Genomic DNA, 230,686 nt, shown 5'->3' on the forward strand with positions numbered 1-230,686 from the left:
GTCGGCTTCGCGCACGACACCGCGGCGCAGAATAGTGCGGATGCGCAACAGCAGTTCGGTAAACGAAAAAGGTTTGATCAGGTAATCATCGGCGCCCAGTTCCAGACCGCGAATGCGGTCTTGCAACTGGTCGCGCGCGGTAAGGAACAGCACGGGTACGTCTTGTCTGGCGCGCAACAGCTCGATGATCTGAAACCCGTCAATCCCGGGCAACATCACGTCCAGCACGATCAGGTCATAGGTCGTATGCAAGGCCATGTGCAGGCCGTCAGCGCCATGCTGGGTCCAGTCGACGTTGTAACCGGACTCACCGAGCCCCTTTTTCAGGTACTCACCTGTTTTGGTGTCATCTTCGATCAGCAGGATATGCATCGTCAGGCGCGCTCGGGTTTCTTCATGACGGGGTTAAGTCCGCGACATCGGTATCTCGGCTGTGCAGTGTAAAGGGATGAGCGGGCGCAGTCGGTTACATTTCTGTCATACATGGTCAGGGTTGGCGAATGACAAAAATGTCATTCGACGGTCATCGTGACGTCCCGGTCTGCGGTCGAGGATGGCGACACATCAACCCATGAGGAATCGTCGCCATGCAACTCAAAAACGCCCTGTCTACCACGTTCGGTTTGGTGATGCTCAGCGCTGCCGTCATTGCCACCGCCGCCGACATGCCGGTCATCAAACCACTGCGCGGTACGGTGGAAAGCGTCAGCAACAACACGCTGACCTTCACTGTCCGCTCTGGCGCCCAGCAGACGATCGGACTGACTGACAAGACCGGTATCAGCCGGGTATCGAAGGCCAATATCGACTCGATCAAATCCGACAGCTTCATCGGCTCGGCGGCCATCCCGCAGGCCAACGGAACCTTGAAGGCGCTTGAGGTCACGGTATTCGACGCCAGGCTCAAGGGCAGCGGCGAAGGTCATTACGGTTGGCAGAACGCAGACGGCAGCACTGGCACCATGACCAACGGCACCGTTGGCAAACTGTCCAAAACCGACGGCCGCACGTTGACCGTCAACTACCAGGGCGGCGAGAAACAAATCGTCGTGCCGGATGACGTGCCTATCGCCTACGTCGAGCCAGGCAAAGCCGATGAGCTGGTCAAAGGAACGAAAATCGTCGTGTTCCCCGCTGCAGATGGCACCGCACGCGGCATTGCAGTCGGCAAGGATGGCTTCCAGCCACCGATGTAATCATCTGAGAAAGCTTGAGCGTTGCCGTCTGGCAACGCTCCGCTACACGGAAGGCTTGCAAGGGGAACCACGTGAGACAGAAGAAACTGCATCCCTGGCCGGTTCGCCTCACCCATTGGCTCAATGCGGCCTGCATGGTCTGCATGTTCATGAGCGGTTGGGCTATCTACAACGCCTCGCCACTGTTCAGTTTCAGGTTTCCGGTGTCATTGACCGTGGGCGGTTGGCTGGGCGGGGCACTTGCCTGGCATTTTGCGTTCATGTGGCTGCTGCTGATCAACGGCGCAATCTATGTGCTGTACGGGTTGGCCAGTCGTCATTTCAAACGTGAGCTGCTGCCCATCGGCATTGCCGCATTGAAGCATGATCTGACCGATGCCTTGCGCTTTCGGCTGGTGCATGAAAAGGGTGTCTATAACGCAGTACAGCGCCTGATGTACTGGATCGTGCTGGCGGCAGGTGTACTGATCGTGATCTCGGGTGTAGCGATCTGGAAACCGGTTCAACTTCAAGAGCTGGTCGCGTTACTGGGCAGCTATGACGTTGCTCGTTACGTACATTTTGCGGCCATGGCGATGATTGCAGCGTTTGTAGTGATTCACCTGGTCTTGGTGATTCTGGTACCAAAAACCCTGGTGCCAATGATCACGGGTGGAGTGCGGACGCCTAATAACGAGAAAAATGGGTCATGACTGAATTTAAAATAACAACGCGTCAGCGCGTCAGGATTGAACCTGCGCAACAGCTTGAACTGGAAAACATTCAGCGCCGGCATTTTCTTCGGGCCGGCCTGACGGTTGGCGCGATGTCGATGCTGACCGGTTGCAACCTGCAGGACGGCGATCAGGTCGACAAAGTGCTTTGGGCCATGTCGCGTTGGAACGACCGGGTCCAGGCGTGGCTGTTCAGTGGACGGAAACTGGCGCCGACCTTCGCCCGCGCGCAGATCACCAAGCCGTTTCCGTTCAACGCTTTCTATGGTCAGGACGATATCCCTGAAGTAGACCTGACCAGTTACTCGCTCGCCGTCTCCGGCCGGATCAGGGACAAGGCGCCGTGGACACTCGAAAGCTTGCGCAAGCTGCCGCAACGCAGCGATATCACTCGGCTGATCTGTGTTGAGGGCTGGAGCGCGATCGGTCAATGGGGAGGTGTACCGCTGAAAACCTTCCTGGAACACATCGGCGCCGACACCACAGCGAAATTTGTCGGTTTCAAATGTGCCGATCGTTACTACTCCAGTCTGGACATGCCGACTGCCTTGCACCCGCAGACGCTGTTGGCACTGGATTACGCTGACGTGGCGCTGCCGCCCGAGTACGGCTATCCGCTGAGGGTTCGGGTCCCCACCAAACTGGGATTCAAAAACCCCAAGCATGTTGTCGAGATTTTCGTCAGCAACGACAACCCGGGCGGGTATTGGGAAGACCAGGGCTACAACTGGTTCAGCGGGATCTGATGAAGCAAAGAACGGAACTGTCACGCCAGGAACACTGGCGAGATTCATGACACCAAGCGTGATATGAGGCATGCCGATGACCGGTATTTCTGCAGTACCGCCAGCACCATCCGACTGGCCAACATCAGAACCCAGGATGCGGGCAACGAGTGATGGAGCAGATTTCCAATCTCTCTTGCAGGCTCAGTCCAGGCCACCTTTACAACAGTCAGATAAAGCTCGCACTCGGATGCTCTTTGATAATCTTGCCGCATGTACCTTCAATGGCGAAAAAAGGGCTATCTGCTCTGATGTTATCGGCACAGGGGGACTGAATGCGTTCGCCATTGCAGTGGCTCTTTCGCCGCTAACCGTCACCTGGGTACCGACCGAGATTGTTCGAGCGCCACTGCGTTCGCCTGGGATACGGACTTTTCGCCGTCGCAATCCCTCTTCAGCCGAGAGCTCCTTCCTCAACCGGTCAAGCTTGGAGGATAGGGGTTATGATTAGACGTGTCTCGAGAGCTTGCTCGCCGTAGGCCAGTATTATTAAGGGAGAAGCACATACCGCCAATTCTCACCTGTAGCGTTGAATGGTCTTTCGTTCGCCTAAAATAGAAAGCCCGATGGCTTCTCTATCGTGGGTGGTGTTATGAGGCAGCGTCGACTTACAGCCTATTTTTCTACCCCGCTGTCATCCCCCGTTTATTCTGAGCATCAGAGAGTTATAGCCCTCCATCAGGGGTACTTTTGGCCGAAGGTAGTCGTTCGTGAACGGCTGCTTTCGGCCATAAGCAGCCGTTCAAGACGGCTCGTTTTTCAGGCGGCAGAGGCCCATCCCGTCGCCGCTACCTGGCGCTCACCCTCCACAACTGATCCAGCTTCGTCGTATAACTCTGGTAGGCTCCCTGATCAGCAAAGACTGAGGGGGGCAGGCAGCGCCTTTACGCTTTCCGGCTTCGAGTCTCCTAGCCCAATTGGCTCCCTGGCGCTTGCCGACCGATAATCAGCGTCTTCGATGCCGCTCGTTGTGGGGGCTATGCTTGGCATTACGCCCATTTAAATTGGGGAAATCTCATGATCAACGTACGCACAGCCCGCATGCTTGCCGATTACAAATGCTGGGCCGATCAGCGCCTCTTTGACAGCCTGGCCGCACTGCCTCCTGGCGAAGTCAGCAAAGAGCGAGTGTCGGTGTTCAAAAACGTAATCGGCACTTTGAATCACATTTACGTCGTGGACTGCATTTGGCAGGCTCACCTCGAAGGCCGGGGGCACGGCTTCGAAACTTCACATGATCTGCTGCATCCCGAACTCGCTGATTTGCGCTTGGCACAAAAGGAGATCGATCACTGGTACAGCGACTGGAGCGCCCGGCAGAGCGAGGCATCGCTGGATAGACTCGTCGAGTTCACGTTTGTGTCTGGGGAACGCGGCACCATGAGTGCCGGAGCAATGCTGATGCATGTGGTCAACCACGCCAGCTATCACCGTGGGTGGGTTATCCAGATGTATTTCGACATTCCGGCCATTCCGCCAATGACAGACATGCCGATATTCCTGCGCGAGACCGATCCAAATTTCAATTCGCTCAATACACCGGCAGAGGGGTCGCCATGTGTTGGGCAATTAATGAGCGCAACCAACGCTCTGCCGGATCGTTATCGTTGACCCCGCTCCAGACCATCGACAACTCCGACGGCACGATGTCAAAGGGCGGGTCATCAGCACGCAACTGGCTGCTGCCATCGATCAGCGCGCACGCCGCGTAGTCCGGCACTGCGGCTAGCATTTCCGTGCCCGCTAATAAGGCACGCAGTCCTGAGAACTGGGGTACCGCCAGCATCACTCGCCGCGAGCGGCCGATGCGTGCCAGGTCGGTATCGATGGCACCGGTCAAATCCCCGGAAAACGACACCAGGGCGTGAGGTCGTTCGCAATACTCATCCAAGGTCAGGGGGCCAGGACGATTATCGCCGCGCAGTATCTTGACGCGCAGATCCCGCAGCTTCTTGCGCTTGGCGTTGGCCGGCAACTCGGTGGTGTAACTGACTCCGACGGAAATCTCTCCGGAGGCAAGCATGGTCGACATCAGCAGAAAGTTAACCCGCCGTACCACTACGATAACCTTTTGCGCCTCTTCGCGAAGTTGATTGATCAATGGTGGAAATAGGCCGAATTCGGCATCGTCGGAAAGGCCGATTCGGAATACGTCCCGGCTGGTGGATGGGTCAAAATCCTTAGCTCGGCTGACAGCTCCGGAGATGGTGTCCATGGCTGGTTGCAACTCTTTAAGAATTGCCAGCGCTCGCTGGGTCGGCTCTAAGGTACGACCGTTGCGTACTAGCAAGGGATCGTCGAACAAGTCGCGCAACCGCGCTAAAGCGGCACTGACGGCGGGTTGGCCTAAGAACAGTTTCTCCCCAGCCCGAGTCAAGTTCCTTTCGAACATTAAGGTTTCGAAAATAACCAGAAGATTCATGTCCACGCGACGCAAGTCGTTTCGATTCATTCCTAGGCCCTCGCAGGCAGCATAATTTTCAAGTAAAGCAGCTACGCGGCAGAACACCGTGTTTCTGCTGCAACTAGACTTTGAATACGCCTTATTCAATCTCTTTACATTTGACCGGAAATGGATCGGGTGCGTGTAGCTCAAATTGGCGTGGGGAGTACGTCACGTATTTCCCTTAGCGAAGCATTAGGACTCAGAGAGCTCTCCCCTCCAAGCTATGTCCGATGTGCAAAGCGGCACGCCACTTCTTGTCGCTCTTTAACCTTCGCATCTAATGACAGGCTGAAGTCATCAGCAAAACGAGCTAAGTGCGATTCCCGTGCCCGCGAACCAAAATTTTTTGTTTCAATTTTGCAGCAAAATCCGAGGGGCAGTCTGTGTTAGACCAGTGCTCGCGACTTTATTGATAAAAACGAAATCCAGTGGTCCTTTTCCTCGCTTGTCCGCCTTCTCTCCCGAGTGGATCTTTGTACTAATCAACCCATGATCTGCGTTGCGGTGTTCCTAGGCAGGTAGAGCAATTTCGTAACAATTGCTGCCAACAAAATTACAAAAGGTCGGAGGACTTATGCGCCAAGATCAGCTTGATGGTCTTGGTTAAATTCTTAGAGGTAGCAAAGCAGCGCAGCTGCACTTGGGCATCCCACCATTGGGGGGGCTCCCCCTGCTGTAAGCTAGGTAGAGAGAAACCTCGAACGAAGGCTCGGTGTTGTATTGTTCAAACGTACTATCCGGAGTGTCAGTCTGACGTAAGCAGGTGGTCAGTGTCTCAGTAAGAGTCCAGTGAATGCTTCAACTTTGAAATGTCTGTGCGTAACCAGCGCACTTTGACTCGCTGCCGGCCTGCTTAATTTAATTAGGAGTGATGGCGGGGCGTACAACTGGCCGGCTAATGTGCAATTCAAATCATACTATTCAGCCATGCTGACAACCTGCGCGCTTATTGCCACTCAGCCCCTCGTGTCCATAGGAATGGGTAGAAAGACACGCATTGATCTCCGCCCACTCACTGAATGTCGTTGCGCCAGGATTACCAACGTAGGCCCTCTTAGTAGGCCGCCGTACGATTGCTCACAGCTCATTCCAAGAAGGCGGTATAATCGATGCCCAATGGCTCCCACTGCAGAATATCGGGCGCCTAGTAGTACACCGCTCCCACATCATCACCCAAGCCGCCGCCGTTGATGGAAAAGCATCCACCTGCTTCGTCATCTGCCACCAGCAGCTGCCCTTACGCCCGTCCCTCGCTCCATCCCGCCAGGCCCCGATCAATCAGTATCCCGCCAGTCTCAAATGCTATAGCCCCCAAAGTAGACTTGGTTGTTACCTGTAGCTGTAGAAGAACGCTGGTGTTTTGAGGTGAGGTGGAAGCAAGTCGTAGGGGCGGTCGGCATGCTCCAGCATCTCCCGTATGTAGATCATGGCGGGGTCATTAATTTCAAGCGACTTGGCTGCACCATGTGAAGTTTGAAACCAACTGAGGCGACTCATGATCAATTCCTCTCTGTAGGCGGTATTAAGAGGGGGACATGCGGCCCATGGCTGCCGACCCGGGCGAACAGCTCTCCCGAAAATCAAAAAGCTAGGCTCAGCTTCAGGCATCGCTGCCGACCTTTGTACTTCGGCCGTCTGGGGCACCGGCTTCAGGCAACTGTTTCATGAGTCCTAGTTTCGATTTCCTCATGAAAGAACGTATGCACATCGTCGTACCCTATTTTCTGCGCCGTTTTTAGCGCGTCCGTCCCTTTTGCTGTGCCTTCAACGGTGAAGTAATGCACCTGATTGAGACCGATGGTTTTCAGCACTGCGGATAGGTAGGGACGAAGAAAGTCGGGTTGCCGTGCCCTCTCACCGCTAATGTAGCCGCCGGTGGCTACGGCAACGTAGACGGGGCGATCCAATAACGTTCCAACCTTACCTTTTGATGTGCTGAGGAAAGTTTTTCCGACGCGTACGACGTGGTCAATCCAGGCCTTGAGCGGCGAGGGCACGCTGTAGTTGTGCATGGGAGTAGCGATAAGCAGCACATCGCAGGCATTCAACAGGATGATCATTTGGTCGGAGCGACTCAATGTACCTTTCTGATCCTCGGTAGCTATTTCGCTCGGATGGGCCAAGGCATGGGCATAAGTCGCATCGACTGGCGATAACGTGTTCAGGTCTATATCCGTCAGTTCAATCCCGCGTATGCCAGCGCGTACTGTCAGAGCGTGCAGAATCCGCTCAGACAGTTTCAAGCTTTCAGATGCATTACCGTTGGGACTGGCAATCAGGCGAAGGATTCGCAAAGGAGCGAGGGGCTTCTGAGACGGGTTCATGATATTGCCTCCTGTACGGGTGATGCGGTCATGGGGTATCGAACTGTTTTTGAAAACGCAGCGCGCCGGTATAAAGGCCTTCGCGGAAGTAGAAGCGTTGGGCGCGCGCGTTGGCCAAACCCGTGTCAAGCACAAGGCGAGCACAACCGCTGGCACGAGCCAGTCGTTCCAGAGCTCGCAATAACCGGGAGCCCCACTGGCCGCCGCGCTGGGCTTCATCGGTGATGAGGTCATCGACATACAAGAATGGGCCATAAATCAGATTCTCCTGAAGGCGGTAACCTGCAAGCGCCACGAGAGCCGATGACTCGAAGGCTCCAACCAGGCGATAGCCGCCGGCTCGCATTCGTTCGATACGACTCATAAAATCGGCCTCGCTTGTTAGGTGGGGGCGCAATTGCTGCATTACCGGGAAAGCGATTTTCAAGTCATGGCGGCTGTCTAGAGGACGCAGGGCAGTGTCGGCCAAGTCGAGCACGCTGGGCACGTAGTCTTGAAGATTGAACGTCATGGGAGAGGCCTTAGTGGGTTGTGATGGTCAAATCTTGAACTAACATTGCCTCAATTTATTGAACCAAGAAGTGAGATATGAACTAGGCCATGATGACTTCCTGTTCGCACCCTTTCGCCTCCTTGGATGGGCAACCCGGTTCGCCTCTGTACCGTCAGTTATATGACCGAGTACTCGCCGCCATCGCCGCTGGCACGCTTTCCCCTGGTGACCGATTGCCTTCGGTGCGAGCTCTCGCCAAGGATCTCGGCGTTGCTCGTGGCACCATCGAACTGGCCTATTCGCTGCTCACGAGCGAGGGCTACCTCTTGGCCCTGGGGCAGAAGGGCACCGTGGTCAATCCCGAATTGCAGAAGCCGCTACTGTCTGCCCCCGCTTTATCCGTCAGCAGCGAGGTGATTGAAAACTCCCCAGACGCACTATGGCGTCCACCGCAACTTTTGCCGTTTCAGATGGGAGTGCCTGCAATGGATGAGTTCCCACGCAAGATCTGGGCGCGCTTGGGTGCCCGTTATCTGCGAGGCATGCGTTCAGGCGATCTGGACTATCCGCCGCCGCACGGCCTGCCTGCCTTACGCAGCGCCATCGCCTCATATCTGCAGGTGTCTCGAGGTATCGATTGCGGCGCCCATCAGGTGTTTATCACCAGCGGCTGGCGCAGTAGCCTGTCGCTGATCGCACATACTTTGCTGCGCGCAGGGGAGCGAGCCTGGGTCGAAGATCCTGGCTACCCAACCACGCGCCAAGTGCTTCGTCAATTCGGTATTGAGCTTGAGGCAGTGCCAGTTGATGCCGAAGGTATGGATGTGGAGCAGGCCATTGCCAGGCATCAGGCTGCACAGGTCGTCATGGTGACGCCGGGGCATCAAAGCCCACTGTGTATGGCGCTGTCTTTGCCTCGGAGACAATTGTTACTCGATTGGGTGGCCCGGAGCGATGCCTGGGTTGTCGAGGATGATTACGACGGCGAGTATCGCTATGTCAGTCGCCCCTTCCCGGCGTTGGCGAGCCTGGATCGCAACGGGCGCGTGCTGTACGCCGGGACTTTCAGCAAGGTGCTTTTCCCCGGTATCCGCCTTGCCTACCTAGTGGTGCCTCAGGGGCAAGTGGCAGCGTTTGAGCGTGTAAGTCGGGCGTTATTCTCCGCAGGCTCGCCAGCGATTACTCAAGCGCTGGTCGCAGAGTTCATTGTCGAGGGGCATTTCACTCGGCACATTCAGCGCATGCGAAGGCTCTACAGCGAACGACGCGCTTTGACTATTGAAGCGTTGGAGCGGAGTTTACCCAATGGACTGCTGGTGGAGCGCTCGCCAGGGGGGATGCACTTGGTACTCCGTTTGCCGGAGGGAGTAGTCGACACTGCCCTGACTGAGCAACTGCTGGCCAAAGGCATCGCCGTGCAACCCTTGTCGCGATGGAGTGTTTCGTCGCGGCGTCAATCTGGGCTGCTGCTGAGCTTCACCAACTGCGCCTGCGCTGCTCAGGGCGAGCAGCTTGGCGCGTTGATAAACCGTGCGCTCAGTTGAGGTTGGCTTTGGTCAGGCCGAACACCTCATCCGACGAACCAGGGACTGCCTGAAAGGCCACATTGAGGCGATTCCAACCGTTGATGGCGACAATCAGGAACGACAAATCCGACAGATCCTGTTCGGAAAACTGCTCACGCACATCCGCGTAGAGGCTTTCAGGTACACCATGGGATGGCAGTTGGGTCAGGGCTTCTGTCCAGGCGAGCGCCGCGCGCTCTATTGGCGAGAACAGTTGCGATTCACGCCAGACCGCAATGTGATGGAGGCGCAATTCGCGCTCGCCATGGATCTTGGCTTCCTTCACGTGCATATCCACGCAGAACGCGCAGCCATTCAATTGAGACGCCCGCAGCATTATGAGGTGGGCCAGGTCAGCCAGTAGCGGCTTCTTACTCAGTTGCATCGTCAGCTCCACCAGCTTATTGGAAGCCTGAGGCGACTGTTTGAAGTAATCAATACGGTTGTTCATGGCGGTCACTCGCAGCGGGTTTAGGGTTGTTGGAGCCCACTGTAGCCACGCGTGGTCTAGTCAGACAGGGCCAAGAAAAGACCTTTCAACTAAGCCATGCTGTTCTGATTCGCGATTTGCCGTTCGCCGATGTTGCCAAGCCGGTTGTCCGTGAACCCGGCGGAAGGCGACCCAAAGCCGGTGTATAAACTGGCACAGTAAGCGGCAACTGAGTTGCGATGCGCGATAGTTCTGGGGTGGATAACAGGTGCAGCGCCTTTGTGAAGACTGATTCCTCTCGCCGGTCGACAAAGCCGAAACAGATCGCAAGAGAGTGGGGCGGTGGGCGGTCAATCCGCAGTTCGCGGAGCAACTCGGGCGTGTTTACGAAGAGTGGAGTGGTATTTTCCTCTCAAAGAAATTCGATGCGACCGGATTTTCAGTCCTATAACGCACTTGAGAACACAGCCATTGGTGCGTGTCAAAAAAACCTATTTGTCGTCATTTCGACTAAAACGAATAATGGTCAAATTGACTCGGTATAGCTTCTGCACCCTGATTTTTATGACGTTTTAGGTTGGCATGAAATGTGTCAGTGATGGGTAAATGGTTTAATACCCAAGGAGCTGAAACATGAAAAGTGAGTTCGACAATCGTGTCGCTGTGGTAACCGGAGCAAGTTCAGGCATCGGACTGGCAGTCGTTCAACGATTACTAAGCTATGAAGCGACGGTAGTGGCGATGTCCCGTGGCCGGGGCGGCCTGGCTGCACTCAAAGACGTTCATGGTGATCGCCTCCATATTGTCAGTGGCGATGTTACGGTAAGTTCGGATCTTGAGAAGCTTGCACACTGCGTCTCCAGAATCGGGCCTGTAGATTTTCTAGTACCGAATGCAGGAGTCGCTGTACTTGAAGACAGCTTGGCGAGTAAGGGATTCGAGCGAAATTGGGCCATCAACGGAGCAGGTGCGCTTAACACGCTTTCAGCTTTGCGAGCCCAATTGGCGAGACCCGCTTCGGTAGTATTTGTGGGGACTTTTCTTTCCGCTTTGGCCTTCCCAGGCTTGGCTGGCTACATTGCGTCGAAAACAGCACTGACAGCGCATGCTCGAACCTTAGCCGTCGAACAGGCTGAGGCCGGAATTAGAGTGAACGTCGTATCGCCAGGGCCAACAGCTACGCCGATCTGGCGATCACTAGGGTTGGATAATGCGACGTTGTCCTCAGTCGCGGAAACGGTCAATCAGCGCTTACTAGAGGGTAAGTTCCTTGAGCCGGAAGCGGTGGCAGATGTGATTCTGTTCCTTCTATCAGAGCGAGCACGTGGCATTTACGGCCAAGATATTGTGGTAGATGGTGGGTATACCTTGCGGTAGGGCATAGAAACGCGAAGAGGTCGTGTAGACATGTATTCGGTGCGGATCGTGCGCTCGGCCTCTTATTTTTTCTTGCGCTAACTTTACCTCGATTGACGCGATCAACTCGGGCCCTTGATTACGTACATTCCCCCCATGGTTGCCCACCTTGTATCTATGAATCCTCAGCTGGCCGGTGCCGACACGCCCAGCACGCCTTGAACGAAAGACCCACATGGGCAAGCCCGCAGCGGTGACCACCTTTGCTATATGCATGCCTCATTTATGTCCGCTTTTGGCCGAAAGCGGTCATTCATAAGCGTCTGCTTCCGGCCAAAAGCGGACGTTCGACTGATTAGAATGAAGTGATTAAAGCTGCACGACTAAGTTGGTCAGGGGAAATGGTAAAGGCTTAATACTCGCCCGAACGACTGACGCCACCCTATCTAACCCGAACATCCTGGCCGGTTGCTCGGGTCGAGTCCGCTTGTGCACTTGACTCCTTGGTTCGCCTCCAGCCATTTCGTATGATGAGCAACCTTAGTTTGGGATGCTTGGCGTGAAACCAACATCAAAAAAAGCTTCAATCAATCCGCCCGTACCAATCGGCGTCACCCAGAATTTAAGCGATGCTGTAAGTCAGCTTTCTTGGGACGACTTGCGAATCATCAAAACGCTAAGCGAATGCGGTAATAGAGCAACGACTGCAAAGAGGTTGGGGATTAATGTATCCACCGTATCGCGTCGTGTGGCTCAAGTGGAAAAGACACTTGGGGTCGCTTTATTTGACCACCGCCGCTCTGGGTACATGCTGACGCCCGAAGGTATTGAATTAAGAGCGCTCGCCGAACGCGTCGAGCTTGATATCGTCAGCGTTACACGTCGGGTTTCTCGGGCAGGTCAAGGGCTGCTTGGAAAGCTTAGGATCACTACCAGCGACTCGCTGCTGCTGTATTTTCTCACGCCGATCATCGCCGACTTCAAGGCACTTAATGAAGGAATTGCCATCGAGGTTCTGGTTGGCAACGAGACGTTAAGTCTGGCTCGCGATGAATCTGACGTAGCGGTGAGAGCGACCAAAAAACCTGCCGAAAGTCTAGTCGGGCGCAAGCTCGCTTCGATCGCATGGGCGCCTTATGGCAGCATAAAACAAGCGACTAGTGCCCCGTTCGCAGAAGGCCAACCGTGGGTGTCCTATTCCGCAGGATTATGTGGACTGAAGGCCAAAAGCTACGTCGAAGACAGAGTCAGCGCCGACTGTATTTCTTATCGTACGGACTCAGTCGCGGCCGCGAGCGTCGCCATTGCGGCAGGACTTGGTTATGGGTTTCTTCCGTGCATGCTGGGTGACATTACGCCTGGGTTAACACGCGTAGGGCCAGTTGTGCGCGAGCTACAGGACGAGCTCTGGCTGCTTACGCATCAGGACATTCGAAAGTCATGGAGAGTCAAAGCATTCATGACTTTTTGTGCAGCAGCCGTAGCGCATCAAAAGCCTTTGATCGAAGGGCAGCTGAATCTCCCGGTTGCGCAGGGCGAAACCGGGAGCGTCTCTTAGTCGGCGCTAGATCCGATGACAGCCTTGCAGACAATTTCAATCAGCTGTGAACGTTGAGCCAACCTGGATACACCGATGATATTGCTCGCGCACTGGGGCCGCTCAGTGCGATATGCGGCTTTGCGCACATCACCTACCACGGCGAATGCCGCGTCCATATCCAAGACGTAGAGCGTTTCTTCGACGACATCATTAAGGGTTGCTCCATAGAGCGCGAGCAACTTGGCGATGTTGTCGTAGGAGACGCGCATCTGCTCTCCTATCGATGAGAAATCGCTCGGTTTGCCCTCGCTATTCAGGGGCGCGGGAGCAACGAGATTACCCGCCTCATCGTGGTTGAACTGACCCGAGATATAGATCTCGTTTCCAACTTTTCTGGCCTGGGGGTAGCCGTAGCCCTCCTCCCATGAGACTCCCCAGTAAGCGGTGTTTTTGCCGTGCGGTTGTGAAGCAGCCATTGCTTTCTCCTTGCAGATGACGGATCGAATGACGTCGATTCGAGTTGTCGGGAAGCAGAGGCTAGCACTGGAAACACTATTGAAAATGCGCAATTTTGCGCCTCCAGCAGCGCAAAAATGCGCCCCCATCTCGACGCGACTTCCGTTAAATTTTTCCCAATCGACTGACCGCTGGATTGAGCTAATCAACCGGCTACTGGGAAAAAGGAATCAGGATGAAAAAGGAAACATGCGCGTCCTCACTTAAGGATTTGACTAAACAAACCGGACATTTGAAACCTTGGCAGATCCAGCGCGCCAAGCAGGTGATGCTCGATAACTTGGACGCAGGTATCTCCGTGGCAGCTATCTCACAAGCGTGTGCGCTATCGCGCAGCCATTTCACCCGTCAGTTTAAAAGAAGCACTCTCGTCTCACCCAAAGAATGGATGCGAGAGCAGCGGATTTTGAGGGGCAAGCAGCTACTTCAGACGTCGAGATTGCTAATTGCGGACATTGCACTGGAGTGTGGCTTCTCTGACCAGTCACACTTCTGTCGAACATTCGTGCGAACCGAAGGTGTAACTCCGCGGGCTTGGAAACAGAACAATCAATCGCCTGCGCTGTGACTTGATGAGCTGGATAGCGGAGCTAAGTCGTACCTGGAGGCTTAACCCTAGGAGGCGACGCATGGGAACGGCGCCTCGGTCGCATTACGGTAAACACACAATCATCGCCCGCTAGTGGCCGTTAACGGTCGAGTGCGAGCGTCTGCTTTTGGCCGAAAGCGGTCTACTGAGCATTCAATGCTGCCGTCGCGCTGTGCTTAGTTTTGTTGAGCACTTAACGGTGTCAGAAGGGTAGGGTTGCGGAAATGCCCGAAAAGATGCGGAAACGATCCGTAGACAGAGGAGCCAATTTCCTGAATGCCAGAAACGACAAAGCCCTGCATAATCAGGGCTTTGTCGTACATAAGATGGCGGAGGCGATGGGATTCGAACTCATGGACCTGTTACAGTCGACGGTTTTCAAGACCGTTGCCTTAAACCACTCGGCCACACCTCCGTTTGCGTTGCGGGCGCCATAATACCTGAATGAAACACACTGTCAAACTCTCTGCATGGCTTGTTACAGAGCGTCTGTTATGATCTTTGCGACTGAACGTTTCAAACCAACAGGAGTGTCGCCATGCGCGAACAGGATTACGCAGTTAATAACAGCGTGCAGGCTGAGCAGCTAGAGGTTAGCCGCGTCCTGCGCAACACTTATGGTCTCTTGGCTCTGACCCTCGCATTCAGCGGTGTGATGGCCTTCGTAGCCCAGCAGATGCGTGTCGGCTACCCGAACATTTTCGTGGTGCTGATCGGCTTCTACGGGCTGTTCTTCCTCACCAACAAACTCCGTGATTCCGCGTGGGGCCTGGTATCCGCCTTCGCGTTGACCGGTTTCATGGGTTTCCTGCTCGGCCCGATCCTCAACCGTTACCTGGGCATGCAGGGCGGCGCTGAAGTGGTCAGCTCGGCTTTCGCCATGACCGCACTGGTGTTCGGTGGTCTGTCGGCCTACGTGCTGATCACCCGCAAGGACATGAGCTTCCTTGGCGGCTTCATCACCGCCGGTTTCTTTGTCCTGCTGGGCGCTACGCTGGCGAGCTTTTTCTTCCAGATCAGCGGCCTGCAACTGGCGATCAGCGCCGGCTTCGTGCTGTTCTCGTCGGTCTGCATTCTGTTCCAGACCAGCGCGATCATCCACGGCGGCGAGCGCAACTACATCATGGCGACCATCAGCCTGTATGTATCGATCTACAACCTGTTCGTCAGCCTGCTGCAACTGTTCGGCATCATGAGCCGCGACGACTGATCGTAATGGCTGCAATAAAAAACCCGCTTCGGCGGGTTTTTTATCGTCTGGACAAAGGTGTCTGCTCAGTTGATGACGATGCTGCCGTCCACTTGCTGACGGTAGATCGTGTAGGGCAGCAGCAAGGTGTCGAGCGCGCCGGAGACCACGGCGTCCACCAGCACCACCGGAATCGCCGCGTTGCGGTGATCATCGGGATCGATGCCTGAGGCCAGCGGAGCGTTCAGCGTGCAGAAGTCATAAGCGAGGCCGCTGTAGATTCTCGGTACCGCGCCGCAATAACTTTTCTGCTGCTTGAGTCCGTCAACGGCAGCCTGATCGTTGCGCGCTACTGTTTGAATCGTGCCACAGCCGCCGAGCAGCATGCCGGCCAGCAGTATTGCCTGAATTTTCATAGCGCCATTCCTTAGCCGCAAAAAAACCCAATCTACCCTGATCATTGGTAAAAGACACCTACGCCATCGGTGGCAGTCGCCGCTTGACCGGGGTCTTCTTGACGATCGCGGTGTTGGTTTCGGCCAACGTATTCAGTCGGTCGAGCAGGGTATCGAGCTGCTCCATCGAGCGCACGTGCAGGCGGGCAATAAAGCAGTCGTCGCCGGTGACCTTGTCGCACTCGGTGAACTCCGGGATCGACATGATCTGCCGCTCAACCTCCTGCAGTTGCCCTGGCAGCGGCCGCACACGGACGATCGCCTGCAACTGATAGCCGAAGCATCTCGGATCGATCTCTACCGTGTAGCCCTTGAGCACGCCACGTTCTTCCAGACGCCGCAACCGCTCGGCCACGCTGGGCGATGACAGGCCGCTGATCTGCGCCAGCGCTTTGAGCGAGCGACGCGAGTCTTCCGTCAGCGCGCTGATAAGGATCTGATCGATATCGTCAGTCACATTCAAACTCCGGATTAGGCGAAGGGCGCGAATCACCCTCGATAAAAAAGGCGAAAACCAAGTTTAGCCTGCTTTATGCGCTGGAGCAGCCCGAGGTGCGCTTGGCATACTTTTGCCATGCTTCGCTCACAGCCTCAGGAGAAGATGATGGACAACGCAATCCGCCGCGGTTCGCTGGAAATGACCGCCGCCATGCTGATATCCGGGACGATCGGCTGGTTTGTGCTGGTGTCCGGGCAACCGGTGCTGGACGTGGTGTTCTGGCGCTGCGTGTTCGGCGCCGGCACCTTGCTGTTGGTCTGCGCCGCGTTCGGATTCCTGCGTCCGGGGATACTGACCCGCACAACGTTTCTGCTGGCGGTGCTCAGTGGAATGGCGATTGTCGGCAACTGGGTGCTGCTGTTCGCATCCTATTCCCGCGCCTCGATTGCGATCGGCACGGCTGTCTATAACGTACAGCCGTTCATGCTGGTCGGCCTGGCGGCGTTGTTCCTCGGCGAAAAAATCACCCTGCAGAAGCTGTTCTGGCTGGCGATTTCGTTCATGGGCATGCTGGCGATCGTCAGCGCCCATGGCACGCAAGGCGAGGAGGGTAACGATTACTTGATGGGAATTGCCCTGGCGTTGGGCGCGGCGTTTCTCTACGCGATTGCCGCCCTGATCATCAAGCGCCTGACCGGCACGCCGCCGCACCTGATCGCGCTGGTTCAAGTGTGCACCGGTGTGTTGTTGCTCGCGCCGTTCGCGCATTTCGATGCGTTGCCGGCGGGCGTCGATGCGTGGGCCAGTCTGCTGACTCTCGGGATCGTGCACACCGGTCTGATGTACGTCTTGCTTTACGGCGCGATTCAAAAGCTGCCGACGGCATTGACCGGCGCACTGTCGTTCATTTATCCGATCGCGGCGATTTTCGTTGACTGGTTCGCCTTCGGCCATCGCCTCGAATTGCTGCAATGGATAGGCGTGGCGGCGATCCTGCTCGCCGCCGCCGGCATGCAACAAGGTTGGGGCTGGAAAGCCCGGCGGCTGGCGGCGCAGTAAGGATCAGATGTTCCAGCGCGGTGCGGTCGCTGCCAAGCGCTGGCGCATCTCGCTGATATTGGCCGCGAGTTGCCGGGTCAGCATCCGGTAGCCGTCGAGCGTATTGGCGACTGGCGCATCAAGGTCCGCTGCTGGCAGCTCCATTGGCCGCTCCAGCCGTTGCGAGGCCCCGGTTTTCAACGCGCGAGCCATGCCGATCAGTTGCACGCGAATCTGCCGGTGTTCGGCCTTCAGCGCCGTTTGCAGATGTGCCGTGGCCTGCGGGTCACTTGCGTTGGGGCGGATATTGCCGAGGATCTCCAGCGTGCTGATGCACATGCGCAGGTTGCGCTGAATCGCGTCCAGCTCGGTCATGGAGATTTTCACTTCCTTGGACACCGACGGCATCAGCGAACGTAATTGCACCATCACCGCGCCGAGCTTGCTCATCAGCCGCACGTGTTCGTCGGCGCTGACCGCTTCACCGTTGATGATGCGCCCGTACACCGTGGCGCAATCGCGCAAGGCATCGGCGAGGTTGTAGCGCCACGAGTAGACCGCGTACAGCGGCAGGGCGAAGGAAAACGCCAGGGCGAGGGCGATGCCGATCAGGATGTCGACGCCGCGCCACAGACCATCGGTGATCGGGTTGTCGCCATGCCCGGCGACGATGAACACCGTGATGGCGGAGAGCAGGGCGGTGTAGCCGCCCTTGCCAATCGCGTGATACGAGAAAAAGCCACAGACCACGGCCATGGAAAAGTAGGTCAGCCACGGCATGCCCAGCCAGGCGTGCTGCGCCACCAGTGCCAATCCGACTCCTGCACCGATCAAGGTACCGATGGCGCGCTCGGCGGCTTTTTTGCCGATGTTGCCGTGGTGCTGCAAACCGCCGATCACCACCAGCATGGTCACTGACGCCCATTCGCCGTGGGGCAGATTGATGCCAGTGGTCAGCAGAATCGTCGCCAGCAACCCCAACGCCACCCGCACGGAATGGATCAGTCGGGCGTGACGGTAGCGCCGATACGGGTCCAGTAACGGACGCAGGATACGGCGCAACAGCGGTGGCAGGCGGTGGGTGCTGTAAGTAGTCAGTGCGAACCTCGTGAGTCAGTCAAATCAGTGGAAGGGGAAAATGTAATTCATCCAGGCGGACATGCGCAGCAGGATTTTGCGCATCGCGCCGATGTGGTGAAAGTGCTGACTGTAAAGCGCCGCTTGCCCGTAGGCGCCGCCCGGCATGAGCGCGCTGTATTCGGCGAACGCCGGATCGGTTATCTCGATGATCACTGGCACCCGTCCGGCCGGTGGCGAACCGGTGTAGCTGATCAGGGTACCGGAAGGTTGCACCTGGCCCTCGGCGATCACCCCGATCACACTTTTCACCCGACCGGCGAAGACCTTGCCGGGAATGCCGTCGAAGGCGACTTCGGCCTCGTCGCCCACGGTCAGACGCAATAGGCTGTTCTGACGCATCCAGGCAGCGAAGTACTGACCTTCCTGCGGAATAAACACCATCGACGGGCGCAGCGGCAGCTTGCTCGCCATCATTCCCGGGCGCAGCGAAACGTGGGTGACGAAGCCTTTGCTCGGTGCTCGAACCACGGTGTTGTCCAGCTCGAACTGCGCATTGTCCAGTTGCGCCTGCAGATCGTCGGTGCGGGCGATGGCCGCGTCCAGTTCACGCTGGGTGCCGAAGTTGCGGCGGATCAGTTCGGTGATGCGGTAGCGGTCGCCCTTGGCTGCAACCAGTTGCGCCTTGAGCGATTTCAGGCGGTTCTGGAAAGGCGTGGGATCGATGCGGAACAGCACGTCGCCTTTTTCCAGGGGTTCGTTGCCCTTTACCGGCACGTCGATAACCTGGCCGCTGACGATCGGAATGACCGGCACCGAGACAAAGTAGGAGCGCGCCACTTCGGAATAGGGATGGTTGTAGTTCATGGTGAAAATCAGCGCGCCGATGATCAGCACGCCACCCAGGACAGCGGTGGGCACCGTCCATTTGTTCAGCGGAATGCGGAAGATCTTGAAAATCGCGACGCAGAGCGCGGCATACGTGAGGATGAGCAACAGATCCATGCTCAGATCCCCCGGCTGTCAGATTGCGGCGCAAGCGGCGACTGCGCTTCCAGCCGCTCGATCCGGGCTTGCAGCTCGACGACCTGCTGCTCCAGTTGATTGACGTGATTCTGAATGGGTTTGCCATCGCCGAACCCCCAACCACGATCCTCGCGATAGGCCATCGCCCAGATCCACAGAAACGGCCACAGCGCATGCAAGGTGAACAGGCTGACCCAGCCAGTGGCATGGATCGCGTCCTGATGCGGGTGGTTGCGGTGGACGGCGATCTCGTACGGAATGTCATGCAGCACGATAATCCCGTAAAACAGCACGAGACCGACAAAAACCAACAGACCCAATGCGAAGTAATCGAGCATGGTCAGCCTCCCGGGCATCCAGCAATGCTGGGCTCAGTGTAGTCACTGAATTGCCGGGTAGCTGACGGATCGGCAGGATCATTCAATCCTGCCGATCACCCGTCAAAAGATGTAATCGGTGGTCAGGAAGCTCGAATCACGCCCGCGAATGATCTCGCTGATCAGGTCCTTGTTGCTCTCCTGGAATTTGGTCGCCACCAGGGTGCGGATCGAAAACACTCGCAATGCATCGTGAACCGACAGCGTGCCTTCGGCGGAGTTTTTGCGGCCATTGAACGGGTAAGTGTCCGGGCCGCGCTGGCACTGGGCGTTGAGGTTGATCCGCCCGACCTGGTTGGCGAAAGTGTCGACCAGCCGGCCGACGGCCACCGGGTTGGTGCCGAAGATACTCAACTGCTGGCCGAAGTCCGATTCCAGCACGTAGTCGATCACGGTATCGAGGTGGCGGTACGGCACGATGGGCACGACCGGGCCGAACTGTTCTTCCTGATAAACGCGCATCTGCGGATTCACCGGATACAGCACTGCCGGGTAGAAGAACGAGGCGTGGGACTCGCCACCATTCGGGTTGACCACCTGGGCGCCTTTGCTTTGCGCATCCGCGACCAGACCGTGCAGATAGTCGACTTTGCCCGACTCCGGCAGCGGCGTCAGCGCCACGCCGCTGTCCCACGGCATACCCGGTTTGAGCGTGGCCAGTCTGGCGTTGAATTTCTCGATGAAACTGTCGACCACGTCTTCATGGACGAAGAGGATTTTCAGTGCGGTGCAGCGCTGACCATTGAACGACAGCGAGCCGGTGACCGCTTCGCTGACGGCGTTGTCGAGATCGACTTCGGGCAAAACGATTCCCGGGTTCTTTGCATCCAGACCGAGAGCGGCGCGCAAGCGGTGTGGTTTCGGGTGCAGCTTCTTCAGGTCGCTGGCAGCCTTGTTGGTGCCGATGAAGGCGAAGATGTCGATCTTGCCGCTGGCCATCAGAGCGCTGACGGTCTCGCGGCCGCTGCCGTAGATGACGTTGATCACGCCGCTCGGGAAGCTGTCGCGGAAGGCTTCGAGCAACGGCCGAATCAGCAGCACGCCGAGCTTGGCCGGTTTGAACACCACGGTGTTACCCATGATCAGCGCCGGAATCAGCGTGGTGAAGGTTTCGTTCAGCGGGTAGTTGTAAGGCCCCATGCACAAGGCGACGCCGAGCGGCACGCGGCGAATCTGGCCGAGGGTGTCCTGCTCCAGCTCAAAGCGGCTGGAACGGCGGTCGAGTTCTTTCAGGGCATTGATGGTGTCGACGATGTAATCGCAGGTGCGATCGAACTCTTTTTCCGAGTCCTTGAGGTTCTTGCCGATCTCCCACATCAGCAGCTTGACCACCGCCTCGCGCTGCTCGCGCATGCGGCCGAGGAATGCTTCGACGTGCTGGATACGCTCGGCCACGCGCATGGTCGGCCACAGACCCTGACCTCGGTCGTAAGCGCGAACGGCAGCGTCTAGGGCGGTAAGGGCGGTGTCGGCATCCAGCAGCGGCGTGCTGCCGAGGATCACCTGTTCTTCACCGTTTGCGCCTTTCAGATAAACCGGGCTGCGCACCTGCGCGAGCGGGCCGTCCCAGCGGCGCAACTGGCCATCGACCAGATATTCACGCTGCTCGACCTGAGCGTCGAGGCGATATTTTTCCGGGATGTCGCTGACCGAAGGGAACAGGTTGCCAAGGATGTTTGCTGTGGTCATGTCACTACCCTGTGTTGAAGTCGGCGTGCCGATTGAAAGTCTTGTGAAGGTTATACGCCTGAACGGGCCGGGATTTAACCCCGTGAATGTCACGCGAATGTCACGCAACGGTGCAACCACAGTCCACCCTGTGGGAGCGAGCCTGCTCGCGAAGGCGGCGGCACATCCAACATCCTCATTGCCTGACACAGCGCTTTCGCGAGCAGGCTCGCTCCCACAGGTTCATGTGCACAACCAGGAGGGCCTGCCACACACAATTCCCGTGTAGGAGTGAGCCTGCTCGCGATCGCTGTGTATCAGTCACAGAGAAGTTGGCTGACCTGACGCCATCGCGAGCAGGCTCACTCCTACAGGGCATCGGCACCACCGATGCCATCTTCGGTAATGAAGCTTTTATGACAAAAGTTCGGTAGCACATAGCCAGTCCGGTCATGCCTGTGTAACGCGCTTGAGGGGCCTTTCGGGGCGCACTTTGCAAGCCGAGGCGGGACGCCGGGAGTGAGGCAATGGGGACTATGGAACGCTATTCGAAAGTGGGCATGCAGGAGCTCGATCAACGCCTGTCGAAGATCGTCGAAGCCGCGCGCAAGAAGCCGGTTTCGGTGTATCGCTACGGCGCGCCGTGGGTCTGGATCGTCTCGCAGGATGACTGGCAGGGCGCTTTGAAAGAGGTCTCCAGCTACATTCCGCCGGGCCATTCGCTGGTGCTGCTGCGCCCGCAGATCGACGATCTGCTCGACGCCCACCAGGACCTGCTGCGCGACCTCAATGCCGCACCCGGCATGCTCATTCCCGCGCAGACGGTGATGCACATCCTGCTCCTGCAATTGCTGTATTCGGTGCCCAGCGAGCAGCAGCTCTATGAACAGCTCAATTACAACCTGCTGTTCCGCTGGTTCGTCGGCCTTGGCCTGAACCAGAAGGTCTGGAGTTTCACCGCCCTCAGCCGTGACATCGCCACGCTGCTCAACGAGCCGCGTGCGGTGCTGCTGATTCAGAAAATCATCGGCGAAGTGTTCTGCGGTGCCTTGCTGCAAATGCCCGAGTTCTCGCTGAACTTTGCGCTGTTGCACACCTGGCTGGGCAAGCACGCCTGCGCCACAACGATCAGCAATTGACGCATCACACCGGGCGCTAACGCCTACAGGTCATCGCGAATTTCAGGGGGTAGTGTGGAACGGATTTTCACGTCACGGCTGGCGCTGTGGGGCTGGCTGCTGGTGACGGCGGGCGCGCAGCCGGCACTGGCCGAGGAGGGCACAGAAGCGCCCGCCGCGCAGCGACTGGTCGACGTCAACGAATACTTCGTGCGCGGCAATACCGTGCTCGATGCCCGGGCGATCGAAGAAGCGGTGTACCCGTTTCTCGGCCCGCAGAAAGCCTTGAGCGACATCGAAGGCGCCCGCGATGCGTTGCAGAAGGCCTATCAGGAGCGCGGCTATCAGTCGGTGTTTGTCGAGCTGCCCGAGCAGGCCGTGGCCGATGGCATCGTTTATTTGCAAGTCAGCGAAACCAAGGTCGGCCGGGTGCGCGTGGTCGGCGCCAAACACTATTCGCCGCTGGATATCCGCGACAACGTCCCGGCGCTGAAAGAAGGCGAGGTGCCGGACTTTGCCAAAGTCCAGGGCGAACTCGCGCAGCTCAACAAGACACCCGGTCGCCAGGTCATGCCGCTGGTGCGTGAAGGGCAGCGCCCCGGCACCATGGATGTCGACTTGCAGGTCGAAGACCAGAACCCGTGGACGGCCAGCGTCGGCCTCAATAACGACTACAGCGCCGATACCGAAAAGCTGCGCAGCGTCGCCAGCCTCGGTTACAACAACCTCTGGCAACTCGGTCACAGCGTCAACCTGACGTTCTTCACCGCGCCGCAGGAAACCGACAACGCCAAGGTCTGGTCCGGTTCCTACACCGCGCCGCTGAGCGAGCGCTGGAGCGTGCAATTCTCCGGTTACCAGTCCGACAGCAACGTCGCCACCATCGGCGGCAGCAACGTGCTCGGCAAGGGTCACAGCTACGGCGTCGCGGCGATTTACACGCTGCCCTCGAGCGGCAACTGGTCGAACTCGCTGTCGGCCGGCATCGACTTCAAGGATTTCGACGAGCGCCTGAGTCTGTCCGGCGAAAGCGACAAGGTACCGCTCAAATATGCACCGTTCACCTTCGCTTACAACGGCTATCGCTACAGCGAAAAGAGCCAGCTCGGTCTCGGTCTGAGCCTGGTTGCCGCCACCCGCAGCGTGTTCGGCTACGGCAGCGACGACGAAGACTTCGACTACAAACGCTATCGCGCCAAACCGGGTTTCGCCGTGCTCAAGGGCGACACCAACTACACCTGGACCTTCGACAGCGACTGGCAGAGCGCAAGCAAAGCCGCATTCCAACTCGCCTCGGGGCCGCTGGTTTCCAACGAACAATTCTCCGCCGGTGGCGCCACTTCGGTGCGCGGCTATCTCGCGGCTGAACGTACCGCCGATGACGGCTACCTGCTCAGCCAGGAATTGCGCACACCGTCGCTGGCGAAATTCGCCGGCACGTGGATGCAGGACTGGCGCTTCTATGCCTTCGCCGAAGGCGCGCAGTTGTACCTGCGCGACGAACTGCCGGATCAGGACGCCAATTACGCCCTGGCCAGCGTCGGCCTCGGCACCCGCGCCAGCCTCAGTAAATGGCTGTCCGGCAGCCTCGACTGGGGCTACCCGCTACTCGAAGGGCCGAACACCTCAAAGCAGGAATCGCGCCTGCACTTCAACCTTCAAGCCACTTTCTAACGGAGCACGTCCATGCAACGCCTCTTCCTTTCGTTGTTGATCTGCCTGGGCTTCGTGCTCCCGGCCACGGCTCAGGCCTGGTGGCAGGACGACTGGCATTACCGCAAACAGATCGCCGTCGACACCACGCCACAAGGCGCGGCGATCAATCAGGCCCTCGGCCGCACCGCGCTGCTGGTGCGCCTGCACACCGGCAACTTCACCTTCGACGGCGTGAAAGAGGACGGCTCCGATCTGCGCTTTGTCGCTGCCGATGACAAAACCGTGCTCAACCACCAGATCGAGAGTTTCGATGCGCTGATGGGCATGGCGCTGATCTGGGTCGATGTGCCGAATGTCGAGGGCGGTCAGCGTCAGGACATCTGGATGTATTACGGCAACCAGAAAGCCCCGGCTACCGGCAACGGCCAACTGACTTTCGATCCGAATTACACCGCGCTGTATCACTTCGACGGCGCCACCGGCACCCCGGCGAAAGACACCACGGCGTACGGCAACACCGCGCAAAGCGCGACCGGCACAGCGATCGATGGCGTCGTCGGCCGTGCCTTGCAGTTCAGCGGTCAGCCGTTGTTGCTGCCGGCCAGTCCGTCGCTGCAACACAACGCTGGTAGCGCGTTCACTTTCAGCGCCTGGCTGCGTCTGGATCAGGCCACTGGCGAGCAACTGATCCTGGCTCGGCGCGAAGGCATGCAAAGTCTGCTGATCGGCGTCAGCCAAGGCCTGCCGTTCGTGGAAATCGACGGCCAGCGCGCTGCTGCCACCCAGGCGCTGGCGCCGGCGCAATGGCAACACGTTGCGCTGACCGCCGAGGGCTCGAAAGTCACCCTGTACATCAACGGTCGCGAGGGTGCTGCATTGGCTCAGGCGATGCCGGCATTCAACTCGGTCATGGCCATCGGTGCCGATCTGCATGAGGGCGCGTTGCAGCCATTCTCTGGCGCCATCGACGAACTGCGCCTGTCGAAAATTGCCCGACCTGCTGCGCTGTTGCTGGCCGATGCCACCTCGCAAGGCGCCGAGTCGAAACTGGTCGCTTACGGCGTCGATGAAGAACAATCCGGCTTCGGTTTCGGCAGCCTCGGCTTCCTCCTCAACGCGGTGCCGATCGACGCCTGGGTGATCATCGCCGTGCTGGTGCTGATGATGTTCCAGTCGTGGGTCATCATGCTACGCAAGAACCGCAGCCTCAGCCGCGTCACTGCGGCCAACGAAGACTTTCGCGTGCAATTCGCCAAGGTCGGCACGCGTCTGGAGATGTTCGCCGACGACGCGCAACTGGCTCAACGTCTGCAGCATTCGTCGCTGTGGCGCCTCTATCTGGTGGCGGTCAAAGAGATCCGCACCCGCCGCGAGCAGGGCGCCGATACCTCTTCGGTCTCTGCCGCGACTATCGAGGCCATTCGCTGCTCGATGGACGGTGTGCGCACCCGCGAGAACCAGCAACTGAGTTCGAAACTCTCGACCCTGTCCAACGCCATCGCCGGCGGTCCGTATATCGGCCTGCTAGGCACGGTGCTGGGGATCATGGTGGTGTTCCTCGGCACGGCGATGGCCGGCGACGTGAATATCAATGCCATCGCGCCGGGCATGGCCGCCGCTCTGTTGGCCACGGCGATGGGCCTGTTCGTCGCGATCCCGGCGCTGTTTGGCTACAACCGCCTGATCACCCGCAACAAGGAAGTCAGCGCCGACATGCGCGTATTCGTCGACGAGTTCATCACTCGTCTGGCGGAGATGCACGGCGAGAGCCAGTTCAGTGAGGCGTCGCACCAGCGCGGCCATCACGCCAACCACTCCGTACCGGCCTGAGGAGCACTGCCATGGCGTCCGTAAATGCCTCCCACGACGATGATGACGATGCCGCAGTCGACAGCATCAACATCACTCCGCTGGTCGATGTGCTGATGGTGGTGCTGGTGATGTTCATCCTCACCGCCACCGCGCAGGTCTCCGGGATCCAGATCAACCTGCCCAAGGCTAGCGCGTCGGTGTCGCTGTCGGAGGCCAAGACCAAGGCGATCTCGGTCAACGACGGCGGCCAGGTGTTTCTCGATGCCTATCCCGTGACGTTGGCGGAGCTGGAAGAACGCCTGCGCATCGAGAAAGCACAGAGTCCGGATTTCCCGGTGATCGTGCGCGGCGATGCGACGGTGCAGTACCAGAAAGTCATCGAAGTGCTCGACCTCCTGCGCCGGCTCGAACTGTCCCAGGTCGGTCTCGTTACCGGCAAACCGAGTCAGGGCTGAGTCATGACCGCACAACTCCCGATCGAGCCGCCGCCCCTGAAAAAGTCGTCGTTGCGCTATGTGAAGTGGGGCGCCGGATTGCTGGTCGGCGCACTCGCCGCGTGGTTCCTCTGGCAGTGGGCCAACGACATGGCCGGCGTGCGTCGCGAAGCGCCGAAGGTGCCGACGATCATTCCGTTGCCGCCACCGCCACCACCGCCGCCGGAGAAACCGCCAGAGCCGGAAACGCCGGTGGAAGAAAAAGTCGTCGAGCCCGAGCCAACGCCGGAGCCGGAGGAGGTCAAGCCTGAAGAAGAAGCACCGCCATCGCCGGCGGACGACCTGGCCAACCCGATGCAAATGGACGGCGACGCGCAGGCCGGCAGCGACGCTTTCAACATCGGCGCGGGCAAGGGCGGCGGCATGGCCGGTGCCGGCGGCGGGCGTTTGGGTACGGGCACGTACAGCCAGTTTCTCGCGTTCACCTTCCAGCGTTTGCTGCGCGAGAACCCCGAGCTGCGCAACCTCGCATTCTCGCTGCAGGCCGATGTCTGGCTGAGCAGCGTCGGCGAGATCACCCGTGTCGAGCTGATCAAGTCCAGCGGCAACCCGCAAATCGATACCCAGGTGCTGGCCGCTTTACGCGGTGCGCCAGCCCTCAGCGAACGGCCTCCGGCCTCCATCACTTTGCCCGTGCGCCTGTCCCTGCAAGGGCGGCGTCCGGGTTAATTCACTTATTCAAGCTTCGGCAAAAGGAGTTGTGTGCAGATGATTTCCAACGTGAATCGATTGTCCCTGGCGGTCGGCATGGTCATTGCGACCCTGGTCGGTCAGGCGGTGGCAGCGCCTGCGCCTTCGGAGAACGCCACGATCAATCTGATCCGCTTGCTGGTCGAGCAGGGCATTCTCAAACAGGACAAGGCCGACGCGCTGATCGCCCAGGCCCAGAACGAAGCGGCGCAGGCCAAGCAGGCTGCCGCGTCCACTGCCGTAGCGGCCGGGCCGGTCGCCGCGCCGGGGGATGTGCGCGTGCAATACGTGCCGGCAGCGGTGCGCGACCAGATCCGCGATCAGGTCAAAGCCGAGGTCATGGCCACCGCCAAACAGGAAAACTGGGCAGCACCGAATACCTTCCCGGACTGGGCCTCGCGCATCAGCTTCGACGGCGACATTCGCCTGCGAGACGAATCGCGTTACTACTCGGGCAACAACAGCAACGAAATCGTCGACTTCGCCAAGCTCAACAACAATGGCCCGTACGACGTGAATCCCAACAGCAGCACCAGTCTGCCGCCGTTGCTCAATACCCGCGAAGACCGCGAAAACCTCTTTCGCCTGCGCGCACGCCTGGGCATGAAAGCGCTGATCTCCGAGGAATGGACCGCCGGCATTCGCATCGGCACCGGTTCGGACAACAATCCGGTATCGACCACGCAGAACCTCGGCGGCGGCTTCGCCAAGAAGGACATCTGGCTCGATCAGGGCTATCTGACCTGGAAGCCAATGGACGAATTGACTCTGACCGGCGGGCGCTTCGCCAACCCGTTCATGTCCACCGACATGCTCTATTCCAATGACCTGAATTTCGATGGTGTGGCGGCGATTTTCGATCACAAGCTCAACCGCGATTGGGGCGTGTTCGGCACCGTCGGCGCATTCCCGGTGGATTACACCAACGACACCTCCAGCAGTAACGGTTTCGACAAGGAAGAGAGCGACAACAAGTGGCTATACGGCGCTCAGCTCGGCGCGAAATGGGCGATCAACAGCAACAACCGCCTCAAAGGTGCGCTGGCCTATTACCGCTTCGATGACATACAGGGCCAGCGCTCCAGCCCCTGCGAACCGTGGGCCGGCGCACCGGGTTGCGACAGCGACGGCACTCGCGCAGCGTTCATGCAGAAGGGCAACAGCGTGTTTCTGCTGCGTGACATCACGCCGAACCCGCTCAACCCGAGCACTACGCCGCAGCCGCAATTCGTCGGCCTCGCGTCCGAGTTCAACCTGCTCGACCTCAACGTCGTGTGGGACGCCGACCTGCCGCAGGACTTCAAACTGCGTAGCCAGGGCAACTACATCCACAACCTCAGCTACGACGAAGGCGACATGCGCAAGCGCTCCGCCGGGCAGATCGTCAACAACCTCGACAGCAACGGCGAGATCGAAAGCGGCGCCAATGCATGGATGGTGCAGTTCACCCTCGGCAACGCACTGGACCTCAAACGCAAGGGCGACTGGAACCTGTTCGCCGGCTACAAGTACATCCAGCCGGACGCCTTGCCCGACGGCTTCAACGACTCCTCGTTCCACCTCGGCGGCACCAACGCCAAGGGCTATTTCATGGGCGGCAACTACGGCCTGGCGAAGAACGTTTCCGCCACGGGTCGCTGGATGAGCACCGAAGCGGTGTACGGCGCGCCGTTCGACATCGACGTCTTGCAGCTTGAGATCAACACGCGCTTCTAAGGCGCCGGGAGAGCTTTATGAACACGCGTTTTCTCGCGCTGGGCCTGGGTTTGCTGCTTGCCACCGGGGCGAGCGCCGAAGGCATGGAAGAGCGCTTGCGCACGCAATTGCGCAGCACCACCCAGCAATTGCAGGCCCTGCAAAGCCAACAGGCCCAGGCCAGCGCCGCGCAACTGGCGGCGCAGAACGAAGCCAAGGCAGCGCAAGCGCAGATCAAGCAGCTGACCGCCGAACTGGCCAAAGCCAAAGGCCTCGCCGAGCAACTCGCCGGGCAGCAACAGAGCCTGCACAGCCAGGCGCAGGCGCAAGTCGCGGCCAGTGCCGAGCAGACTGGCAAGTTCAAAAAAGCCTACGACGAGTTGCTGGTCCTCGCTCGCGGCAAAGAAGCCGAACGCTCAAAGCTGCAAGCGCAACTGGCGGAACGTGACACACAAGTGCAGCAATGTTCAGCCAAGAATCAGCAAATGTACGGCGTCGCCAAACAGATCCTCACGGCCTACGAAAACATCGACGTCGCCGAAGTGATGAAGATCCGCCAGCCCTTCGCCGGCAGCGCCCGGGTCAAGTTCGATGAACTGGCCCAGGGCTTTGGCGACGAGCTGTACAAAACCCAATTCGACGCGCCGCAAGCGGCGATCGCTCACTGATAACAAGGAAGAAAGCCATGACTCAATTGATCACCCACGTTTCCCCGCAATCACTGACCGACGTCCTGCAAGCCGCCGGTTACCGCGTCAACCAGAGCGAACAGAACGGCATCGTCCAGTTGCTCAGCGCCAGTCAGGGCATCGGCTACGCCGTGCGCTTCGGCAACCCGGCGGTGGAACAGGGCAGCTTTGTTGATTTCACCTTCAGCTGTGCGCTGCGCGTGCAGGGCGACTTGCCCCAGGGCGTGGCCGAGCAGTGGAACGCTACGCGGCGGTTTGCACGGTTGTCGTTGCAGGGTGAGTTTCTGCTGATGGAAATGGACGTGGTCGTGGCCGCAGGGGTGAGCAACGAGCACCTGCGCGGCAATCTGGAGTTGTGGGATCGCCTGTTGCAGGAATTCATCGTTTACCTGCGCGATTTTAGCCAGACCGCTGCTGTGCAACCCGCCAAATCCGCTGTCGCCGAAGCAGAGGAAGTCGCACTGTGAAAAAGCCTGCCATGGTGATCGGCGCCGGAGCGGTGGCGTTGTTGGTGGTGGCCGTGGCGCTGGTGCTGCGACCGGGAAGTGATCCGGTCGCCGCCCAGCAGCCGTCGCCGTTGCCGGCGGTTGCAGCCGGGCCAGCGGTCGCGCGGTTGGGCAATCAGCAGGTTTCGCCAGAGGAATTGCAGGCGCTGCTGGCCACCGTCCCGGCGCAAACCCGCGAGCAATTGCGCGGCAACCGTGAGGCACTGGAGCGCTGGATTCGTGCGCGGCTGGCCGAGAAAGCGGTGCTGGAACAGGCCGATGCGCAGGGCTGGGCGCAGCGTCCGGACGTCGCCCGGCAGACCCGTGCTGCGACTGAGCAAATCGTGTTTCGTGATTATTTGCGCTCGGTGAGTCAGGTGCCGGCGGAGTATCCAAGCGCAGCTGAATTGCAGCAGGCGTACGACGCCGGCAAGGCCAATTGGCAGACGCCGCCGATGTACCGGGTCAGTCAGATTTTCCTTGGCGTCAGTGACGCAGCGAATGTGGAAACGGTGCGCAAACAAGCCGCTGAATTGAGCAAGAAGGCGCAATCAGCACCGGCTGATTTTGCGGCGCTCGCTACGCAATATTCGCAGGATCGCGTCACGGCAGAGCGGGGCGGTGATACCGGCCTGCAACCGTTGCAACAACTCGTGCCGGAAGTGCGCAGCGCCGTGGCGCGGCTCAAGGTGGGCACCGTGTCCGATCCTGTGCAAAGCGCCGCCGGTTTCCACGTGATCAAGCTCACCGAACAACAACCGGCCCGCACCGCGACGCTGGAGGAACTGCGCGACCAACTGACCCAGGCCCTGCGCGCACAACGCCAGGAACAGATCGCCCAGGCTTACCTGGACGGCATGCTCAACACCGCGACGCTGAGCATTGACGGTGCCGAACTGAACAAAGTGATAGGTAACTGACACACGGTGTTTCTGTAGGAGCTGTCGAGTGAAACGAGGCTGCGATCTGTTGATTTTGCTTTTAAAGATCAAAAGATCGCAGCGTGCCGCAGCTCCTACAAAGATTTGCGTAACGACACCACATTAGATCGACAGGGAGTCATCAATGTCATTCACCGAACCCGCAGGACGCCCGGGCACCGTTGATTATCAATCGCCGCAATCCCGCTCCGAGCCCTGGCTAAACCAGGCCGCGACCATCGACAGCGAAGTCGCCCAATACTTCCTGGTCAGTGCTCGCTGCGGCTGCTTCATGCAAGCCGCGCGCAGCCTCAACGTGCGCTCAACTGTATTGCGCAAACAACTCGCGCAACTCGAACAGCAACTGCAACGCAGCCTGTTCAGCTTCCAGGGCAGCGCCCTCAGCCTGACCCGCGAAGGCCAACAGTTGCAGGCCCGACTCATCACCCTGGCCCACGAACGCAAACTCCCGGTCATCGAACAACCGCTGATTCGTCTGGCCATCGCCGAATCGATCCTGCACGACATCCTCGGCCGCGACCTCATCGCACTGCTGCGGCGCAACGCCAGCCTGCGCCTGGAAATTTTCGCGCTGGATAGTGAACTGGCATTGCGTGCGGTCAGCGCCGACATTGTCCTGTGGCTTGCTCCTGGCGAATGCCCAAATCCCGGCCCGACCTTTTCCACTAGCGAACCGCAACACCTCGCGCGGATTGCGTATCTGCCGCACATTGCCAAGCGCTATTCGCGGGTGACAGCTAGACCGGAAAGTACGGATGAACTGGCGGATTTCATGCTGGTGCAGTGGCAGCATGACCGGCGGGTTGAGAGCTTTCGCCCTTGGAATGAACTGGTTGAACAGCGCTTGGCCGGGGTGGTGCAGATGCAGTCTTATGAATTGATGCTGGAGATGATCCGCTGTGGCGCCTGCATTGGCTTGCTGCCGGCATACATGAGCCGCTTCGACCGTGGCCTCATCGCACTGCCCGGATTATTCGCCGAACCGATGCAGCTCCATGCTTGGCTCGCCGTCAACACCGACTCGCAAGACTCCCCCGAAATCAAAGCCCTCACCGACCTCATCCAGCAAACCTTCAACGAACGCCACGAATGGTTCCAGCCGTAACCCGCCCCCGTGTAGGAGTGAGCCTGCTCGCGAAAGCAATCCGCCAGTCGAAGCCTCAGTGACTGACCCACCGCCTTCGCGAGCAGGCTCGCTCCCACAGGAATCTTCATTGCTTACGCGTTGATCGTTCCCACGCTCCGCGTGGGAACGCAGCCCGGGACGCTCTGCGTCCCCACCAGAGCTGGAACGCGGAGCGTCCCTTGAGGCATTCCCACGCAGAGCGTGGGGACGATCATCAAAACCTTCAACGAACGCCACGAATGGTTCCAGCCTTAACCCGATCCCCTTGTAGGAGTGAGCCTGCTCGCGATGGCGCCAGCCCAGACACTGCACCCGTAACTGAATAAACCGCATCAACAGTGGGAGCGAGCCTGCTCGCGAAAGCAATCCGCCAGTCGAAGCCACAGTGACTGACAAACCGCTTTCGCGAGCAGGCTCGCTCCCACAGGAATCTTCATTGCTTACGCGTTGATCGTTCCCACGCTCCGCGTGGGAATGCAGCCCGGCACGCTCTGCGTCCCCTCAGAGCTGGAACGCGGAGCGTCCCTTGAGGCATTCCCACGCAGAGCGTGGGGACGATCATCAAAGGCCCGCTACTGCGGCAACTCCAGATTATCCAGCACCCGATTCACCGCTAATTCCCCGAGCATGATCAACTGCGCAATCCCCATCAGCGTTCGGCGCTGCGACGGTTTCACCAGCCCGGCGAATTCCTGGGCGATGGTTTTGGCCGAGGCGAGGGTTTCGCAGGCGTTGGCCAGCAGGTCTTCGTTTTTGGTGTCGGCGGTGACGGCGTACATGGCGCGGGGGCTGAAGGGCGGCGGGGTGGAGCCGGGTGGGCAGAAGTAGTGGTCGAGGGCGCGGTCGGCGGCTTGGTGAAGTTTTTTTGAGTCGAGGGATTCGTAGGGTGAGGTGGGGTCGGATTCGGGTGGGTTGGGTGTTGGTTTGATCATGGGTGAAGCCTCTAGAGTGGTGAAGCTGCCACCGTTCGCTGCTAACGAAGGAGGTGGCGGCTGTACGTGGGTTAGCAGACCAGGACTCTAGAACCCGGCGCACCGAAGTGCCCCACGCAAAGCCGCCATAACGGCAAGACCTTGTGCGTCTAGAGATAACCCGGGCTGCTAAACCCGATCACTGAACATTCAGCGACCGCACCACAATAGAACCCGCCCCCAAGGCGCACAAGCCGGCGGATTCTGGCGTAGCTGTAGGCCATGGCGCAAGAATTTGTAGCCTGGAAGGCGTGTCAGCGCGTGTCTTTTAAACGCCTGGTTTAAATCAAAAAATTGCGCCAAACCTGACGGCCCTTTCGCGATCAGAAGAAAAGCCTCGATCACGCCCTGCTATTTAAATCTCTCGTCAAATAAATCCGTCCTCTTTGTGTAGGCCCCTTTGTGCACGCTTTGTGCAAATCGACCTACCAGTCGAAACCAGGTAGTTAAACTCTCTGTTTGAAACGTTGTGTAACTTTAGATCCTAGCCACACAGACTGCTGTGTAAGTGAAAGGGGAAGAGGCACCTGTTGACGCGTTTGTGAAATTAGTGCGGGCCCATGTGAATCGAACCATGTCAGAGCTTATATATCCCCAAAAGTAATTGGCTTCGTAAAGCGGTCTGTATTTAACGTTAAGTAGTGCAATCTCGCCCAAGGTGCTCGGAAACGGACTGCCCCCCACGCGCGCGATCCAAGCACTGGCCGCAGCGTGTGTAAAGTTGGCGCCGCCAATTAAAACCGTTTGCACGTTGCTTACTACGACAGGGATTTCTTTAAGTTGTCCGCTAGCCTCAGATACGATCACTTTAGCTGCACCATTCCCGATTGAACGAATCATGCCGTTGCCGTCCACAGATACAACGTTGGGCATGCTCGACCTGTAGGTGTACGGTGCTTGCCCGCCTGTCGCCGCCCGGGTCGCGGTTGTATCTGGGAAATCGTTTCCAGTTAATGCCCAGCCAAGCGCGGCATGGTCGACGACGTAATTTCTCCCTGAGAGATGTACGGGTGATATGTCGACCAATAGCGGTGGAACAACTTTTAGAGTTCTTGGGATGGAAACTTTTCCACTACCATACAGTGCCTTGACTTTATAGCTGTGATTTCCTGCGGTCAGATCTTCACTGTATTTCCAAACGCCTTCGTGGTTCACCGGGACTTTGATTCTGAACTCTTCTTTATCAGATACCTCGACCCATTGATCTTTCGAGGCCAAGCCTTGCATTGCTACTGAAGTGTCTGCAGTAGTTCCACCTTCTTCAATTTCGGCGTTACTTGGCAATCCTTTCACCGAATCAATCGTCGGGGCAACTTCAGCTGCCACAGTAAAACTCCGCGCGCCAGAATCAACTTCACCACTGTGATACAACGATCTCGCAAATAACCGGTGCTTCCCTTCAGCAACAGTTACTTCCCGTGTCCAGATCCCCGTCTGCGGGTCGGCCGTCGCTCGCCCTTTGGCAACAGTGCTCGACCCATCATCATCGAACACCTCGATATCCAGTCCCTTACTCGCAGTCCCCGACAACGTTAAGCTAGTGCTGACCGTCCATCCCCCTTCCAGCACTTCCTCACCGTTCGAGTCCAATACCCTGTCCAGTGTCGGCACAACCAGTTCCACAGACTTGATCGTGTAAACCCGATCCGGAAATTTCACTGCGTTCGTTTCGATATTGCTCTTGTCCAGCGCCACCAGGTATTTGAGCGTCAGCGTCGTGCCATGCCCCAATTGAACGAGATAACTGTTTGCCAGTGTCTGTGGCCAGAAACCCTGGTTGATCCAAGTGCTGTTGACTCTAGCTGGCAACCCAGCCCAGAGAGTCAAGTCATGTGCAGTGCCGTCCGCCTTCTTGCCCTCTAGCCGCAGCCAGCAGGGCTGTTCAGCTTCAATCAAGGTATGCAGCAGCGCATGAATGGTTGCGTTTTTGGTGCCAAGCGCCGTTATGTCGAGAAAATTGTTGGCATCGGCCTCGACAATTTTCGGGGAGTTCAAAGCGGTTGCCGGCAGCGGCAGAATGTCCAGCAGCAACACAGCCGACTCCACGGGTTTGTCGTCGCGGTCGATAAAATAACTGACTGCAACCCGTTGGCCCAGGCTGTAGGCGAGCACCGAGCGCGGTACCGCAATCTCCAGGCCGGCACTGACCAGCCGAGGCGGGCTTGGGTAGGAGCCTTCAGGGACAGCCGTCGCGCCTTGCCAGTTCACCCACAACGTGTCGGTGGGCAGTAACGAACCCTGCGGTACGAGGACTCTGATTTCCGGAGTGGTCGGACTGAACTGATTGCCGTTCATGCCACGGACGGTGGGTGCCAGCAGAGAAAGGCGACCGAGGTGAATGTCCACGCGCTTTTCACCTGACATGACGGCATTGCCCAATTGGTCAAATACTCTGAATTCCGCCACAGCATTCGGGTTGTCACCGGCACGCTGGAAGGTATCGGTGAGCAGGGTCAGGTTGATCGGGGCCGGCGCGTCGGGCACGTCGAAGCGCACGGTGGTATCGCCGAGCGCAAAAACGATGGAGTCGAAGTGGCGTCGGTTGGTGTAAGTAAACGCAAATGTCACACCTCGTGCGGCGAGCTCCGGCCCCACGCCTTCACGTACTACTTCCGGCGGAATGATCAGATCCAGAGATTCCGGCAGACGCAAATGGTAGAGGGCTAGCGTGTCCCGAGACGATTCATCGTTACCTCCTACGCGCGTGACCTTGTAATACAGGCGATTGACGCCCTGATTGAGCCAGCCGTGGGGCAAGTACAAGCGCACCCGCTGTTGTTCTTCGCCCGGGGCAACGGTCTTGCCCGTTGCGGGAGTAGGGTTGTCGTTGACGTACAGATCGACGCGGTCATCAGCGGCCATGGTCCAGGAAGCGAGCTGCATTTCCGTCCACGGATCTATCAGACATTCCAGACCCTGCGTCTCGCCATCGTAAAGCACCTTGGGAATCCCGCCTTGGGCAATGCCCTGCGGCTTCACCGGTGTGACCCAGCCCCTGATGATGACCGGATACAAGACAAACAATTCGTTGAAAATCGAAGACTGGATATCCATGGAAGCGCTCCCTGAGAATTTTGCCGTGCCGTGCCGTGCCGTGCATTGAATGGGATCCATCTCACTCCAGTTTGAAAAAAAGCACACCTGTCAGATCTGACAGGTACAGGCGGTATTCAGACGAGCGGTCGAGCCGGCTCTTGTTTGCGCGGTTGTTGTGGGAGCGAGCCAGCCTGCGATTTTGTCGTAATGTTCGGTTGCAATGCTGACTGCTCCGACGCTTTCGCGAGCAGGCTCGCTCCCACAGGAATCTTCATTGCTTACGCGTTGATCGTTCCCACGCTCTGCGTGGGAATGCAGCCCGGGACGCTCTGCGTCCCCACCAGAGCTGGAACGCGGAGCGTCCCTTGAGGCATTCCCACGCAGAGCGTGGGAACGATCATCAAAGGCCCGCTACTGTGGCAACTCCAGATTATCAAGCACCCGATTCACCGCCAGTTCGCCGAGCATGATCAACTGCGCAATCCCCATCAGCGTTCGGCGCTGGGATGGCTTGACCAGTCCGGCGAATTCCTGGGCGATGGTTTTCGCGGAGGCGAGGGTTTCGCAGGCGTTGGCCAGAAGGTCTTCGTTTTTGGTGTCGGCGGTAACGGCGTACATGGCGCGGGGGCTGAACGGCGGTGGGGTCGAGCCGGGTGGGCAGAAGTAGTGGTCGAGGGCGCGGTCGGCGGCTTGGTGAAGTTTTTTTGAGTCGAGGGATTCGTAGGGAGAGGTGGGGTCGGTTTGGGGTGGGTTGGGTGTGGGTTTGATCATGGTAAAGCTCCTAGAGTCGACGGAGCTGCCACCTTTCGCTGCGATACGAAATGGTTGGTGACAGCTGTACGCGGGTCGCAGACCGGGACTCTAGAACCGGCAGACCCGAAGGTCTCCCACGTACAGCCGCCATAAAAACAGCGGGTGTTGTGCGTCCAGAGATCGACGGGCTGCGAGACCCGATCGCTGATTCGTCAGCGACCGCACCACAATAGAACCCGCCCCCAAGGCGCACAAGCCGGCGGATTCTGGCTTGGCTGTAGGCAACGACGCAAGGATTTGTAGCCTGGAAGGCGTGTCAGCAGGTGTCATTTAAACAGCGGTGTTTAAAAAGCAAAAAATTGGCGACAGCACGGTAGACGTTTTTGCCGGGAAGCAGGTGTTGGCTATGAGGTCGCTTTCGCGAGCAGGCTCGCTCCCACAGGAATCTTCAGTGCTCACAGGGGTTGTGCCCGGGCTGGATCAAAATGTGGGAGCGAGCCTGCTCGCGAATGCAATCTGCCAGTCGAGGCTTCAGTGACTGGCCAACCGCCTTCGCGAGCAGGCTCGCCCCCACCATTGCCGCTCGCCAGATTCCAGATCAGCGGTTTAGAGTGACCAGCCACACGCTGATCACGGACCGATCCCATGTCAGACCCAACCTCCACGATCCATCTCGAACGCTCCAACGAATCCCACCTCGAAGGTATCACTGCGCTTTACAACGACCCCGTCGTTGCACGGCAAGTGCTGCAAATGCCGTTTCAATCCACCGAGGTCTGGCGCCAGCGACTGCAGGCCGACAACGAGCGCGCGCTGAAACTGGTGGCGCTGCATCAGGGCGTGGTGATCGGCAATCTCGGTCTGGAAGCTTATTCACGCATGCGCCGCGCCCACGCCGGCAGTTTCGGCATGGCAGTCGGGGCGGCTTGGCAGGGCAAGGGCGTGGGATCGATGTTGTTGGCGGCGGCGCTGGAGGTCGCCGATAACTGGATGAATCTGCACCGCGTCGAACTCACGGTCTACGCCGATAACGAGGCAGCCATCGGCCTCTACCGCAAGTTCGGTTTCGAGACCGAAGGGCTGTTGCGTGATTACGCGGTGCGCGACGGACAGTGGGTCGACACCCTGAGCATGGCCCGTATACGCAATAGCCCGAAAGCCTGAGTCAGTCGCCCAGTGCGAACGCCACTGCTGACTGCGCATGCAACTCGGTAGTGTCGAGCAGGGTCAGGGCGCTGTGTTCGGGTTTGATCAGCAGACCGATTTCGGTGCAGCCGAGGATGATTGCCTGGGCGCCACGGGCGGTCAGGGATTCGATGACGCCTTGGTAGATTTCTCGCGATTGTTCGCTGATCACACCCACGCAGAGTTCGTCGTAGATGATCCGGTGCACCTCTTTGCGCTCGGCATCATCCGGCACCAGTACGGTCAGGCCTTGGGCAATCAGACGTTGCTTGAGAAAGTCCTGCTCCATGGTGAACGCGGTGCCGAGCAACCCGACGGTGCGCGCGTCGATTTCCAGTGCAGCCTGCGCGGCGGGTTCGGCAATGTGCAAAAACGGAATGATGATCGCCGCCTGAATCTGCTCGGCGACCTTGTGCATGGTGTTGGTACACAGCACCACGCATTCTGCGCCGCCAGCTTCGAGCCTGCGCGCGGCATCCACCAGAATCGCCGCTGCATCGTCCCAGCGCCCGGCGTGCTGGGCCTGTTCGACCGGACCGAAATCGACGCTGTACATCAGCAACTGCGCCGAGCGCAACGGGCCGAGGCGCTCGCGAACCTGTTGGTTGATCAGGCGATAGTATTCGGCGCTGGACTCCCAGCTCATGCCGCCGATAAGGCCGATGGTGCGCATTGGATTTCCTCAAGCAAATGTCAGTGTCGAGCATTCAGGGCTGCCTGAAGTTTCCTTCTGTTCGAGACTCGACGCCAGTACCGACTGACTGTACCGCCGATCTTTCCCGCAACTGTGCATCTGCAAGAACTAAACGTACGCCGCGCCGGGGATCTGCCACTATCACCCTTCGCAGGTCCTTTCCGAGGAACACCGCAATGAACGACGTACAGCAACTGGGCGAGATGCTGCGCCACTATGCCGAAAGCGAAGCGCACAAGAAGCAACTGTTCACCACGCAATCGGCTGCTTGGGCGGCTCGGATTGGCGCGCTGTTCGACCAGATCGAACAATGGCTTGAACCGGTCAAGGCGCCCAATCTGCTGGAGGTCAGTCGCGAGGCGTATGTCGCATCCGGGCCGAGCGTGCCGGTGGAAACCTCGACGTTCAAGACGGAAAAATTGAGCATTGTGATTGCCGGCAAACCGGTGGAATTTGTGCCGGATGTGATGGGCAGCGGCGGGCAGATTTCCCTGGCAGTGATGGGGCTGACGGCGGCGCGGTACGGGAGTATTTCGCTGGTTGGCCTGGCGGATGGCGCATGGCAGTGGCGTAAGACCAATGGCTTGAAGGATCCGGATACGTTTGCCTTCGACGCCGATTTCCTTGCTCAGCAATTGCAGAGCCTGATACCTCGCGATCGCGGTTAAGATCAAAAGCTTACCCCCTCACCCCAGCCCTCTCCCCCAAGGGGGAAAGGGGGCAGACCGAGTGATGTTCAAAACTTGAGCTCGACGCGATATTTCAGGTCGACGTGAGTCCTACAAACACTTCGGTCAGTCCCCTCTCCCTCTGGGAGAGGGCTAGGGTGAGGGCAGCCCGCCGCCAGCCACAAAAACATCACGCCCAGCGCATCAAAAAGCATCTCCATCACCTGAGCCCTCAAGCAATCTGAGCATGACGCCGGGCCAGCGCCACATCCGCAGGAGGAGTGAGGCGTAGACCGGGGAAACCCTTAGGTTCGGTGCCAATCCGGCATTTTCCCTTGGGTCACTGGTGGCCTTTTGGTAGAGTCGCCGTCGCCAGCGGGTTTTCGGCTGGACGATGGAACCGAAGAAGGGAGTCTGATCAGTGAGTCCGGGCAAAAAAATCCTCGGTCTCACGGCGTCGCTTTTGTTGCTGACGCTGTGGGCCAGTTACTTTTATGTATTCAAGGAAAACCGCGACGGCCAGCTTGGCGGTGTCGGCGAAAGCACCGCGTGGTGCGGCACGCCACCGACCAGTGAAGCGGCGTTGGTGGGCAAGGATCAACTGACCTTGCGCGTCACCAACAACCTGCGTGGCGAATTCATGGTTGGCGGCTCGCTGGTGGTTTCCGAACGAACCTTCAACCGCTACGACCTGGGCCGCAACGAACTGCGCCTGCGTCTGGAACCGCTGCAGTGGTCGTTCGGCGTCACGCCGATCTTCCTCGAGCAGGTCAAGGTGCAGCCGCTGAGCCGCAACCTCTCGTCGACCAATAAAAGCGCCTTCGCCGAACTTGAGCCTCGCGCAATCGGCGTGCACGCTCAGACTGCCGCGTTCCCCTTCGATACCTATCGCTACGGCTATAAACCGGTGCTGTATTACCTCAAGGGCAGCGAGCGCATCGACTTGCGCTTCAAGAACATCACCACGCTGATGGAGATGTCCAACACCTTTACGCCGATCCAGAAGTACAACCGCGCCGACTACATCAACGAGAAAAACTCGATGATCCGCGATGAGGACTACAAGCCGTACGGGGCGCATGAGTGCGCGTTCAGCGTCGAACGCAAAGGCTCGTTCAAGGTCGTGGTGCTGTTGCTTCTGCTGGTGCTGTGCCTGCCACTGATGCTGGTGTTCTACCGCGATGAACCGGGGATCGACTTTCTCGCGACGCTGGTGGGAATTGCGGTGGTGCGTACATTGCTGATCGGGCCGGTGGAAGATTTCCAGCTATACAACATCGACTTCTTGTTTGGTGCGGCGATTCTGCTGGTGGGAACGGTATCGCTGATCAAGGCGATGCGCGCCAATAGCCGGCGAGAGATGGCGTTGCGCAGTGGCGAGACATCGTCCTGGTAATACCGGTTGGCGAGGCACACGCGCTGTCGGATGTGAACTTTGCAATTGGCCATCGCATTTGCCGGGGTTTTGGCTATACCTGTATCTCCCCTATGCAAAATGTCTTGGCCTTCTCAAAGGAATTACAGCATGAAGCTAGCCGTCGTGATGGGCACGCTGTGCATTGCCACCCTTGGCGTGGTGGGTTGTTCCAGCAAAACCGTCGAGCCTGACCAGTATTCCGGCTTTCTCAAGGATTACAGCCAGCTGAAGGAGGCCAAGTCACCCTCTGGTGCCGAGGTGATGCGCTGGATGGACCCGAAACTCGACATCAATAAATTCACCAGCGTTTACGTAGAGCCAAGCCAGCTCTACCCGAAGCCGCAAGCCACCGAGAAAATCCCCCAGCAGACTCTCAACGGCATCACCAGTTATTACGATCAGGCGCTCAAGCGCGAACTCGGCAAATCGCTGCCGTTGGCCGCAGGTCCCGGGCCGGGCGTAATTGTGGTGCGTCCGGCGATTACCGCAGTCAGCAGCAAGACCGAAGGCCTGCAAGTCTATGAAGTGATCCCGATCGCACTGGTCGCCGCAGCAGTAAGCACGGCCACTGGTATCCGCGACCAGGAAACCACGCTGGCCACCGAAGCGGTATTCATGGATGGTGCGACCAATCATGTCATCGCGCAGGTGGTGCGCAAAGGTACCGGCAAACCGCTGGAAAACTCTTCCCAGGTGATGAAAGCCGACGACATGAAAGCGGTGATCGATGGCTGGGCAAGCGATCTGCATCAGTCGTATCTGAAACTCAAATCTGAAGCCAAATGATGCAGTAAGGCTGGTTGCCTTTTCGCGAGCAGGCTCGCTCCCACACTGGACACGTATTCAGTGTGGGAGTGAGCCTGCTCGCATTTCGGTGTATCAGTTTCGAATGTCCTGCCTGACACAACGCTTTCGCTAGCAGGCTCACCCTTTCAGGGAAGCTGCGGTGGGTTGTATACAATTTCACCGCTCAGCACCCAACAATTTCAAACAGGGCATAGGTCGTCAGCCGATTTCGTGGTTAACTTCCGCCTCTTGCATGCTTTCCAATCAAAAAACAGAAGGACTCAAGTCATGGCTCAAGTCACCCTCAAAGGCAATCCGGTTCAAGTCAACGGCCAGTTGCCACAAGCCGGTTCCAAGGCGCCAGCCTTTTCCCTGGTAGCCGGCAATCTGTCCGACGTCACCCTGCAAGACTTCGCCGGCAAGCGCAAAGTCCTGAACATTTTCCCAAGCGTCGACACCCCGACCTGCGCCACCTCCGTGCGCAAGTTCAACGCCCAGGCCAACGACATCAGCAACACCGTGGTGCTGTGCATCTCCGCTGACCTGCCATTCGCCCAAGCACGCTTTTGCGGTGCTGAAGGTCTGGAAAACGTACAGAACCTGTCGACTCTGCGCGGCAGCGAGTTCATCGAAAACTATGGCGTGGCCATCGCTGACGGCCCGCTGAAAGGCCTGACCGCTCGCGCGGTTGTGGTGCTGGATGAAAACGACACCGTTCTGCATAGCGAACTGGTCAAGGAAATCGCCGAAGAGCCTAACTACGAAGCGGCACTGTCCGTTCTCAAGTAAGACTTTTACAATTGTTAACGGCCTGGCCCTGTCCAGGCCGTTTTCATTTGTGTATCAGGGTTTTGCCTCACACCTTGAAACGTAAGTGGAAGGTAAATTGCCGGTAAAGCTGCTTTGCTTAAATCGACTCAGTGCTTATCGTTCAGCCTCCCGTAATAGAAGCCCACGCGCCCAATGGTCAATAACTCCATGCAATCGTCCCCCCGCAAATCCCGTCGCTGGCTGATCAGCCTGCTGGTCCTGTTGGTCATCGCTGTCCTGTGCTGGAAATTCTGGCCCACCGGCTCTGCTGACAAGGCGGGCGGCGACAAAGCGGCCGCCGGGCATACCGGGCGCTCGGGGATGATGCGGCCTGGCTTCGGCGGCGGTACCGGGCCGATTCCGGTGCGTGTGGCGCCGGCGGTGAAGGGCGACTTCCCGCTGTATTACAAGGCGCTGGGCACGGTCACCGCGCTGAACACCATCAATGTTCGCAGCCGCGTGGGCGGCGAACTGGTAAAGATTCATTTCGAAGAAGGGCAGATGGTCAAGGCGGGCGACCTGCTGGCCGAGATCGATCCGCGTCCTTACCAGAACGCTTTGCTCCAGGCCGAAGGCACGCTGCTGCAGAATCAGGCGCAACTGAAAAACGCTCAGGTGGACGTCGAGCGTTACCGCGGCCTGTACAAAGAAGACAGCATCGCCAAACAGACCCTCGATACCGCCGAAGCGCTGGTTGGCCAGTACCTGGGCACGGTCAAGACCAATCAGGCGGCGGTCAACGACGCCAAGCTCAATCTCGAATTCACCAAGATCCGCGCGCCGATTGCCGGTCGCGTCGGTCTGCGTCAGGTCGACGTCGGCAACCTCGTCGCCGCCAACGACACCACGTTCCTCGCGGTGATCACCCAGACGCAACCGATCAGCGTGGCCTTCACCTTGCCGGAAAACAGCCTCGACACCGTGCTCGCGCGTTACCGCAGCGGAGCTAAACTGCCTGCCGAAGCGTGGGATCGGGGCGACACCAAGCTGCAGGCTACCGGTGTGCTGCAAAGCCTCGACAACCAGATCGACGTCGCTACCGGCACCCTCAAGTTCAAGGCCCGTTACGATAACCGCGACCAGTCGCTGTTCCCCAATCAGTTCGTCAATGTTCGTTTGCTGGCCGACACGCTCAAAGGTGTAGTGCTGGCACCGTCGGCAGCGATTCAGTTCGGCACCAATGGCACCTTTGTCTATGCGCTGGACGGCGACAAGAAAGTTACCATTCGCCAACTGAAAATCGGTGCCAGTGACGGTGACAACACCGTGGTCACCGAAGGCCTCGCCGCGGGTGATCGCGTGGTGCTCGAAGGCACCGATCGCCTGAAAGAGGGCAGCGAAGTCGAAGTAGTCAATGACAGCAGCGAAGTGCCGACCTCGCCGACCGAACACCTGCAAGGCAAATCTGCCGCCAATCCCGATGCGACCACAGCCGATAAGGCCAAGAAGGGCGCATGAACATTTCGCGGCTGTTCATCCTCCGTCCGGTAGCCACCACCCTGAGCATGCTGGCCATTGTTCTGGCCGGCCTGATCGCTTATCGCCTGCTGCCGGTTTCGGCCTTGCCGCAGGTCGATTATCCGACCATCCGCGTCATGACCCTGTACCCCGGCGCCAGTCCGGACGTGATGACCAGCGCCGTCACCGCGCCGCTTGAACGCCAGTTCGGGCAGATGCCGGGCCTCACACAAATGGCTTCGACCAGCTCCGGCGGCGCTTCGGTGCTGACCCTGCGTTTCAGCCTCGACATCAACATGGACGTCGCCGAACAGCAGGTGCAAGCCGCGATCAACGCCGCGACCAATCTGCTGCCGACCGACCTGCCGGCACCGCCGGTGTACAACAAGGTCAACCCGGCGGACACGCCTGTTCTGACCTTGGCCATCACCTCGAAAACCATGCTGCTGCCCAAGCTCAATGATCTGGTCGATACGCGCATGGCGCAGAAAATCGCCCAGATCAGCGGCGTCGGCATGGTCAGCATTGCCGGTGGCCAGCGCCAGGCCGTGCGGATCAAGGTCAACCCCGAAGCGCTGGCGGCCAACAGCCTCAACCTGTCGGACGTGCGCACGCTGATCGGCGCCTCCAACGTCAACCAGCCGAAAGGCAACTTCGATGGCCCGACCCGGGTGTCGATGCTCGATGCCAACGACCAACTGACCTCGCCCGAGGACTACGCCAACCTCATCCTGACCTACAAGAACGGCGCACCGTTGCGGCTCAAGGACGTCGCGGAAATCGTCGATGGCGCCGAGAACGAGCGTCTGGCCGCGTGGGCCAACCAGAATCAGGCGGTGTTGCTGAACATCCAGCGACAGCCCGGCGCCAACGTTATCGAAGTGGTCGACCGCATCAAGGCCTTGCTGCCAAGCATCACCGACAATCTGCCGGCCGGCCTCGACGTCACGGTGCTGACGGATCGCACCCAGACCATCCGTGCCTCGGTCACCGACGTGCAACATGAACTGCTGATCGCTATCGCGCTGGTGGTCATGGTCACGTTCCTGTTTCTGCGCCGCGCCAGTGCGACGATCATCCCGTCAGTGGCCGTGCCGCTGTCGCTGATCGGCACCTTCGGCGTGATGTACCTCGCCGGGTTCTCGGTGAACAACCTGACCCTGATGGCGCTGACCATTGCCACCGGTTTCGTCGTCGACGACGCCATCGTCATGCTCGAGAACATTTCGCGCTTCATCGAAGAGGGTGACAGCCCGATGCAGGCCGCGCTCAAGGGCGCGAAACAGATCGGCTTCACCCTGATTTCCCTGACCCTGTCGCTGATCGCCGTACTGATTCCGCTGCTGTTCATGGCCGACGTGGTAGGGCGCCTGTTCCGCGAATTCGCCATCACCCTGGCGGTGGCGATCCTGATTTCCCTGGTGGTGTCGCTGACCCTGACGCCGATGATGTGCGCGCGTCTGCTCAAGCGTGAACCGCAAGAACACGAGCAAGGCCGTTTCTACCGCGCCAGCGGTGCGTTCATCGACTGGATGATCAAGGAATACGGGCGGATGCTGCGCTGGGTGCTCAAGCATCAGCCGCTGACCTTGCTGGTCGCCATCGGCACGCTGGCGTTGACCGTATTCCTTTACGTGATCGTGCCGAAGGGTTTCTTTCCGGTGCAGGACACCGGGGTGATTCAGGGTATTTCCGAAGCGCCGCAGTCGATCTCCTTCGCGGCGATGGGCGAGCGGCAGCAGCAACTGGCGAAGATCATTCTTGAAGATCCGGCGGTGCAGAGCCTGTCGTCCTACATTGGCGTCGACGGCGACAACGCTACGCTCAACAGCGGCCGCTTGCTGATCAACCTCAAGCCCCATGGCGAGCGCGATCTGACGGCCAGTGAAGTGATTTCCCGCCTGCAACCGCAACTGGACAAACTGGTCGGCATTCGTCTGTTCATGCAGCCGGTGCAGGATCTGACCATCGAGGACCGGGTCAGCCGCACCCAGTACCAGTTCAGCATGTCCTCGCCGGACTCCGAATTGCTCAGCCAGTGGAGTGGCCGTCTGGTCGAAGCCCTGGCCCAGCGTCCGGAGTTGACCGACGTGGCCAGTGATCTGCAGGACAAAGGCTTGCAGGTCTATCTGGTGATCGACCGCGACGCCGCATCGCGCCTTGGCGTGTCGGTGGCGAATATCACCGATGCGCTGTACGACGCCTTCGGCCAGCGGCAGATTTCGACCATTTACACCCAGGCCAGCCAGTATCGCGTGGTGCTGCAAGCCCAGGCCGGGGAGAAGATCGGCCCGCAGGCGCTGGATCAGATTCACGTCAAGACCACCGACGGCGCGCAGGTACGCCTGTCGAGTCTGGCGCATGTTGAAGAGCGTCAGGCGCAATTGGCGATCACTCACATCGGCCAGTTCCCGGCGGTGATGATGTCGTTCAACCTCGCGCCGGGCGTGGCGTTGGGGCATGCCGTGGACATCATCGAGCAAGTGCAGCAGGACATCGGCATGCCGGTCGGCGTGCAGACTCAGTTCCAGGGCGCGGCGCAGGCGTTCCAGGCTTCGCTGTCGAGCACCTTGCTGCTGATTCTGGCGGCGGTGGTGACCATGTACATCGTCCTCGGCGTGCTCTACGAGAGCTACATCCACCCGATCACCATTCTTTCGACCTTGCCGTCCGCCGCAGTCGGTGCCTTGCTGGCGTTGCTGCTCAGTGGCAACGACCTGGGCATGATCGCGATCATCGGCATCATTCTGTTGATCGGTATCGTCAAGAAGAACGCGATCATGATGATCGACTTCGCCCTCGACGCCGAACGCACCCAGGGCATGGCCCCGGCAGAGGCGATCTATCAAGCGGCGTTGCTGCGCTTCCGGCCGATTCTGATGACCACGCTGGCGGCGTTGTTCGGCGCAGTGCCGCTGATGCTGGCCACGGGGTCTGGCGCGGAACTGCGTCAGCCGTTGGGTCTGGTGATGGTCGGCGGCTTGTTGGTGAGCCAGGTGTTGACGCTGTTCACCACGCCGGTGATTTACCTGTACTTCGACCGCCTCGGAAGGCGCTTTGGCAAATCCAAAGCCGAAGGTGAAGAGGTCGCGGTATGACTGTCGGAATATATCTCCCCTGTGGGAGCGAGCCTGCTCGCGAAAGCGGGAGGTCAGTCACTGCCAAAGTTGAAGGTAAGGGCGCATTCGCGAGCAGGCTCGCTCCCACAGAGGTATGCGGGGAGAACAAGAGTCGATGAACCTCTCCGGCCCTTTCATCAAACGCCCCGTGGCAACCATGCTGCTCTCCCTGGCAATCATGTTGCTCGGTGGGGTCAGCTTCGGGCTGTTGCCGGTATCGCCGTTGCCGCAGATGGATTTCCCGGTGATTGTCGTCCAGGCCAGTCTGCCGGGCGCCAGTCCCGAGGTGATGGCTTCGACGGTGGCGACGCCGCTGGAGCGGTCGTTCGGTGCGATTGCCGGCGTCAATACCATGAGCAGCCGTTCCAGTCAGGGTTCGACGCGGGTGATTCTGCAGTTTGACCTCGACCGCGACATCAACGGCGCGGCGCGGGAAGTGCAGGCGGCGATCAACGCCTCGCGCAATCTGCTGCCTAGCGGGATGCGCAGCATGCCGACCTATAAAAAGGTCAATCCGTCGCAGGCGCCGATCATGGTGCTGTCGCTGACCTCGGACGTGCTGGAAAAAGGCCAGCTCTACGACCTGGCTTCGACCATCCTCTCGCAAAGCCTGTCGCAGGTGCAGGGCGTTGGTGAAGTACAGATCGGTGGCAGTTCGCTGCCGGCGGTGCGCATCGAGCTCGAACCGCAGGCGCTGAACCAGTACGGCGTGGCCCTCGACGATGTACGCAAGACCATTGCCGACGCTAACGTGCGCCGGCCCAAGGGTTCGGTCGAGGACGGCGAGCGCTTGTGGCAGATCCAGGCCAACGATCAGTTGGAGAAAGCCAAGGATTACGAGTCGCTGATCATTCACTACGCCGATGGCGCCGCATTGCGTCTCAGGGATGTGGCGAAAGTCAGCGATGGCGTCGAAGACCGTTACAACAGCGGTTTCTTCAACGACGACGCGGCGGTATTGCTGGTGATCAACCGTCAGGCCGGCGCTAACATCATCGAGACGGTCAACGAGATCAAGGCGCAGTTGCCCGCGCTGCAAGCGGTGCTGCCGGCCAGCGTCAAACTCAATCTGGCCATGGATCGCTCGCCAGTGATCAAGGCGACGCTGCACGAAGCCGAGATGACCTTGCTGATCGCCGTCGCCCTGGTGGTGCTGGTGGTGTACCTGTTTCTGGGTAACTTCCGCGCCTCGCTGATCCCGACCCTGGCGGTGCCGGTGTCGCTGGTCGGTACCTTTGCGGTGATGTACCTGTACGGGTTCTCGCTGAACAACCTGTCGCTGATGGCGCTGATTCTCGCCACAGGTCTTGTGGTGGACGATGCCATCGTAGTGTTGGAGAACATTTCCCGGCATATCGACGAAGGCGTCAAACCGATGCAGGCCGCGTACCTCGGGGCCAAGGAAGTCGGTTTTACCCTGCTGTCGATGAACGTCTCGCTGGTGGCGGTGTTCCTGTCGATCCTGTTCATGGGCGGGCTGGTTGAAAGCCTGTTCCGCGAGTTTTCCATCACCCTGGCGGCGGCGATCGTGGTGTCGCTGGTGGTTTCCCTGACGCTGACGCCAATGCTCTGCGCGCGCTGGCTCAAGCCGCACACGCCGGGCCAGGAAAACCGCCTGCAACGCTGGAGCCACAAGACCAACGACTGGATGGTCGGCAAATACGCCACCAGCCTCGACTGGGTGTTGCGTCATCGGCGTCTGACCTTGTTCAGTCTGCTGCTCACTGTTGGCGTCAACATTGCGCTGTATGTGGTGGTGCCGAAAACCTTCCTGCCGCAGCAGGACACCGGCCAGTTGATCGGTTTCGTGCGTGGCGACGACGGTCTGTCGTTCAACGTCATGCAGCCGAAAATGGAAACCTTCCGCCGCGCCGTGCTCAAGGACGAAGCGGTGGAAAGCGTGGCCGGCTTCATTGGTGGTAACAACGGCACCAACAACGCCTTCATGATCGTGCGCCTGAAACCGATCAAGGAGCGCCAGCTGTCGGCACAGAAAGTCATCGAGCGTCTGCGCAAGGAAATGCCCAAGGTGCCCGGGGCGCAGTTGATGCTGATGGCCGACCAGGACCTGCAATTTGGCGGCGGCCGCGAGCAGACCAGTTCGCAATACACCTACATCCTGCAAAGCGGCGACCTCGCTGAATTGCGCAAGTGGTTCCCGAAAGTGGTCACCGCGTTGCGCGCTTTGCCCGAGCTGACCGCCATCGATGCCCGCGAAGGTGCCGGGGCGCAGCAGGTGACACTGATTGTCGACCGGGATCAGGCCAAGCGCCTGGGGGTCGACATGAACATGGTCACCGCCGTGCTCAACAACGCTTACAGCCAGAGGCAGATTTCGACGATCTACGACAGCCTCAATCAGTATCAGGTGGTGATGGAGGTCAATCCGAAATACGCCCAGGATCCGGTGACGCTCAAGCAGGTCGAGGTGATTACCGCTGACGGTGCGCGCGTGCCGCTGTCGACGTTCGCCCATTACGAAAACAGCCTGGAAAACGACCGCGTCAGCCATGAAGGCCAGTTTGCGTCCGAAAGCATTTCATTTGATATGGCCGAAGGCGTGACCGTGGAGCAGGGGAGTGCCGCCATCGAACGAGCGATCGCCAAGGTCGGTTTGCCGGAGGATGTGATTGCGAAAATGGCCGGCACCGCTGACGCCTTCGCCGCGACGCAGAAGAGCCAGCCGTTCATGATCCTCGGTGCGTTGCTGGCGGTGTATCTGGTGCTCGGTGTGCTGTATGAAAGCTACATTCACCCGCTGACCATTCTCTCGACTTTGCCCTCGGCCGGGGTTGGCGCGTTGCTGTCGATCTATGCATTGGGGGGCGAGTTCAGCCTGATTTCCCTGCTGGGGATATTCCTGCTGATCGGCGTGGTGAAAAAGAACGCCATTCTGATGATCGATCTGGCGCTGCAATTGGAGCGTCATCAGGGCCTGTCGCCGCTGGAGTCGATCCGCAGCGCCTGTCTGCAACGCTTGCGGCCGATCCTGATGACCACGCTGGCGGCGATCCTCGGCGCCTTGCCGTTGCTGCTCGGCCGCGCCGAGGGTGCGGAAATGCGCCAGCCGCTGGGCCTGACCATCATTGGCGGCCTGGTGTTCAGCCAGGTCCTGACCCTTTACACCACCCCGGTGGTTTACCTTTATCTCGACAAGCTGCGCCATCGCTTCAACAAATGGCGTGGCGTGCGTACTGATGCCGCTCTGGAAACTCCGCTATGACTGACCGTTCGCTTATTCAATTGGCCACCGTCCGCGGCTCGCGCCTATTGAGCCTGTCGCTGTGCGTGGCGCTGCTCAGCGCTTGCGCAGTCGGCCCGGACTACCAGCGCCCGCAAACTGCCGAAATCGCTCAGTTCAAGGAAGCCGAAGGCTGGCGTCAGGCCAATCCCAGCGACTCGCTGGCCCGGGGCGCCTGGTGGGAGTTGTACGGCGATCGGCAGCTCAACGCCTTGGTGGAAAAACTCAACAGCTCCAACCAGACCGTCGCCCAGTCCGAAGCGCAGTTTCGTCAGGCGCAGGCTTTGGTGCGCAGTGCACGCGGGGCGTTTTACCCCAGTGTCGACCTGAGTCTGGGCAAGAACCGCTCGAGTCAGGGCACCGGCAGCAGCAGTTCGAGCCTGAGCAGTTCCTCAAGCGGTATTCGTGATACCTACACCGCGCAACTGGGCGTCAGTTGGGAAGCCGATGTCTGGGGCAAGCTGCGCCGTGGGCTGGAGGCGGATGAGGCCAACGCCCAGGCGAGTTTTGCCGATCTGGCGGCGATGCGTCTGAGTCAGCAGTCGGAGCTGGTGCAGAACTACCTGCAACTGCGCGTCATCGATCAGCAGAAGCGTTTGCTTGAAGCCACGGTTGCCGCTTACGAGCGATCACTGAAGATGACGCAGAACCAGTACCGCGCCGGGGTTTCCGGGCGCGATGCGGTGGCGCAGGCGCAAACCCAGTTGAAAAGCACCCAGGCCGATCTGGTCGACCTGATCTGGCAGCGCGCACAGTTTGAAAACGCCATTGCCGTGCTCACTGGCGAAGCCCCGGCCAACTTCAGCATTGCCGAAAGCCAGAACATCCCGAATCTGCCGCAAGTGCCGTTGAGCCTGCCTTCGCAATTGCTCGAACGCCGTCCTGACATCGCTTCGGCAGAGCGCTCTGTGATCGCCGCCAACGCCAATGTCGGCGTGGCGAAAGCCGCGTATTACCCGGACCTGACCCTGAGCCTGAGCGGCGGCTACAGCAGCAGTACCTCGAAAAACCTGATCAGCCTGCCGAACCGTTTCTGGTCGGTCGGCCCGCAGCTTTCTCTGCCGCTGTTCGACGGCGGCATTCGTTCGGCCGAGGTTGACCGCAGCGAGGCGGCCTATGACGAAACCGTCGCGCGCTACCGCCAGACCGTGCTCGACGGTTTCCGCGAAGTGGAAAACTACCTGGTCCAGCTCAAGGTGTATGAGGACGAAGCGGCAGTGCGCCAGGAAGCGCTGGATGCTGCCCGCGATTCTCTGCGCCTGACGGAAAACCAGTACAAGGCCGGGCTGATTGCCTATATCGACGTGGTCGTGGTGCAAGCCACGGCGCTGAGCAACGAACGCAGTGTGCTGAATATTCTGCAGAACCGACTGATCGCCAGCGTGCAACTGATCGCCGCGCTGGGCGGCGGCTGGGACGGCCAACTCGACGTCAGCGACAACCGCTGAACCTGTGGGAGCGAGCCTGCTCGCGAAAGCGGTGGGTCAGGCAACTACGATGGTGGCTGTGCCGACGCCTTCGCGAGCAGGCTCGCTCCCACGGGGATTTTTGTCTGGCATGAGATCGCTTTCACAGGGTGAGGTTAAAGCCCACCGCAGAGCCTTGTAGGACGATCGAACAAGCGTTTCATCGGCTTGATGGCAATTTGGTTACTTTGTCAGTGCGTTCTTCCGCGCAATCAGTACAATCGCCGCATTTGCCCGACCGAGAATGGAAGCAGTACGGTTTCGGCTTGTCACGAGAACGTCCATGCTCATCGGCAGCTACTCCTTCACCCTGGTTTTCATTTCGTTGTGCGTGGCCATTCTGGCTTCCTACACGGCGCTCGATCTCACCGGGCGCATTGCCACGGCTAAAGGCCGGGCCGTGCATTTCTGGACGGCGGGCGGGGCGTTGGCGATGGGCGTTGGCGTCTGGTCGATGCATTTCATCGGCATGCTCGCCTTCAAATTGCCGATCGACCTGGGCTACGACTTCGCCCTCACTGCGCTGTCGCTGCTGATCGCGGTGCTGTCCTGCGGCTTCGCGTTGTGGCTGGTCAGCCAACCGAAACTGCCGCTGGCGCAACTGGCTTTCGGTGCGCTGATCATGGGTTCGGGCATCAGCGCCATGCACTACACCGGCATGGCCGCGCTGCGCATGACACCGGGCATCGATTACGACCCGACCCTGTTCAGTGCCTCCCTGCTGATCGCCGTCGGCGCCTCGGCAGCGGCATTGTGGATTGCCTTTCGCCTGCGTCAGCACTCGCCCTATGTGCGGCTGATTCGCGCAGGTGCGGCGGTGATCATGGGTGTGGCAATTGTCGGCATGCATTACACCGGCATGGCTGCTGCGCAATTTCCTGACGGCAGTTTCTGCGGCGCGACGCTCAATGGCTTGAAGGGCAATGGCCTCGACAGTCTGGTCGTGGTGACCACGCTGGCGGTGCTGTCGATTGCGTTGTTGACCTCGATCCTCGACGCCCGCCTCGAAGCGCGCACGGCTGATCTGGCGCACTCGCTGACGGTGGCCAACCGCGAACTCACCCAACTGGCCCTGCACGATCCGCTGACCAGTCTGCCCAACCGCATGCTGCTCGACGACCGCATCAATCAGGCGATCAAAAAGGTGCAAGAGCAGGGTGGCTGCTTCGCCTTGATGTTCATCGACCTCGACGGCTTCAAACCGGTCAACGACGCATTCGGCCATCACATGGGCGACCAATTGCTGCGCGAGGTCGGCGCGCGTCTGCGTGAAGACTTGCGCAGCCAGGACACTCTTGCGCGAATCGGCGGCGATGAGTTCGTTCTGCTGGTGCGTTTGAGCGAGCCCAATGACGCCTTGAGCCTGGCTGCGCGTCAGGTCAGCCTGATCGGTCGCACGTTCCGCGTCGCTGAACATGATCTGCAGATTTCCGCCAGCGTCGGCATTGCCCTCTACCCGGGCAACGGTGACAACGCCCAGGAACTGCTGATGAACGCCGACGCCGCGATGTACCACGCCAAGGGCGGCGGCAAGAACGGCTACAGCTTCTTCGATGCATCGATGAACACCAACGCGCGCAAACAATTGCAACTGTTACAGGATCTGCGCGCGGCCATCGAGCACAACCAGTTCTGTCTGCATTACCAGCCCAAGTTCGACGCCGCCAATGGCCGTCCGGTCGGTGCTGAAGCGCTGCTGCGTTGGAAGCATCCGCTGCACGGCATGTTGATGCCGGACAAGTTCATTGATCTGGCGGAGAAAACCGGGCTGATCATTCCGATGGGTGAATGGGTGCTCAACGAAGCCTGCCGGCAGATGCGCGAATGGTACGTGCTCGGTTACACCGACTGGCGCATCGCCGTGAACCTCTCGGCCTTGCAGTTCTGCCATGCCGGGCTGGTGCAAAGCGTGGCCAAGGCGCTGGCGACCCATCACCTGCCGGCCAACAGCCTGACTCTGGAAATCACCGAAACCACGGCCATGAGCGACGCCGATGCGAGCATGACCGTGCTGCAAGAGCTGTCGGACATGGGTGTCGACCTGTCGATCGACGACTTCGGCACCGGTTATTCCAGCCTGATGTACCTCAAGCGCCTGCCGGCCAATGAGCTGAAGATCGACCGCGGTTTCGTCCGCGATCTGGAGCACGACAGCGATGATGCTGCAATCGTCTCGGCGATTGTTGCGCTGGGGCAGGCCCTGGATTTGCGGATTGTCGCCGAAGGTGTCGAAACCGGCGCGCAACAGGACTTCCTGACCAAACTGGGCTGTGATTCGCTGCAGGGCTATCTGCTCGGCCATCCGATGCCGGCGGAGCGCTTCATGCAGGACATCGTGCGTGGGCAACGGCTGGCGGTGGTCTGAGATACCGAGTCATCGTTCTTCGCGAGCAGGCTCGCTCCCACAGGTGATCGCATTCCCTTGTGGGAGCGAGCCTGCTCGCGAAGGCGCTTGTGCAAACACCATAGAACTCATGCAAAAGCCATGAATGGCAGTTATTCTTCCCCCGACTGTTACGTGTGCACGTGGGGGAAGGCCAGCATGGATAAAGTCATTGTCATCACCGGGGGCGGGCGCGGAATCGGCGCGGCTACGGCATTGCTGGCAGCCGAACAGGGCTACCGGATCTGCATCAACTACCAGTCGGATGAGCAGGCCGCACACAGCGTACTCGAACAGGTTCGAGCCTTGGGCGCGCAGGCCATCGCGGTTCGCGCCGATGTCAGCATCGAAGACGAAGTGATCGCGATGTTTCATCGCGTCGACACCGAACTGGGCCGGGTTACCGCGCTGGTCAACAACGCCGGCACCGTCGGGCAGAAGTCGCGAGTCGATGAAATGTCCGAATTCCGCATCCTCAAAATCATGAAAACCAACGTGCTGGCGCCGATCCTCTGCGCCAAACACGCGATCCTGCGCATGTCGCCCAAACACGGCGGGCAGGGCGGCAGCATCGTCAACGTCTCCTCGGTCGCGGCACGCCTCGGTTCGCCGAACGAGTACGTTGATTACGCCGCATCCAAGGGTGCGCTCGACACCTTCACTATCGGTCTGTCGAAAGAAGTCGCGGGTGAGGGCATTCGCGTCAATGCCGTGCGTCCGGGCTACATCTATACCGACTTCCATGCGCTGAGCGGCGACCCGGATCGGGTCAGCAAGCTCGAATCGGCGATTCCCATGGCCCGGGGCGGGCGGCCGGATGAAGTTGCGGAGGCGATTGTCTGGTTGCTGTCGGACAAGGCATCGTATGCGACCGGGACGTTTGTTGATTTGGGGGGTGGGCGGTAAACCGGTGGGTTTGCAGTGTTAAAACCGGCCTCTTCGCGAGCAGGCTCGCTCCCACAGTGGATTTGTGAATACAGACCCCATGTGGGAGCGAGCCTGCTCGCGAAGGGGCCAGTCCAGACAACATCTATCCCTCAGAACGACCGCACAATCCGCCCCAACGTCTCCATGGCCTTTTCCGATTCCTCGGTCCAGGGGCTGCCGTAATTCAACCGAATGCAATTCCTGAAGCGCTGGGTCGGCGAGAAGATCGGCCCCGGCGCGATGCTGATGCCTTGTGCCAGTGCCATCTGAAACAGCTTCAGCGAATCCATCTGCTCCGGCAATTCCAGCCATAGAAAGTAGCCGCCCGCCGGTTGGCTGACCCGGGTCTGCGCCGGAAAGTAGCGGGCAATCGCCGCGAGCATCGCGCTCTGTTGTTCTTCCAGGGCATAACGCAGTTTGCGCAGATGCCGATCGTAGCCGCCGTGTTGCAGATAATCGGCGATAGCCGCTTGCGCCGGCATCGAAGCGCACAGCGAGGTCATCAGCTTCAGCCGTTCGATTTTCTGCGCAAAACGCCCGGCCGCCACCCAGCCGATGCGATAACCGGGCGCGAGACTTTTGGCGAACGAGCCGCAATGCATGACCAATCCTTCGGTATCAAAAGCCTTGGCCGGTTTTGGCGCCTGTTGCCCGTAATAAAGCTCGGCGTAGACGTCGTCTTCGATCAACGGCACCTGATGCTGACGCAGCAGTTCGACCAGTTCCTGTTTCTTCGCCTCGGGCACAGTCGCGCCCATCGGATTCTGGAAACTGGTCATGCACCAGCAGGCCTTGATCGGATGGCGTTCCAAAGTCTGCGCGAGCACACCGAGGTCGATGCCATCGCGCGGGTGCACGGGGATCTCCACAGCTTTGAGTTTCAGACGCTCGAGCACCTGCAGGCTGGCGTAGAACGCCGGGGCCTCGATGGCCACCAGATCCCCGGGCTCGGTCACCGCTTGCAGGCACAGGTTCAGCGCTTCGAGCGCGCCGTTGGTGATGAGCAATTCTTCCATCGGCAACATCAGCCCGCCGACCATGTAGCGCAGGGCAATCTGCCGGCGCAGTTGCGGGTTGCCCGGGGACATATCGGTGACGACCATGCGCGGGTCCATCTCCCGCGCGGCGCTGGCCAGGGAGCGCGACAGGCGTTGCAGCGGGAACAGCGTCGGGCTGGGGAAGGCCGAGCCGAATGGCACGGTGTTGGGGTCTTTGATCGAATCGAGTACCGAGAACACCAACTCGCTGACGTCGACTTCAGTGGATTCGTTGACCTGGCTGCTGATTACCGGCTCGGAGAATGTGCTCGGCGTATGGGCGTTGACGAAGTAACCGGAGCGCGGCCGGGCGCGGATCAGGCCGCGGCGTTCGAGCAGGTAATAGGCCTGGAACACCGTGGACGGGCTGACGCCGTAGGTCTGGCTGGCGTAGCGCACCGACGGCACCCGCTGGCCGGGGCCGAGGACGCCGGAGCGGATCAGTTCAGCGATGTCGTCGGCGAATTTTTCGTAGCGTTTCATCGGTGGGCCTTGGTGGACATGATTTTGTGGGGTGTCAGGGAAGGAGCCCTCACCCTAGCCCTCTCCCAGAGGGAGAGGGGACTGATTGGGGGATGCTGATGAAATATGCCGACCTGACAGTGCTTTGCCGAATCCATAATCGACTCGGTCTTTCAGGTCGATGCATAGCGACAGACACCTCGGTCGGCTCCCTCTCCCTCCGGGAGAGGGGACTGATTGGGGGATGCTGATGAAATACGCCGACCTGACAGTGCTTTGCCGAATCCATAATCGACTCGGTCTTTCAGGTCGATGCATAGCGACAGACACCTCGGTCGGCTCCCTCTCCCTCCGGGAGAGGGCTGGGGTGAGGGCAGCAATGCCAAATTCTCAACGATTTATCGGCGCCACAAACCGGCTCTTCGCCACGCTGTATACCTGCGGCTCGTCACTGTCTTCAATCCTGAAACTCAACGTCTGCGAACTGCTCGCCGGCCGCTCGGTGGTCATCGCCACCGACACCGGCACATCGACAATCTCTCCCGGCGCCAGGCTCAATGCCGTTTTGCCCTGCAACTCAAACCCGTCGCCATCAACCAGACTCAACCGGTATTCCTGTCGCTGCTGAGTCTTGTTGATCACTTTCAGCGAATAAATATTCTCGATCTGCCCCTGAGCGTTCTCGCGGAACAACCCGCGATCCTTGGTCACGTCCAGCGACACCATCGGCCGCGCGATCAATGCCAGCGCCAACGCTCCGATCATCACCAACAACACCGCCGTATAGCCAATCAAACGCGGACGCAGCAGATGGGTTTTGCCGCCCTGCAATTCGCGCTCGGAACTGTAGCGGATCAGGCCGCGCGGGTAATGCATTTTGTCCATGATCGAATCGCAGGCATCGATGCACGCTGCGCAGCCGATGCATTCCATTTGCAAACCATCGCGGATGTCGATGCCGGTCGGGCAGACCTGCACGCATAACTGGCAGTCGATGCAATCACCCAGGCCGGCTTCGACCGGGCGCACATCACGCTTGCGCGGACCACGGTTTTCGCCACGGGCGGCGTCGTAGGCAATGGTCAGCGTGTCCTTGTCGAACATCACACTCTGGAACCGCGCATACGGGCACATGTGCATGCACACGGCTTCACGCAGCCAACCGGCGTTGATGTAGGTGGCGGCGGCGAAGAACAGCACCCAGAACAGACTGATGCCACCGATCTGCAGGGTCAGCAAATCTTCAGCCAGCGGCCGGATCGGGGTGAAGTAACCGACGAAGGTCAGGCCGGTCATCACGCTGATCGCCAGCCACAACGTGTGCTTGGCGGCGCGCCGCGCCAGTTTGTTCAGGCTCCACGGCGCCGCTTGCAGCTTGATTCGCTGGTTGCGTTCGCCTTCGGTGATCTTCTCGCACCACATGAAGATCCACGTCCACGAACTCTGCGGGCAGGTGTAACCGCACCAGACGCGACCGGCGAACACGGTGATGGCGAAGAGTCCGAACGCAGCGATGATCAGCAGCGCCGAGAGCAAAATGAAATCCTGCGGCCAGAACGTCGCGCCAAAGATATGGAATTTGCTTTCCGCCAGATCCCACAGCACCGCCTGCCGACCGCCCCAGTTCAGCCACACGGTGCCGAAGAACAGCAGGAACAGAAACCCGGCACCGCTCATACGCAGGTTGCGGAACAGGCCGGTGAAACTGCGGGTGTGGATCTGCTTGTCGGTGGATCCGGCAGTCGCTTTCAGAGGGCGCGCGGGTACGCTTCTTATCGTCGGCGCTGCTTCTACGGTTCGGACGGGGATTTGCTCGCTCATGTTCGTTCGCTCATCAGCCTCCATCAGGCCGATGAACTATGGGCGCCGATCTGTTTGCAGAACAGACTCAGGTTTGGCAATAAAAAGCGGATCAGATGGGGTTTGGCGCAATGCCTGCGACAACTTGAAGCATCAGGGTGGGCGCGGCGCAAACGCCTATCGCGGATGTTTGCGCAGCGTATTGAGCGAGGTCAATCAAACCACCGAACCACTGTCATCGGCTTTAACGTGCTTGCGCCCGTCTTTAGCCCCGGCCACGGTCAGGGCATTGGCTTCTGCTTCGGTGATGTAGGCGCGTTTGCCTTCGATTTCCACGAACGACATGGCTTTTTCGCTATCGGTCTCGACTGTCAACGTGTCGCAGATACGGATTTCCTCACCATGCTCGACGGTGAAAAAACACACTTTCTGCTCGGGGTTGGATGCATCGATTCGAACGGTCATGGCGGCAGTCCTTTCAAGTGAGGTCTGCACGTTAGGAAACGCAGCGCGCAGTTCGTTCTGCGCAACCGATTAATGGTCGCTGTTGTCCATCGCTTATCAAGCCAATAACAAGGGAAGCACGATGGAAGACTGGTGGGATGAAGTGTGGGCCACGATGCAAGCCGAATTTGCCGACATCGGCGACGCCTCGCAAATGACCCGAATCACCGTACGCCTGCTGATGGCGGCGATTCTCGGCGGGATACTCGGATTTGAGCGCGAGCATAAAGGCAAGGCAGCGGGCGTGCGCACGCACATGCTGGTGGCGTTGGGCGCTGCGCTATTCGTGTTGGTGCCGCAGACCTCGGGCGCAGAATCCGATGCCATGAGTCGGGTCTTGCAGGGTGTGATTGCCGGGATCGGCTTTCTCGGCGCCGGCACCATTCTGAAAAATCAGCAGGGCGACGAGGCCCATGTCAAAGGCCTGACCACGGCGGCGGGCTTATGGATGACGGCGGCGATCGGCGTGGCGGCGGGGCTGGGCAAGGAAGCGACGGCATTGCTCAGTACCATTCTGGCACTGGCGATCTTCAGCGTGATGCCTTACGTGGTGAGAGTGTTCGAAAAGGATGTCGACAAGAACGACCACCTCTGACTTCCCGCCGGCTGATGATCGTTGCCTGATCGTTGCCTGATCGTTCCCGCGCTCCGCGTGGGAATGCAGCCCGGGACGCTCCGCGTCCCTTCTGGAGCCGAACGCGGAGCGTCCGTTGAGGCATCCCCACGCGGAGCGTGGGAACGATCAGGGGGGCAGGGTCAGACGATCACTGGCGGCATCGTATTCGGTGGCTCTTCTTTCGGCGGTGGCGTGGTGCCGGGTGGCTCTTGCTCGGGCACCGGTGGCGGCTCGGTATCCGGCAGGGTGGGTTTGTCGATGTTCGGATCAGGCGTTTCCGCCGGGATCGGGATGTTCATCTGATGACCTCCGTATGGCACATGGCGTGGGACGTGCTTAAGTGAGTTGACCCGGCCACGGCAAATTCGATCCGCCGGTTTGTCTTGTTAATTTCATCTGAACTTTTCCCCGCGCCGGTTGCTCGGAACCTAAGTGAGTTCATGACAGGGCCGGCGCTTTGTCGCGAATACTGTTCCGGCACAAGAGCGTCCTTGGGGCGTTAAGGAGAGATGCTCAATGACTGCTGAAAGACCTTCAGAGCTGAGTTACAACCCGCACATGCCATTGTCGCAGGCGTTGCTGCTGCCTCGAATCGTCATCGAAAACACCATGCCGACCCTCGACGGCGGCCAGTTTGCCGTCAAGTCGATTGCCGGGCGCGAGGTGGTGGTGACCAGCAAAGTGTTTGCCGACGGCCATGACAAGCTCGCCGTACGCATCCGCTGGCGCGAAGAAGGCCAGGAAACCTGGCAGACCGAGGTCATGTCCGATCAGGGCAACAACACCTGGCAAGGCCAGTTCCGCCCCGAAGAGCAGGGCCGCTACCTGTATTGCATCGAAGCGTGGATCGATCATTTCGCCAGCTTCCAGTACGAACTGGAAAAGAAGCACAACGCTGCTGTGCCGGTTTCCCTGGAGCTGCAGGAAGGCCGCACGATGGTGCAACAGGCCGCCGAACGCAGCGAAGGTCAGCTCAGCGAGCAGCTTGCCGCGCTGCACCATGAATTGTCCGGCCTGCTCGAAACCGAGCAGGTTGCGCTGTTTCTGCACTCGCGCAGTGCAGAGTTGATGGCTCAGGCGGATCACCGCGCCTACCTCAGCATCAGCGCCGAATTCCCCATGGACGTCGAGCGCGAACTCGCCGAGTTCGCCAGTTGGTATGAGCTGTTTCCGCGCTCTATCACCGACGATCCCCAGCGTCATGGCACTTTCAACGACGTGCACTCGCGTCTGCCGATGATTCAGGACATGGGCTTCGACGTGTTGTACTTCACGCCGATTCACCCGATCGGCCGCGCCCACCGCAAGGGCCGCAACAATTCCCTGACTGCTGGCCCGGATGATCCCGGCAGCCCGTATGCGATTGGTAGCGAAGAGGGCGGCCACGAGGCGATTCACTCGCAGCTCGGCACCCGTGAAGATTTCCGCCGGCTGGTGGCTGCCGCCGCCGATCACGGCCTGGAAATCGCTCTCGATTTCGCCATCCAGTGCTCCCAGGACCATCCGTGGCTCAAGGAGCATCCGGGCTGGTTCAACTGGCGCCCGGACGGCACGATCAAATACGCCGAAAACCCGCCGAAGAAATACCAGGACATCGTCAACGTCGACTTCTATGCGCCGGACGCGATTCCGAGTCTGTGGGTCGAGTTGCGCGACATCGTCGTCGGCTGGGTCAAGGAAGGTGTGAAGATCTTTCGCGTTGACAACCCGCACACCAAACCGCTGCCCTTCTGGCAATGGTTGATCGCCGACGTTCGCACGCTGTATCCGGAAGTGATTTTCCTCGCCGAGGCCTTCACCACGCCGGCGATGATGGCGCGTCTGGGCAAGGTCGGTTATTCGCAGAGCTACACCTATTTCACCTGGCGCAATACCAAGGCCGAGCTGGCGGAGTACTTCACCGAACTCAATCAGTCACCGTGGCGCGAATGCTACCGGCCGAATTTCTTCGTCAATACCCCGGACATCAACCCGGCGTTTTTGCATGAGTCGGGGCGTCCCGGTTTCCTCATCCGCGCTGCCTTGGCAACGATGGGCTCGGGCCTGTGGGGCATGTATTCCGGCTTCGAGTTATGCGAATCGGCACCGGTGCCGGGCAAAGAGGAATACCTGGATTCGGAGAAATACGAAATCCGCGTCCGCGACTTCACCGCGCCGGGCAACATCATTGCCGAGATCGCTCAGCTCAACCGCATCCGCCGGCAGAACCCGGCGCTGCATACGCATCTGGGCCTGAAAATCTATAACGCCTGGAACGACAATATTCTGTTCTTCGGCAAGCGCAGCGCCGATGGCAGCAATTTCATTCTGGTCGCAGTCAGCCTCGATCCGCATAACGTGCAGGAAGCGAATTTCGAACTGCCGCTGTGGGAAATGGGCCTGCCGGACGATGCCACCACCCATGGCGAAGATTTGATGAACGGCCATCGCTGGAACTGGCACGGCAAGTATCAGTTTATGCGCATCGATCCGGCGTATCAGCCGTTCGGGATTTGGCGGATTACCGCTTCGTAACATTTGCACCGCCTCCGTGGCGAGGGGATTTATCCCCGTTGGGGCGCGCAGCGGCCCCTTTTTTCAAGCTGCACCGCGTTAACAATTTGCGACTGCTGCGCAGCCGAACGGGGATAAATCCCCTCGCCACAGGGGCTCACCACTGCGAGTCCCTCGGTGTATCAGAGAATTTTTCAGGAGTTCCACATGGCGAAGAAACCCAAGGCAGCCGCCTTCATCAAAGACCCGCTCTGGTACAAGGATGCGGTGATCTATCAGGTTCACGTCAAATCGTTTTTCGACTCCAACAATGACGGGATCGGTGACTTTCCCGGGCTTATCGCCAAACTCGATTACATTGCCGACCTCGGCGTCAACACCATCTGGCTGCTGCCGTTCTATCCCTCGCCACGCCGCGACGACGGCTACGACATCGCCGAATATCGTGGCGTGCACAGCGACTACGGGACCATGGCCGACGCCAAGCGCTTCATTGCCGAAGCGCACAAGCGCGGGCTGCGGGTGATCACCGAGCTGGTCATCAACCACACCTCCGACCAGCACCCGTGGTTCCAGCGTGCGCGTAAAGCCAAGCCGGGTTCAGCGGCGCGGGATTTCTACGTGTGGTCCGATGACGATCAGAAATACGACGGCACGCGGATCATCTTCCTCGACACCGAAAAGTCCAACTGGACCTGGGACCCGGTCGCCGGCCAATACTTCTGGCACCGCTTCTACTCGCACCAGCCGGATCTGAACTTCGACAACCCGCAAGTGATGAAAGCCGTGTTGTCGGTGATGCGTTACTGGCTCGACATGGGCATCGACGGCCTGCGCCTCGACGCGATTCCGTACCTGATCGAGCGCGACGGCACCAACAACGAAAACCTGCCCGAGACCCACGACGTCCTCAAGCAGATCCGTGCCGAGATCGACGCCAACTATCCCGATCGCATGCTGCTGGCCGAGGCCAATCAGTGGCCGGAAGACACCCAGCTGTATTTCGGCGATACCGATGCCGCTGGCGTCAATGGCGACGAATGCCACATGGCCTTCCACTTCCCGCTGATGCCGCGCATGTACATGGCGCTCGCGCAGGAAGATCGCTTCCCGATTACCGACATTCTCCGGCAGACCCCGGAAATTCCGGCGAATTGCCAGTGGGCAATTTTCCTGCGCAACCACGATGAGCTGACCCTGGAAATGGTCACCGACCGCGAGCGCGATTACCTGTGGAACTACTACGCGGCTGACCGTCGCGCGCGGATCAACCTCGGTATTCGCCGTCGTCTCGCACCGTTGATGGAACGCGACCGTCGCCGCATCGAACTGCTCAACAGCCTGCTGCTGTCGATGCCCGGCACGCCGACCCTGTACTACGGCGACGAAATCGGCATGGGCGACAACATCTACCTCGGCGACCGCGATGGCGTGCGTACACCGATGCAGTGGTCGATCGACCGCAACGGCGGTTTCTCCCGCGCCGATCCGGCCAGTCTGGTACTGCCGCCGATCATGGACCCGCAGTATGGCTATCAGTCGGTCAACGTCGAAACCCAGTCCGGCGACCCGCATTCGCTGTTGAACTGGACGCGCCGTCTGCTCGCGGTGCGCAAGCAATCGAAAGCCTTCGGCCGTGGCACCTTGAAAATGCTCTCGCCGAGCAACCGTCGCGTGCTGGCTTACACCCGCGAATACACCGATGCCGACGGCAAGCACGAGATCATTCTGTGCGTGGCCAACGTCTCGCGAAGTGCGCAAGCAGTGGAGCTGGACCTGTCGGCGTATGTCGGCATGGTGCCGGTGGAAATGCTCGGCGGTAACGCGTTCCCGCCGATCGGTCAGTTGAATTTCCTCCTGACCCTGGCGCCGTACGGTTTCTATTGGTTTGCACTGGCGGCAGAAAACCAGATGCCGAGCTGGCACGTCGAGCCTGCGCAGAGCCTGCCGGACTTCACCACGCTGGTGCTGAAAAAGCGCATGGAAGAACTGCTCGAAGCGCCATCGCGGACGACGCTGGAGCAAAGCATCCTGCCGAGCTGGCTGCAGAATCGTCGCTGGTTTGCCGGCAAGGATGCGGCGATCGAGAAGGTTAATCTGGCTTACGGCGTGCGCTTCGGTGACGCCCAGCACCCAGTGCTGCTCAGCGAAATCGAAGTCACCAGTGGCGGCCAGACCAACCGTTATCAGCTGCCGTTCGGCTTCATTGGCGAAGACCATGTCGGCCCGCCGTTGCCGCAGCAATTGGCGCTTTCGCGTGTACGCCGTGTGCGTCAGGTCGGCCTGATCACCGATGCGTTCACCTTGGAAACCTTCGTCCGCGCCGTTCTGCAAGGCATGCAGAACAACACCGTACTGGAGTCGATCGAAGGCGAAATCCGCTTCGAACAGACAGATCATCTGGAAAAACTCGGCCTCGGCGCCGAGTCGGATGTGCGCTACCTGTCGGCCGAGCAATCGAACAGTTCAGTGGTAATCGGCAACAGTCTGGTGCTTAAGCTGATACGCAAAGTCGCTTCTGGCGTACACCCGGAACTGGAGATGAGCGCTTACCTGACCGAGGCCGGGTTTGCCAATATCTCTCCACTGCTTGGTTCGGTGATTCGCCGCGACGCGCAAGGCGAAGACAACTTGCTGATGATCGCCCAAGGCTATCTGAGCAATCAGGGCGACGCATGGGAATGGACGCAGAACAACCTCGAACGGGCGCTGCGCGATGAACTAGCCGACGCCATGTCCGAGCAGGAGCAGCATTACAACGCCCTCGGCGAGCTGAGAGACTTCGCCGGCATGCTTGGTCAGCGTCTGGGCGAGATGCATCAGGTGCTCGCTGCGCCAACCGACAATGCCGACTTCGCGCCGCAAGTGTCGTCGAGCAAGGACATGGCCGCGACGGGCAAGGATGTCACCGCCCAGGTCGAACACGCCTTGAAACTGCTCAAACAGCATCAAGGCGAGTTGAATGCGGCGGATCAGAAACTGGTCAAGCGTCTGCTCGACGAGAAGAAAACCATTCTTGCCCATGTGCAGGATCTGGCGAAGAAAGCCACCGGCGGCTTGCGCATTCGGGTGCATGGCGACTTGCATTTGGGCCAGGTGCTGGTGATCAAGGGCGACGCCTACTTGATCGACTTCGAGGGCGAACCGGCGCGGCCATTGAGCGAGCGTCGCGGTAAACACAGCCCGTACAAGGACGTCAGCGGCGTACTGCGTTCGTTCGATTACGCAGCGGCGATGACCATCAATGTGCATAACGTTGATAACAGCGTCGAAGCCGAAGCGGCGCGCAAACGGGTCGCCGAGCGTTATCTGCGTGAGGCACGCGAGGCATTTGTCCAGGCATACCGCGAGGCAGCAGCTAGTCTTGAGCATGCCTGGCAGGATCCCGAGGGTGCCGACGCCGCGCTGGCGTTGTTCGGCCTGGAAAAAGCCGCTTATGAAGTGGCTTACGAGGCAGAAAACCGCCCAACGTGGCTGCCCGTGCCATTGCACGGCTTGTATGGATTATTGACAGGGCTTAAACCCTTTTCCGATCTTGGTGGAGAGTAGTCATGAGTTTCTCGAACAAGGAACAGGGTGTGGTAAAGGAAGCATTGTTACCCTCGGCGCGCGACATCGATGCTTTGGTGCGCGCTGAACATCAGGACCCGTTTTCCATTCTCGGCCCGCACGGCGATGGCGCCGGCGGGCAGTTCATCCGTGCCTATTTGCCAGGTGCGCTGAGTGTGACGGTGCTGGACAAGGACAGCGGCGAAGAGCTTGGCCCGCTGGAGATGACCGAGACGCCGGGGCTGTTTGTCGGCCATTTCGATCAGGCGCGACCGTACCTGTTGCGCACGCGCTGGGCCGGTGGCGAGCAGGTTGCCGAAGACCCGTACAGCTTCGGCCAGTTGCTCGGCGAGATGGATTTGTATCTGTTCGCCGAGGGTAACCACCGCGACCTCAGCGCCTGCCTCGGTGCGCAGCTGAAGACCGTTGATGGCGTGGACGGTGTGCGCTTTGCCGTGTGGGCACCGAATGCCCGCCGTGTTTCGGTGGTCGGCGATTTCAACGTCTGGGACGGCCGTCGCCACCCGATGCGGCTGCGTCATCCGTCCGGTGTCTGGGAACTGTTCATCCCGCGTCTGCAAGCGGGGGAGTTGTATAAGTACGAAATCCTCGGCGCCCACGGCATTCTGCCGCTCAAGGCCGACCCGATGGCACTGGCCACCAGCCTGCCGCCGGACACCGCTTCGAAAGTTGCCTCGCCCCTGCAGATCGACTGGCAGGATCACGACTGGATGAGTTCCCGTCAGGATCGCCAGCAGCGCTCCAAACCTCTGTCGATCTACGAGTTGCACGCCGGTTCCTGGCAGTGCGAGCTGGATGATCTCGGCGAGGTCGCGCGCCAGTACACCTGGCCGGAACTGGCCGAGCGCCTGATTCCATATGTCAAAGAGCTGGGTTTCACCCACATCGAACTGATGCCGATCATGGAGCACCCGTTTGGTGGTTCCTGGGGCTATCAGTTGCTTTCGCAATTCGCGCCGAGTGCGCGTTATGGCACGCCGGATCAGTTCGCCGAGTTCGTCAACGCCTGTCACCAGGCCGACATCGGGGTGATTCTTGATTGGGTGCCGGCGCATTTCCCCACCGATACCCATGGTTTGGCGCAGTTCGACGGCACCGCGCTGTACGAATACGGCAACCCGCTGGAAGGCTTCCATCAGGATTGGGACACGCTGATCTACAACCTTGGTCGCACCGAAGTGCACGGTTACATGCTGGCCTCGGCGCTGCACTGGCTGAAACACTTCCATATCGACGGCCTGCGTGTCGATGCGGTGGCTTCGATGCTGTACCGCGACTATTCGCGCAAGGCTGGCGAATGGGTGCCGAATCGCCACGGCGGTCGGGAGAACCTGGAGGCCATCGACTTCCTGCGGCATTTGAACGACGTGGTTGAGCTGGAAGCGCCGGGTGCGCTGGTGATTGCCGAAGAGTCCACCGCCTGGCCCGGCGTCAGTCAGAGCACCCAGCAGGGCGGTCTCGGGTTTGCCTACAAATGGAACATGGGCTGGATGCACGATTCGCTGCATTACATCCAGCAGGATCCGGTGTACCGCGCCCATCACCACAACGAGTTGAGCTTTGGTCTGGTCTACGCTTGGTCGGAACGATTCATCCTGCCGATTTCCCACGACGAAGTGGTGCACGGCAAGCACTCGTTGATCGACAAGATGCCTGGCGATCGCTGGCAGAAGTTTGCCAATCTGCGCGCCTATCTGAGCTTCATGTGGACGCATCCGGGCAAAAAGCTTTTGTTCATGGGCTGCGAGTTCGGCCAATGGCGCGAGTGGAACCACGATCAGCAGCTGGACTGGTACCTGCTGCAGTATTCCGAGCACAAGGGCGTGCAGAAACTGGTTGGCGATCTCAACCGGCTGTATCGCGAAGAGCCGGCGCTGCACGACCAGGACGATGCGCCGCAGGGCTTCCAGTGGTTGATTGGCGACGATGCGATAAACAGCGTTTACGCGTGGTTGCGCTGGAGCAAGGATGGCTCGCCAGTGCTGGTGGTTGCCAACTTCACCCCGGTACCGCGCCAGGCGTATCGGGTCGGCGTGCCGTTTGCCGGGCGCTGGACCGAGCTGTTCAACAGTGACGCCGACATTTATGCCGGCTCCAACTATGGCAATGGCGGCGGAGCGTTGACCGAAGAAGTGCCAAGCCATGGTCAGTCGTTGTCGCTGGAACTGAACCTGCCACCATTGGCGGTGTTGATCCTCAAGCCGCACGGCTAGCACCTGTGGGAGCGAGCCTGCTCGCGAAGGCGCCATGTCAGTCAACGATGATGTTGAAGGTGGCACCGCTTTCGCGAGCAGGCTCGCTCCCACAAGGTTCTTCAGCGTTCAGCAGATTACCAACGCATCCGCACTCCAAGGCTGCCGATAATGCCGTTCAGATCATTGTCATCCACATCGCTGCTGTAATCGGCGCTCATGTACAGGCTTACCGCCGGTGTGACCCGCGCCACCAGACCCAAACCCAATTCAACTGTCGATGATTTGCGGCTGCTGCTGATCTTGTCGACCTGATCGAGCGTCACCGTGCTGCCGGTGTACACCGTGTGCCAAAGGTTGGTGCGCACGTAGGGTTCAACAGGCAACCCGTTCAAGTCATAACTGCCTTTCAATCGCGCACCGACACGGCCACTCCACGCGGTCAGGTCGGTCGACGAGGCGTTGCCCGAGCCTGCATAAGGCGCGTCGAGGCTGATGCGCTGGTTGATCAGTTGCGCCTGTGGTTCGACCACCCAGTTGTCACTCAAGCCGATCGGATAACCGCCTTCAACGGAAAAGGTCATCGCGTTGCCTTCGGTGGCTTGCCGATTGCCTTGTGGGCTCCGACTGAAACCGCTGACCCGACCGCCACTGGCCGACAGGTCGACGTGCCAGCCCTGCGCGCCGACCAGGCTGTAATAGGCGCCAAGGCTCTGGCCTTGCAGGTTGAGACTGTCAGTGTTGCGGTCGGCGAGGGCACGTCGGGTCAGTGCACCAGTAGAATTCAGCTGGACCTGATTGTCGCCACCTATGAGACCAAGGGTCTGGGTAGTCCCGTTACCGCTTTTCAACGTGAGCACGGCGGGACCTTTGAACTCGCCACCGGCCAGCGCATAACCGGTAGAAAGTGCGTCGGTCTGTGCTTGCCGAGCGCTTTTGCCGTACAGCTCGTCCCAGGCAGACGGGGCAAGATCTTCGGTGATCAGGCGCGAACTCTGCTGACTCAATGGCAGCGGTCCGGGCGTTATCACGGTCACTGGCAAGGTCATCACAGGGACATCGGCGCGATACCACGCGCGTTCATCCGCCGAAAATTCCGCATGCGCCTCCATGGACGAGCACAGCAACAGCGAACCTGACACTGTGCAAAAGGTGATTTTCAATTCATGTGGGGTCAGTGAAGTTTTCATGGAGGTCTACCTTGCAAGCGCATGCGTCATCTCGAGTTTGGCGTCTCTCCTACCCCGAACGAGGGGCGACCGAATAGAGCGGGGCGAACCGCGGCTGCTCGATTTCGCGAGTGCCGGAAGGTCAGCCCCAGTAGTGATTCCGGGGGTAGTAAGGTAGAGATAAGAAGAGCGATGCTCGCGCGTCAAGAAAATGCACGATGAATGGCGCGCTTAAATCAGCAACCGCAAGCGTTTGTTTTTCTGCACATAACTAAGTGCTTGTTTGCATGGAAAAACGCTTGCGAAGGGTGCATCTGACGGTTTTTTGCCGCCGACGAAAGGTCCTTCCGAGCGGTTATTGCCGGAACGACCTGTCATTGGATGGCTGTCAAAAATGCAGCTAGAGGTGCACTTCAACCGCCAAGGGAAGATGATCCGACAAATGCGTCCATGGCTTGTTGCCGAGAATCCTTGGATCGTGGCTACTGGCATTGCGCAGGTAAATCCGGTCCAGGCGCAACAGCGGGAAACGCGCCGGATAGGTTTTCGCCGGGCGCCCATGATGACGTTCAAAAGCTTCGTGCAAATAGTCGCGACGGGCGAGGGCGGCGTTGCCCTGCAACTGCCAGTCATTGAAATCACCGGCAATGATCACCGGCGCATCGTCGGGCAGTGATTCAAGCAACTGGCAAAGCAGCTGCAACTGCAATTGCCGATGGCTCTCCAGCAGACTCAAATGCACACAGATCGCGTGCACCTCGGCATGCCCGGGCACATCAAGAATGCAGTGCAACAGGCCGCGCCGTTCAGGCCCGGTGATCGACACGTCGAGGTTGCGGTATTCGCGGATCGGGTATTTCGACAGCAGCGCGTTGCCGTGGTGGCCGTCGGGGTAAACGGCGTTGCGGCCGTAGGCAAAATCGCTCCACATACTGTCGGCGAGGAATTCGTATTGCGAGGTCTGCGGCCAGTCGTTGTAGCGACTCGAATGGCGTTCGTGTTCACCCACCACTTCCTGCAGAAACACCAGATCGGCCGAGGTACTGCGCATCGCTTCGCGCAGCTCCGGGAGAACGAACCGCCGATTCAGCGCGGTGAAGCCCTTGTGGGTGTTGACCGTGAGTACCCGCAGGCGATGAATGACTGGCGCGTCGACCACTTGACGCTTGGGATCGCTGGACACGTTCACTCCTCTGATTTGGGCCATGCCTGTTCATGCGACTGGTTTGAGGGGGTGGCAGTTCCTTACAGAAATGTCTGATCGTACACAGGACTCTGTGGGAGCTGGCTTGCCAGCGATGGGGCCAAATCAGCAGTATCTCTATTGCCTGATACACCGCTATCGCTGGCAAGCCAGCTCCCACAGGATTTCACGGTGTCAGAGGGATCTGTGGTGCTTAGACAAAGACGATTTCATACGGCAAGCGCATCCGCTCCAGCAGCACCGGGGGCAGCAGCGGGGCGATGCCGATGGCCGGTTCGCCCTTGAGCTGGCTGGCGTAGGCGTGGGTGGCGTGGCTCTTGCGCGCTACGGTCCAGGTGTCGAGACGCAGCTTGCGCGCGCGTTCCCAGGGAATCATGCGCTGCTCGCGCTCCGGCCAGTGCCAGGCCCACACCGGCACATCGTGATAGGTCGCCCCGGCCTTTTGCGCCGCGTCGAAACTGGCGCGGCCGACCACTTCATGATCCGGCGGGCCATCCTTGCGCCAGGTACTGAACACTACGTCGCCCGGTCGCAGGTAGCGGCCGATGAACTCGGTGAGCTGGCTTTGCTGATCACTCAGTGCGTTGTCGGTAAAGCCGCCGCGCACCCACTTCAGGCTGTGCATGGGCAGGCCGAGGCGGCGCAGGGCTTCGACGCTTTCCTGCGGGCGGAATACACTCAGGCGTTGTTCCGACCATTGCCGCGAGCCGGGGTGGCTGGCGCTGCCGTCGGTAATCGAGAGCAATTGCAGTGGATGGCCAAGGCTGGAAAGCAATTGCAGCAGACCGCCGCAGGTGACCACTTCATCGCCCGGATGCGGGGCGATGACCACGGCGCGGGCGCCGGCGGGAACCAGGCTGTGGGTGTTGATGACGGGAATATTGTCGAGTTGCGGCGCGCTGTTCCAGATCTGTGCTGGCAGGCCGTGTTCGTTGATCAATGACGATTTCATGAGTGCGACGTCCTTGTGGTATCTCGCCCTCAGTCGTGAACAGCCAACGCTGATCGCGGCCCGTGAAGGCAAATGAATAGCAACGGTGCAGTGCTCCAACCCTTGGATTACTGCGAGGCAGAGTATTGCTCAAGACAGCCGATTCGTCGCGTCACAGATCGATCTGATCCGTATTTTTTTATTCCAGCTGTGCCAGATTGCGCAGAAAGTCACCGAATCCGCCCTTGGCCCGACTGTCCAGACGGGCGCTGGTGTGCACTTGCGGACGGTGGCTCCAGGCGATATTCGCACCGCTGCGCTCCAGCGCACGCACCAGTTGCACGTCCTCGTCACAGGTCAGCGGTTTGAAACCGCCGGCCAGGCGATAAGCCTCGGCGCTGACACCGAGGTTGGCGCCGTGAATGTGTCGATGGCCATCGCGGGCCTGATAATGGCGGTGATAGCGAATCTGCGCCGCTTCATCGATCGATTCGTGCCAGTGCTCGACGGTCACCGTGCCGCACACTGCGTCCGCCTCCAGTCCCAGTTGCGCCGCCAGCCAGTCATCGGCGACGCGGCTGTCGGCGTCGGTACAGGCTATCCAGCGGGCACCGCGCTCAAGCAGCAGTCGCGCACCGGCGGCTCGGGCTTCGCCGACGTTGCGTGCGTCGATCTGCAGGCTCAGCACCGGATAAGCGCTGACAATCTGCGCCGAGGCGTCGCTGCAACTGTCGAGCACCACCAGGATTTCCACCGGCTCGCCGGCCAGTTGCCCATGCTGGCTGGCCCGCAGGGCGGCGCGCAGGCATTCATCGAGCAGCGCTTCTTCGTTGTGTGCAGGAATCACGATACCGATCAACGCAAGCCCTCCAGTGCCGCCACCGAGCGTGGCTCGCGGCTCCACAGTTCGAGAATGAAATCCGCTTCCTGATGCAGCACCAGACGCGGCAAAGCCAATTGATCGTGGATCTGATCGTGGACCTGACGTGCATTCAACGGGCAGCCCTCGATCGGCGGGCGCCAGTGGCAGGCCAGCAATTGGCCGTCGGCGGTCAGTGACTCACTGATCCGGCGGATCATTTCTGTCAGATCTTTTTCGTCGAGGTAGTAGCCGATTTCGCTGAATACGATCAGGTCGAATTTTTCCTCCGGCCAGTCAGCCGGAAGGCGGCCCTGACGGACTTCGGCATGCTCGAACACGCTCAAGCGAGTACGCGCCAGCTTCACTGCCGCGCTCGCCGTGTCGCAGCACAACAGGCGGTCGCAGCGCGGAGCCAGTTCTGCACTCAGTTCGCCGTTGGCGCAACCCGGTTCGAACACCGACCTGTAGCGCGGACGCGGCAGGGCGGCGAGGGTGATCGCGCGTTTGCGCTGCTCGTACCAGCGCTGGCGGAACGCCCATGGATCGTCGTTGCCAGCGAACAGGCCGTCGAAATAGCGGTCATCGACGCTCACAGGAACACCACTTCAAAAGGTTGCAGCAAACGATCAAGCACATAGGGCGCAAGCACCGGCCCGAGCCCGACGTCGCGGTCGCCTTCCAACTGGCTGGCGAACGCGTGGGCCGCGTGGCGTTTGCGCGCGATGTGCGTGGGTGACAGAAGAATCTTGCGCGCGCGTTCCCATGGCACCGAGACGTCTTCCGGGGTTGCCCAGTGCCAGGTCCAGACCGGAAGTTCATGGCAGGTCGCACCAACGCGTCGCGCCGCTTCGACACTGGCGCGGCCGACGGCCTCGTGATCGCTGTGACCGTCCTGGCGCCAGGTAGTGAAAACCACATCACTGGCGTGCAGATAACCGGCGATGAATTCGCTCAACCCGGTTTCCTGAGCCGCCACTTGGGTGTCGGTAAACCCGCCGCGCAGCCATTTCAGGCTGTGCATCGGCAAGCCGAGGCGGCGCAGAGCTTCGGCGGATTCCTGCGGTCGCACCACGCTCAAGCGTTCGACCGTCCAGCGTTGCGAGCCGGGGTGACTGGCGCTGCCATCGGTAACCGAGATCAATTGCAACGGCCGTCCGGCTGCCGCCAGCAACTGCATGATGCCGCCGCAACCGAGCACTTCGTCATCCGGATGCGGCGCGATGATCACCGCCCGCGAACCCAGCGGTACCAGGTCAAGAACGTCGATGGCGGGCAGTTCGGCCAGACGCCGCGAACCCTGCCATTGCTGCAGTGAAGTGCCCTGGCCGACGATCGGGTTGTCCTTCATAACGCCCAGACCTCGCAGGATTGACCGGCAATCCGCTGGCCCAGCGCAGCAAGGTCGCGCTCGGCGTGACTCTGGCGCAGAAACACCGGCAAGTCGGCACTCAGTCGCGCAAAATGCCGATCCTGACAAAACGGCCCGGCACCCAGCGCCCGCCCGACTTCACGCATGACCTGTTCGGCAGACTGTTCGACCACCGCGCGGGCGCGACGGGCCAGCAGTTCAGCGTCAGCCTCAGGCTGCGCATCGATTTGCAACGCGCTGAAGCGCAACACGTCGGCCGCTGCTTGCAGTGCTGTGTCAGTCGCACCGAGATGGGCGAGGGCGTGCGGTTCATCGCGTTGCGCGCAATGCTGACGCAGCCCTTCGGCAATCCGCCGTGAAGCGCCGTACCAGCAAGCCGCGATACCGATCCCGCCCTGCCAGAACCCCGGCCGTTGCAGGTAATCACCGGGGTTGCCAATGGCCTGCGCTTCGGCGTTTTCAAACAGCACTTCGACGCTGCCGGTGGCCGCCATGCCCACGGCTTGCCAGCCCTGATCGGTGATGGTCACACCGGGTTGATCGAGTGCGACTGCAACCAATTGCTGCTGATCATCAGCGTCCCACGCAGTGAGCAAGGCGTGGCTGAGCACCGCCGCGCCAGAGCACCAGGCCTTGCGCCCGTTCAGCGTGACCATATGCCCGGCCGGCGTGACTTTGACCCGCGCCTGCGGCGGTTCGGCAGCCCACATACCCCACGTGCTGCCTGGGGTTGGCGTGCCGCCCAATTGCTCGATGATCGCCAGCGCGTCGGTATGGCCTTCGTAGAGTTTGCACAGCCCCAGATCGTGTCCGCCCACCTCCGATAGACGCTGAAAGCGCTCCAGCGTGTGACCGCTGCCGGGCAACGGCAAGCGGTCGAGACCGGCCTCGACCATCGCCCGCAGGCAACGGCCGAGGGCATTGGTGTCGGCGTAATCTGGCGGACGGCGGGCCAGATAATGTTGAAAGTCCATATCAATCTTCTTCGTCGCGTTGCAGTTCGAACAACAGCAACGAACGCCCGGTCACCGAATACTCGTGGCCGAATTCGAAGCGTTCCTGGCCGCGAATCGATGGCTGATTGGTGTCGATCATGCAGGTCCAGAAGCCGCCGTCCGGCACTTCTGGCAGCGTGAAGTTGACGATGTCGTGGTGGGCGTTGACCACCAGCAGCAGCGTCGCGTCGGCGCCTTTGCGACGGATGCCGGTTTCCTGCGCGCGACCGTCGAGCAGCATGCCGAGGCAGCGATTGTGCGCATCGTGCCAGTGCTCGGTGGTCATTTCGGTGGCGTCCGGTGCCAGCCAGGTCACGTCCTTGACGCCGATATCTTCGTTGTACTCGCCGACCAGGAAGCGTCCACGACGCAGGATCGGATAAGTCAGGCGCAGCTTGATCAGGCGTTTGACGAACTTGAGCAGGGCCTTGCCGTCCTCGCTCAGGTCCCAGTTGACCCAGCCAATCTCACTGTCCTGGCAATAGGCATTGTTGTTACCGTCCTGGGTGCGGGCGAACTCGTCACCGGCGACGATCATCGGCGTACCTTGGGCCAGCAGCAGGGTGGCGAAGAAATTGCGCATCTGCCGGTGGCGCAGAGCGTTGATTTCCGGATCGTCGGTCGGGCCTTCGACGCCGTGGTTCCACGACAGGTTGTTGTTGCTGCCGTCCTGATTGTTTTCGTCGTTGGCTTCGTTGTGCTTGTCGTTGTACGAGACCAGATCGTTGAGGGTGAAACCGTCGTGCGCGGTGATGAAGTTCACCGACGAATACGGCCGGCGCCCACGCTGGTTGAACATCTCCCCGGAAGCGGTCATGCGGCTGGCGAAATCGGCGAGCTGGGCGTCGTCACCTTTCCAGAACGCACGCACGGTGTCGCGGAACTTGTCGTTCCACTCAACCCAGCCCGGCGGAAAGTTGCCGACCTGATAACCGCCGGGGCCGCAGTCCCAGGGTTCGGCGATCATTTTCACCTGACGCAGCACCGGGTCCTGACGGCAGGCGACGAGGAAGCTGTGGCGCTCGTCGAAACCATCGTGGTAACGGCCAAGAATGGTTGCCAGGTCGAAACGGAAACCGTCGACGTGCATCTCGCTGGCCCAGTAGCGCAGGGAGTCAGTGACCATTTGCAGCACGCACGGGTGACTCAGGTCCAGGGTGTTACCGGTGCCGGAGTCGTTGATGTAGTAGCGCTTGTCGTCGGGCATCAAGCGGTAGTAGGAGGCGTTGTCGATACCGCGCATCGACAGGGTCGGGCCTTGCTCGTTGCCTTCGGCGGTGTGGTTGTAGACCACGTCGAGAATGACTTCGAGATTGGCATCGTGCAGGTGCGCGACCATTTCCTTGAATTCGGCAATCTTGCCGCTGGCCAGATAACGCGGGTCCGGGGCGAAGAACGCGATGCTGTTATAGCCCCAATAGTTGGTCATGCCCTTTTGCAGCAGATGCTGATCGTTGACGAAGGCGTGAATCGGCAGCAGTTCGACAGAAGAAACACCGAGCTTGCGAATGTGCTCAAGCACGTCGTCGACCATCAAGCCGCCAAAGGTGCCGCGCAGGTTTTCCGGCACCGAAGGATGACGCATGCTGATGCCGCGCACGTGGGTTTCGTAAATGATGGTCTTGTCCCACGGCACGCTGACACGATGGTCGTTGCCCCAGGTGTGGGCCGGGTCGATAACCTTGCACTTGGGCACGAACGGCGCACTGTCACGCTCGTCGAAACTGAGGTCAGCGTCGGGGTGGCCGATGGTGTAGCCGAACAGCGCCTCCGACCATTTCAGCTCGCCGACCAATTGTTTGGCGTAAGGGTCGATCAGCAGTTTGTTGTGGTTGAAACGGTGACCATTGGCCGGGTCATAAGGACCATAAACGCGGTAGCCGTAGATCAAGCCAGGATGCGCATCCGGCAGGTAGCCGTGGTAGATCTCATCGGTGTATTCCGGCAGCTCGATGCGTTCGAGTTCGACTTCGCCGGCATCGTCGAAAATGCACAGCTCAACCTTAGTGGCGTTGGCGGAAAACAGAGCAAAGTTCACCCCCAGACCATCCCAGGTCGCACCGAGCGGGAAGGGCAGGCCTTCACGGATTCTCGACGGCTCGGCGTGCGCAGCGGGTTCGGCTTTCTTTGGACGGGTCATGATTGCTCCTGCAAAAAAACGGGACAGTTCAGGCAATGAGATTTCCTGGTGGGAGCGAGCCTGCTCGCGAAAGCGTCGGTACATTCGACGTTTTCACCAACTGACCTAGCGCTTTCGCGAGCAGGCTCGCTCCCACAGGGTGGTGTGTTTTGCCCCAAGAAGGGCTTTCTTCGGGGCGCAAGAACCCCTTGTGGCGAGCACGCTCGCCACACAGTCATTCAGTTCAAAAATGGATCGGGTCAGTTCGCCGGAGGCTTCTTCGCGGCTCGCGGCTTTTTCTCGGCAGCCTTTTCGCCCGGCGGGACTACTTTGGCCGTGGCCGCAGGCTTGGCTTTCGCCGCTGGTTTGGCTTTGGCGGCTGCCGGTGTCTTGCCGTCGGTGCTTTTCGCTGTTGCCGCTGTAGTCTTGCCAGCCACTTTGCTGCCAGCCGCTTTTGGTGGCTTCTTGGGTGCCAGCGCTTCGGCCTCGGCCAGCTTGCGCGCCATTTCCCAATGACGTTCTTCGTGGCCTTCAGGTTTCCCTTCCGACTCCCAGATCTGATAGGCGAATTCGCGAATGCGTTTATCGTCGGTGCTCATCGCAATGCTCCTGAACTGAACTCATGCTTGTGTTAAGTGTTGGATAAAGAGATTGACCGGGACATCCCCCAGCGCTTCGCTGACATTCAGCTCCCTGTTTTGTGTGACTACGCTGCTTGCAAAAAGTCCCTTCAGGTTTGCATCCGAAGCGGCAGACGGTAAAACGACCCGCGTATCGCCCCAGCGCAGCGCATCGACCTGCGGGATGGCACTGTTTTCCAGCAACGTTGCGCAACGCACCGGCACTACGACAATGGCCCGCGCGCCTTCGTGTTCACGCGCGAATGCCAAGACGTTGTGCGCCTGACTGCCCAATACTTCCAATGGCTGGTAATCGCCACGGCGGAACAGCTCGCCGTGTTCCTTGCGCAGGTTCAACACCTCACTGATCAGCGCCTGTTTGATGCGCCCGTCACGCCAGTCCTTAAGCAGCTCGGTACCCGGCACGGATGCCTGCAACGCTTGCTCGCGTGCGGCGTAATCCACCGGGCGGCGGTTGTCCGGGTCTACCAGACTGAAGTCCCAGTACTCGTTGCCCTGGTACAGATCCGGCACACCCGGCACGGTCATGCGCAGCAAGGTTTGCGCCAGCCCGTTGAGCGCGCCGGCAGCGGCGATGCTGTTGACGGTCTTGCTCAGCGCCGCACGCAGCAACTCGCCTTCTTCACCGGTCAGCAGCTTCTCCGTGAAAGCCTGGGCCGCGTTTTCATAGGCTTCATTCGGCGCGCTCCAGCTGCTTTGCAGCTTGGCTTCGCGCAGGGCTTTCTGTTGCCACTGCCAGATGCGCTTGGCGTAATCGGCGAAACCGGCCTGGTCATCGTCCTGCAACTCCAGCGGCCAACTGCCGAGCAACGCCTGATAGAGGATCAGTTCGTCGCCGGCAGACGGCGCGTCATCTTCGATGCGCACGGGGCGGGCGAGGGCGCGCCACAGTTCGACCTGGTCGGCGTACCAATGGCTGCGCTCACTGAGTACGGCCAGCCGGGCGCGGGTGTCTTCGCCGCGCTTGTGGTCATGGGTGGCGGTCGCGAGCAGGTTGTCAGGAAACTCCGTCATACGCTGTTGATTGACTTCGTGGAACTCGCTGACCGGCGCGCTTAACTGCTCGGTGTTGTAACCGACATCATTGCGCGACAGCAGCACCGCCGAGCGATACAGCGCGGTATCTTCCACGGCTTTGGCAGCTGCCGGCGAAGTCAGTTGCTGGAAACGCACGCAGGCATGCTTGAGGATCTTGCGCGAGCGCCCCCGTGGCTTGCGTCGCCATGGCGTGCCGCCGAGCCAGCTGGCAACCGAGTCGAGCACGGGCCAGTCAGCTTCGCTGAGGGTCTGCCGCGCACCGTCCATGGCGTGCTGGAAAATCGCCTCGTCCTGTTCCGAGCGGCCCAAGGCGCTGATGTAGGTGCGGTAAACCGGGAAGTGCACGATCAACGCATGCAGCACGCGGCGAATCGCGCCCAGGGTCAGGTCGCGGGTCATCAAGTCATCCCGCGCGACTTGATGCAGCGCCTGCGCGACACTTTCGAAGTCGCTGGCCAGCGAACCGTTGAGAATCTGCTGACGGGCCAGTTGCGCTTCTTCCATGAACGCTGCCGGGCGCTCGGTGCGGCGCTGCCAGAGTTCGCCGAGGACATGTTCGCCATCCGGGTCGTGTTGCAGCAGCGACAGCTGATTCATGAACTCGTAACCGGTGGTGCCGTCGACGCTCCAGTCGCGGCGTAGGGTTTCGCCCTCGCCGAGGATCTTTTCGACATAGATGGGCAGATGACGTCCCGGTGCCAAGTGATCAAGGCGACGGCGCAATTTGCGGCAGTAGCCACGCGGGTCGGCAAGGCCGTCGATGTGGTCGATGCGCAGGCCGTCGACCAGACCTTCTTCAACCAATTGGAAGATCTTGCCGTGGGTTGCTTCGAACACTGCCGGGCGCTCCACGCGCAGACCGCCAAGCTCGTTGATGTCGAAGAAGCGCCGCCAGTTGATGTCGTCCGCAGCCGTGCGCCAGCTGGCGAGGCGATAGCTTTGCCGCTCGAGCAACTCGTGGAGCTTGTGGAAGCCCTCGTCGATGGTCGAATCGTATTGGGCGACATTGCTTTCGATGGTGGCCAGAACACGCGGATCGCTTGCCAGCTCGCGCAACTCCTGCTTCAGCGGGATCGCCAGCGAGTGAGCATCGGTCTGGTAACTGAGCGTACTGAAACGATCTGCCAGCGATTTCAGCGTGTCGTCGGACTTGAGCAGCTCGCCATAGTTGTTCGGGCAGATCGGGAAGTGGTGGTCGTAATGCTCGACGTAAAAAGTGCCGGCCTGCGCGTTGAATTTGAGCTTGAGTGTGCCTTCCTGCAACGCCACCCCGTAGTCACTGCCAAGAAACGGCAGCAGCAATTGGCCTTCCATCAACGGGTCCGGCGAGTGCCACTGAATGTCGAAGAATTCGCCATACGGACTCAGGCGTCCCCATTCGAGCAGGTCAAGCCACCACGGGTTGTCATTGCCGCCCACGGCCATGTGGTTGGAAACGATGTCGAGAATCAGCCCCATGTTGTGTTCACGCAGGGTGCTGACCAGTTGGCGCAATGCCGGCTCGCCGCCCAGCTCCGGATTGACCTGGGTCGGGTCGACCACGTCGTAGCCATGCATGGAACCGGCGCGCGCCGCCAGCAGTGGCGAGGCGTAGATATGGCTGATGCCGAGTCGGGCAAAGTACGGCACCAGTGGCACCGCTTGTTCGAGGGTAAAACCTTTATGAAATTGCAGGCGCAACGTGGCGCGCAGTGGCTGGATTTGCTGTTGATTCATTGGTCACGCTCAGAGGCTTGAAGGCGCGCGCAGGCCAGCAGTTCCAGGCGGCGGGCGGCATCGGGGCCGTCCAGCAACGCTTCGCTGGGACCGGGCAAACGTCGCGACCAGTTCGGATGTGAATCGGTGGTGCCAGGCAGATTCGGCTGTTCATCGATACCCAGGGCATCTTCCAGCGGCAGCAGCACCAGCGGCGCGCGGGTGTGGCCGAGGAAACGCACACTAGCATCGACCACTTGATCGGCTTCGTGGGACTCTTCGCGGAAGTTCTGTGGATCCTGACGCAGCGCATCGCGCAGGCCTTCGCGTTCACGCTCGCGATGCCGGCGCCAGTCGATTTCGCCGTTGGCATCGACCAGACCGAGGCGCGCGTTCCAGTCGATATCGCGGCCATGCCACCAGCCATTGAGTGTCGGCAGGTCATGGGTGCTGGTGGTGGCGAGCGCGTCATCCGGCCAGTCGAGAATCGGTTTGAAGCGGGTATTGTCCTGTTCGAACAACAGCACGCGCATGCCGAGAATCGAGCGCGCGGCGAGTTTTTCCCGCAGGCCTTCCGGCACGGTGCCGAGGTCTTCGCCGAGCACGATGGCTTGATGCCGATGCGACTCGAGGGCCAGCAGACGCAGCATGTCGTCGAACGGATAATACAGATAGGCGCCATCGGCCGGGGCGGCGCCGTTGGGAATCACCCACAGGCGTTGCAGGCCCATGACATGGTCGATGCGCAGGCCTCCGGCGTGGGCGAAGTTGGCGCGCAGCATCTCGATGAAGGCACGGAAACCGTTGCGGATCAGCCCTTCCGGCGAGAACGCGGAAATGCCCCAACCCTGGCCGCTGCGGTTCAGGATGTCCGGCGGCGCGCCGACGGTCAGCGAGGCGAGCAATTCATCCTGAAAACTCCAGGCCTGACTGCCGGCACCGTCAGCACCGACGGCGAGGTCGGCGATCAGGCCAATGCCCATGCCGGCACTGCGCGCGGCAGATTGCACGCGCTCGAGGCAGCGATGGATCAGCCATTGGCAGAAGGCGAAATAACCGATGCGCTCGGCATATTCTTCGGCAAAAGCGCCCAGCGCCGCGCCGCGCGGGTCGTGCCAGTGCTCCGGCCATTCGCGCCAGTCGAGGCTTTCGCCACGGGCCGCGCGCATTTCCTGAATGGCTTCGAAGCGGCAATGGTTCTCCAGCGCTTCGCCACCGGCATGCCGGAAGCTGGCGAAGTCGGCGTGCAGAGGATGCTCGCCAGCGACGAAACCGTCATATAAGGCTTGCAGCAGTTTCTGCTTGGCTTGTGCGGCGGCAGGCCAGTCGATCAGCTTGAGATTTTCCAACTGGTCGAACTGCGCGGCCAGGCCACTGGCATCGATTGCGTCACGCAATGCGCGCTCGCCGAGAATGCTGCCCGGCGCTGCGTACAGTGAATTGAGAAACAAGCGGCTGGACGGCGAATAAGGGCTGTAGCGGCCATTATCGGAGCTGAACATCGCGTGCATCGGACTGATCGCCAGCGCATCGGCGCCGCGTTCACCCGCTACACGAACCAATTCCTCCAGCGCCTGGGTGTCGCCAAAACCACCGTCACCCGGACGGCGCAGCGAATACAGCTGGGCGCTCAGACCCCAGGCGCGCGGGATCGGGCTATCGACCGCATCGCCAACGCTGAAACAACGCTCAGGCGCCACAGCGAGCGTGAAATACTGATCGCCGATGTGCACTTGCTGGTAACCGACCGGAATCAAGCCGGGCAACATGGCTTCGTTGTCCAGCTTGAGGTTCATCTGCGAGCCGTCTTCAAGATGAATCTCGCAGGGCGTCTCCGGTGTGAAGTAGCGACTCAGGTCGAGGGCAACGCCAACGTCGCAGGTCAGCAGGGGCGGCAGATGGCGGTCTTGCTGGACTTCTTGCAGTTGCAACAGGCTGGCATCGATTTCTTGCGCGGTGCTGGCGGGGTGGCCGAGTCCGATCAGGACATTGCGCAACACAGCGGGAGCGACTTTTTGCTGACGCCCGTTGGCGTCGATCCAGTCGACGGCAAGGCCGGCTCGACTGGCGAGTATTTCCAGTTGCGCATCGCTCATAGGCGCTCTCCATCCAGGGGGTGCAAAAGGGGTGCGGCCGTGAGGCTGACGAGCGCGGTGTACGCCGGCAGTTGGTTCGGGTCCGACAGTTCGATCGCGGCTGGCTGTTGAAACAGCCACTCGGTATCGGTCTGTGCAGGGTTGACCACTGGCGTGTCACTGAGGTTCAGGTCAATTCGCAGCTCACTGCCGTTGCCCAGCCGCCAGCGCGCGCTGACCGCTCCATAGCCGAGCATTTGCGCGCCCAGAGCCTGGGTCCCGGAGAGATGGGGAATGATGTACTGATGGCGCAACTTCAGCAGTTGCCGGTAGAGCTCTTGGGTCTGCTGTTGCAATGGCGTACCGCTGCCGGACAGTCGCGGCTGCGAAGCGTGGAAAGTGCTTTCGGCATTTGGATCAGGGATCTGTTCGCGCTTGTGCGGATCGGTAAAGGCACTGAATGCGGCGAACTCGTTGCGCCGACCTTCACGCACCAGTTCCGCCAGTTCACCGTGATGGCTAGTGAAAAACAGGAACGGTTGCTCGGCGGCAAACTCGTCGCCCATGAACATCAGCGGAATCATCGGCGACAGCAGCAACAACACCGTCGCCGCCTGCACCGCACGCGGGTCGGCAAGCTGATGCAGACGTTCGCCAAACGCGCGGTTGCCGATCTGGTCATGGTTCTGCAGGAACAACACGAAAGCGGTGGAGGGCAGATGTTCGCTTGGCTCGCCGCGAGGTTCGCCATGGCGAGTGATGTGGCCCTGGAATACGAAGCCCTGACTCAGGCAGCGCACCAGTTGCTCGGTGGGCTGCGCGGCATAGTCAGCGTAATAGGCGTCGGTTTCGCCGGTCAGCAGCACGTGCAACGCGTTATGACCGTCATCGTTCCATTGCGCGTCGTAATCGTTTTCCAGCAGGCTCGACTGGTTCAGCTCGTTTTCGACGGTCAGCCAGACGTGCCGGGTCGGGTCGATCTGCTGGCGAATGCGCCGGGCCAGATCGCTGAGGAAATCCGGGTCTTCAATCGCGTGCACAGCATCCAGACGCAGGCCGTCGAAACGGTATTCGAGCAGCCACATCAGTGCATTCTCAATGAAGAACTCGCGCACTTCCGGGCGGCGGAAATCGATCGCCGCGCCCCAAGGCGTGTGCTTGTCCTCGCGGAAAAAGCCTTTGGCGTAACGATGCAGATAGTTGCCGTCGGGGCCGAAGTGGTTGTAGACCACGTCGAGAATCACCGCCAGGCCATGACCGTGGGCGCTGTCGATCAGGTGTTTGAGTTGTTCGGGGGTGCCGTAGGAGGCTTGAGGTGCATAGGGCAGCACCCCGTCGTAGCCCCAGTTGCGATCACCGGGAAATTGCGCCAGCGGCATCAGTTCGATCGCGGTAATGCCCAGCGCCACCAGCCGCGCCATATGCTGTTCGACTTCGGCAAATCCACCGAGCGCACCGACGTGCAACTCATAAATTACCGCTTCACTCCACGGCCGACCATTCCAGGTCGTGTGCCGCCATTGATAGGCATGGGGGTCGACCACCACGCTGTGGCGGTCAAGGTCACCATCCTGCGCTCTGGAGGCCGGGTCCGGCACCTCCAGTTCGCCATCGATGCAGTAACGGTAGCGACTGCCCGCCGGGCAATTGGCCTTGATTACAAACCAACCGTCACCCTGAGGCAGCATGGGCAACGATTTTCCATCTTCCAGTTCCACACTGACGTAGAACGCGTCAGGCGCCCACAACGCAAATTGCGTGTGCTCGGCATCCAGCATGATCGCGCCGTGGGGCCAGGTTTCTTGGGTCCTTGACGGCATTTTCTGCAACTCCCTGGTTATTTGTGGCTGGCTTTACCCAACGCCTTGGCGACCAGTTGTTCGTAAAGTTCGGCGTACGGTTCAACCGCTTTGCTCCAGTTGAACGGTGCAGCCATGGCACGGCAGCGCATGGCGTTGAGCAGTTCCGGAAAGGCGAACACCTTGAACGCGCGGCTCAGGGCTTCCTTGTAGCTATCAACGGTGGACTCATCGAAGAGGAAACCGGTGACGCCGTTTTCAATGGTGTCGGCCAGGCCGCCGGTGTTGCGCGCGACCGGCAGCGAGCCGAAACGCTGGGCGTACATCTGGCTCAGGCCGCAAGGCTCGTAGCGCGACGGCATCAAGAGGAAATCGCTGCCGGCGAACATGCGTCGGGCATCGGTTTCGTTGAAGCCGATCCGCACGCCGATCTGGCCTGGGAAACGCAGGGCCAGTTCACGCATGGCTTGCTCTTCCTCCGGCTCGCCGCGACCGATGATCGCGATCTGACCACCGTTCTGCACGATGAACTCGGACACCGCTTCGGTGAGGTCGAGACCTTTCTGATAGACCAGGCGCGATACCACGGCGAACAGCGGGCCGGTGGAGTCATTCAGGCCGAACAGCTCACGGACATGGGCGGCGTTGACCGCTTTGCCTTCCCAGTCGCCGATGGCGAACGGGGCAAACAGGTGCGGGTCGGTCGCCGAATCCCAGCTCTCGTCGATGCCGTTCGGGATACCGCTGAGCAGGCCTTGCTGGGTCTTGGCGGCAAGGAAACCGTCGAGGCCGCAGCCGAAGTCCGGGGTGGTGATTTCTTGCGCATACGTCGCGCTGACGGTGGTGATGTGGCTCGAATAGGCCATGCCGGCCTTGAGGAACGACATCTTGCCGTAGAACTCCATGCCTTCCTGTTGCAGGGCATGGGTGGGAATCCCCAGCTCCGGGCAGGAACCGAGGCTGGTCACGCCCTGGTAGGCAAGGTTGTGAATGGTGAACAGCGTTGGCGTGCGCTGCCCGCGCCAGTGCATGTAAGCGGGCGCGAGGCCAGCCGGCCAGTCATGGGCGTGCACCAGATCCGGGCGCCAGTGGATTTGCGCAAGGTTGGCGGCGATGTCGGCAGCAGCCAGGCCGAGACGGGCGAAGCGGATATGGTTGTCCGGCCAGTCGCGACCGTTGTTGGCGCCGTAAGGGCCACCCTCACGCTCGTAGAGTTCAGGGCAGATCAACACGTAGATCACCAGACCATCGGGCATGTCCATACGACCGATCTTGCAAGGTGGCAGCGCGGCGTGGCCACCCAGCTCGCCGATGATGTGAATCGGGTTTTCGCTGTGCACCACTTGCGGATACCCGGGAATCAACACCCGCACGTCATGCAGGTGGGCCATCGCCCGGGGCAGGGCGGCGGAGACATCACCGAGGCCACCGGTCTTGACCAGATCGGCGATCTCAGAGGTCACGAACAACACTTTTTTCTTGTTGGGATTCTGGCTTGCTACCGGAGCAAGCGTCTTGGTGCCGGGTACGTTGATCTGTCGGCTGCCGGGAACACTGATGGTGCTCGATTCTCCAAGCGACTGGTGAGCACGCTCTCCCTGAATATCCAATGCCGCACTGATCATATGTATCTCCCGTGTGTGATCTGATTCTTGTCTCGAACAAGCTGTTTCGTGGCCAAGTCCTGTGGCCGGGCGCAAAGGCGCCACGCATCGGTGAGCAAATGCTGACCCAACACGCGCAAGCAGAATGGGTGGTGAGGCCGTTGCAAGGATTACACCAGTCGCTTTCGCCCAGTTGTTCTGATGACCTGTGGCGTGAAGCAAAAGTTTCGACTTTTTTTCGTCGGTATGACCGAGTGGTTTGGCCACTGAAAAATGAGTCTAGGCCAGATCCTAGAGCGGGTCGGGGCAAATGGGTAAATTGTTCGACAATCGGTTGTGTCGGAATGTAAGCGAGGGTTCAGGAGGGGAAACGCTCCGACGAAGGGCATGTTTTTCGGTCCGAGCGGACCAAAACAGTGACTGGGCAGTCACGGTTTTGTGCTAGGGGATGGGCGAGTTGCACCGTTGTGGTGCGAGCGTATTGCAGAGTGGAATCTGAGATGACCTCTTCGCGAGCAGGCTCGCTCCCACATTGGACCGCGTACAACCTGTGGGAGCGAGGCTGCTCGCGAAGAGGGCGATTGAAGCAAATGAAGTTTAAAGCGATGGACTCAGTTCAACAGACGCACCGGCTCCCCAGCTGCCCAACCCCGAATATCCTCGATCATCTGCCGGAAGAACTGCTCGTAATTCTGCCGACTGACATACCCCACATGCGGCGTGGCGAGGACATTGTCCAGCGTGCGAAACGGGTGCAGAGCCGGCAACGGCTCTTGCTCGAATACGTCCAGCGCTGCTCCGGCAATGCGCCGTTTCTGTAGCGCCTTGATCAACGCGGTTTCATCGACGATCGGCCCGCGTGCGGTGTTGACCAGCAATGCGGTCGGTTTCATCCAGTCCAGCGCCTGGGCATCGACCAGACCGCGACTGCGTTCACTGAGCACCAGATGCACCGACAGCACGTCGGCCTGCTCGAACAGTTGCTGCTTGCTGACGTACGTCACGCCGGCCTGTTCAGCGCGTTCGGCGGTGAGGTTTTCGCTCCAGGCGATCACCCGCATGCCGAACACCTGACCGAACTGCGCGACCCGCTGGCCGATGCTGCCCAAACCCAGGATTCCCAGGGTCTTGCCATGCAGATCGCCGCCGAGGCCCTGCTGCCACTGGCCGGCCCGCAGGGCATTGGCTTCCTTCACCAGATCACGGGTGGCCGCCATGATCAGCGCCCAGGTGAGTTCCGGCGCGGCGTGTTTGTAGCTATCGGTGCCGCAGACCTTGATGCCCAGCGCTGCTGCGGCCGACATGTCCAGCGCGGCATTGCGCATGCCGCCGGTGGCCAGCAACTTCAGATTGGGCAAGCGCCCGAGCAAATCGGCGTCGAAGCGCGTGCGTTCGCGCATGACGCAGATCACCTCGTACTTGCCAAGGCGCTCGGCCAGTGTGGCGTTGTCGGCCGGGTAATCATGCACAAAGGTCACTTCACCGATGCTCTCCAGCACGGACCAGTCGACCACGTCGCGGGCCACGTCTTGCCAGTCATCGATCACTGCAATCTGCACCGTCATCGGCTTGCCTCATCAAGGAACGGAAGGAGTCTTGCCCAGCCAGCCGAGCAGCGCCTGATGGAATTTCTCCGGTTCTTCCATTTGCGGCGCATGACCCATGCCCGGGAATTCGATCAGCGTCGACTGCGGAATCAGCTTGGTGACCTGTTTGCCAAGCACCTCGTAATGACCGATTTTGGCTTTCACTTCCGGCGGCGCGAGGTCCTTGCCGATGGCGGTGGTGTCGGAGGTGCCGATCAGCAACAGGGTCGGCATCTTCAGATCCTTGAACTCGTAGTACACCGGCTGGGTGAAGATCATGTCGTAGATCAGCGCCGAGTTCCACGCGACCTGGGTCTTGCCCGGACCGTTGCTCAGGCCGGCGAGCATGTCGACCCAACGATCGAATTCCGGCTTCCAGCGGCCATCGTAATAGGTGGTGCGCTCATAATCGCGAATGCCCTTGGCCGTGACCTTCAATTCACGCTGATACCACTGATCGACGGTGCGATACGGAACGCCGAGGGCTTTCCAGTCTTCCAGACCGATCGGGTTGACCATTGCCAGTTGATCAACCTGCTCAGGGAACAGCAGCGCATAACGGGTGGCGAGCATGCCGCCGGTGGAGTGGCCGAGCACAGTGGCTTTCTGAATGCCCAAAGCCTTGAGCAATTGCTGGGTGTTGGTGGCCAGTTGCTGGAAGCTGTACTGATAATGCTCAGGTTTGCTGGATGTACAGAAACCGATCTGATCCGGCGCAATCACGCGGTAGCCGGCGTCGCTCAGGGCTTTGATCGAACTGTCCCAGGTCGCTGCGCAGAAATTCTTGCCGTGCATCAGCACCACGGTGCGGCCGTTGGCCTTGCCATTGGCGGCGACGTCCATGTAGCCCATTTGCAGCTTCTGGCCTTGGGATTCGAAGGCGAAATGTTTAAGCGTGTAGGGGTATTGGAAACCTTGCAGCTCCGGGCCATAGGCAGGCCCTTCGGCGGCAACGGTTTCAGTGGCTGCGTGCGCCATTAACGGCAAGGCAGCGCTGAGGACCAGGCCGGGCAGCCAGCGGGAAAGCGTGACGGACATAAGCACAAACTCCTTGAAAATTGGCCGACTCTGGAAGGTCGGGATTACGCCGACGTTAAACAAAGGCAATCACACTGAGGGTTGGTTCAACCTAGCCAGCCAAGTGTCAGCAAGGCCAGCACGCCATAGCGCGCGCCTTTGGCAAGGGTGACGATCAACAGAAAGCGCCCGAGCGGTTCGCGCATGACGCCTGCTATCAAGGTCAGCGGATCGCCGATCACCGGCAGCCAACTGAGCAGCAGCGACCAATGCCCATAGCGCTCATAGTGCTTGCGTGCCTTGGCCATATGCCCAGGGCTGACCGGAAACCAGCGTCGATCCTGAAACCGTTCGATGCCACGGCCCAGCCACCAGTTGACCAGCGAGCCGAGTACGTTGCCCAGCGTCGCTACCGCGAGCAAACCCCACAGCCAGTAACGCTCGCTGACGATCAGGCCGACCAGCAGCGCCTCGGACTGCAACGGCAACAATGTCGCCGCGCCAAACGCAGCAAAGAACAGGCCGAAGTAGGCTGCCCCCATCAACGGGCCGGGTAGTCCGCCACTACCACGTCAGCGCCGTCCTTCTTCAGGCCGATCACTTGGTACGCATCGCTCATGCCGTCCATTTCCATGCCCGGCGAGCCCATTGGCATGCCCGGTGCAGCCACACCCAGCAGATCGTCGCGCTTGCTCAACGCAAGCACCTGATCGGCCGGCACATGGCCTTCGACGAATTTGCCATTGATGATCGCGGTGTGGCAGGACGCCAGACGCGGTGGTACGCCGTGCTGCTGTTTAAAGCTGCTCATGTCGCTTTCGACGTGATCTTCGACTTTGAAGCCATTGGCTTCGAGATGGCTGATCCACTTTTTGCAGCAGCCGCAATTGGCATCGCGGTGCACTTCGATCGGGATCAGTTCGGCGGCTTGCGCCAGGGAGGAGGTGAACAGGGCGCTCAGGGCGAGCAGACGCAGTTGGCTTCGCATGGGAATGGGCTCTCGACTCGGTGAAGGTCAGCAAGAACGCATTTTGACCGGTTTTTCCATCCCGGCATCAACTGAGTGTTTCCAGTTGCTACAAGACAGCCGAACCAATGTGGGAGCGAGCCTGCTCGCGAATGCGGTTGACCAGCCGCAGATACAGTGACTGAAAAATCGCTTTCGCGAGCAGGCTCGCTCCCACAGGGGATTGGCGTAAAGGCCGAAATCCCCGTGGTCGCGGTTGGCTTAACTGACCTTGAACCGCCCCATGATCGCGCTCACGCGGCTATTGGCTTCGAGCAACTGGCGGGTATTCAGCTCGCTGGCCTGGCCGCTCTGCACCAGTTCATCGACCATGTGGCGAATCTGCACCATGCTGCGGTTGATCTCTTCGGTCACTGCGCTTTGCTGTTCGGCGGCGGTGGCGATCTGCGTGCTGAGGCTGTTGATGTGGCTGACCGAACCGGCCATTTCGTCCAGCCCCGAGTTGACTCGGGCAGTGGCGTCAGCGGCGGACTGGCAACTGGCCTGGGTGTTTTCCATGGCACTGACCGAGGAACTCACGCCTTGGGTCAGACGGGTCAACATTTCGTTGATTTCCGAGGTACTGGCCTGAGTGCGGGCGGCGAGGGCGCGGACTTCATCCGCCACCACCGCAAAGCCGCGACCCTGTTCACCGGCCCGCGCCGCTTCAATCGCGGCGTTGAGGGCGAGCAGGTTGGTCTGCCCGGCAATCGCGCCGATGACGCCGAGGATTTCGGTGATGCGCTGGGCGTCCTGCTGCATGTTTTCAACTTTGTGTGTAGCGCTGGCCACTTCGTCGATCAGCGCGACCACGCTGTTGGTCGCTTCACCCACCACGACGCGCGAGCGGTCTGCGTTCTCATTGGCACGCTGGGTGAATGCAGCGGTTTCAGCGGCGTTTTGCGCGACGCTTTCAGCAGTCGAGCTCATTTCGTTGATGGCGGTGACGGTCTGATCGGTTTCCGAAGCGTGACGCAGCAGAATCTGGCCGGTATGTGCCGAGGTGCGCTGCAGGTTGTCGAGGCTGGAAGCCATGGCGCCGGTGGCCTGGGTGACTTCGCCGATCATGTTCTGCAGATAGGCGATGAAGGTGTTGACCGAGTGACCGATGGCGCCCAGTTCGTCTTCGGCGCGAATGGTGATTCGGCGGGTCAGATCGGCGTCTCCGCTGGACAGCGAGTCAATGTTGGCCTTCAGCGCTTTCATGCGCAGCACCAGCTTACGAATCGCGTAAACCTGCAACAGCACCAGCAGGATCACCAGCGGAATCTGGATCAGGCTGAGGCTATGGAGCACGTCATCGCGCTGGGCAGTGAGCATCTTGGTCGGCAGGGCGGTGGCGAGGAACCACGGTGTGCCCTCGATAGGGCGCATGAAGAAGGTGGCATCTTCACCGTTGTTATCGAACTCGACGCGTTGCGCTGTATCGCGATTCTGCAGGCCGGTCTTGATCTGATTGACGAAGGTCGAGCTGGCCGCCAGTTCGCTGATGTTTTTCAGCACGATCGGGCCGCTGATGCGCGAGCTGTTGCTGATGATCTTGCCGTCCGCCTCGACGATGAGCATTTCGGCGTTGAGGTCCTTTTCCTTGCGCGCCACCAAATCGTTGAAGAAGCCCAGGGTCACGTCGATGGTCGAAACGCCCCAGGCGCTGCCGTTCTTGTAGATCGCCATGGCGCAGTTGGTGCGCGGCTCGGCGCTGGCGTCGTCCTTATAGGCAGCGGCCCACGCGCACTGGCCGCGCGGAGTGGCCATGCCGCCCTTGTGCCAGCTCTGGTCGTAATAGTTGGGCGCCGCATCGCTGTTCCAGAACGTGTTGACCTTGAGTTGGCCAGAGGCGTCACGGTGCCAGAAAGTGCTGAATTTGTTGCGCCCGGCTTCACGCTGGCCCGGTAACGGCCAGATGCCGCCGCCGAAGACTTTCAGCTCGCCATACTGATCCACCAGCCCTGGCAGCACCACGTCGATGGCGGCGCTGTCGAGCAGTGGGATGGTCTGGGTGATGCTGCGTTGCTGCGCCTGGACCTTGTTCAGTTCGCCCTGAATCTGCACGGCGACTTCGGCGATGCGGTTGAGCACGACCTTCTCTTCGGTATCGCGCAGGGTCGGTGCCACCAGTTGGCTGATGCCGACCACGGTCAGCACGGACAACAGCAGAATGAACAGAATCAGAAACAGCGTGTAGCGAGCCTGAATAGTGCGCAGTGCGGGCATGGAACTGATCCTTGAGCGGCTTTTTTGTTGGAGGGCAGGAATAAAACAGGGCGGGTATCACAGCGTATCGTCGTTGCGGGCCGAAGCTTTAGGTGCTTGCGCGCCGAAACAACGCTGGGCGATGACCGGTTGGTATCGGGATGGGTACAAACCCCCGGATCGCCACGTTTGTTACATCAAGATGACGGCTCTGAACCAATGTTTACGGGATGCAGGCTTGTGTCGCGAATGTACGAGATTTGTAAAAAAGCGCACAAAAGACTTGGTGCGATCAGGCGCATCGGCCGATACTCGCGCCCATTCAATTGGTTGGAACAAGGACATTTCATGCTCACCGCACAAGGAATCCTCGCATGACGATCGGCTATACCGGCGCCTGGGAAAGCAAGGCAGGCGTAATGGTCCGTGATACCGGCGCGAAAAAGCAGGTTTCGCAGAGCGTCAAAGTGCAGCAGATGCTGACGCTGGTCGGCAACGATCCGAATGCGCTTAATGTGGCGGAGATGGATAAGCAGGGTTTGCGCAAGCAGATCAAGGGCTTCGACCCGGCCAACGTTTCCGTCAAGCAGTTGGGCAACCTCAGCGAATTCCTGCGCGGGCGCGGCCTGATTTCCGAGATCACCTCGATCACTTTGCTCAATGCCGGCGACAAATTCGACCGCTTCGGCGTGCAGAAAGACCCGGAGGCGAAGTTCAACGCGCTGGAATATTTCGCCACTCAGCTCGATGCCATCCAGACCAACAGTCTCAATGGCAATTACTACGGCAAGAGCCTGATCCCCGAATTCAAGAAAGCCATTTACGTCCTGCAGAATCTCAAGACCTATGGCGAAGGCAATGCGCCAGTTCCGTCTGACAAAGGCCTGAAGGCAAAGGCGTAACGTCTGCTGATGACGCCCGCTCATCCGTGTGCGGGCTCATGCTGTTTACGCCGCCGGCACGGCTTGCCGAGTGATGTGACGTTGTGCCTGGTCATGCAACTGCTGCATGTGCGGACAATGCAATGTCAGCCTGCGCGTGCGGTAGCCACGATGAAACAGCGCCAGCCATCCCCCTCGATTATCCTGTGCAGGCGCCAGGCCGGTGAAAGCAAAACCGATGGCGTTGAGGCTGTGCAGATCCACGGCAAACTGTCGCGAAAGCTGTAGACGAATCGAAACCAGCCAATGCCCGGGCAGTGATCGCAACTGGTCGAGCAGTTCCGGATTGAGTTTTTCCAGCCACATTTCATGGCGGCTGCCGTGCTGCTGGACCTGAACCGAAGCTCCGCGCCAGCGTCCTGCATCAGCCCCGACGCCGAACACAGCGCTCAGACGCTCCATCAAGGGGCGGCAACTGGCTGGCCATGCCTGTTCTGGCAATGGCCGTTGATAGCCATCGATAGCACGTACACCCAACACGATCGACTCGGGTTTTTTGCAGCCAAAGGGTGAGCGGACATAGTCCGGCAACAATCCAGTGTTGTGAAAACCGAGGTTGATAGCCATGCGTTGGGTGTAAGGGTGATGGGTGACCTGTTTGATCGAGACGCTGCGACAACCCAACGCCTGCGCATGAGTCAGCAGTTGTCCGCCCAGCCGCGTGGCAATGTTCTTTCCACGGGTATCGGGATGTACGACGCTCAAGGCCAGTTCGGCATCGTGCGAGCTTTCGCTTTGCCGATACAAAGTGGCATGACCAAGAATCCGCTCACCCTCCACTGCAACCAGTGAATGCCAGCGTTTGTCGGCGTGGTTCTGATTGATCAGGCAGGGCATGTAAACGTCGGTTTGCACGTAATGATCACCGTAGACCTCGCGAAACAGCTGGCTGACGGCCTTGGCGTCGGTGTCACGGTAATTGCGCAGAATCAACGACTCCATCACGCACCTCCCGCTCTTCCTGGTCATAGCAGCGCAAGTCGACGATCCGCAGGCTTTTCCCTGCGCGAGGATGGCGCGCCAAGTCCTCAAACCGGCAACTCTTGATGCGCAGCTCCAATAACCGCTCAGCCCGCAGTTGCGCGATCGGCGGGTACAGTTCGATCAAGCGGGCCTCAAGTTTCTCGTCGATGAGCGCCGATCGTTCGATGACTGCGTATTTCAACGTCAAGACATCAGCGCTGTTGGCTTGTTCGATCAGCAATTGCCAATCGTCGCTGCCAGTAATGCTCCGTACGCTTTCGCTGATTTCATCGGTCATCAGCGACAGAATGCCGACCCGCACCCGCTGGCTATTGCCGCTGCGTCCTCTCAGGGCGAATTTGCGTCGTGCAGTGCCCGGCGGTTCGCGCCAGCACGCTAGATCTCCGACGGGATAGCGGATCAGCGGCATCAAGCGGCGATGCAGATTGGTCAATACGAGCAGACCGGTTTGATTGCAGGCCTCGATCGTTGCGCCGCTGTGCTGATCGACAATCTCCAACAGGACGTGACCGTCGGGTGTGCGATGTTCTCCTTCGATGCAGTCAGGATGACTGGCGCCAATGAATCCGCCATCGACGCTGGCGTAGCCGATCGAGGCAATGCGCGCGTTGGGCAGCACTTGCTCAAGGAGCTGGCGTTGTGAGGCAAACAGGCTCTCCCCGCCGTAAAGCACACTATCAACCAGGGGCAACGTAAGGCCGCGTTGTTTGAGCCAACTGGCGAAAGTCAGTAATTGCGCGGGCACGCCAGCCAGTACATTGATTCGATGCTGGTTGATGGCGTCGGCCAACTTCGGTGGATCAACCTCGCCGGTAAACGGAAACTCGCTGACAGCTGTTTGAACATGGGCGAGTGAGTCATGAATAAACAGAAAACTGGCGTAGAGGTCGCCAGCGAAGAACAGATTGGCGACACGGTCCCCGGGGCTGAATTGCTCGCTCAGACTGCGGCCGAAATCTTCCACCGTGCGCTGCCATTCCGTGCGGGCATACACGGACAGCCTGCCACCGCCGGTTGATCCACCGGTCTTGAACACCAAGGCGTGCCCAATGGGGGCCGTCAGGACCGGCCATTGCGCGAGATCCGCGCTGTCTTTCCAGAAGTCTGCCGGATCAAGCAGTGGCAGTTCGCACGGTGAACTTATCGCCTCGGGGGTGTTGGCGAGACTGTTCTTGTAGTAGGGCGAATGCTCACGGGCGAAACCCGTTAATTCGCTAATCGAGTCGGTTGTTTTCACGGTGTGTTCTTCTTGATTCGAATGAGCCAGCTCACGGCAAGCGTCAGCGGCGGGAGTCAATGACCAGCGGCGTCTTGCCACTGTGTTTGTTTCGAACGAAGTGTTCGGGCGAGCATTGCTCGATCTGCAGCACCAGCAATCCGCTGTCGATGATGGTCGTCAGGGTCAGGTAATCGGCGAGACGTGTTTCAACGGTGGCGGCTGTAAGTTCGCAATGCAGTTGCATGCGCTCGACGCCCTCGGCGCTGTGGTCCAGATGCAACTGAAACGGCACTTGCAGCCGTGACGCCAATTCGCTCAGGGAGATAAAGTCAGTGCCGATACGCAACAACTTGCCGTGGCGTTGCAACAGTTCAAAGCGGGGCGACTTCAGCCCGCAGGCGCAGACGCCCGGGAGCCAGCGTCCGCTGTCGCCAATCTCATAACGCTGCACGCGCTGACCACCCTCGCGGGCGAGCGAGGTCACCACCAGCCGGCCCACTTGATCGTCGATCACCGGCACATCCTCATCGAACGCTACAATCTCCAACTGCTGGATCTCGCTCATCAGATGGAAAACCCCATCCGCCGAATCCTCGCAGGCATGCCCAAGCGGACCGGCGTCGACGCTGCCGTAAATCGCCGAGCGAATGGTCGAGACGCCACAACTGCGCAGCAATTCACGGTTCTGCTCGCTCAGGTGCTCGCCACCGAGAAAGACCTTTTCGACTCCGGCATAAGCACGCAGACGCTCCTGTTCATTGAGAAACAGACGATGCAGGGTGCCGGGCATACCGACCAGCACGTTGACCCGTTGGTCGATGATCAATTGGGCAATCTCCCGATAATCGTCATCAGCAGGTGCGGCCATGGGCAGGTGCGTCACCTCAAGCAGTTCCAGCGTTTTGCTGAAGCTGAGAAAGCCGCCGTACAGTCCGCCACAGAAGAACAGGTTCATGACTCGGTCTTGTGCTGGATCCAGACCGGCAGCGAACAGGCCATCAGCGGTCGCGCGCATCTGCCGATCAAAGTCGCGATAGCTGTAGCCGGCCAGAGCAGGGGTGCCGCTGCTGCCTCCAGAGCGGAAATACAACTGCGCCTGATCGTTGATGGGCTGGGCAACGAAGGCTTCTTTGTCCATGATCGCAGTGCACGGCGTCGCCGCTGATGGTGCTGGATCGAGACTGGCCTGATTCGGCAGTTGCGTGGCTGCAAGACTCACCGATACCCGTCGACTCAAACGTTGCAGCGCATAGACGCCATCATGGGGTTCGCCCTCGTACCCGTCGTGAATGTTGCCGATCGGTGCGATCCGCGTGACTCCGGCAGCGATCAACGCATGGGTAAGCTCGACAATTTGCGATTGTGCGCATACCAGCGCACAGCTTTGCAGGACGTTGCGCCACGGCAGCAGAGTGGCGGGCAGCAGCGCCTGCGGCACCGGGTGCAGCAATACGCTGCGAAACAGCGGCGAAGGTGCGAGTTGCCGATCATGGCTCCAGATCACCCGCCAGCCTGGGCCATTCCACACTTGCCCGGTGTGACCGGCAAAACTCTGACCGAGGCGGGCCATCTGCGTGTGCGTGGTAATTTGCGCAGCTTCCTGGCGTGTCGGCACCAGTGCCGGCCACTGTGCGGCGCGTCGTTGCAGGGCCTGCGCCAGGCGTTCACCGATATCGCGCAAGACTTGCGTGTCGTCGCTGTCCACCAACAGCCATTGCGGGCTGGAGCAGGCCTGCTGATCCAGTCGGCAAACTTCGTCGGCGACGGCATCAAGCGCCTCTGGCGTAGCCGATGCAGGAGTGAGATAGACGAAGCTGATGCGATGCCCCCAGTCGATCCAGCGACAACCCGGCGCGAGCTGTTGCCGAATGGCTTGCAAGGCCGCTTCGCCACCCCACGCCGCGACACCATTGGCCGATTTGCATAATTGGCCGATCTGCTCGGTGCTCGCTGGAACCACCGCCACGTGGCCGGCCAGTTGTCCGCTCGCATCGCAGTTCACCAACGCCCGCAACAGTCGCGCCGTCAGGCCTTGATCGCTGCGGCTGGGGCGCAACCAGTTGACGTTGCCGGCGAGCAGACTTTCCACCACCGCGCAAAAGGCCAGCAGCGGCGCGTTGGCCGGGGTGATGTGCACCACCAGCCCGAGCGGGCGCCAGGCTTCGAAGCGCGGCAGGCGATAATCGATACGGCGCAGGGAGTCGGCAGCGACGCCGAGTTCGCGCTGGCGTTTGATCGTCAAGGCTTCAGGTTGGCAGAAATCGATCAAGGCCTGCCGTTGTTCGCTGTCGAGGGGCAGGTTCGTGCGCGAGTCACGCAGCAGCTGGGCAAAAACAGTTATCGCCGTGATGACCGTGCTGCTGTCTAGCGACGTCGCCAAACGCTGGGGCAACTTGTGTTGCAGGTCTTGCAGCGCTTGGTCGAGGCTGTAAATGTCGTGCAGTTGTCCATTTATCAAATACATTTCAGTGACTTCCCAGTAATTCGGCGGCGGCCATCGCGCAGCTTCTGCCGGCCGTGGTGCCGGCGCGGCCGTGCAGTTCGAACCAGTCGCTGGTCAATCCACAGCCGCAACTTGCGCCCGGGTGCAGCGTGGCAAGGTCGCTCATCACCACGGCATGCGCCGGGCTGGATGAGATGTAAGGCGAGACGAAGCCGAGCAGGCCTTGTTGGCCATAGGGCAGCAGAGAAAAATCCGCCGCATCGCGAATCAGCACCCGCGAATACACCGGCACATGAAAGCGGTGACGGGCGCATTCGATATAAGGCACCGCATGCTCGACAGCGCCGTAACCGTCGCGGCAGCGGGCGGTTTCGATGCCCAATTGCCGATGGATATGGGCATAAAACTGTTGTTTAGGAATTTCCTGCGCAGCCAGGGTTTTCCAGCCGCCGCCAAAAAAGGCCAGCGAACCGGCGGGCAATTGCACATCCTGCACAGCGCTAGCCTGCATGCGTTGCAGGGTCTGCCAGAGAAACGCCGGGAAGCCGAAAATCCTCACCGGCAAACCTTCTTCAGCGAATGACTGCAATGCGGCGATGACACCGAATACGTCGAACTGATGGCCGCTACCGGTGTTGCGCAAGGCGTAAACCACGCGATTGACCGGGGCAAACCGACAGAGAAACTGGTCGGTAAACGAAGTCCCGAGCGTAATGTGACCCTCGGGTTCGTAGCTCAGCAGCAGGTAATTGCACGGCGTATCCGGAGTATCCCAACCGTAATGGCGAAAGATCTGCGCAACCATGAACTGCGCCCGCGCCAGGCTGCGTTCGTCGTAACGCATCCGGCTTTTCTGTCCGCTGGTGCCCGACGAGGTCAGTTCCAGGGCGTCCGCCCCCGTGCTGCTGAGCAGCAAGTGTTGCTTGAAGAAACTGGCAAAGATCGGCGGCAGACGCGACCAGTCATCAAGACTGTCGAGGTCTTGCGGCGCCAATCCATGGGCGTTGAGCCAATGGGCGTAACCCGGGGTGTGGTCGCAGTGAAAGCGGCTGATTTCCTTCATCGCCCGATCAAACAGACCGGGCGCGGCTGAATCCGCGCAATAGGGTTGCTTCAACGCGCACAGCGCGTCGGCATAGGGTAGGTGAGTCATCAGTGTTCCTTACTGAGGCGAGGCCACATCAGCTGTGGTGGTTTGCAGGAGCCGGTACACCATGGGCAGGCACATCAGCCCGCCGAATGCGGCCCAGAGGGCGAAGTATTCAAGACGGTCGCCGCCACCGATGGCCGCAATCAGCGAACCGCCAAGGCCCATGACGGCGATCGAAATCATGCCGGTCAGCGCCGACACCAGACCTTTGCTGTCGTCGCTGGCAAACAGCGCCAGGCGATACACCGCGGCGTTGCTCATGCCCAGCCCGACGGCGTACAGCGACAAACTCGCCACCACCGGACCAAGCCCCGCGCCGAACAATGCGCACGCGGCCAGAAACAGAAGGCCCAGACAGAACGGCCAGAGCGCCAGTTGAATCAATTGCGTCAGCGAATGAGTCTGCAGCAAGCGGTCGAGAATCAGATTGCCGGCAATCACCGCTGAGAAAACCGGAATCTGCCACAGGCCATATTCCAGCGGCGGCAGTTCCAGCACCCGCACCAGCAGCAACGGTGCCAGGCCTATCCATGTGATCAGGGGCAGACTCATCAGGCCCAGCGCCAGACTGGCGCAGAGAAAACGCGGGTTGCCTAACAACGCGCCATAGCGCCGTGAAGTGCAACGCCAGGAGAAGGGCACACGGGGTGTTCGATGACCATCGCGGCGCTCGACGCCTACGGTTTCCGGCATCCACAGCAACAGACCGAGCCAGACCAGCGCTGCCGTGAATCCCAGCAGCAGAAAGATTTCCCGCCAGCTCAGCCATTCCAGCAACAGGATCCCCAGTAGCGGCCCGAGCAGCGGCGATAACAACGCAACATTGCCGAGCAAGGCCATCAGCCTGACGGCGTCCGCTTCACAGAACACCTCCTGTAGCGCCGGATAGCTGACTGCGACGACAAACCCCAGACCCATGCCTTGCAACAGCCGCAACAGGTTGAACGCCCCAATACTGTCGGTGAAAAAAGCCGCCGCGCACGACAATCCGAACAGCGCGCTGCCCGATAACAACAGTGGTCGTCGGCCGTATTGATCGGACAACGGGCCGAGCAACCATTGCAGGCACACGCCACCCAACAGATACAGGTTGAAGGCATGGGGAACATGCCGTACGTCCGCGTCGAGGTCGGTGGTGACATCCAGCATCGCTGGCATGATCACATCGCTGGCCATGTAAGTGAGCAGTTCGAAAGCGGTCAACGCCAGACAGAAACCCGCAACCTGTCTGGGGCCGATATTGATAAGTGTTCTCTGCATGAACATCCCTGTTTTATGAGTGGTAGGAAGTTCGCAGAGCCTAGGCGCAGGCGCACAGCCGACCTAGCCGTTTGCTGCGTCAGCAGATTTCAAAAACTTACGGCATGTTTAAAGGATTGGCGCGGCGTGAAACCTGTTTACCTGGCTGCCATTGCGGCGCAAACAACGATGCCCGCGTCAGTGCGGGCATTGATTGCGCCAGAGCAGGGAGGGCCATGCCTTAAGGTCGGGTTACCTTGCAGCCAAAAGTCTTCAGGGGCGGTAACATGAGCACCCGTTTGCCCCGGCGCATACCCGTAATCCGGGGAACGCTCGGCGTGCAACCGGCTACATTTCAATGTTTCAGGAAACCGCAATGACCCAGAAGCAACGCTTGATTTATTCGATTCTGATCGCTCTGTCGGTACTGGCGATCATGCTGGGCCTGTCCTGGCTGCAGAATGCCGGCATGATCACCGAGAAGACTTTCCAGTACGTGGCAATCGGCGTGGCGGTCGTGGTGGTCATCATCAACGGCGTGATGCGCCGCAAGGTCAAGCCCTGAAGGCGAGCCTCATTCGTGGTTGAGGACCGCTGCAGCCTGCGGGTGCAGGCTGTAACTCTTGTCGGCGTTGAAGGTGATCACGCCTTCGGCGCACAAGCGTTTAAGCACTTCTCGCACGCTGAGAAACGACAGCGGCACGTCCAGATCGAGCAACTGGCTATGTACGCCACGTACGCCCAGGCGACGATTGCTCTGTGCCGCCACGAGCAGGGCGTCGATGACTTTCAGGCGAATCAGGCTGGTGCGCAGGCCGAAGCTCTTCAGCAGCACGCGAATACGCTCATTGCCCGGACGCTCGCCGCGCTGGGTGAAATTGCCGGTGTGCGAACCCATGGAAACGCCCTGTGGCGTCTGGCTACCGTCCGTTGGTAGTTGCGAGTTGTACATGCGATTACTCCTTTTCAGAGCCAGATCGGGAAAGGTTTTGTTGCGCTCTCTAAACAAGACGTTTCAGCACGACAAATCATGAAAGAAAAGATGTAGAAATTTCGTCGCTAATTCGTCTCAGCCTTGTGATGACGGCATTGCCCCAATGGGCTACCCGCTAAATTTTTTCCCTCAGCTTCGTTTCTTCGACAGGCTCATTGCGCGTGGACGCAGGGGCAATCGACCTTTCGATCAGGAGCAAGCGTGATTATTTCCAGGCAACTTACCGGGCTGGCCCTCGCCAGCACCTTGTTCGGGCTGAGCCTGTCGGCCCATGCACTGAGCCCGGCTGCACAAACCAGCGCCGATATTCGCCGCACCAGTTTCGGCGTGCCGCACATTCGCGCTGATAACGAGCGCGGTCTGGGTTTCGGCATCGGTTACGCCTACGCCCAGGACAATCTGTGTTTGCTGGCCAACGAGATTGTCACGGTCAACGGCGAGCGCTCACGCTACTTCGGCCCGGAGCAGTTCACTGTCGAACAACGGGAAAACCGCGTCAGTGATGTGTTCTTCACCTGGCTCAATACTCCAGAAGCGGTCGAAACCTTCTGGCAGGCGCAACCGACGCAGGTCCGCGACCTGGTCGAGGGATATGCCGCCGGTTACAACCGCTATCTGGCTGAACGCCGTCAGCAAGGGTTGCCGCAGCAATGCCAGGGCGAGTGGGTACGTGATATCAGTGCCGAGGATCTGGTCAAACTGACGCGGCGCCTGCTGGTTGAAGGCGGGGTGGGGCAGTTCGCCGAAGCCGTTGCTGGCGCGACACCGCCGCAAGCGACCGCGCAGGTGAAGCACGACACCGTGGCGTTCCAGTTGGCCGACGCGCGTCAGCAACGTTTTGCTCTGGATCGCGGCAGCAACGCTGTGGCGGTCGGCAGCGAGCGCTCGTTCAATGGCCGTGGCATGTTGCTGGCCAACCCGCATTTCCCATGGGTCGGGGGCATGCGCTTCTATCAGATGCACCTGACCATCCCCGGCAAGCTTGATGTGATGGGCGCCGCTTTGCCGGGATTGCCGATGATCAATATCGGTTTCAACCAGCATCTGGCCTGGACCCACACTGTCGACTCGTCGAAACACTTCACCTTGTATCGCCTGCAACTTGATCCAAAGGATCCGACTCGGTATTTGCTCGATGGCAAGTCGCTGCCGCTGAACAAACAGACGGTTACCGTGCAGGTCAAGCAGGCTGACGGGCAGGTCGTAGCGGTTGCGCGCGACATCTACAGCTCGCAGTTCGGCCCGATCGTGCAATGGCCGGGTAAGCTCGACTGGGACAAGCAATATGCCTACAGCTTGCGCGATGCCAACCTCGACAACGACCGCGTGCTCGAACAGTGGTATGCGATGAACCAGGCCAGCAATCTCAAGGATCTGCAAGACGCGGTGCACAAGATCCAGGGCATTCCGTGGGTCAACACCCTGGCGGTGGATGACAAGGGCCAGACGCTGTACATGAACCTGTCGGTGGTACCGAACGTCAGCGCGGAAAAACTTGCCAAGTGCAGCGACCCACGCCTCGGTCTGCGCATGATCGTGCTGGACGGTTCCAACAGCGGCTGTGCCTGGGATGTCGATCCGCACGCGGCGCAGAAGGGCATCTTCGCTTCCAGCCAGTTGCCGCAATTGCTGCGCAGGGATTTCGTTCAGCACTCCAATGATTCGGCATGGCTGGCCAACCCGGCTCAACCGCTCACCGGCTATTCACCGCTGATCAGTCAGGAAGGACAACCGCTGGGCCTGCGCTCACGATTCGCGCTTGATCGTTTGGCTGAACTGAGCAAGAAAGGCCCGCTGGCAGTCAAGGATCTGCAGCACATGGTCATGGACGATCAGGTCTATCTGGCCGCGCAGGTCATGCCCGATCTGCGGAAGTTCTGCGGCGCCGATCTGGGCAGCGATGCCGCGACACTCAAGTCCGCGTGCGCCAGCCTCAAAGCCTGGGACGGCCGCGCCAATCTGGATTCCGGGCTCGGTCTGGTGCATTTTCAGAACATCATGCAGGCGCTGCTTGAATCAGCGGATATCTGGCGTGTTGCATTCAATCCGGCAGATGCGCAACACACTCCTCGCGGCCTGGCAGTCGAACAACCTGCCGTCGCCAAAGCACTGCGTGAAGCGATGCTCGCGTCGGTTGAGCGGGTCGCAAAAATGGGCCTGAAACCCGACACGCGCTGGGGTGATGTCCAGGTGGTCAGCAGCGGCGGGCAGCAAACGCCGATTCATGGCGGGCCGGGGACGCTGGGCATCTACAACGCGATGCAAAGCGTGCCCCGCGAAGACGGCAAACTTGAAGTGGTCAGCGGCACCAGCTATCTGCAAGTTGTGAGCTTCGATGAAAAAGGCCCGCACGCCCAAGGGCTGCTGGCGTTCTCGTTATCCAGTGATCCGATGTCGAAATACTCGCGGGATCAGACTGCTGCATTTTCGAAGAAGCAGTGGAGTGTTCTGCCGTTCACCGAACAGCAGATCCAGGCGGATCCGCAATATCAGGTGCAGACGATCAAGCAGGATCAGGCAGGGAAGGTGGCAGCGCAGTAAAACAGTCACAGCTCGAAACAAACGAAGGCCGCCTCCCGCAAGGGACGCGGCCTTCAGCTTTTCGGCGGGCGTTGCGGCATCGAATTGATTACCGGGTTGCCTTCCTTGTTGCGCGTCAAATAGACCGGCAGCACTTTCGGCAGGCTGTTGGCGAGGTGGTTCATCTCTTTGATGTTGTAGACGCCGCCCACGCGGATCGCGCCGGTACTGGTGTCGGCCAGCATCAACGGCTTGTCGAGGTAACGGTTGATCAGCGGCAGGGCGTCGTGCAGCGCGAGGTTGTCGAGCACCAAACGGCCGCTGCGCCAGGCCAGCGAAGTATCGCCAGGGTAGGTCTGACTGATTTGCGGCGCGTAATCGCCATGCCGGTAGCGCGCCTGCATCGAGGGACTGAGGCGCAGACCGTCGCCAGGCAAGTCGCGATTGCTGCTGACCAGCACCGAACCTTCGATCAGATTGACTCGCACCTGATCTTCGTACATCCACACATTGAACCGCGTACCGGTCACGCGGATCTTGCCGTCGCCGGCGCGAACCACGAACGGATGAGACGCGTCATGGCTGACATTAAAAAACGCCTCGCCCTTGTTCAGGGTGACGCGACGTTCATGTTTGTAATTGCTGAAGCTCAGGTCGGTGTGCAGGTTGAGTTCGAGCTGGCTGCCGTCACTCAGGGTGATCTGACGCACACTGTCGGTGGCGGCGTAATGCTGATAACTGTTGGGCACCCAGCCCAGACTCCAGCCGCTGTAGGCCGCGAGTGGCAAGGCGAGGGCGCAGGCGCCAGCAATGACCGCGAACTTGCGCCACGAACGCGAAGGCTTGCGCTGCGCCGCGAGTGCCTCGGGTTTGGTTCGAGGCAGATCTCCGGCGACTTCCCAGATTTCTTGCATGGCTTCGTATTCGAAGGCATGCAAAGGATGTGCAGCGTGCCAGGTCTCAAATGCGCGACGCTCCTCGTCCGTGCAGTCAGCGGCGTGCAGACGCATGCACCAGTGCGCGGCGGCATCGGTGATCGCATCGTATTCGGCTTCCGAGAGAGTGTCTTGGGTCATTGACTCGTCCTGATTTCGCTCATTCTAACCTCGCCGGCAGGCTGCCGAGAACATCCGTCATGGCATTTACCCATCAACGTGGAACTTATTTTTCCCTGTGGCGCCCAAAAAAACAGGAAGCAACTGCCTACTATCCATAAATGGAGTGAAAAAATGATCAAAAAGACATTCGCAGCCCTGATCGCCACTGCCGGTCTGCTCAGCGCCGGTGCCGCTCTGGCGGATAAGCCGGGCGCAGGCTGGATCACCATCGAAAAAGCCATCGAGGTCGCCAAGACCAAGGCCGGCTATGTCGAAGTCTATGAGATCGGCGCCGACAATGACGGCTACTGGGAAGGCGAAGGGCGCAAGGCTGACGGCATTGTCTACGAGTTCCGCATCGACGGCGCCTCGGGCAATGTACTGCGCGATCAGAAGGATTAACGCACCGTCTCACTCGTTGATTCTTGGTATGAGCAATGCGCTGGCGTTACGCCGGCGCATTTTTTTGTCTTCACGCCAGCGCTTGCGAGGATCCCGCCTGATCTGCAACCGTCGCCGGTAGCGGTATGGGCGCGGGAAGCGGGTCGAGCTGACGACCCAGTTCGCTGATGAGCAGGGCGATCGAGTCGGCGTTGGCGAGCATCACGTCGACCCGCGCATCTGCTGAAACAGGACTGCGAAACGCTCGGCGCGCGTCTGCGAGGTTTGTGGTTTTGGTAAGGCTGAGGATTTTCAGGTAATCCGCGGCATGCGTCGGCATTTTGTCCAGATCGGTCCAGACGTGGTTATCGGATTTCACCGCAAAAAGGTGCGAGAGATTGCCGTAGCGCGACAATAACCTGCGATAACGTTCAAGCGAGTCCTTGGCCGCTTGCCCCTCTGCCGTCGTCGTGTCGATAAGGTCGAGATAAGGCCCCATGGCCTGGATCGTTACCAGATCTTCGCTGTCGCAAACCAGATGCGAGAGTTCATGGATAATCGTTACCGCGCGTGCGTGTGAATCAACATTGAATCGAGGAGGCAGATGGGCGGTGTATTTGTCCATTCTGGGATTGAAAAAAACCTCGGTGAGATGAATTATTTTTTGTTTGTCCTGTTTGAAAACGAAAGCAACGGTATTGGCGCTGCCAGGCCCATTCAGACCAGTAAAAAAGCGCTCGGTGTAGAGCAAATCATCTTTTGGGTTCGTCAGTTCCTGGCAGACAGGAATGATCACTTTCTCGAGTTTTGTGAGCAGCAAGGGCGTTACCTCATGAACCTCGAAGAACTCCTTCAAAACTGTCTCCAGCCGTGTGCCTGCAGGGTGGCTGCGCTGTGTAACGTAGTTATGCAGGCAGTTGACTGCGTATTCTCTTGCACGGTTTACGGCTTGCTGTATCACGAACGCCCTGGCCGGATAGCGACGGTGGATCTGGGCCATGCCTCTGGCCTGGATATACATTTCTATTGAGCGGTTCTCCTCGACTTCATGTTGAGCAGGGTCACGACGTTTTGATCGGCAGCGATGAACCGGCTGGCTGGCGCTTGCAACAACCAGACGGGCATTTTTCTCTTCGAGTGCCGGCCCCTGACTGCCGTCTTTTTTGCGCAAATACCAGTTTTTTTCGAGCTGGACTGCCGGATACACCTTGCCGGCAATGGCGGCGTATTTCTGCGTCGTTGACGAATCCCCATAGACCAGCTTATTGGCATCAAGCTTGAGGGATTCCAGCGCCGTACTGCTTTCAAAGGGCTGCAAATCAATCCGAGCGGGCGTGACGGGCGACACCTTTGCCCAGCGAGAGGAGACTTGCACCGTTGTGGCTGTACCCGCAGGTGCTTGCGCCTCTGCGGCGAATTCGGAGCCGGCCGTTTCTGCCTCGCTTTCCCATGACAGACGTCCCAGGCTGAAGAGGGTAATCGCCCCTGCGATGAAGCTTTTCAGGGCATTTGCCCAGTGGTGATCCTGAAGGCCTTCGGCGGACGCCTTGAAGTCCTGGTAGCTTCGCCACAGAAAAAAACCGGACGCGAGTTTGCCCGGTAGCAAATGTGGCACCAGGCGCACGCCGTGGCTGAAGAGAAACTTCACCGCTTCCCAATCCGCTTGGCCATTGATCTGTGGCTGGCTGCGCAACAGTTGCGGCAGAAGGCTCAGAGTGTCCTGGTGAAACCGCTCGAGCACGTTGCCATTGATGGGCGCGCCATGAAGAGTGATTTCACTGTCTTTGCCGATCGTTGTTTTCAACAGACTCTTGAATATCGCCTGCTGAGCCTCAGGCAGACGCCGGATAATCAAATCCTGGAAGTGCCCGGGGGTATTCAGTGCCTCGATCAGCTGCGCTTCGTTTTCGAATTCGCGAAACACATACCTGGAGTAAGGCGCATAGAGGACCCGGGGGCCTGTTTGCCCTGCGCCCGGACCGAAGACATACAAACCGAGTGTGTCGACGCAATCAGCGCCTGGGGTCTTGATCAACGATAGCGGACAGGCGATGGCATGAACGCCCTCGACCGCAGCGCGCGCTATCGCGTCCGGCATGTCGAGGACCTGGCAAATGTAGTCATAGCCGGTATCCGAGAGCTGTTGTTGCAATTTCATCGAGTGGGCGTGTTGCATCAATTGCCAAGGTAACTGGCGCAAAAACCGTTCTTTGCTGGTGCGAGCAGACGGGCTGTCGGCTGACAGCGCTTCGGTGACTTTCGCGGTGTAGGTGGTAGCAACATCAAGAGATTGCAGTAATTGCCGTACCGCGGCCTGGGCAAACTCTTTTGGTAAGGCTGTGGCCGTTGTCGAGGCGACTTTGAAACCGCTGCCCTGCACGACGTTGTAGTGATGCAAGGCAAATTCCAGCAAGTTGCAGGCAGGGCCGGCCAATATCAGATTGGGGGTGATCCGGATGTCCTGTGGCTTGAGCCCGTTGCCTGGAAAGCGGGCATCGAGCAGGGTTTTGAGGGTCTGCTCGATATGAGTGGCCAGCGCCGGGACCTCATCGAGGAAATCCTTGCCATCGATGAACGCATGCCGCAGTTCATCCAGCAGCGCGAGTTGCGTGCGTTGCTCCGTCGCCGAGGCCATACGCAACCAGTCGGGGTAATCCAGATGACGCGAAAGGGTGCGTGCAAGATCGATCGCGCGTCGCAGGTTGGTATCGATGACAGCATTCTTCATTTCATCAAGGAAGCTCGCCAATGTCTTTGGCTCCTTGATGCAAACTCGCAGCAGTTCACATTCCGCCAGGAACTGTTCAATGGCAGATTGCATGCGGTCTCGGGAGACACTGCCATTAATCAATTGAAACTCGCCCAGGGTGTATTGCTGGTCCAGTCTGTGTTGCGCCTTTGGCAGATTTTCCAGCAGCGTGTGGCTCTGATTGTTGTCGTCCAGCCGTTGCTGCAATTGCTTTTGCGCATTGGCGATGTCGTCAAACAGCTCCAGGCCCAGGGCCGGTGTCCAGAGGATGGCGCGCCCGGAATGTTTCACGTCCATGCCGCCGCGCTCGGTCAGCAGCACGCAGTGAGCGAGCGGCAGCGCAGCGTTGGGCTCGGCCCCGTTGAGGGTCAGTGACCAGGCATCGGGGCGGAAACCATTGAGTGACTGGCGGTCCCTGCGTGTCGGGTGCCTGGAATCGAACACGGTGTCGACGATCTTTCGTTCCGCCTCCAGCCATGACCCGCTGAGGCTGCGCAGGTACGCCTCACCACGCAGGCCGTCTTCGAATGCCTGGGCCAGTTTCCACAGAATGCCTTCGAGAAAGACGCGCTGTTCTGCGGCGTGCGCGGTCGGCTGGTCTTTGAAGTGGCTGGTCAGATTATCCAGCGTCCGTCCCAGAAGTGCCGCCTGCTGCGCAGCCTTGTCTGCCTGCACGAGTGACGATGGCGGTGTACTGGTAAACAACGGTCGGGTACTCCAGCGCTGATTGACGTCGAGCTTGAGCAGCCGTTCATGAATCATTGAGCGGATATCCAGCGCCTTGTCGAAGAGCGCATGGATGTCAGTGGTGCGCTCGCTCTGACGAAAACGCTGCAGAACGAATTCAACGTTCTGACGTTGCTTGGTGATGATGGCCTCGAACAGCGTGGTCATGATCTCACCGCCAATGTTTTCCCCGGATACCTGCGCGTTAGCGAAGCCAAGGTAACGATTGCGTTCTTGCAGATTCATCAGCCCGTAGAGTTCGTCTTCGTGTCCGGCGGCCCGCATTTTGGCGGTCAGTGTCTGTTTGAGATCCGCGTAGTCGGCGAGTACCTGCAGGCCCTGGCTGGGCGTATAGAGATAAGCCTTGTCGTGATTGATCATCAGCGAACCGGCCAGCTCGACACAGGCTGTTTCTTCGCTCAGGCACACGGTTTCGAACGTTGGCCGCCGTACCGCAACGGTTGGCTCACGTACCAGGCTGTGCAGGGCGTAGAACTCGCTGGCGGTGAGGATCTGCGTTTCGCGCTTGATCATCAGATCCGCGCGCGCCTGATCCTGCAACGTCTGGCTGAAGAAAGTACGTCTGGGCGAGCCTTCGAATGAGGCGCCGTTCCAAAACACCTCAAGCTGTCGAAACAACAGCATGGTCAGTTTTCCCGACGCCGACTTGATCGCATTGGTCCAGGCAGACTGATCGTCTTCGCGTACCGAACGGGCGGGATGGGTGAATTCTACGACCTGACCGTGGGGCCAGCCCTGACGGTGAAAGTGCACCAACAGCGCTTCAGTCAGCGACAGCGAGTCGACCCACTGTTTCCCATCCGAAGAAGTCACCGAATAGAAACCGACGCGAGTAAGCGATTGTTGCACGGCGCCAAAATGCGCTTCGAGCAGTTCGTCGAGAATCTTTTCCAGCAGCGTTGCAAGGGATGGCAGGCGTTTAAGCTCGTCCAGCAGGTCACGGGCGCACCTCTCCAGAGAGTCGCCGATTGCCAATTGCTGGTCCTCGAACACATCACCTTCGATGGTTTCGCAAGTCAGAGTGATACCGCGTTTCTCCACCAGTTCCTTGCGCAATGAAACCGAGAGGAAAGCCAGCAGATCATCGTTTTCCCTGGCGTTGTCGAGGCGTTTCTGCAGGGCATCAGTCAGGGCTTGGCGGTCAGCGAATTTTTTCAGGCCATCGTAGGGCGTATAGAGAAACACGCCGTTGTCATCCGGCCCTGCGCTGAGTATGAAGCTGCCTGCCAGCGGCACGGCCAGTTGCTTGTCGGCGTTGAGCAGGATGCGTTCGGCCAGCATTGGCGGGGTTTGCTTGTTGCGCAGCGATTGCGTAGCGAGTTGCGCGTGTGCAAGCCAGTCGAAGTCTTTGCTGTTGAGACCGTGTGCCGGAGCGAGGTCAGCGTGCAGGCCGGGTGAATCGAATATCACTGGAAACAACAGCGGGGCAGTCGGGGTGGACATCATTGCAACTCTGAACAGGGCGCCATTGGGCTGGAACTCAACAGTAAATGCGCAGAGTGGAGCACTTGCGGTAGACAGTTACCGCACGTGCCGAGATCAAAATGTGCATCAGGGCGCGCCAACCGATGGCAATGAATCGAAGGGTTGACAGCTGGCAGCTCGGACAGGGTTAATCGGTGGGCAAAATCGACCGTACGCTGTTGTTCCCTCCAATAATCATTCTGGAGCTTCAGATGTCTGCGCCACACGATCATGGCTCGTCCACAGTGTCCCTCGAAGCACTGACGCAATTGCTTGAAACGATTTTTCTGCGCCACGGCACCTCCAGCGAAGTCGCACGGGTACTCGCCGTCAACTGCGCCAACGCCGAACGCGACGGCGCTCATAGTCATGGCGTGTTTCGCATCCCCGGTTATGTCTCGACGCTGAAAAGCGGCTGGGTCAATGGCCATGCCGTGCCACAGGTTGAAGATGTCGCGCCGGGGTTTGTCCGGGTTGACGCTGGCAACGGTTTTGCCCAGCCAGCGTTGGCAGCGGCCCGACCACTGCTGATCGAGAAGGCGCGTCATGCCGGCATCGCAGTCCTGGCAATTCGCAACTCGCATCATTTCGCCGCTTTGTGGCCGGATGTCGAGCCCTTCGCCGACGAAGGTCTGGTGGCGCTGAGCGTGGTCAACAGCATGACCTGCGTGGTGCCCCATGGCGCTGATCGGCCATTGTTCGGTACCAATCCGATTGCGTTCGCCGCGCCAAGGGCCAACGCCGCGCCGATTGTGTTCGATCTTGCCACCAGCGCCATCGCTCATGGCGATGTGCAAATCGCAGCGCGCAAGGGTGAAAAACTCCCGGCCGGCATGGGCGTCGACAGCCTCGGCCAGCCGACCCAGGACCCCAAGGCGATTCTGGAAGGTGGAGCGCTGTTGCCGTTTGGCGGGCACAAAGGCTCGGCGCTGTCGATGATGGTCGAGTTGCTGGCGGCGGCATTGACCGGCGGCAATTTTTCATTCGAGTTTGACTGGTCCAACCATCCCGGCGCGAAAACCCCGTGGACAGGTCAGCTGTTGATTGTGATCGACCCGAGCAAAGCGGCGGGGCAGAGCTTTGCCCAGCGCAGTGAGGAGCTGGTGCGGCAGATGCACGGGGTCGGGCTCAAGCGTTTGCCGGGGGATCGCCGACATTTGCAGCGCAGTCGATCAATGGCGCAAGGGATCGTACTGGATGAGCAGACGCTGGGGCAGTTGCGGGAGTTGGCGGGGGAGTGAGTCTTTTGTTGTTCTGACGATTGCAGTGACAAGGTCAAAAGCCCCTCACCCTAGCCCTCTCCCGGGGGGAGAGGGGACTGACCGCGTGGTTGGCGAGGTACGCCGACTTGGGATACCGAGGTGAATTCAGTAATCGAAAAGCAAAGCGGTGGGCATAAAAAAAGCGAACCGGAAGGCTCGCTTTTTTTATAGCGCTGGAACTCAGCGACGGCCGAGCAGCAGGCCCACCACCAGGCCGAAACCGGCGGAGATCGCCACGGTTTGCCAAGGGTGACCACCGATGTAGTTTTCGGTGGCTTCGACGGCGGGTTTGGTGCGATCGCGCACGCTGGACACCGAATCCAGTGCCAGCTGCAGTTTCTGGGCGATTTGTGCACGCAGCGTTTCTGCTTCTTCGCCGACCAGTGAAGCGCTGCTCTTGAGCAGTTTGTCCGATTCTTCGATCAGAGCCTGAAGCTCGCTGAAAGCTTGATCCTTGATTTGCTCTTCGGCAGCTTGCGAGGCGGTTTTACGGGCCATTGGGTGACTCCTTGCAGGTGAATGGACAGTGACCAATGGAGTGTAGCGGCAGGCGAAAAGTTGCATGTCATTCGTGGAGAAGGGAAAAACCTGCACCGGAGATTTCCATCGAGCGTGTAAGATGTCGCCATTTTACGCAGCAGGATAAATCCCCATGAGTTTCAATCTGGCCGACAAATCCCTCGCAGAGCGCGCAGCGCTGGAAGATGAGAAATCCCGTCTGTTCGAACTCTGGCAGAACAATCTGGGCAAAGCCAAAGGCGAAGCCGCGCGCTTGTTTGGGGAGCGCTCCAAGCGCAAGGGCAAATGGGCCGAGTGGGTCCGCGCCGAACTGGACGGCATGTCGCCGCCGGAGTTCGCCAACATGGTGCGCAGTGAAGTCAATCGCCTGATGGCGGCGAACAAATAATCCGCTTCACGCCTGGCTGAACGTGGCGGCAATCGCCTCGCGAACCTTGACCAGCACCGGATCGATCTGCGTGCTGGTGCGCCAGCCCAGTTCCACCGGATAGCGTGGTAACGCCAGAGGGCAGGGCAGCAACGCCAGCCCGCTCAGCGCCGCGATGCTTGCGGCGGCATGGGCCGGGATGGTCGCCACTGCCTGACTACCCTTGAGCAGGAAGGGCAGCGCGGCGAAATGCGTGGTCGACGCGCAGACTCGCCGGCTCAAGCCCACTGCCGCCAATCCCTCATCGGTAATGCCGATAAAGCCGCCCGACGACACCAGAATGTGCTCGCGTTCAACGAACTCTTGCAACGCGATCTGCTGTTGGCCTGGCGCGAGACTGGCCGGGTCGACCAGACACGCATAGCCGCCTTCCCCCAACACCTGACGACTGAGCAGGCGCTCGGAAAAACCGCCGGCAGTGATCGCCAGATCTATGCTGCGTTCCATCAGCGCGCGGGCAACGATCTGGCTGTGGGTCTGGCGAAATATCAACCGCAGCTTCGGCGCACGGCGGGCGATTTCCTCGATCAAGTGGCGCCCGTAGGCAATTTCAAAATCATCTGACAGACCGATCGCCACCGAGCGTCCTTCGTATTGATTGGCCGCCGGATCGAGCATGGCCAGACTTTGCCGGCATTTGTTGAGCGCATCGCTGATCACCGGTTTCAGCTGATTGGCTTGCAGGGTCGGCGCCAGTCCGCGCCCGGTGCGCACGAACAACTGATCGCCATACACCTCACGCAAGCGGCGCAATGCCGCGCTGACTGCCGATTGCGTTAAGCCCAGGCGCAGGGCGGCGCGACTGGCACTGGATTCATCGTGCAGTGCTTCGAAGACTTTCAGCAGGTTGAGGTCAATGTCGGCGATATTCATTTGGCTCATATCATTCAGCAGTCGGCAGGGCTTTATTCATGATCGCGTGACGCCGGAGAATCGGCAACACCTGAACCTGATGGAGTAAATACGATGGCCAAATCCATAGTGGCGGCGTTGCAGATCGGTGCATTGCCCGGCGGCAAAGGCGAAACCCTTGAACAGATCCTTGCTTGGGAAGACGCAATCCGCGAATCCGGCGCCGCGTTGGTGGTGATGCCGGAAGCCTTGCTCGGCGGCTACCCGAAAGGCGAGGGCTTCGGCACCCAATTGGGCTACCGACTGCCCGAGGGGCGTGAGGCCTTTGCGCGTTATTTTGCCAACGCCATTGATGTACCGGGCGCGGAAACCGACGCGCTGGCCGGATTGTCAGCGCGCACCGGGGCCAATCTGGTGATCGGCGTGATCGAGCGCGCTGGCAGCACGTTGTATTGCACGGTGCTGTATTTCGATCCGCAGGCCGGGCTGCTGGGCAAACACCGCAAGCTCATGCCCACCGGCACCGAGCGACTGATCTGGGGCAAGGGTGATGGCTCGACGCTGCCGGTGTTCGACACCCAGGTCGGCAAGCTTGGCGCCGTGGTTTGCTGGGAAAACATGATGCCGCTGCTGCGCACGGCGATGTATGCCAAGGGCGTTGAGGTCTGGTGCGCGCCGACCGTGGACGAGCGCGAGATGTGGCAGGTCAGCATGCGCCACATCGCCCACGAAGGCCGCTGCTTCGTGGTCAGCGCCTGTCAGGTGCAGGCCTCGCCGGATGATTTGGGGGTGGAGATTGCCAATTGGCCGGGTGATCGACCGTTGATTGCCGGTGGCAGCGTGATCGTCGGTCCGATGGGCGATGTGCTGGCGGGGCCGTTGCGCGGGGAAGCGGGCTTGCTCACGGCGGAAATCGACACTGATGAACTGATCCGCGCGCGGTATGACTACGATGTGGTCGGCCACTACGCGCGGCCGGATGTCTTCGAGTTGACCGTTGATGAGCGTGCGAAGCCGGGGGTGCGGTTCAACACTTGACCTTGATACTTGTTTTGAACCTGTGGGAGCTGGCTTGCCAGCGATGGGGCCATGTCAGTCGACATCTTTTTGGCAGATGCACCGCTATCGCTGGCAAGCCAGCTCCCACAGGGATCGGTGCCCGATCAGAAAACTTTTACCAGGTCGCCGCACTCGCCTTGGGCAGGCTCAACTTGCCGCTGTCGGTAAAGCGCATCGTGCCAAACAACCCGCCCGCCAGTTTGCCGCGCAGCACGTAGGGCAGATTATCGAGGCTTTGCGTCTGGCTCAGCCCCAATGTCTGGCGCAGCACCGAGAACGCCGAGACGCTGACCGGCACCGTGACAATGGCTTCAGAGAAACGCGGGATCGAGCCGCTCTGATCGCTCACACCGGACGCCAGCGAATGACCATTGACCTCCAGATCCAGCGCGATGCCGTTGTAATCGATCGCCGTTTCATTGGGGTTCTGTACGCGCAGCTTGATCGCGAAGCGTACTTCCAGTTCCTGGCTGGGTAACGGTTCGAGGCCGACCACGTTGATGTTCACCGGATCGCGGTTGGGAAACAGCGCGCAGGCGCTGAGCGACAACAGCACAAGCGACAGGATGACGGCGTGGACGCGGCGCATAAAAATCTCTCGACAAAAAAAGGGCTGAACCGTCGCCGGTGCAGCCCTTTTTTTCGAGGCGTGACGTCAGCGGTTCAACTGTGCGACAGCCGCCGCTTGGCCGGGTTCACCTTTGGCGGCGACGTCGGGGTTTTCCATGACCTGCAGAATCGACGCTTCCGGGTCGAAATCATCTTCTTCCAGCTCGATGAATTCTTCCGGCAGGAAGATGTTCAGCACGATAGCGCACAACGCACCGACAGTGATTGGCGATTCGAAGATGTTGCGCAGCGCTTGCGGCAGTTCGCGCAGGACTTCCGGCACCGCCGCGATGCCCAGGCCCATGCCCAGCGAGATCGCCACGATCAGCATGTTGCGTCGATGCAGGCCGGCCTCGGCGAGGATCTTGATCCCGGCCACGGCGACGGTGCCGAACATCACCAGCTCAGCGCCGCCCAGCACCGGTTTCGGCATCAGTTGCAGCACCGCGCCGATCATCGGGAACAAACCGAGCAACACCAGCAGCCCGGCGATGAAAAACGCCACGTAGCGGCTGGCCACGCCGGTCAACTGGATCACGCCGTTGTTCTGCGCAAAGGTCACCATCGGCATGCTGTTGAACACTGCCGCCATGGCCGAGTTGAGACCATCCGCGAGCAGGCCGGATTTGATCCGGCGGATGTACAGCGGGCCTTTCACCGGTTGCCGCGAGATCATCGAGTTGGCGGTCAGGTCACCAGCCGCTTCCAGCGGCGACACGAGGAAAATCACCGCCACCGGCACGAACGCCACCCAATCGAAGTTGAAACCGTACTTGAACGGCACCGGCACGCTGACCAGCGGCACTTCGGGCATCGAAGCGAAATCCACCGTGCCCATCAGCCATGCCACCACGTAGCCGAGCGTCAGGCCGATGACGATCGCGCCCAGCCGCAGAAACGGCACGTCGACTCGGTTCAGCACAACGATGGTGCCGATCACCAGCGCCGCCAGAAACACATGGCTGGCCGCGCCGAGATCAGGCGCCCCGAAGCCGCCGGCGATGTCGGTCATCGCCACTTTGATCAGCGACAGGCCCATCAGCGTGATGATCGTGCCGGTGACTACCGGGGTGATCAGCATGCGCAGCTTGCCGATGAACTGGCTGAGCACCACTTCAATGAAGGCAGCGAAGAAGCACACGCCGAAGATGGTCGAGAGGATTTCGTCAGTGCCACCGCCGCGCGCCTTGACCATGAATCCGGCGCTGAGAATCACGCTGATAAAGGAAAAACTGGTGCCTTGCAGACACAGCAGACCGGAACCCACCGGGCCGAAGCGCTTGGCCTGGACAAAGGTGCCAAGGCCGGAGACGAACAGTGCCATGCTGATCAGGTAGGGGATTTCACTATGCAGACCGAGGGCGCCGCCCATGATCAGGGTTGGGGTAATGATGCCGACGAAACTCGCCAGCACGTGCTGCAACGCGGCGAACACCGTGGCGGTCAGGTGCGGACGGTCGTTGAGGCCGTAGATCAGGTCGTTGTTGCGCGGGGTTTTGTCAGAGGCGGTCATGGTGATGTGCGCGCCGCAAGGCGGGGTCGGGTCAGAAAATGGGTGCGCAGAATGCCGGAAGAGGGCGGCGAGGGCAACGAGCAATAACTGCCTGAAAGGTCAGGTTTTACTGCCTATGTGGGAGCGAGCCTGCTCGCGAAAGCGGTGGCTCAGTCTGCATCTCGGTGACTGACGAGCCGCCTTCGCGAGCAGGCTCGCTCCCACAATGATCGTCCACGCCCGTTAATCAGCAATGGCCAATCGCCCGTGGCATACTCCCGCGCATGACTTTCGACTCTCCCCTCAGTGCCTGGCAATACGCGGTCGACCACAAGGGTTTCATTCAGGATGAAGCCCAGGAACACGCGGTCTGGGCCTTGCAAAAATGCCATGAAGCCTTGCACGCCGGCGCCCGCTCGGTCGACGGCGTGTACCTGTGGGGGCCGGTCGGGCGCGGCAAGACCTGGCTGATGGATCAGTTCTATCAGACTCTGCGCGTGCCGGCGCGGCGTCAGCACTTTCATCACTTCATGGGCTGGGTGCATCAGCGTTCGTTTCAACTCAGTGGCATCGCCGATCCGTTGCGCGCTTTGGCCAAAGAGCTGGCCGCTGAAGTGCGCGTGCTGTGCTTCGATGAACTGTTCGTCAATGACATCGGCGACGCGATCATTCTCGGCCGGCTGTTTCAAGTGATGTTCGACGAAGGCGTGGTAGTGGTCTGCACGTCCAACCTGCCGCCTGATGATCTGTACGCGGACGGCTTCAATCGCGACCGTTTCACGCCGGCGATTGCGGCGATCAAGGCACACATGACCGTGGTGGCGGTGAATGGCGCCGAGGATCATCGCTTGCATCCCGGAGCGATTGAGCAGCGCTATTTTGTCAATGAAGCCGATTCACCGAGCGCACTGGGTGCCGTGTTCAAGTCGCTGGCTGCAGATGAGACTGTCAGTGAGGAGCCAGTCGCCGTGGGCCACCGCACACTCAACGTCGTGCAAGCCAGCGAATCGGTGCTGTGGTGCCGCTACAGCGATCTGTGCGAACAACCTTTCGCCGCCATGGACTTCATTGCCCTGTGTGATCGCTACCGGGCTATTCTGTTGAGCGAAGTGCCGAACCTCAGCGCACAAAAACGCGAAGGGCGCATTGCGCGGGGCACCGAAGACGGCGCTGAGCGCGTGGTCGCCGGCGACCGGGAATTGCCGCAGTTGTCAGTACATGACGACGGCGTTCGCCGCTTTATCGCGCTGGTCGACGAATGCTACGACCGCAAGGTGCCGCTGTACGTCGAGGCAAGCGTACCGATGGACGCGCTATACACCGAGGGCTACCTGGAATTCCCGTTCCGCCGCACCCTCAGCCGTTTGCAGGAGATGCAATTGCAGCGCTTCGCTGAAGCCTGAAAGAAGAGGGCGCCGACATGAGTCAACCGCTGTCCCATCATTTGCTGACCATGGCCTATCAGAATGCCTGGGCCAATCACCGCCTGGCAAAGGCCTGGAGCCAGCTCGACACCACTGAACTGGCGGCGCCACGGGTGAGCTTCTTCCCCAGCATCCGCCTCACGCTCAACCACATTCTCACTTGCGACTGGTTCTACGTCGACGCGCTGGAGCGGGAATTGCGCGGTGACGAGCCACACCCTGATTGCTATGTTTTCTTCAATGCAGACGAGCCGTTTACCGAGGCTGCGGCGCTGCGTGCAGAACAGGCCCGCGTTGATCGCCGCCTGATCGCCTATTGCGAGCAACTGCGCGATGCCGACCTGTCGAGAATCGTCACCATCGCCCGTGACACGCCGCAACATGACAGCCGCCTGCGCATGCTCTCGCACCTGTTGGAGCACCAGCTCCATCATCGTGGCCAGGTGCACGCCATGCTCAGCGGCACGGCGGTCAAGCCACCGCAACTGGATGAATTTTTCTGTGTCGGCGAAAGCGCATTGCGTGCCGAAGACTTCGCCGAACTGGGCTGGACCGAAGAGCTCATCTGGGGCCACTGACCACGAAAGATCGCAGCTTTTCAAGTTGCCCTCTCCGGCGCACCCAAGCTAAGGTCCCCCCCAGGCCTTTCAGCTAGCACCTTGCGCGCCGGGGCTTTTTGCTTATCGGGGATGGAAATGGATTCCGCAGAAATACTCGTACTTCAGGCCAGCTACAGCAACCCGGTGCACGCCGAAGCCATCGGCATCGTGCTCAACCACTACGCCGAAGATCCCATGGGCGGCGGTCATCCGATCGCGCCCGAACTGCTGCAACGCCTGCCCGAAGAGCTCGCCCGCCGCCCGCATGCCTTCAGCGTGCTGGCCTTCGTCGGCGGCGAACCGGCCGGGCTGGTCAACTGTTTTGAAGGCTTCTCCACTTTCGCCTGTAAACCGCTGGTCAACGTTCACGACGTCGCCGTGGTCGGCAAATTTCGCGGCCTGGGGCTCAGTCAGAAGATGCTGCAGAAGGTAGAAGAGATCGCCCGTCAGCGCGGCTGCTGCAAAATCACCCTGGAAGTGCTGGAAGGCAATGCGGTGGCGCAGGGTTCATATCGCAATTTCGGCTTTGCACCGGGGATGTTCAATCCGGATCACGGGCGGATGCTGTTCTGGATAAAGGATTTGCAGGCCTGAAGGCTCCTCACCGCCAATCACCAACATAAAAAAAGGCGCCCCGATCAGGGCGCCTGAACTGTCATCTTCCGGGCCAGAGCGGAGCCACGGAAGGTCCATCGGTTGCTCGGTAAAGCTCAGTCGCGATAGGACTCGGTCACCTGCGCCGTCTGGTCAGCAGGGACGCGAATTTCTTTCGCACTGGCGTCGGCTTTCTGCTCGCTTTGCGCGTGCTGGACCGGGAAATTGTCGTAGTAATAACGCATGCGTTCGGCACCGCCTTCAGCGAAGGCGCTGGTGGAGCCGAGGGCGAGCAGGGTGGTGAGGATGATAGTGGTGGTTTTCATGGTGCCTCCTACTGAACAAGTGGGAGTCGGTTCGTCCGTGAAGCAGACCGCGAAAGAGAGTCTGCGTCGCGGCCATTAACAATCGGTTAACGCTGGTTCAGCGCAAATATTGCGGCGTATTACAGAAACAGCGCGGCCGATAGGCACAAAAAAGGGCCTTCTCGGCCCTTTGTCGTTTTACTTCTGCGCGACTTCCGCCGGAGCAGGGTGTTTGGGCTTCATCAAACTGAAGTCAATCAACGCGCGCCTCGGCGCCTGGTACGGGTCGCCAATCAACAGCTTGCGCGGTACAAAGCTGTCGCTGACCAGGCTTTTGCTGCGATCCAGTTCATCGGAACTCAGCCCGGCCAGATCCGCCCAGGTGTGAATGAGTTGCGAGCTGCTGTACGGGCGGCTGAGGTCGCCGGCGAAGTTCCAGTCGTGGTTTTGCTTCCACTTCGGCGAAGCCCAGGCCATGAACGGGATGGTGTACATCGGCGCGGTCGGTTTGTTTTCGTTGCGGCCCAGCGTGCCGTGGCCGGCGGAGTCGAAGACATCTTCACCGTGGTCGGAGAGGTACAGCAGGAAGCCATTCGGGTCGGTCTTGGCATAGTCCTTGATCAGGCTCGAGACCACGAAGTCGTTGTACAGCACGGCGTTGTCATAGCTGTTGTAGGTCGGTACCTGATCGTCACGCACGCCAGCCGGAACGCCCTGGCGATCCTTGAACTTGTCGAACGTCGGCGGATATCGGTACTGGTAGCTCATGTGCGTGCCGAGCAGATGCACGACGATCAGCTTGCGCGGCGCCGCATCGGCCAGCGCCTTGTTGAACGGCTCGATGACGTCGCCATCGTATTGCGCCGAGTTCTGGTTGCGGTTGTTGTTCAGGTACACCTGCTCGTCGGCCTGTTCGGAGAAGGTCGTGAGCATGGTGTTGCGCTTGGTCATGGTCTGCTGGTTGGTGATCCAGAACGTCTTGTAACCGGCCTGTTTCATCACGCTGACCAGCGATGGCGTCGACAGGTACAGGTCGGGGTTCTGCTCGTCGGCGAAGGTCAGCACTTGCTGCAGCGCTTCGATGGTGTACGGGCGCGGAGTGATGACGTTGTCGAAGATCGCCAGTTGATCCTTGAGTTTGTCCAGTTCCGGCGTGGTGTTGCGCGGATAACCGTAGAGGCTCATGCGCTGGCGGTTGGTCGATTCACCGATGACCAGCACCAGCGTCGCCGGCTGACCGGCCGAGGCGTCCTTGAGGTTTTTCAGCGGCGGGATCTTGCTGGCACTGTCGAGCATGCCTTGCATGTCCTCGAGCGTTTCCAGATAGCGGTGATACGCCACGGCCATCTGCCACGGCACGGCGGGCTCGATGCGGGTTTCGAATTTCTCGAAGCCTTCGGCGAAATTGCCCATGCGCATGGTTTGTTTGATCAGCGGGTAGCCGGCGACGGCGATCACGATTGCGGTAGCTGCAACCATTGCGCGACCACGGGGCATGTACACCGGGCGCAGGCGCGTCCACAGAAAGTAGGCGAACGCGGTATGGGCGAGGAACGCCGGGATCATCCACCAGGCGAAATACTGCGTCATGTACTCGCCCGCTTCCGACACGTTCGACTCGAACATGATGAAGATGACGCTCTGCGAGAATTCCTGCTGATAAATGAAGAAGTAACCCAGGCTGGCCATCGAGCAAGCCCACAGCACCACACCGATGATCGCCGCAAGCACGCGGGTCTGTTTAGGAAACAGCAACATCGGCGCCAGCCACAGTGCACTCATCACGAACGCCTGACGGAATCCCGTGAAACCAGACGTGCCGGTCAGCTGGATCAGCAGTTGAGTGATGCCCGAGAAGTACCAGAAGAAGACGAACAACCAGATGAATCCGGCCCAGTCGAAACCGGTCGCAGTCGTTTTGCTGCGTTTGAACAATGCCATTCAGCGCTCCAGCTCAATCATCAGACCCACGCCGGAAACGCTTCCATGACACCGACGAACAGAGGCCGTACACGCAGGCACGGCCAGAATGGGGCGAAGTATCCCCAAGGGCTTGTGAAAGATTTGTTAAGCGCCGCTGTTGGTGTGTATCAAGCGGTCAGGGGTGCAACGTGTCGGGAACGACGAGGGCCGTTCCCGAAGCAGGCGGGGATCAGGCGTGGGGTGCGCGCTGCACAACCGGACGCGGTTGCGGCTGCGAGCCCTGGGTCAATGCGCGCAATTGCGCCAATTCGTGCTTCAACTGGTCGCGCTCGTCTTTCAACTGGCGCAATTCATCGCGACGGATCGTAACGTAGAGGGTTTGTGGCGGCATTGCTGTATGTACTGTGCCCATTGCTCACCTCGCAAATGGCGTGCATCAACTGTAAGTCACTCCTCGTTTTGAGGCGCTTGACTTACTATCGGCGCCAATTTTGATTTCTTTTGCCCTGGAAGGGAACTTTTTTATTTTTCATGGTCGGTGTGTCTTCGGCAGGATTCGGGGCGTTATCACTCTGGATCGGGCACAATGCCCGGAAACTTCATCGCAACGCTCTGGACTAACCTCCATCAGTCGCGTTGGGCTATAACCAATGACACACATTTATTTGTAGTAAGGAGCATCAGCACATGCAACTCGGGATTATTGGACTGGGCCGCATGGGCGGCAATATTGCGCGACGTCTGATGCTCAACGGGCACACCACCGTTGTTTACGACCGCAATACCGCTTTCATCGATAACCTGGTCGCCGAGGGCTCCTCCGGCGTCGCCGACTTGCCAGCACTGGTTGCCGGCCTCGACAAGCCACGCGCGGTCTGGGTCATGCTGCCGGCGGGCGCACCGACCGAAGACACCATCAACACCCTGAGCGAACTGCTCGAACCCGGCGATACCATCATCGACGGCGGCAACACCAACTATAAGGACGACATTCGCCGGGCCAAAACCCTGAACGACAAGGGCCTGCACTACATCGACGTCGGCACCTCCGGCGGCGTCTGGGGCCTGGAACGCGGTTATTGCATGATGATCGGGGGCGATGCCGAAACCGTGCAGCGTCTCGATCCGCTGTTCGCCGCACTGGCGCCGGGCATGGGCGACATTCCGCGCACCAAGGATCGCAAGTCCGACGACCACCGCGCCGAGCATGGCTACATTCACGCCGGTCCCGCCGGCGCCGGGCACTTCGTGAAGATGATTCACAACGGCATCGAGTACGGCATGATGGCCGCGTTCGCCGAGGGCTTCGATATTCTCAAGACCAAATCCAGCGAACGCTTGCCGGAAGATCAGCGATTTGATCTGAACGTGGCCGATATCGCTGAAGTCTGGCGTCGTGGCAGCGTGGTTTCGTCCTGGCTGCTGGACCTGACTGCCGACGCACTGGCCAGTGATCCGAAGCTCGACGGTTTCTCCGGCTCGGTAGCTGACAGCGGCGAAGGCCAATGGACCATCGAAGCGGCCATGGAGCAAGCGGTGCCGGTACCGGTGCTGTCCAACTCGCTGTTCTCCCGTTACCGCTCGCGCGGGCAGGGCACCTTCGGTGACAAGATCCTGTCGGCACAACGCTTCGGCTTCGGCGGCCACGTGGAGACACCGAAGAAATGACCCATACGATCCGCAGAAAATCCAAGGCAGAACCCGCACCACCGACCACGCTGTTCCTGTTCGGTGCCCACGGCGACCTGGTCAAGCGCCTGCTCATGCCGGCGCTGTACAACCTCAGTCGCGACGGTCTGCTCGACGAAAACCTGCGGATCGTCGGCGTTGATCACAACGCCATTACCGATGAAGCCTTTGCGCAGAAGCTCGAAGACTTCATCCGTACCGAAGTGGCGGCGAAGGTCGGCAAGGGCGATCAGATGCTTGATCCGGTCTTGTGGGCCAAGCTCGCCAAAGGCATCAGCTACGTCCAGGGCGACTTCCTCGACGACAGCACCTATTCAGCCCTGGCGGCGAAAATCGCCGACAGCGGCACCGGCAATGCGGTGTTCTACCTGGCCACCGCGCCACGTTTTTTCAGTGAAGTGGTGCGCCGCCTCGGCAGCGCCGGTTTGCTGGAAGAAACCCCCGAAGCGTTCAGAAGAGTGGTGATCGAGAAGCCGTTCGGCTCCGATCTGCAGACCGCCGAAGCCTTGAACGCGTGCCTGCTCAAGGTCATGAGCGAGAAGCAGATCTACCGCATCGACCATTACCTGGGCAAGGAAACCGTGCAGAACATCCTGGTCAGCCGGTTCTCCAACAGCCTGTTCGAAGCGTTCTGGAACAATCATTACATCGACCACGTGCAGATCACCGCGGCGGAAACTGTCGGTGTGGAAACCCGTGGCAGCTTTTACGAACACACCGGCGCACTGCGCGACATGGTGCCCAATCACCTGTTCCAGCTGTTGGCCATGGTCGCCATGGAACCGCCGGCTGCTTTCGGCGCTGACGCGGTGCGCGGCGAGAAAGCCAAAGTGGTCGGGGCGATTCGTCCCTGGTCGACGGAAGAAGCCCGGGCCAATTCGGTGCGCGGCCAGTACAGCGCCGGCGAGCGCGATGGCCAGCCATTGAAGGGTTATCGCGAAGAAGCCAACGTGTCGCCCGACAGCACCACGGAAACCTACGTGGCGCTCAAGGTGATGATCGACAACTGGCGCTGGGTCGGCGTGCCGTTCTATCTGCGCACCGGCAAGCGCATGAGCGTGCGCGACACAGAGATCGTCATCTGCTTCAAACCGGCGCCGTACGCGCAGTTCCGCGACACCGAAGTCGACGAGTTGCAGCCGACTTATCTGCGTATCCAGATCCAGCCAAACGAAGGCATGTGGTTCGACCTGCTGGCCAAGCGGCCGGGGCCGGCGCTGAACATGGCCAATATCGAGCTGGGTTTTGCGTATAAGGATTTCTTCGAGATGCAGCCTTCCACCGGCTACGAAACCTTGATCTACGACTGCCTGACCGGTGATCAGACGCTGTTCCAGCGTGCCGACAACATCGAGAACGGTTGGCGAGCCGTGCAGCCTTTCCTTGATGCCTGGCAGCAGGATGCGAGCGTCGAGACGTATGCGGCTGGCGAAGATGGCCCGCAAGCAGCCGAAGATCTCCTGACTCGCGATGGTCGCGTCTGGCATGGCCTGGGATGAGTGATTTGCCGAAACAACCCATACGTTTTCTGCTCAGCGACATGGACGGCACGCTGTTGCTGCCGGATCACACGCTGGACCAACGCACCATCGAAGCCGTGCGCTCGCTGCGCGTTGCCGGCGTGCTGTTCAGCCTCGCCAGCGGCCGTCCGCCGAAAGCCATGTTGCAGCAGATCGAGGCGCTAGGCGTTGATCTGCCGACAGCGGCGTTCAATGGAGGCACCATCGTCAAACCGGACGGCACGCTGTTGGCCGCGCATTATTTGCCGGCGACCACAGCGCTGATCGCACTGGCACTGTTTGCCGATCAACCGGAGGTGGAAATATGGGTGTTCAGCGGCGGCGACTGGCTGCTCAAGGACCCGCACGGGCCGATGGTGCCGCGTGAACAGAGCGGCCTCGGCTATCCGCCGGTGGTGGTCGAGAGTTTTGAACCGTATCTGGAGCGCATCGACAAGATCGTCGCTACCAGCAACAACACTGAGTTGCTGATTGAGCTGGAGGCGCAGTTGTTGCCCAAGGTCAACGGCATGGCGCAAGTGTCGCGCTCGCAGCCGGTGTATCTCGACGTTACGGCGCTTGAGGCCAACAAAGGCACGGCATTGACGACCATCGCCGAATACCTCGGCGTGCCGCTGGAGCAAACCGCTGTCATCGGCGACGGCGGCAACGACCCGGCGATGTTCAAATGCGCTGGCTTTTCGATTGCCATGGGCCAGGCGGAAGAGGCGGTGAAGCACCAGGCTGATGTCGTTACAGCGCCAAACACTGAAGACGGCGTCGTCCTGGCGATCGAAAAATACATCCTCCCGCACTGACCCAACACCAAAACCAATGTGGGAGCGAGCCTGCTCGCGAAGGCGGTGTGTCATTCAACAGATTCGTTGCCTGACACGACCTCTTCGCGAGCAGGCTCGCTCCCACAGGTTTTCGCGGCGCGTGCAAACCCCGGTAACCCACAGGTTTATTCAGTGTTGCTTAGAGCCAATAGCTCACCGCATACCAGCCCAGCAGTCCCATCACCACGGTATACGGCACCGCCATCCACACCATGCGCCCGTACGACAAACGCACCAGCGGTGCAATCGCCGAGGTCAGCAGGAACAGAAACGCTGCCTGACCATTAGGGGTCGCCACGCTCGGCAGGTTGGTGCCGGTATTGATCGCAATCGCCAATGTCTCGAAGTGCTCGCGAGTCATGTGCCCGGCGAGAAAAGCCTGTTTCACTTCGGTAATGTAAATGGTCGCAACGAATACGTTGTCGCTGATCGCCGAGAGCAAGCCGTTGGCGATGAACAACATGCCCGGCTGTTGATCCATCGGCAGCGCCAAGACCCACTCGATCAGTGGGACGAACAGATGCTGATCGTGAATGACCGCCACCACGGCAAAAAACACCACCAGCAGTGCAGTAAACGGCATGGCGTCCTTGAACGCGCTGCCCAGACGATGCTCGTCGGTGATCCCGGTAAACGCGGTGATCAACACGATTACCATCAACCCGATCAGGCCAACTTCAGCCAAGTGAAACGCCAGGCATCCAATCAGGATAAGCGCCGCCGCCCCTTGCACCAGCAGCGCCGCCGTCTGACGAGGCGTGCGTTTGGCGTTGTCCTCGGCGGCGTAGTTGGCCAACACGGCGCGGACGTTGTCTGGCAGCAGCGTGCCGTATCCGAACCAGCGCAGCTTCTCCAGCAGCACGCAAGTGACCAGACCCGCCGCCAGTACCGGCAGCGACACCGGGGCTACCTTCTGGAAGAACTCGCCGAAATGCCAGCCCATCTCATGGCCGATCAACAGGTTCTGCGGCTCACCGACCAAGGTGCAGACGCCACCGAGCGCTGTGCCGACCGCTCCGTGCATCAACAGGCTGCGCAGGAAAGCGCGGAATTGATTCAAGTCCTCATGGTGTCGCGACGGTAAATGCTGATCGTCAGCGAATTCGCTGTCCTTGCGTGGATCATTGCCCGACGCGACGCGGTGATACACCGAGTAAAAGCCGACAGCCGCACTGATGATCACCGCCGTCACGGTCAGCGCATCCAGAAACGCAGAGAGGAACGCTGACAAGAAGCAGAACATCAGCGCCAGAATCGCTTTCGAGCGCACGCCCAACAGGAGCCGCGAGAAGAGAAACAGCAGCAGATCTTTCATGAAGTAGATGCCGGCAACCATGAACATCAGCAGCAGGATCACCGGAAAGTTGTGCAGCAACTCATCGTAAAGCGCTTGCGGCGTGGTCATCTTCAACAGCAACGCTTCAATCAACAGCAGGCCGCCAGGCATCAACGGATAACACTTGAGGGCCATGGCCAGGGTGAAGATGAATTCGATCACCAGCAACCAGCCTGCGGCGACCGGCCCGACGGTGAACAGCACCACGGCGTTGAGAATGAGAAAACCGACGATGGTCGCCTTGTACCAGCGTGGCGATTGCCCGAGGAAGTTGTGCGCGAACGCCTGGGCGATTGAACCGGACATCGGCTGCTCCTTTTATTTAGAAGCGCGAAAGTTGCCGGATGTTTCAAGGAAGATCAAGTCGCCGATAACCTCGATCCTGTTGAATGCTCTATGGATTCAGATAACGCGCAACCATTGCCCGGTAGTTGCCATCCAGCGAATAGCCACCTACCACAATCGCCCCGTCAGTATGTACGGTCAGTGAATTGGCGGTATCGAGACTTCGCCCCAGTCGCGTGCGCAACCAGCCATGGCCCTCACCGAACGCTGGATCAAGGCTGCCATCGAGTTGATAGCGCGCCACCATGAAGTCAGCTTCGACTCCGCCGATGGTCGCGCCCACGGCGACGATGCGGCCGTCGCTCATTTGCTGGGCGGCGTTCCATTGGCATCCGCTGGGGCCGATGTCCAACACCTGTGGCTGGCCATGATGACAGTGCAGGTCCGGTCGACCGTTGGCGTGCAGGACAAACGTCAAACAGCGGATTGGATCGCGGCTGCTGCCGAAGCAATAAAGCCTGTCATCGCACTCAATGATCTGGCTGACCTGAGCGCTGTTGCCGTGGGCCTTGAAGGCCATGAAGCCATCGACGGCGAAGCGCTCATCCAGGCTGCCATCGGGCCGATACACCGCCAACAGGCCTTGCTGAGGAAAGTCGATGGAACCTGCGACGACGATGCGCCCATCTTCCTTCAACAACAGCGTGCTCAGCCAGGTATTGAGCAGCAGGTGGCGGACCACGACGAATCCGCGTCCGTTGAATGATTCGTCGAGGCTTCCATCAGGGCAGAGGCGAATCAGCATCCCGGCGTGGTCGGCAAGGCTGAAATGATGGTTGGCGATCAGCAGAATACGGCCGTCTTCCTCCACCACAAAGTCACAGGCTTCGACGCCAGGCACGCCCGGCGGCAACCAGTTGTCGCGGGTGCCCATGGACAGCTCGCCGGGCAGTCGCACCACCTGGAAACCGTCATCGCCGAAGAATCGGTCTGGCTGGCCGTTGGCATCGAACAGGGCGAGGGCGGGCAGGGTGCGTTGGGTGTCTTCATAATGCAGGCCGGCCAGCAGAATCTTGCCGTCGGCTAACACCTGAACCTTGCCGGCCTTGGCTTCGAAACCCTCGACGAAACTGCCGATCACGCTGCCCTGAAAGCCGAACGACAAATCCGCCGAACCATCGGCCAGCAGCCGCGCGAGGCCAAAACGACTCCCCTTGGATGTACCGACCTTGGCGGCGACCAGAATCCGACCCTGTGCATCGAGCGTGACATGTTGGGTCTGGCTGGAGAAACTGCCGGCAAAGTACACCTGCGCAACACCGCCAATGGCGAATGTCGGGTCGAGCGAACCGGGGGCGGTCCATGCAGTAGGCAGCGCGTAAGGGCTCAGGGTGGACATGCACGCGTCTCCTTGTGCCTGAGCCGATACCCAGTGGTTGGGAGGCTGACTGCACGAGCGAAACATTCAATCCCTGAACCGCGAGAAGTACAACTGGGGGAACTAACAGAAGGACGGTCGCACTGTGCCAGAACAGTGTCTTGTTGAACCACTCGCAAGCGAGCCAAGTACTTTCGATGAAACGGCACTGCAACTACGTTGATTGTTCGACTACGCATACAACAAGGGCGGATGACTTTAACGTCATCCGCCCTTGTTCGGTAATCAGTGTGGCATCGACCACGATTGCAGTGTGTGGCCGTCTTCGCTGAGCTCAGCGCGGGCCTGCTGCAGCAGTTGTTCGAGTTGCGCCGGGTCAGAGTAGGCGCTGCTCGGGATCTGTTTGCGACCGATGTGGGAGTTGGTGCGGTCGACGACGGTCAGGCTCAGTTCGCCATTGCCGTCTTGTGGCGCCCAGGCCACGCATTGAAAAGGCTTGAACGCGTGGTTGGCAATCAAAAGAGCTTCGTTGATACGCAGCGGGGCAGTCATGGGGTCTTCTCTCTATTGGCGCCCAATCAAATGATGTGCCGTCGGTTGGGCATACCGTGCGGCTGGTTACTTGTACTGATGCACGCAACCGGGGGGCGGGTCACAAGTGAAACAAAGAAATTTCAGATTCTTTACATAACGTAAGTTCGTTTCGTTAAACCTGCACATGTCCGAACACCGCGCTGAATTCACCCCTCACCCCAGCCCTCTCCCCGAGGAGAGGGAGCCGAGTTGTGGGCTTTTCAAACTGGAGTTCGGCTCGGTCTTTCAGATCGGCTGACCTCGCGTATACCTCACCCTAGCCCTCTCCCTCGGGAGAGGGCTAGGGTGAGGGGCCGCTCTTGGATTCACCGCGAATAGTCGATAGCTAACTAACAACCAACTTTCTTATAACTCTTTTAATACCCAGCCTATAAGCAATCGGTACAAGCCCCCGTCAAAATCTTGCTAGTGTTACAACCGGGTCTGCCAAATGACTGTTTTTACGATCATTTATCAAATTTGGCGCCAAGGAACAGTCATGAGCGAAGCGCCTGCATCGAGACGTTTACTGGTGGTCGATCCCTGCGACGACTGTTATCGCCTGTTGCCCGGATTGCGCGCCGTAGGCTGGGATGTCGACAGTTGTAATCTGGAAAACGCCGCATCCCGGGCCTGCGATGTCGGCCTGCTGCGTTTGCAGCCGTTTCACCTGGAACGACCCGAAGCCGTGAAAGAACTGATCAGCCGTAGCGGCACCGAATGGATCGCTGTGCTCAATCAGGAAGTCCTGCGCTTGCAGAACGTCGGCGATTTCGTTTGTGAATGGTTTTTCGATTTCCACACCTTGCCCTTCGACGTTTCCCGCGTACAGGTCACCCTCGGCCGCGCCTTCGGCATGGCACGCCTGCGCGGGCAGGGTACGATTCATGTCGATCAGCCGGAGCACGAACTGCTCGGCGACAGCAAGCCGATCCGCGAACTGCGCAAACTGCTGAGCAAACTGGCCCCGACCGAATCGCCCGTGCTGATTCGCGGCGAAAGCGGCACCGGCAAGGAACTCGTCGCGCGCACCCTGCACCGACAATCCCAGCGCCACAACAAACCTTTTGTAGCGATCAACTGCGGGGCGATTCCCGAGCATTTGATTCAGTCAGAATTGTTCGGCCACGAAAAAGGCGCGTTCACCGGCGCGCACCAGCGCAAGGTCGGACGCATCGAAGCGGCCAATGGCGGCACGTTGTTCCTCGACGAAATCGGCGACCTGCCGCTGGAATTGCAGGCCAATCTCCTGCGCTTTCTGCAGGAAAAGCATATTGAACGGGTAGGGGGCAGTCAGCCGATACCGGTCGATGTGCGCGTGCTGGCCGCAACCCACGTTGACCTGGAAGCAGCAATCGAGAAGAAGCGCTTTCGTGAAGACCTTTATTACCGGCTCAACGTCCTGCAAGTGGTCACAGCGCCGTTGCGTGAACGTCATGGCGATCTGTCGATGCTGGCCAACCACTTTTCGCACTTCTACAGCCATGAAACCGGGCGTCGACCAAGAAGCTTCAGCGAAGACGCGCTGATTGCCATGGGCAAGCACGACTGGCCGGGCAATGTGCGCGAGCTGGCTAACCGGGTCAGGCGTGGGTTGGTGTTGGCGGAGGGCCGCCAGATCGAAGCGCGGGATTTAGGGTTGATCAGTCAGCATTCCATCGCCACGCCGATGGGCACGCTGGAAGACTACAAGACCCGGGCGGAACGGCAGGCGTTGTGTGATGTGTTGAACCGGCACAGTGATAATTTGAGTGTGGCCGCAAAAGTTTTAGGGGTTTCGCGGCCTACTTTTTATCGGTTGTTGCATAAGCATCAGATTAGGTGAGTGTGAACCTGAGTTTAAATACCATTGGTTTTAGAAGAAAATTTTGAGGGGAATTTTTACATTCCCGCCTCCGACATGTCAGTCAAGTCGCGCATTGCTCTTAATCTAATATTTCTCACGTGGGTTGGCTGCGAGATAAATCCTGCACTAAATACCAACATTAGCGTGCGAGGTGTCGGAGATTCTGCAACATAAAATGCCAAGCTTTTTTTCTGCCATAATTTAGATGGAACTCCGTCCGTAATGATTTCGGTCTTATTGTTTTGTGCGAATGATGCTCTTGAAATGCCTGGGCTTCTATATTCGAAGCTAAATTCGACCAGATCGCCTGCCTCAATACCATGAAAGGACTTACAGATCCATAAAGTTGTATTGTCTGGATTAGAACTTGGTAGAGACTCCAAATAGTATTCATCTGAAGAATAAGAAATCTTGGATTGATACCCTCCGCTAACACCAATCGCCCAATGATTCCAGTCATAGCCATCAAACGTAGTCAAATCATCCAACCCAGCCTTGACCCCATAACTCCTCACCCGACACGCCACCGCGTCAGTCTCAACCGCCCCCGCATGCAATCCCACCTTCAATACAACAGCCAACTTCGAATCAGCCTTACACCCGCGCAACCACTCCACCTCAGCCAAATAATCAAGCCCCCCTCCCTGATCATGCGCCGCCCCGACAAACTGCTCCTTGACGCGCTCTCCACCACTCGTGAACGTCTCCACATACCTTAACCAGATCGGTAATCCCGCCTGCTGAAATGGCCAAGCCTCACACAAAACCTTCGTGTCATCGTTGAGCATTCCAACATCCAGCACCTCACCATCAAAACCCTCAAGTTTCGGCATCGGCATGCTCGATTGCAGCAACTCGCCAATCAACAACGTCACGCTCTGCACAGGCGTCGGCTGGCCATTGACGATCAAGTTGTATTTCAATTCCACACTGCGCTGCAGATTTGCCCCGGTGATAGAAGAATCGATATCGAATTGCACTTTCGACTGTCCCGCCACCGGCTTGTGCTGGGGAGGCACTGAGCCGGCGCCGGGTCCGCCGGCGATTTCCAGTTGCACTTCGTGATTGGCGCCAAACGTCGAAGTGTCAAACACCACGGTAAATCCGCTTTGATGCAGATTCGGGTTCAGCCTGTAATCGGGCGCCTGCACAACCGTTGGCGGTTTCAACTGACTGGCTTCGCCGGTGACCGCGATCACAATGTCATTGGAGGGGCGCGCAGGTGCGCCGGCGCGCAGCAGCTGAAAGCCGACCTTGGCCGAACCGTTGACGATCGCTGTGATCTTGTCGTTCGGGATCGGGAAGTCGTGATGGCCGGGCACGCTGTCGACAGTTTTTTCCAGCGGGCCGACGATCACGGGCTGTCCTCCAGACGTCGTACCGGCCCAGGTCAGGACGACCTTGTCACCAGCCTGGTAGTCGGCGCCTGTGAAGTAAACCCGGGCGGCGGCGTCGCTCGTGCCCAGTACCTTCAGGTCGATGGTGGTGACGTTCTGGCCGTTGACCCAGATCGTCGGCGCCGGCAAGCGATTGTTCAGATCCACCGAGACGTAAGTGATTTTCGCCCACCGCGCCTTCGGATCCGGCAGATTACCCACCCGGTCGACGACCTGATAGCTCACTTCGATATTGTTGCCGTTGCCTTGCGCCCTGATGACGTCCTCGGTGAAGGTAGCGAAGATCGGATGGTTGACCGGATCGTCGATCTGCTCTCTGGTGACCGGGTAGTACGTCACCACCTGATCACCCCAACGGCACCGAATGGTGTCGAAGATGGCGATGTTCTCATAGGGTACGATGTTCATGCGGATTCCCCGCCGGGCCAAATCCTCATTCACGCCATTGGACGGATCCGGACTAAGCGTATAGATCAGGCCGGAGTTGCCTTCTTCGCTGTCGCTATCGGTGCCACCTGGTTGTGTGAGTTGGACCCACACACGCCGTACCGGCTCGGAGCTAACCGGGTCCTGACCCAAGCGCTGTACGGTGTAAACGATCAGTGCTTCGCCATTGGTGACTTGACCCTTGGGGACTTTGAATTCGAGCCGCTTATTCAAGTTGCTTTCATCGACCGGAATTGTCCCAACCTCCACGCCATCAAAATACATTTTACAGTTGTCATACATCGCCATCCCTACCCACGGATCTACGATGATCAGCAAATCATTTTCGACGGTCTCGAGCGAAATGCCACCGTCGTAGCCCCCATCCTTCAAAACGGCCTGTTTCAAAACAAAGGGTGGATTCAGAGCGAGAATGCGGTTTTCATCCGGCGTCTGGTTCATGTCGATGCTCCATTACGGCCTGTTGCACGGTGCGAGGCGCTGGAGTCATGTAAGCGGATTCAGCGGTAGGGCGCACCTGTCAGATCTGACAGGTGCGGACGTATTTCCGATAAGTGGTCGCGAGTTGCACCAGCAGCGAAAAGCCGACAGACCAAAGGTTCGCAGCCTTCGGCAGCGCCTACACGAACTGTAGGAGCTTCCGAAGGCTGCGATCTTTTGCTTTTAGAAGTAATACGGGAATTTCAGGCTGAACGAAAAGTCCGGCGCATCATCGGTCATGCCGATCGACAAGTTCGGCACGATCGTCAGGTTGTCGGTGGCTGCGATGGTCATGCCTACGTTGAAGTAACCGGCGTTGGCATCACTGGACACCACCGATTCCCAGTCGCCGCCGTCCTGTTTCAGCTTGCTTTTGCGTTGCACCAGGTCGGAGACCGAGAACGACATACTCATCTTCTCGTTGAGCGCGAAGGCGATACCGGCACCGATCTGGAAGCTGTCGCCGATGCGCACTTTGCCCGGGTTTTTCTGATTGACCGTAGAGCTGATGTCGTCGAACGACTCCTCGAGGTTGTGGGTGTAGGAAAGGCTGCCGAACAGCACCGCCGGGTCAAACGTCTTGACCAGCGAGATACCCGGCGTGATCGACCAGACGCCGTTGCCGGTGGGCAGGGTGTCGGGGACGAACAGGTTGGAGTTGGCGTCGGTCTGGCGCAGTTTGATGCCGAACGGGTCTTTGCCGGTCGGCGCCTTGACGCGCAAGGTGACGACGGCGTCCGGGGTGTTGACCGATTCGTCGAGGAACTTGTAGGCGATACCGAAGTTGACGTCGCCGATGGTTGGATCCTTGGTGACGGTTTCTTCTGTTGTTACGCCAGCCGCGCCCTCGTTGCCGCCGCCGGATTGATACGTCGACTCGCGATAGATCACCGGCACGTTCAGGTCGAACTGCCAGCGGTTATCGAAGTTGTAGCGGCCGGTGAGGTCCAGGGTCCAGGTGTCGGCCTTGATCCGGTCGAGGTTGATGTTGCCCAAAAAGATCGAATCCAGCGCGAGGAACCCGTTCAGGATCAACTGACGGGTGTCGTAGCGTGAATAGGTCAGGCCGGTTTCCACGCTGAACTTGCCGCCGCCAAAGAAACCGCTGGCTTCGTCATACAGGTTGGAAACGCTCTGCGCCGGTTGTGAATCATCGGCCAGCGATTGACCGTAGGAAGCGCCACTGCCCCCGGCGGCGCCTCCCGATGCAGCGGCCGCACCGGTGCCTGTGGCGGCTCCGGCGGCGACGCGATTGCCTTTCATGTCAGACGGCGATTTCGCCAGCCGTTTTGGCGGTGGGGCAGCGGGTGTTTCTTCTACCTGGCGGACCCGTTGTTCAAGTACCGCCAGCGCTTGTTGTTGTTGTTCGTATCGTTGTCTCAGTTCCAGAAGTTCCCGTTTCAGGGCTTCTACATCGGCGTCGGGTGCTGCTTGCAGCATTGCCGCCGGGAGAAGGGTACTCAAACACACTGCGGCACGCAGTGATACTGATCGATACATGAATAAGCCGTCCCTTTAAGCCCAATGATCGAGACTCAGCGTAGTTCAATATCCGATATTGCGTAGGGCCCCGAGTTGGGTCAGGTTGCAATCCAGTGCACCGGCGCTTCTGCCGTTATTGTTCAGTACGACGTTGAGTTGCGTAAGGTTGTTGACCACGTTGGCGCTGCCCAGCAATCGGGTGTTCTGCAGCAGCCCGCCCTGGGCGACTTGTTGCAGTGCCGTGCCTTGATTGCCGCTGGCCTGAATGGCCATTTGCACGCCACCGCCATTGGCTGAAACCGCGACACTGCCGGCGCCGTTGCTGCCAGTAATGGTTTGTCCGGCGATAAGGGCCTGGCCTTGCGATGGCACCAGTGCCGGCGCCTGACTGGCTTCGCTGACGTTGATCGCGACGTTGTTGTTGGCGGTGTTGCCATCGCCGGCGGCGCGTACGCTTTGCGTCACACCCTGGCTGCTGTTGAGGCCGGCGCCACCGATTACGCTGCCGGTGCCTGCGGTGAGGGCGCTGCCGTTGCCTGACTCCTTGATGGTCGAGACGTAGAATTCCGGTTTGACGGTTGCGGCCTGGATCTGCATCGAGGTCGCGGCCCCGATCAAGTCGCCGCTGGCGTTGCGCCAGGTGCTGCTCATGACAATGCCGAAGCTGATGATCCGCCCCGGCATGACGTAACGACCGCGCAGCTCGGCGAGCTCCTGGTCCTTGATTTCGATGGGTTTGAATCCGGCATGGGCTAAACCTGACGCACTCGCTGCCAGGCAGGCGGCCGCCAGCCAGTATGAGCTTTTCATCTGCTGCTCCCGGGACATCCAGTCCCATTCTCTAACTCGGCGATTAAAAGAAGTCGCTCTGAATGAACCCGAAATCCATCAATTCCGCATCTTTGACCGGGTTGAAACTGTCCAGCGAGTTCTTCGCCGTCAGCGGCACCGGAGGGCTGCGCAAGGCGTTGGCCTTGTCGTAACCGGGGCCGACGATGGCAAAGACAATGCCGTTCCAACCTTTGACAAAGTCGTCGTGCTTGTAGCGCTTGTGGCCGAGAACCGGGTCACCGATGTAGACCCAATCCTTGTCCGAACGCTGCAGGACGACGAAATGCTTGTAACCACGAATGTCCATCAGAACCACCACCGGAATGGTCACCGCTTCGAGTTTCTCGGGCGGGATCCGGTAGCCACGGGCGCGCATGCCGATGCTTTCTACGTAGCGCTTCATGTCGAGCATGGAGAAACCCTGGGTTCGCACCAGGTCCTGGTCAGCGTTGACCAGCATGCCTTTGATGATGTGCTCCTCATCGACGTCGAGCCAATAGGCCTGGCGCAGGACCGTCGCCAGTGCAGCAGCGCCGCAGCTGAAGTCGGTTTTCTGTTCGACGATGTCGGCAAACTTGCGCTCACGAATGCTTTGCACATCCTTGTAGACCAGCACGCCACCCGGCAGGGCAGCGACGGGCATCTGGGCCGCCTGAGTCAGGCCGCACAGACAAAGCAGAGCGAGGAGGGCAGGAGTCCGCATGATCGAATACGCCTTGTGGAACCGAGGAAAAGCCCCGTTGCCGGGGCTTTCGTTTCGATCGCGATTACATGCAGGCTTTGCAACCTGCGGCGATGGACAGCGAGTTGCTTTGTTGGTTGCCCACACCCGCCGAGACGTTGGCTCCGCCGTTGCCGGAGAAGTTGTTCATCGAGTTGGTCATGTTGGCGTTGTTGACGACAGGAGTTTTCCAGCCATCTTTGGTCAACACTTGTTGGGTGGTGACGCCAGCGAGGCCAAAAGTACCCACGGCTTCGAACTTGGCTTTCTGATCATCGTTGCCGCCATGGCCGCCGCCACGGTTACCCCAACCACCATGGTCGTTGTCGTCTTCGATGGTCGCAGTGCCTTTGGCTTTGAACACGCCAGCGGCTGCATAAGTACCGGTAAGGGTGTCGGTTTTGTAAGCCTGCACGCCTTTGTTTTCCACGACCAGGCCAGTCGAGGACTGGTTGGCAGAGGCGGCAGCCTGCGCTACACGACCACCGGAAACGGCGATGGCGAGGTTGTTTTTCTGTTGGTTGAAGTTGCCGGCGGTCACGTTGATGCCGATGTTGCCGGAACCGTTGTTACCAGTATTGGTGAGGTTGGCGTTGTTGAAGGTGGAAGAGTTTTTCACGTAGTTGTTGTTGTTCACCTGAGTCGCACTCGAGGCGGCAACAGCATTGCCGAAGATGAAGCTTTCGTCAGCGGTGGCCAGTGCAGCAGCGTTGTCCTGCTGGTTGCCGTCGCCGCCCGCCACGTTGGCACCCATGTTGCCGTTGGAGCCGTTGAGCGAGTCGCTGGCATTGGCGTTGTTCAGGGTGCCCTGGTTTTTCACCACGTTGCCGTCGCTGTTTTGTGCGTCGAGTACAGCGGCGCCGGCGCCTGCGGTGATCTGCAGCAGTTGTTCAAGATTCGGACCTTGTGGCTGGCCGTGACCATTGCCGTGCCCGTTACCATGACCGTTGTTGTCACCACGGCCGCCAGCCTGTGCTGCCATTGCCATCACTGCTGCGAGTGCGAAAACCAGTGGTTTGAGAGCCATTGTAGGTTTCATGGTTGTTTCTCCGTCGTGCTTATTAGTTGGTTAAGTGTTGGGACTTTTCTAATTGCACTGCTTTTTGTTTGGGTCAGTCTGCGACCCGGATGCTCAGGGTGTTAGCCATGCGGTTCCCCACCCCGGCACTCTGGTTCACCTGGATTACCCCGCGGCTGCCGGTGAAGGCCTGATCACTGGTCGTGACCTGGCGACTGCCGATTGAGGTACCAGTTGCTCCTGAGCTCGGTAAAAACGCCACGTTCTGTTGCGAAAGGGCGCTGTCGTCAACGCTCTGCGGGCCGGCACTGATGCTGACGCGCGTCACGTTGGCCATTTGATTGTTGGCACCGGCGCCCTGGTTAACACCGAGGATGCCGTTGCCATTGCTGAAAGAGTTGCCGCCGATGTTGGCGCTCGCGTCGATGGCGCGGCTGGCGGGCGTGTCGATGGTCTGCCTGACGCTGGTGGTGGCATGGGCTTCGGTGCCGATGGCAATCGCCTTGGTGTTGGCTTGTTGCATCTGGTCACCGGCAGCCTGGTTGACATTGAAGTTGCCGCGATACTGAGCGCCGGAATCCTGAATGTTTGCCTTGTTGACTGAAGCCGAATCGGCCATGGCGCTGGTGCAGCCGAGCAGGGCGAGAAGCAGCAGGGTGCGATTCATGTCATTGGCCTCCGGCCATACGAGTCAGAGGCGCCAGCCCGGTGCTCATTGCCCGGTTGACCGTGTTGGAGATCGAGGCGCCAGAACCACCGCCGCTGCCAGTGCGCATACCGGGCAGGCCGTTCTGATTGGTCAGGGTGTTCATGCCGGGCAGGTTGGAGCTGGGCGTGGTCATGTTGCCGCGAATCGATGAGCCGCTGGCGACACTGGCGAAATCACCGTCAGTGAGTTCGGTACTGCTGAGGGTCTGGTTGATCCGCGCCGAAGGGTTGGCGTTGACCGTGGTCGGATAGGGGTCTTTGCCGCCATTGCGCCCGATCGCGATGGGTTGAACGTCGCGGTTAAGGACGATCACGCCGTTGCCTTCAGCCTGGGCGCTGACGCTGATCAAAGCGCTGGCGGCTGATCCGATCAGCAGGAGGCAGGTCAGGCCTTTATTGAAATTCCCCACGGCTGCAATTCCTTCTTCAGTGGGCTGGGTTATTCAGCGTTGTGAAGAAGAGAGCGAAAGCTGTGCCGGTTTTGAATTATCTCGTTATTTCAACGGCTTACATGCTCTGGGAAGTTCCCTGTTGCGGGCACTGTTTCAGCGCTGAGACACAGGGCGGATCGCTTGCGGGGCAATGGGCGCCGGAAAGCTCTGGAACAAGGGTTTGCGCCGAGGTGTTTCATCGGCGTAACAGATCACGTGACGCAATGATGAATGACGCTTGGGCGGGGCCTTTGCGCGCTCGGGAGTGTTTCAAAAACGGACAGTTTTGCGTTAAAAGCCGCCGGGCGGCTTATCTGGACAGCAAACGCTCGACCGCCGCAAAGGCTTGTGTCTGGCGTTCGGCCCAATTGCCTTCGATGATTTGTATCGGCTGTTGATGCTGGATTAGCCAGGCGCGGGTGGCCTCGAAGAAGGTCACTCGATCCGCAAGATCCGGTTGGCAGCGCTGGCCGTCTTCGGTCCAGTCGATCTGTTGCGGGGACAGCAGCAGGTGCTGGTCGTAATGGCGCGCCAGTAACTCGGTTTCCAGCCAGGCCGGGCAGTCGCCAAACAGAGTCTGGCTCCAGAGGATGTTGCTCAGCAGGTGGGTGTCGAGAATAAGCAGGGAGGGCTGTTTTGCGCGCGCCTGATCTTCCCATTGCACCTGACCCCGGGCAATGGCCGGGATATCCGCAAGGCAAGTGTCGCGTGGGTTGTCTTCTATGAACCGACGAACATATTCATCAACGCGCACGCCGCCGAAACGCTGCTCCAACCCTGCCGCCAGCCAACTCTTGCCGGTGGATTCCGGGCCGGTGAGAACAACGACTTTCATGTGCGCAACGCCGGATCGGCACGCCATTCCCGCCAGCCTTGCACGGCGAGCAGGGTAAACAGCGCGTACAGGGCGGCGGTCAGGTACAGGCCTTTGTAGATGAACAGGCCGACAAAGATCACATCGAGGACGAACCACAGCGCCCAGCATTGCAGACGTTTTTGCGCCATCCACAGTTGCGCGACCAGACTGAAACCGGTGAGCGCGGCATCGAGCCACGGCTGTGCGGCGTCGGTCCAGTGCGCCATCGCCGCTCCCAGCAACACACTGCCGATCGCCCCAACGCCGAGGCCGAGCACCATTGAGCGTGGATCGAGGCGGGTAACCTGGCGACCGTCATGCATCGTCCCGGCGCGGGTCCATTGCCACCAGCCGTAGATCTGCAGCGCGGCGTAGATCACTTGCAGCAACATGTCCGAATACAGCTTCACCTCAAAGAAGATCCAGCTGTAGAGCAACACCATGACCAGCCCGATCGGCCAGCACCACGGATTCTGCTTGACCGTCAGCCACACGGCGATGACACCGAGGGCAGCGGCAAACAGTTCAAGCCCGGACATGAGTGATCCTTGGGGGAGTTGAGAAGGGGGCGGATTGTACTGCATTAGTCAGGTCAAAAGCCCCTCACCCTAACCCTCTCCCGGAGGGAGAGGGAACTGACCGCGTTGTTTGGTCGAGGTACGCCGACCTGGAATAACGCGTCGAACGCAGATCATGAAAAGCGCAGTGATCTGCGATCAAAAGCCCCTCACCCTAACCCTCTCCCGGAGGGAGAGGGAACTGACCGCGTTGTTTGGTCGAGGTACGCCGACCTGAAATAACGCGTCGAACGCAGATCATGAAAAGCGCAGTGATCTGCGATCAAAAGCCCCTCACCCTAACCCTCTCCCGGAGGGAGAGGGAACTGATCGCGTTGTTTGGTCGAGGTACGCCGACCTGGAATATCGCGCCGAACGCAGATCATGAAAAGCCCAGTGATCTGCGATCAAAAGCCCCTCACCCTAACCCTCTCCCGGAGGGAGAGGGAACTGACCGCGTTGTTTGGTCGAGGTACGCCGACCTGGAATAACGCGTCGAACGCAGATCATGAAAAGCGCAGTGATCTGCGATCAAAAGCCCCTCACCCTAACCCTCTCCCGGAGGGAGAGGGAACTGATCGCGCTGTTTGGTCGAGGTACGCCGACCTGGAATAACGCGTCGAACGCAGATCATGAAAAGCGCAGTGATCTGCGATCAAAAGCCCCTCACCCTAACCCTCTCCCGGAGGGAGAGGGAACTGACCGCGTTGTTTGGTCGAGGTACGCCGACCTGGAATATCGCGTCGAACGCAGATCATGAAAAGCGCAGTGATCTGCGATCAAAAGCCCCTCACCCTAACCCTCTCCCGGAGGGAGAGGGAACTGATCGCGTTGTTTGGTCGAGGTACGCCGACCTGGAATAACGCGTCGAACGCAGATGATGAAAAGCCCAGTGATCTGCGATCAAAAGCCCCTCACCCTAACCCTCTCCCGGAGGGAGAGGGAACTGACCGCGTTGTTTTGGTCGAGGTACGCCGACCTGGAATAACGCGTCGAACGCAGATCATGAAAAGCGCAGTGATCTGCTCCCTCTCCTCGGGGAGAGGGCTGGGGTGAGGGGTGGGCTCACCTCGGTGACCGGTCAGACCCGGAACTGGCGCAGCAACCCGTTGAGCTGTTCGCTCAGTTGCCCAAGCCGCAGGCTGGCTGCACTGGACTGCTCAGCCGCCAACGCGGTGCTATGGGAAAGCCCGGCCGCCTGGGTGACGTTCTGGTTGATGTCCTCAACCACCTGCGCCTGTTGCAGCGTAGCGCTGGCAATTGACGCATTGAGGCCGTTGAGATTACGCAACGCCTGGCCAATCGCATTAAGGCTCGCCCCGGCCAGTCCCGCCTGTTCAATGGTCAGTTGCGAGGCCTTGCTGCTGTCGCCGATCACCTTCACCGCAGCCTCCGAATGATTCTGCAAACGCTCGATCATCGACTGAATCTCGGCCGTCGATTTCTGCGTACGCTGGGCCAGCAAGCGCACCTCATCGGCCACCACGGCAAACCCGCGCCCCTGTTCTCCCGCGCGCGCCGCTTCAATCGCCGCGTTCAAGGCCAGCAGGTTGGTCTGTTCGGCAATCGAGCGAATCACCTCCAGCACGCTGCCAATCTGCGTACTCTCCGCCGCCAGGGTGCGGATCACTTCCACCGCTTGATCAATCGTGCCCGAGAGCTTGTCGATCTGTTGCAGGCTGCCGTCAATATTGATCTGCCCCTGTTGCGCCTGCGCTTCGGCATCGCGCATTTCTGCGGCGGCGTGTTCGGCGTTTTTCGCCACGTCCTGCACGCCGTAGGTGACTTCGTTGATCGCTGTGGCCACCAGTTCCATCTGCTGCGACTGCTGCTGGCTGCGCTGCTGCGCCTGCGAGGCATCGTTACCCAGCTCGCTGGAAGACTGGCCCAAAGCGCTGGCCGAGACCTGCAGATCACCAATCACTCGGCGCAGCTTGGCCGTGAATGCATTGAAATGATGGGCCAGTTCGGTGACTTCATCCTTGCCATGGGTATCGAGGCTGCGGGTCAGGTCGCTTTCGCCACTGGCGATGTTGGCCATCGCATTCACGGTTTCCTGCAATGGACGGACGATGCTGCGTGCGATCAGAATCACCAGCAGCGCCATGATCAGCGCAATCGCCAGACCGATGGCCGACGCCTTGATCATCTGCCCTTGGAATTCGGCTTGCACATCGTCGACGTACACGCCGGAGCCGATCACCCAGCCCCACGGCTCAAACAGCTTCACATAAGAAGTCTTGGCAACGGGATCAGTCGCTCCCGGCTTCGGCCAGCGATAATTGACCATGCCCGCGCCTTTGGCCTTGGCGATGGCGACCATTTCGTTGAACACCGCAAAGCCGTCCGGGTCGCGGATCGCCGAGAGGTTCTGGCCTTCAAGTTTGGGGTTGGTCGGGTGCATGACCATCACGGGCGTGAGGTCGTTGATCCAGAAGTAGTCGCTCTGGTCGTAGCGCAGGCCACGGATCGCGGTCAGCGCCTGCTTTTGCGCGGCATCCCTGGTCAGGGTGCCAGCGGTCTCAAGACCTTGATAATAGGTGAGCAGGCCACTGGCGGTCTGCACCACGTGCTGGGTTTTCTGCGCCTTGGCGTGGTAGAGGTCGTCATGGATCTGCTTGAGCATCAGCACGCCCAAGGTCAGCAACATGACCACCGCCACGATCAAGATGAGCCACAAGCGTCGGCTGATCGACACACTGCGCAAGCTGTTCATAACGCTGTCACTCCGGATTCTTGTTCTTGTAATAAACGATCGCCAGCATCCAGCCACCGCTGTGGGCTCGCGATTGCGCGACTTGAGCCGCCTAACGCGGGGAGCGCTATTAAGGCTTGTCTGTTAGGATTTCGGCCCCGCGCGCGAAAACCTGAATCCGGTTTTGATATTTCACGGAATTTTTACCGTTTCGTGTGGATCCTGTGCGCGCGCAATCGCTACAGCTTTTACCGGCTACGCTGGACGCAGTGAACGAAAAAATACTATCGGGGCATGCCCGCGTGCATCGCTCTTTGGGGGATTGATGGATCTTTGGACCGCCTTGCAGGCACTGATTCTAGGAGTTGTAGAAGGGCTGACGGAGTTTTTGCCCATTTCGAGCACCGGACACCAGATCATCGTCGCCGATTTGCTGAACTTCGGCGGCGAACGGGCCATGGCGTTCAACATCATCATTCAGCTCGGCGCGATCCTCGCGGTGGTCTGGGAGTTTCGCCGCAAGATCCTCGACGTGGTGATCGGCCTGCCGACCCAGCCGAGCGCACGGCGTTTCACCGCCAACCTGCTGATCGCCTTCCTGCCGGCCGTAGTGCTCGGCGTAATTTTTGCCGATCTGATCCACGAATATCTGTTCAACCCGATCACCGTGGCGGCGGCGCTGGTCATCGGCGGGATCATCATGTTGTGGGCCGAACAGCGCCAGCATGAAGTCCACGCCGAAACCGTCGACGAGATTCGCTGGACCGACGCGTTGAAAATCGGCTTCGCGCAATGCCTGGCGATGATTCCAGGCACCTCGCGTTCCGGCTCGACGATCATTGGTGGCTTGCTTTTCGGCCTGTCACGCAAGACGGCCACCGAGTTTTCTTTCTTCCTCGCCATGCCAACCATGGTCGGTGCGGCGGTGTATTCAGGTTACAAATACCGCGACCTGTTCGTGCCGGCGGATTTCCCGGTGTTCGCCATTGGTTTTGTCACGGCGTTCATCTTCGCCATGATCGCTGTACGCGGCCTGCTCAAGTTCATTGGCAGCCACAGCTACGCAGCGTTTGCCTGGTACCGGATTGCGTTCGGCCTGTTCATTCTGGCGACCTGGCAGTTCGGCTGGGTGGATTGGTCGGCAGCGAAGGCATGAATGATCCGCGCACGCGCCGCCCTGAGGGACGACCTACAGGCGGCCGCGTTCAGCATCTGAAATTGAAGCTTGTGGTGTTGCTGATCGTCTGCGCGCTGCCGCTGTTCGGCTCGCTGTCGATGTGGCTCAGCGGCATCTCGCGGGTGCCGTTGGCGGCGTACGGGATTGTCAGTGTGCTGGCGTTCTTTCTGTACTGGGCCGACAAACGCAAAGCCCGCGCCGATGCCTGGCGCACCCCGGAAAATATCCTGCATGCGGTCGAACTGGCGGGCGGCTGGCCGGGAGCGTTGATTGCGCAGCAGGTGTTTCGGCACAAAACGCGCAAGGTGTCGTTTCAGATTCTGTTCTGGGCGATCGTGTTGCTGCATCAGGTGTTCTGGATTGACCAGATTTTCCTCGGTTCAAACCTGTTGTCTTTGATCTAAAGAACACACTTACCCCTGTAGGAGCTGCCGAAGGCTGCGATCTTTTGGGACGCAGAGCGTCCCCGGCTGCATTCCCACGCAGAGCGTGGGAACGATCAATCCTCGCTGATGAGTCGCCTGACAAACCGCCTTCGCGAGCAGGCTCGCTCCCACAGGATTTGCGTGCTTACAAAAGCAGGCCGATTTGAGTCTTCTTAGGCAACTTGCCCACCACCAGTTGATGCGATCGCTGCAACAAACCCTGCAATTCCTCGGCACCCAGCGGGTAGGGCGGGTGCATGATGATCCACTGCGCCCGCGCCAGATACGGCGCCGGATGAATCCCCGGGCGGTCGCAATGGCCGAGAAACAGATCCTTGTCGACCTTGAACGCCAGCGAATCCCCACGTAATCCCTGCAACGCAAACATCTTGTTGCCGGCAATCGAGAACACCCGCACGCCGCCCCATTTGTAATCTTCCCGCGCGCCGGGCAGGGCCAGGCAAAACGCCGCAACTTCGGCTTCGCTCATTCTTCCCTGTTTCATAGAAATCGATCCCCGCAGGCATTGAACGATTCGACCAGGTGATCAATCCATGCGCGCACCGCTGGCATTACCCCGCGCCGGTGCGGATAGACCGCTTGCAGCCAGCCGCCAGGCAATGACCATTGCGGTAGCACTTGCACCAGCGTGCCGTTACGCAATTCGGTTTCGCAGAACATCATCGGCAGCACAGTAAAGCCCTGACCGGCGAGCACGCAGGCCTTGCGCACCACGAAATCATCAATGCCCAGCCGCGCTTCCATACTCAGATCGACGCTCTTGCCTTGCTGATCGAGCAGACGGACGTGAACCATGCGGTCGGCTTCCAGCGCGCCGAGTACCGGCAGGTTTTTCAGGTCCTGCGGATGAGTGATCGTCTTGCCTTGCATGAACGCCGGGCTGGCGATCACCACTGCTTGCGCCTGCCGCAAGCGCCGGGTGACCAGCAACGGGTCTTCATCGCCGTGATCGCGCACACGCAAGGCGACATCGATGCCTTCGGTGACCAGATCGACCCGGCGGTTGAGCAGGACGACCTCCAGCTGCACCTGAGGAAACTTGCCGAGGAAATCGCTGATCACCGTCGGCAGCATTTCATGGGCAAGCCCGGTCGGGCACGACACCCGCAAGCGTCCGCGAGGCTCGCTGGACATGCTCGCCACCGCCTCGTCAGCCATTTCCGCTTCCAGCAGCATCGCCTGACAGTGGCGCAAATAGCGTTCGCCCACGGCAGTGAGGCTCAGTTGGCGAGTGGTGCGTTGCAGCAGACGTGCACCGAGGCGCTCTTCCAGCTCGGCAATTCTTCTCGAAAGCCGTGACTTGGGAATACCGAGCAAGCGCCCGGCGGCGGCAAAACCGCCGGCTTCGACCACTTTGGCGAAATAGTAGAGATCGTTGAGGTCCTGCATGCGCGTTTCCAGTCGTTCTATCAATGGGACGAACTATCGCATTGTCGGCGACTAATCAGCTATTGGTTTGTTGCGTAGGATTGTCTCCATTCCGTCGCCGCCGGCGATTCTTTCAGGAGAACCCACATGAAACTGTTGCACATCGATTCGAGCATTCTCGGCGACAACTCGGCTTCCCGTCAGTTGAGCCGTCAAGTCGTCGACGCCTGGCAAGCCGCCGAGCCGAGCGCCGTGGTTACCTATCGCGACCTGGCCGCAGATGCGATCAGCCACTTCTCGTCGACCACGCTGGTTGCCGCCGGCATCACCGCCGAACTGCGCGACGCTGCGCAACAGCACGAAGCCGAGCTGAGCGCTTCGACCCTGGCCGAATTCATCGCCGCCGACGCCGTGGTGATTGCCGCGCCGATGTACAACTTCACCGTTCCAACCCAGCTCAAAGCGTGGATCGACCGCGTCGCCGTCGCCGGCCAGACGTTCCGCTACACCGAAGCCGGCCCTGAAGGCCTGTGCGGCGGCAAGAAAGTGGTGATTGTGTCGACCTCTGGTGGCATCCATGCCGGTCAGGCCAGCGGCATCGCTCACGAAGAGTATCTGAAGCTGGTACTGGGCTTCCTCGGCATCACCGATATCGAAATCGTCCGCGCTGAAGGTCTGGCCTATGGCGAAGAAGTGCGCAACAACGCCATGAGCGCTGCGCAAGCGAAGATCAGCGAGCAACTGTTCGCCGCCGCGTAAGGCTTGCGTAAAGAACAGCCCCTGTTCAGGCAATCCCCAAAAAACTCTGTATTCTGGTTCCGCAAGGGCTGAATACGGAGTTTTTTGTTTCTGGCTGTTACATAATCTGGCCCGGGTTATGCAGTTTCAGCACATCCGACGATGTGGTCCGACAGGGTGGGGCATTCATGAGGCATCTTTGTGCAATGTTGCTGATTTGCCTGCTGGGCAGCCTGAATTCAGTGCAGGCCGCGCCGGGGCGGCACCCTGTCTGGAGCGTCGGTTATCACGAGATGACCTTTCTCGACCCGCTCGATCTGCAACCGATGCGCGCCATCGCTTTTTACCCGTCCAGTGACCGTGAGCATATGAGTTTGCTTGAGGGCTATTCGGTCGAGGCTGGAGAAGACACCAAAGTTGCCATCGGCCGCTTTCCCATGTTGATGCTCTCCCATGGTAATACCGGCACGCCGCTGGCCTTGCATGATCTGGCCACTTCGCTGGCGCGCAAGGGGTTTGTCGTGGTGGCGGTGATTCATCCCGGCGACAACTGGCGCGACCATAGCCGACTTGGCACTTTGAGCAATCTCTACGGGCGGCCAATCCAGATTTCCCAAGCGATCACCGCGACGCTCGCAGACAACATGCTGGCGCCGTTCGTCAATGCTGATCAGGTTGGTGTGATCGGTTATTCGGCTGGAGGCGAGACCGCGTTGATTCTTTCCGGGGCGCAACCGGATCTGGATCGTCTGCGCCGCTATTGCCAGGAACGCCCGGACGATCACGATGCCTGTAACACCCAGGGTGAACTGATTGTTGATCGCGATGACTTGCAGCCAGTGGCCGATCCACGGGTTCACGCGTTATTGCTGATGGCACCGCTGAGCCTGAAGTTCGGCCGCCACACCCTTGCCGATGTGCACGTACCGGTGCTGCTCTACAGCGGCGACGGCGACAAACTGGTGGCCTTCGATAAAAACGCCGCCGCCCTGGCGCGCAAACTGCCCACCGCGCCGGACTTCAAACTGCTCGCCGGAGCAGGGCACTTCGTGTTCATGGCGCCGTGCACCGAAGAGCAGATCCGCGCCATGCCGACGTTGTGTACCGATGCCGACGGGGTGGATCGCGAAGATATTCACCGCAACCTGATCTCCGAGGCCGGACGGTTTTTTGCCCAGGCACTGGGTAAATCGAGCAGGGCGGGGATGCAGACGGCGGATCAATAACTTCATCACCGCCACCAATTCCTGTAGGAGCTGACGAGTGCAACGAGGCTGCGATCTCTTGATCTTCAAAGCAAAATCAAAAGATCGCAGCCTCGTTGCACTCGTCAACTCCTACAAGGGGATCGGTGTTTCATGAGGTCGCGCGGCGCTTGAGCAACAAGGTCAGGCCCAGCCCGGTCACCGACAACAACGCCGCGCTGAAGAAAATCCACGAATAGCCCAGATTCAACGCCACCGCGCCCATCAACGGTCCCGCGATCGCCAGTGCCAGATCGAAGAACACTGCATAAGCCCCCAACCCTGAACCACGGCTGGAACTCGGCACCTGTTTGATCGCTTCAACGCCCAGCGCCGGGTATACCAGAGACAGCCCAAACCCCGCCAGCCCTGCGCCAATCAACGCATACGCAGTGGAGGGCGCCAGCCACAACAGCACCAGCCCGACAGTTTCAACCGACATGCAAACGATGGCTGAGGCAAACCCGCCAAACCGGGCGATGGCCGAGATGAACAACAGCCGCGACAGGATGAAACACACGCCAAACACGGTCAGGCAGTACGCCGCGCCGGTCCAGCCTCGATTGAGGTAATAAAGAGTGATGAAGGTGGTCAGGGTGCCGTAGCCGATCGAGGCCAGCGTCAGGCTGGTGCCGTACGGCGCAATCTTGCCAAACACCGCCCAGAACGACAGGCGCTCGCCACGAATCACCGGCACCGAAGGTTTGTTGCGGATCAACCACAGCGCACCTGCCGCCAACGCCGACAGCGCGATGCCAAGGCTGACAAAGCCATATTCAGCGACCATCACCACGCCCAACGGCGCACCAATGGCAATCGCGCCGTAAGAAGCGATGCCGTTCCAGCCGATGGATTTTGCCGTGTGCTCGACACCGACCTGGCCCATGCACCAACTGATGGTGCCGACGCCGATCAAGCCTTGGGCAATGCCAAGCAGCAGGCGCCCGGCGATCAGGATCAACAGGCTGGTCAGCGGAAAACTTTGCAGCAAGGTCGACAGCAACGTCAGCGCGCCGCTGAGGACAATCCCCCACAAGCCATAAATGATCGCCCGCTTGGTGCCCAGGGTATCCGACATGCGCCCGGCCATCGGCCGGCTGAGCAGTGTGGCGAGGTATTGCGAGCCGATCACCAGGCCGGCAATGATCGCGCTGAAACCCAGTTGCTCATGGACGTAACCGGGCAGTACCGCAATCGGCAACCCGATACAGAGAAAGGCAATGAAGGTATAGAAAACGATGGAGACGATCTGCAGGGTGATCGCCAGGGAGCTTTGCGGTGGCAGTGGCTGCGCAGACATGAGCACTCGTTCGCGGGCGGCGGTGGGAGAGTTGCCGACATCATGGCGCGGGGCTGGGATAAAAGAAAGCAGGCTAACTACTTCGCCTTAATGATCGTTCCCACGCTCTGCGTGGTAACGCCGCCATGGACGCTCTGCGTCCGCTGTTGGGACGCGGAGCGTCCCGGGCTGCATTCCCACGCGGAGCATGGGAACGATCAATGTGGGAGCGAGCCTGCTCGCGAATATCTGCGCACCCACAATTCCCAAACGCCGAATGCAAAAAGCCCCGTCACACGGACAGGGCTTTTAACTTGCAGCTTGCAGCTTGCAGCTTGAAACTAAAAGCTGCTCTTAGAAAACGACGCCCTGGCTACGCAGGTAGTCGTCATAAGTGCCGCTGAAGTCGGTCACGCCGTTCGGGCTCAGCTCGATGATGCGCGTGGCCAGGGACGATACGAACTCACGGTCGTGGCTGACGAAGATCAGCGTGCCCGGGTAGTTTTCCAGCGCCAGGTTCAGCGCCTCGATCGATTCCATGTCCAAGTGGTTGGTCGGTTCGTCCATGATCAGCACGTTGGGCTTTTGCAGGATCAGCTTGCCGAACAGCATGCGACCTTGCTCACCACCGGAGATGACCTTGACCGACTTGAGGATCTCGTCGTTGGAGAACAGCATCCGGCCCAAAGTACCGCGAATCATCTGCTCGCCCTGGGTCCACTGACCCATCCAGTCGAACAGGGTGACGTCGTCTTCGAAGTCGTGAGCGTGGTCCTGAGCGTAGTAGCCCAGCTCGGCGGCGTCGGTCCATTTCACGCTACCGGCATCCGGGGTCAGTTCGTTGACCAGGGTACGCAGCAGGGTGGTCTTGCCGATACCGTTCGGGCCGATGATCGCAACGCGCTCGCCGGCTTCAACCTGGAAGCTGAAGTCCTTGAACAATGGCTTGCCATCGAAACCCTTGGCCATTTTCTCGACCATGACCGCCTGACGGTGCAGCTTCTTGTTCTGCTCGAAACGAATGAACGGGCTGACGCGGCTGGAAGGCTTGACCTCGGCCAGCTGGATCTTGTCGATCGCCTTGGCGCGGGAGGTGGCCTGCTTGGCTTTCGAGGCGTTGGCCGAGAAGCGGCTGACGAACGATTGCAGCTCGGAGATCTGCGCTTTCTTCTTGGCGTTGTCCGACAGCAGTTGCTCGCGGGACTGGGTCGCCACGGTCATGTACTCGTCGTAGTTGCCCGGGAACAGGCGCAGCTCGCCGTAATCCAGGTCAGCCATGTGCGTGCACACGCTGTTCAGGAAGTGACGGTCGTGGGAGATGATGATCATCAGGCTGTTGCGCTGGGTCAGGATGTTTTCCAGCCAGCGAATGGTGTTGATGTCCAGGTGGTTGGTCGGTTCGTCGAGCAACAGCACTTCCGGATCGGAGAACAGTGCCTGCGCCAGCAACACGCGCAGTTTCCAGCCTGGCGAGACTTCGCTCATCGGGCCGAAATGCTGTTCCAGCGGAATGCCCAGACCCAGCAACAATTCGCCGGCACGGGATTCGGCGGTGTAGCCGTCCATCTCGGCGAACTCGGTTTCCAGCTCGGCAACGGCCATGCCGTCTTCTTCGGACATTTCAGCCAGCGAGTAGATGCGATCACGCTCGGCCTTGACCTTCCACAGCTCTTCGTGACCCATGATCACGGTGTCAATCACGGTGAATTCTTCGTAGGCGAACTGATCCTGGCGCAGCTTACCCAGACGCACGTTCGGCTCGAGCATGACCTGACCGCCGGACGGATCGAGATCGCCGCCGAGGATTTTCATGAAAGTCGACTTGCCGCAACCGTTGGCACCGATCAGGCCGTAGCGATTGCCTGCGCCGAATTTGACCGAAACGTTTTCGAACAGCGGCTTGGCGCCAAACTGCATCGTGATGTTAGCTGTGGAGATCAATTACCTTACCTATCAATGGGTTAGAGCTGGTCTGTGGTGCCTGGTACAAACTTGAGTACCAATCTGGAGCTTTTCCAGCTCCCCCCAGTCTGTGCTTGAGTTGAGCCAACGCGCATAAGCCGTCCGCAACTGGGGCCTTTGAAGGCAAGCTGCTGAGCGACGAGTACGGGGTTCTTGTTGGACATTGGCGCGCATTGTCGCATAACTCAGACGGCAGTTATATGGCAGGCAAACGGGCGTACGCATCGGCTCGTCCGAGAAGTCCCCGATATCCGCTGATCAAAATCTCGAAAACCCGAATGAACTCACTCGGCCATTTTCACTTCGGAAAGTGGAGCAGCAGCCATTTTGTTCAAACGAGTGAGGACCAAGCCATGCGAGCAATGACCTATCACGGCGCCCATGACGTGCGCGTCGAAACCGTACCGGACCCGAAACTTGAAGCCGCCGACGACATCATCCTGCGCGTCACCGCTACCGCCATCTGCGGATCGGACCTGCACCTGTACCGAGGCAAAATACCCACCGTCGAGCACGGCGATATCTTTGGCCATGAGTTCATGGGGATCGTCGAAGAAACCGGCCCAGCCGTCACGGCGGTGCAGCGCGGCGACCGCGTGGTAATTCCGTTCGTGATCGCCTGTGGCGATTGCTTCTTCTGCCAGCAAGAGCTTTACGCCGCTTGCGAGACCACCAACGAAGGCCCCGGCGCGGCGCTGAACAAGAAAATGATTCCGCCGCCAGCAGCGCTGTTCGGCTACAGCCGTATGTATGGCGGAATTCCCGGTGGCCAGGCGGAACTGGTGCGCGTGCCGAAAGCCAATACCGGCCCGTTCAAGGTACCGGGCACGCTGTCGGACGAAAAAGTGCTGTTTCTCTCTGACATCCTGCCGACTGCCTGGCAAGCGGTGATCAACGCCGGGGTCAAACAGGGTTCGAGTCTGGCGATCTACGGCGCCGGGCCGGTCGGTTTGCTCACCGCAGCCTGCGCGAGAATGCTCGGTGCTGAGCTGATTTTCATGGTCGACCATCACCAGTACCGCCTCGATTATGCCCAGCGCACCTACGGCGTGATTCCGATCAACTTCGATGAAGACGATGACCCGGCCGACACTATTACCAGCCAGACTCCCGGCCATCGCGGCGTCGATGCCGTGATCGATGCCGTCGGCCTTGAAGCCAAGGGCAGCACCACCGAAACGGTCATGGCTACACTCAAGCTTGAAGGCAGCAGCGGCACGGCTTTGCGCCAGTGCATCGCCGCCGTCCGCCGTGGCGGTGTGGTCAGCGTTCCGGGGGTGTATGCAGGATTTATCCATGGCTTCATGTTCGGCGACGCTTTTGACAAGGGCCTGACCTTCAAAATGGGCCAGACTCACGTACAGCGTTTTCTGCCGGAGCTGCTTGGCTACATCGAAACCGGCAAGTTGCAGCCTGAAGCGATCATCACCCACAGGCTGTCGCTGGAGCAGGCGGCCGAGGGTTACAAGATCTTCAATAAGAAGCAGGAAGAATGCCGCAAGGTGATTCTGACCCCGGGTGGCAGCGATGTTCCGCTGGCGCAGATGGATGAAACCACGCCGTTCGTACCGGCCACCTGAAACCGAGGACTTTTCATGGCGCTACCGTCATCTTCGTTCGCAGCTCCCGTGCGAGCATGGTTTGTGAACCTGTCGCGCACGGGCTGGGGAGGGCGCATTTTCTGGCTGACCTTGGTCGGTGTAACCGTGTTGTTGCTGATCAGCGGCTACACCGGTTTGGTCAGTACCGGCCGCGACACGCTACGCCTCGCCACCCTCGGCGGGCTGTCGGGTTTTGCCGCCACGGCAATCGGTGCGTTGCTGGCCCTGGCGTTGCGGGCGATTACTTCGCGAACTCAAGACACCATGCTCGGGTTTGCGGCAGGGATGATGTTGGCTGCCAGTTCCTTTTCACTGATCCTGCCGGGGATTGCGGCGGCGAAGGAAGCGGTGAGCAGTCCCATGCTGGCCGCTGCCGTCGTTGTGGCCGGCATGGCTTTAGGCGTGGCGTTGATGGTCGGTCTCGACCGCTTCGTCCCCCACGAACATGAAAAAAGCGGCCGGCGCGGGCCTGAAGGCAAGCGCTTCAATCGGGTCTGGCTGTTCGTGCTGGCGATCACTCTGCACAACCTTCCGGAAGGCATGGCGATCGGCGTCAGCTTCGCCACCGGCGACATGAAAATCGGCTTGCCGCTGACCACTGCGATCGCCATTCAGGACATTCCAGAAGGACTAGCGGTCGCGTTGGCATTGCGCGTGACCGGCATTTCCGCAGGGCGTGCAGCGTTGATTGCCGCCGCTTCAGGATTGATGGAACCGTTGGGCGCGATTATCGGATTGGGCATCACCAATAGTTTTGCGTTGGGTTTTCCGGTGGCGATGGGCCTGGCGGCGGGCGCGATGATCTTTGTGGTGTCGCATGAAGTGATTCCGGAAACTCACCGCAACGGCCACGAGACGCCTGCCACGCTCGGGCTGATGCTTGGGTTCGGCGTGATGATGTTTCTCGATACCGCTTTGGGTTAAAAAACCGACGTGCACCACTGAGCGTATCGTCTCGCACAAAAAGGGAATTTTTTTCAGCGCCAATCACTCTTTCGTTTATAGGCAATGCCAATAACGCAGGGGAATGAGTCATGTCGCTGATCGAAATCCCGACCAGGAAGTCTTCGGGTAAAACATCCACGCCGGCGGATACCGAGCGCCGGCTCTATGACCGATTGCTGGCGGAAGACTCCACGGTTGATCGTGCGGCACTGAACTTCCTGCGCCGGCAGCTGAGTAAGGCGGCTGCGCTGTCTGACGATTTGCCGGCCAGCGCCGAAGAGCTGCTGCAATGGTCGGAAACCCGCTGCGCCAGCGTGGCGGCCGAGTACGCCGATTACCTCGAACAACGTCAGCAGGGCGCACCGCGCCGCTATTTCCGCAACAAATCCCACGCGTTGTATTTCATTCTGCATGTGGCACCGACCAAAGAGGTCGATGGCGCTTGGCTGGCCGGGCTGTTGCCGCAGTGGCAGGACCCGCGTTTCGACGATTTGCTCGATACCTATCTGGAAGAGTTGGGCGAGGGCGTGCCACGGCAGAATCATGTGGTGATCTATCGCAAGCTGCTCGCCGAGCATGACTGCTCCGATCTGAGCGGTCTTGCCGACGAGTATTTTCTGCAAGGCGCGGTGCAGTTGGCGCTGGGACGTTTCGGCGGGCAGTTTCTGCCAGAAGTCATCGGCTTCAACCTCGGCTACGAGCAACTGCCGCTGCACTTGTTGATCAGTGCTTATGAGCTAGCGGAGCTGGGCATCGATCCGCACTATTTCCGCCTGCACGTGACCATCGACAACGCCAGCACCGGCCATGCGCGCAAGGCAGTGCAATCAATGCTCGAGCTGTTGCCACTTGGCGATGAACGCGATGAGTTCTACCGGCGCATGGCTGTCGGTTATCGCGTCAATGATGTCGGCAAAGGCACAACCGCGGTGATCACAGAGTTCGATCTGGACCACGAAGTCATCGCCATGCTTGAGCGCAAGGCGGTCTTTGGCCGGCACATGCATTCCGACTACTGCCGTATCGAAAACCGCACCATCAATCAATGGCTGGCCACGCCGGGACAGATGGGCGAGTTTCTGTCGGCGCTGGAGCGCAAAAGCTGGATCAAACGTGGTGAGGCGGTGGAAGAAAGTCGTTTCTGGCGTTTGATCGACGGCAGCGATGCGGCGATGTTCGGGGTGTTCAATGGCTATGAGAAACAGCTGTTGCGCGACTGGATCACTCAGGATTGCCCGGCCTCCCGGCCTCGGCCTTACGTACGCCGCGAAGCTGCCGTCGAAGAAACCTTTGACGATGACGCCGATCTGCTCAACCTGGAAGCGGCACTGGCCGACAAGCCTGCCGCAGAACAGATGTCATTGTTGATGCCATGGCTGCAACCCCAGCGGCACTGGCGTCCGGCCGGACTTTTCGCGACGCGTCGCTTCATGCAACTGCGCGCCCGCTTGCGTTGAAACAAGGAGGCTTCATGTCGGCACAAGAAACATCGGACAGAGCGCTGTTCGAGTTGGGCAAGCGCCTGCTCGACAGCGGTTATCACTTCATTACCCCAACGCCGTTGACCCACGAACGTTTTCTGCAGCGCTTTGCCACGCCGCTGGCGAAGGATCTGCGTGACGTGTTCGGTTGGTCCATGCCGTTCCCTTCCGAGCTGTTCAGCGCAGACGAACTGGCCAGTCTGGAACAGGCTGGTTTAGTTGCACGCGACGGCGCGGTGTGGCGCAGTCAAGTGCGCTGGTCGACGCTCAATGAGCGGTTGTTCGCTCATTCCGCCTTCCCGACAACCGCGAGCGATGCGGTGTTCTTCGGTCCGGATACCTACCGTTTCGCTCAGGCCATCGAAGCGCAGTTGCAGCAGCGCTTTTCGCCGATCAGGCGCGCAGTGGACATCGGCTGCGGCAGCGGCGCCGGGGCGGTGCTCATCGCCAAGGCACGGCCGGATGCCCAAGTGCTGGCGGTGGATATCAATCCGCAGGCGTTGCGCATGAGTGCCGTCAACGCTGAGCTGGCCGGGGCCAACAACGTGTCGGTGTACCACAGCGATCTGCTCGCCAGTGTCGAAGGTCAGTTCGACTTGATTATCGCCAACCCGCCGTACATGAACGACCAGCAACAGCGCGCTTATCGCCACGGCGGTGGGGCGCTGGGCGAGGGCTTGTCGGTGCGGATCGTGCGTGAGGCGTTGCCGCGCCTGGAAGTCGGCGGCACGTTACTTGTGTATACCGGCGTAGCGATCGTTGCCGGGCAGGACCCGTTCCGCGAGGCCGTGGCGCCTCTGCTCAAGGGCGAACGTTTTGGCTGGACTTATCGCGAACTCGATCCGGATGTGTTCAGCGAGGAACTGCTCAAGCCTGAATACGAGCGCGCTGAGCGGATTGCCGTGGTCGCGTTGTCGGTAACCCGCGAGCAGTGACCGATGGTTGGGCCACTGCTTGCGCGGTGGCCTTCAGCGATTTCTGATGCGCGAGATCGTCAGCAGGCAAACCCCTACCAGCATCGCGGCCCCGGCTACCAACAGCGGCGAAGGGCGAATCGGCTGCCGCGAGATACGCTCGATGCGCCCGGTGAGGGAGGCGCGCACCGGCGCAAGAGGTTCCGCCAGATAAGGCGCTTCTTCGATCTCCAGGCGTAAGCCGTCCGGCATCACCAGCGTCAGCCCTTCGATCGTGCCGGCAATTCTGCCCGGATAAACCGGCTCACCGGTCGGGTCGAGCTGGTCGTAGAAAAACATTTGCCCTTCAAGCCAGCCGACGGCGGTCTGCAATTCAGGCCCCAGGTAATACTTTCCATCGAGAAAAAAGCCAGAGAATTGCGGCGCGCGCTCGACGCTTTCAATGCGATAGCGCTGACCTGGTTTCATACCGGTTTGTGGGGCGATCATGGGGGTTCCTCCGTTATTGGTAAGCGATAGAGGAGCGCGTGCCAAGCGTGGTTCCATCGAAATGAGCAACGGGCGTTGCGCCTGTTTGTATGACGCGCAGGCATTACACAAAAGCAGGCAAGACAGTTTTTCACAGTTGAGGGTTCACTATCGGTTACGAACTGTGGCTAAAATGCCACCCTTTCACCGAGCGCCCGGAAACGGCGCGGGCCATGGACGCGCCCTGTGCATCAAGACCGCTGCATAAGACGCTGGGCCTCAGGTCGCCACGCGCGCAGTTTGTTCACTTTTGACGTGTGACCCTTTTCCGTGAAACTCATCATTGCCGCTGTTTATGTCATCTCCATTGCTTACGTTCACTTGCGTGGACGCGTGCGCCACAAGCTGGGGCGGCAACTGAGTGACCACTCGACGTTCCTCGCGCCGATCAACTGCTTCCTCTATCTGTTTTCGAAAATTCCCAACAAGCCGTATCTGAACCCGGCGGACTTTCCCGATCTGAGCCCGTTGCAGGCGCACTGGCAAGAGATTCGCGAGGAGGGCCAGAATCTGTTGCGTGCCGGCGAGATCAAGCGCTCGAATCAGTATGACGATGTCGGCTTCAACTCTTTCTTCAAGACTGGCTGGAAGCGCTTCTACCTCAAGTGGTACGGCGACAGCCATCCATCGGCGATGAAGCTGTGCCCGCGCACCACTGAATTGGTGCAGAGCATCGGCTCAATCAAGGCGGCGATGTTTGCCGAGCTGCCACCGGGCTCGAAGCTGGTGCGCCACCGCGATCCGTACGCCGGTTCCTATCGTTATCACCTGGGTCTGGATACGCCGAATGATCCCGGCTGCTACATCAACGTCGACGGTGAGAACTATCACTGGCGCGATGGCGAAGCGGTGATGTTCGACGAGACGTTTATTCATTACGCCGAAAACACCACGGATCAGAACCGGATCATTCTGTTCTGTGATATTGAGCGGCCGTTGAAGTACCACTGGGCGGCGGCGTTCAACCGCTGGTTCAGCCGCACCGTGATGTCAGCGGCAGGCGCGCCGAATGATGCGGGGGACAAGACCGGTGGTATCAACCGCTTGTTTACCAAGATCTACAAGATCCGTTTGCGCGGCAAAGAGCTGAAGAAGCGCAACCGTACGCGGTATTACCTGGAGAAGTGGGCGATTTTTGCGGCGTTGTTGGCGATCTTTATTCTGATCTGAGACTTGCGGTGTCAGTACCGGCCTCTTCGCGAGCAGGCTCGCTCCCACATTTTGAAATGCGTTCCCCTGTGGGAGCGAGCCTGCTCGCGAAGGCGGCCTCACTTCAAACATACCTCTAGCTGGCCCAACGCTTACTCCCCGGACGCCTTCCGAGTCTTCTTCGCCGGCGCCGCCTTACTGGTTGATTTGGCCTTGGGCTTGGCCGGTGCCTTGCCACCGAGGCTGCGTTTGAGCAGCTCGGTCAAGTCGATAACATCGGCAGTCTTGCGTTCTTCCTCGCCAGTGGTGGTCTCGACGTCCTCGATCTTGCCTTCGTGGGCTTTTTTCTCGACCAGCGCCATGATCTTGTCTTCGAACTCGTCCTTGTAGTCCTCAGGCGACCACTCCGAGGTCATGTCTTCAACCAGACGTTTAGCCATGTCCAGCTCACCCTTGGCCAATTGCGGCTTGGTCACTTCACTGCCCAGCGCCAATTCATCAAGACTGCGCACTTCCTGCGGCCAGCGCAGTTTCACCAGAACCAGCGCCGACTCCAGCGGCATCAACGCGGCCAGGTATTGACGGGTATGCAGGACAACGCGGGCGAGGGCGACCTTGTTGGTTTTGCTCAGGGTTTCGCGCAGCAACGCGTAGACCTTGCCGCCGCGCTTGTCTGGCGCCAAATAGTAGGGCGTATCGATGTTCTGCAGCGGAATCTGCTCGGCGTCGACGAAAGAGAAAATATCGATGGTCTGTGTCGAGACGGGGTGCGCCGAGCGGATTTCTTCCTCGCTGAGCACCACGTAGCGGCCCTTTTCGTAGGCCACGCCTTTGACGATGTTTTCTTTGGTGACTTCCTTGCCGGTGACCTTGTTGATGCGTTTGTAGCCCACCGGGTCCATGCTGCGGCTGTCGAGCCAGTCGAAGTCCACGCCTTGGGACGACGTCGCTGAAACCAGCGCCACGGGGATGTGTACCAGTCCAAAACTGATTGCGCCTTTCCAGATTGCCCGAGCCATGACCTGTCCTCCGAGTGATGATCAGGTGACCCGTGGCGCGGCGAGAAAGTTTCCAGTGATTGCGCGGCTTCCAGCGGTACGGTCAAGCCGTGTTACATGTTGTTTAAGGCGCGAGGGTTAACAAATCCGAACCCACGGCGTAGCGTGGGCTCCAAGGCTCTAGTCCACGCACATCGAGAGGTATTCCCATGAACCGGTTTCTGATTGGCATCGCCGTCCTCGCCTTAAGTGGTGACCTGGTTCATGCCGATGTCGTGCTCGCACAAAGCCCCACCGGGAACAGCAACAATCCCTACAACAGCCCGATCCGCCGGGCCAATCCCAACAGCATGCAGGGCACCCAGCCCAGCGCTCCGCCGCTTCGCGGGCCGAACACCGTTCCCGTGCCACGTCAGCCGACCGTTGAAAATCGCGGCATCGGCAATGGTCAACCGATTCGTTCGGTGCCGAGCAATCCGCCAACCTTCATTCCCAACCCGCCCCCACGGGGCACCGGCAGCAACCGTTGAACGGCAGGACTGATGTTCTGTCAGCCTTTCACACGAACAAAAGGAATCGTGCATGTTGCGTAAAACCCTCCTAGCCACCTGCTGCGCCGCCGCGCTGATCAGTGCCCCGGCGTTCGCCGCCGCGCCCAAAGAGCTGAAAAGCGAGCAGGGCATTCTTGAAGTCACCACCATTGCCCAAGGCCTGGAACATCCCTGGGCACTGGCGTTTCTGCCTGATCAGAAGGGCATGCTGGTGACCGAACGTCCGGGTCATCTGCGCGTTGTGAGCAAGGACGGCAAACTGTCGGAGCCGATCAGTGGCGTGCCGCAAGTCTGGGCCAAAGGGCAGGGCGGTTTGCTTGATGTGGCGCTGTCGCCAGACTTCAAGCAGGATCGCATGGTCTATCTGTCGTATGCCGAAGGCGGTGGTGAGGGCGGCAAGGCTGGTACGGCGGTAGGGCGCGGACGGCTTTCCGATGACCTGAAGACGCTGAAGGACTTCAATGTGATCTTCCGTCAGGAACCGAAGCTGTCAGTGAGCAACCATTTCGGTTCGCGGCTGGTGTTCGATCGCGACGGGTATCTGTTCATCACCCTCGGTGAAAACAACGATCGGCCGACTGCGCAGGACCTCGACAAGTTGCAAGGCAAAGTCGTACGCATCTTCCCGGATGGCAAGGTGCCGGACGATAACCCTTTCGTCGGCCAATCCGGTGTCCGGCCTGAAATCTGGTCCTACGGCCTGCGCAACCCGCAAGGCGCGGCGCTCAATCCGTGGACCGGCACGCTGTGGGAGAACGAGCACGGGCCACGTGGCGGCGACGAAGTGAACATCATCGAACGTGGCAAGAACTACGGCTGGCCGTTGGCGACCCATGGCATCAACTACTCGATGCAGCCGATTCCTGAGGCGAAGGGCAAAACTGCTGAAGGCACCGTGGCGCCGCATCATGTCTGGGAAAAATCCCCCGGGGTTACCGGCATGGCCTTCTATGACGCGGATCGCTTCACGCCGTGGCAGCACAACGCGTTTATCGGCGCACTGGTGACCCAGGAGCTGATTCGCCTGCAGTTCGATGGCGACAAGGTGGTCCATGAGGAGCGTTTGCTGGGTGAGTTGAATCAGCGTATTCGTGACGTACGCCAAGGACCGGATGGCTATCTGTATGTGCTGACGGATGAAGAGAATGGCTCGCTTTACAGGCTGGGGCTGAAATAATTGCGTGCGGTGAATGATCCGACGCCTTCGCGAGCAGGCTCGCTCCCACATTGAAATGCAGTCTCCCTGTGGGAGCGAGCCTGCTCGCGAAGAGGCCCGCGCATCTTGCGCAGACTTCGGGCAGTCCCGCATTTGGCCGAACCGCCGCCCCCTTGCCTTGTTATAGTTCGAGGCTTATTTCCCAGCCCGGTAAAGGATCACTGCCATGACTCAATACTCCGCCTTCAGCGTCGAACTGGCCGACAACATCGCCCATGTGCAGATCAATCGCCCGGAAAAGATCAACGCAATGAACGCGGCGTTCTGGAGCGAAATCGTCGAAATCTTTCAATGGGTTGACGATACCGACGAAGTCCGCGTGGTGGTGCTCAGCGGTAACGGCAAGCATTTTTCATCGGGCATCGACCTGATGATGCTCGCCGGTGTCGCCAATGAACTGGGCAAGGACGTGGGCCGCAATGCGCGCCTGCTGCGGCGCAAGATTCTCAATCTGCAAGCCTCGTTCAACGCCGTCGACAATTGCCGCAAACCGGTGCTTGCTGCCATTCAGGGCTATTGCCTGGGCGGGGCAATCGATCTGATCGCCGCCTGTGACATGCGTTATGCCGCCGAGGACGCGCAATTTTCCATCAAGGAAATTGACATCGGCATGGCCGCTGATGTCGGCACGTTGCAACGGTTGCCGCGAATCATCGGAGACGGCATGCTGCGTGAACTGGCTTACACCGGTCGCACCTTTGGCGCCGAGGAAGCACGCAGCATGGGCCTGGTCAATCGCGTCTACGGCGATAAGGACACGCTGCTCGAAGGCGTGTTCGGCATCGCCCGTGACATCGCTGCGAAGTCGCCGATCGCCGTGACCGGTACCAAGGAAATGATCAGCTACATGCGCGACCATCGCATCGACGATGGTCTTGAATACGTTGCCACCTGGAACGCCGCCATGTTGCAATCCACCGATCTGCGCGTGGCCATGGCCGCCCACATGAGCAAACAGAAACCCGAATTTCTGGATTGAGTTAACCATGATCTCTCGCTGGACCACTGCAGTACTCGACACCGATCAACCCGGCGGCTGGGCCGTAGCGCGCAGCCCCGAAGGCTTCCTGTTCGATGACAACGGCGCACTGTTCCCGCGCGAGTGGCTCAAGCGCCAGGACCTTTCAGTCCTCGCTGAGCACGGGATTGGTCATCTCGACGGCGAACCGGTCTATCTGCTTGAGTTGCACAGCGCCAGCGATGTGCCCGGTTGCGGCTGGAAGGGGCTGCGAGCGTTCATGCTCGAAGGCGATCACACGCTGTACAAAGTGCTCGGTTATGCCGCTCAGATTGGCACTTGGGCACGAGAGCATCGCTTCTGCGGCAACTGCGGCCAGCCGATGACGCAAGTCCCGCGCGAACGAGCGATGTATTGCCAGCCGTGCGATCTGCGCAGTTATCCGCGCATTTCACCAAGCATGATCGTGCTGATCACCCGTGGCGACGAAATCCTTCTGGCGCGCTCGCCGCGTTTCGTCACCGGGGTTTACAGCACGCTGGCCGGTTTCGCCGAGCCGGGGGAATCGGCCGAGGATTGCCTGATTCGCGAAGTGCGTGAAGAAGTGCAGATCGAAGTGAAGAACATCCAGTACATCGGCAGCCAGTGCTGGCCGTTCCCGCACTCGATGATGCTCGGCTTCCATGCCGAATATGCCGGTGGCGAAATTGTCTGTCAGGAAGACGAGATCGAGGACGCCCAGTGGTTCAACGTGCATGACTTGCCGCCGTTGCCGGCGTCGCGTTCAATTGCCCGTTACCTGATCGACGTCTACGTCGCGCGGCGCTTAGGCCACGCTGAACCAGTGCTGCCAGGCTAGGCGCACAGTCAGGCCAAGCACTACGGTGATGAACACTGGACGAATGAATTTGGCCCCGCCGCTGATTGCGGTGCGCGCGCCAAAGAAAGCCCCGACCATCACCGACAGGCCCATGCACAGGCCAATGATCCAGTCGACCTGTCCGGAGAGGATGAACACCGACAGCGCCGCGATGTTGCTGACAAAGTTCATGCTCCGCGCCACGCCGCTGGCCTTGACCAGGTCGATCGGGTACAGCAGCAGACTGCTCACGGTCCAGAATGCGCCCGTGCCGGGGCCGGCCACGCCATCGTAGAAGCCGAGGCTGAAGCCTTGGGTCGATTGCCATTTTTTTTTGATCGGCGCGTCGCTGTCCAGCGGCGCTTTCGGCGTGCCGCCAAACAGCAAATACAGGCCACAGGCGAAAACGATCACCGGCAGCATCTTGTTCAACCACTCGGCCGGCAGGTAATGCGCAACCACCGCGCCAGTGAGCGCGCCGACCAGGGTGCCGACAATCGCGTGGGTCCACTGGCGTGGATGAAACAGTTTGCGTTTGTAGAAGGTGAAGCTGGCGGTCGCCGAACCGAAGGTCGAGCTCAGCTTGTTGGTGCCCAGCACCAGATGCGGCGGCAGGCCCGCCGTCAGCAGCGCCGGCGTGGTCAACAGACCGCCACCGCCAGCGATGGCATCGATGAAACCGGCAAGGAAAGCAACAGCAGCCAGAATGGCCAGGGTGGTGAGGTCAACGCTGAGTTCGAAAGGCATGGAGTCGGCTTATTCGGCAAGGCGCAGAACGTGGGCTGCGGGGAGGGCGGTTATGTTACCTGTATCGAACTGTTGCGGCGAGCCAGAGCATGCCGTCGTCAATTACAGTCTGGAATACATTCCTGTGTAGGAGCTGCCGAAGGCTGCGATCTTCTCGGGCGCGGAGCGCCCCGGCTGCTGCGCGTGGGAACGATCAAATCAAGATCAAAAGATCGCAGCCTTCGGCAGCTCCTACACAGGGGTGGGTTGGCTTTAGAGACCGAGTTCACTCAGCCCCGGATGATCATCCGGCCGGCGGCCCAGCGGCCAGTGGAATTTGCGCTCGCTTTCCTTGATCGGCATGTCGTTGATGCAGGCATAGCGCTGGAACATCAGGCCGTTGTCATCGAACTCCCAGTTCTCGTTGCCGTACGAGCGGAACCAGTTGCCCGAATCGTCGTGCCATTCATAGGCATAACGCACCGCGATACGCGTATCGGAGTAGGCCCAGAGTTCTTTGATCAAGCGATAATCCAGTTCCTTCGCCCATTTGCGCGTCAGAAACGCCTTGGCCTCTTCGCGGTTGTTGGCAAACTCGGCGCGATTGCGCCATTTGGTGTCGAGGGTATAGGCGAGCGAAACCTTTTCCGGATCGCGGCTGTTCCAGCCATCCTCGGCCAGACGCACCTTCTCGATGGCTGACGCATGGTTGAACGGGGGCAATGGCGGACGTACCTGGGCTGCAGTCGACATGTTCAATCTCCTGATTCATTTAATGTTTGAACAACAAGTCCGGCTTGCTAAGAGTTACAGGCCCAATAACTTTCGCGCCATGCATTGCGCATTATCGGCGGCACTGTGATCACCCATCACAAGCGCTATGGTAATGGCGCCTTCAATCAGGATCAGCAACTGTCTGGCCAATAGTTGCGGATCCTCGGCACCATATTCGGTACATAGCTCGCACACGTAGTCGAGCAGCTTCTGTTTGTGTTCTTTGGCCACCAGCCGCACTGGATCCTGTGGATCACCGGTTTCGCCGCTGGTGTTGATGAAGGCGCAGCCGCGAAAGCCTTCCGAGTCGAACCAGCCCTTGAGCACGGTAAACAGGTTGAGCAGACGATCGGCCGGGGTTTCGACCTGATCGACGGCACTTGTGAACCAGTGCATCCAGCGAATATCCCGCCGTTGCAGGGCTGCGACCACCAAGGCGTCCTTATCGGCAAAGTAACGGTAAATGCTTTTTCTGGAGACGCCGGCGGTCTTCACCAGCAGATCCATGCTGGTGGCAGCGATGCCACTTTTGTAGATCAACTTTTCGGTGACATCCAGAATGATGTCGCGTGTGTCATTGCTGATTGATTCGTTCATATGGCGAACAGTAGAACGACTGTTCTCCTTGGTCAAGCGAATTTCTTCGGCGTGTGTGAAAACGCTTTCGCGAGCAGGCTCGCTCCCACAGGGGAATGCATTTTAACGGTGGGAGCGAGCCTGCTCGCGAAGGGGCCATTACTGACACTGACAAGACCCGGCGCAGACGATGGTGTAAGCTCTCAAACTCTTCGGAATCGAACCTTGCGAGCCTTATGCCGTTGCTTTTCAAACGTTCTCTGCTGCCCAAACTGCGCAGCTTCGCGCTGACCGCCGAGGCGGTGAGCATTCTGTCCAGTGCTGCCGAATTCCGACGCTGCCTGCTCGAGCAAATCGCCGCAGCGACGCAGCGCATCTACATCGTCGCGCTGTATCTGCAGCAGGACGAAGCCGGTCAGGAAATCCTCGATGCCCTGCACGCAGCCAAGCTCAAGCGTCCCGAGCTGGAAATCGCCGTGGTGGTCGACTGGTTGCGTGCCCAGCGCGGTCTGATCGGCGCGGGCAAGCAGCCGGGCAACGCCGCCTGGTATCAGGACATGACCCGCACGCACCAGAGCGAAGTGCCGATCTACGGCGTGCCGGTGCAGACCCGCGAGCTGTTCGGCGTGCTGCACCTCAAAGGTTTCGTGATCGACGACAAGGTGGTCTACAGCGGCGCGAGTCTGAACAACGTCTACCTGCACAAACTCGACAAGTACCGCTTCGACCGCTACCACGTGCTGCACAGTCGCGAGCTGGCGGATTCGATGCATCATCTGGTCAAGCACGGCCTGATCGAATCGAAAGCCGTGCACCGCCTCGACCTGCCCAACCTGCCGACTACCCGCAGCCTGCGCAACGACATCGGCGACCTGCGCAGCCGTCTCAAGTACGCGACTTACGACACCGGGGCCGGCAGCACAAGTAAAGAAGGGCTGTCGGTCACGCCACTGCTCGGCGTCGGCAAGAACAACCCGCTGAACCGGGCGATTCTCGAACTGATCGCCAGCGCGCAAAAGCAGCTGACCATCTGCACGCCGTACTTCAACCTGCCCCTGGGCGTGATCCGTGAGATCAACCGCGCGCTGGCCCGTGGCGTGAAGATCGACATCGTGGTTGGCGACAAGACCGCCAACGATTTCTACATTCCGCCGAGCGAGCCGTTCAAGGTGATCGCCGCGCTGCCGTATCTATACGAAATCAGCCTGCGCCGCTTCGCCAAACGCCATCAGCACAGCATCGACAGCGGCCAGTTGAACCTGCACTTGTGGCGCGACGGTGACAACACCTATCACCTCAAGGGCATGTGGATCGATCAGCGCTACACCTTGCTGACTGGCAACAACCTCAATCCGCGCGCGTTTCGCCTCGATTTGGAAAACGCGCTGCTGATTGAAGACCCGAAAGGCGAGTGGCTGGAGCCACGGGCGAAAGAGCTGGAAAACATCTTCCGCCATACCACGCGGATCGATAACTTCCAGTCGCTTGAAACGCTGCCGGATTACCCGGCAGGGGTGGCGAAGTTTCTCAAGCGGGTGAGTCGGGTGAGGATTGAGCGGTTGCTCTACAGGATTCTCTAGCGCGTCCGGAAGTGCTTTCGCGAGCAGGCTCGCTCCCACAGGGAAATGCATTCCAACTGTGGGAGCGAGCCTGCTCGCGAAGGGGCCAGACCAGAGGCTAAAAAATCAGTTCAGACCCAACTTCCCGCGCATCATCGAAAGATCCTCCGCCAGCGTATTCACCGGCCCGACCAGCGCTTTGCGGTCGTTGTCCTTGACCTTGTCATAGGTCTCAAACCCGCCATCCGCCGTTTTGTACTTGGCGAGGATCTTGTCGACCGTAGCGAAGTTCTTGTCGACCTTGGCAACAAACGCCTTGTCCTGCTGTTCGATCTGCGGGCGGAACAGATCAACGATCTTCTTCGCCCCGTCGATATTGCCTTGGAAGTCGTACAGGTCGGTGTGGCTGTAGCGATCTTCCTCGCCGGAAATCTTCGTCGCCGCGACTTCTTCCAACAGCGCAGCAGCGCCGCCGACGACCTTCTCTGGCGGGAAGGTCAGACCGGCCACACGGGTTTGCAGGTCCTGCACGTCTTTGTTCAAACCGTCGGCCAATGCATCCAGGCCCTTAGTGGACTTCTCCGCGAACAACGAATATTCGATCCGGTGAAAGCCAGTGAAGTCCTCGGCCTTAACGCCTTTTTCGTGATCGTCAACGCGAGAATCGATGGACGCATCGAGATCGCTGAACAGCTCGGCAATCGGCTCGATCGACTCGTAATACACCCGCGTCGGCGCGTAGAGCTTCTGCGCGGTGGCGAGATCGCCTTTCTTCACCGCGTCGGTGAACTGCTGGGTGTGGCTGGCCAGCTCATCGAGTTTCTCGGTGACGTAAATCTTGTAGTCCGACACCGGCCCCACCAGATCCAGCGGCGCGGTCGCGGCGAACGCCGCCAGCGGGGTGTTGAGCAAACCAAGGGTCAGCAATAACGCGAGTGGCGTCTTTTTCATGGGGCGGCTCCAGTGTCGGTTGGGTGTCATGCGGTTTTGTTTTGGGAGGTGGCAGCGAGTAACGAGCGACCGATGAAATCGTCATCGCCGGTAGCGCCGGGCAGGGTGAAGAAGTAACCGCCGCCGACCGGTTTGAGGTATTCCTCGAGCGGTTCACCGTTGAGGCGGGTCTGCACGGTGATGAAGCCTTGTTCCAGGTCAGCCTGGTAACAGATGAACAGCAGGCCCATGTCGAGCTGGCCGTTCTTGTTGACGCCGTTGGAGTAGTTGAATGGCCGGCGCAGGATCAGATTGGCCTGGGTCGCGGCGGTGCGCGGATTGGCCAGGCGGATGTGCGCGTCGAGCCTGGTCAGCTTGCCGGCGGGGTCTTTGCTGTAATCCGGCACTTCGCTTTCGCTGTGGCCGCCGACGGGCGCGCCGCTGCTCTTGACCCGGCCGAGAATGCTTTCCTGCTCCTGCAACGGCGTGCGATCCCAGCGTTCGACGAAGTTGCGGATGATGCGCACCGCTTGATAGCTGCCGTGGGCAGCCCAGGCCGGTTCGTCACCGTCCGGCTGTACCCAGACAATCCGCTCCATGGCCTTGGCGTCGTTGGAATCGGGGTTGGCCGAGCCATCGCGAAAGCCGAGAAAGTTGCGCGCCGACTGCGCCGGCACACCGGGTTTGGCCGGGGCTTGCGGCGGCACGCTGCCTTCCTGTTTCCAGCGCACCAGCAGCAGGTCGGGCAGGTTCTTGACGATGTCGCGCAGGGCGTGAATGTTGGTGTCGGCGGTGTTGGCGCAGAACTGCAGGCTCAGATCGCCATGGCAGCAATCGGCGTCCAACGCATCGTTGGGGAAGCCAACCATGCGTTGCAGACGCTTGGGCTTCGACGCTGCCAGACCGAAGCGTTCGTCGAACAGCGAGTCGCCGACGGAAACGGTGATGGTCAGGTTGTCCGGGGTGACCACCGGGCCGAGGATGCCGGAGTCCAGCGGCGGCAGTTTCGGGTCGACCTGCGCGACCGGGCCGCCCTTCATCAAAAACGCGATGCGTTCGTTGAGAGTGCGGAACAGCCGCTCGAGGTCTTCGCGATCGCTGGCCAGCACATCGAACGCCACCAGCATCCCGGAGGCCGGGCGCGGGGTGACGATGCCGGCCTGGTGCACACCGTGAAAATCGTGGCGGTCTTCGGTCTTGTCGCTGCTCGGCGCTTCGGTAACTTGCGCAGGCAGCGCGGCCATGGCCGGGCAGCTCAGCGCCGATCCGGCAAGGGCGACACCGGCGGCGCCCATGCCCATCAGCACGCGGCGCCGTTGCAGGTTGAGAGGTTCTGAATCGTTCATCTGTCGTGGTCTTCTGCTTACAGGCCGGAAAGGCCGAGGGCGGGGTCGATGCCATCCAGTGCCGTGGCCAGAGCCTTGGCTTTGGCGGCGATCTGCTGGCGTTGCGCGACGGTCACGGCGTCGTAACTGACGTAGCCATCGGCGGATTTGAACGCGTTGAGCTGGCTGTCGAAGTCACTCATGGCCTGGTCGACATTCGCCAACACGTCAGCGGAGGATTTGCTCAGCATCGGGCGCAACAGGTCGACGACCTTGCGCGCGGTCTGCGCGTTGGCGGCGAAACCGTTGAGGTCGCTGTGGCTGTAGCGTTCTTCTTCGCCGCTGCCGGCGCGCACATCGGCGAGGCTGTTGAGGTTGCGCACGACGATACTCACCAGTTGCTCCGGCGGCAGCGACTGCGCGAGCAACTGTTGCTTGAGGGTGGTGACGTCAGCGAGCAAGCGCTGGGCAATCGGCGCAACGTTGTCGAGATTGCGCTGCTGGAACAGCGCGTATTCGAGGCGATGGAAACCGACGAACGCCGGATCCTGCTCGCGCTTTTCGAAATAATCGGCGCGGGCATTGATCTGATTGTCCAGCTCGGCCAGGCGCTGCGCCGCCGGCGCCAGACGCTGATAGGCAGCACGCGCCGGCAGGTACAACGCTTGCGCCTGCGCCAGATCACCACTGGCGATCGCCTGATTCAGCGCCGTCGCCGCTTTGATCAACGCGCTGCCCTGAACGGCCAGATACACGCGAAATTCCGACAGCGGCCCGACGAACGCCACCATCGAGGGCTTGGCCTTGGCGGCGGCATCGGAAGCGGCCGTCGGTGTGACGTGCAAAGTGCCGCGCGGGTTGCTGAGCAAGCCGCAAGTGATCGCATAGTCGCCCGGTTGCAGGTTGGCGTTGATCACCTGGCTCAGGCCCGGCGCGATGTTTTCCCGCTCTTCGACCACCAGCACGCCGTCGAGAATTTCCCACTCGACCGCCCGCTCGGAGCGGTTGACGATGCGGAAACTGGCGCGGCCGGCGGGCACCGTCAGGGCATTTGGCTCGCAACTGTGCGGATGGATGTTTACGACGATTTCATCGTGGTTGTGCTGACGCTTGGCGGCGGCCATGTTCGAGGCGTACCAGAACAGCCCGCCGGCGGCGACCATCAGCAGCACCGAGCCGGCCAGCGCCCAACGCAGGGCCGGAGGGGTTTGGGTAGTAGACATGAAGGGCCTTATTGGCTGGAAACGGAAGTGGTTGACGGCGCCTGGCGCGGCGCGGGCATGAAGAACATCACCAGCGCCAGCAGCAGATAAATCAGGTACGCGCCAAGAGTGCTGACGGTCGGCGCATCCTGGTAACCGAACATGCCGGCCAGCACCGAGCCCAGCGGGCCGTCCATCGGCAGCGTCGCGCTGAAGTCGAACAGCACCGTTTGCAGGTGATTCCACAGCCCGGCTTCATGCAGCGCCTGCACCGAGTTGGCGAGTATTCCGGCGGCGACCACGAGGATGAACAATCCGGTCCACTTGAAGAACGCCGAAAGATTGAGACGCATGCTGCCGCTGTAGATCAGGAAACCGACAATTACCGCCAGGATCAGGCCGAGCAGGGCGCCGATCGGCGCGCCCGGGCCTTCGCTTTGCTGGAACACGGCGAGCAGGAAGAACACCGTCTCCAGGCCTTCGCGAGCGACAGCGAAGAACACCATGGCGATCAGTGCAATCACTTGATGCCTGGAGTGCGTCAGCGCTTGATCCAGCGAGGCTTGCAGCGAGTGCTTGATCGACCGCGCGACCTTGCGCATCCAGAACACCATCGAACTGAGGATGCCCACCGCGACCAGACCGACCACGCCCTCGAACAACTCCTGCTGCTTCTGTGGGAATTCAGCGCTCACCAGCTCCAGGCCACCGCCGACCAGCAGGGCAAGGGCAGCAGCGAGGAAAACGCCGATCCATACCGCTGGCATCCATTGGCCACGGCCGGTCTGCTGCAAATAACTGGCAATGATGCCGACGATAAGCGCGGCCTCGATGCCTTCGCGCAACATGATCAAAAAGGGAACGAGCATTGGCGAGCCACAGCGATTTAGATAGGAGGCTAAGTTGTAACATAATGACACTCATTCCCAAATGGCATTCATTGACATTTAGCTGAACCTTAGCTGAACGACTGTGATTCCTGTGGGAGCGAGCCTGCTCGCGAATGCGGTATGCCTGTGACATTTGTTTATCTGACACACCGCGTTCGCGAGCAGGCTCGCTCCCACATTGGCCCTGCGGTGAAATCAGCAGCTGGGTTAAGATGCCCACCACCGAAAAACAACAAGGTTCACCTCGCTCCATGGCAGAAAAAGACACCATTGCCATTCAACTGGTGCGCGAAGCGTTGCTGCAAAGCTGTGCCCCGGGCGCGGCGACGGATGAGGCGTTGACCAAGGTCGGCATCGATCCGGCTTTGTTAGCGGCCGATGAGGGCAGGGTGCCGGCCTCGCAATACGCCAGACTCTGGCGCCTGCTGGCGCGACGCGGTGATGACGAGTTCTTCGGCATGGACCCGCGCCCGCTCAAATCCGGCAGCCTGGCGTTTTTGTGTCGCAGCGCCATGGCGCAACCGACGCTGGCGGCGGCGCTGGATACCGGTCTGACGTTCCTGTCGCTGATGCTCGAAAAACTGCCGGCGCAACTGGTGCATCAGCAGAGCCTGGCGGAAATCGTCCTGCTCGAAGACGACGCCGAACCGCGCCGCGCCTTCACGTATTTCACTTACTGGATGATCGTGCACGGCGTCGCGTGCTGGCTGGCCGGGCGGCGGATTCCGATTCTGGCGATTGAACTGCGCTGCGCCGAACCGGACTTTACCGACGACTATCGGGTGATGTTTTCGGAAAACCTGCGCTTCGAACGTCCGCGAACACGAATGATCTTTTCCGCTGATTGCCTCGATCTGCCGGTCAAACGCAGTGCCGAAGAACTCAAGCGCTTTCTGGCCCAGGCGCCGGCGAACATTCTGGTCAAATACCGCGACCCCGACAGCCTCGCCAGCCGGATCAAGCAGGATCTGCGGCAAGTGCCCGCCGAGCATTGGCCGGAAACCGAGGCGCTGGCTCAGCAATTTTGTATGTCCGCGTCGACATTACGCCGGCGTCTGGCCGAGGAAGGGCAGACTTATCAGGGGCTGAAAGACAGCGTGCGCAAAGAGCTGGCGATTACCTGGCTGGCGGAGCCTTCGATCAGTTTTGTCGAGATTGCTGCACGGCTGGGCTTTGCTGATGCCAGTTCGTTCTACAAAGCGTTTCGCAAGTGGTCGGGGTCGAACCCGGGGCATTACCGGACGCTGATCCTCAATGAGGTGGTCTGACCCGACGCCTTCGCGAGCAGGCTCGCTCCCACATTTTTGAAATGCGTTCCCCTGTAGGAGCTGCCGAAGGCTGCGATCTTTTGATCTTGTACTTGATGGTAAAAATCAAGATCAAAAGATTGCAGCCTCGTTGCACTCGTCAGCTCCTACAGGGCATGCGGCCGCAACCTCTTGGCCAAACCAGTCAACCACGTTGATAGCTTTGACCATTGCCCCAAGGCCCGCGCGGCGCGACTATCCCTGTGTTGTTTACGGTTCCCAGCCTAATAAAAACACCGAGGGATTCTGGCAATGCGCGATTACTTGTCTGCCACCGAACAGTTCGATTATCAGCACACCGTCGATGCGTCGCTCAGCGGCACGCTGGCGGCACTCAACGCCTGCATTGAATGTTGCGACCGCCATGCCTTGCCCGGGCGTATTGCGTTGTTCTGGGAAGGTCGCGACGGCTCGAGTGCGACTTACACCTTCACTGATCTGCAAGACAAAGCCGCGCGTTTCGCCAATTTCCTCCTCGCCCAGGGCGTGCAGAAGGGCGATAAAGTCGCTGGCCTGCTGCCACGCAACGTCGAATTGCTCATCACCGTGCTCGCCACCTGGCGCATCGGCGCGATGTATCAGCCGCTATTCACCGCATTCGGGCCGAAAGCTCTTGAACATCGCCTGAACAGTTCCGGGGCGAAAGTCGTGGTGACCGATGCGGTCAATCGCCCCAAGCTCAGTGAAGTCAGCGCATGCCCGACCATCGTCACCGTGGCCGGCGCCAGAGGGCAGGGCATCGTTCGCGGTGATTTCAGTTTCTGGGCTGAGCTGGCCAACTATTCCGATGTCTGCGAGCCGGTATTGCTGACCGGTGAAGACCCGTTCCTGCTGATGTTCACCTCGGGCACCACAGGGCCGGCGAAAGCGCTGTCAGTGCCGCTCAAAGCCATCGTCGCCTTCCAGAGTTACACCCGCGATGCGGTGGACCTGCGCCCCGAAGACGCGTTCTGGAACGTCGCCGATCCGGGCTGGGCCTATGGCATCTATTTCGGCGTCACCGGGCCGTTGGCGCTGGGCCACCCGATTACCTTCTACGATGGCCCGTTCACCCTCGAAAGCACCTGCCGGGTGATCAACAAATACGGCATTACCAATCTCACCGGCTCGCCCACTGCCTATCGTTTGCTGATTGCCGGTGGCGAGGAGTTTGCCAGATCGATCAAGGGCAAACTGCGCATCGTCAGCAGCGCCGGTGAGCCGCTGAACCCGGAAGTGATCCGCTGGTTCGCCGACAACCTCGACGTGGTCATCCACGACCATTACGGCCAGACCGAACTGGGCATGGTGCTGTGCAACCACCACGGCCTCGAGCACCCGGTGCATGTCGGCGCCGCTGGTTTCGCTTCGCCGGGCCATCGCATTGTCGTGCTCGATGAGCAGTACAACGAACTCGACGTCGGTCAGCCGGGCATCCTCGCCATCGACCGCCCGCAGTCGCCGATGTGCTGGTTCGGCGGCTACGAAGGTGCGCCGACCAAGGCCTTCGTCGGCAACTACTATCTAAGCGGCGACACCGTGGAGTGGAACCCGGACGGCAGCATCAGCTTCGTCGGCCGCAGTGATGATGTGATCACCACTTCGGGCTACCGCGTCGGCCCGTTCGACGTGGAAAGTGCGCTGATCGAACACCCGGCCGTGGTCGAGGCGGCGGTCGTCGGCAAACCCGACCCGGAACGCACCGAACTGGTCAAAGCCTTTGTCGTGCTGAGCGCGCAGTACCGCGCCGCGCCGGAGTTGGCGGAAGAACTGCGCCAACACGTACGCAAGCGTCTGGCCGCGCATTCGTACCCGCGTGAAATCGAATTTGTCAGCGAGTTGCCCAAAACCCCGAGTGGCAAATTGCAGCGCTTTATCTTGCGCAACCAGGAAATCGCCAAGGCTCAAGAGGCCGCGGCGCACAGAGTTTCAGCTTGAATCCAAGGGAACACCGTCATGCAGATCGAGAACAAGGTTTTTATCGTCACCGGCGGCGCGTCAGGCCTCGGTGCCGCCAGCGCTGAATTGCTGGTCAGTGCCGGCGCCAAAGTCATGCTGGTCGACATGAACGCTGAAGCCGTCGCCGCTCAGGCTCAGCGCCTGGGTGCGCAAAGCGTGGTTGCCGACATCAGCAATGAAGCCGCCGCCGAAGCCGCTGTGCAGGCGACCGTTGCCGCATTTGGCAGCCTCAACGGCCTGATCAACTGCGCCGGCATCGTTCGCGGCGAGAAAATTCTCGGCAAGAACGGCCCGCACGCCCTGAGCAGTTTTGCTCAAGTGATCAACGTCAACCTGATCGGCAGTTTCAACATGCTGCGCCTGGCTGCGGCGGCGATCGCCGAGAGCGAAGCCAATGCTGACGGCGAGCGTGGAGTGATCATCAACACCGCCTCGGTCGCAGCGTTCGACGGCCAGATTGGCCAGGCTGCGTACTCGGCTTCGAAAGGCGCGATCGCCAGCCTGACCCTGCCGGCCGCCCGCGAGCTGGCGCGCTTCGGCATCCGCGTGATGACCATCGCACCGGGCATTTTCGAAACGCCGATGATGGCCGGCATGACCCCGGAAGTGCGCGACTCGCTGGCCGCCGGCGTGCCATTCCCGCCGCGTCTGGGCAAGCCTGCCGAATACGCCGCGCTCGTGCGCCACATCATCGAAAACAGCATGCTCAACGGCGAGGTGATCCGTCTCGACGGCGCCTTGCGCATGGCCGCCAAGTAAGGAGGATTAGTCATGACTATGTCCAATGATCCGATTGTTATCGTCAGCGCTGTCCGCACACCGATGGGCGGTTTTCAGGGCGAGTTGAAAAGCCTCACCGCACCGCAACTCGGCGCGGCGGCGATCAAGGCTGCGGTCGAACGCGCCGGTGTCGCCAGCGACGCGGTTGATGAACTGCTGTTTGGGTGCGTACTGCCCGCCGGCCTCGGTCAGGCGCCGGCACGTCAGGCTGCGCTGGGCGCCGGGCTGGATAAATCGACGCTCTGCACCACGGTGAACAAGATGTGCGGCTCGGGCATGCAGACCACCATCATGGCTCACGACATGCTGCTTGCCGGCAGTGCCGACGTGGTGATCGCCGGCGGTATGGAAAGCATGTCCAACTCGCCGTACCTGCTCGATCGTGCCCGCGCCGGCTATCGCATGGGCCATGGCCGCGTGCTCGATTCGATGTTCCTCGACGGCCTCGAAGACGCCTACGACAAGGGCCGCCTGATGGGCACCTTCGCTGAGGATTGCGCCGAGGCCAACGGCTTCAGCCGCGAGGCGCAGGACGCTTTCGCCATTACCTCGACCACCCGCGCACAACAGGCGATCCAGGACGGCAGCTTCAAGGACGAAATCGTCCCGCTGACTGTGACTGTCGGCAAAGAGCAGGTGGTGATCAGCAATGATGAACAGCCGCCAAAAGCCAAACTCGACAAAGTCGCCTCGCTGAAACCGGCGTTCCGCGAGGGCGGCACGGTCACCGCAGCCAACTCCAGCTCGATTTCCGACGGCGCGGCAGCGCTGGTGCTGATGCGCCAGTCCCACGCGCAGCAACTGGGCCTCAAGCCGCTGGCGGTGATCCATGGGCATGCTGCGTTCGCTGATACACCGGGCCTGTTTCCCACCGCGCCGATTGGCGCGATCAAGAAACTGGTGAACAAGACCGGTTGGGCGCTGGATCAGGTGGATCTGTTTGAAGTTAACGAGGCGTTTGCCGTGGTCGGCATGGCGGCGATGACGCACCTGGAGATTCCCCACGACAAGCTCAATGTGCACGGCGGCGCCTGCGCGCTGGGCCATCCGATCGGTGCGTCGGGAGCGAGGATTCTGGTGACGTTGCTCGCGGCGCTGCGGCAGAAACAACTCAAGCGCGGCATTGCAGCGATCTGCATTGGCGGCGGCGAAGCCACGGCCATGGCTGTGGAATGCGTTTACTGAAGGCATCGCCGATCAACTGTGGGAGCGAGCCTGCTCGCGAAGACGTCGTTTCAGCCGGCACATGCGTGACTGATACACCGCTTTCGCGAGCAGGCTCGCTCCCACAGGGTTCAATGTCGTACTCAGATTTCAAGGACTCACCATGATCCCCAACGAAGACCAGACCCAGATCCGCGACATGGCCCGGCAGTTTGCCGAGGAGCGGCTCAAGCCGTTCGCCGCCGAGTGGGATCGCGAGCACCGTTTCCCCAGCTCAGCCATCGCCGAGATGGCTGAGCTGGGTTTCTTCGGCATGCTCGTGCCGGAGCAGTGGGGCGGCTGTGACACCGGCTACCTCGCGTACGCCATGGCTTTGGAAGAAATCGCCGCCGGCGACGGTGCCTGCTCGACGATCATGAGCGTGCACAACTCGGTCGGTTGCGTGCCGATTCTCAAGTTCGGCAATGACGATCAGCGCGAGCGCTTCCTCAAACCGCTGGCCAGCGGCGCCATGCTCGGCGCCTTCGCGCTGACCGAACCGCAGGCCGGTTCCGATGCCAGCAGCCTGAAAACCCGCGCGCGGCTGGAAGGCGATCACTACGTGCTCAACGGCTGCAAACAGTTCATCACCTCCGGGCAGAACGCCGGCATCGTGATCGTGTTTGCCGTGACCGACCCGAGCGCCGGCAGACGCGGGATCAGCGCGTTTATCGTGCCGACCGACTCGCCAGGCTACAAAGTCGCGCGGGTCGAAGACAAACTCGGCCAGCACGCGTCCGACACCTGCCAGATTCTTTTTGAAGATGTGAAAGTGCCGGTGGCCAATCGGCTGGGCGAGGAGGGCGAGGGCTACAAGATTGCCTTGGCCAACCTTGAAGGCGGCCGCGTCGGTATCGCCTCGCAAGCCGTCGGCATGGCCCGCGCCGCGTTCGAAGCCGCTCGTGATTACGCCCGCGAGCGTGACACCTTCGGCAAGCCGATCATCGAGCATCAGGCCGTGGCGTTCCGCCTGGCGGACATGGCCACGCAAATTGCCGTCGCCCGGCAAATGGTGCATTACGCCGCGGCCTTGCGTGACAGCGGCCAACCGGCGCTGGTCGAAGCGTCGATGGCCAAGCTGTTCGCCTCGGAAATGTCCGAGAAGGTCTGTTCCATGGCCTTGCAAACCCTCGGCGGTTACGGTTACCTCAACGACTTCCCGCTGGAACGCATCTACCGCGACGTGCGCGTCTGCCAGATCTACGAAGGCACCAGCGACATTCAGCGCATGGTCATTTCGCGCAATCTCTGACAAGGAATTTTATTCATGACTTACGAAACGATTCTGCTGGAAACCCGCGACCGCGTCGGCCTGATCACCCTCAACCGGCCGCAGGCGCTGAACGCGCTGAACGCGCAGCTGGTCAGCGAAGTGAACCACGCCCTCGATACGCTGGAAGCCGATGCGCACATTGGCTGCATCGTCCTCACCGGTTCGAAAAAAGCTTTCGCCGCCGGCGCCGACATCAAGGAAATGGCTGAGCTGACCTATCCGCAGATCTACATGGACGATCTGTTCAGCGACAGCGATCGCGTGGCCAACCGCCGCAAGCCGATTATCGCCGCGGTCAATGGTTTTGCCCTCGGCGGCGGTTGTGAACTGGCGCTGATGTGCGACTTCATCCTGGCTGGCGACAACGCCAGATTCGGCCAGCCGGAAATCAACCTCGGCGTGCTGCCGGGCATGGGCGGCACCCAGCGCCTGACCCGCGCGGTGGGCAAAGCCAAGGCCATGGAAATGTGCCTGAGCGGGCGCATGATCGACGCGGTGGAAGCCGAGCGTTGCGGCATCGTCGCGCGCATCGTGCCGAGCGATGAGTTGCTTGATGAGGCGCTGAAAGTCGCGGCGGTGATCGCCGGCAAGTCACTGCCGATTGCGATGATGATCAAGGAGAGCGTGAATCGGGCGTTCGAGGTCAACCTGAGCGAAGGCGTGCGTTTCGAGCGTCGGGTGTTTCATGCCGCGTTTGCGACGCAGGATCAGAAGGAAGGGATGGCGGCGTTTATTGCCAAGCGTGAGGCTGCATTCCAAGGCAAATAGTGTGTGAGCTTCACAAGCCCCTCACCCTAGCCCTCTCCCCAGGGAGAGGGGACTGACCGCGTGATATGGGCGAATTACGCCGACCTGAAAGGTTGCCGCTGAATCCGTAACCGACTCGGTCGGCTCCCTCTCCCTGTGGAGAGGGGACTGACCGCGTGATATGGGCGAATTACGCCGACCTGAAAGGTTGCCGCTGAATCCGTAACCGACCCGGTCGGCTCCCTCTCCCTGGGGAGAGGGGACTGACCGCGTGATATGGGCGAATTACGCCGACCTGAAATGTTGCCGCTGAATCCGTAACCGACCCGGTCGGCTCCCTCTCCCTGGGGAGAGGGGACTGACCGCGTGATATGGGCGAATTACGCCGACCTGAAAGGTTGCCGCTGAATCCGTAACCGACTCGGTCGGCTCCCTCTCCCTGGGGAGAGGGTTGGGGTGAGGGGAAGGGCCAACGCCATTACAGCTGATAGTTCTTCAAATCCCGCGCAATCACCATCCGCTGTATCTCGCTCGACCCTTCATAGATCTGAGTAATCCGCGCATCGCGGTAGTACTTCTCGACCGGGTAATCCTCCAGATAGCCATAGCCGCCATGAATCTGGATCGCCGACGAACAGACCTTCTCGGCCATTTCCGATGCGAACAGCTTGGCCTGCGAAGCCTCGGACAAGCATGGTTTGCCCGCCGTGCGCAGCCGCGCTGCATGGAGGATCAGCAACCGCGCGGCGTTGATTTGCATGTGCATGTCAGCCAGCAGATTGGCAATGCTCTGGTGCTCGATGATCGGCTTGTCGAATTGCACCCGGTCTTTCGAGTAGGCCAGCGCCGCTTCAAACGCTGCCCGGGCGATGCCCAATGCCTGCGCGGCGATGCCGATGCGTCCGCCTTCAAGGTTGGACAGGGCAATCGCCAGGCCCTTGCCGCGCTCGCCGAGCAGATTGGCCTCGGGGATGCTGCAGTTGTTCAATGTCACCGCGCAGGTGTCGGAGGCGCGGATGCCCATTTTGTGTTCGGTGCGATCGACGATGAAACCCGGTGTGTCGGTCGGCACCAGAAACGCTGACAGGCCTTTCTTGCCCAAGTCCGGATCGGTTACCGCGAAAACGATCGCCAGTTTCGCCCGTTTGCCATTGCTGACAAATTGCTTGGCGCCGTTGATCACCCACTGGCCGTCGCGCAGTTCGGCGCGGGTGCGCAGGTTGTGCGCTTCGGAACCGGCCTGGGGTTCGGTCAGACAGAAGCAACCGATGGTCTGCCCACTGGCCAGATCGGCCAGCCAGGTCTGTTTCTGTTCGTCGCTGCCGTAGTTGAGCACCGGGCCGCAGCCCACCGAGTTGTGAATGCTCATGAACGCGCCGGTCGCGCCGTCACCGGCAGAGATTTCCTCAACCGCCAGTGCATAGGCGACGTAATCGACGTAGGTGCCACCCCATTCCTCGGGCACGACCATGCCGAGCAGGCCCAGCTCGCCCATCTTCGCCACCAGGGCGTCGTCGATCCAGCCAGCCTTTTCCCAGGCCTGGGCGTGGGGCGCGATTTCGCCACGGGCAAAATCCCGGGCCATGTCGCGGATCATCACTTGTTCTTCAGTCAGTTCGAGATCGTGCATGACTCAGCTCCCGCTCTCATCAAAACCATGGAAGAAACTCGCCACCTGCGCAGCGTCCAGCTCAGCGACGGTCGGCGGGTTCCAGCGCGGTGACTTGTCCTTGTCGATCAGCAGGGCGCGCACGCCTTCGATCAGGTCGCCACGGGCAAACCACTGGCGGTCCAGATGCAGCTCCAGCGCAAAGCAATTCTCCAGACTCAAATGTCTGCCGCGACGGAGCATTTCCAGGGTCACGGCCATGGCCAGCGGTGAGCGGGTTTCCAGCAGATCCGCCGTGGTGACCGCCCATTCGTGGCTGTCGGCGACGGTGACGGCGCGCAATTGCTCGTTCATGCTCGGCACGTCGGGCAGGGCAAAGAAATGGTCGATGGCCGGGCGCAACACTTGGAGGGGGGCATCGGGCAGAGTTTGCACGGCGTGCTTGGCCAGCAGGTTCTGCAGCGACTTGAGCGGCGTGTCCTGCCACTCCATCTGGTCGAGTTTCTCGTCGAGCAGCGCAAGTTTGCTGCTGTCCAGATACCAGTCAGCGAGGCCGCAGTACAGCGCATCGGCGGCGCGAATCTGCACGCCGCTGACGCCCAGATAAATCCCCAGCTCACCGGGAATCCGCGGCAGGAAGTAACTGCCGCCGACATCAGGGAAATAACCGATGGCCACTTCCGGCATCGCCAGACGGCTCTTCTCGGTGACCACGCGCAGATCGGCGCCTTGCACCAGGCCCATGCCGCCGCCGAGGACAAAACCGTCCATCAGGGCCAGCACCGGTTTGCGGTAGTGATGAATCGTCAGGTCGAGGGCGTATTCCTCGGCGAAGAAATCTTCGTGCAGCGTGTCGCCGCTCTTGTAGCTGTCGTACAGCGAACGGATATCACCGCCGGCGCAGAAAGCCTTTTCACCGGCACCGCGCAACACCACGGCGTGCACATCGGCGTCAGACGCCCAGGCATCGAGCTGCTGTTGCAGCAGACGCACCATGTCGAGGGTGATTGCATTGAGGCCCGCAGGGCGGTTGAGGGTCAGGTGGCCGATATGGTTGCGCACCTCGGCCAGCACGTCGTTTTGCATGGCATCCATGGACGGGGTCCGCCGGGATGAAGCCTGAGCTGTCATCAGTAACTCCCTGCTTTTATTGTCTTTATTCGAGAAGCCCGGGTGGGGGCGTTAGCGGATCGTAACAGTGCAAATTTGTCGTGTACAACGGGGATATGTGCAGGGGGAATCTGCGTTTTTCTCTTAGAGCCGCTGTCCGTGTAGGAGCTGACGAGTGCAACGAGGCTGCGATCTTTTGATCTTGTTTTTGAAATCAACAGATCGCAGCCTCGTTGCACTCGTCAGCTCCTACAAAGGGATCATCTGAACGTTTCGGTAATGCTGCGCCGCTTGGCATGCAGTTCGCTGGCGTGAATCAGGCGTTCGAGGTCTTCGGGGGTGACGTCGATGAAGGCTTCCATGTCGGCCAGCGCCAGTTTCAGGTCTGCGGCGGTGATCGCCTGGCTATCGATCGGGACCACTGGCGGAGCCGGGTCAGCAGCGCGTTTCGGATAGCGGATGCGGGTCAGGTTGTTATAGGCCAGCGCGCTGGCGAGCATGCACAGGGCGCCAAGCATGACCGGCTCCATGGCTTTCCAGTCCATGGCGATGGTTGCCGGGTCGGCCAGCACCAGCGTCAACGCCAAGGCACCGGCCGGTGGGTGCAGGCAACGCAGCCAGCACATGAGAATCACCGCCATGCCGGCAGCAAGGCAGGCGCTGCCCAGCGTACGGCCAAGCACATGGGCCACCAGCAAGGCGACCACGCCAGCACACAGGTAGCCGCCAAGAATCGACCATGGCTGGGCGAGGGCGCCCGAGGACACCGCGAACAGCAGCACCGCCGAAGCGCCGAGCGGGCCGACCAGGTGAAACGCAACGTCATGGCCGAACACCTGCGCGCACATCCACACGCTGAACAGCGTGCCCAGGGCCATGCCGATCGCGGCACGGCTCCATTCAGTAGGGCGGGTGTTGATGGCAGCGGGCAACCAGCGAGCAAGCATGTAGAACTGATCCTTTACAAAATCCGGGGCAAAAAAAAGGACTTGTCCGGCAAATCCGGAAAGCCCTAGAAGCGTTCCAACATTGGGGGAGGAACGCGCGTAGTTTGCCGATCAAAATCGATGCTGACAAATTCATATAAATGCAGTTTTAGTGCACTATTTTTGCATTGAAGCGGTGCGCCGAGCGCTGACGAAGCACAGATAACCGCCCAGCGCCGCCAAACCGCTCAAGGCGTAGAACATGCTTGGCGCAGGCGTGTGCATCAATAGAAAACCGCACATTACCGGGCTGGCAGCCCCGCCAAGCGCTGACAGGTTCTGCGCGCCGTAGTAGCTGCCGCGCAGTGCCTCCGGGGCGAGGGTGTCAACGAACAGGAAGTCAGCGGGGTAGATGATCATCTCGCCCAGGGTGAAGATGAACATCGCCACGCACCAGCCGAGCAGGCTGTCCGCAAGACTGAAACCGATCAACCCGACGATGAACAGCGCGGTGCCGCCGGCAATCCAGTGACGCAGGTGTTCGCGACTGAGCCAGCGACCCACCTGGTACTGCAGCAGGATCACCGTGATTGCGTTGCAGGCGAGCAGGGCGGCCATGGTGTCGAGCGTTTGTTGCTGGGTGTGGGTGACCAGCAGGTATTGCGACAGGTACAGCGTAAAGCGCCCGTGCACCAATGTGCTGAGCAGGCAACCGAGGGTGAACAGCACCATGGTACGGTCGTTTTTCAGGATCATCAGCGTGTTGAGGAAACTTTGCGGCGCATTGCCGGAAGTTATCGGACTGGCATCCCTGGTCGCGCCGAGCAGCAGAAAAATACTGCCAATGGCGATCGCACCGGCAACGATGAACGGCGCGGACGGCTGCACCCCGGCAATCACCACGCCAATCATCGGGCCGACGGCGTAGCCGATATTGGTCAGCGTGTAATTGAGGGAAAACGCCTTGACCCGCTGGCCCACCGGCAGGTTTTCACTGAGGATCGCCTTGCTTCCGATCAAGAACAGCGCCGACGCGGTTTCGCTGATGATTAGCACCAAGGTGACGACATACAGATTCTGCGCGAAGGTCAGCAGGATCAGGCCGATACCGCTGGAGAGCATGGCCAGGACCAGCAACTGGCGCTTGTCCAGCTTGTCGATGATGTAGCCACCGTACAGCGACAGCAATGTTGCGCTGAACACGGCGATGCCGAGCAGCAAGCCGACATCCTGCGGATTGAGGCCAAGCTTGTTGCTGAGGAACAGCGTCAGCAGCGGGTTGATCAGGGCGCGGCTGATGACCACGGTCAGCGAGCTGAGCATCAGCCGGCGGATGAACGGCGAATAGATGGCCACGGAAGGGGAATGTCCTTATTCGGGAAGCGTGGGCGAACGCCATCCTCTCTGGGCAGCCGCCACCGGTCAACCCCCATCGCCCCATGCACATTGTCCCTGTGGGAGCTGGCTTGCCAGCGATTGCGGTGTGTCAGGCAACATTTGAATCGGCTGATATTCCGTCATCGCTGGCAAGCCAGCTCCCACAGGGTCTGTGTGCAGTCCACTGCCATCACTGGCCACCAGCGAGCCACCAGCGAGCCACCAGCGAGCCAGTTCAAGCCACATCCGAAGCCGCGGGCCACTGCCGCAAGGTGATCGGCAACTTGCACGATTCACCGCGCCCCATCGGGAAATACTGAAAGCCATTGCGCGCCAGGCGCTCGGCGTCGTACAGATTACGGCCGTCAAAGATCACCGGGCTGTTGAGGCGCTGTTTGATCAGCTCGAAATCCGGGGCCTTGAACTGTTGCCATTCGGTGCAGATGATCAGCGCATCGGCGCCGGCCAGTACCGATTCCGGCGTCCCCATCAACGTCAGCTTCGACTCATCCGGATAGAGCTTCTGCGTTTCGACCATGGCCTCAGGATCAAACGCACGAACATTGGCCCCGGCAGCCCATAAATCTTCTAGCAGAACCCGGCTCGGCGCGTCGCGCATGTCGTCGGTGTTGGGCTTGAACGCCAGGCCCCACAGGGCAAAGGTCTTGCCGCGCAAATCGCCCCGGTAGAAGGCGTTGATGCGCTCAAACAGCTTGTGCTTCTGGCGCTGGTTGATCGCCTCGACCGCTTGCAGCAGATCACTGGAGCAATGTGCCTGCTCGGCACTGTGAATCAACGCGCGCATGTCCTTGGGAAAACACGAACCGCCGTAGCCGCAACCCGGATAGATAAAGTGATAGCCAATCCGCGTATCGGCACCGATGCCCTGGCGCACTGATTCGATGTCCGCGCCGAGGTGCTCGGCGAGTTCGGCGATCTGGTTGATGAAACTGATCTTGGTCGCCAGCATGCAGTTGGCGGCGTATTTGGTCAGCTCGGCGCTGCGCAGGTCCATGAACAGGATGCGGTCATGGTTGCGGTTGAACGGCGCGTACAGATCGCGCATCACATCGCGCACTTCAGTACCTTCGCAACCAATGACAATGCGATCCGGTCGCCGGCAATCAGCAACCGCTGAACCTTCCTTGAGAAATTCCGGGTTGGAGACAATATCGAACTGCAGCAGGCGGCCAATCTTGATCAGGGCCTTTTCGATGTGGCTGCGCAAAGCGTCGCCCGTGCCCACCGGCACCGTGGACTTTTCCACCACGATCAATGGCTGCTGGCGATGCCGGGCAATCGCGTCGCCAACCGACAGGACGTAGCGCAGATCCGCCGAACCATCCTCGCGTGACGGCGTGCCCACCGCGATGAACGCAACCCGCCCATGCAACACCGCAAGCCGCTCATCAGTGGTGAATTGCAGGCGCTGCGAATCCAGGCCCTCGCGCACCAGGCTGGCCAGCCCCGGCTCGAAAATACTGACGTGGCCCTGGCGTAACTGCTCGATCTTTTGCGCGTCGACATCCATGCACACGACGTCGTGACCGACCTCGGCCAGCACCGCCGCTTGCACCAGACCGACATAACCACTGCCAAACACCGTGATCTTCATGCCGCACTCCTGCTCGCAGTTCCCTGCACTGAACATAAGAGCGCGATGTTTCAGTTCGCCTACTGCTGAAGAACCAGCAAACAGACCGTTCGGGGAATGCCCGATTGACTTTTACCGCCTCGAACGGCAGGTTGTCGGCCTTTCGCGGTAACCCTTGTCATCGAGTCATGCCGTTTTTTGCGTTTCATTTCATGCATTTATTGTTTTTGTTGAATCGTTTTTTATTTCAAGGCCGTTTCGTTTGAGTGATTTGTCGAGTACCCAACCTGCATCGTCCACCAGCAATCCGCTGACCGTTTACCTGGCGCGACTGGCACCTTCCAGCCAGTTGACCATGCGTTATGTGCTGCAAGACGCCGCTGACCGCCTCGGTTTCGAGGACGTCGATATCGAAGAAATCCCCTGGCACGGCCTGCAACCGGAAGACGTGGTGGCGCTGGTCGCCGCTTTGCGTGCCGATGGTTATGCACCGAACACCTCGTCGCTGTACGTGAACGCCGTACGCGGGGTGATGAACGAAGCATGGCGCATGAGCCTGATCAGCCAGGATCACCTGCTGAAGATGCGGTCGGTCAAGGGCATAGCCGGCACGCGGCTGTCCCAGGGGCGCAACCTCAAGCGCACGCTGATTCATGAACTGATGGAGGTCTGCGCTGCCGACCCGCGCCCGCAGGGCCTGCGTGATGCGGCGGTGATTGCGCTGCTGTACGGCACCGGCATGCGCAAGTCGGAATCGGTGGATCTGGATCTGAGCCAGGTCGACTTTCACGAACGCAGCCTGACGGTGACCGGCAAGGGCAACAAACAGTTGATCAAGTACGCGCCGGCCTGGGCCTTTGCCAAGCTCGACGCCTGGCTGGAACTGCGTCGTTCACAGCTCAAGGAAGGCGAGAGCGACGATGCGTTTCTGTTCAACCGTATTCGCCGGGGCAGCCACATCACCCGCGAGCGCATCACCAAACACGCGATTTACTACATTGCCCGCCAGCGCGGTACGCAGGTCGGGGTGAAAATCATGCCCCATGACTTCCGTCGTTCATTCATCACCCGGGTGATCGAAGAGCACGACCTGTCGATCGCACAGAAACTGGCGCATCACAGCAATATCCAGACGACTGCCAACTACGATGTGCGCGATGACAACGAGCGGCGGCGGGCGGTGGATCGCTTCGATTTGTAAACGGTGTCAGGTCTGCGGCGGGCAGCGCGAGCCGCTGGCACCCTGCGCGATGTGCGCAGCGAGGCGTTTGATGTTGTTCTGTTGCGCGGTTACCAGTTCGTCGATGCTCGGCCCTGAAGGCGTCTGCAACACCGAGCGACAGCTCAGCAGGGCCGCGTCCGCCGCACCTAATGGGCGCACTCGCCATTTCACGTCGATCAAGGCGTACTGACCGGGAATCGAATCGAAGCGCTGCACGTCGATTCGCACGGAAGCGCGCTGCTGGCCGACGCCGCCGCTCAATTGATCGACCAGCGCACCGCGCAACTCATCGGCAAGGGTGGCGCTCCACCAATCGGTATCCAGGATGGCCACGCCGCTGTTGCCTTGGCGAATCACGATCTGCGCACGATCGACCTGCGGCGGCACACTGATGCTTTCGATGGCGATGTCGGCGCCGTTGCGGCTGGCACCCGGTTGCGCCGGGGTCAGCGTATGGAAGCTGATCGGGTCGCTACGGCACGCGGCCAGCAGCACGAGCGCAGCGAGCAGGGAGATCTTCAACGGTAAAACCATGGATGCAGCTCCTGTGCTCAATTGCGTGGCGGTCCTTTGAGGTCCAGCGGCGCGGCGTTGTCGGGGCGTCCGCGAATCAGCGACTCAGGGTGGCGACCGAGGTAATCCGACAGCTCTCGCAACGAGCGCGACATGCGCCCGAGTTCGTCGAGGGTTTCGGTCAACTGCTCACGTTGCGGTGAATCCTCGGCCAGGGTCGAATTGGCGGACTGCAAGGTCTTGCTGACGTCGGCGAGGGTGCTCTGTACACCCGGCAGAGTCCTGGCGTTGAACTGCTTCAGGCCCTTGCGCAGCTCGACCAGATTGCCGTCGAGGTTGCTGGCGATGCGTTCAACCGGCAATGCGTTGATCTTGTTGACCATCGCCTCGAGTTTTTCCTGCAATTGCTCGAGGCTGCCAGGGACGGTCGGAATGGTCACCGGCCGTGCCGTAGGGTCAAAAGCGACTTTCGGCGCTTTGGGGTAGAAATCCAGGGAGATATACAACTGACCGGTGAGCAGGTTGCCGTTGCGGGCCTGGGCGCGAAGGCCGTTTTCGATGAACGTGCCGATCAGGCGCGCGCCGGTGGCCTCATCGTTTTCGTCGCCATGGTAAGCCTTGAGCATTTTCGTGTGAGCGCGGCCCAGACGCTGCGGATAGATGACGATGCCGACATTCACCGGGAAGGTGCGCTTGACCTCGTCGAAGTCGAGATTGACTGCCACCACCCGGCCGATTTCAACTCCGAGGAACTCCACCGGCGCGTCAACCTTGAGCCCGCGCAAGGCTTGATCGAAGCGCAGCGCCAGATATTGTGCCTTGCCGTTTGGCGGGGCGAGGGCGGTGGCCTGGTCGGCGAACAGTTCGAAACCCTTGTCTTCACTGGCTGGCGAATCGTTGGGACTGTAATCCGGAGCGCGGAAAGCGATGCCGCCCACCAGCAGGGTCGACAGCGACTCGGTTTTCACCGCAAAGCCGTTGGCACCGACATTGATGTCGATGCCGCTGGCGTTCCAGAAACGGGTGTTTTCGGTGACGTAGGCGTCATTTGGCGAATGCACGAAGACTTCGATGTTGACCCCTTTGCCGTCCTGGTCCAAGGCATAGGACACCACTTGGCCAACCGGGATCTTGCGGTAATAGACGGGGGAGCCGATGTCCAGCGAGCCGAGGTCGGCGGTGTGCAGGGTGAAGCGCTTGCCCGGTTCGCCGTAGGTGATCGGCGGCGGGTTCTCCAGACCCTTGAAGTTTTTTGAGCGGGTATTGGCCTGGCCAATGTCGGCACCGATGTAGTCGCCCGACAGCAATGTGTCGATGCCCGATACCCCGCCGGCGCCGATGCGCGGACGTACCACCCAGAATTGCGAGTCCTCGCGGGTGAAGGCTTCGGCCTGCTTGGCGAGTTTGATCGTGGCGTTGACGTGTTTATGGTCGTTGGCCAGTTCAACATCGGAGACATGGCCGATGACTACGTTGCGGTACCTGACTTCGGTCTTGTTGGCGGTCAGGCCATCGCCGGTCTTGAAGGTGACGGTGATCGTCGGGCCTTCCTGGAGGATGTTGTGAATCACCAGCGAAATGCCCACCAGCACCGCCACGATCGGCACGATCCATACCAGCGAGATACCGAATCGGCGGGTTTTGATCGGCGCCTGACCGGGTGCTCGCGGCTCGTCGCTGGCTGACGACTTCATCCATGTCCTCCTCAATTAATCGGGCACTGAGCGTCAGGAACGCAAAAGCACTTCATCAATATAGAAGTGCTTGGCGATAGAGCAAATGTGTATAGCTGGCGTGGGACGCGATTGCAGTCCAGGAGCTGCCGAAGGCTGAGATCTTTTGATCGAGTTTGGGACGCGGAGCGTCCCGGGCTGCATTCCCACGCAGAGCGTGGGAACGATCAGTGTAAGCGCCTGTTAACCGAGCATTTCGCGCAGGCGATACCAGAACATGCCCAGCGCCAGCAGCGGCGAACGCAAGGCCGGGCCACCGGGGAAGGTCATGTGCGGCACGCTGCTGAACACGTCCATGCCCTGGCTGTGCCCGGCATGAATGGCTTCGCCCAACAACTTCGCGCACCAATGGGTGACGTTGAGGCCATGACCGGAATAGCCCTGCGCGTAAAACACGTTCGGGTGCTGCTTGAGCCGGCCAACCTGAGGAAAACGGTTGGCGGTAATGCCAATCTTGCCGCCCCATTGGTAGTCGATGCGCACATCGGCCAGTTGCGGGAACACCTTGAGCATTTTCGGGCGCATATAGGCGGCGATATCCGCCGGATCGCGCCCGGAATAATGACAAGCGCCGCCAAACAGCAACCGTCGATCAGCCGAGAGTCGGTAATAGTCCAGTCCGACTTTTTGATCGCACAGCGCCAGGTTCTGTGGAATCAACAGCGCGGCGCGGCTTTCGTCTAGCGGCTCGGTGGCGATGATGTAACTGCCGGCGGGCAGCACCTTGCCGCTGAGTTTCGGCTCGAGGTCATCCAGATGCGCGTTGCAGCCGAGCACCAGGCTGCCGGCGCGCACTGAACCCGTGGCGCAACGCACCTCGACGGTCGGGCCATGGAGAATTTCCAGCACCGGACTCTGCTCAAAGATACGCACGCCCAGCGATCCCGCGAGACGCGCCTCACCTTGCACCAGATCAAGCGGATGCAAGTGCCCCGAACCCATGTCGATCAATCCGCCGGCGTACACACCAGTGTCGACCACTTGCTGCCGGATCTGCTCCGGCCCGACCAGCCTGGTTTCGTGGGCATACTCGAGTTCGGCGAGACTGGCCTGTTCCTGCTTGAACGCGGCGAATTGCGCGGCGGTGTTGGCCAGTTCGCAAAAGCCCCAGCGCAGATCACAGTCGATGGCGTTTTCAGTGATGCGCTGGCGCACCAGCTCCACCGAATCGATGCCGGCGCGCTGTAAATAGCGCACGCCGTCCTGGCCGACGTAGCGAGCGAACCCCTCGACTTCATGACCAATGCCGCGAATCAGCTGACCACCGTTACGCCCGCTGGCGCCCCAGCCGATCTGTCGCGCTTCGAGCAGCACCACCGACAGACCACGCTGCGCCAGTTCAATCGCCGTGTTGACGCCCGTGAAGCCGCCGCCGATCACGCAGACATCGGCAATCAAATCTCCGTCGAGCGCCGCGTAGGGCGTGGTCGCCCGCGCAGAAGCGGCGTACCAGGAGCGGGTGTGTTGTGCGCTGTGCTGATTCATTTGTTCGACTTCACTTTGCTCCACGACCGGGTCATCAGACGCATGATCGCCTGGGGCGGGGTCGAGGAAATGTAGAGTTTGTCGAGCACCGACTGCGGCGGATAAACCTCAGGGTTGTTGACCAGTTCCTCATCCATGAACGGCTTGGCCGCCGGGTTCGGGTTGGCGTAGCCGACGGTGGCGCTGACCTTGGCGATCACCTGCGGATCAAGCAGGTAATTGATGAAGGCATGCGCCTCTTTGGCGTTGCTCGCGTCGGCCGGAATCGCCAGCAGATCAAACCACAGGTTGGCGCCTTCCTTGGGGATGGCGTAAGCGATATTCACACCGTTCTTGGCTTCCTTGGCGCGGTTGGCCGCCTGGAACACATCGCCGGAGTAACCGAACGCGACGCAGATGTCGCCATTGGCCAGGTCCGACACGTACTTGGAAGAATGGAAATAGGTGATGTACGGACGGATGCTCAGCAGCTTGGCTTCGGCCTTTTTGTAGTCTTCAGGGTTTTCACTGCGCGGATCCATGCCCATGTAGTTGAGGATGGCCGGGAAGACTTCGTCGGCGGAGTCCATCATCGACACACCGCACTGGCTGAGCTTCTTCAGATTCTCCGGTTCAAACAACACGGCCCAGGAATCGATGTGGTCGATGCCGAGCACTTGCTTGACCTTGTCGACGTTGTAGCCGATGCCGTTGGTGCCCCACAGGTAAGGCACCGAGTGCGCATTGCCGGGATCATTTTTCTCTAGCAATTCAAGCAGTTTCGGGTCCAAGTTCTTCCAGTTTGGTAACTGTGAACGGTCGAGCTTCATAAACGCGCCGGCCTTTACCTGACGGGCGAGGAAGTGGTTGGACGGCACCACCACGTCGTATCCGGTGCGGCCGGCGAGGAGTTTGCCTTCAAGGGTTTCGTTGGAGTCGAAGACGTCGTAGATCACCTTGATCCCGGTCTTGCTCTGGAAGTCGGCGAGGGTGGTTTCGCCGATGTAGTCGGTCCAGTTGTAGACGCTGACCTGGGGCTCGGCGTGGGCTGCTGCACTGAACAGCGCGCTCAGTGCGACCGGGAGTACGGATTTCATTAGACGCATATCGACACCTCTTGGATTTATTGGAATTCTCAGGCGCTGCACAATCCCATGTGGGAGCGAGCCTGCTCGCGAAAGCGGTGTTCCAGTCGACGTCAATATTGAATGTACTGACGTCTTCGCGAGCAGGCTCGCTCCCACAGGGACGGGCGCGCCGTCAGACGCTGAGCAGTAGAAATTCACGCTCCCACGAGCTGATCACGCGCTTGAAGTTTTCGTGCTCGGCGCGTTTGACCGCGACGTAACCGCGGACGAATTTGCTGCCCAGGTATTCGGCGACTTTCGGGCAGTCTTCCATCTGCGTCAGGGCTTCTTCGATGGTGATGGGCAGGCGCAGGTTGCGGCGTTCATAGGCCCGGCCTTCGACCGCCGCGCTCGGCTCGATCTTCTCGACCATGCCGATGTAGCCGCACAGCAGGCTCGCGGCAATCGCCAGATACGGGTTGGCGTCGGCACCGGGCAAGCGGTTCTCCACGCGCATCGATTCAGGCCCGGAAGTCGGCACACGCAGGCCCACCGTGCGGTTCTCTTCACCCCATTCGACGTTGACCGGTGCCGAGGTGTCCGGCAGGAAACGGCGGAACGAATTGACGTTCGGCGCGAACATCGGCAGCACTTTCGGGATGTATTTCTGCAAGCCACCGATGTGATGACGGAACAGCTCGCTCATGTTGCCCTCGGCATCGGCAAAGATCGGCTGGCCCGTCGCGATCTCGACCACACTCTGGTGCAAGTGCATGGCGCTGCCGGGCTCGTCGCCGATCGGTTTGGCCATGAACGTCGCGGTGACGTTGTGCTTGAGCGCTGCTTCGCGCAGGGTGCGTTTGAACACGGTGATCTGGTCAGCCAGATCCAGCGCATCGCCGTGGCGGAAGTTGATTTCCATCTGCGCCGGGCCGTCTTCGTGGATCAGCGTGTCGAGATCCAGACCTTGCAGTTCGCACCAGTCGTAGACGTCTTCGAACAGCGGATCGAATTCATTGGCGGCATCGATCGAGAATGACTGGCGACCGCTTTCCGCACGACCCGAACGACCCAGTGGTGCCTTGAGCGGCAGGTCCGGATCTTCACAGCGCTGGGTCAGGTAGAACTCCATTTCCGGCGCGACAATCGGCTTCCAGCCCTTGTCGGTGTAGAGCTGCAAGACTTTCTTCAGCACGTTGCGCGGCGACAGTTCGATCGGGTTGCCGAACTTGTCGAAGGTGTCGTGGATGACGATGGCAGTCGGTTCGATTGCCCAAGGAATGACATACACGGCATCGGAAACCGGCTTGCAAACCATGTCGATGTCAGCCGGGTCGAGCAGGTCGTAGTAGATGTCGTCGTCGACAAAATCCCCGGTTACCGTTTGCAGCAGCACGCTCTCCGGCAGGCGCATACCGCGCTCATGCAGGAACTTGTTGGTCGGTGCAATCTTGCCGCGGGCGATGCCGGTCAGGTCGCTGACCACGCATTCGACTTCGGTAATCTTGTGATCTTTCAGCCAGGTGAACAGCTGATCGAAAGGGGCGTTCATAAGGACCTCGTTATTGGTTTTGTAGACGCCGGGGAGGGCGGGTTTCATCTTCCGCCCCTTCCCCTGTGGCGCGTTGGGGACTATCTTGGGCGCGGCTTGCGATTCCATCTATCCACTTTCAGCAGCACCAAAGCGCACCAAAAGAGTGCGCAGGATCACCCCATGACAACGTGCAATCCGCTTCAGGTTCAAGCGTTCAATACCGCCGATGTGGCCGAGCAAATCCGCGCTACACCGGGCTGGGTCCAGCATTACCAGCAGATGTCGCCGGGGCATTTCGCCGGGCAGATTCGCTATCTGGATCTGCAGGGCGTCGAGGTTTACGAAGAACAGATGAACACCCGGGTCGAGCAGAATTTCAGTGCGCCATCCGGGGCTCTGGCGTTCTGTTTCGATCGCAGCGACAACGCGCTGTATCTGCTCAACGAAGAGAGCCGCAACATCTGGATCACCCCGGAGAACTACCGGGAAATCGCTGTGGTGTTCGGTCCGGATTTTGTCCGCGAGCACGGTTTGCAAGTGGCAAAGCTCGAAGGTTTGTTCATGGCGCCGCTGAACTGCGGACAGAACGCTTTGTTCAGCGGCTGGCTAAGCTCGATTCTCACGAAGTTGTCGCAAGCTGCTGATCCACTTGATAAAGATCGCCTGACTCGGCAACTGCTCGAGGACTGCCTGTTCATCCTCGACAACGCTCAAACCCGTCTTGATCGTGGAGGATTGCAGCAGCGCAACAACGAACGCCAAATCATGAAGCGAGTAGGGGAGTGGGCGGCTGATTCGCCGGAAGACACGGTCAATCTGCTCGAACTTTCCCACGTTGCCGGCGTACCCCTGCGCCAGTTGCAGCAAGCTTTCAAGGCCTACACCGGGATGACCCCGAGCCACTGGTTACGCCTGAGGCGGCTGAACAGTGCGCACCGTGAATTGCTCAAGCGCAGGCCCACGGAAACCACCGTTGCCGAAGTGGCGATGCGCTGGTCGTTCTGGCATCTGGGGCGGTTTTCCAGCAGTTACCGCGCGCTTTTCAAGGAGCTGCCGAGCGAAACGCTCAAGCGCTGAGCAGAAAAAGGCTTTGTGTCCTCGCAGAAGTTAAATAGAATCAGTCTCATTTGAATCTACCTTCGCGCAGGGTCTCTTGAGATGATTGAAGCCACGTCACCGTCGGAGCAAAGCCTGCAGCAGTTGTACCGCGAGCATCGCGGCTGGCTGGAAACATGGCTGCGCCGGCGCATGGGCAATGCGTGGGATGCGGCGGACCTCAGTCAAGACACCTTTGTCCGCGTCCTGTGCAACGCGCCGCCACTGGCTGAATTGCGCGAGCCGCGCGCGTATCTGCTCACCGTCGGCAAACGGCTACTGAGCAATTTCTACACGCGGCGCCATCTGGAAAAAGCCTACCTCGATGCCTTGGCTCAATTGCCGGAAGCGTGCGCACCGTCGCCGGAGCAGCGCTGGTTGCTGCTGGAAACCTTGCAGGCGCTGGATGAATTGCTCGATGGCTTGCCGCGCCCCGTGCGCCGGGCATTTCTTTGGAGTCAACTCGAGGGCCTTGGCTACCGCGAGATTGCCGAGCGCTTGCAGATTTCCGAGCGCACGGTGAAACGTTACATGGCCCAGGCGTACGAGCATTGTTTGCTGGTGGATCTGTGATGCGCGTTGCACCCAATGATGAAATGCGGGAAGTGGCGCGGGCAGCGGCGCAATGGCTGGCCTTGCTCGAGTCCGGCGCTGCCAGCGATGAAGATCACGCGCGATTACAGCATTGGCGCGCCAGCGACAGTCGCCACGAGAACGCGTGGCAGAAAATTCAACAACTGCGTCAACGCTTTGCAGGCTTGCCCCCGGCGCTTGCCCTGGCCACGCTGGATCGGCCGGATCCGGCGCGGCGCGCTGCTCTCAAGCGTGCCTTGGGCGTGGCGGCGCTGGTGCCGGCGGCGTGGTTGATCAGTCGGGAGCTGCCGCTGGAGGTCTGGCGCGCCGACCTGCACACCAGCACTGGCGAGCGGCGCAAAGTGCAGTTGGCCCAGGATTCTTCATTGCAACTCAACACCGACAGCGCGGTTAATGTCGATCTGGCGGCACGTCAGTTGACGCTGATTCGTGGCGAGATGGCGCTCAACGTCGCGGGCGATTCAGCCTTTATCGTCAACGCGCCTTATGGGCGGATGATCGTCAATCACAGCGACATCTCGGTGCGCCTCAATGCGCGCGATTGCCAGGTCTGCGTGCTGCGTGGTTCGGTGCAATTGCAGCCGCTGCACGGCCCGGCGCTGGTATTGCAGCAGGGCCAGCAAGTCAGCCTGCAAGCTTCGGGCGCCGGGGCGGTGACGGCGTTCGATGCGTTGATGCCCGGGTGGCGCGAAGGTGTGGTGATGGCGCAAAACCAGCCGCTGGGTGATTTCCTCCGCGAGCTGAGTCGCTACCGCTCGGGTGTTCTGCGCTGGGATCCGGCGCTGGAATCGCTGCGCGTCACTGGCAGCTTTCGCCTCGACGATACCGATCAAGTGCTGGCACTGCTGGCAGCCAGTTTGCCCGTCGATGTGCATACGCGAACGCGATTTTGGGTGTCACTGGTACCGCGTGCAGAAAAAACCAGCTGAAGCCTGTCCCTTTTTTTCGCCTCGCTGGTCATTCCAGGCAAGTGAACAAAATCGAGAGCTTCTTCCAATGCCCGCAGTATTTCCAGGTCGTTTGCGTCCGTTGTTGCAGTTGAGCCTTTTGCTGAGCCTGAGTGCCAGCCCCGTGTTGATCCAATCGAGCTGGGCCGACGATGGCACTCGCCGCAGTTATCAGGTGCCGGCCGGTAGTCTGAGTACAGCGCTGACGCGCTTCGCCGGTCTCGCCGGCGTCAATCTTTCGGTGGATCCGGCACTGGTCAGCGGCCGCAACAGCAATGGTTTGTCCGGTGAATATGGCGTGGAGGAGGGGTTCAGCCGGTTGTTGCTGGGTTCGGGGTTGCAGCTGCAACCGGTCGGCGATCAGGCTTATACGCTGGTGCCCGCAGCGCAAGGCAGCACCTTGCAACTTGCGCCGACATCGATTCTCGGCGCGAGCGGTTCAGCCGATGCCGACGTGTTTGCTGGCGGTCAGGTCGCGCGGCGTGGCTCGCAAGGGTTGTTGGGTTCCAGGGATTTCATGGAAACCCCGTTCAGCATGACCACCTACACCAGCGAAACGGTGAAAAACCAACAGGCGCGCACGCTCGGCGATCTGATCAGTACCGACCCTTCGGTACGCGCCACCAACCCTGCCGGTGGCCGCTATGAGCAATTCACCATTCGTGGTTTCAGCCTGTTCAACAGTGATGTTGCCTACAACGGCCTCTACGGAATCTTGCCGACTTACACGATTGATATGGAAATGGCCGATCGCGTCGACATCCTCAAAGGCCCGAGCCAATTGATCAACGGGATTTCGCCACGGGGCAGTGTAGGAGGGGGGATCAACGTCGTGCCGAAACGCGCGACCGACAAGCCGATCACCTCGCTGACAGCCAATTACGCCTCGAACAATCAAGTCGGCGGCGCGGTGGATGTCGGACGGCGTTTTGGCGAAGACAATCAATTCGGGGTGCGCTTCAACGGGGTCAAACAGTCCGGCGATACCGAATGGGATCATCAGAGCGTCGATCGCGACATGGCAGTACTCGGTCTGGATTTCCGTGGTGAACGCTTGCGACTTTCCACCGATATCGGCCACACCGAGCGCGACACCGACGCACCGCAGGAACGCGTGCAAGTCGCCGCCAATGCCAAGGTGCCGAACGCCAATGATGTGCGCGACAACTATGCGCAACCCTGGAGCCGGGCGCGAACCAAAGACACTTTCGGCACGCTCAACGGCGAGTTCGATGTCAGCGATTCGGTCATGCTGTATGGCGGCGTCGGCGCACGCAAAAGCAATCACGACTTCTTGCGCCACGCGGTTTCAGTGACCAATGACGCCGGCGACTTCAGCGTCCAGCCGCGCGACTTCACTCGCGACGAAAACGTTCGTACAGCTACCGCTGGGGTGCGCAACTGGTTCCAGACCGGACCGGTCAGCCATGAAGTGAACGTGGCGGCCAACTACTTTTATATGGACTTCGAAAACGGCGGCGCCCGTTACGCGGCCGGGCGCAGCAATCTCTACGACCCGGTGGAAATAGCCAGACCCGGCACGCCGACCCGCAATGACGCCAAGGTCTACACCGAAAATCGCTTCAGCGGCGTGGCCTTGTCCGACACGCTCGGTTTCTTCGACGATCGTCTGTTGCTGACTTTGGGGGCGCGCTGGCAGCGGGTCAAAGTCGATGACTGGAGCGACGGTATCAAGGGCGACACGGCCTACGATGAGGAGAAAATCTCGCCGTCGGGCGGGATTCTGTTCAAGGCAACTGACAAATTATCGCTGTACGCCAACTACATGGAAGGTCTGAGCCAAGGCAAGATCGCGCCATCGACGTCGATCAACGAAGACGAAATCTTCCCGCCATTCATCAGCCGCCAGGTCGAAGTCGGCGCCAAGTACGACGCCGGCTCATACGCGCTGACGGCAGCGGTGTTCCGCATCAAACAACCTGCCTACGAAACCAATGCGACCACACGAGTCTTCGGCCCGAACGGCAAACGCGAAAACAACGGCGTAGAACTGAGCGTGTTTGGCGAACCGCTGAAGGGCTTCCGATTGCTCGGCGGGGTGATGTATATCGACAGCGAACTGACCCACACCACCAACGGCACATTCGACGGCAACCGCGCACCGGCAACACCGAAATACAACGTCAACCTTGGTGCAGAGTGGGACGTGCCGACTGTGCAGGGTTTGACATTGACCAGTCGTGCAATCTATTCGAGTTCGCAGTATCTGGATCAGGCGAATGATAAGGAAATCGACTCCTGGGAACGGTTCGACGTAGGCACACGCTATGCTTTCAAGTTGGACGAGAAGACGATCACCTTGCGCGCAAATGTCGAAAACGTGCTGGATAAACGCTATTGGAGCTCGGCGGGTGCCTCGGATGATAGTGAGCCGGGATTGACGCTTTCGACGCCGCGGACGTATCTGCTGTCGGCGGCGGTAGACTTCTAACGGAGCAGGGTAAGTGCGTCGATCGTCGTCGAAAATACGTTAACTACACTAAATGACCGTTTAGTGTAATTAACCTTGGTTCCGATTTCGCGATCATCAGACGGATGGTATCGAGGAGGAGATAGCACATCAATGCCGTACTATTTTTCATTACTTAGGAATCACAACGCTCGGATAGGAAAGTGCTGATCACGCCGGGCGTACCCGAACTTCATCATTACATCGTACATATATTATCGATTTATCTATTAAGTTTTACACGGTATTGCAATCACTTGATTGCTGAATAGACGACTATCGGCTCTCGAACCATTTACGCCCGCTGATGATTACCAATTCCGAGGATTCATCATTTTTTTCACTTTTTTCCGGCGAGTTAAAAATCTTGCGCAACCCAAGTATTACGGGCGCATCAGAATTTTTATTGGTAAAAAATGAAGCTTATTTCCGATAATTTAGAGGTTTTTTTTCTTTTTTCCGGTGATTAAAAAATGCGTTTCTGGCTTTAAAATCGGGTCGACGAGCACCTTACCTTGCCTAAATACTGCCTCTGCGCCTCCGAAAATCCCCACGTAATCCCTTTTTCACGCTTCAAGGGCAAATATTCCGGCGATTTAACATTCTTTTTCCACCACGTTTTTTTCCGGTGATTTAGCATTTTTTCTGTATCGCTCTGGGCTCCAACCGCTCTAGCATCGCGATGAGAGCCACAGGAGCACCTGGAGCCGCCCCATATTTTATGCGTAGGGGGTCATTTGCAATTTCTAGATGTAGGTTGAGGCTAGATCCACAGGTATATGATTTCTAGAGGATTCCGGTGAATCAATAATTATTGTCCGGTGAATCACTGATCGCGACAGCGCAGATTCAAATCTCTCGGGCAACCACGCTAACCCTGTAACATCTTGTTACGTGTAATGTATATTATGTTAAATCATGTATGCGAATGGCCTCAGGCTTTAGATATCAGATCCACCACTCCCAACCTCTCAGTCTAAGCAACGCCATTCGTTTGCTGCTTCAACAACCAATGTCTCTCGGTAGTCCATCCGATAAAAACCTGAGCACCTTCGCTTGCTTGGCGAGCCTCGGTCAACGGTGCGCCAGAAGCCGCTACTCGCAATCCTCTAATCGCCGGCAGAAACCTTTCACGAAATGCACTAGGCTGAATCGCGAAATGAGCTTCGATACGTTCAATCGCGAAACGCATTTCTGCCTCATCTAGCATCGCTAGATAAAAGACCATTTGCCGCCAGGCATAAGCCGTATTTTTGATCACCACCAGGCTGGAGTGATAAAACCGCAACTTCATCTGCTGGCGTACGCATATCCATCTGAAGCATTCCTCGGCCATCGAAGCCAGGCGATACTGCAACAGCGCCTTCAACCCGAGCTCACCAAACAACAGCGCAAGGTTTTGCGTCGTCAGGATCTGTTGTTGCTCGATGATTTTCCCGTTAGTCGCCGGTCGCCATGTCCCCAGGCCCGCATCAGCCCGCTGGGAGCACAATCTGGCCAATGCGTCCCTGGAACTAGCGTCAGGTCTGGAGAACCTTTTCCGCCTGGATTTCGGTTGATCAGGAAGCATCGCCAATTGGCTTGCATCAATGTCGTAGTAATTGGCGTATAGCGTGCCACCTGTCAAAGATGCCGCCTGCCTGGCAGCTCTTATGTACTTGTTCGAGAAAGCGCCCATGAAAATGTCCGAGGCGACTTCTTCAACAAAAGGCAGATCCAGCTTGGCCATCGCACCAAGCGCAGCAAATTCCTGAATGAGTTTGTTGGGCAGGATCGCTTGAGGAAAAGCGCAAAGAGTCATCGCTGCGCATTCGATCAGGACCTGTCTGGCTGCGTCAGCGACCACCGCGTCCGTTTCTCGCTGGTCCTCAACAGCCGCCACCCACGGCAATTCATTCATCCTGACCTGACTTTGCAGATCCAACAGCAACAATGAGCGGCGTTGTCGAAAGGCGCGATAGGTTGCTACAGAGAGCATCCGCAGCGACATATCGCGAAATCCTGCACTGCAGATCTCAGCCGTTATCGCTGGCAGCAGCCGCGCCACGGTATCCCCGGATGTAATCAATCCCTTATCGATCAGCTCGGCAATTGTGCCCGTTCGACACCGCTCGACGCGTCGACGAATATCAGTAGGAATGCCGATACCTGTTAACAGCGAATATGCGGTCGCTTCTTCGCAGGTAACGGGTTGCAGCAGAGATGAAAAGTCGGAAACTCCGTCCGAACCGGGATACCTGCTCAGACGTGCGGCAACCGCTTTAGCAAATAGATGGTGCCCGGGTGAGGACACGTGACTGCGTTGAGACTCTCTGTGCTTTTGATGAGATTCGGATTCGGGATGACCATGCTTGCGTACGAAATCGTCGACGATCCTGCGAATTCGTCCGACTTGCCGTCCCGTAAGCGACGCCGCATCGCTAGCGCAACTCCCCAGCAATGCAAACAACTCCCCTGCCCGATCCCTTGAGCTTTCAGCTTCACCTGAAGCGCTGGGGCAAGAAGCATCGAACTGCCGCTTCAGAATATTCGCCTGCTCAAACCAGCCCTCGGGGTACCGGCGACAAGGCCAATCATCCTGATACGTCAAAAGGAAAAGCGACACCGCCGCATCGTAGAGCGGCAAGCGAGTCTCGACGACATGTTTTTGCGCTGCCAGACGCGTCTGTGCTGGGCGGTTTGAAAGCACGGTTCTGACATCACCGACAGTAAAAACCTGCACTTGCCCTGCTGAAAGCGGCGAACCGTCAGAAGCCATCGGAAAGAATCGCAGCTCTTCAAAGAAAGGCGCTATCGCTTCAACCAGGTCCCATGCGTTCTCTGTACGTTGTTGGCCCAGCAACCAGGCCACCGTCAGCAGTGCAGCTTCTTCTGGCACCTCGATTCGATAATCCCCGCTCGCCAGCTTCGTTTGCAGTACCTCAATCCCCTCCTCCGTAAGGTGCCAAGTGTTGAGATCGAGTCGCTCGAAGCCAGGACGGATACCAGGAATCGAAGCAGCCAAATGTCGCTCGTACTCGGTCAGTGCGCCACCGGCCATGTACTGCCCAGTGGCGAAACCTCCCGTGACGACTTCCAGCGTGACCCACTCAGGCACATCCGCGAATGGAGTTCGTGAGCCATACGACGCAGATCCCTGCAATATGTGCTCGATTACATTGCGCCAGCGCTCGATGCGCTTGCTCGTCTGTCCGTTATCGTCGAGGCCCGATGCAGCGAGTGCCCGAGACAGTTGAAAGGCTGCATAGCCGGCACCTATGCCGGCATTCGCATTCGATTCCCTATCGTCCCTGAGCATGAGTCCTTCCGAGCCTGCGATGTTGTGGGTCCGGGGGCTGGATTCGAACCAGCGCCCACCCGGTTAAGAGCCGAGTGTTCTACCGCTGAACTACCCCGGAACAGAGCGCGGATTGTCCACCAGCGCTGAACGATTTTGAAGATCGAAAACATTGCCGCTTGTGAACCTGAACGTAATCAGGTGATCTCGGGAAGAGTCGTCAAGACCAGCGCAGTTTGATCGAGTCCTTTGCACCGGCGTCGCGAACCAATACGCCTGGAGCCCGACGACTTTATTTCGGGTTGCGGGATTGTCAGCGAGTTTAGCGCTACTGTGCGTAATCGATTACTTCGCCGTTCCAATAGCAATTGTACGGGCTGGAGCGGCCGCGATTGGTATTGCACTCAGAATTCGTTTGAGTTCGATCCCCAGTGCCTCCCCTTCTGATTCTGCACTGATTTGCCAGGCTCCGACCCCATAGTCCGCATGATAAGTCGGGCTGATAAGCGCCGTTACTTTGTCTGCCCTAGGTATCAGCAGCAATGAAACGTCAGGCTTGATGCCCTTCCACTGGAGACTGTCGTGATAAATGTGCGCTGACTCCATTGCATCCAGGAGGCTGGCGCGGGCGCTGCGATACTTCGCATCGAAAACCAAGAAGCGCTTCGTCGAAGGCGAGTCCAACGTCACGACGATGTCCGGATATCGCTCTCGCGATATGCTTTGAAAACCGCGATGCGCAGGTTGATCAATCGCTGGGCATCGGACTTGGTAACATGCTTCAACGGTCACATCAGCCGCTATTCCCCGCCACACGATTTCTTTTAAACCCATCGATCGATATTCACGACTCCAGACGAGTTCAGGAAACTGACGTTGCGGCTGTGAGACTACAGTTACAAAGCACCACCGCTCATAAACCTCCCATGTTGGGCTGACCCACAGCGTCTCATCAGGATCCTTTCCCAACCAACCTGAACGCAACGCGTACCAACCAAACCGATAAGCTCGCGCGTATGCAGACGGATGCGGAGTCCAACCGCTTGACCGTGTGCGCACTCACCGACGTGCGATCACTCTTCAAGGTTGTTAACGGCCGCTGAGATATCTGTTTAAGCGCGCGGTGAAACCGATCCCCATAGCGCCTCAGCCTCGCAAACCAAGTCGTTGGCTGGCGCTCAGGCCATAATCGCTCGAACCAGAAAATCACCTTGGCCGGACACCTACCTGAGCTCTCAGTCGGCAAAGTTCATATCACTGCACATGAGTTCGTCTTTAGCATGGCCGAGAGCAATCGTTGGCGCGCTGACATGTGCCTCTCACCACACTCGATTCGCTCTTGGGGGCTTCACCCGCCTTAAACCCGGAGAGGCTGCGGACTTCTGAAGCTTTCGATGCCTCTCCGAGTAAAGGACGAAGAAAGATATGGAAATGCATGGCATCAAAAGCTACGGCGAGAGACTTCAGTTCGCATATACCCTTCGTGGGTTTCCAAAACTCTACGCGCTGTCACACCGAATCGGTGTGACGGACAGCGCCCTCAGTCGGTGGTTTCGTTCAGAGCCAATCAGTATGGAGAACTTCGCCAAGCTGTGCGTCGAGCTGAACGTCAATGCCGATTGGCTTCTGCTCGGCCGTGGACAGCACTCGCTCGGCGCCATGCATGACGCGCCGCATCGCAAAACGCTCGCGGACGTGATTGAAAGAATGGCCGACAACGATGTTCGTAACCTCGCCAAGTTTCTTGATGAAGTGACTACTCCAGCACCTTGAGCGCCACGCAATATTTTCAGGGCAATTCGTGAGCCCTGCTCAACCGACTGAGCTTCACGAAGGGGCCGATATTGATAACTTCTAGATGCCCAAGCAATGACGCCTGGGTATGAGCTGGAGATCATCATGTGCACTAAGGAATCTGCAAAAGCTGATGTAGAAGTGAAGTTCGAGTCCCAGAAAACGTTCAGCCTTTTCGGTCGGAACATCTCAACTTGCCAAGCGGCCCTGGGGGCTGGTGCTCACGTGCAAGTCACCAACACAGAAGGCCTGAACTACCATCTGAATGTTTTCGCGAAATGCGAGTGCGACGGGCTTCTGAAGAGACTCAACGTGGCAATCGACAAGTCCATAGGTAACCCTCCCGAAGGCTTGCGTGACGTCCCTTTCACTATCGACCGCACTTCCCATCCCGACTGGCGCTCTCGTCAAGCCTATCTTCGCGATGGTGTGGGGTTTACGAGCAGGATCATCACCTGCGCTTGGCCTGCCCTTGCGCCGCCGAAGCTGGGCAGCGTACTAACCGGTGGAACTACGACGACAATCGACGCCACAGCCATCGACTCGCAGTTGGTTTATGCCATGACCGATGCTACCCCGGAGCAGGTCAGCGCATACTCCCACCTGAACCTCTACGCACAGGGGGCTGCGCGCGCCGTCCTGAAAAACAAGGGCGTGGACATCACCAATACGGACTATCTGCAGACGAAGCAATGGTTCGATGCTGTGGTTTACCAACTGACCGATCTGGGCTTTACCGTAAAGGCAGCGAGTGGCGGCCAGGTCAGGCAGGATGTCTCTTCAGGTGACGTGGACATCGGTAGTTTGCTGACCACCATCGTTGGCACGTATCTGGGAGCGACGGAACTCGAGAGTTTCAAGCAGCTCGCGACGCTCTTGGCCAAGGATCCCAACGATTCGGGCACCCACGACTTCATGACCTTCTGGTGGAACAAGGCCAGCACTAAGGACGGCCGCACGACTGTCGCCTTTGGCCCCATCAAGAACGACCAGGGCATGGCTTCGGTGACAGTGGTTTACCTCGTGTTGGATGTGGAATTCACAGACTGGCACTCACTGTTTGTCAGCTACCACCATGAAGGTGTATTGATCCGCAGCGCTGCCATTACCCTGGATCTCGACATGGAGGTCTACAGCAACAATGAAAAAGCAATCTTCGACGCCATCTCTGGCGCAGTGGCCAATCACATCAAGACTCAGGAACTGAGTTTCGACTGATAGCCCATAAATACGGGGCTCCAGCACATATTCGCAACGCTGGAGCCCCGTTTTTTTGTGCAATGGCACTTTCCGCGCTGCCTGTCTTAGTCGACCGTGATCTGCCTTGAGGGACTGGCGCTAAGGAACGCGCAGGCGGCTCATCACCCGATTAATCTCCCCTACCACCCGCCCCGTCGCCTCCTCGATCGTTCCCTCATTGCGGCAAATAAACCAACCCTGATCGGCAGCGGCTTGCTCAAAATCCTGGGTACAGTCGACATGCTCCTCCAGACCGCGAAGCACAGTACTGCTCAAGCCACGCCGTCGCGCCCCCGCCCTCGCCCACGAAATCTCCGCCGCCGTGACCACGCCAACATGCAGGTCGGGCACCTGAACGTTGCGATCACGGTTTAATTGCAGGATTTCAGCAAACGGGACTATCCGGCGAAACGCCGCATCGGACGGGTACCAGCGATCGATCAGGATGATGCTGTTGGCGGGTTGTTTGGTCAGCACGTTTCGGGAAATCCAGCGGCGGCTATCAGCTAGGCGTTGGCAAACGTCCAGTTCCAGATCCCGGTCAGGATGTCGGACGAGTTGATTCACCAGATGCATTGTCTCGCCCCTGAACGGGTCGCTTTTTTTCTCGCACAGTCGGATGACTTTCTGGTTGTCTGCCCTCAGGACTTCAGTGACGGCCTCCAACAGCGAGGTTTTGCCGACGCCTTTGGGGCCATCCAGAGCGACAAACAGCGGACGAGTCATTTTTCTCACAGGCTTTAACGGGGAGTAGCGCGCACTCTAACGGATTTTCAGGTTGAACCTCTGTTGCTCAGCAGGACTCCCAAACTCAAATCCAGGAGAAACCTATGACCCAGACAGCTCTAGTCGTGGGCGCCAGCGGCATTGTCGGCAGCGCCATCACCCAGTTACTCATCGACAACCAGTGGCAAGTCGCTGCGCTATCGAGACATCCATCGCAAGCGCACGGCGTGATCCCTGTCGCGGCAGACCTTCAGGATCCTGCTTCTCTGGAACAGGCCCTGAGGGATGTGAGACCCACGCATGTGTTCATTACTACATGGTCGCGGCAAGCCACGGAGGCCGAGAACATTCGCGTCAATGCGGCCATGGTACGCAACGTCCTCGCCGCCATTCGCCCAGCCAAAAGCGTCAAACACGTAGCACTGGTTACCGGCCTGAAACACTACCTCGGCCCGTTCGAAGCCTATGGTAAAGGCAGCCTGCCGCAGACACCGTTTCGCGAAGAACAGGGTCGTCTGGAGGTCGAGAATTTCTATTACGCCCAAGAAGACGAACTCTTCGCCGCTGCGGAAAAGGACGGTTTCACCTGGAGCGTGCATCGCCCGCATACCGTCACCGGGGTGGCCGTGGGCAACGCGATGAACATGGCAACCACGCTCGCCGTCTATGCCTCGATTTGCAAACACACCAATCGCCCTTTTGTGTTTCCCGGATCCAGGGTGCAGTGGGACAGCCTCACCGACATGACCGATGCGCGGCAGTTGGCGAAACAGCAACTGTGGGCGGCCACCACGCCGGCTGCGGCAAATCAGGCATTCAATATCACCAATGGCGATGTATTCCGGTGGAAATGGATGTGGAGCCGAATTGCCGAATACTTCGACCTGCCTGCTGCTGACTATCCTGCGTCACCCTCGCCTCTAGAGAAGCAGATGGCGGACGATGAAGCCGTTTGGACGCAAATAGTCGCCGAACACGATTTGAAAGAATCCGATATCGGTCGCCTGATTTCCCCATGGCATACCGATGCCGACCTTGGCCGCCCCATCGAAGTGGTCACGGATATGTCGAAAAGCCGCCTGATGGGCTTCACTGCCTACCAGGCGAGCGATCAGGCATTTTTCGACGTGTTCGACAAACTGCGGGAGATGCGCTTGATCCCTTAGGCGGTTCCAGACAGATAAGGTGGGCACCTGGCGTGCCCCCTCATTCAACAGTCATTTCCACGCCCTCGCCCCCCACATCTGCGACTTTCATTCGCCCTGTGAAATCCTCCTGCCAGTCACCGGCAGAACGCAGCCGATCGTATATCCCAACTCCAAAATAGCGCCTTCCACAGGTATCGCTCTGTATCCAAGTGTGTACGGACGCAAACACGTTACACAACATTGATCTTCCCGCCCCCTCAGACACAAGCGAGATACACCAGCACGATGAACTGCGCTCACGGCCAGCGCAGTGCTCCTGTGCCTGACACCTGTCATTGGGAGCACCTGAACGGCTTCCACTTTCTTGACGACAAGTTGGAGGATTAAACCAATGCAAACAAATCCGTCATCGGTCTTGAATCGGCTGCACCTTAATCTCGATCGTGCTGGAGACTGGATCGCGCCGTTAAGCCTGCGCGTTTTTCTGGCCTGGGAGTTTTTTGAAGCGGGATGGGAAAAGTGGAACGGTGAGAACTGGTTCCCCAGCATTCAAGGGGCCTTTCCTTTTCCCTTCAATCAGCTGCCGGCTACGTTCAATTGGCAGTTATCCATGTGGGCAGAGCTGCTCTGTTCCATTGCTTTGCTTGTAGGCCTGGGAACACGCCTTTCGGCACTGATCCTCATAGTGGTCACCGTCGTGGCAACTGCCGCAGTTCACTGGCCAGCAGAGTGGTCGACGTTGAGCGAACTGGCTATGGGGTACTCCATCAGCAACAAAGGCTACGGCAATTTCAAGCTGCCGTTGATCTATCTCGTCGCACTTCTGCCACTCGTGTTCACAGGCGCCGGCAAGCTGAGCCTGGATGCATTCATCGGTCGGTATCTCAAGCGCTTGAATGCACGCTGAGTGTTATCGCTTCACCAAGGTTATCGCTCTCAACCCCACTAGTAATCAGGAGTTTCATCATGTCCCATATTGATAAAGTGCTGTACACCGGCAAAGTCCATACCTCCTCGGGTGGTCGCAATGGCACCGCCGTCAGTGACGACGGCCGACTGGATATAAAGCTGTCGTCGCCTGGCACCTCTGGCGCCGGTACCAACCCAGAGCAGTTGTTCGCCGCAGGTTGGTCGGCCTGTTTTATCGGCGCGATGGGGATTGCGGCGAGCAAGCTGAAAGTCACCCTCCCGGGTGACCTTGCCGTCGACGCCGAAGTGGATCTAGGCACAACAGATGGTGCGTATTTCCTCCAGGCTCGCCTCAATGTCTTCCTTCCCGGGCTGGATCGAGAAGTCGCTCAAGACCTTATCGATACCGCACACCAGACATGCCCGTACTCCAAAGCGACGCGGAACAACATCAACGTGGTGATCAACCTCGTTTGAGCAGAACCGTGGCGGGTTTCAACCGCCCGATCCATGCCCGCCCGGCTGCCATAGGTGACCGTGGAGGTGGCGTGGATCGGGCGTTTCAGACGTCGAATCGGAGTATTTAGCTCATGCAAACGAACACTTCATCATCAACGCATTTAGATCCACAGCTTCCCCCTGCGGCGACCGTCGGGCTCGGGTTGCGCCGTGTGCTGCTCAACACGCTTCGTGACGCTCCAGTCGGTGATTTCGATTTTCTAGAGGTTGCTCCAGAGAACTGGATCGGCATCGGCGGCGCGCATGGAGCGGCCCTGCAGATGCTAGCTGAACGTTATCCGCTGTCATGCCATGGTCTGTCACTTTCGCTGGGTGGCAGTGCGCCGCTGGACGAATCTTTTCTTGAGCAAGTCCGCGGGTTTCTCGATCGCTTCAACGTGCCGTTTTATAGCGAACACCTGAGTTACTGCAGTGACGATGGACATCTCTACGACCTGCTGCCGTTGCCATTCACTGAGGAGGCAGTTCATCACGTTGCTGCGCGCATCCGCCGTGCACAGGACATTCTCGGTCGTCGTCTTGCTGTAGAAAACGTCTCCTACTACGCCGCTGCTCATCAGGACATGGACGAACTTGCTTTTACCAATGCAGTGCTTCGCGAGGCCGATTGCGACCTGTTGCTCGACGTTAACAATGTGTACGTCTACTCAGTCAACCACCGCTTTGATCCAGCGGTTTTCCTCGCCGGCCTGGAACCAGAACGCGTAGTCGCCATGCATGTGGCTGGCCATTATGACGAAGCCGAGGACCTGATAATCGACACCCATGGTGCGTCGGTCAAACCGGTAGTCTGGTCATTGCTGGGGCAGGCTTATGACCTTTTCGGCGTGAAGCCAACCCTGCTGGAGCGCGATTTCAACTTTCCGTCCTACGACGAACTGGTGGCTGAGTTGAACATCATCAAGCGCTTGCAACGCGACGCGGGTGCTTTGGCGCGGGTGACTGTCGATGGCTGACTCCACTTCAAGTCTGCACAGTCAGCAGCTCGCGCTGACCCGTTACCTGCGTGACCCGGACAGTTATGCGCCGCCTGCGCAGATGAATCCCGCAAGAGCGCAGGTCTATCTCAACTTGGTGTTGAACAATCTGTTGGGGTTGCTGGGTGGGACGTTTCCGGTGCTGGTTGCCGTGCTGGGTGATGCCGGTTGGCGTGCGCTGGTGCGACGTTTTTTGCGTGATTACCGCGCGCAAACGCCACGCTTCGGAGAAATTGCTCGTGAGTTTGTAGACTTCGTAGCGAGCCTGGAGGACTCGCCTGATCACGAACACCCCTGGTACCCGTTCTTGCCTGAATTGGCGCATTACGAGTGGGTGGAAATGGCGCTGCAACAGTTGGACGCTGCGCCGTTAAAGGCCAGTGATGCGGCGCACTTACTCGACCGCCCCCTCAGGCTCTCCCCGCTCGTCTGGCCGCTGGCTTACACCTGGGCCGTACATCGTCTCGGGCCAGGTCATCTGCCTTCTGAACCGCCAGAACAACCGACGTTGCTGCTGATCAGCCGTGTGCAGAGTGGCCAGGTGCAATTCTCCCAGGTCAGCCCTCTCGCGTTCCGTTTGTTGCAGCGGATCGAGCAGTTCCCTGACATGGATGGTCGAGCGCAGTTGCACGCTTTGGCTGCGGAGGCTGGTGCTTCAGACGTGACCGGCTTCGTCGCTGACGCACTGGTTCTGCTGCGCCAGCTGCATGCGCAAGCTGCCGTCGGGGTAGCAGCGACACCCGTTTAAAGCTGTTGTCCTGACTGACGCGCAAAGGCTGAGGTCGGTTTTTGTATCTCTATGTACCCAAACGCGAAGTCTTGGGATTGGCTTACAAATGCTCCTCTCGCCGATACATCGCCGATACATGACTCCCGCTAAATAGGCCTGCCCGAATAAGGTCGCTCTGTCGAAGTGGAAGACGCTTGCGCCCTTCGCCTCGAGCTTCCTTGAGGGTCTATCCGCCCCGTGACATGAATCGCGGCCTCGCCGCGCAAAGCATCTGGAGAAGCACTATGTACCGTAAACCAATGTCGAACAAAACCAGTCTCGGCCTGGCCGCAATTGCCTTAGCCGGTGGCATGAGCCTGGCATCGTCTGCGGCTTTTGCTGTTGAGCCATTGCCCCAAGGCTACCAACTGGCATCGGCCGATAAAACCGGCGAAGGCAAGTGTGGCGAAGGCAAATGCGGCGCCAGCGAAGCCAGCGACAAGTCCGCTACTGCCGAGGGCAAGTGCGGTGAAGGCAAATGTGGGGACGACTCTTTCGCTCGCACAGATACCGACCATGATGGCCTCGTTTCTCTTAAAGAGCTGCTGGCTGTGGCACCTCAGGGCGGTGAAGAATTCAAAGCGATGGACACCAACCACGATGGTTTTCTTTCGGAAGGTGAGGTCTACAAGTTCAGAACCAACCAGTACATTTCCAACGGCAAGAAAGTACCCACCGAGCTATTTACCCGCATGAGCAAAGCGCAGAACTGATTCCTCCCGCCGTAGCATTCGCCCTCCCCGCGCCTGCAGCCAGGGAGGGCGATTTACCTTCTGCAAAGCCACCAGTTGTATTGATTACACCGCGTTATAAGTGATGTTCTCCGCCCCTGATTTATCCCCTGAACGCAACACTCTAAAGTCCATCCCACTGCTCCCCTCATCATGTCGATGGGGCGCCCACAGGAGACTTATCCCATGCCTTTCATCAGCGTTCGTATCACTCGCGACGGCGTTACCAAAGAACAGAAATCCCAAGTCATCGCCGAGATCACCAAAACCATGCAAACAGTCCTCAACAAGGACCCGCACCTCACCCATATCGTCATTGAAGAGGTCGACACCGATAACTGGGGCTATGCCGGAATTACCACCACCGAGTACCGCCAACAGCTGGCGGAGTCGAAGAAATGACTTTCCCCGTCCGTATCGACTTTGTGTCGGATGTGGTGTGCCCCTGGTGCGCACTCAGCGCCACGGCGCTGGAACAAGCCATCGCCAATGTTGCCGGCGAGGTTGCCGTAGAACTGACCTTCAAGCCGTTCGAACTGAACCCGGACATGCCGGCCGAGGGCGAGCACGCCATCAAGCACATGATGCGCAAATACGGGCGCAGCGCCGAGAAGTCGCCGCGCGCAATGAAATGATCGTCGCGCGCGGCAAAGCCATCGGTTTTCAGTTCGACCTGGAAAAGCGCAGTCATTTCTACAACACCTTCGATGCCCATCGCCTTTTGCTCTGGGCCGTGCAGGAAGGCCGCCAGGTCGCGCTGAAGAAAATCCTGATCGAGGCTTATTTCACCAATGGCGAGAACCCCAGCGACCACGAAACATTGGTGCGCCTGGCCGGTGAAGCGGGACTTTCAACCACCCGCGCCCGAGAGATTTTGGCCAGCGAGGCGTTCGCTCTCGAGGTCCGTGAACTTGAGAGCTTTTACCTTGAGTGCGGGATTAACTCGGTCCCGGCCATGGTGCTGAACGGTCGTCAGTTGGTGTCCGGATCGCTATCCGTCAAGGAATACGAACAAATCCTCAGGCAAGTGGCACGAGAGTCCGCCACTGCCTGACAAAGCGACTTAACTGCAATCTCAGTTATTAAGCATTTCGCCGGGGCTTGTTGAAGTGACCGCCCCACTTCCTTCCATCAACGTCAAGTGAACCGTCATGCCTCACGACTTGAATCAACTGGAAACTGCGCTGGCTGCTTACCCCCGAGTGGCGCTGCTGGAAGGCCCGACACCGATTCAGAAGCTGTCCCGCCTGAGCCGGGCCGCCGAGCTGCATGGCTGCGATCTCTACGTCAAACGCGATGACCTGATGGGCCTCGGCGGCGGTGGCAACAAACTGCGCAAACTCGAATTTTTGCTTGGCGAAGCATTGGCCGAAGGCGCGGACACACTGGTTACCTGGGGTGGTTTTCAATCCAATCATGCCCGATTGACCGCCGCCGTCGCGGCCCGCCACGGCTTGGCCTGCGAGCTTATTCTGACTCCGTCTGCGGTGCGCAGCGATGATGATTTTTGTCATAACGGCAACGTATTGCTCGATGGCCTGTTTGGCGCAAAGGTCCATCGACTGCCGCGCGGTTTGACGCCCGATAGCTACGCTGGTGAATTGCTTAGCGCGCTCAAAAGCCAGGGCAAAAAACCCTTCCTCATACCATTGGGCGGCTCCAGCCCCAGGGGCAGTCTGGGCTACGCCGCTTGTGCGGGAGAGATCCTCCGCCAGGCAGACGCGCTCGGCGTTCACTTCGAGCGGATCATCATCCCCAACGGCAGCGCAGGGACCCATTCAGGACTGCAGGCCGGTCTGGCACTGGCTCGATCATCAACCGAAGTTATCGGCTATTCGGTATTGGCAACTGAGGAGCAGGCCACGGCCGCGACCCTGGGAAAAACTCGGGAAACCTTGCAGCTCCTGGACCCGTCCGCAACCCTTCTGCAAAGCGCAATCACTGTGGATGGCAGTCAACGTGGCGACGCCTATGGCGCCCCCACCGAATCGATGCTCGAAGCGGTCCGGCTGCTGGCCTCCTTTGAGGGCTTGCTGACGGATCCGGTCTACGGTGGCAAGGCCTTCGCCGGGTTGCTCGCTGCCGTGCGCCGGGGCGACTACCCGCCAGGAAGCAATCTGCTGTTTGTGATGACCGGCGGCTTGCCTGGCCTCTTTGCCTACCGCAGCGCCTTCAACTGACTTGAGCTTTTTCGTCGCCATAAAAATCTGATGCCCGGGCGAGCCCACGGCATCGGTCATTCAACTTGCGTGGAGTACATTGTCATGTCGAACGCCCCTTATCCGCTGAACCGCACCGCTTATCTGCTGGTCGATCCGTACAACGATTTTCTCTCGGAAAACGGCAAGGTCTTCCCCTTGATCAAGCCGATTGCCGAGCAGGTCGGGCTGCTCGACAACCTGCGAGCCCTCGATCGCGCCGTACGGGCGCAGAACATTCCGGTGGTCATCGTGCCGCACCACCGCTGGGAACATGGCGACTACGACGGCTGGGATCATCCAACACCGACCCAATGCAAAATCATGCACATGCACCACTTCGCACGCGGTGAATGGGGCGGCGAATGGCATCCCGATTTCGCGCCGAAGGACGGCGACATTGTCGTGCAGGAACATTGGGGCTCCAGCGGCTTTGCCAATACCGACCTTGATTTTCGTTTGAAGCAGAAAGGCATCACCCACGTCATCATCGTCGGCCTGCTCGCCAACACCTGCATCGAAGCGACCGCCCGCTACGCCTCGGAACTGGGCTACCACGTCACGCTGGTGCGGGATGCGACCGCCGCTTTCCGTGCGGAAATGATGCACGCCGCCCACGAGTTGAACGGGCCGACTTTCGCTCATTCAATCGTGACCACCCAGGAATTGATTGAGGCGCTTGCAGCGCAGGTGTAATGGCGAGGAACCTCACCGATTTCGCCAGTTTGCCGTAGCGCGCTCACTCCAAGGACAACTCAGCGCTTGATCGACCGCCAATAAGAGCTGTGCAGAAATCAGCTTGAGCCACCTGTTCTTGTCGGCTTCAATGGCAGGAAAATTCGCTGATGGTCGATGTAGATCCGTCTTCCCGGCGAAACGCTTCTACAACATTTGCTCGCGTAGAAAATCGATGAACGCCATCGTCCGCGCTGAACGTCGTCGCTCGCGGCTGAGTACGGCGCTGACAGGCAGCGCGCTGGTCTGATAGCTGTCGAGTACGGTACTCACCCTGCCCTGCTCGACGTCAGCTGTGAACAGCCATTGCGGTGAGAGAGAAATACCCAAACCGGAGAGCACCATTTCGCGGATGGCCTCGCTGCTGTTGCTGGTGACGTTACCCTGAATGGCTACATCGAGTTCTTCGGCGCTGTGGGTAAAGTGCCAACGGTCGTAATGCTCCAGCAACGTGAAGCCGATGCAGTTGTGATCGGACAGTTCGCTTGGCTCAAGTGGCACGCCGTGCAGAGCCAGGTAACCGGGCGCGGCATAGACACGCCGTGGGCTATTGCCCAGTGGCAGTGCTACCAATCCCTCGCTCTTCACCGCGCCAATGCGGATAGCCAGATCGATGTTTTCCTTGAGCAGGTCTTCATTGTGGTCACTCAGCCGCAGATCAATCCGCACATCAGGATGGCGTTGCAGGAAAATCCCTATGAGCGGTGCGATGCATAACCTTCCATAACTGACCGGGGCGGCGACTCGTAAAGGGCCGGCGATCTGCTCCTGGCCACTGGTAAAGCTCCGTGTAGCAGTTTCGACGTGGCCGAGAATTTCCTGGCAGTGGTCGTAGAAGCGTTGACCTTGGTCGGTCAGGGCCAAATGCCGAGTGCTGCGTGCGAACAATGGCCCACCCAGATACTGCTCCAGCGCGCGCACTTGCTTGCTCACTGCCGGCTGCCCCATGTTCAGTTCACGGGCGACCGCCGAGAAGGACCCGCGCTCCACGACGCGAACAAAGACATGCATGCTGTCGAACAGATCCATCGACGATTGGTTCTCTTTGCGGAATAAGTCATATGCGAATTGGGTTTCTTATCGGAATGATTAAAGCGCGGCAATCTGTAAGCGTCCATCCCAACACAGGTTCCCGTCATGAAACATTCCATGCTTGCCGCCATCGCCGAGTCCGCTCAATCCCCTCTGGCCATCCGTCACATCGATCGCCCTGTTGCCGGTAAGGGGCAAGTATTGGTCAAGGTTCACGCCGCAGGGGTCAATCCGCTCGATACCAAAATTGCCGCCGGCGCAGGGGCTCACGCCCGTCAAACGCTGCCGGCCGTGCTCGGCCTTGACCTCGCCGGTACGGTGGTTGAAGTGGGTGAAGCAGTCCAAGGATTCACCCAGGGCCAGGAAGTCTTCGGCATGCCCGGCGGGATCGGCGGTGCCCAAGGCACCATGGCCGAGTACATTGCCGTGGATGCCCGCCTGATCGCGGTCAAGCCACACACCCTCAGCATGCGTGAGGCGGCTGCATTGCCTTTGGTATTCATCACCGCATGGGAAGGTCTGGTCGATAGCGCCAATGTTCGCTCCGGCCAGCGAGTACTGATTCATGGCGGCGCGGGCGGGGTCGGCCAAGTGGCTGTGCAACTGGCCAAGGCTCGCGGTGCCGATGTCTACGCCACAGGTTCGGCGGGCAGTCTGGACTTCATACGCTCGCTGGGGGCGACGGCGATCGACTATCAGGCACAGAGCGTTGAGGATTATGTCGAGCACTACACCGCCGGCGAAGGGTTCGACATTGTCTACGACACCGTCGGCGGCAGCACGCTGGATGCATCATTCAAAGCCGTGAAAGCCTATACCGGGCACGTGCTGAGCTGCCTGGGCTGGGGCCAGCACAGCCTGGCACCGTTATCGTTCAAAAGTGCCACCTACTCGGGCGTCTTCACTCTGGCTCCGCTGCTCACCGGCAAAGGACGCGAACATCACGGCGCTATCCTGCGCGAGGCCGCTGCGCTGGCCGACGCGGATCAACTGACGATCCGCGTGGATCAACAGCACTTTGCGCCGCAGGACGTCAACGAGGCGTTTCGCCAAGTCGCCGAAGGCCGCGGCAAGGGCAAGACGGTGATCGAGTTTGTGGGTGCATAGTTCCTTGTAATCTTTTTAGAGCGCACTCGGCCAAAAGCGTCCGCCTTTGGCCGTTAGTTGCCACACAAGGGCAACCGCTTTCGGCCAAGAGCTGCCGCCCCCATGGTCTTTTCCAGCCCAAAACGCTGTCGCCATTTGCTGCCGAACGTATGGCACACCTACTGGCATGGGCCGCACACCATATGGATGGCAACCCGATTCCTGTAGGCGGCTCGTTTTATGAGAGATGGCCTCTCACCCATTTGTATTTACCTGGCCTGAACAAACCGCTGCTCAAGGTTTTCTTTTGCATTGCTCTTCGGGCGCACCATATCCCCAAGTGATGATGGCTTCGGCCTTATGTTCCCAAAGCGATTCATTACGCCCGACGTACTTGATGCCAATGCCACTGAGTTGCTGGTACATCAGCGATACGCTGTCGCCACGCTCGGCTATTAATGTCGGCGGATCAGTTTCGAAGAACCTGACAGTTACCTCGTTTGCAGGGTTGCCGTCGCATTCGTAAAAGACAGGCCCAGTGCCAGAGATCAGTCGGTACCGTGCTTGCAACTCAGCGATGCGGTTCTGGTATTCCATGCGCAGGCATGCACCGACGTCATCACTCTTCCAGCAATCGTCCCGCCCCTTGATCCACCCCCGCTGCTCTGCTTTGAGCATTGGTGGATGCTCGTTGGCGGCCTTAATACTGGCACTGGCATACACTGCCGAGAGTTTGCGATCGAGGGCAGATAATTCCTTGTCTTCACATGTCAATGCTTCGATACCGCCAGGCTCCGCCTTTGAGCAATCGTAAGATGGACCAGGTGACGAATTGATAGCCGACGATGTTCCCGTGCGCGCCCCGGTCGACTGTATCGCACTGATTTGCTGATCAATGTAATTGCACCACTGCTCGGAGCTTCGCTCTGGGACATCTGACCCATCTTGAACCCCCAGCTTTATCTCGATCACTGACTTCCATTCGTCAGAACCTAAATCCGGTCCGTGCCCCTGCATATCAGCCGTATGCAGAACCTTATCGACCGATTGATACCACGTGTTTGAGCATTGAGATTGCGCCTTGGCAACGCCTGTGACGCCAATCAATAGCAAGACCAAATATTTGCGCATGTGCGGTTTCCCTGGATTTACGCAGTCGCCAACCACTCATCTTAGCCGGTCTCATCCGCTAGCGATCGGTGAGTCAATAGTGATTGCAGCATAAGAAGTCCTCGCTGCGCAGGCACGCCTGATGCGTCTAGGCCTTCAGCACAGTTCGGGTTTGCTCAGCAATTTCCAGATGTCGATATTTGGCGATTGTGTATGTATATGGTGGTGCCCTCCACGTGGGTGAAGGACCGGGGTGGATCAGTCGCACGGCACCGTTGTCGGACTCGGCCAGAAGCAGACACTTAAATAGCTCAACGATCAGGTTCTCATGTCATGAAATCATCCGGCTGCCGTACCATCGGCACATCGACAATACGGAGGTTGATATGGGAAATGGTCAGGGCAAAAAGGTCGTTGTCATTGGGGCAGGCATCGTTGGCGCGTCATTGGCGTATCACTTGGCAGGTAAAGGCGCGAATGTCACTTTGCTAGAAGCTGAAGATATAGCTTCGGGAGTGACTGGCAGCTCATTCGCCTGGCTCAATGCCTCACACTCCGAACCCGACCCAATCGCGCAACTGCGCGGTTCTGCCATCAAGGAGTACCGCCGACTCGAAACGCAGCTGCCAGGTCTGGAGATAAGATGGACAGGTGCCTTGTCTTACAGTGCGATGGCGATTGAGGCGCTGCCGATCTCAGGTCACCAGGCTTCGGTAAACCAGGTGTCTCGATCGCAGATTCTCGACTTGGAACCAAATCTCAAGAACCCTCCCCAGTCTGCTCTGTATGCGGCTGAAGAAGGAGCGCTGGACGCAGTAGCAGCTACGCATGCGTTGATCGCAGGTGCGCAGGCATATGGGGCGAAGATTCTCACTCAGACGCGAGTGCTCGGTTTGGTAACCCAGAGTGCAACGGTGACTGGAGTCGAAACAACGATAGGCAGCCTCGATGCCGATATTGTCGTACTGGCAGCCGGGGCAGGCATCACGAAACTGACAGACATGCTTGGAGTGTCCCTGCCAATAGAGGCCTCCCCTGCCATTTTCATCCGTTACAAGTCACAACCCGACCTCGTACACACCCTCATATCCAGCCCTGAAATGGAAGTGCGGCAAAGTTCGGATGGTGCGTTGCTCGCGGCGGAAGATTATCTGAACGATGCCGTGGAAAATCAGCCGGCAGCGATAGCGCTTCGCACTGCCAAGACAATCCAGAACGAACTCCATGGTGTCGTCTCCATAGAACTGGAACGGGCTTGTGTCGGCCTCAGGCCCATGCCTGCCGATGGCATCCCCATCATCGGTTATCTCCCCAAAGGAGGTGGAGTCTACGTTTGTGCGATGCACCCTGGAATTACTTTGGCGGCGATAGTGGGACGTCTGGCCAGCGAGGAGATCATCGATGACAAGGTGTCCAGTGCCCTTTGCCCATGCCGGCCTGATCGATTTTTGCAAGCGGAGGGAAGCCTCTTGTGAGGCAGAAATCGGCCAAGAGCAGACGTTCGAACCCAAGGTGATGCGATGAAGAGAAAAACTAGAATGACTGCACCTCTGACCAGTAACGCAGCAACCCAGCCTGGGCCTATTGCCGGGATCGGCGCGTCAGCCTGAACCGTGGCCAATTGTCGTAGAAACCCGGGGCGTCATTTCGCCCAAAGCAGGCGCTGCGCGCGACGTATTTGCCTGATGGCCCAACGCCTGAGTAGAATGCGATTCATTATCAATCATGTATGTCCCGGGATGCCGATGCGTAGCGACGAAACACTAGGTACTGCAGATCCAGGGCTGCTCTATCGCACCCACTTCTCGTGGTTACAGGGCTGGCTGGTCCGACGCATTGGCTGTCGCGATAATGCCGCAGATCTGGCGCAGGATACCTTTGTGCGTGTGCTCAAACACCGTCATCAGTCCGGCGCCCTGCGCGAGCCACGTGCTTATTTGAGCAGCATTGCCCGCGGTCTGATGATTGATCAGTATCGTCGTCGCGAACTCGAACGGGCCTACCTGGAAAGCATCACGTTGCTGCCGCAACACGAGGTTCCATCGGAAGAAAGCCGGCTGATGATTCTCGATGCGCTCGAGCGCATAGACCGTCTGCTTGACTCGCTTAAACCAAGAGTTCGTCAGGCGTTTTTATTTGCCCGACTCGACGGTCTGACCTGCGCGCAAATCGCCGAAAAGCTCGGTGTTTCCCGCGCGACGGTGGAGCGCGACCTGGCCACGGCCCTGCAACACTGCTACCGCTTGCGTTATGTCGAGGCCTGAGCCCGAGGCGCTGGATCCGGCCATTGTCGAGCAGGCGATCCAGTGGCTGGTGCGCCTTCGCTTCAATCAAGCCGATGAACAGACACAGCGCACGTTCGAGCACTGGCTGCAGCAGCGCCCGGAGCATGCGTTGGCGTGGCAGCGTGTGGAAACGCTTGGCGATGAATTCGAAGGCGTGCCAGCTCAACTGGCTCGACAAACCCTTAAGGGCGCCCAGCAGGGAATGCGCCGGCGGGAAAGCCTGAAGCTACTGGGCGTATTGGCGACCGTTGGCACGGCAGCCTGGCTCGGCCGCGACTACACCCCCCTGCCCTCCATGCTGGCACAACAACGCAGCAGCACCGGCGAGCAACGACGTTTCGAACTCGATGATGGCAGCCTTATCCAGCTCAATAGCGATAGCGCCGTCGACAGCGATTTCGACGCCCAGCGGCGCCTGATCATCCTGCGCCGAGGTGAAATCATCGTGAATGTCGGTGCGGATCAACACTCGCCGCAAGCGCGACCATTGTGGGTGCAATCACGCGACGGGATCATGCGAGCCCACAGCTCGCGCTTTCTGGTCCGCGAGCGTGACGACGGCACTCTGGTCGCAGCTCAGGAAGGATCAGTCACGGTTTTCCCCGGCTCCAGCCCAACGCCTGCGAGCCGCAACGTCCTGGCAGGAAACCAACTGCTGTTCACCCCAAGCGGCACCCGAACGTTCAGGGACAACGGCCTTGATCCATGGGGTTGGGGTGACGGAGTGATCAGTGCGAACCACATGAGCCTTGGTGACTTTATCGCGGAGTTGTCGCGTTATCGCCCGGGAGTCTTGCGCTGCGCCGAAGAGGTCGCTGATCGACGCGTTTCCGGCACTTTCCAGCTCGCCGACAACGATCGGGTCCTGGCATTGATCGCGCAGTCACTGCGCCTGCACATTGATTACCGAACCCGTTATTGGGTGACCGTAACCGCTGCCACCTGAGTCCACCTGAATATTTTTCTGCTATCTGAAAAATAATGAGGTGGTTTCTCATTCTCGTTCGACCTCTAAGGAAGGCCGGAATACAGGCCAGTCTGCCGATGTCCTTTCTTGGAGCGAGAAAATGAGTTCGTCCCCGGTTTCACAGCGCCATCCATTAAGTCGTGCCATGCACGGTGCGATCTTGGGTTTGATCGTGAGCAGCTACGCATTGCCATCGCTGGCGCAAACCTCGGGCGCTGACCACAGCGATCAAGTCAAACAGTGGAATATCGCCCCCGGCCCACTGGCGCCGGCGCTTGACCGTTTTGCGCGCGAAGCTGGCATCAGCCTTTCCTTCGACGCCTCGAGTGTGGCGAACCGCACCACGGCTGGCGTGAATGGCACGCTCGATACATCGGCAGCGCTGTCATCCTTGCTCCAGGGCAGCGAGTTGCAGATCGAACAGCAAGGCGCGAATGCTTACCTGCTGACCCCTCAAGCAAAAACCGCCGGCCCGCTGGAGCTCGACGCAACGGCCGTCGAGGACTACCGCCTCGCCCCGCTCATCATCAATGCCAAGGTTCGGGTCAGTGCCGACGACGACGCCAACTCGGTGGTCGCCAAGGAACTCTGGGTTGGCGGCAAGGTGGCCACCAGCATTCTCAATACACCGGCATCGGTGTCGGTGGTGACCAACAAGGAAATGCAGCAACGCAGCGTCAGCACCACGGAAGAAGCGCTGCAATATACGCCGGGCGTGGTCAGTGACTTTTATGGTACGGATGATCGCAACGACTATTTCCAGATTCGCGGCTTCCAGGCCACCACCTACCGTGACGGCTTGACCCTTAGTTCGATGCGCGGCGTACGCGAAGACCCATTCGCCTATGAGCGCATCGAGATTCTGCGTGGCGCCAACTCCACCCTGTTTGGCCCTGCGGACCCGGGCGGTTCGGTAAATTTCGTGACCAAACAGCCGCGCTTCGAGAAGTTTGGCCAAGGCTATGTGACCTACGGTTCGTTTGACCATGTCGAGACCGGCATCGATGTCGGCGATGCGCTGAACGACGAAAAAACCCTGGCCGGCCGCTTTACTGCCAAAGGCCAGAACAGCGACCGCGAGTACGATCACTCGCAGGACGACAACCAGTTGTTTATGGGTGGCCTGACCTGGGCACCGACGGATTACACGTCGGCCACTATGATTCTGGACTACCTGAAAACCGAGAGTTCGCCCAACAGCGGCGGCTATCCACTGGATCGGGAATACGACCGCAGCAAGTTTTATGGCGAGCCCAGCTACAACTTCCACGATGTCGAGCGCACCAGCCTCAGCGGTAACGTCACCCATGATTTCGACAACGGTTTCGTACTGCGCAGCAATCTGCGTTACAGCAAGTTGACCGATGATTTCGGCTACGTGTACCTCAGCGACAGCGCCGCACGTATCGGTACCACCGTCGATCGCTACCTGTTCGGAACCGACACTGAAGCCGACCAGTTCAACGGCAATCTGATGCTGCAATACGATGCCCGCTTCGAGAACATCGACAGCAGCAGTCTGGTGGGCGTGGAGTACCTCGATTCGACCACCAAGGAAAGCTCGGTCTACGCCCTGACAACCCCGATCGACATTGCCAACCCGGTGTTTACTGGCGTTCCACGCTCAATCGCGCCGTATGCCGTCAACAAGCGAGACGCGACCACCAAGGCTGTGTTTCTTCAGCAGAACCTGTCGTTCTACGAGCGTTTCATCGTCACCGGAGGTGTGCGCAACGACTCGATGGACCTGACCAGCAAAGGCTTGCAATCCACCGAGAAAGACAACTTCTCCGAAACCTCCTACCGAGGTGCGTTGACCTATATCGTCAACGATGAAGTCTCCACCTATGTGAGCATGGTCGAATCCGTCTCGCCGCCGCAGGTCGGCGTGACACCGCAGACAGGCAGGCAGTACGAAGTCGGCGTGAAGTATGCGCCGATGGGGATGGATGCACTGTTCTCCGCCGCCGTGTATGACCTGACCCAGGAAAACGTCACCATCGCCGTGGTGCTGCCGAGCGGCATCATCGAGCAGCAGACGGTGGGCGAATCGAGGGCGCGTGGCCTCGACCTGGAGGCCAAAGCGCAGGTGACGCAGAACCTCAGCCTGATCGGTGGCTATTCCTATATAGAGTCCGAGGTACTGCGCGGTTCGTTGTATGACGGCAGTTCCCTGAAGGGCAACGAGTTCGCCACGGCACCCAAGCATTCCGCTTCGCTGTGGAGTTACTACGACGTACCCGCCACCGATGTCAGCGTGGGCCTGGGTGCGCGCTACGTCGGCGCTTATTACTTCGATGCAGCCAACTCCGGCAAAAGCGATGGCACTACCCTGTTCGACGCCGCCTTCAACTACAAGATCGCCAAGGGCACCGACCTGGCGGTGAACGTCAGCAACCTGCTGGATGAGCAGCACGTGGTCGGCTCCGGCACGGCGAACTTCTACAACCCGGGCCGCGAGATTACCGCCAAACTGAGCTACAACTGGTAATTAGGCGGGTAGCCTATTTTTTCGTAAAGGAAACGGTGCCCGCGTTACCGCGAGCACCGTTAACTACGGGCATACTCAGCTTGATCTACGCTTGAATGAAATCACGCGGAGAACCAGATCATGTCCCTCGCTCCCGGAAGTCTATTGGCCCTGGCTGTGGGTGTCTGCTTTTGCACATCCGTGCTCGGACAAGGGGCAGCAGACAGCGATTCTCCACCGGCGATACTGCCATTGGCATCCGAGAGTGCGCCGAGACTCATTGCCTACCCGCCGCTTGCCGAGCCACTCGCCCGCGGAGTGGTCATCATCCAGTTTCGAACAGAGCACGCCAGGATCATGCCGGTGTTTGGCAAGGTGGCTGCCGAGGTATCACCACGCTTAGGTCACCTTCACGTGACCGTCGATGACTGGAAAGGTACGTGGGCGCACACCAGTGAAGACCCGATTATCCTGGTCGGGCTAACCCCCGGTCCTCACAAGGTTCTCTTGGAAGTGGCCGACCCGACGCACCAGATCATCACCAGTACGACAGTGAGTTTTACAGTACCGGAGAAGAAACCGATGGACGCTCCCCGTACTGACGATCATCACGCGGTAAAACCATGACTGCCGTGCTATTCACCGAAACAGGCAACAATCGACGTCCCTGCCAGCGACTGACTGGCTCAATACCTCCAGAAAACCGGGGTCACGAGCACCAACACCGTCAGGATTTCCAACCTGCCTAGCAACATGCCAACGGTGAGAAGCCATTTGGCCGCATCTGGCAGTGACGAGAAATTACCTGCCGGTCCAATAATGGTGCCCAGGCCGGGGCCGACGTTACACACCGCCGTAGCGGCACCGCTCAGGGCAGTAATCCAATCAAGCCCGATCAGAGCCAGGCCCAAAGCGATGGCGGCAATCGTGATGGTGAAAAAAAACGAGAAGGTCAGCAGCGAGCGGACGATTTCCTCATCGATGGGATGGCCGTTGTATTTTTTCTGAATCACGGCCCGAGGGTGGATCAACTGCTTCAAGCTGCTGACCAGAAGCGCGGCGGCCACCTGGAAACGGAAGATTTTCAGCCCGCCGGCCGTTGAGCCGGAACAGCCACCGACGAAGGTCAGATAGAAAAACAGCAACACAGCGAAGCTGCCCCACAAGGTGTAGTCGCCAACCGCAATTCCAGTGGTCGTGACAACCGAGGTCACATTGACCGCCACGATACGAAACGCGTCCCACCATCCGTAGTCGCTGTGAAAATACAGCCAGGTACCTACCGCCAACGATGTGACGAGCAGGAATCCAATAAACCCGCGTACCTGGTGGTCCCTGATCAGCGCACGCCGATTGCCTCGACATGTAGCGACGTACAAGGTGAATGGCAGGCTGCCCAGGATCATGATGACCACCGCCACCCAGTGAATTGCTGGCTGCTCCCAATGCCCGAGGGAGGAATCCGACGTCGAGAACCCACCAGTAGAGATCAACGACATTGCGTGGTTGATCGCTTCGAATGGGGTCATTCCTGCGAGCCAGAGCGCCAAGGTGCCGATACCCGTCAGGCTTAGATAGAGCAAAAGGATGTACTTGGCTGCGACATGAGAACGTGGTGTCACTTTCTCCGACCAGTCCGAGGACTCTGTCTGGAAAAGACGCATGCCGCCGACTCGCAAGAGCGGAAGAATCGCGACAGCCATGCCGATAAAACCGATGCCGCCTAACCAGTGCAGCATGGAACGCCAGATCAACAAGCCGGGAGAGGCGCTATCCAGACCGGTGAGTACCGTCGAGCCAGTGGTTGTGATGCCCGACATCGTTTCAAAGAACGCATCGGTGTAGCTGATATCGCTGATGAAAACCATGGGTAACGCTGCGAAGGCGCACACAACAACCCAGCTCGCGGTAGTCAGCAAGTACATGTCCCTGGGCCGAAGATTGCCGGTCTCCGGACGCCCTCGCACGATCAACAGCAGACCACAGATGAAGGTAATCAGACTCGACCAGAGAAAGGCCGACAGATCGTCGCTGCGCTCATGGACCACCAGCGTGAACATGGGTATAGCCATGCTTACCGCCAGGGTGATCAGAAAAATACCCAAGATGAAGCCGATAAGCCGAATTGCTGCGAGGGACATCACGATAGCGTTCCAAATTAGCGCCGCGCAGTATCGGATGCCCTCAATAAAGACTGCGTAAATTCTCCGTAAAATTTTGACCTGCGATCAGTCAGGCTGCGGGAGCCAAGTCGTAGCCATGGGGCAATTACAACCCTCCCAACAGGCAGAAATCGCCAAACCCAGCGCTTACGCCGGGTTGGCGAATTTCGTTTAGCGGCCGACTCCTGCCTGGTTCAAACCCGCGGGCCAGCGGAGTGCTTGCCGCGGGTTTTCCACAGCGAAAGCAGCACACCGCCAAGCAACAAAGTCACCGTCACGCTCAGAGACAGGACTGCCGGAATCTTGCCGATGATGCCGACCATGAAGATCTTGCCGCCGATAAACACCAGCACCAGCGCCAGGGCGTACTTGAGGTAGGCGAAGCGGTGGATCATCGCCGCCAGAGCGAAATACAGCGCACGTAGGCCGAGGATGGCGAAGATGTTAGAGGTGTAGACAATGAACGGATCCTGGGTGATGGCAAAGATCGCCGGCACGCTGTCGACGGCGAATACCAGGTCGGCACACTCGATCAGCACCAAGGCCAGGAACAACGGCGTCGCCCAGACCACGGACTTGCCACTGGCATCGGTCTGGCGAACGAAGAAGTGCCCTTCATGCAAGCGATCGGTCACGCGCATGTGCTTGCGCAGGAACTTCACCAGCAGGTTCTCGCTAAGGTCCGGATGGGCATCGATCTTGCTGAACAGCATCTTTACCCCGGTCAACAGCAGGAAGATGCCGAACACATACAGAATCCAGCTGAACTCGGCGATCAGCGCTGCACCCAGGCCAATCATGATAGCGCGCAGCACTATTACACCGAGAATGCCCCAGAACAGCACCTCGTGCTGATACTTACGCGGAATTGAGAGAAAGCTGAAGATCATCGCCATCAGGAAGACGTTGTCCATCGACAACGATTTCTCAATCAGAAAGCCGGTGTAGAAATCCATCCCGGCATCACCGCCCTTGACCTGCCAGACCCAAAAGCCGAACAGCAAGCCGGCGGCAATATAGCCCGCAGACAGCAGCAGGCTTTCACGGACGCCGATCTCTCGATGCTCACGGTGCAGCACCCCAAGATCGAAGATCAAAAGGCCCAAAACGATGCTGACAAAAACGAGCCACAACCAAGTGGCGGTGCCGAGAAACTCGGCAAAAAAGAACGGTTCCAGGGCAGTCATGAGCCCCCTCCTCTAGTGTCGAAGTTGTACAAACTGCAACTCCGACATGGCAGCGATTCGCTGTCAGAGGGGCCCGGCGTTGTGAGGAAAAATTTAGAGAGCCGTGTGCGATTTCTCAATCGATCAAGAGTTGCAAGTTATTTCACAATGGCAGCCTCGTCAGAGGTTGAACTGCCTGTCGTCAGAAACTGAACGTACGGAGATCGATCACAATCTTCCGGTGATCAGCGCTGGCGTTCACACCGATATTGGCGCCATTGCCGACCTGCAAACTGACGACCAGGATTCGCGAAGAACCTGGCGGTCTATCCTTCAAGACTTGACTCACATTGATCGAGGCACTGCTGTATGAACTCTCTATGGATAGCACTGGCCATTTTCGGATGCCTCGTCGCTGCCTCGCTTCTCATGATGCAGTGGTACCCAAAGCTGGCAGCCCAACACAGGGACGACGAAACCAACTCCGTGATTCGTCTGGTCGCCAACATTTTTGTGGTGATGACCTCGCTGGTTTTTGGCTTGATGATCAATTCTGCCAAAAACACCTTTGAGTCTATTGATGCGAACTTCCATGGGTATGCAACCAGCATGATCATTTTTGATCGGACACTGCGGGGCTATGGCGATGCGGCGCAAGACACGCGAAATCGTCTGATCACCTATCTTGAGCGCGCTATCGAGACCCCGTATCGGGGAGACGAGGCGCTGCAGCATCGTAACAGCGAGGCGGCTAAATACCTGGATGACATAGGTAAGTCTTTGGCCCTTATAAAGCCTGCGGACCGCTACCATGAAACGATGCTTCAGGATATTCGTCAGCAATATCATTCGCTCATCGAGCAACGCTGGAGGATCGTCGAACAGTCAGAGGGAGCGATTCCTGGCCCGCTTATCGGGATGCTTGTAGCCTGGTTGACGCTCATCTTCGCCAGTTTTGGCTACCGCGCTCCCCGTAATTCGATGGTGAGAGGAATGTTCATCATCTCGTCATTGCTCATTGCAGCTTCCGTGTACCTTGTTTTGGACATGGACATACCATTTCACGGGCCTATCCAGATATCCGACGAGCCCCTGCGCAGGGCACTCGCGGTAATGCGGCTCTAGGGGCTAGCGCTCTGAGTCGTGGCCTCAAGATGAATCACGCGGAGTACGCTTGTAGCCGATTGCTGCCAGTCGCCACCGGCAGTTATCGATCCCGAGTAGCTATCAGGCGAGATGCCAGCACATCTGCGCCAAGCAAGCCGCTCACCAAACCTGGCGCAGGTTTGTCCTGCCTGAACTCCCAAACCCGCACAAAAAAATCACCGATTCATTGTCAGTTGATTTTTTTCGGCCTATCTTGAATAAAACCTATACAGGCAACCTGTATGCGTACAACCTTTTCGCCAGACATTGGCCCTCACGCAGCACCGCCACGAGTGACCCGAATGAGCCCACTATTAGCCAGCCATTACCGTGAAATCCTCGTTGGCGTCGGCGAAAACCCCGAGCGTGAGGGGCTTTTGGATACGCCCCAGCGCGCCGCCAAGGCGATGCAATACCTGTGCAATGGTTACGGGATGAGCCTGGAAGACGTCACCAATGGCGCGCTGTTCGAATCGCAGAGCGATGAAATGGTGATCGTCAGCGACATCGAGCTTTATTCGCTGTGTGAGCATCACATGCTGCCGTTTATTGGCAAGGCGCATGTGGCGTATATCCCCACTGGCCGGGTGTTGGGGCTGTCGAAGGTGGCGCGGGTGGTCGACATGTTCGCGCGGCGCCTGCAGATCCAGGAAAACCTCACTCGGCAGATTGCTCAGGCGATCCAGCAGATCACCGATGCCGCCGGCGTCGCGGTGGTCATTGAAGCCAGGCACATGTGCATGATGATGCGCGGCGTCGAGAAGCAGAACTCGATCATGACCTCCTCGGTCATGCTCGGTGCCTTTCGCGACAGCTCGACGACGCGGCAGGAATTTCTCCAGCTCATCGGACGGCGCTAGGCCTATACATAATCTGTTACCTGTACAAGCTCAAGGAGTAGGCGCATGACCCGATTTCTGCTGCTGTTAGGACTGGCGCTCAGCATCGCAAGCTGCGGCAGTGTCGATGTTGCTCGTTACGCTGACCAGCAACCTGCATTGAGTCTGGAGCAGTTTTTCAGCCAGCCCGTCAAAGCCTGGGGGATGTTCCAGAAGCGCAACGGCGAAGTGGTCAAGCGTTTCGAGGTCGATATCGCCAGCCGTCGTGAAGGTGAAAACCTGATCCTCGACGAGCGCTTCCGTTACAGCGACGGCACCCGTGAGCGTCGGGTCTGGACCCTCACTCCCGGGGGCAATGGTCAGTGGAGCGGTCGCGCGCACGATGTGGTCGGTGTCGCACAGGGCCAGATCGCAGGCAACACCTTCCACTGGCGTTATCGCCTGAACCTGCCAGTCGACGACTCGACCTACGAGATGAGCATGGACGACTGGATGTACCTGGTCGACGAAGACACGTTGATCAATCGCACCCGTATGTCCAAGTGGGGTTTCGAAGTCGGTCAGGTGACGGTGTTCTTCCGGCGCCAGAACGCTGGGACGAACCCATGAGCAGTGGGTTGACCCTGGCCTCGTTCGGCGACGGTTATCGCGCCTTGGTGATCGGCGCCAGTGGCGCCCTCGGCACGGCGTTTTGCCAACATCTGCAACAGGATCCACGTTGCGCCAGCGTCCGTGCGCTGGGACGCCAGACTGTGCCGAAGCTCGACCTCGAGCAACCCGAAACGATCGCCAGCGCCGCCGTTGAACTGGCAGGCGAAGCACCCTTTCACCTGATCATTCACGCGGCCGGCCTCCTCCATCGTGACCGGATCAAGCCGGAAAAAAGCTACAGCGCGATCGACGCCGAGTCGCTGCAGGCCGTGTTCCAGGTCAACACGCTGGGGCCTGCATTGCTGCTGCGCGACTTTCTGCCATTGCTTGCACCTCAAGGCGCGATGGCGATGCTTTCGGCAAAAGTCGGCAGCATCGGCGACAACCGTTTGGGCGGCTGGTACGCCTATCGCGCCTCCAAGGCTGCGCTGAACATGCTGATCAAGACCGCCGCCATCGAGCTTTCGCGCACTCGCCCGCAGAGCCGCTTGCTCAGTCTGCACCCGGGCACGGTGGTCTCGCCGTTGTCGCAACCTTTTCGCGGAGCCTCAAGCGCCCGCCCGGCAGACATTGCCGCTGCGCAATTACTGAGTCTGATTGACACGCTGACGCCGGCCGATAGCGGCCATTTCTTCGCCTACGATGGAGAACGCCTGCCCTGGTAGGCAAGGAGTGAAGCATGAATCTGCAAACCCTCACCGAACGAGCGGCCAACAGTGAAGTTCGCGAACTGGAGCTGCTGTCACTTGAAGGTGGTTTTTATCTGGCGAGAATTCGCGTGGATCAGGGCCAGTTCACCTTGCTCGATGACGCGGCCAAGCCAATGCACCTGCGCTCGATCACTCACCTGCGCGACTTGCTGCAAACCGTGCCGGCGTTTCCCTGCGTGCTGGTGCAGCAATGCGTGCACGACGAAATGTGTGGCCGGGATTCAGGGCCGGTTGAAGAGCTGCGCATTCCGTTTTCGCTGACCACGCCTTTATGAGGCTCAAGCGCGGCGAGCACTGAATGGCAGGCTGATAAGGCGCGCGTCGCCCAAGGGCGACGCATTTATCGAACCCCTGCTCCGTCCACGGGTCTGCTTCACATCGATTCCCTGGAAGTAAAACCCATGTCCACTCAACACACGCTTGTCCTGCTTGCCCGAGGCGGATACGCCGCGCGCGGCGTTTTGTATCTGATCATCGGCATCTTCGCGCTGTTGGCAGCGCACGACTCCACCAAACCCAAAGACAGTCACAAAAGCCTCGAAGCATTGCTCAGTCAGCCCTTTGGCTATGTGCTGATCGGTGTTGTGGTCGCCGGCCTGCTGGCCTTCGCCGCGTGGCGTGCGCTGCAAGCGATCCGCGATGTCGACCACCACGGCAGCGAGTTCAAAGGTCTGGTCATCCGTGCAGGTTTGCTTGCTGGCGGTCTGGTCAACGCGGCGCTGGCCTTCTTCGCCTTGGGTCTGTTGGTGAGTGGTCTCAGGAGTTCGGGCGGTTCCGGCGATGGCAAGACCAAGGATCTGCTTGCGCAGCTGCTGTCGTTCGAGCATTCGAACCTGTTGATCTACCTGATCGCGCTGATCCCGCTCGGCGTCGGTATCGCCCACATCATCAAAGGCTGGAAAGCCACTTTCGAGAAGTACTTCGAGGCGGATGACGAAGTGATGCGTTACGTGCGCCCGGTGTCGCGCTTTGGCTTGATCGCCCGAGGCGTGGTGTTTATCGAGATTGCAGTGTTGATGGCGGTCAGCGGCTCGGTTTACCAGGCGACCAATCCACCCGGCATGAAGGAAGCACTGGATGCTTTGCAGAATCTGCCGGCAGGCGGTGTGCTGTTGATGCTGATGGCCTTGGGGCTGATCGCGTTTTCGGTGTACAGCTTTTCCGAAGCGGCCTGGCGCCGGATCGAAATGGATGTGCCGTTGTAAGCGGCGATTCGAGGGGACGTGTGCCCCCTCGACTTTTCGTCATCAATTGAACAGATCAACGCCCAACTGAAACGCTACCCAGAGCGCCAGCCCGGTGGCAAACAACAGCGCGATGTTTTCAAACAGGTTGTTGCGGTATTGCTTGTCCAGCAACGATTTCTGGTTGGACATGATCAGCAAGCCTAGGGAAATCACTGGCAAACCAATGATGTTCAATGCGCTGACACCGATGGTCAGGGTGACGAAATCCGGCATGCCCGGCATCGACCAGATCAGCGGCGTGACCAGGATGAACAGCATGAACCACTTGTGCATCGGGTCGTGATGGAACTCTTTGCCGTACTTCTCGCGGCGCTCAGGACGAACATGCTGGAAGGCATCGGTGATCAGCATCGGAAACGCTGTGGTCTTGCCTGAAATACTGGCAAACAAGGTCGCGAATACGCCGATGAAGAACACATACCAGCCGATCGGGCCGAAGAAGATTTCCAGCGCCTTGCCCAGATCGCCCAAGGTTTTCACCTCGATGCCGTTGGGCCGCAGGATTTCCGCGCCGACGATCCAGATCGCCAGGTTGATGATGATCCCGACGAACACCGCAAACAGCAGATCGTTACGCTGAATGCGCTTGTGCTGCGGCCCGGTCCAGCCTTTCTGGCGCATGACATACGGGTGCACGAAGTTGGCGATCGAGCCGGCGACCGCGCCAATTACCGAGACCGCCACCAGCAACGCGCCATGCACGCCTTCGTCCGGCGGAATGCTGAAGCCGATGGTGCCTTTGATGATGCCTGTGACATCCGGGCCGGACATCACCGCCAGGGCGATAAACGCCAGGGTCATGATCGCCAGCAGCAGCTTCATCACGCCTTCGATCATCGTGTAGATGTTGCGCCCGACCAGCATCCAGACCGCCAGCACCACCGCCACCGAGCACAGCAATGGCTGATCGATCTTGAACAGCATCGCCAGCGACTCCCCTGCCCCCTTGATCATGTAGGCGTTCATCAAGTGCCCCATCAACAAGGCATAAACCAGCATGAACCAGGCAAACACTGGGTTGAGCTGGGCGTAGCCTTGCAGAATGGTCATGCCCTGGTTATTGCACAGCTGGAACCGGGCAATGATGTTGACGATCAGGTACCTGAGCAACAGCGAGACCGCCAGCACCCACATCATGGCGTAGCCGTAGTTCGCACCGGCCACGGAGGATGTGATCAGGTCACCCGCACCGAGCCACGACAGCACGGCGATAATGCCGGGGCCGAGTAGTTTCAGCGTTCGCAGGAACAGGTTTTGCGGTTTCGCAGCGGCCTGATGATCGAGTGGAGCCATGCTCGTCATAGGGGTATCTCCGTTATTGTTTTTGTGAGAATTGATGCAGTGCGCACATTAGGTAGGATGTCGTACAACAACGCTAACAGGAGAGTATGTAAAAATGTTTCACAACTCGCTGATTACCGTACTGCTCGATCATTTCTGTTGATCAACATCCTCTAATACGCGTCTATAAAACTAGGCTAAGCGACGTTCCAGCTCCATGAAATAGACATTGAAGCCTTAGCCAATCACTCATAGGATGACTGATCACAACAACAATAAGGCCGGAAATGATGAAAAGAACCATCGCAATCGCTGCGCTCGCTTCAACCCTGAGCGTGACGGCCAATGCCGCCACCTATGCCTACATCTCAAGCCCCGGTGACGGTCTGATCTCGCAGTATCGCCTTGATCAGAGCAACGGCGCGCTTACCCTGGTCGAACAGATTCAGGCCGGTGATCAGGTCAATCCCATGGCGCTCACCCCGGATGGCAAGGTGCTGTTTGCAGCCTTGCGCGTCAAACCCTTTCAGGTGCTGGGTTACCGGATCGATCGCCAAAGCGGTCGCCTGACAAAATTCACCCAAGCGCCCCTGGCAGAGAGCATGGCCTACCTGTCGACCGATCGAAAAGGTCGCTACCTGCTCGCCGCGTCCTACGGCGCCGACACGCTCAGCGTTCAGAAGATCGGCGAGGATCAGCAACCTTCCGCCGATATCGTTCGCTACAAGACCGGCCTGCATGCCCATTCGATTCGCACCGAGCCGAGCAATCGCTTTGCCTACGCCGGCAACCTGGGCACCGACAAGGTGCTGCAATATCGCCTGGATGCCAAGACTGGCGAGCTCAGCCCGATCGGCAACGGCTCGGTCAGCGTCCCGGACAACACCGGCCCTCGGCACCTGGCGTTCTCGCCGAACGGCAAATTCCTTTACGTTGTCGGTGAAATGAGCGGCACCGTGACCGCGTTTTCAATCGACGACGCCAGCGGCGCGTTAACGCAAATCGCTGTGGCCAACGGCATTCCCGAACGTTTGCAACTGGCCCACGGCGAAGTCCGTGATGCGCGCAACAACGACCTCAAAGACGACCCGACCCCGCGCATCTGGGCTGCCGACCTGCGCATGTCGCCGGATGGAAAACTGCTGCTGATGAGTGAGCGCACCAGCAGCAGCGTTTCGGCATTTGCCGTGGATCCGGCATCAGGAGGACTCACGTTTCTCGACAACTACCCCGTGCAAGAACAACAACCGCGTAACATCGCCTTCTCCCCCGATGGCCACTGGCTGCTGGTGACGGGCGAGAAAAGCGCCAAGGTCGGTACGTACGCGGTGAGCAAGGATGGCGCGCTGAAGCGTGTCGGTGAAGCGGCATCCGGCAAAGGCGCATTGTGGATCGAGATACTGCAAACGCCTGACGCATGAATATCTGCGGAGCAGCAACTGCTCCGCCGTCCTGCAACTAATCCCCCGCCGCTTCGGTCATTAGGTTTGCCGAGGTTGATACATTTACGCAGACCTCACTTTCAAGAGACTGCCCCCGTGATCAGCCATCTCGATCGCCGCAACAACCGCTCGCTGGACAGTCTGAATTTCTTTCTCGCCGATGTCCGCGACGGCCTCGGGCCGTACCTCGCCATCTACTTGCTCGCCGTGCACCACTGGGACCCGGCCAGCATCGGCGTGGTCATGACTCTCGCCGGTATCGCTGCACTGATCACGCAGACACCGGCCGGTGCACTGGTTGACAGCAGCCGGGCGAAACGTGCGCTGGTCATCATCGCCGCGCTGTTGGTGACGGTGAGTTGTCTGTTGCTGCCGTTCATTTCGTCATTCAGTCTGGTGGCATTGACTCAAGCCTTGAGCGCGGCGGCAGCATCTATTTTTGCCCCGGCCATTTCCGCGATCACCCTGGGCATCACCGGCCCACGAGCATTCACCCGGCGCACCGGTCGCAATGAGACGTTCAACCACGCCGGCAACGCGTGCGCGGCGTTGTTGGCCGGTTTGTTTGCCTATCTGTTCGGTCCGGTGGCGGTGTTTTATCTGATGGCGGTCATGGCGCTGGCCAGCGTGATTGCCGTGCTGTTCGTCTCGGCCGAGGCGATTGATCACGATGTCGCGCGCGGTTTGCAGCCTGGCGATCAAAGCCATCAGCCGTCCGGCTTCAAGGTACTGCTGAGCAATCGCCCGTTGCTGATGTTCGCCCTGTGCTGCGCGCTGTTTCACTTGGCCAACGCGGCGATGCTGCCGCTGGTGAGCCAGAAACTCGCCCAAGCCAACTTGCACATGGCCACGCCGCTGACGTCGGCGTGCATCGTCGCCGCGCAACTAGTGATGGTGCCGATGGCGCTGCTGGCCGGTGCGAAAGCCGATGTCTGGGGGCGCAAACCGTTATTGCTGGCGGGTTTTCTGATCCTGCCGCTGCGTGGCTTGCTCTACACCTTCTCGGATGATCCGTACTGGCTGGTCGCCGTGCAGTTGCTCGACGGCGTCGGCGCTGGGTTGTTCGGCGCGCTGTTCCCGGTGATGGTCAAGGATCTGACCCTCGGCTCCGGGCATTTCAATGTCAGCCTCGGCGCGCTGACCACAGCGTTTGGCCTGGGCGCGGCGCTGAGCAATGGGCTGGCCGGTTTTGTCGTTGAGGCCGCCGGTTACAGCGCGGCATTCCTGACCCTTGCCGGGGTTGCAGCGGCTGCATTCCTGCTGCTGTTGATCGCTGTTCCGGAAACGCAGC

197 protein-coding genes, 2 tRNA genes and 4 pseudogenes (2 of these 203 cut by a window edge) are annotated in these 230,686 nt (G+C 59.4%); 100 read left to right on the top strand and 103 right to left on the bottom strand.

Features of this window, described 5'->3' with window-relative positions; all coding sequences use genetic code 11:
• On the bottom strand, nt 1-372 hold the 5' portion of the coding sequence (locus tag ACZ9BE_RS10600; RefSeq protein WP_039760267.1) for a heavy metal response regulator transcription factor. It extends 324 nt beyond the left edge of the window; 372 of the gene's 696 nt are visible here — the first part of the coding sequence; it begins with the start codon at nt 370-372; its stop codon lies beyond the left edge, outside the window.
• Nucleotides 373-587: 215 nt separating this feature from the next.
• Here ACZ9BE_RS10600 and ACZ9BE_RS10605 point away from each other — a divergent pair, with 215 nt between their 5' ends.
• From ACZ9BE_RS10605 to ACZ9BE_RS10620, 4 genes are all read left to right on the top strand, one after another.
• Nucleotides 588-1,196, top strand: a complete 609-nt coding sequence (locus tag ACZ9BE_RS10605) for a hypothetical protein (protein ID WP_042609816.1) — start codon at nt 588-590, stop codon at nt 1,194-1,196.
• Between the two features lie 71 nt (nt 1,197-1,267).
• Nucleotides 1,268-1,888, top strand: a complete 621-nt coding sequence (locus ACZ9BE_RS10610) for a cytochrome b/b6 domain-containing protein (protein ID WP_122704476.1) — start codon at nt 1,268-1,270, stop codon at nt 1,886-1,888.
• Complete coding sequence (locus tag ACZ9BE_RS10615; RefSeq protein WP_039760272.1) at nt 1,885-2,655, top strand: molybdopterin-dependent oxidoreductase; 771 nt, start codon at nt 1,885-1,887, stop codon at nt 2,653-2,655. The genes ACZ9BE_RS10610 and ACZ9BE_RS10615 overlap by 4 nt, the downstream gene beginning before the upstream one ends.
• Before the next feature lie 1,056 nt (nt 2,656-3,711).
• Nucleotides 3,712-4,305 (top strand): DinB family protein, encoded by a 594-nt coding sequence (locus ACZ9BE_RS10620; protein ID WP_064361695.1) that lies wholly within the window; start codon nt 3,712-3,714, stop codon nt 4,303-4,305.
• On the opposite strand, the gene ACZ9BE_RS10625 is transcribed toward ACZ9BE_RS10620, so the two are convergent.
• The 5 genes and pseudogenes from ACZ9BE_RS10625 to ACZ9BE_RS10645 all read right to left on the bottom strand — a co-directional run bounded on the left by ACZ9BE_RS10625 (nt 4,226) and on the right by ACZ9BE_RS10645 (nt 7,975).
• Entirely contained in the window at nt 4,226-5,146 is a 921-nt protein-coding gene (locus tag ACZ9BE_RS10625; RefSeq protein ID WP_042609825.1) for a LysR substrate-binding domain-containing protein, read from the bottom strand. The genes ACZ9BE_RS10620 and ACZ9BE_RS10625 overlap by 80 nt on opposite strands.
• A gap of 1,138 nt (nt 5,147-6,284) precedes the next feature.
• A pseudogene (locus tag ACZ9BE_RS10630) lies at nt 6,285-6,458 on the bottom strand (DUF2625 family protein); the annotation flags it as partial.
• 11 nt (nt 6,459-6,469) lie between these two features.
• Entirely contained in the window at nt 6,470-6,637 is a 168-nt protein-coding gene (locus tag ACZ9BE_RS10635; protein ID WP_155400930.1) for a hypothetical protein, read from the bottom strand.
• Between the two features lie 152 nt (nt 6,638-6,789).
• On the bottom strand, nt 6,790-7,464 hold the full coding sequence (locus tag ACZ9BE_RS10640) for an FMN-dependent NADH-azoreductase (protein ID WP_042609824.1): 675 nt from the start codon (nt 7,462-7,464) through the stop codon (nt 6,790-6,792).
• Between the two features lie 28 nt (nt 7,465-7,492).
• Nucleotides 7,493-7,975: a GNAT family N-acetyltransferase gene (locus ACZ9BE_RS10645; RefSeq protein WP_042609823.1), complete on the bottom strand. Its 483-nt coding sequence runs from the start codon at nt 7,973-7,975 to the stop codon at nt 7,493-7,495.
• Between the two features lie 89 nt (nt 7,976-8,064).
• Here ACZ9BE_RS10645 and pdxR point away from each other — a divergent pair, with 89 nt between their 5' ends.
• Complete coding sequence (gene pdxR / locus ACZ9BE_RS10650) at nt 8,065-9,501, top strand: MocR-like pyridoxine biosynthesis transcription factor PdxR (RefSeq protein ID WP_122704474.1); 1,437 nt, start codon at nt 8,065-8,067, stop codon at nt 9,499-9,501.
• Here pdxR and ACZ9BE_RS10655 read toward each other — a convergent pair.
• Nucleotides 9,494-9,973, bottom strand: coding sequence for a carboxymuconolactone decarboxylase family protein (locus tag ACZ9BE_RS10655; protein ID WP_064361697.1), 480 nt, complete (start codon nt 9,971-9,973; stop codon nt 9,494-9,496). The two genes, pdxR and ACZ9BE_RS10655, sit on opposite strands and share 8 nt — an antisense overlap.
• A gap of 612 nt (nt 9,974-10,585) precedes the next feature.
• On the opposite strand from ACZ9BE_RS10655, the gene ACZ9BE_RS10660 reads away from it, so the two are divergent.
• Nucleotides 10,586-11,329: an SDR family NAD(P)-dependent oxidoreductase gene (locus tag ACZ9BE_RS10660; protein WP_064361698.1), complete on the top strand. Its 744-nt coding sequence runs from the start codon at nt 10,586-10,588 to the stop codon at nt 11,327-11,329.
• Nucleotides 11,330-11,858: 529 nt separating this feature from the next.
• Nucleotides 11,859-12,866, top strand: coding sequence for a LysR family transcriptional regulator (locus ACZ9BE_RS10665; protein WP_080902523.1), 1,008 nt, complete (start codon nt 11,859-11,861; stop codon nt 12,864-12,866).
• On the opposite strand, the gene ACZ9BE_RS10670 is transcribed toward ACZ9BE_RS10665, so the two are convergent.
• Nucleotides 12,863-13,324: a Rid family hydrolase gene (locus ACZ9BE_RS10670; RefSeq protein WP_042609819.1), complete on the bottom strand. Its 462-nt coding sequence runs from the start codon at nt 13,322-13,324 to the stop codon at nt 12,863-12,865. The two genes, ACZ9BE_RS10665 and ACZ9BE_RS10670, sit on opposite strands and share 4 nt — an antisense overlap.
• Nucleotides 13,325-13,539: 215 nt before the next feature.
• Between ACZ9BE_RS10670 and ACZ9BE_RS10675 the strand changes: the two genes are divergently transcribed.
• On the top strand, nt 13,540-13,932 hold the full coding sequence (locus ACZ9BE_RS10675; protein ID WP_042609818.1) for a helix-turn-helix domain-containing protein: 393 nt from the start codon (nt 13,540-13,542) through the stop codon (nt 13,930-13,932).
• Nucleotides 13,933-14,280: 348 nt separating this feature from the next.
• Here ACZ9BE_RS10675 and ACZ9BE_RS10680 read toward each other — a convergent pair.
• Nucleotides 14,281-14,368 (bottom strand) — tRNA-Ser (locus tag ACZ9BE_RS10680).
• Nucleotides 14,369-14,491: 123 nt separating this feature from the next.
• Between ACZ9BE_RS10680 and ACZ9BE_RS10685 the strand changes: the two genes are divergently transcribed.
• Complete coding sequence (locus ACZ9BE_RS10685) at nt 14,492-15,163, top strand: Bax inhibitor-1/YccA family protein (RefSeq protein WP_008006561.1); 672 nt, start codon at nt 14,492-14,494, stop codon at nt 15,161-15,163.
• Between the two features lie 65 nt (nt 15,164-15,228).
• Here the strand turns inward: ACZ9BE_RS10685 and ACZ9BE_RS10690 are convergent, their stop codons facing one another.
• Both ACZ9BE_RS10690 and ACZ9BE_RS10695 read right to left on the bottom strand, forming a co-directional pair.
• Nucleotides 15,229-15,558, bottom strand: coding sequence for a YceK/YidQ family lipoprotein (locus ACZ9BE_RS10690; protein ID WP_130910296.1), 330 nt, complete (start codon nt 15,556-15,558; stop codon nt 15,229-15,231).
• Between the two features lie 58 nt (nt 15,559-15,616).
• On the bottom strand, nt 15,617-16,054 hold the full coding sequence (locus ACZ9BE_RS10695) for an Lrp/AsnC family transcriptional regulator (RefSeq protein ID WP_476249381.1): 438 nt from the start codon (nt 16,052-16,054) through the stop codon (nt 15,617-15,619).
• A 147-nt stretch (nt 16,055-16,201) separates the two neighbouring features.
• Here ACZ9BE_RS10695 and ACZ9BE_RS10700 point away from each other — a divergent pair, with 147 nt between their 5' ends.
• Nucleotides 16,202-17,095, top strand: coding sequence for a DMT family transporter (locus ACZ9BE_RS10700; protein WP_476249382.1), 894 nt, complete (start codon nt 16,202-16,204; stop codon nt 17,093-17,095).
• Between the two features lie 3 nt (nt 17,096-17,098).
• Here ACZ9BE_RS10700 and ACZ9BE_RS10705 read toward each other — a convergent pair whose 3' ends face one another.
• The 4 genes from ACZ9BE_RS10705 to ACZ9BE_RS10720 form a co-directional block, all read right to left on the bottom strand.
• On the bottom strand, nt 17,099-18,139 hold the full coding sequence (locus ACZ9BE_RS10705) for an FUSC family protein (protein ID WP_041481018.1): 1,041 nt from the start codon (nt 18,137-18,139) through the stop codon (nt 17,099-17,101).
• A gap of 57 nt (nt 18,140-18,196) precedes the next feature.
• The gene (locus tag ACZ9BE_RS10710; RefSeq protein ID WP_056785734.1) at nt 18,197-19,156 is read right to left on the bottom strand and encodes an HlyD family secretion protein; all 960 of its coding nucleotides are present in this window, start codon (nt 19,154-19,156) and stop codon (nt 18,197-18,199) included.
• 2 nt (nt 19,157-19,158) lie between these two features.
• Nucleotides 19,159-19,515 carry a DUF3302 domain-containing protein gene (locus ACZ9BE_RS10715; protein ID WP_150742061.1) on the bottom strand — a complete coding sequence of 119 codons (357 nt, stop codon included), beginning with the start codon at nt 19,513-19,515 and terminating at the stop codon, nt 19,159-19,161.
• Between the two features lie 102 nt (nt 19,516-19,617).
• The gene (locus tag ACZ9BE_RS10720) at nt 19,618-21,243 is read right to left on the bottom strand and encodes an NADP-dependent glyceraldehyde-3-phosphate dehydrogenase (RefSeq protein WP_236169733.1); all 1,626 of its coding nucleotides are present in this window, start codon (nt 21,241-21,243) and stop codon (nt 19,618-19,620) included.
• Between the two features lie 506 nt (nt 21,244-21,749).
• Here ACZ9BE_RS10720 and ACZ9BE_RS10725 point away from each other — a divergent pair.
• The 10 genes from ACZ9BE_RS10725 to ACZ9BE_RS10770 all read left to right on the top strand — a co-directional run bounded on the left by ACZ9BE_RS10725 (nt 21,750) and on the right by ACZ9BE_RS10770 (nt 31,907).
• On the top strand, nt 21,750-22,361 hold the full coding sequence (locus ACZ9BE_RS10725) for a transposase (RefSeq protein ID WP_095179898.1): 612 nt from the start codon (nt 21,750-21,752) through the stop codon (nt 22,359-22,361).
• Nucleotides 22,362-22,415: 54 nt separating this feature from the next.
• Nucleotides 22,416-24,014: a ShlB/FhaC/HecB family hemolysin secretion/activation protein gene (locus ACZ9BE_RS10730; protein ID WP_056785742.1), complete on the top strand. Its 1,599-nt coding sequence runs from the start codon at nt 22,416-22,418 to the stop codon at nt 24,012-24,014.
• 12 nt (nt 24,015-24,026) lie between these two features.
• Nucleotides 24,027-25,826: a DUF2341 domain-containing protein gene (locus ACZ9BE_RS10735; RefSeq protein WP_476249383.1), complete on the top strand. Its 1,800-nt coding sequence runs from the start codon at nt 24,027-24,029 to the stop codon at nt 25,824-25,826.
• An 11-nt stretch (nt 25,827-25,837) separates the two neighbouring features.
• Nucleotides 25,838-26,263, top strand: coding sequence for an ExbD/TolR family protein (locus ACZ9BE_RS10740; protein WP_003201710.1), 426 nt, complete (start codon nt 25,838-25,840; stop codon nt 26,261-26,263).
• Between the two features lie 3 nt (nt 26,264-26,266).
• The gene (locus ACZ9BE_RS10745) at nt 26,267-26,971 is read left to right on the top strand and encodes an energy transducer TonB family protein (RefSeq protein WP_256809926.1); all 705 of its coding nucleotides are present in this window, start codon (nt 26,267-26,269) and stop codon (nt 26,969-26,971) included.
• A gap of 39 nt (nt 26,972-27,010) precedes the next feature.
• Complete coding sequence (locus ACZ9BE_RS10750; protein WP_252869477.1) at nt 27,011-28,708, top strand: putative porin; 1,698 nt, start codon at nt 27,011-27,013, stop codon at nt 28,706-28,708.
• A gap of 17 nt (nt 28,709-28,725) precedes the next feature.
• Nucleotides 28,726-29,355 (top strand): DNA repair protein, encoded by a 630-nt coding sequence (locus tag ACZ9BE_RS10755; RefSeq protein ID WP_476249384.1) that lies wholly within the window; start codon nt 28,726-28,728, stop codon nt 29,353-29,355.
• Nucleotides 29,356-29,372: 17 nt separating this feature from the next.
• Nucleotides 29,373-29,843 (top strand): YbjN domain-containing protein, encoded by a 471-nt coding sequence (locus tag ACZ9BE_RS10760; RefSeq protein WP_056785756.1) that lies wholly within the window; start codon nt 29,373-29,375, stop codon nt 29,841-29,843.
• A complete protein-coding gene (locus ACZ9BE_RS10765) occupies nt 29,840-30,781 on the top strand; it encodes a peptidylprolyl isomerase (RefSeq protein ID WP_460143197.1) in 942 nt (313 codons plus the stop codon). Before ACZ9BE_RS10760 ends, ACZ9BE_RS10765 begins: the two co-directional genes overlap by 4 nt.
• A 145-nt stretch (nt 30,782-30,926) precedes the next feature.
• Nucleotides 30,927-31,907, top strand: coding sequence for a LysR substrate-binding domain-containing protein (locus ACZ9BE_RS10770; protein ID WP_460143198.1), 981 nt, complete (start codon nt 30,927-30,929; stop codon nt 31,905-31,907).
• A 593-nt stretch (nt 31,908-32,500) separates the two neighbouring features.
• On the opposite strand, the gene ACZ9BE_RS10775 is transcribed toward ACZ9BE_RS10770, so the two are convergent.
• The 3 genes from ACZ9BE_RS10775 to ACZ9BE_RS10785 all read right to left on the bottom strand — a co-directional run bounded on the left by ACZ9BE_RS10775 (nt 32,501) and on the right by ACZ9BE_RS10785 (nt 36,706).
• On the bottom strand, nt 32,501-32,860 hold the full coding sequence (locus tag ACZ9BE_RS10775) for a DUF6124 family protein (RefSeq protein ID WP_095179914.1): 360 nt from the start codon (nt 32,858-32,860) through the stop codon (nt 32,501-32,503).
• Between the two features lie 516 nt (nt 32,861-33,376).
• On the bottom strand, nt 33,377-35,953 hold the full coding sequence (locus ACZ9BE_RS10780; RefSeq protein ID WP_476249385.1) for a hypothetical protein: 2,577 nt from the start codon (nt 35,951-35,953) through the stop codon (nt 33,377-33,379).
• 393 nt (nt 35,954-36,346) lie between these two features.
• A complete protein-coding gene (locus ACZ9BE_RS10785) occupies nt 36,347-36,706 on the bottom strand; it encodes a DUF6124 family protein (protein WP_252878118.1) in 360 nt (119 codons plus the stop codon).
• Nucleotides 36,707-37,333: 627 nt separating this feature from the next.
• On the opposite strand from ACZ9BE_RS10785, the gene ACZ9BE_RS10790 reads away from it, so the two are divergent.
• A complete protein-coding gene (locus ACZ9BE_RS10790; protein WP_252878119.1) occupies nt 37,334-37,852 on the top strand; it encodes a GNAT family N-acetyltransferase in 519 nt (172 codons plus the stop codon).
• Nucleotide 37,853: 1 nt separating this feature from the next.
• Here the strand turns inward: ACZ9BE_RS10790 and ACZ9BE_RS10795 are convergent, their stop codons facing one another.
• Nucleotides 37,854-38,546 carry an aspartate/glutamate racemase family protein gene (locus ACZ9BE_RS10795; RefSeq protein WP_252878120.1) on the bottom strand — a complete coding sequence of 231 codons (693 nt, stop codon included), beginning with the start codon at nt 38,544-38,546 and terminating at the stop codon, nt 37,854-37,856.
• Nucleotides 38,547-38,743: 197 nt separating this feature from the next.
• Between ACZ9BE_RS10795 and ACZ9BE_RS10800 the strand changes: the two genes are divergently transcribed.
• From ACZ9BE_RS10800 to ACZ9BE_RS10845, 10 genes are all read left to right on the top strand, one after another.
• Nucleotides 38,744-39,235 carry a hypothetical protein gene (locus ACZ9BE_RS10800; RefSeq protein WP_252878121.1) on the top strand — a complete coding sequence of 164 codons (492 nt, stop codon included), beginning with the start codon at nt 38,744-38,746 and terminating at the stop codon, nt 39,233-39,235.
• A gap of 421 nt (nt 39,236-39,656) precedes the next feature.
• Nucleotides 39,657-40,631: a hypothetical protein gene (locus ACZ9BE_RS10805; RefSeq protein WP_252883764.1), complete on the top strand. Its 975-nt coding sequence runs from the start codon at nt 39,657-39,659 to the stop codon at nt 40,629-40,631.
• 129 nt (nt 40,632-40,760) lie between these two features.
• Complete coding sequence (locus tag ACZ9BE_RS10810; protein ID WP_076563101.1) at nt 40,761-41,438, top strand: DUF3313 domain-containing protein; 678 nt, start codon at nt 40,761-40,763, stop codon at nt 41,436-41,438.
• Between the two features lie 288 nt (nt 41,439-41,726).
• The gene (tpx, locus tag ACZ9BE_RS10815) at nt 41,727-42,227 is read left to right on the top strand and encodes a thiol peroxidase (protein WP_076563099.1); all 501 of its coding nucleotides are present in this window, start codon (nt 41,727-41,729) and stop codon (nt 42,225-42,227) included.
• 174 nt (nt 42,228-42,401) lie between these two features.
• Complete coding sequence (locus ACZ9BE_RS10820; protein WP_476249386.1) at nt 42,402-43,706, top strand: MdtA/MuxA family multidrug efflux RND transporter periplasmic adaptor subunit; 1,305 nt, start codon at nt 42,402-42,404, stop codon at nt 43,704-43,706.
• Complete coding sequence (locus tag ACZ9BE_RS10825) at nt 43,703-46,804, top strand: MdtB/MuxB family multidrug efflux RND transporter permease subunit (protein WP_056785779.1); 3,102 nt, start codon at nt 43,703-43,705, stop codon at nt 46,802-46,804. Before ACZ9BE_RS10820 ends, ACZ9BE_RS10825 begins: the two co-directional genes overlap by 4 nt.
• Nucleotides 46,805-46,940: 136 nt before the next feature.
• Nucleotides 46,941-50,048 carry an efflux RND transporter permease subunit gene (locus tag ACZ9BE_RS10830; protein ID WP_236168882.1) on the top strand — a complete coding sequence of 1,036 codons (3,108 nt, stop codon included), beginning with the start codon at nt 46,941-46,943 and terminating at the stop codon, nt 50,046-50,048.
• Entirely contained in the window at nt 50,045-51,514 is a 1,470-nt protein-coding gene (locus tag ACZ9BE_RS10835) for an efflux transporter outer membrane subunit (RefSeq protein ID WP_150635394.1), read from the top strand. Before ACZ9BE_RS10830 ends, ACZ9BE_RS10835 begins: the two co-directional genes overlap by 4 nt.
• Nucleotides 51,515-51,815: 301 nt before the next feature.
• On the top strand, nt 51,816-53,897 hold the full coding sequence (locus tag ACZ9BE_RS10840) for a putative bifunctional diguanylate cyclase/phosphodiesterase (protein ID WP_150635393.1): 2,082 nt from the start codon (nt 51,816-51,818) through the stop codon (nt 53,895-53,897).
• Between the two features lie 177 nt (nt 53,898-54,074).
• On the top strand, nt 54,075-54,821 hold the full coding sequence (locus tag ACZ9BE_RS10845) for an SDR family oxidoreductase (RefSeq protein ID WP_041480996.1): 747 nt from the start codon (nt 54,075-54,077) through the stop codon (nt 54,819-54,821).
• Between the two features lie 131 nt (nt 54,822-54,952).
• Here ACZ9BE_RS10845 and mapR read toward each other — a convergent pair whose 3' ends face one another.
• The 3 genes from mapR to ACZ9BE_RS10860 form a co-directional block, all read right to left on the bottom strand.
• The gene (mapR, locus tag ACZ9BE_RS10850) at nt 54,953-56,362 is read right to left on the bottom strand and encodes a GntR family transcriptional regulator MpaR (protein WP_041480995.1); all 1,410 of its coding nucleotides are present in this window, start codon (nt 56,360-56,362) and stop codon (nt 54,953-54,955) included.
• A gap of 369 nt (nt 56,363-56,731) precedes the next feature.
• Nucleotides 56,732-58,162 (bottom strand): cytochrome c oxidase accessory protein CcoG, encoded by a 1,431-nt coding sequence (gene ccoG / locus ACZ9BE_RS10855; protein ID WP_476249387.1) that lies wholly within the window; start codon nt 58,160-58,162, stop codon nt 56,732-56,734.
• Nucleotides 58,163-58,357: 195 nt separating this feature from the next.
• Nucleotides 58,358-58,606, bottom strand: a complete 249-nt coding sequence (locus ACZ9BE_RS10860) for a DUF3203 family protein (RefSeq protein ID WP_252880065.1) — start codon at nt 58,604-58,606, stop codon at nt 58,358-58,360.
• 121 nt (nt 58,607-58,727) lie between these two features.
• On the opposite strand from ACZ9BE_RS10860, the gene ACZ9BE_RS10865 reads away from it, so the two are divergent.
• Nucleotides 58,728-59,240: an MgtC/SapB family protein gene (locus ACZ9BE_RS10865; RefSeq protein ID WP_056785798.1), complete on the top strand. Its 513-nt coding sequence runs from the start codon at nt 58,728-58,730 to the stop codon at nt 59,238-59,240.
• A gap of 161 nt (nt 59,241-59,401) precedes the next feature.
• Here ACZ9BE_RS10865 and ACZ9BE_RS10870 read toward each other — a convergent pair whose 3' ends face one another.
• Entirely contained in the window at nt 59,402-59,560 is a 159-nt protein-coding gene (locus ACZ9BE_RS10870; RefSeq protein WP_167351302.1) for a hypothetical protein, read from the bottom strand.
• Between the two features lie 217 nt (nt 59,561-59,777).
• Between ACZ9BE_RS10870 and ACZ9BE_RS10875 the strand changes: the two genes are divergently transcribed.
• The 3 genes from ACZ9BE_RS10875 (at nt 59,778) to glgB (ending at nt 67,537) form a co-directional block, all read left to right on the top strand.
• Nucleotides 59,778-61,775, top strand: coding sequence for an alpha-1,4-glucan--maltose-1-phosphate maltosyltransferase (locus ACZ9BE_RS10875; protein WP_476249388.1), 1,998 nt, complete (start codon nt 59,778-59,780; stop codon nt 61,773-61,775).
• 186 nt (nt 61,776-61,961) lie between these two features.
• Complete coding sequence (gene treS, locus ACZ9BE_RS10880; protein ID WP_476249389.1) at nt 61,962-65,303, top strand: maltose alpha-D-glucosyltransferase; 3,342 nt, start codon at nt 61,962-61,964, stop codon at nt 65,301-65,303.
• A 2-nt stretch (nt 65,304-65,305) separates the two neighbouring features.
• Entirely contained in the window at nt 65,306-67,537 is a 2,232-nt protein-coding gene (gene glgB, locus ACZ9BE_RS10885; protein WP_457263240.1) for a 1,4-alpha-glucan branching protein GlgB, read from the top strand.
• Between the two features lie 116 nt (nt 67,538-67,653).
• On the opposite strand, the gene ACZ9BE_RS10890 is transcribed toward glgB, so the two are convergent.
• The 19 genes and pseudogenes from ACZ9BE_RS10890 to ACZ9BE_RS10980 all read right to left on the bottom strand — a co-directional run.
• Nucleotides 67,654-68,706 (bottom strand): autotransporter outer membrane beta-barrel domain-containing protein, encoded by a 1,053-nt coding sequence (locus tag ACZ9BE_RS10890; RefSeq protein ID WP_476249390.1) that lies wholly within the window; start codon nt 68,704-68,706, stop codon nt 67,654-67,656.
• A 379-nt stretch (nt 68,707-69,085) separates the two neighbouring features.
• On the bottom strand, nt 69,086-69,868 hold the full coding sequence (locus tag ACZ9BE_RS10895; protein WP_056786852.1) for an endonuclease/exonuclease/phosphatase family protein: 783 nt from the start codon (nt 69,866-69,868) through the stop codon (nt 69,086-69,088).
• A 214-nt stretch (nt 69,869-70,082) separates the two neighbouring features.
• Complete coding sequence (locus ACZ9BE_RS10900) at nt 70,083-70,841, bottom strand: PIG-L deacetylase family protein (RefSeq protein ID WP_375123672.1); 759 nt, start codon at nt 70,839-70,841, stop codon at nt 70,083-70,085.
• Between the two features lie 178 nt (nt 70,842-71,019).
• Nucleotides 71,020-71,679, bottom strand: a complete 660-nt coding sequence (locus tag ACZ9BE_RS10905) for a glycosyltransferase family 2 protein (RefSeq protein WP_095179947.1) — start codon at nt 71,677-71,679, stop codon at nt 71,020-71,022.
• Entirely contained in the window at nt 71,676-72,275 is a 600-nt protein-coding gene (locus tag ACZ9BE_RS10910; RefSeq protein ID WP_056785814.1) for an SAM-dependent methyltransferase, read from the bottom strand. The genes ACZ9BE_RS10905 and ACZ9BE_RS10910 overlap by 4 nt, the downstream gene beginning before the upstream one ends.
• On the bottom strand, nt 72,272-73,030 hold the full coding sequence (locus ACZ9BE_RS10915; RefSeq protein ID WP_258708163.1) for a PIG-L deacetylase family protein: 759 nt from the start codon (nt 73,028-73,030) through the stop codon (nt 72,272-72,274). The genes ACZ9BE_RS10910 and ACZ9BE_RS10915 overlap by 4 nt, the downstream gene beginning before the upstream one ends.
• The gene (locus ACZ9BE_RS10920) at nt 73,027-74,025 is read right to left on the bottom strand and encodes an acyl-CoA dehydrogenase family protein (protein WP_041480984.1); all 999 of its coding nucleotides are present in this window, start codon (nt 74,023-74,025) and stop codon (nt 73,027-73,029) included. The genes ACZ9BE_RS10915 and ACZ9BE_RS10920 overlap by 4 nt, the downstream gene beginning before the upstream one ends.
• Before the next feature lies 1 nt (nt 74,026).
• Entirely contained in the window at nt 74,027-76,186 is a 2,160-nt protein-coding gene (gene glgX, locus ACZ9BE_RS10925; protein ID WP_041480983.1) for a glycogen debranching protein GlgX, read from the bottom strand.
• A 239-nt stretch (nt 76,187-76,425) separates the two neighbouring features.
• The gene (locus tag ACZ9BE_RS10930) at nt 76,426-76,764 is read right to left on the bottom strand and encodes a DUF2934 domain-containing protein (RefSeq protein WP_095179950.1); all 339 of its coding nucleotides are present in this window, start codon (nt 76,762-76,764) and stop codon (nt 76,426-76,428) included.
• Between the two features lie 21 nt (nt 76,765-76,785).
• Entirely contained in the window at nt 76,786-79,560 is a 2,775-nt protein-coding gene (locus ACZ9BE_RS10935; RefSeq protein ID WP_476249391.1) for a malto-oligosyltrehalose synthase, read from the bottom strand.
• Complete coding sequence (gene malQ, locus ACZ9BE_RS10940) at nt 79,557-81,635, bottom strand: 4-alpha-glucanotransferase (protein WP_095179954.1); 2,079 nt, start codon at nt 81,633-81,635, stop codon at nt 79,557-79,559. Before malQ ends, ACZ9BE_RS10935 begins: the two co-directional genes overlap by 4 nt.
• Nucleotides 81,632-83,434 (bottom strand): malto-oligosyltrehalose trehalohydrolase, encoded by a 1,803-nt coding sequence (treZ, locus tag ACZ9BE_RS10945; protein ID WP_476249392.1) that lies wholly within the window; start codon nt 83,432-83,434, stop codon nt 81,632-81,634. Before treZ ends, malQ begins: the two co-directional genes overlap by 4 nt.
• 17 nt (nt 83,435-83,451) lie before the next feature.
• The gene (gene glgA / locus ACZ9BE_RS10950) at nt 83,452-85,038 is read right to left on the bottom strand and encodes a glycogen synthase GlgA (protein WP_016774645.1); all 1,587 of its coding nucleotides are present in this window, start codon (nt 85,036-85,038) and stop codon (nt 83,452-83,454) included.
• A 590-nt stretch (nt 85,039-85,628) separates the two neighbouring features.
• Entirely contained in the window at nt 85,629-86,582 is a 954-nt protein-coding gene (locus ACZ9BE_RS10955; RefSeq protein WP_460061228.1) for a D-2-hydroxyacid dehydrogenase family protein, read from the bottom strand.
• 12 nt (nt 86,583-86,594) lie between these two features.
• Nucleotides 86,595-87,641 carry an alpha/beta fold hydrolase gene (locus ACZ9BE_RS10960; RefSeq protein ID WP_256809768.1) on the bottom strand — a complete coding sequence of 349 codons (1,047 nt, stop codon included), beginning with the start codon at nt 87,639-87,641 and terminating at the stop codon, nt 86,595-86,597.
• A gap of 86 nt (nt 87,642-87,727) precedes the next feature.
• Nucleotides 87,728-88,162 (bottom strand): YqaA family protein, encoded by a 435-nt coding sequence (locus ACZ9BE_RS10965; RefSeq protein WP_150742084.1) that lies wholly within the window; start codon nt 88,160-88,162, stop codon nt 87,728-87,730.
• Nucleotides 88,162-88,608, bottom strand: coding sequence for a DUF411 domain-containing protein (locus ACZ9BE_RS10970; RefSeq protein ID WP_236168868.1), 447 nt, complete (start codon nt 88,606-88,608; stop codon nt 88,162-88,164). Before ACZ9BE_RS10970 ends, ACZ9BE_RS10965 begins: the two co-directional genes overlap by 1 nt.
• 240 nt (nt 88,609-88,848) lie before the next feature.
• A pseudogene (locus ACZ9BE_RS10975) lies at nt 88,849-89,376 on the bottom strand (methyl-accepting chemotaxis protein); the annotation flags it as partial.
• Nucleotides 89,377-89,709: 333 nt separating this feature from the next.
• Nucleotides 89,710-90,840, bottom strand: a pseudogene (locus tag ACZ9BE_RS10980) (HAMP domain-containing protein); the annotation flags it as partial.
• Nucleotides 90,841-91,193: 353 nt separating this feature from the next.
• Between ACZ9BE_RS10980 and ACZ9BE_RS10985 the strand changes: the two are divergent.
• Complete coding sequence (locus tag ACZ9BE_RS10985) at nt 91,194-91,721, top strand: hypothetical protein (protein WP_310215854.1); 528 nt, start codon at nt 91,194-91,196, stop codon at nt 91,719-91,721.
• 45 nt (nt 91,722-91,766) lie between these two features.
• Here the strand turns inward: ACZ9BE_RS10985 and ACZ9BE_RS10990 are convergent, their stop codons facing one another.
• From ACZ9BE_RS10990 to ACZ9BE_RS11010, 5 genes are read right to left on the bottom strand one after another with little or no spacing between them, the layout of a single operon-like run.
• Nucleotides 91,767-92,702 (bottom strand): GNAT family N-acetyltransferase, encoded by a 936-nt coding sequence (locus ACZ9BE_RS10990; RefSeq protein WP_095179965.1) that lies wholly within the window; start codon nt 92,700-92,702, stop codon nt 91,767-91,769.
• A complete protein-coding gene (locus ACZ9BE_RS10995) occupies nt 92,671-93,981 on the bottom strand; it encodes a phenylacetate--CoA ligase family protein (protein ID WP_476250135.1) in 1,311 nt (436 codons plus the stop codon). The genes ACZ9BE_RS10990 and ACZ9BE_RS10995 overlap by 32 nt, the downstream gene beginning before the upstream one ends.
• Before the next feature lie 43 nt (nt 93,982-94,024).
• Nucleotides 94,025-96,427 carry an aldehyde dehydrogenase family protein gene (locus ACZ9BE_RS11000; RefSeq protein ID WP_476249393.1) on the bottom strand — a complete coding sequence of 801 codons (2,403 nt, stop codon included), beginning with the start codon at nt 96,425-96,427 and terminating at the stop codon, nt 94,025-94,027.
• Between the two features lies 1 nt (nt 96,428).
• Nucleotides 96,429-97,559, bottom strand: coding sequence for a LuxE/PaaK family acyltransferase (locus tag ACZ9BE_RS11005; RefSeq protein ID WP_476249394.1), 1,131 nt, complete (start codon nt 97,557-97,559; stop codon nt 96,429-96,431).
• 9 nt (nt 97,560-97,568) lie between these two features.
• On the bottom strand, nt 97,569-98,816 hold the full coding sequence (locus ACZ9BE_RS11010) for an MFS transporter (protein ID WP_460143220.1): 1,248 nt from the start codon (nt 98,814-98,816) through the stop codon (nt 97,569-97,571).
• 355 nt (nt 98,817-99,171) lie between these two features.
• Here ACZ9BE_RS11010 and ACZ9BE_RS11015 point away from each other — a divergent pair, with 355 nt between their 5' ends.
• Nucleotides 99,172-99,360, top strand: coding sequence for a hypothetical protein (locus ACZ9BE_RS11015; RefSeq protein ID WP_041480969.1), 189 nt, complete (start codon nt 99,172-99,174; stop codon nt 99,358-99,360).
• 9 nt (nt 99,361-99,369) lie between these two features.
• Here ACZ9BE_RS11015 and ACZ9BE_RS11020 read toward each other — a convergent pair whose 3' ends face one another.
• On the bottom strand, nt 99,370-99,747 hold the full coding sequence (locus ACZ9BE_RS11020; protein ID WP_024012892.1) for a fe2+ zn2+ uptake regulation protein: 378 nt from the start codon (nt 99,745-99,747) through the stop codon (nt 99,370-99,372).
• A gap of 243 nt (nt 99,748-99,990) precedes the next feature.
• Here ACZ9BE_RS11020 and pvdQ point away from each other — a divergent pair, with 243 nt between their 5' ends.
• The gene (gene pvdQ, locus ACZ9BE_RS11025) at nt 99,991-102,330 is read left to right on the top strand and encodes a bifunctional acylase PvdQ (protein ID WP_476249395.1); all 2,340 of its coding nucleotides are present in this window, start codon (nt 99,991-99,993) and stop codon (nt 102,328-102,330) included.
• A 53-nt stretch (nt 102,331-102,383) separates the two neighbouring features.
• Here pvdQ and ACZ9BE_RS11030 read toward each other — a convergent pair whose 3' ends face one another.
• Entirely contained in the window at nt 102,384-103,385 is a 1,002-nt protein-coding gene (locus tag ACZ9BE_RS11030; protein WP_476249396.1) for a FecR family protein, read from the bottom strand.
• Between the two features lie 153 nt (nt 103,386-103,538).
• Between ACZ9BE_RS11030 and ACZ9BE_RS11035 the strand changes: the two genes are divergently transcribed.
• Nucleotides 103,539-103,808, top strand: coding sequence for a PepSY domain-containing protein (locus ACZ9BE_RS11035; RefSeq protein WP_041480965.1), 270 nt, complete (start codon nt 103,539-103,541; stop codon nt 103,806-103,808).
• Between the two features lie 70 nt (nt 103,809-103,878).
• Here ACZ9BE_RS11035 and ACZ9BE_RS11040 read toward each other — a convergent pair whose 3' ends face one another.
• Complete coding sequence (locus ACZ9BE_RS11040; RefSeq protein ID WP_476249397.1) at nt 103,879-108,564, bottom strand: dermonecrotic toxin domain-containing protein; 4,686 nt, start codon at nt 108,562-108,564, stop codon at nt 103,879-103,881.
• Nucleotides 108,565-108,959: 395 nt separating this feature from the next.
• Here ACZ9BE_RS11040 and ACZ9BE_RS11045 point away from each other — a divergent pair, with 395 nt between their 5' ends.
• Nucleotides 108,960-109,988, top strand: coding sequence for an Ldh family oxidoreductase (locus ACZ9BE_RS11045; protein ID WP_095179972.1), 1,029 nt, complete (start codon nt 108,960-108,962; stop codon nt 109,986-109,988).
• Nucleotides 109,989-110,189: 201 nt separating this feature from the next.
• Here the strand turns inward: ACZ9BE_RS11045 and ACZ9BE_RS11050 are convergent, their stop codons facing one another.
• Nucleotides 110,190-110,507 carry an ElaB/YgaM/YqjD family protein gene (locus ACZ9BE_RS11050; RefSeq protein WP_016774661.1) on the bottom strand — a complete coding sequence of 106 codons (318 nt, stop codon included), beginning with the start codon at nt 110,505-110,507 and terminating at the stop codon, nt 110,190-110,192.
• A 154-nt stretch (nt 110,508-110,661) separates the two neighbouring features.
• On the opposite strand from ACZ9BE_RS11050, the gene ACZ9BE_RS11055 reads away from it, so the two are divergent.
• Nucleotides 110,662-110,916 (top strand): hypothetical protein, encoded by a 255-nt coding sequence (locus tag ACZ9BE_RS11055; protein WP_003224595.1) that lies wholly within the window; start codon nt 110,662-110,664, stop codon nt 110,914-110,916.
• A 6-nt stretch (nt 110,917-110,922) separates the two neighbouring features.
• On the opposite strand, the gene ACZ9BE_RS11060 is transcribed toward ACZ9BE_RS11055, so the two are convergent.
• Complete coding sequence (locus tag ACZ9BE_RS11060) at nt 110,923-111,837, bottom strand: LysR family transcriptional regulator (protein ID WP_315435040.1); 915 nt, start codon at nt 111,835-111,837, stop codon at nt 110,923-110,925.
• A gap of 84 nt (nt 111,838-111,921) precedes the next feature.
• Between ACZ9BE_RS11060 and ACZ9BE_RS11065 the strand changes: the two genes are divergently transcribed.
• Nucleotides 111,922-112,845, top strand: coding sequence for a carbon-nitrogen hydrolase family protein (locus tag ACZ9BE_RS11065; protein WP_476249398.1), 924 nt, complete (start codon nt 111,922-111,924; stop codon nt 112,843-112,845).
• A 136-nt stretch (nt 112,846-112,981) separates the two neighbouring features.
• Here the strand turns inward: ACZ9BE_RS11065 and ACZ9BE_RS11070 are convergent, their stop codons facing one another.
• The gene (locus ACZ9BE_RS11070; protein ID WP_056785875.1) at nt 112,982-113,455 is read right to left on the bottom strand and encodes an LEA/WHy family protein; all 474 of its coding nucleotides are present in this window, start codon (nt 113,453-113,455) and stop codon (nt 112,982-112,984) included.
• Nucleotides 113,456-113,521: 66 nt separating this feature from the next.
• Complete coding sequence (locus ACZ9BE_RS11075) at nt 113,522-114,988, bottom strand: nucleobase:cation symporter-2 family protein (RefSeq protein WP_016774665.1); 1,467 nt, start codon at nt 114,986-114,988, stop codon at nt 113,522-113,524.
• 263 nt (nt 114,989-115,251) lie between these two features.
• On the opposite strand from ACZ9BE_RS11075, the gene zapE reads away from it, so the two are divergent.
• The 3 genes from zapE (at nt 115,252) to ACZ9BE_RS11090 (ending at nt 117,584) form a co-directional block, all read left to right on the top strand.
• The gene (gene zapE, locus ACZ9BE_RS11080) at nt 115,252-116,370 is read left to right on the top strand and encodes a cell division protein ZapE (RefSeq protein ID WP_476249399.1); all 1,119 of its coding nucleotides are present in this window, start codon (nt 115,252-115,254) and stop codon (nt 116,368-116,370) included.
• Between the two features lie 17 nt (nt 116,371-116,387).
• Entirely contained in the window at nt 116,388-116,969 is a 582-nt protein-coding gene (locus ACZ9BE_RS11085) for a DinB family protein (protein ID WP_423661411.1), read from the top strand.
• 117 nt (nt 116,970-117,086) lie between these two features.
• Entirely contained in the window at nt 117,087-117,584 is a 498-nt protein-coding gene (locus tag ACZ9BE_RS11090) for a GNAT family N-acetyltransferase (protein ID WP_476249400.1), read from the top strand.
• A 116-nt stretch (nt 117,585-117,700) separates the two neighbouring features.
• Here the strand turns inward: ACZ9BE_RS11090 and ACZ9BE_RS11095 are convergent, their stop codons facing one another.
• The 3 genes from ACZ9BE_RS11095 to ACZ9BE_RS11105 all read right to left on the bottom strand — a co-directional run bounded on the left by ACZ9BE_RS11095 (nt 117,701) and on the right by ACZ9BE_RS11105 (nt 120,224).
• Nucleotides 117,701-117,910, bottom strand: a complete 210-nt coding sequence (locus ACZ9BE_RS11095; protein ID WP_130929900.1) for a hypothetical protein — start codon at nt 117,908-117,910, stop codon at nt 117,701-117,703.
• A gap of 177 nt (nt 117,911-118,087) precedes the next feature.
• Nucleotides 118,088-119,830, bottom strand: a complete 1,743-nt coding sequence (locus ACZ9BE_RS11100) for a phosphoethanolamine transferase CptA (RefSeq protein WP_476249401.1) — start codon at nt 119,828-119,830, stop codon at nt 118,088-118,090.
• A gap of 211 nt (nt 119,831-120,041) precedes the next feature.
• Nucleotides 120,042-120,224, bottom strand: a complete 183-nt coding sequence (locus tag ACZ9BE_RS11105; protein ID WP_016774671.1) for a DUF6026 family protein — start codon at nt 120,222-120,224, stop codon at nt 120,042-120,044.
• Nucleotides 120,225-120,499: 275 nt separating this feature from the next.
• Here ACZ9BE_RS11105 and gnd point away from each other — a divergent pair, with 275 nt between their 5' ends.
• The 3 genes from gnd to ACZ9BE_RS11120 are packed head-to-tail and all read left to right on the top strand — an operon-like array spanning nt 120,500 to nt 123,818.
• Nucleotides 120,500-121,480: a phosphogluconate dehydrogenase (NAD(+)-dependent, decarboxylating) gene (gnd, locus tag ACZ9BE_RS11110; protein ID WP_476249402.1), complete on the top strand. Its 981-nt coding sequence runs from the start codon at nt 120,500-120,502 to the stop codon at nt 121,478-121,480.
• On the top strand, nt 121,477-123,000 hold the full coding sequence (zwf, locus tag ACZ9BE_RS11115; protein ID WP_150742100.1) for a glucose-6-phosphate dehydrogenase: 1,524 nt from the start codon (nt 121,477-121,479) through the stop codon (nt 122,998-123,000). The genes gnd and zwf overlap by 4 nt, the downstream gene beginning before the upstream one ends.
• On the top strand, nt 122,997-123,818 hold the full coding sequence (locus tag ACZ9BE_RS11120; protein WP_476249403.1) for an HAD family hydrolase: 822 nt from the start codon (nt 122,997-122,999) through the stop codon (nt 123,816-123,818). Before zwf ends, ACZ9BE_RS11120 begins: the two co-directional genes overlap by 4 nt.
• Before the next feature lie 160 nt (nt 123,819-123,978).
• Here the strand turns inward: ACZ9BE_RS11120 and nhaB are convergent, their stop codons facing one another.
• The 3 genes from nhaB to ACZ9BE_RS11135 form a co-directional block, all read right to left on the bottom strand.
• A complete protein-coding gene (gene nhaB / locus ACZ9BE_RS11125; protein WP_056785902.1) occupies nt 123,979-125,481 on the bottom strand; it encodes a sodium/proton antiporter NhaB in 1,503 nt (500 codons plus the stop codon).
• Nucleotides 125,482-125,569: 88 nt separating this feature from the next.
• On the bottom strand, nt 125,570-126,859 hold the full coding sequence (locus ACZ9BE_RS11130; protein WP_476249404.1) for an NHL repeat-containing protein: 1,290 nt from the start codon (nt 126,857-126,859) through the stop codon (nt 125,570-125,572).
• Nucleotides 126,860-127,123: 264 nt separating this feature from the next.
• Nucleotides 127,124-127,390 carry a hypothetical protein gene (locus tag ACZ9BE_RS11135; RefSeq protein ID WP_095179983.1) on the bottom strand — a complete coding sequence of 89 codons (267 nt, stop codon included), beginning with the start codon at nt 127,388-127,390 and terminating at the stop codon, nt 127,124-127,126.
• A 520-nt stretch (nt 127,391-127,910) separates the two neighbouring features.
• Between ACZ9BE_RS11135 and ACZ9BE_RS11140 the strand changes: the two genes are divergently transcribed.
• On the top strand, nt 127,911-129,236 hold the full coding sequence (locus tag ACZ9BE_RS11140) for a sigma-54 dependent transcriptional regulator (RefSeq protein ID WP_076563015.1): 1,326 nt from the start codon (nt 127,911-127,913) through the stop codon (nt 129,234-129,236).
• Between the two features lie 56 nt (nt 129,237-129,292).
• On the opposite strand, the gene ACZ9BE_RS11145 is transcribed toward ACZ9BE_RS11140, so the two are convergent.
• The 10 genes from ACZ9BE_RS11145 to ACZ9BE_RS11190 all read right to left on the bottom strand — a co-directional run bounded on the left by ACZ9BE_RS11145 (nt 129,293) and on the right by ACZ9BE_RS11190 (nt 140,901).
• Complete coding sequence (locus ACZ9BE_RS11145) at nt 129,293-131,542, bottom strand: hypothetical protein (RefSeq protein WP_236168850.1); 2,250 nt, start codon at nt 131,540-131,542, stop codon at nt 129,293-129,295.
• 222 nt (nt 131,543-131,764) lie between these two features.
• Nucleotides 131,765-133,081: a hypothetical protein gene (locus tag ACZ9BE_RS11150; RefSeq protein WP_056785917.1), complete on the bottom strand. Its 1,317-nt coding sequence runs from the start codon at nt 133,079-133,081 to the stop codon at nt 131,765-131,767.
• Nucleotides 133,082-133,126: 45 nt separating this feature from the next.
• Nucleotides 133,127-133,873: a hypothetical protein gene (locus ACZ9BE_RS11155; RefSeq protein WP_041479693.1), complete on the bottom strand. Its 747-nt coding sequence runs from the start codon at nt 133,871-133,873 to the stop codon at nt 133,127-133,129.
• A 43-nt stretch (nt 133,874-133,916) separates the two neighbouring features.
• The gene (locus ACZ9BE_RS11160) at nt 133,917-134,597 is read right to left on the bottom strand and encodes a C39 family peptidase (RefSeq protein WP_024012915.1); all 681 of its coding nucleotides are present in this window, start codon (nt 134,595-134,597) and stop codon (nt 133,917-133,919) included.
• A 64-nt stretch (nt 134,598-134,661) separates the two neighbouring features.
• The gene (locus tag ACZ9BE_RS11165; RefSeq protein WP_056785920.1) at nt 134,662-135,654 is read right to left on the bottom strand and encodes a hypothetical protein; all 993 of its coding nucleotides are present in this window, start codon (nt 135,652-135,654) and stop codon (nt 134,662-134,664) included.
• A 73-nt stretch (nt 135,655-135,727) separates the two neighbouring features.
• A complete protein-coding gene (locus ACZ9BE_RS11170) occupies nt 135,728-136,300 on the bottom strand; it encodes a hypothetical protein (RefSeq protein ID WP_041479691.1) in 573 nt (190 codons plus the stop codon).
• Nucleotide 136,301: 1 nt separating this feature from the next.
• Nucleotides 136,302-136,751 (bottom strand): hypothetical protein, encoded by a 450-nt coding sequence (locus tag ACZ9BE_RS11175; RefSeq protein ID WP_041479690.1) that lies wholly within the window; start codon nt 136,749-136,751, stop codon nt 136,302-136,304.
• A gap of 331 nt (nt 136,752-137,082) precedes the next feature.
• Complete coding sequence (locus tag ACZ9BE_RS11180) at nt 137,083-137,607, bottom strand: AAA family ATPase (protein WP_476249405.1); 525 nt, start codon at nt 137,605-137,607, stop codon at nt 137,083-137,085.
• Nucleotides 137,604-138,167 carry a nicotinamide riboside transporter PnuC gene (gene pnuC, locus ACZ9BE_RS11185; RefSeq protein ID WP_041479688.1) on the bottom strand — a complete coding sequence of 188 codons (564 nt, stop codon included), beginning with the start codon at nt 138,165-138,167 and terminating at the stop codon, nt 137,604-137,606. Before pnuC ends, ACZ9BE_RS11180 begins: the two co-directional genes overlap by 4 nt.
• Nucleotides 138,168-139,266: 1,099 nt before the next feature.
• Nucleotides 139,267-140,901 carry a methyl-accepting chemotaxis protein gene (locus ACZ9BE_RS11190; RefSeq protein ID WP_095179989.1) on the bottom strand — a complete coding sequence of 545 codons (1,635 nt, stop codon included), beginning with the start codon at nt 140,899-140,901 and terminating at the stop codon, nt 139,267-139,269.
• Nucleotides 140,902-141,205: 304 nt separating this feature from the next.
• Between ACZ9BE_RS11190 and ACZ9BE_RS11195 the strand changes: the two genes are divergently transcribed.
• Nucleotides 141,206-142,036, top strand: a complete 831-nt coding sequence (locus tag ACZ9BE_RS11195; protein WP_016774688.1) for an undecaprenyl-diphosphate phosphatase — start codon at nt 141,206-141,208, stop codon at nt 142,034-142,036.
• Complete coding sequence (locus ACZ9BE_RS11200; protein WP_476249406.1) at nt 142,033-142,461, top strand: DUF1294 domain-containing protein; 429 nt, start codon at nt 142,033-142,035, stop codon at nt 142,459-142,461. Before ACZ9BE_RS11195 ends, ACZ9BE_RS11200 begins: the two co-directional genes overlap by 4 nt.
• Nucleotides 142,462-142,627: 166 nt before the next feature.
• Here the strand turns inward: ACZ9BE_RS11200 and ACZ9BE_RS11205 are convergent, their stop codons facing one another.
• Together ACZ9BE_RS11205 and ACZ9BE_RS11210 are read right to left on the bottom strand one after the other, a co-directional pair.
• The gene (locus ACZ9BE_RS11205) at nt 142,628-142,987 is read right to left on the bottom strand and encodes an MmcQ/YjbR family DNA-binding protein (protein WP_323621317.1); all 360 of its coding nucleotides are present in this window, start codon (nt 142,985-142,987) and stop codon (nt 142,628-142,630) included.
• Nucleotides 142,984-143,892, bottom strand: a complete 909-nt coding sequence (locus ACZ9BE_RS11210; RefSeq protein WP_056785936.1) for a LysR substrate-binding domain-containing protein — start codon at nt 143,890-143,892, stop codon at nt 142,984-142,986. Before ACZ9BE_RS11210 ends, ACZ9BE_RS11205 begins: the two co-directional genes overlap by 4 nt.
• Nucleotides 143,893-144,018: 126 nt before the next feature.
• Between ACZ9BE_RS11210 and ACZ9BE_RS11215 the strand changes: the two genes are divergently transcribed.
• Nucleotides 144,019-144,630, top strand: coding sequence for an FMN-dependent NADH-azoreductase (locus ACZ9BE_RS11215; RefSeq protein ID WP_476249407.1), 612 nt, complete (start codon nt 144,019-144,021; stop codon nt 144,628-144,630).
• A 167-nt stretch (nt 144,631-144,797) separates the two neighbouring features.
• On the top strand, nt 144,798-145,835 hold the full coding sequence (locus ACZ9BE_RS11220; protein ID WP_476249408.1) for an alpha/beta hydrolase family protein: 1,038 nt from the start codon (nt 144,798-144,800) through the stop codon (nt 145,833-145,835).
• A gap of 130 nt (nt 145,836-145,965) precedes the next feature.
• On the opposite strand, the gene ACZ9BE_RS11225 is transcribed toward ACZ9BE_RS11220, so the two are convergent.
• The gene (locus ACZ9BE_RS11225; RefSeq protein ID WP_095179994.1) at nt 145,966-147,153 is read right to left on the bottom strand and encodes an MFS transporter; all 1,188 of its coding nucleotides are present in this window, start codon (nt 147,151-147,153) and stop codon (nt 145,966-145,968) included.
• 333 nt (nt 147,154-147,486) lie between these two features.
• A complete protein-coding gene (locus ACZ9BE_RS11230) occupies nt 147,487-149,073 on the bottom strand; it encodes an ABC-F family ATPase (protein ID WP_016774693.1) in 1,587 nt (528 codons plus the stop codon).
• A gap of 374 nt (nt 149,074-149,447) precedes the next feature.
• Here ACZ9BE_RS11230 and ACZ9BE_RS11235 point away from each other — a divergent pair, with 374 nt between their 5' ends.
• The 4 genes from ACZ9BE_RS11235 to ACZ9BE_RS11250 all read left to right on the top strand — a co-directional run bounded on the left by ACZ9BE_RS11235 (nt 149,448) and on the right by ACZ9BE_RS11250 (nt 154,056).
• Nucleotides 149,448-150,674, top strand: coding sequence for a zinc-dependent alcohol dehydrogenase (locus ACZ9BE_RS11235; protein ID WP_476249409.1), 1,227 nt, complete (start codon nt 149,448-149,450; stop codon nt 150,672-150,674).
• Nucleotides 150,675-150,689: 15 nt separating this feature from the next.
• Nucleotides 150,690-151,619, top strand: coding sequence for a ZIP family metal transporter (locus ACZ9BE_RS11240; RefSeq protein ID WP_476249410.1), 930 nt, complete (start codon nt 150,690-150,692; stop codon nt 151,617-151,619).
• Nucleotides 151,620-151,729: 110 nt separating this feature from the next.
• Nucleotides 151,730-153,097: an iron-containing redox enzyme family protein gene (locus ACZ9BE_RS11245; protein ID WP_476249411.1), complete on the top strand. Its 1,368-nt coding sequence runs from the start codon at nt 151,730-151,732 to the stop codon at nt 153,095-153,097.
• A gap of 14 nt (nt 153,098-153,111) precedes the next feature.
• Entirely contained in the window at nt 153,112-154,056 is a 945-nt protein-coding gene (locus tag ACZ9BE_RS11250) for a methyltransferase (RefSeq protein ID WP_476249412.1), read from the top strand.
• A gap of 33 nt (nt 154,057-154,089) precedes the next feature.
• Here ACZ9BE_RS11250 and ACZ9BE_RS11255 read toward each other — a convergent pair whose 3' ends face one another.
• Nucleotides 154,090-154,524 carry a hypothetical protein gene (locus tag ACZ9BE_RS11255; RefSeq protein WP_056785950.1) on the bottom strand — a complete coding sequence of 145 codons (435 nt, stop codon included), beginning with the start codon at nt 154,522-154,524 and terminating at the stop codon, nt 154,090-154,092.
• 309 nt (nt 154,525-154,833) lie between these two features.
• Between ACZ9BE_RS11255 and lpxO the strand changes: the two genes are divergently transcribed.
• On the top strand, nt 154,834-155,733 hold the full coding sequence (gene lpxO / locus ACZ9BE_RS11260; protein WP_150635344.1) for a lipid A hydroxylase LpxO: 900 nt from the start codon (nt 154,834-154,836) through the stop codon (nt 155,731-155,733).
• Nucleotides 155,734-155,864: 131 nt separating this feature from the next.
• On the opposite strand, the gene ku is transcribed toward lpxO, so the two are convergent.
• Entirely contained in the window at nt 155,865-156,731 is an 867-nt protein-coding gene (gene ku, locus ACZ9BE_RS11265; RefSeq protein WP_073474486.1) for a non-homologous end joining protein Ku, read from the bottom strand.
• A 188-nt stretch (nt 156,732-156,919) separates the two neighbouring features.
• Between ku and ACZ9BE_RS11270 the strand changes: the two genes are divergently transcribed.
• The 4 genes from ACZ9BE_RS11270 (at nt 156,920) to nudC (ending at nt 160,294) form a co-directional block, all read left to right on the top strand.
• Nucleotides 156,920-157,240 (top strand): hypothetical protein, encoded by a 321-nt coding sequence (locus ACZ9BE_RS11270; RefSeq protein WP_476249413.1) that lies wholly within the window; start codon nt 156,920-156,922, stop codon nt 157,238-157,240.
• Nucleotides 157,241-157,292: 52 nt separating this feature from the next.
• Nucleotides 157,293-158,438: a PQQ-dependent sugar dehydrogenase gene (locus ACZ9BE_RS11275; protein ID WP_016774703.1), complete on the top strand. Its 1,146-nt coding sequence runs from the start codon at nt 157,293-157,295 to the stop codon at nt 158,436-158,438.
• A gap of 205 nt (nt 158,439-158,643) precedes the next feature.
• Nucleotides 158,644-159,456 carry a crotonase/enoyl-CoA hydratase family protein gene (locus tag ACZ9BE_RS11280; protein ID WP_476249414.1) on the top strand — a complete coding sequence of 271 codons (813 nt, stop codon included), beginning with the start codon at nt 158,644-158,646 and terminating at the stop codon, nt 159,454-159,456.
• A 7-nt stretch (nt 159,457-159,463) separates the two neighbouring features.
• Nucleotides 159,464-160,294, top strand: coding sequence for an NAD(+) diphosphatase (gene nudC / locus ACZ9BE_RS11285; RefSeq protein WP_236168839.1), 831 nt, complete (start codon nt 159,464-159,466; stop codon nt 160,292-160,294).
• On the opposite strand, the gene ACZ9BE_RS11290 is transcribed toward nudC, so the two are convergent.
• From ACZ9BE_RS11290 to ACZ9BE_RS11300, 3 genes are all read right to left on the bottom strand, one after another.
• Nucleotides 160,262-161,041 (bottom strand): TSUP family transporter, encoded by a 780-nt coding sequence (locus tag ACZ9BE_RS11290; protein WP_095180001.1) that lies wholly within the window; start codon nt 161,039-161,041, stop codon nt 160,262-160,264. The genes nudC and ACZ9BE_RS11290 overlap by 33 nt on opposite strands.
• A 252-nt stretch (nt 161,042-161,293) precedes the next feature.
• Nucleotides 161,294-161,773: a nuclear transport factor 2 family protein gene (locus tag ACZ9BE_RS11295; protein WP_016774707.1), complete on the bottom strand. Its 480-nt coding sequence runs from the start codon at nt 161,771-161,773 to the stop codon at nt 161,294-161,296.
• Between the two features lie 54 nt (nt 161,774-161,827).
• On the bottom strand, nt 161,828-162,391 hold the full coding sequence (locus tag ACZ9BE_RS11300) for a TetR/AcrR family transcriptional regulator (RefSeq protein WP_460062419.1): 564 nt from the start codon (nt 162,389-162,391) through the stop codon (nt 161,828-161,830).
• Nucleotides 162,392-162,606: 215 nt separating this feature from the next.
• Here ACZ9BE_RS11300 and pssA point away from each other — a divergent pair, with 215 nt between their 5' ends.
• Entirely contained in the window at nt 162,607-163,950 is a 1,344-nt protein-coding gene (pssA, locus tag ACZ9BE_RS11305; RefSeq protein ID WP_056785963.1) for a CDP-diacylglycerol--serine O-phosphatidyltransferase, read from the top strand.
• Nucleotides 163,951-164,055: 105 nt separating this feature from the next.
• Here pssA and efeO (ACZ9BE_RS11310) read toward each other — a convergent pair whose 3' ends face one another.
• Genes efeO (ACZ9BE_RS11310) through efeU form a run of 4 tightly spaced genes read right to left on the bottom strand, consistent with a single transcriptional unit; the run spans nt 164,056 to nt 168,255 of the window.
• Nucleotides 164,056-164,880, bottom strand: a complete 825-nt coding sequence (gene efeO / locus ACZ9BE_RS11310; protein WP_252867591.1) for an iron uptake system protein EfeO — start codon at nt 164,878-164,880, stop codon at nt 164,056-164,058.
• 26 nt (nt 164,881-164,906) lie between these two features.
• Nucleotides 164,907-166,205: an iron uptake transporter deferrochelatase/peroxidase subunit gene (gene efeB, locus ACZ9BE_RS11315; protein WP_476249415.1), complete on the bottom strand. Its 1,299-nt coding sequence runs from the start codon at nt 166,203-166,205 to the stop codon at nt 164,907-164,909.
• Nucleotides 166,206-166,222: 17 nt separating this feature from the next.
• Nucleotides 166,223-167,407, bottom strand: a complete 1,185-nt coding sequence (efeO, locus tag ACZ9BE_RS11320) for an iron uptake system protein EfeO (protein ID WP_476249416.1) — start codon at nt 167,405-167,407, stop codon at nt 166,223-166,225.
• 8 nt (nt 167,408-167,415) lie between these two features.
• Entirely contained in the window at nt 167,416-168,255 is an 840-nt protein-coding gene (gene efeU, locus ACZ9BE_RS11325) for an iron uptake transporter permease EfeU (protein WP_406229117.1), read from the bottom strand.
• Nucleotides 168,256-168,527: 272 nt separating this feature from the next.
• Here efeU and ACZ9BE_RS11330 point away from each other — a divergent pair, with 272 nt between their 5' ends.
• The 6 genes from ACZ9BE_RS11330 (at nt 168,528) to ACZ9BE_RS11355 (ending at nt 175,545) form a co-directional block, all read left to right on the top strand.
• Nucleotides 168,528-169,544, top strand: coding sequence for an AraC family transcriptional regulator (locus tag ACZ9BE_RS11330; RefSeq protein WP_476249417.1), 1,017 nt, complete (start codon nt 168,528-168,530; stop codon nt 169,542-169,544).
• 291 nt (nt 169,545-169,835) lie between these two features.
• Nucleotides 169,836-171,500: an AMP-binding protein gene (locus ACZ9BE_RS11335; protein WP_476249418.1), complete on the top strand. Its 1,665-nt coding sequence runs from the start codon at nt 169,836-169,838 to the stop codon at nt 171,498-171,500.
• A gap of 18 nt (nt 171,501-171,518) precedes the next feature.
• On the top strand, nt 171,519-172,280 hold the full coding sequence (locus ACZ9BE_RS11340; RefSeq protein WP_041480381.1) for an SDR family NAD(P)-dependent oxidoreductase: 762 nt from the start codon (nt 171,519-171,521) through the stop codon (nt 172,278-172,280).
• A gap of 12 nt (nt 172,281-172,292) precedes the next feature.
• A complete protein-coding gene (locus ACZ9BE_RS11345) occupies nt 172,293-173,486 on the top strand; it encodes an acetyl-CoA C-acyltransferase (RefSeq protein ID WP_476249419.1) in 1,194 nt (397 codons plus the stop codon).
• 142 nt (nt 173,487-173,628) lie between these two features.
• On the top strand, nt 173,629-174,756 hold the full coding sequence (locus ACZ9BE_RS11350; RefSeq protein ID WP_476249420.1) for an acyl-CoA dehydrogenase: 1,128 nt from the start codon (nt 173,629-173,631) through the stop codon (nt 174,754-174,756).
• A 15-nt stretch (nt 174,757-174,771) separates the two neighbouring features.
• A complete protein-coding gene (locus ACZ9BE_RS11355) occupies nt 174,772-175,545 on the top strand; it encodes an enoyl-CoA hydratase (RefSeq protein ID WP_016774718.1) in 774 nt (257 codons plus the stop codon).
• A gap of 457 nt (nt 175,546-176,002) precedes the next feature.
• Here the strand turns inward: ACZ9BE_RS11355 and ACZ9BE_RS11360 are convergent, their stop codons facing one another.
• The 5 genes from ACZ9BE_RS11360 to ACZ9BE_RS11380 all read right to left on the bottom strand — a co-directional run bounded on the left by ACZ9BE_RS11360 (nt 176,003) and on the right by ACZ9BE_RS11380 (nt 182,161).
• Nucleotides 176,003-177,154 (bottom strand): acyl-CoA dehydrogenase family protein, encoded by a 1,152-nt coding sequence (locus tag ACZ9BE_RS11360; protein ID WP_041480377.1) that lies wholly within the window; start codon nt 177,152-177,154, stop codon nt 176,003-176,005.
• A 3-nt stretch (nt 177,155-177,157) separates the two neighbouring features.
• A complete protein-coding gene (locus tag ACZ9BE_RS11365) occupies nt 177,158-178,264 on the bottom strand; it encodes an enoyl-CoA hydratase/isomerase family protein (protein ID WP_476249421.1) in 1,107 nt (368 codons plus the stop codon).
• A 239-nt stretch (nt 178,265-178,503) separates the two neighbouring features.
• Nucleotides 178,504-179,190 (bottom strand): HPP family protein, encoded by a 687-nt coding sequence (locus ACZ9BE_RS11370; RefSeq protein ID WP_375123707.1) that lies wholly within the window; start codon nt 179,188-179,190, stop codon nt 178,504-178,506.
• A gap of 156 nt (nt 179,191-179,346) precedes the next feature.
• The gene (locus ACZ9BE_RS11375) at nt 179,347-180,525 is read right to left on the bottom strand and encodes an MFS transporter (protein ID WP_476249422.1); all 1,179 of its coding nucleotides are present in this window, start codon (nt 180,523-180,525) and stop codon (nt 179,347-179,349) included.
• A 256-nt stretch (nt 180,526-180,781) separates the two neighbouring features.
• On the bottom strand, nt 180,782-182,161 hold the full coding sequence (locus tag ACZ9BE_RS11380; protein WP_476249423.1) for a UDP-glucose 6-dehydrogenase: 1,380 nt from the start codon (nt 182,159-182,161) through the stop codon (nt 180,782-180,784).
• Nucleotides 182,162-182,402: 241 nt separating this feature from the next.
• On the opposite strand from ACZ9BE_RS11380, the gene ACZ9BE_RS11385 reads away from it, so the two are divergent.
• Entirely contained in the window at nt 182,403-183,341 is a 939-nt protein-coding gene (locus ACZ9BE_RS11385; protein ID WP_374046271.1) for a site-specific integrase, read from the top strand.
• A 6-nt stretch (nt 183,342-183,347) separates the two neighbouring features.
• Here the strand turns inward: ACZ9BE_RS11385 and ACZ9BE_RS11390 are convergent, their stop codons facing one another.
• The 5 genes from ACZ9BE_RS11390 to ACZ9BE_RS11410 all read right to left on the bottom strand — a co-directional run bounded on the left by ACZ9BE_RS11390 (nt 183,348) and on the right by ACZ9BE_RS11410 (nt 189,691).
• On the bottom strand, nt 183,348-183,896 hold the full coding sequence (locus ACZ9BE_RS11390; protein WP_095180019.1) for a PqiC family protein: 549 nt from the start codon (nt 183,894-183,896) through the stop codon (nt 183,348-183,350).
• Between the two features lie 17 nt (nt 183,897-183,913).
• Nucleotides 183,914-185,569: a PqiB family protein gene (locus ACZ9BE_RS11395; protein WP_252876296.1), complete on the bottom strand. Its 1,656-nt coding sequence runs from the start codon at nt 185,567-185,569 to the stop codon at nt 183,914-183,916.
• Between the two features lie 222 nt (nt 185,570-185,791).
• Nucleotides 185,792-187,093: an NAD(P)/FAD-dependent oxidoreductase gene (locus ACZ9BE_RS11400; protein ID WP_476249424.1), complete on the bottom strand. Its 1,302-nt coding sequence runs from the start codon at nt 187,091-187,093 to the stop codon at nt 185,792-185,794.
• Complete coding sequence (locus ACZ9BE_RS11405) at nt 187,090-188,178, bottom strand: polyamine ABC transporter substrate-binding protein (RefSeq protein WP_476249425.1); 1,089 nt, start codon at nt 188,176-188,178, stop codon at nt 187,090-187,092. The genes ACZ9BE_RS11400 and ACZ9BE_RS11405 overlap by 4 nt, the downstream gene beginning before the upstream one ends.
• A 154-nt stretch (nt 188,179-188,332) precedes the next feature.
• Entirely contained in the window at nt 188,333-189,691 is a 1,359-nt protein-coding gene (locus tag ACZ9BE_RS11410; RefSeq protein WP_041480368.1) for a glutamine synthetase family protein, read from the bottom strand.
• 162 nt (nt 189,692-189,853) lie between these two features.
• Here ACZ9BE_RS11410 and ACZ9BE_RS11415 point away from each other — a divergent pair, with 162 nt between their 5' ends.
• The 4 genes from ACZ9BE_RS11415 to ACZ9BE_RS11430 all read left to right on the top strand — a co-directional run bounded on the left by ACZ9BE_RS11415 (nt 189,854) and on the right by ACZ9BE_RS11430 (nt 194,761).
• Nucleotides 189,854-190,750, top strand: coding sequence for a helix-turn-helix domain-containing protein (locus tag ACZ9BE_RS11415; RefSeq protein ID WP_252867605.1), 897 nt, complete (start codon nt 189,854-189,856; stop codon nt 190,748-190,750).
• 81 nt (nt 190,751-190,831) lie between these two features.
• A complete protein-coding gene (locus tag ACZ9BE_RS11420) occupies nt 190,832-191,341 on the top strand; it encodes a sigma-70 family RNA polymerase sigma factor (RefSeq protein WP_256809803.1) in 510 nt (169 codons plus the stop codon).
• Nucleotides 191,341-192,291: a FecR domain-containing protein gene (locus ACZ9BE_RS11425; RefSeq protein ID WP_476249426.1), complete on the top strand. Its 951-nt coding sequence runs from the start codon at nt 191,341-191,343 to the stop codon at nt 192,289-192,291. Before ACZ9BE_RS11420 ends, ACZ9BE_RS11425 begins: the two co-directional genes overlap by 1 nt.
• 67 nt (nt 192,292-192,358) lie before the next feature.
• On the top strand, nt 192,359-194,761 hold the full coding sequence (locus tag ACZ9BE_RS11430) for a TonB-dependent siderophore receptor (protein WP_476249427.1): 2,403 nt from the start codon (nt 192,359-192,361) through the stop codon (nt 194,759-194,761).
• Nucleotides 194,762-195,755: 994 nt separating this feature from the next.
• Here ACZ9BE_RS11430 and ACZ9BE_RS11435 read toward each other — a convergent pair.
• The 4 genes from ACZ9BE_RS11435 to ACZ9BE_RS11450 all read right to left on the bottom strand — a co-directional run bounded on the left by ACZ9BE_RS11435 (nt 195,756) and on the right by ACZ9BE_RS11450 (nt 199,266).
• Entirely contained in the window at nt 195,756-198,077 is a 2,322-nt protein-coding gene (locus ACZ9BE_RS11435) for a hypothetical protein (protein WP_460160897.1), read from the bottom strand.
• 25 nt (nt 198,078-198,102) lie between these two features.
• A tRNA-Lys gene (locus ACZ9BE_RS11440) sits at nt 198,103-198,177 on the bottom strand.
• A gap of 224 nt (nt 198,178-198,401) precedes the next feature.
• The gene (locus tag ACZ9BE_RS11445; protein ID WP_460061358.1) at nt 198,402-198,890 is read right to left on the bottom strand and encodes a nuclease domain-containing protein; all 489 of its coding nucleotides are present in this window, start codon (nt 198,888-198,890) and stop codon (nt 198,402-198,404) included.
• 118 nt (nt 198,891-199,008) lie between these two features.
• Complete coding sequence (locus ACZ9BE_RS11450) at nt 199,009-199,266, bottom strand: DUF2357 domain-containing protein (RefSeq protein ID WP_353956547.1); 258 nt, start codon at nt 199,264-199,266, stop codon at nt 199,009-199,011.
• A gap of 221 nt (nt 199,267-199,487) precedes the next feature.
• On the opposite strand from ACZ9BE_RS11450, the gene ACZ9BE_RS11455 reads away from it, so the two are divergent.
• Together ACZ9BE_RS11455 and ACZ9BE_RS11460 are read left to right on the top strand one after the other, a co-directional pair.
• Nucleotides 199,488-199,829 (top strand): helix-turn-helix domain-containing protein, encoded by a 342-nt coding sequence (locus ACZ9BE_RS11455; RefSeq protein ID WP_162245413.1) that lies wholly within the window; start codon nt 199,488-199,490, stop codon nt 199,827-199,829.
• 126 nt (nt 199,830-199,955) lie between these two features.
• A complete protein-coding gene (locus ACZ9BE_RS11460) occupies nt 199,956-201,068 on the top strand; it encodes a hypothetical protein (protein ID WP_236168815.1) in 1,113 nt (370 codons plus the stop codon).
• Between the two features lie 120 nt (nt 201,069-201,188).
• Here ACZ9BE_RS11460 and ACZ9BE_RS11465 read toward each other — a convergent pair whose 3' ends face one another.
• Nucleotides 201,189-201,815: a dTMP kinase gene (locus ACZ9BE_RS11465; protein WP_476249428.1), complete on the bottom strand. Its 627-nt coding sequence runs from the start codon at nt 201,813-201,815 to the stop codon at nt 201,189-201,191.
• 104 nt (nt 201,816-201,919) lie between these two features.
• Here ACZ9BE_RS11465 and ACZ9BE_RS11470 point away from each other — a divergent pair, with 104 nt between their 5' ends.
• From ACZ9BE_RS11470 to ACZ9BE_RS11515, 10 genes and pseudogenes are all read left to right on the top strand, one after another.
• Complete coding sequence (locus ACZ9BE_RS11470; protein WP_375123718.1) at nt 201,920-202,981, top strand: SDR family oxidoreductase; 1,062 nt, start codon at nt 201,920-201,922, stop codon at nt 202,979-202,981.
• 373 nt (nt 202,982-203,354) lie between these two features.
• The gene (locus ACZ9BE_RS11475; protein WP_095180030.1) at nt 203,355-203,870 is read left to right on the top strand and encodes an HvfX family Cu-binding RiPP maturation protein; all 516 of its coding nucleotides are present in this window, start codon (nt 203,355-203,357) and stop codon (nt 203,868-203,870) included.
• Nucleotides 203,871-203,929: 59 nt separating this feature from the next.
• Nucleotides 203,930-204,349, top strand: a complete 420-nt coding sequence (locus tag ACZ9BE_RS11480; protein ID WP_476249429.1) for an organic hydroperoxide resistance protein — start codon at nt 203,930-203,932, stop codon at nt 204,347-204,349.
• A 113-nt stretch (nt 204,350-204,462) separates the two neighbouring features.
• Nucleotides 204,463-205,347: an HvfB family MNIO-type RiPP peptide maturase gene (locus tag ACZ9BE_RS11485; protein ID WP_476249430.1), complete on the top strand. Its 885-nt coding sequence runs from the start codon at nt 204,463-204,465 to the stop codon at nt 205,345-205,347.
• A complete protein-coding gene (locus tag ACZ9BE_RS11490; RefSeq protein ID WP_476249431.1) occupies nt 205,340-206,116 on the top strand; it encodes an HvfC family RiPP maturation protein in 777 nt (258 codons plus the stop codon). The genes ACZ9BE_RS11485 and ACZ9BE_RS11490 overlap by 8 nt, the downstream gene beginning before the upstream one ends.
• A gap of 266 nt (nt 206,117-206,382) precedes the next feature.
• A complete protein-coding gene (locus ACZ9BE_RS11495; RefSeq protein ID WP_041480354.1) occupies nt 206,383-206,850 on the top strand; it encodes an HvfA family oxazolone/thioamide-modified RiPP metallophore in 468 nt (155 codons plus the stop codon).
• Nucleotides 206,851-207,054: 204 nt separating this feature from the next.
• Nucleotides 207,055-207,270 carry a tautomerase family protein gene (locus tag ACZ9BE_RS11500; protein ID WP_024012974.1) on the top strand — a complete coding sequence of 72 codons (216 nt, stop codon included), beginning with the start codon at nt 207,055-207,057 and terminating at the stop codon, nt 207,268-207,270.
• Nucleotides 207,267-207,922 (top strand): annotated as a pseudogene (locus ACZ9BE_RS11505) (DsbA family oxidoreductase). Before ACZ9BE_RS11500 ends, ACZ9BE_RS11505 begins: the two are co-directional and overlap by 4 nt.
• Nucleotides 207,923-208,019: 97 nt before the next feature.
• A complete protein-coding gene (locus tag ACZ9BE_RS11510) occupies nt 208,020-209,048 on the top strand; it encodes a D-cysteine desulfhydrase family protein (protein ID WP_236168808.1) in 1,029 nt (342 codons plus the stop codon).
• 84 nt (nt 209,049-209,132) lie between these two features.
• Nucleotides 209,133-209,762 carry a cysteine hydrolase family protein gene (locus ACZ9BE_RS11515; RefSeq protein WP_236168807.1) on the top strand — a complete coding sequence of 210 codons (630 nt, stop codon included), beginning with the start codon at nt 209,133-209,135 and terminating at the stop codon, nt 209,760-209,762.
• A 186-nt stretch (nt 209,763-209,948) separates the two neighbouring features.
• Here ACZ9BE_RS11515 and ACZ9BE_RS11520 read toward each other — a convergent pair whose 3' ends face one another.
• Nucleotides 209,949-210,830, bottom strand: a complete 882-nt coding sequence (locus tag ACZ9BE_RS11520; protein ID WP_460143271.1) for a LysR family transcriptional regulator — start codon at nt 210,828-210,830, stop codon at nt 209,949-209,951.
• A gap of 108 nt (nt 210,831-210,938) precedes the next feature.
• Between ACZ9BE_RS11520 and ACZ9BE_RS11525 the strand changes: the two genes are divergently transcribed.
• Nucleotides 210,939-211,940: a zinc-dependent alcohol dehydrogenase family protein gene (locus ACZ9BE_RS11525; protein WP_457263130.1), complete on the top strand. Its 1,002-nt coding sequence runs from the start codon at nt 210,939-210,941 to the stop codon at nt 211,938-211,940.
• A gap of 273 nt (nt 211,941-212,213) precedes the next feature.
• Here the strand turns inward: ACZ9BE_RS11525 and ACZ9BE_RS11530 are convergent, their stop codons facing one another.
• A complete protein-coding gene (locus tag ACZ9BE_RS11530; RefSeq protein WP_460143273.1) occupies nt 212,214-213,050 on the bottom strand; it encodes an MliC family protein in 837 nt (278 codons plus the stop codon).
• 365 nt (nt 213,051-213,415) lie between these two features.
• Between ACZ9BE_RS11530 and ACZ9BE_RS11535 the strand changes: the two genes are divergently transcribed.
• The 5 genes from ACZ9BE_RS11535 to ACZ9BE_RS11555 all read left to right on the top strand — a co-directional run bounded on the left by ACZ9BE_RS11535 (nt 213,416) and on the right by ACZ9BE_RS11555 (nt 219,378).
• On the top strand, nt 213,416-214,504 hold the full coding sequence (locus ACZ9BE_RS11535; protein WP_476249432.1) for an NAD(P)/FAD-dependent oxidoreductase: 1,089 nt from the start codon (nt 213,416-213,418) through the stop codon (nt 214,502-214,504).
• Between the two features lie 270 nt (nt 214,505-214,774).
• On the top strand, nt 214,775-215,293 hold the full coding sequence (locus ACZ9BE_RS11540; protein ID WP_038862146.1) for a sigma-70 family RNA polymerase sigma factor: 519 nt from the start codon (nt 214,775-214,777) through the stop codon (nt 215,291-215,293).
• Nucleotides 215,280-216,260: a DUF4880 domain-containing protein gene (locus ACZ9BE_RS11545; protein ID WP_476249433.1), complete on the top strand. Its 981-nt coding sequence runs from the start codon at nt 215,280-215,282 to the stop codon at nt 216,258-216,260. Before ACZ9BE_RS11540 ends, ACZ9BE_RS11545 begins: the two co-directional genes overlap by 14 nt.
• Before the next feature lie 121 nt (nt 216,261-216,381).
• Nucleotides 216,382-218,772 (top strand): TonB-dependent siderophore receptor, encoded by a 2,391-nt coding sequence (locus tag ACZ9BE_RS11550; protein ID WP_476249434.1) that lies wholly within the window; start codon nt 216,382-216,384, stop codon nt 218,770-218,772.
• A 120-nt stretch (nt 218,773-218,892) separates the two neighbouring features.
• Nucleotides 218,893-219,378, top strand: a complete 486-nt coding sequence (locus ACZ9BE_RS11555) for a DUF6130 family protein (protein WP_056786081.1) — start codon at nt 218,893-218,895, stop codon at nt 219,376-219,378.
• Between the two features lie 59 nt (nt 219,379-219,437).
• Here ACZ9BE_RS11555 and ACZ9BE_RS11560 read toward each other — a convergent pair whose 3' ends face one another.
• Together ACZ9BE_RS11560 and ACZ9BE_RS11565 are read right to left on the bottom strand one after the other, a co-directional pair.
• Nucleotides 219,438-220,892, bottom strand: coding sequence for a TrkH family potassium uptake protein (locus ACZ9BE_RS11560; RefSeq protein WP_056786084.1), 1,455 nt, complete (start codon nt 220,890-220,892; stop codon nt 219,438-219,440).
• A 215-nt stretch (nt 220,893-221,107) separates the two neighbouring features.
• Nucleotides 221,108-222,100: a TerC family protein gene (locus ACZ9BE_RS11565; RefSeq protein WP_258706710.1), complete on the bottom strand. Its 993-nt coding sequence runs from the start codon at nt 222,098-222,100 to the stop codon at nt 221,108-221,110.
• Nucleotides 222,101-222,448: 348 nt separating this feature from the next.
• On the opposite strand from ACZ9BE_RS11565, the gene ACZ9BE_RS11570 reads away from it, so the two are divergent.
• The 6 genes from ACZ9BE_RS11570 (at nt 222,449) to ACZ9BE_RS11595 (ending at nt 226,630) form a co-directional block, all read left to right on the top strand.
• Nucleotides 222,449-223,204, top strand: a complete 756-nt coding sequence (locus ACZ9BE_RS11570) for a bestrophin-like domain (RefSeq protein ID WP_041480340.1) — start codon at nt 222,449-222,451, stop codon at nt 223,202-223,204.
• Between the two features lie 323 nt (nt 223,205-223,527).
• Nucleotides 223,528-224,085, top strand: coding sequence for a GTP cyclohydrolase I FolE (gene folE / locus ACZ9BE_RS11575; protein ID WP_041480339.1), 558 nt, complete (start codon nt 223,528-223,530; stop codon nt 224,083-224,085).
• A 45-nt stretch (nt 224,086-224,130) separates the two neighbouring features.
• On the top strand, nt 224,131-224,673 hold the full coding sequence (locus ACZ9BE_RS11580; protein ID WP_150635226.1) for a DUF3833 domain-containing protein: 543 nt from the start codon (nt 224,131-224,133) through the stop codon (nt 224,671-224,673).
• Nucleotides 224,670-225,380, top strand: coding sequence for an SDR family oxidoreductase (locus ACZ9BE_RS11585; protein WP_476249435.1), 711 nt, complete (start codon nt 224,670-224,672; stop codon nt 225,378-225,380). The genes ACZ9BE_RS11580 and ACZ9BE_RS11585 overlap by 4 nt, the downstream gene beginning before the upstream one ends.
• A 14-nt stretch (nt 225,381-225,394) precedes the next feature.
• A complete protein-coding gene (locus ACZ9BE_RS11590) occupies nt 225,395-225,700 on the top strand; it encodes a DUF6482 family protein (RefSeq protein ID WP_016774774.1) in 306 nt (101 codons plus the stop codon).
• A 126-nt stretch (nt 225,701-225,826) separates the two neighbouring features.
• The gene (locus ACZ9BE_RS11595) at nt 225,827-226,630 is read left to right on the top strand and encodes a DUF1206 domain-containing protein (protein ID WP_016774775.1); all 804 of its coding nucleotides are present in this window, start codon (nt 225,827-225,829) and stop codon (nt 226,628-226,630) included.
• A 42-nt stretch (nt 226,631-226,672) separates the two neighbouring features.
• Here ACZ9BE_RS11595 and ACZ9BE_RS11600 read toward each other — a convergent pair whose 3' ends face one another.
• On the bottom strand, nt 226,673-227,965 hold the full coding sequence (locus tag ACZ9BE_RS11600; RefSeq protein ID WP_476250136.1) for an Nramp family divalent metal transporter: 1,293 nt from the start codon (nt 227,963-227,965) through the stop codon (nt 226,673-226,675).
• Nucleotides 227,966-228,243: 278 nt separating this feature from the next.
• On the opposite strand from ACZ9BE_RS11600, the gene ACZ9BE_RS11605 reads away from it, so the two are divergent.
• Both ACZ9BE_RS11605 and ACZ9BE_RS11610 read left to right on the top strand, forming a co-directional pair.
• Nucleotides 228,244-229,374 carry a lactonase family protein gene (locus ACZ9BE_RS11605; protein WP_435405959.1) on the top strand — a complete coding sequence of 377 codons (1,131 nt, stop codon included), beginning with the start codon at nt 228,244-228,246 and terminating at the stop codon, nt 229,372-229,374.
• A 117-nt stretch (nt 229,375-229,491) separates the two neighbouring features.
• Nucleotides 229,492-230,686, top strand: partial view of an MFS transporter gene (locus ACZ9BE_RS11610; protein ID WP_252876329.1) — the 5' portion only. The gene runs 47 nt beyond the window's last position; 1,195 of the gene's 1,242 nt are visible here — the first part of the coding sequence; its start codon is at nt 229,492-229,494; its stop codon lies beyond the right edge, outside the window.

The organism is Pseudomonas sp. TE9122 (assembly GCF_056278925.1).

Bases quoted from the DNA above. Each gene is read 5' to 3' on its own strand.
- ACZ9BE_RS10605 (WP_042609816.1), top strand. From the start codon at position 588: ATGCAACTCAAAAACGCCCTGTCTACCACGTTCGGTTTGGTGATGCTC.
- ACZ9BE_RS10615 (WP_039760272.1), top strand. From the start codon at position 1,885: ATGACTGAATTTAAAATAACAACGCGTCAGCGCGTCAGGATTGAACCT.
- ACZ9BE_RS10620 (WP_064361695.1), top strand. From the start codon at position 3,712: ATGATCAACGTACGCACAGCCCGCATGCTTGCCGATTACAAATGCTGG.
- ACZ9BE_RS10625 (WP_042609825.1), bottom strand. From the start codon at position 5,146: ATGAATCGAAACGACTTGCGTCGCGTGGACATGAATCTTCTGGTTATT.
- ACZ9BE_RS10635 (WP_155400930.1), bottom strand. From the start codon at position 6,637: ATGAGTCGCCTCAGTTGGTTTCAAACTTCACATGGTGCAGCCAAGTCG.
- ACZ9BE_RS10640 (WP_042609824.1), bottom strand. From the start codon at position 7,464: ATGAACCCGTCTCAGAAGCCCCTCGCTCCTTTGCGAATCCTTCGCCTG.
- ACZ9BE_RS10645 (WP_042609823.1), bottom strand. From the start codon at position 7,975: ATGACGTTCAATCTTCAAGACTACGTGCCCAGCGTGCTCGACTTGGCC.
- pdxR (WP_122704474.1), top strand. From the start codon at position 8,065: ATGATGACTTCCTGTTCGCACCCTTTCGCCTCCTTGGATGGGCAACCC.
- ACZ9BE_RS10655 (WP_064361697.1), bottom strand. From the start codon at position 9,973: ATGAACAACCGTATTGATTACTTCAAACAGTCGCCTCAGGCTTCCAAT.
- ACZ9BE_RS10660 (WP_064361698.1), top strand. From the start codon at position 10,586: ATGAAAAGTGAGTTCGACAATCGTGTCGCTGTGGTAACCGGAGCAAGT.
- ACZ9BE_RS10665 (WP_080902523.1), top strand. From the start codon at position 11,859: ATGCTTGGCGTGAAACCAACATCAAAAAAAGCTTCAATCAATCCGCCC.
- ACZ9BE_RS10670 (WP_042609819.1), bottom strand. From the start codon at position 13,324: ATGGCTGCTTCACAACCGCACGGCAAAAACACCGCTTACTGGGGAGTC.
- ACZ9BE_RS10675 (WP_042609818.1), top strand. From the start codon at position 13,540: ATGAAAAAGGAAACATGCGCGTCCTCACTTAAGGATTTGACTAAACAA.
- ACZ9BE_RS10685 (WP_008006561.1), top strand. From the start codon at position 14,492: ATGCGCGAACAGGATTACGCAGTTAATAACAGCGTGCAGGCTGAGCAG.
- ACZ9BE_RS10690 (WP_130910296.1), bottom strand. From the start codon at position 15,558: ATGAAAATTCAGGCAATACTGCTGGCCGGCATGCTGCTCGGCGGCTGT.
- ACZ9BE_RS10700 (WP_476249382.1), top strand. From the start codon at position 16,202: ATGGACAACGCAATCCGCCGCGGTTCGCTGGAAATGACCGCCGCCATG.
- ACZ9BE_RS10710 (WP_056785734.1), bottom strand. From the start codon at position 19,156: ATGGATCTGTTGCTCATCCTCACGTATGCCGCGCTCTGCGTCGCGATT.
- ACZ9BE_RS10715 (WP_150742061.1), bottom strand. From the start codon at position 19,515: ATGCTCGATTACTTCGCATTGGGTCTGTTGGTTTTTGTCGGTCTCGTG.
- ACZ9BE_RS10720 (WP_236169733.1), bottom strand. From the start codon at position 21,243: ATGACCACAGCAAACATCCTTGGCAACCTGTTCCCTTCGGTCAGCGAC.
- ACZ9BE_RS10725 (WP_095179898.1), top strand. From the start codon at position 21,750: ATGGGGACTATGGAACGCTATTCGAAAGTGGGCATGCAGGAGCTCGAT.
- ACZ9BE_RS10735 (WP_476249383.1), top strand. From the start codon at position 24,027: ATGCAACGCCTCTTCCTTTCGTTGTTGATCTGCCTGGGCTTCGTGCTC.
- ACZ9BE_RS10740 (WP_003201710.1), top strand. From the start codon at position 25,838: ATGGCGTCCGTAAATGCCTCCCACGACGATGATGACGATGCCGCAGTC.
- ACZ9BE_RS10745 (WP_256809926.1), top strand. From the start codon at position 26,267: ATGACCGCACAACTCCCGATCGAGCCGCCGCCCCTGAAAAAGTCGTCG.
- ACZ9BE_RS10750 (WP_252869477.1), top strand. From the start codon at position 27,011: ATGATTTCCAACGTGAATCGATTGTCCCTGGCGGTCGGCATGGTCATT.
- ACZ9BE_RS10755 (WP_476249384.1), top strand. From the start codon at position 28,726: ATGAACACGCGTTTTCTCGCGCTGGGCCTGGGTTTGCTGCTTGCCACC.
- ACZ9BE_RS10760 (WP_056785756.1), top strand. From the start codon at position 29,373: ATGACTCAATTGATCACCCACGTTTCCCCGCAATCACTGACCGACGTC.
- ACZ9BE_RS10770 (WP_460143198.1), top strand. From the start codon at position 30,927: ATGTCATTCACCGAACCCGCAGGACGCCCGGGCACCGTTGATTATCAA.
- ACZ9BE_RS10775 (WP_095179914.1), bottom strand. From the start codon at position 32,860: ATGATCAAACCAACACCCAACCCACCCGAATCCGACCCCACCTCACCC.
- ACZ9BE_RS10780 (WP_476249385.1), bottom strand. From the start codon at position 35,953: ATGGATATCCAGTCTTCGATTTTCAACGAATTGTTTGTCTTGTATCCG.
- ACZ9BE_RS10785 (WP_252878118.1), bottom strand. From the start codon at position 36,706: ATGATCAAACCCACACCCAACCCACCCCAAACCGACCCCACCTCTCCC.
- ACZ9BE_RS10790 (WP_252878119.1), top strand. From the start codon at position 37,334: ATGTCAGACCCAACCTCCACGATCCATCTCGAACGCTCCAACGAATCC.
- ACZ9BE_RS10795 (WP_252878120.1), bottom strand. From the start codon at position 38,546: ATGCGCACCATCGGCCTTATCGGCGGCATGAGCTGGGAGTCCAGCGCC.
- ACZ9BE_RS10800 (WP_252878121.1), top strand. From the start codon at position 38,744: ATGAACGACGTACAGCAACTGGGCGAGATGCTGCGCCACTATGCCGAA.
- ACZ9BE_RS10810 (WP_076563101.1), top strand. From the start codon at position 40,761: ATGAAGCTAGCCGTCGTGATGGGCACGCTGTGCATTGCCACCCTTGGC.
- tpx (WP_076563099.1), top strand. From the start codon at position 41,727: ATGGCTCAAGTCACCCTCAAAGGCAATCCGGTTCAAGTCAACGGCCAG.
- ACZ9BE_RS10820 (WP_476249386.1), top strand. From the start codon at position 42,402: ATGGTCAATAACTCCATGCAATCGTCCCCCCGCAAATCCCGTCGCTGG.
- ACZ9BE_RS10825 (WP_056785779.1), top strand. From the start codon at position 43,703: ATGAACATTTCGCGGCTGTTCATCCTCCGTCCGGTAGCCACCACCCTG.
- ACZ9BE_RS10830 (WP_236168882.1), top strand. From the start codon at position 46,941: ATGAACCTCTCCGGCCCTTTCATCAAACGCCCCGTGGCAACCATGCTG.
- ACZ9BE_RS10835 (WP_150635394.1), top strand. From the start codon at position 50,045: ATGACTGACCGTTCGCTTATTCAATTGGCCACCGTCCGCGGCTCGCGC.
- ACZ9BE_RS10840 (WP_150635393.1), top strand. From the start codon at position 51,816: ATGCTCATCGGCAGCTACTCCTTCACCCTGGTTTTCATTTCGTTGTGC.
- ACZ9BE_RS10845 (WP_041480996.1), top strand. From the start codon at position 54,075: ATGGATAAAGTCATTGTCATCACCGGGGGCGGGCGCGGAATCGGCGCG.
- mapR (WP_041480995.1), bottom strand. From the start codon at position 56,362: ATGAAACGCTACGAAAAATTCGCCGACGACATCGCTGAACTGATCCGC.
- ccoG (WP_476249387.1), bottom strand. From the start codon at position 58,162: ATGAGCGAGCAAATCCCCGTCCGAACCGTAGAAGCAGCGCCGACGATA.
- ACZ9BE_RS10860 (WP_252880065.1), bottom strand. From the start codon at position 58,606: ATGACCGTTCGAATCGATGCATCCAACCCCGAGCAGAAAGTGTGTTTT.
- ACZ9BE_RS10865 (WP_056785798.1), top strand. From the start codon at position 58,728: ATGGAAGACTGGTGGGATGAAGTGTGGGCCACGATGCAAGCCGAATTT.
- ACZ9BE_RS10870 (WP_167351302.1), bottom strand. From the start codon at position 59,560: ATGAACATCCCGATCCCGGCGGAAACGCCTGATCCGAACATCGACAAA.
- ACZ9BE_RS10875 (WP_476249388.1), top strand. From the start codon at position 59,778: ATGACTGCTGAAAGACCTTCAGAGCTGAGTTACAACCCGCACATGCCA.
- treS (WP_476249389.1), top strand. From the start codon at position 61,962: ATGGCGAAGAAACCCAAGGCAGCCGCCTTCATCAAAGACCCGCTCTGG.
- glgB (WP_457263240.1), top strand. From the start codon at position 65,306: ATGAGTTTCTCGAACAAGGAACAGGGTGTGGTAAAGGAAGCATTGTTA.
- ACZ9BE_RS10890 (WP_476249390.1), bottom strand. From the start codon at position 68,706: ATGAAAACTTCACTGACCCCACATGAATTGAAAATCACCTTTTGCACA.
- ACZ9BE_RS10900 (WP_375123672.1), bottom strand. From the start codon at position 70,841: ATGAAATCGTCATTGATCAACGAACACGGCCTGCCAGCACAGATCTGG.
- ACZ9BE_RS10915 (WP_258708163.1), bottom strand. From the start codon at position 73,030: ATGAAGGACAACCCGATCGTCGGCCAGGGCACTTCACTGCAGCAATGG.
- ACZ9BE_RS10920 (WP_041480984.1), bottom strand. From the start codon at position 74,025: ATGGACTTTCAACATTATCTGGCCCGCCGTCCGCCAGATTACGCCGAC.
- glgX (WP_041480983.1), bottom strand. From the start codon at position 76,186: ATGACCCGTCCAAAGAAAGCCGAACCCGCTGCGCACGCCGAGCCGTCG.
- ACZ9BE_RS10930 (WP_095179950.1), bottom strand. From the start codon at position 76,764: ATGAGCACCGACGATAAACGCATTCGCGAATTCGCCTATCAGATCTGG.
- ACZ9BE_RS10935 (WP_476249391.1), bottom strand. From the start codon at position 79,560: ATGAATCAACAGCAAATCCAGCCACTGCGCGCCACGTTGCGCCTGCAA.
- malQ (WP_095179954.1), bottom strand. From the start codon at position 81,635: ATGAGCGATGCGCAACTGGAAATACTCGCCAGTCGAGCCGGCCTTGCC.
- treZ (WP_476249392.1), bottom strand. From the start codon at position 83,434: ATGCCGTCAAGGACCCAAGAAACCTGGCCCCACGGCGCGATCATGCTG.
- glgA (WP_016774645.1), bottom strand. From the start codon at position 85,038: ATGATCAGTGCGGCATTGGATATTCAGGGAGAGCGTGCTCACCAGTCG.
- ACZ9BE_RS10955 (WP_460061228.1), bottom strand. From the start codon at position 86,582: ATGACGGTGCAGATTGCAGTGATCGATGACTGGCAAGACGTGGCCCGC.
- ACZ9BE_RS10960 (WP_256809768.1), bottom strand. From the start codon at position 87,641: ATGTCCGTCACGCTTTCCCGCTGGCTGCCCGGCCTGGTCCTCAGCGCT.
- ACZ9BE_RS10965 (WP_150742084.1), bottom strand. From the start codon at position 88,162: ATGGGGGCAGCCTACTTCGGCCTGTTCTTTGCTGCGTTTGGCGCGGCG.
- ACZ9BE_RS10970 (WP_236168868.1), bottom strand. From the start codon at position 88,608: ATGCGAAGCCAACTGCGTCTGCTCGCCCTGAGCGCCCTGTTCACCTCC.
- ACZ9BE_RS10985 (WP_310215854.1), top strand. From the start codon at position 91,194: ATGACGATCGGCTATACCGGCGCCTGGGAAAGCAAGGCAGGCGTAATG.
- ACZ9BE_RS10990 (WP_095179965.1), bottom strand. From the start codon at position 92,702: ATGGAGTCGTTGATTCTGCGCAATTACCGTGACACCGACGCCAAGGCC.
- ACZ9BE_RS11000 (WP_476249393.1), bottom strand. From the start codon at position 96,427: ATGTATTTGATAAATGGACAACTGCACGACATTTACAGCCTCGACCAA.
- ACZ9BE_RS11005 (WP_476249394.1), bottom strand. From the start codon at position 97,559: ATGACTCACCTACCCTATGCCGACGCGCTGTGCGCGTTGAAGCAACCC.
- ACZ9BE_RS11010 (WP_460143220.1), bottom strand. From the start codon at position 98,816: ATGCAGAGAACACTTATCAATATCGGCCCCAGACAGGTTGCGGGTTTC.
- ACZ9BE_RS11015 (WP_041480969.1), top strand. From the start codon at position 99,172: ATGACCCAGAAGCAACGCTTGATTTATTCGATTCTGATCGCTCTGTCG.
- ACZ9BE_RS11020 (WP_024012892.1), bottom strand. From the start codon at position 99,747: ATGTACAACTCGCAACTACCAACGGACGGTAGCCAGACGCCACAGGGC.
- ACZ9BE_RS11030 (WP_476249396.1), bottom strand. From the start codon at position 103,385: ATGACCCAAGACACTCTCTCGGAAGCCGAATACGATGCGATCACCGAT.
- ACZ9BE_RS11035 (WP_041480965.1), top strand. From the start codon at position 103,539: ATGATCAAAAAGACATTCGCAGCCCTGATCGCCACTGCCGGTCTGCTC.
- ACZ9BE_RS11040 (WP_476249397.1), bottom strand. From the start codon at position 108,564: ATGCTGGCCGAACGCATCCTGCTCAACGCCGACAAGCAACTGGCCGTG.
- ACZ9BE_RS11045 (WP_095179972.1), top strand. From the start codon at position 108,960: ATGTCTGCGCCACACGATCATGGCTCGTCCACAGTGTCCCTCGAAGCA.
- ACZ9BE_RS11050 (WP_016774661.1), bottom strand. From the start codon at position 110,507: ATGGCCCGTAAAACCGCCTCGCAAGCTGCCGAAGAGCAAATCAAGGAT.
- ACZ9BE_RS11055 (WP_003224595.1), top strand. From the start codon at position 110,662: ATGAGTTTCAATCTGGCCGACAAATCCCTCGCAGAGCGCGCAGCGCTG.
- ACZ9BE_RS11060 (WP_315435040.1), bottom strand. From the start codon at position 111,837: ATGAGCCAAATGAATATCGCCGACATTGACCTCAACCTGCTGAAAGTC.
- ACZ9BE_RS11065 (WP_476249398.1), top strand. From the start codon at position 111,922: ATGGCCAAATCCATAGTGGCGGCGTTGCAGATCGGTGCATTGCCCGGC.
- ACZ9BE_RS11070 (WP_056785875.1), bottom strand. From the start codon at position 113,455: ATGCGCCGCGTCCACGCCGTCATCCTGTCGCTTGTGCTGTTGTCGCTC.
- ACZ9BE_RS11075 (WP_016774665.1), bottom strand. From the start codon at position 114,988: ATGACCGCCTCTGACAAAACCCCGCGCAACAACGACCTGATCTACGGC.
- zapE (WP_476249399.1), top strand. From the start codon at position 115,252: ATGACTTTCGACTCTCCCCTCAGTGCCTGGCAATACGCGGTCGACCAC.
- ACZ9BE_RS11085 (WP_423661411.1), top strand. From the start codon at position 116,388: ATGAGTCAACCGCTGTCCCATCATTTGCTGACCATGGCCTATCAGAAT.
- ACZ9BE_RS11090 (WP_476249400.1), top strand. From the start codon at position 117,087: ATGGATTCCGCAGAAATACTCGTACTTCAGGCCAGCTACAGCAACCCG.
- ACZ9BE_RS11095 (WP_130929900.1), bottom strand. From the start codon at position 117,910: ATGAAAACCACCACTATCATCCTCACCACCCTGCTCGCCCTCGGCTCC.
- ACZ9BE_RS11100 (WP_476249401.1), bottom strand. From the start codon at position 119,830: ATGGCATTGTTCAAACGCAGCAAAACGACTGCGACCGGTTTCGACTGG.
- ACZ9BE_RS11105 (WP_016774671.1), bottom strand. From the start codon at position 120,224: ATGGGCACAGTACATACAGCAATGCCGCCACAAACCCTCTACGTTACG.
- gnd (WP_476249402.1), top strand. From the start codon at position 120,500: ATGCAACTCGGGATTATTGGACTGGGCCGCATGGGCGGCAATATTGCG.
- zwf (WP_150742100.1), top strand. From the start codon at position 121,477: ATGACCCATACGATCCGCAGAAAATCCAAGGCAGAACCCGCACCACCG.
- ACZ9BE_RS11120 (WP_476249403.1), top strand. From the start codon at position 122,997: ATGAGTGATTTGCCGAAACAACCCATACGTTTTCTGCTCAGCGACATG.
- nhaB (WP_056785902.1), bottom strand. From the start codon at position 125,481: ATGTCCGGTTCAATCGCCCAGGCGTTCGCGCACAACTTCCTCGGGCAA.
- ACZ9BE_RS11130 (WP_476249404.1), bottom strand. From the start codon at position 126,859: ATGTCCACCCTGAGCCCTTACGCGCTGCCTACTGCATGGACCGCCCCC.
- ACZ9BE_RS11135 (WP_095179983.1), bottom strand. From the start codon at position 127,390: ATGACTGCCCCGCTGCGTATCAACGAAGCTCTTTTGATTGCCAACCAC.
- ACZ9BE_RS11140 (WP_076563015.1), top strand. From the start codon at position 127,911: ATGAGCGAAGCGCCTGCATCGAGACGTTTACTGGTGGTCGATCCCTGC.
- ACZ9BE_RS11145 (WP_236168850.1), bottom strand. From the start codon at position 131,542: ATGAACCAGACGCCGGATGAAAACCGCATTCTCGCTCTGAATCCACCC.
- ACZ9BE_RS11150 (WP_056785917.1), bottom strand. From the start codon at position 133,081: ATGTATCGATCAGTATCACTGCGTGCCGCAGTGTGTTTGAGTACCCTT.
- ACZ9BE_RS11155 (WP_041479693.1), bottom strand. From the start codon at position 133,873: ATGAAAAGCTCATACTGGCTGGCGGCCGCCTGCCTGGCAGCGAGTGCG.
- ACZ9BE_RS11160 (WP_024012915.1), bottom strand. From the start codon at position 134,597: ATGCGGACTCCTGCCCTCCTCGCTCTGCTTTGTCTGTGCGGCCTGACT.
- ACZ9BE_RS11165 (WP_056785920.1), bottom strand. From the start codon at position 135,654: ATGAAACCTACAATGGCTCTCAAACCACTGGTTTTCGCACTCGCAGCA.
- ACZ9BE_RS11170 (WP_041479691.1), bottom strand. From the start codon at position 136,300: ATGAATCGCACCCTGCTGCTTCTCGCCCTGCTCGGCTGCACCAGCGCC.
- ACZ9BE_RS11180 (WP_476249405.1), bottom strand. From the start codon at position 137,607: ATGAAAGTCGTTGTTCTCACCGGCCCGGAATCCACCGGCAAGAGTTGG.
- pnuC (WP_041479688.1), bottom strand. From the start codon at position 138,167: ATGTCCGGGCTTGAACTGTTTGCCGCTGCCCTCGGTGTCATCGCCGTG.
- ACZ9BE_RS11190 (WP_095179989.1), bottom strand. From the start codon at position 140,901: ATGAACAGCTTGCGCAGTGTGTCGATCAGCCGACGCTTGTGGCTCATC.
- ACZ9BE_RS11195 (WP_016774688.1), top strand. From the start codon at position 141,206: ATGGATCTTTGGACCGCCTTGCAGGCACTGATTCTAGGAGTTGTAGAA.
- ACZ9BE_RS11200 (WP_476249406.1), top strand. From the start codon at position 142,033: ATGAATGATCCGCGCACGCGCCGCCCTGAGGGACGACCTACAGGCGGC.
- ACZ9BE_RS11205 (WP_323621317.1), bottom strand. From the start codon at position 142,987: ATGAAACAGGGAAGAATGAGCGAAGCCGAAGTTGCGGCGTTTTGCCTG.
- ACZ9BE_RS11210 (WP_056785936.1), bottom strand. From the start codon at position 143,892: ATGCAGGACCTCAACGATCTCTACTATTTCGCCAAAGTGGTCGAAGCC.
- ACZ9BE_RS11215 (WP_476249407.1), top strand. From the start codon at position 144,019: ATGAAACTGTTGCACATCGATTCGAGCATTCTCGGCGACAACTCGGCT.
- ACZ9BE_RS11220 (WP_476249408.1), top strand. From the start codon at position 144,798: ATGAGGCATCTTTGTGCAATGTTGCTGATTTGCCTGCTGGGCAGCCTG.
- ACZ9BE_RS11225 (WP_095179994.1), bottom strand. From the start codon at position 147,153: ATGTCTGCGCAGCCACTGCCACCGCAAAGCTCCCTGGCGATCACCCTG.
- ACZ9BE_RS11235 (WP_476249409.1), top strand. From the start codon at position 149,448: ATGCGAGCAATGACCTATCACGGCGCCCATGACGTGCGCGTCGAAACC.
- ACZ9BE_RS11240 (WP_476249410.1), top strand. From the start codon at position 150,690: ATGGCGCTACCGTCATCTTCGTTCGCAGCTCCCGTGCGAGCATGGTTT.
- ACZ9BE_RS11245 (WP_476249411.1), top strand. From the start codon at position 151,730: ATGTCGCTGATCGAAATCCCGACCAGGAAGTCTTCGGGTAAAACATCC.
- ACZ9BE_RS11250 (WP_476249412.1), top strand. From the start codon at position 153,112: ATGTCGGCACAAGAAACATCGGACAGAGCGCTGTTCGAGTTGGGCAAG.
- ACZ9BE_RS11255 (WP_056785950.1), bottom strand. From the start codon at position 154,524: ATGATCGCCCCACAAACCGGTATGAAACCAGGTCAGCGCTATCGCATT.
- ku (WP_073474486.1), bottom strand. From the start codon at position 156,731: ATGGCTCGGGCAATCTGGAAAGGCGCAATCAGTTTTGGACTGGTACAC.
- ACZ9BE_RS11270 (WP_476249413.1), top strand. From the start codon at position 156,920: ATGAACCGGTTTCTGATTGGCATCGCCGTCCTCGCCTTAAGTGGTGAC.
- ACZ9BE_RS11275 (WP_016774703.1), top strand. From the start codon at position 157,293: ATGTTGCGTAAAACCCTCCTAGCCACCTGCTGCGCCGCCGCGCTGATC.
- ACZ9BE_RS11280 (WP_476249414.1), top strand. From the start codon at position 158,644: ATGACTCAATACTCCGCCTTCAGCGTCGAACTGGCCGACAACATCGCC.
- nudC (WP_236168839.1), top strand. From the start codon at position 159,464: ATGATCTCTCGCTGGACCACTGCAGTACTCGACACCGATCAACCCGGC.
- ACZ9BE_RS11290 (WP_095180001.1), bottom strand. From the start codon at position 161,041: ATGCCTTTCGAACTCAGCGTTGACCTCACCACCCTGGCCATTCTGGCT.
- ACZ9BE_RS11295 (WP_016774707.1), bottom strand. From the start codon at position 161,773: ATGTCGACTGCAGCCCAGGTACGTCCGCCATTGCCCCCGTTCAACCAT.
- ACZ9BE_RS11300 (WP_460062419.1), bottom strand. From the start codon at position 162,391: ATGAACGAATCAATCAGCAATGACACACGCGACATCATTCTGGATGTC.
- pssA (WP_056785963.1), top strand. From the start codon at position 162,607: ATGCCGTTGCTTTTCAAACGTTCTCTGCTGCCCAAACTGCGCAGCTTC.
- efeO (WP_252867591.1), bottom strand. From the start codon at position 164,880: ATGAAAAAGACGCCACTCGCGTTATTGCTGACCCTTGGTTTGCTCAAC.
- efeB (WP_476249415.1), bottom strand. From the start codon at position 166,205: ATGAACGATTCAGAACCTCTCAACCTGCAACGGCGCCGCGTGCTGATG.
- efeO (WP_476249416.1), bottom strand. From the start codon at position 167,407: ATGTCTACTACCCAAACCCCTCCGGCCCTGCGTTGGGCGCTGGCCGGC.
- efeU (WP_406229117.1), bottom strand. From the start codon at position 168,255: ATGCTCGTTCCCTTTTTGATCATGTTGCGCGAAGGCATCGAGGCCGCG.
- ACZ9BE_RS11330 (WP_476249417.1), top strand. From the start codon at position 168,528: ATGGCAGAAAAAGACACCATTGCCATTCAACTGGTGCGCGAAGCGTTG.
- ACZ9BE_RS11335 (WP_476249418.1), top strand. From the start codon at position 169,836: ATGCGCGATTACTTGTCTGCCACCGAACAGTTCGATTATCAGCACACC.
- ACZ9BE_RS11340 (WP_041480381.1), top strand. From the start codon at position 171,519: ATGCAGATCGAGAACAAGGTTTTTATCGTCACCGGCGGCGCGTCAGGC.
- ACZ9BE_RS11345 (WP_476249419.1), top strand. From the start codon at position 172,293: ATGACTATGTCCAATGATCCGATTGTTATCGTCAGCGCTGTCCGCACA.
- ACZ9BE_RS11350 (WP_476249420.1), top strand. From the start codon at position 173,629: ATGATCCCCAACGAAGACCAGACCCAGATCCGCGACATGGCCCGGCAG.
- ACZ9BE_RS11355 (WP_016774718.1), top strand. From the start codon at position 174,772: ATGACTTACGAAACGATTCTGCTGGAAACCCGCGACCGCGTCGGCCTG.
- ACZ9BE_RS11360 (WP_041480377.1), bottom strand. From the start codon at position 177,154: ATGCACGATCTCGAACTGACTGAAGAACAAGTGATGATCCGCGACATG.
- ACZ9BE_RS11365 (WP_476249421.1), bottom strand. From the start codon at position 178,264: ATGACAGCTCAGGCTTCATCCCGGCGGACCCCGTCCATGGATGCCATG.
- ACZ9BE_RS11370 (WP_375123707.1), bottom strand. From the start codon at position 179,190: ATGCTTGCTCGCTGGTTGCCCGCTGCCATCAACACCCGCCCTACTGAA.
- ACZ9BE_RS11380 (WP_476249423.1), bottom strand. From the start codon at position 182,161: ATGAAGATCACGGTGTTTGGCAGTGGTTATGTCGGTCTGGTGCAAGCG.
- ACZ9BE_RS11390 (WP_095180019.1), bottom strand. From the start codon at position 183,896: ATGGTTTTACCGTTGAAGATCTCCCTGCTCGCTGCGCTCGTGCTGCTG.
- ACZ9BE_RS11395 (WP_252876296.1), bottom strand. From the start codon at position 185,569: ATGAAGTCGTCAGCCAGCGACGAGCCGCGAGCACCCGGTCAGGCGCCG.
- ACZ9BE_RS11400 (WP_476249424.1), bottom strand. From the start codon at position 187,093: ATGAATCAGCACAGCGCACAACACACCCGCTCCTGGTACGCCGCTTCT.
- ACZ9BE_RS11405 (WP_476249425.1), bottom strand. From the start codon at position 188,178: ATGCGTCTAATGAAATCCGTACTCCCGGTCGCACTGAGCGCGCTGTTC.
- ACZ9BE_RS11410 (WP_041480368.1), bottom strand. From the start codon at position 189,691: ATGAACGCCCCTTTCGATCAGCTGTTCACCTGGCTGAAAGATCACAAG.
- ACZ9BE_RS11415 (WP_252867605.1), top strand. From the start codon at position 189,854: ATGACAACGTGCAATCCGCTTCAGGTTCAAGCGTTCAATACCGCCGAT.
- ACZ9BE_RS11420 (WP_256809803.1), top strand. From the start codon at position 190,832: ATGATTGAAGCCACGTCACCGTCGGAGCAAAGCCTGCAGCAGTTGTAC.
- ACZ9BE_RS11425 (WP_476249426.1), top strand. From the start codon at position 191,341: ATGCGCGTTGCACCCAATGATGAAATGCGGGAAGTGGCGCGGGCAGCG.
- ACZ9BE_RS11430 (WP_476249427.1), top strand. From the start codon at position 192,359: ATGCCCGCAGTATTTCCAGGTCGTTTGCGTCCGTTGTTGCAGTTGAGC.
- ACZ9BE_RS11435 (WP_460160897.1), bottom strand. From the start codon at position 198,077: ATGCTCAGGGACGATAGGGAATCGAATGCGAATGCCGGCATAGGTGCC.
- ACZ9BE_RS11445 (WP_460061358.1), bottom strand. From the start codon at position 198,890: ATGGGTTTAAAAGAAATCGTGTGGCGGGGAATAGCGGCTGATGTGACC.
- ACZ9BE_RS11455 (WP_162245413.1), top strand. From the start codon at position 199,488: ATGCATGGCATCAAAAGCTACGGCGAGAGACTTCAGTTCGCATATACC.
- ACZ9BE_RS11460 (WP_236168815.1), top strand. From the start codon at position 199,956: ATGTGCACTAAGGAATCTGCAAAAGCTGATGTAGAAGTGAAGTTCGAG.
- ACZ9BE_RS11465 (WP_476249428.1), bottom strand. From the start codon at position 201,815: ATGACTCGTCCGCTGTTTGTCGCTCTGGATGGCCCCAAAGGCGTCGGC.
- ACZ9BE_RS11470 (WP_375123718.1), top strand. From the start codon at position 201,920: ATGACCCAGACAGCTCTAGTCGTGGGCGCCAGCGGCATTGTCGGCAGC.
- ACZ9BE_RS11475 (WP_095180030.1), top strand. From the start codon at position 203,355: ATGCAAACAAATCCGTCATCGGTCTTGAATCGGCTGCACCTTAATCTC.
- ACZ9BE_RS11480 (WP_476249429.1), top strand. From the start codon at position 203,930: ATGTCCCATATTGATAAAGTGCTGTACACCGGCAAAGTCCATACCTCC.
- ACZ9BE_RS11485 (WP_476249430.1), top strand. From the start codon at position 204,463: ATGCAAACGAACACTTCATCATCAACGCATTTAGATCCACAGCTTCCC.
- ACZ9BE_RS11490 (WP_476249431.1), top strand. From the start codon at position 205,340: ATGGCTGACTCCACTTCAAGTCTGCACAGTCAGCAGCTCGCGCTGACC.
- ACZ9BE_RS11495 (WP_041480354.1), top strand. From the start codon at position 206,383: ATGTACCGTAAACCAATGTCGAACAAAACCAGTCTCGGCCTGGCCGCA.
- ACZ9BE_RS11500 (WP_024012974.1), top strand. From the start codon at position 207,055: ATGCCTTTCATCAGCGTTCGTATCACTCGCGACGGCGTTACCAAAGAA.
- ACZ9BE_RS11510 (WP_236168808.1), top strand. From the start codon at position 208,020: ATGCCTCACGACTTGAATCAACTGGAAACTGCGCTGGCTGCTTACCCC.
- ACZ9BE_RS11515 (WP_236168807.1), top strand. From the start codon at position 209,133: ATGTCGAACGCCCCTTATCCGCTGAACCGCACCGCTTATCTGCTGGTC.
- ACZ9BE_RS11520 (WP_460143271.1), bottom strand. From the start codon at position 210,830: ATGGATCTGTTCGACAGCATGCATGTCTTTGTTCGCGTCGTGGAGCGC.
- ACZ9BE_RS11525 (WP_457263130.1), top strand. From the start codon at position 210,939: ATGAAACATTCCATGCTTGCCGCCATCGCCGAGTCCGCTCAATCCCCT.
- ACZ9BE_RS11530 (WP_460143273.1), bottom strand. From the start codon at position 213,050: ATGCGCAAATATTTGGTCTTGCTATTGATTGGCGTCACAGGCGTTGCC.
- ACZ9BE_RS11535 (WP_476249432.1), top strand. From the start codon at position 213,416: ATGGGAAATGGTCAGGGCAAAAAGGTCGTTGTCATTGGGGCAGGCATC.
- ACZ9BE_RS11540 (WP_038862146.1), top strand. From the start codon at position 214,775: ATGCGTAGCGACGAAACACTAGGTACTGCAGATCCAGGGCTGCTCTAT.
- ACZ9BE_RS11545 (WP_476249433.1), top strand. From the start codon at position 215,280: ATGTCGAGGCCTGAGCCCGAGGCGCTGGATCCGGCCATTGTCGAGCAG.
- ACZ9BE_RS11550 (WP_476249434.1), top strand. From the start codon at position 216,382: ATGAGTTCGTCCCCGGTTTCACAGCGCCATCCATTAAGTCGTGCCATG.
- ACZ9BE_RS11555 (WP_056786081.1), top strand. From the start codon at position 218,893: ATGTCCCTCGCTCCCGGAAGTCTATTGGCCCTGGCTGTGGGTGTCTGC.
- ACZ9BE_RS11560 (WP_056786084.1), bottom strand. From the start codon at position 220,892: ATGTCCCTCGCAGCAATTCGGCTTATCGGCTTCATCTTGGGTATTTTT.
- ACZ9BE_RS11565 (WP_258706710.1), bottom strand. From the start codon at position 222,100: ATGACTGCCCTGGAACCGTTCTTTTTTGCCGAGTTTCTCGGCACCGCC.
- ACZ9BE_RS11570 (WP_041480340.1), top strand. From the start codon at position 222,449: ATGAACTCTCTATGGATAGCACTGGCCATTTTCGGATGCCTCGTCGCT.
- folE (WP_041480339.1), top strand. From the start codon at position 223,528: ATGAGCCCACTATTAGCCAGCCATTACCGTGAAATCCTCGTTGGCGTC.
- ACZ9BE_RS11580 (WP_150635226.1), top strand. From the start codon at position 224,131: ATGACCCGATTTCTGCTGCTGTTAGGACTGGCGCTCAGCATCGCAAGC.
- ACZ9BE_RS11585 (WP_476249435.1), top strand. From the start codon at position 224,670: ATGAGCAGTGGGTTGACCCTGGCCTCGTTCGGCGACGGTTATCGCGCC.
- ACZ9BE_RS11590 (WP_016774774.1), top strand. From the start codon at position 225,395: ATGAATCTGCAAACCCTCACCGAACGAGCGGCCAACAGTGAAGTTCGC.
- ACZ9BE_RS11595 (WP_016774775.1), top strand. From the start codon at position 225,827: ATGTCCACTCAACACACGCTTGTCCTGCTTGCCCGAGGCGGATACGCC.
- ACZ9BE_RS11600 (WP_476250136.1), bottom strand. From the start codon at position 227,965: ATGGCTCCACTCGATCATCAGGCCGCTGCGAAACCGCAAAACCTGTTC.
- ACZ9BE_RS11605 (WP_435405959.1), top strand. From the start codon at position 228,244: ATGAAAAGAACCATCGCAATCGCTGCGCTCGCTTCAACCCTGAGCGTG.